Annotated in this window: 218 protein-coding genes, 1 tRNA gene and 1 pseudogene (1 of these 220 cut by a window edge); 104 read left to right on the top strand and 116 right to left on the bottom strand. The window is 53.6% G+C overall.

Annotated elements, in window-relative coordinates:
* From B5F54_RS05620 to B5F54_RS05570, 11 genes are all read right to left on the bottom strand, one after another.
* Positions 1–1400: hypothetical protein (locus tag B5F54_RS05620; protein WP_140400333.1), on the bottom strand; the 1400-nt coding region annotated here is incomplete at its 3' end.
* Between the two features lie 1131 nt (positions 1401–2531).
* Positions 2532–3140 (bottom strand): recombinase family protein, encoded by a 609-nt coding sequence (locus tag B5F54_RS05615; protein ID WP_087231674.1) that lies wholly within the window; start codon positions 3138–3140, stop codon positions 2532–2534.
* Positions 3141–3582: 442 nt separating this feature from the next.
* Positions 3583–4491 carry an ornithine carbamoyltransferase gene (gene argF / locus B5F54_RS05610; RefSeq protein WP_087231671.1) on the bottom strand — a complete coding sequence of 303 codons (909 nt, stop codon included), beginning with the start codon at positions 4489–4491 and terminating at the stop codon, positions 3583–3585.
* 42 nt (positions 4492–4533) lie between these two features.
* Positions 4534–5712, bottom strand: a complete 1179-nt coding sequence (locus B5F54_RS05605; protein ID WP_087231668.1) for an aspartate aminotransferase family protein — start codon at positions 5710–5712, stop codon at positions 4534–4536.
* Between the two features lie 38 nt (positions 5713–5750).
* Positions 5751–6074 carry an MGMT family protein gene (locus B5F54_RS05600; RefSeq protein ID WP_087231665.1) on the bottom strand — a complete coding sequence of 108 codons (324 nt, stop codon included), beginning with the start codon at positions 6072–6074 and terminating at the stop codon, positions 5751–5753.
* Between the two features lie 17 nt (positions 6075–6091).
* A complete protein-coding gene (gene argB / locus B5F54_RS05595; protein WP_087231662.1) occupies positions 6092–6952 on the bottom strand; it encodes an acetylglutamate kinase in 861 nt (286 codons plus the stop codon).
* A gap of 91 nt (positions 6953–7043) precedes the next feature.
* Entirely contained in the window at positions 7044–8264 is a 1221-nt protein-coding gene (argJ, locus tag B5F54_RS05590; RefSeq protein WP_087231659.1) for a bifunctional glutamate N-acetyltransferase/amino-acid acetyltransferase ArgJ, read from the bottom strand.
* Positions 8265–8300: 36 nt separating this feature from the next.
* Positions 8301–9341, bottom strand: coding sequence for an N-acetyl-gamma-glutamyl-phosphate reductase (gene argC, locus B5F54_RS05585; RefSeq protein ID WP_087231656.1), 1041 nt, complete (start codon positions 9339–9341; stop codon positions 8301–8303).
* Between the two features lie 37 nt (positions 9342–9378).
* Entirely contained in the window at positions 9379–9675 is a 297-nt protein-coding gene (locus B5F54_RS05580) for a hypothetical protein (RefSeq protein WP_087231653.1), read from the bottom strand.
* Positions 9672–11081, bottom strand: coding sequence for an argininosuccinate lyase (gene argH / locus B5F54_RS05575; protein ID WP_087231650.1), 1410 nt, complete (start codon positions 11079–11081; stop codon positions 9672–9674). Before argH ends, B5F54_RS05580 begins: the two co-directional genes overlap by 4 nt.
* 248 nt (positions 11082–11329) lie before the next feature.
* The gene (locus tag B5F54_RS05570) at positions 11330–12580 is read right to left on the bottom strand and encodes an argininosuccinate synthase (protein ID WP_087231643.1); all 1251 of its coding nucleotides are present in this window, start codon (positions 12578–12580) and stop codon (positions 11330–11332) included.
* A 364-nt stretch (positions 12581–12944) separates the two neighbouring features.
* On the opposite strand from B5F54_RS05570, the gene B5F54_RS05565 reads away from it, so the two are divergent.
* A complete protein-coding gene (locus tag B5F54_RS05565; protein WP_087231641.1) occupies positions 12945–13454 on the top strand; it encodes a flavin reductase family protein in 510 nt (169 codons plus the stop codon).
* A 134-nt stretch (positions 13455–13588) separates the two neighbouring features.
* Here the strand turns inward: B5F54_RS05565 and hflX are convergent, their stop codons facing one another.
* From hflX to B5F54_RS05485, 16 genes are all read right to left on the bottom strand, one after another.
* The gene (gene hflX, locus B5F54_RS05560) at positions 13589–14848 is read right to left on the bottom strand and encodes a GTPase HflX (RefSeq protein WP_087231638.1); all 1260 of its coding nucleotides are present in this window, start codon (positions 14846–14848) and stop codon (positions 13589–13591) included.
* 66 nt (positions 14849–14914) lie between these two features.
* Positions 14915–15379 (bottom strand): hypothetical protein, encoded by a 465-nt coding sequence (locus B5F54_RS05555; RefSeq protein WP_087231635.1) that lies wholly within the window; start codon positions 15377–15379, stop codon positions 14915–14917.
* A 9-nt stretch (positions 15380–15388) separates the two neighbouring features.
* Positions 15389–15967: a DUF2313 domain-containing protein gene (locus B5F54_RS05550; protein WP_087231632.1), complete on the bottom strand. Its 579-nt coding sequence runs from the start codon at positions 15965–15967 to the stop codon at positions 15389–15391.
* On the bottom strand, positions 15964–17031 hold the full coding sequence (locus B5F54_RS05545; RefSeq protein ID WP_087231629.1) for a baseplate J/gp47 family protein: 1068 nt from the start codon (positions 17029–17031) through the stop codon (positions 15964–15966). Before B5F54_RS05545 ends, B5F54_RS05550 begins: the two co-directional genes overlap by 4 nt.
* The gene (locus tag B5F54_RS05540) at positions 17018–17368 is read right to left on the bottom strand and encodes a hypothetical protein (RefSeq protein ID WP_087231627.1); all 351 of its coding nucleotides are present in this window, start codon (positions 17366–17368) and stop codon (positions 17018–17020) included. Before B5F54_RS05540 ends, B5F54_RS05545 begins: the two co-directional genes overlap by 14 nt.
* A complete protein-coding gene (locus B5F54_RS05535) occupies positions 17368–17706 on the bottom strand; it encodes a hypothetical protein (protein ID WP_087231624.1) in 339 nt (112 codons plus the stop codon). Before B5F54_RS05535 ends, B5F54_RS05540 begins: the two co-directional genes overlap by 1 nt.
* Positions 17706–18611: a hypothetical protein gene (locus B5F54_RS05530; protein WP_087231621.1), complete on the bottom strand. Its 906-nt coding sequence runs from the start codon at positions 18609–18611 to the stop codon at positions 17706–17708. The genes B5F54_RS05535 and B5F54_RS05530 overlap by 1 nt, the downstream gene beginning before the upstream one ends.
* Positions 18608–19138, bottom strand: a complete 531-nt coding sequence (locus B5F54_RS05525) for a LysM peptidoglycan-binding domain-containing protein (protein WP_140400332.1) — start codon at positions 19136–19138, stop codon at positions 18608–18610. Before B5F54_RS05525 ends, B5F54_RS05530 begins: the two co-directional genes overlap by 4 nt.
* A 94-nt stretch (positions 19139–19232) precedes the next feature.
* Positions 19233–19538: a hypothetical protein gene (locus B5F54_RS05520; RefSeq protein WP_087231615.1), complete on the bottom strand. Its 306-nt coding sequence runs from the start codon at positions 19536–19538 to the stop codon at positions 19233–19235.
* Positions 19539–19549: 11 nt separating this feature from the next.
* Positions 19550–19909 carry a hypothetical protein gene (locus B5F54_RS05515; RefSeq protein WP_140400331.1) on the bottom strand — a complete coding sequence of 120 codons (360 nt, stop codon included), beginning with the start codon at positions 19907–19909 and terminating at the stop codon, positions 19550–19552.
* A complete protein-coding gene (locus B5F54_RS05510) occupies positions 19906–20925 on the bottom strand; it encodes a phage major capsid protein (RefSeq protein WP_087231608.1) in 1020 nt (339 codons plus the stop codon). Before B5F54_RS05510 ends, B5F54_RS05515 begins: the two co-directional genes overlap by 4 nt.
* A 24-nt stretch (positions 20926–20949) precedes the next feature.
* Entirely contained in the window at positions 20950–21294 is a 345-nt protein-coding gene (locus tag B5F54_RS05505; protein ID WP_087231605.1) for a hypothetical protein, read from the bottom strand.
* Positions 21295–21306: 12 nt separating this feature from the next.
* Positions 21307–22275, bottom strand: a complete 969-nt coding sequence (locus B5F54_RS05500; protein ID WP_087231602.1) for a hypothetical protein — start codon at positions 22273–22275, stop codon at positions 21307–21309.
* A complete protein-coding gene (locus B5F54_RS05495; protein ID WP_087231600.1) occupies positions 22272–23423 on the bottom strand; it encodes a phage portal protein in 1152 nt (383 codons plus the stop codon). Before B5F54_RS05495 ends, B5F54_RS05500 begins: the two co-directional genes overlap by 4 nt.
* Positions 23424–23428: 5 nt before the next feature.
* A complete protein-coding gene (locus B5F54_RS05490; protein ID WP_087231598.1) occupies positions 23429–24679 on the bottom strand; it encodes a PBSX family phage terminase large subunit in 1251 nt (416 codons plus the stop codon).
* On the bottom strand, positions 24669–24995 hold the full coding sequence (locus B5F54_RS05485) for a hypothetical protein (protein WP_140400330.1): 327 nt from the start codon (positions 24993–24995) through the stop codon (positions 24669–24671). The genes B5F54_RS05490 and B5F54_RS05485 overlap by 11 nt, the downstream gene beginning before the upstream one ends.
* A gap of 300 nt (positions 24996–25295) precedes the next feature.
* On the opposite strand from B5F54_RS05485, the gene B5F54_RS05480 reads away from it, so the two are divergent.
* From B5F54_RS05480 to B5F54_RS17560, 3 genes are all read left to right on the top strand, one after another.
* Positions 25296–26171, top strand: a complete 876-nt coding sequence (locus tag B5F54_RS05480; protein WP_087231592.1) for a DegV family protein — start codon at positions 25296–25298, stop codon at positions 26169–26171.
* Positions 26172–26298: 127 nt separating this feature from the next.
* Positions 26299–27144, top strand: a complete 846-nt coding sequence (locus B5F54_RS05475; RefSeq protein WP_087231590.1) for a dCTP deaminase — start codon at positions 26299–26301, stop codon at positions 27142–27144.
* Between the two features lie 374 nt (positions 27145–27518).
* Positions 27519–27683, top strand: coding sequence for a hypothetical protein (locus B5F54_RS17560; protein WP_172749585.1), 165 nt, complete (start codon positions 27519–27521; stop codon positions 27681–27683).
* A gap of 70 nt (positions 27684–27753) precedes the next feature.
* On the opposite strand, the gene B5F54_RS05470 is transcribed toward B5F54_RS17560, so the two are convergent.
* A complete protein-coding gene (locus B5F54_RS05470) occupies positions 27754–29094 on the bottom strand; it encodes an MATE family efflux transporter (protein WP_087231587.1) in 1341 nt (446 codons plus the stop codon).
* Positions 29095–29249: 155 nt separating this feature from the next.
* On the opposite strand from B5F54_RS05470, the gene B5F54_RS05465 reads away from it, so the two are divergent.
* A complete protein-coding gene (locus tag B5F54_RS05465) occupies positions 29250–29708 on the top strand; it encodes an Lrp/AsnC family transcriptional regulator (RefSeq protein ID WP_087231584.1) in 459 nt (152 codons plus the stop codon).
* Between the two features lie 246 nt (positions 29709–29954).
* Here the strand turns inward: B5F54_RS05465 and B5F54_RS05460 are convergent, their stop codons facing one another.
* The 7 genes from B5F54_RS05460 to ilvD form a co-directional block, all read right to left on the bottom strand.
* Positions 29955–32030 carry a trypsin-like peptidase domain-containing protein gene (locus B5F54_RS05460; protein WP_087231580.1) on the bottom strand — a complete coding sequence of 692 codons (2076 nt, stop codon included), beginning with the start codon at positions 32028–32030 and terminating at the stop codon, positions 29955–29957.
* On the bottom strand, positions 32027–33538 hold the full coding sequence (locus B5F54_RS05455; RefSeq protein ID WP_087231576.1) for a HAMP domain-containing sensor histidine kinase: 1512 nt from the start codon (positions 33536–33538) through the stop codon (positions 32027–32029). The genes B5F54_RS05460 and B5F54_RS05455 overlap by 4 nt, the downstream gene beginning before the upstream one ends.
* Positions 33539–33574: 36 nt before the next feature.
* Complete coding sequence (locus B5F54_RS05450) at positions 33575–34270, bottom strand: response regulator transcription factor (RefSeq protein ID WP_087231573.1); 696 nt, start codon at positions 34268–34270, stop codon at positions 33575–33577.
* A 321-nt stretch (positions 34271–34591) separates the two neighbouring features.
* A complete protein-coding gene (locus B5F54_RS05445; protein ID WP_087231570.1) occupies positions 34592–35977 on the bottom strand; it encodes a condensation domain-containing protein in 1386 nt (461 codons plus the stop codon).
* 464 nt (positions 35978–36441) lie between these two features.
* Positions 36442–36927, bottom strand: coding sequence for a 3-isopropylmalate dehydratase small subunit (leuD, locus tag B5F54_RS05440; protein ID WP_087231567.1), 486 nt, complete (start codon positions 36925–36927; stop codon positions 36442–36444).
* Between the two features lie 13 nt (positions 36928–36940).
* Positions 36941–38209: a 3-isopropylmalate dehydratase large subunit gene (gene leuC, locus B5F54_RS05435; RefSeq protein WP_087231564.1), complete on the bottom strand. Its 1269-nt coding sequence runs from the start codon at positions 38207–38209 to the stop codon at positions 36941–36943.
* A 280-nt stretch (positions 38210–38489) separates the two neighbouring features.
* Positions 38490–40145 carry a dihydroxy-acid dehydratase gene (gene ilvD / locus B5F54_RS05430; RefSeq protein WP_087231561.1) on the bottom strand — a complete coding sequence of 552 codons (1656 nt, stop codon included), beginning with the start codon at positions 40143–40145 and terminating at the stop codon, positions 38490–38492.
* A gap of 506 nt (positions 40146–40651) precedes the next feature.
* On the opposite strand from ilvD, the gene B5F54_RS05425 reads away from it, so the two are divergent.
* From B5F54_RS05425 to B5F54_RS05370, 12 genes are all read left to right on the top strand, one after another.
* The gene (locus B5F54_RS05425; protein WP_087231558.1) at positions 40652–41788 is read left to right on the top strand and encodes a MarR family transcriptional regulator; all 1137 of its coding nucleotides are present in this window, start codon (positions 40652–40654) and stop codon (positions 41786–41788) included.
* A 15-nt stretch (positions 41789–41803) separates the two neighbouring features.
* Positions 41804–42355 carry a hypothetical protein gene (locus B5F54_RS05420; RefSeq protein ID WP_058963687.1) on the top strand — a complete coding sequence of 184 codons (552 nt, stop codon included), beginning with the start codon at positions 41804–41806 and terminating at the stop codon, positions 42353–42355.
* Between the two features lie 249 nt (positions 42356–42604).
* Positions 42605–43003 carry a fimbrial protein gene (locus tag B5F54_RS05415; RefSeq protein WP_204217826.1) on the top strand — a complete coding sequence of 133 codons (399 nt, stop codon included), beginning with the start codon at positions 42605–42607 and terminating at the stop codon, positions 43001–43003.
* A 39-nt stretch (positions 43004–43042) separates the two neighbouring features.
* Positions 43043–43753, top strand: coding sequence for a hypothetical protein (locus B5F54_RS05410; protein WP_006573828.1), 711 nt, complete (start codon positions 43043–43045; stop codon positions 43751–43753).
* 11 nt (positions 43754–43764) lie between these two features.
* Complete coding sequence (locus B5F54_RS05405; protein ID WP_087231552.1) at positions 43765–44763, top strand: hypothetical protein; 999 nt, start codon at positions 43765–43767, stop codon at positions 44761–44763.
* Complete coding sequence (locus tag B5F54_RS05400) at positions 44763–46139, top strand: C39 family peptidase (protein WP_087231549.1); 1377 nt, start codon at positions 44763–44765, stop codon at positions 46137–46139. Before B5F54_RS05405 ends, B5F54_RS05400 begins: the two co-directional genes overlap by 1 nt.
* 32 nt (positions 46140–46171) lie before the next feature.
* Positions 46172–49234, top strand: coding sequence for a PrgI family protein (locus B5F54_RS05395; protein WP_087231546.1), 3063 nt, complete (start codon positions 46172–46174; stop codon positions 49232–49234).
* Between the two features lie 189 nt (positions 49235–49423).
* Positions 49424–49951: a DUF5697 family protein gene (locus B5F54_RS05390; protein ID WP_058963692.1), complete on the top strand. Its 528-nt coding sequence runs from the start codon at positions 49424–49426 to the stop codon at positions 49949–49951.
* Positions 49952–50614, top strand: a complete 663-nt coding sequence (locus tag B5F54_RS05385; RefSeq protein ID WP_006573834.1) for a DUF6100 family protein — start codon at positions 49952–49954, stop codon at positions 50612–50614.
* Positions 50615–50899: 285 nt separating this feature from the next.
* Entirely contained in the window at positions 50900–51886 is a 987-nt protein-coding gene (locus B5F54_RS05380) for a hypothetical protein (protein WP_442856106.1), read from the top strand.
* A gap of 14 nt (positions 51887–51900) precedes the next feature.
* On the top strand, positions 51901–53832 hold the full coding sequence (locus tag B5F54_RS05375; RefSeq protein WP_442856107.1) for a VirD4-like conjugal transfer protein, CD1115 family: 1932 nt from the start codon (positions 51901–51903) through the stop codon (positions 53830–53832).
* Positions 53833–53858: 26 nt separating this feature from the next.
* Positions 53859–55418, top strand: coding sequence for a S1 RNA-binding domain-containing protein (locus B5F54_RS05370; protein WP_087231537.1), 1560 nt, complete (start codon positions 53859–53861; stop codon positions 55416–55418).
* A gap of 79 nt (positions 55419–55497) precedes the next feature.
* Here the strand turns inward: B5F54_RS05370 and B5F54_RS05365 are convergent, their stop codons facing one another.
* The gene (locus B5F54_RS05365; RefSeq protein ID WP_087231533.1) at positions 55498–57030 is read right to left on the bottom strand and encodes an ABC-F family ATP-binding cassette domain-containing protein; all 1533 of its coding nucleotides are present in this window, start codon (positions 57028–57030) and stop codon (positions 55498–55500) included.
* 521 nt (positions 57031–57551) lie between these two features.
* Between B5F54_RS05365 and B5F54_RS05360 the strand changes: the two genes are divergently transcribed.
* A complete protein-coding gene (locus B5F54_RS05360; RefSeq protein WP_087231530.1) occupies positions 57552–58736 on the top strand; it encodes an AAA family ATPase in 1185 nt (394 codons plus the stop codon).
* Entirely contained in the window at positions 58733–59461 is a 729-nt protein-coding gene (locus tag B5F54_RS05355) for a hypothetical protein (RefSeq protein ID WP_087231527.1), read from the top strand. The genes B5F54_RS05360 and B5F54_RS05355 overlap by 4 nt, the downstream gene beginning before the upstream one ends.
* 328 nt (positions 59462–59789) lie before the next feature.
* On the opposite strand, the gene B5F54_RS05350 is transcribed toward B5F54_RS05355, so the two are convergent.
* The 8 genes from B5F54_RS05350 to B5F54_RS05310 form a co-directional block, all read right to left on the bottom strand.
* Positions 59790–60068 (bottom strand): DUF4368 domain-containing protein, encoded by a 279-nt coding sequence (locus B5F54_RS05350; protein WP_242969641.1) that lies wholly within the window; start codon positions 60066–60068, stop codon positions 59790–59792.
* A 54-nt stretch (positions 60069–60122) separates the two neighbouring features.
* Entirely contained in the window at positions 60123–60557 is a 435-nt protein-coding gene (locus B5F54_RS05340; RefSeq protein WP_087231524.1) for an RNA polymerase sigma factor, read from the bottom strand.
* 486 nt (positions 60558–61043) lie between these two features.
* Entirely contained in the window at positions 61044–61754 is a 711-nt protein-coding gene (locus tag B5F54_RS05335; protein WP_087231521.1) for a transglycosylase domain-containing protein, read from the bottom strand.
* Positions 61755–61804: 50 nt separating this feature from the next.
* A complete protein-coding gene (locus tag B5F54_RS05330; RefSeq protein WP_087231518.1) occupies positions 61805–62158 on the bottom strand; it encodes a YxeA family protein in 354 nt (117 codons plus the stop codon).
* Between the two features lie 12 nt (positions 62159–62170).
* On the bottom strand, positions 62171–62788 hold the full coding sequence (locus B5F54_RS05325) for a hypothetical protein (RefSeq protein ID WP_087252957.1): 618 nt from the start codon (positions 62786–62788) through the stop codon (positions 62171–62173).
* 16 nt (positions 62789–62804) lie between these two features.
* Positions 62805–63608, bottom strand: a complete 804-nt coding sequence (locus tag B5F54_RS05320; protein WP_087231513.1) for an ABC transporter permease — start codon at positions 63606–63608, stop codon at positions 62805–62807.
* 14 nt (positions 63609–63622) lie between these two features.
* On the bottom strand, positions 63623–64435 hold the full coding sequence (locus B5F54_RS05315) for an ABC transporter permease (protein ID WP_242962729.1): 813 nt from the start codon (positions 64433–64435) through the stop codon (positions 63623–63625).
* Entirely contained in the window at positions 64419–65342 is a 924-nt protein-coding gene (locus B5F54_RS05310) for an ABC transporter ATP-binding protein (RefSeq protein WP_087231504.1), read from the bottom strand. The genes B5F54_RS05315 and B5F54_RS05310 overlap by 17 nt, the downstream gene beginning before the upstream one ends.
* A gap of 159 nt (positions 65343–65501) precedes the next feature.
* On the opposite strand from B5F54_RS05310, the gene B5F54_RS05305 reads away from it, so the two are divergent.
* The 3 genes from B5F54_RS05305 to B5F54_RS05295 are packed head-to-tail and all read left to right on the top strand — an operon-like array spanning position 65502 to position 68731.
* Positions 65502–66197 carry a response regulator transcription factor gene (locus B5F54_RS05305; RefSeq protein WP_087231501.1) on the top strand — a complete coding sequence of 232 codons (696 nt, stop codon included), beginning with the start codon at positions 65502–65504 and terminating at the stop codon, positions 66195–66197.
* Complete coding sequence (locus tag B5F54_RS05300; RefSeq protein ID WP_087231498.1) at positions 66194–67570, top strand: sensor histidine kinase; 1377 nt, start codon at positions 66194–66196, stop codon at positions 67568–67570. Before B5F54_RS05305 ends, B5F54_RS05300 begins: the two co-directional genes overlap by 4 nt.
* A gap of 30 nt (positions 67571–67600) precedes the next feature.
* Positions 67601–68731: a VanZ family protein gene (locus tag B5F54_RS05295; RefSeq protein WP_087231496.1), complete on the top strand. Its 1131-nt coding sequence runs from the start codon at positions 67601–67603 to the stop codon at positions 68729–68731.
* Positions 68732–69137: 406 nt separating this feature from the next.
* On the opposite strand, the gene istB is transcribed toward B5F54_RS05295, so the two are convergent.
* The 7 genes and pseudogenes from istB to B5F54_RS05265 all read right to left on the bottom strand — a co-directional run bounded on the left by istB (position 69138) and on the right by B5F54_RS05265 (position 73513).
* Positions 69138–69872, bottom strand: a complete 735-nt coding sequence (gene istB, locus B5F54_RS05290; protein WP_087231493.1) for an IS21-like element helper ATPase IstB — start codon at positions 69870–69872, stop codon at positions 69138–69140.
* Positions 69865–70404 (bottom strand): Mu transposase domain-containing protein, encoded by a 540-nt coding sequence (locus B5F54_RS05285; RefSeq protein ID WP_140400329.1) that lies wholly within the window; start codon positions 70402–70404, stop codon positions 69865–69867. The genes istB and B5F54_RS05285 overlap by 8 nt, the downstream gene beginning before the upstream one ends.
* On the bottom strand, positions 70397–70612 hold the full coding sequence (locus B5F54_RS05280; protein ID WP_172749583.1) for a hypothetical protein: 216 nt from the start codon (positions 70610–70612) through the stop codon (positions 70397–70399). Before B5F54_RS05280 ends, B5F54_RS05285 begins: the two co-directional genes overlap by 8 nt.
* Before the next feature lie 166 nt (positions 70613–70778).
* The gene (locus B5F54_RS05275; RefSeq protein ID WP_087231490.1) at positions 70779–71273 is read right to left on the bottom strand and encodes a GNAT family N-acetyltransferase; all 495 of its coding nucleotides are present in this window, start codon (positions 71271–71273) and stop codon (positions 70779–70781) included.
* Between the two features lie 211 nt (positions 71274–71484).
* Positions 71485–72225, bottom strand: a pseudogene (locus B5F54_RS05270) (DNA topoisomerase); the annotation flags it as partial.
* Positions 72206–72355, bottom strand: coding sequence for a hypothetical protein (locus B5F54_RS17275; protein WP_442856105.1), 150 nt, complete (start codon positions 72353–72355; stop codon positions 72206–72208). The pseudogene B5F54_RS05270 and the gene B5F54_RS17275, both read right to left, overlap by 20 nt.
* 363 nt (positions 72356–72718) lie before the next feature.
* Entirely contained in the window at positions 72719–73513 is a 795-nt protein-coding gene (locus B5F54_RS05265; RefSeq protein ID WP_087231487.1) for a helix-turn-helix domain-containing protein, read from the bottom strand.
* A 606-nt stretch (positions 73514–74119) separates the two neighbouring features.
* On the opposite strand from B5F54_RS05265, the gene B5F54_RS05260 reads away from it, so the two are divergent.
* The 17 genes from B5F54_RS05260 to B5F54_RS05185 all read left to right on the top strand — a co-directional run bounded on the left by B5F54_RS05260 (position 74120) and on the right by B5F54_RS05185 (position 86254).
* A complete protein-coding gene (locus B5F54_RS05260) occupies positions 74120–74542 on the top strand; it encodes a DUF4320 family protein (protein ID WP_227603392.1) in 423 nt (140 codons plus the stop codon).
* An 8-nt stretch (positions 74543–74550) separates the two neighbouring features.
* Positions 74551–75051 (top strand): hypothetical protein, encoded by a 501-nt coding sequence (locus B5F54_RS05255; RefSeq protein ID WP_087231484.1) that lies wholly within the window; start codon positions 74551–74553, stop codon positions 75049–75051.
* Between the two features lie 72 nt (positions 75052–75123).
* Positions 75124–75699, top strand: coding sequence for a DUF6550 family protein (locus tag B5F54_RS05250; protein WP_087231481.1), 576 nt, complete (start codon positions 75124–75126; stop codon positions 75697–75699).
* Positions 75700–75779: 80 nt separating this feature from the next.
* On the top strand, positions 75780–77480 hold the full coding sequence (locus B5F54_RS05245; RefSeq protein ID WP_087231479.1) for a hypothetical protein: 1701 nt from the start codon (positions 75780–75782) through the stop codon (positions 77478–77480).
* Entirely contained in the window at positions 77455–77961 is a 507-nt protein-coding gene (locus tag B5F54_RS05240; protein ID WP_242969640.1) for a prepilin peptidase, read from the top strand. The genes B5F54_RS05245 and B5F54_RS05240 overlap by 26 nt, the downstream gene beginning before the upstream one ends.
* 14 nt (positions 77962–77975) lie before the next feature.
* Positions 77976–78845 (top strand): Flp pilus assembly protein CpaB, encoded by an 870-nt coding sequence (gene cpaB, locus B5F54_RS05235; protein WP_242969639.1) that lies wholly within the window; start codon positions 77976–77978, stop codon positions 78843–78845.
* A gap of 20 nt (positions 78846–78865) precedes the next feature.
* Positions 78866–79669 (top strand): hypothetical protein, encoded by an 804-nt coding sequence (locus tag B5F54_RS05230; RefSeq protein ID WP_087231470.1) that lies wholly within the window; start codon positions 78866–78868, stop codon positions 79667–79669.
* Positions 79662–81038: a CpaF/VirB11 family protein gene (locus B5F54_RS05225; RefSeq protein ID WP_087231467.1), complete on the top strand. Its 1377-nt coding sequence runs from the start codon at positions 79662–79664 to the stop codon at positions 81036–81038. Before B5F54_RS05230 ends, B5F54_RS05225 begins: the two co-directional genes overlap by 8 nt.
* 3 nt (positions 81039–81041) lie before the next feature.
* The gene (locus B5F54_RS05220) at positions 81042–81974 is read left to right on the top strand and encodes a type II secretion system F family protein (protein ID WP_087231464.1); all 933 of its coding nucleotides are present in this window, start codon (positions 81042–81044) and stop codon (positions 81972–81974) included.
* A complete protein-coding gene (locus tag B5F54_RS05215) occupies positions 81971–82849 on the top strand; it encodes a hypothetical protein (RefSeq protein ID WP_087231461.1) in 879 nt (292 codons plus the stop codon). The genes B5F54_RS05220 and B5F54_RS05215 overlap by 4 nt, the downstream gene beginning before the upstream one ends.
* Positions 82850–83046: 197 nt before the next feature.
* Positions 83047–83193 carry a hypothetical protein gene (locus tag B5F54_RS17555; protein ID WP_172749581.1) on the top strand — a complete coding sequence of 49 codons (147 nt, stop codon included), beginning with the start codon at positions 83047–83049 and terminating at the stop codon, positions 83191–83193.
* Between the two features lie 51 nt (positions 83194–83244).
* Entirely contained in the window at positions 83245–83475 is a 231-nt protein-coding gene (locus tag B5F54_RS05210; RefSeq protein ID WP_058963714.1) for a DUF6133 family protein, read from the top strand.
* A gap of 103 nt (positions 83476–83578) precedes the next feature.
* Entirely contained in the window at positions 83579–83926 is a 348-nt protein-coding gene (locus B5F54_RS05205) for a hypothetical protein (protein WP_242969638.1), read from the top strand.
* A 60-nt stretch (positions 83927–83986) separates the two neighbouring features.
* The gene (locus tag B5F54_RS05200; RefSeq protein ID WP_087231458.1) at positions 83987–84403 is read left to right on the top strand and encodes a zinc-finger-containing protein; all 417 of its coding nucleotides are present in this window, start codon (positions 83987–83989) and stop codon (positions 84401–84403) included.
* 14 nt (positions 84404–84417) lie between these two features.
* Positions 84418–84993: a sigma-70 family RNA polymerase sigma factor gene (locus tag B5F54_RS05195; protein ID WP_087231454.1), complete on the top strand. Its 576-nt coding sequence runs from the start codon at positions 84418–84420 to the stop codon at positions 84991–84993.
* Positions 84994–85052: 59 nt separating this feature from the next.
* Positions 85053–85754 (top strand): hypothetical protein, encoded by a 702-nt coding sequence (locus tag B5F54_RS05190; RefSeq protein WP_087231451.1) that lies wholly within the window; start codon positions 85053–85055, stop codon positions 85752–85754.
* Entirely contained in the window at positions 85751–86254 is a 504-nt protein-coding gene (locus B5F54_RS05185) for a hypothetical protein (RefSeq protein WP_087231448.1), read from the top strand. The genes B5F54_RS05190 and B5F54_RS05185 overlap by 4 nt, the downstream gene beginning before the upstream one ends.
* Before the next feature lie 131 nt (positions 86255–86385).
* Here B5F54_RS05185 and B5F54_RS05180 read toward each other — a convergent pair whose 3' ends face one another.
* The 3 genes from B5F54_RS05180 to B5F54_RS05170 form a co-directional block, all read right to left on the bottom strand.
* The gene (locus tag B5F54_RS05180; protein WP_087231445.1) at positions 86386–87036 is read right to left on the bottom strand and encodes an ABC transporter ATP-binding protein; all 651 of its coding nucleotides are present in this window, start codon (positions 87034–87036) and stop codon (positions 86386–86388) included.
* Positions 87037–87038: 2 nt separating this feature from the next.
* Positions 87039–89003 carry a hypothetical protein gene (locus B5F54_RS05175; protein ID WP_087231442.1) on the bottom strand — a complete coding sequence of 655 codons (1965 nt, stop codon included), beginning with the start codon at positions 89001–89003 and terminating at the stop codon, positions 87039–87041.
* A 645-nt stretch (positions 89004–89648) separates the two neighbouring features.
* Positions 89649–90275 carry a CPBP family intramembrane glutamic endopeptidase gene (locus tag B5F54_RS05170; protein WP_087231439.1) on the bottom strand — a complete coding sequence of 209 codons (627 nt, stop codon included), beginning with the start codon at positions 90273–90275 and terminating at the stop codon, positions 89649–89651.
* A 227-nt stretch (positions 90276–90502) separates the two neighbouring features.
* On the opposite strand from B5F54_RS05170, the gene B5F54_RS05165 reads away from it, so the two are divergent.
* The 41 genes from B5F54_RS05165 (at position 90503) to B5F54_RS04975 (ending at position 120763) form a co-directional block, all read left to right on the top strand.
* Positions 90503–91108 carry a hypothetical protein gene (locus tag B5F54_RS05165; RefSeq protein ID WP_087231436.1) on the top strand — a complete coding sequence of 202 codons (606 nt, stop codon included), beginning with the start codon at positions 90503–90505 and terminating at the stop codon, positions 91106–91108.
* A gap of 274 nt (positions 91109–91382) precedes the next feature.
* Positions 91383–91790: a single-stranded DNA-binding protein gene (locus B5F54_RS05160; RefSeq protein ID WP_058963720.1), complete on the top strand. Its 408-nt coding sequence runs from the start codon at positions 91383–91385 to the stop codon at positions 91788–91790.
* 109 nt (positions 91791–91899) lie between these two features.
* Positions 91900–92715, top strand: coding sequence for a hypothetical protein (locus tag B5F54_RS05155; protein WP_087231433.1), 816 nt, complete (start codon positions 91900–91902; stop codon positions 92713–92715).
* A 33-nt stretch (positions 92716–92748) separates the two neighbouring features.
* The gene (locus B5F54_RS05150) at positions 92749–93822 is read left to right on the top strand and encodes a DUF932 domain-containing protein (RefSeq protein ID WP_087231430.1); all 1074 of its coding nucleotides are present in this window, start codon (positions 92749–92751) and stop codon (positions 93820–93822) included.
* A 38-nt stretch (positions 93823–93860) separates the two neighbouring features.
* A complete protein-coding gene (locus B5F54_RS05145; RefSeq protein WP_087231427.1) occupies positions 93861–94706 on the top strand; it encodes a hypothetical protein in 846 nt (281 codons plus the stop codon).
* A gap of 101 nt (positions 94707–94807) precedes the next feature.
* Entirely contained in the window at positions 94808–95347 is a 540-nt protein-coding gene (locus tag B5F54_RS05140) for an RNA polymerase subunit sigma-70 (protein ID WP_087231424.1), read from the top strand.
* A gap of 53 nt (positions 95348–95400) precedes the next feature.
* Entirely contained in the window at positions 95401–95646 is a 246-nt protein-coding gene (locus tag B5F54_RS05135; protein ID WP_087231421.1) for a hypothetical protein, read from the top strand.
* An 89-nt stretch (positions 95647–95735) separates the two neighbouring features.
* Positions 95736–96419: a YkgJ family cysteine cluster protein gene (locus B5F54_RS05130; protein WP_087231418.1), complete on the top strand. Its 684-nt coding sequence runs from the start codon at positions 95736–95738 to the stop codon at positions 96417–96419.
* Between the two features lie 195 nt (positions 96420–96614).
* Positions 96615–97058, top strand: a complete 444-nt coding sequence (locus B5F54_RS05125; protein WP_087231415.1) for a DUF7659 family protein — start codon at positions 96615–96617, stop codon at positions 97056–97058.
* 96 nt (positions 97059–97154) lie between these two features.
* Positions 97155–97760 (top strand): DUF6809 family protein, encoded by a 606-nt coding sequence (locus B5F54_RS05120; protein WP_087231412.1) that lies wholly within the window; start codon positions 97155–97157, stop codon positions 97758–97760.
* 22 nt (positions 97761–97782) lie between these two features.
* Positions 97783–98088 (top strand): hypothetical protein, encoded by a 306-nt coding sequence (locus B5F54_RS05115; RefSeq protein ID WP_087231409.1) that lies wholly within the window; start codon positions 97783–97785, stop codon positions 98086–98088.
* Positions 98085–98753: a hypothetical protein gene (locus B5F54_RS05110; protein ID WP_087231406.1), complete on the top strand. Its 669-nt coding sequence runs from the start codon at positions 98085–98087 to the stop codon at positions 98751–98753. The genes B5F54_RS05115 and B5F54_RS05110 overlap by 4 nt, the downstream gene beginning before the upstream one ends.
* A complete protein-coding gene (locus B5F54_RS17550; RefSeq protein WP_172749579.1) occupies positions 98746–98892 on the top strand; it encodes a hypothetical protein in 147 nt (48 codons plus the stop codon). The genes B5F54_RS05110 and B5F54_RS17550 overlap by 8 nt, the downstream gene beginning before the upstream one ends.
* Before the next feature lie 62 nt (positions 98893–98954).
* Complete coding sequence (locus B5F54_RS05105; protein ID WP_087231403.1) at positions 98955–99833, top strand: hypothetical protein; 879 nt, start codon at positions 98955–98957, stop codon at positions 99831–99833.
* A 42-nt stretch (positions 99834–99875) separates the two neighbouring features.
* Positions 99876–100433 carry a decarboxylase gene (locus tag B5F54_RS05100; protein ID WP_087231400.1) on the top strand — a complete coding sequence of 186 codons (558 nt, stop codon included), beginning with the start codon at positions 99876–99878 and terminating at the stop codon, positions 100431–100433.
* Complete coding sequence (locus tag B5F54_RS05095) at positions 100430–100939, top strand: adenylosuccinate lyase (RefSeq protein ID WP_087231398.1); 510 nt, start codon at positions 100430–100432, stop codon at positions 100937–100939. Before B5F54_RS05100 ends, B5F54_RS05095 begins: the two co-directional genes overlap by 4 nt.
* A gap of 114 nt (positions 100940–101053) precedes the next feature.
* Positions 101054–101284, top strand: a complete 231-nt coding sequence (locus B5F54_RS05090; RefSeq protein ID WP_087231395.1) for a hypothetical protein — start codon at positions 101054–101056, stop codon at positions 101282–101284.
* A gap of 25 nt (positions 101285–101309) precedes the next feature.
* Positions 101310–102059, top strand: coding sequence for a hypothetical protein (locus tag B5F54_RS05085; protein ID WP_087231392.1), 750 nt, complete (start codon positions 101310–101312; stop codon positions 102057–102059).
* A complete protein-coding gene (locus B5F54_RS05080) occupies positions 102056–102373 on the top strand; it encodes a hypothetical protein (protein ID WP_087231389.1) in 318 nt (105 codons plus the stop codon). Before B5F54_RS05085 ends, B5F54_RS05080 begins: the two co-directional genes overlap by 4 nt.
* Before the next feature lie 161 nt (positions 102374–102534).
* On the top strand, positions 102535–103341 hold the full coding sequence (locus B5F54_RS05075) for a DUF4313 domain-containing protein (protein ID WP_087231384.1): 807 nt from the start codon (positions 102535–102537) through the stop codon (positions 103339–103341).
* Positions 103338–104033 (top strand): hypothetical protein, encoded by a 696-nt coding sequence (locus tag B5F54_RS05070; RefSeq protein WP_207651955.1) that lies wholly within the window; start codon positions 103338–103340, stop codon positions 104031–104033. The genes B5F54_RS05075 and B5F54_RS05070 overlap by 4 nt, the downstream gene beginning before the upstream one ends.
* Positions 104033–104233, top strand: coding sequence for a hypothetical protein (locus B5F54_RS05065; RefSeq protein ID WP_242969637.1), 201 nt, complete (start codon positions 104033–104035; stop codon positions 104231–104233). Before B5F54_RS05070 ends, B5F54_RS05065 begins: the two co-directional genes overlap by 1 nt.
* A gap of 267 nt (positions 104234–104500) precedes the next feature.
* The gene (locus tag B5F54_RS05060) at positions 104501–104884 is read left to right on the top strand and encodes a GntR family transcriptional regulator (protein ID WP_044940691.1); all 384 of its coding nucleotides are present in this window, start codon (positions 104501–104503) and stop codon (positions 104882–104884) included.
* Positions 104877–105737: an ABC transporter ATP-binding protein gene (locus B5F54_RS05055; protein ID WP_087231381.1), complete on the top strand. Its 861-nt coding sequence runs from the start codon at positions 104877–104879 to the stop codon at positions 105735–105737. Before B5F54_RS05060 ends, B5F54_RS05055 begins: the two co-directional genes overlap by 8 nt.
* Positions 105730–106377, top strand: coding sequence for an ABC-2 transporter permease (locus B5F54_RS05050; protein ID WP_087231378.1), 648 nt, complete (start codon positions 105730–105732; stop codon positions 106375–106377). Before B5F54_RS05055 ends, B5F54_RS05050 begins: the two co-directional genes overlap by 8 nt.
* A gap of 10 nt (positions 106378–106387) precedes the next feature.
* The gene (locus B5F54_RS18245; RefSeq protein WP_257367235.1) at positions 106388–106510 is read left to right on the top strand and encodes a hypothetical protein; all 123 of its coding nucleotides are present in this window, start codon (positions 106388–106390) and stop codon (positions 106508–106510) included.
* On the top strand, positions 106507–106704 hold the full coding sequence (locus B5F54_RS05045) for a cysteine-rich KTR domain-containing protein (RefSeq protein WP_087231375.1): 198 nt from the start codon (positions 106507–106509) through the stop codon (positions 106702–106704). Before B5F54_RS18245 ends, B5F54_RS05045 begins: the two co-directional genes overlap by 4 nt.
* Before the next feature lie 91 nt (positions 106705–106795).
* Positions 106796–107563, top strand: a complete 768-nt coding sequence (locus tag B5F54_RS05040; protein WP_087231372.1) for an ABC transporter ATP-binding protein — start codon at positions 106796–106798, stop codon at positions 107561–107563.
* Entirely contained in the window at positions 107553–109511 is a 1959-nt protein-coding gene (locus B5F54_RS05035) for an ABC transporter permease (protein WP_207651954.1), read from the top strand. Before B5F54_RS05040 ends, B5F54_RS05035 begins: the two co-directional genes overlap by 11 nt.
* Positions 109512–109658: 147 nt before the next feature.
* Entirely contained in the window at positions 109659–110078 is a 420-nt protein-coding gene (locus tag B5F54_RS05030; protein WP_087231366.1) for a winged helix-turn-helix domain-containing protein, read from the top strand.
* 111 nt (positions 110079–110189) lie between these two features.
* Complete coding sequence (locus B5F54_RS05025) at positions 110190–110858, top strand: response regulator transcription factor (protein WP_087231363.1); 669 nt, start codon at positions 110190–110192, stop codon at positions 110856–110858.
* A complete protein-coding gene (locus B5F54_RS05020; RefSeq protein WP_087231358.1) occupies positions 110836–112338 on the top strand; it encodes a sensor histidine kinase in 1503 nt (500 codons plus the stop codon). Before B5F54_RS05025 ends, B5F54_RS05020 begins: the two co-directional genes overlap by 23 nt.
* Positions 112339–112535: 197 nt before the next feature.
* Positions 112536–113396: an ATP-binding cassette domain-containing protein gene (locus B5F54_RS05015; protein WP_087231355.1), complete on the top strand. Its 861-nt coding sequence runs from the start codon at positions 112536–112538 to the stop codon at positions 113394–113396.
* Positions 113393–115576 (top strand): hypothetical protein, encoded by a 2184-nt coding sequence (locus B5F54_RS05010; RefSeq protein WP_087231352.1) that lies wholly within the window; start codon positions 113393–113395, stop codon positions 115574–115576. The genes B5F54_RS05015 and B5F54_RS05010 overlap by 4 nt, the downstream gene beginning before the upstream one ends.
* Positions 115569–116279, top strand: a complete 711-nt coding sequence (locus B5F54_RS05005; RefSeq protein WP_087231349.1) for a hypothetical protein — start codon at positions 115569–115571, stop codon at positions 116277–116279. The genes B5F54_RS05010 and B5F54_RS05005 overlap by 8 nt, the downstream gene beginning before the upstream one ends.
* Before the next feature lie 18 nt (positions 116280–116297).
* A complete protein-coding gene (locus B5F54_RS05000) occupies positions 116298–116732 on the top strand; it encodes a winged helix-turn-helix domain-containing protein (protein ID WP_087231346.1) in 435 nt (144 codons plus the stop codon).
* Between the two features lie 236 nt (positions 116733–116968).
* The gene (locus tag B5F54_RS04995) at positions 116969–117577 is read left to right on the top strand and encodes a class I SAM-dependent methyltransferase (protein WP_087231343.1); all 609 of its coding nucleotides are present in this window, start codon (positions 116969–116971) and stop codon (positions 117575–117577) included.
* A gap of 65 nt (positions 117578–117642) precedes the next feature.
* Positions 117643–118203 (top strand): TetR/AcrR family transcriptional regulator, encoded by a 561-nt coding sequence (locus B5F54_RS04990; protein WP_087231340.1) that lies wholly within the window; start codon positions 117643–117645, stop codon positions 118201–118203.
* A gap of 79 nt (positions 118204–118282) precedes the next feature.
* Positions 118283–118897 carry a methyltransferase family protein gene (locus B5F54_RS04985; RefSeq protein WP_087231338.1) on the top strand — a complete coding sequence of 205 codons (615 nt, stop codon included), beginning with the start codon at positions 118283–118285 and terminating at the stop codon, positions 118895–118897.
* An 80-nt stretch (positions 118898–118977) separates the two neighbouring features.
* Positions 118978–120303 (top strand): MATE family efflux transporter, encoded by a 1326-nt coding sequence (locus B5F54_RS04980; RefSeq protein WP_087231335.1) that lies wholly within the window; start codon positions 118978–118980, stop codon positions 120301–120303.
* A gap of 43 nt (positions 120304–120346) precedes the next feature.
* A complete protein-coding gene (locus tag B5F54_RS04975; protein WP_087231332.1) occupies positions 120347–120763 on the top strand; it encodes a winged helix-turn-helix domain-containing protein in 417 nt (138 codons plus the stop codon).
* 123 nt (positions 120764–120886) lie between these two features.
* Here the strand turns inward: B5F54_RS04975 and B5F54_RS04970 are convergent, their stop codons facing one another.
* From B5F54_RS04970 to B5F54_RS04900, 15 genes are all read right to left on the bottom strand, one after another.
* A complete protein-coding gene (locus tag B5F54_RS04970; protein WP_087231329.1) occupies positions 120887–121069 on the bottom strand; it encodes a helix-turn-helix domain-containing protein in 183 nt (60 codons plus the stop codon).
* Positions 121066–121473, bottom strand: coding sequence for a sigma-70 family RNA polymerase sigma factor (locus tag B5F54_RS04965; RefSeq protein WP_101693807.1), 408 nt, complete (start codon positions 121471–121473; stop codon positions 121066–121068). The genes B5F54_RS04970 and B5F54_RS04965 overlap by 4 nt, the downstream gene beginning before the upstream one ends.
* 752 nt (positions 121474–122225) lie before the next feature.
* On the bottom strand, positions 122226–122588 hold the full coding sequence (locus B5F54_RS04960; protein WP_006573906.1) for a metal-dependent transcriptional regulator: 363 nt from the start codon (positions 122586–122588) through the stop codon (positions 122226–122228).
* Positions 122589–122600: 12 nt separating this feature from the next.
* On the bottom strand, positions 122601–123188 hold the full coding sequence (locus B5F54_RS04955; protein ID WP_006573907.1) for an MptD family putative ECF transporter S component: 588 nt from the start codon (positions 123186–123188) through the stop codon (positions 122601–122603).
* Positions 123189–123200: 12 nt separating this feature from the next.
* Positions 123201–124739: an ATP-binding cassette domain-containing protein gene (locus B5F54_RS04950; RefSeq protein WP_207651953.1), complete on the bottom strand. Its 1539-nt coding sequence runs from the start codon at positions 124737–124739 to the stop codon at positions 123201–123203.
* Positions 124736–124978 (bottom strand): helix-turn-helix domain-containing protein, encoded by a 243-nt coding sequence (locus B5F54_RS04945; protein WP_087231326.1) that lies wholly within the window; start codon positions 124976–124978, stop codon positions 124736–124738. Before B5F54_RS04945 ends, B5F54_RS04950 begins: the two co-directional genes overlap by 4 nt.
* The gene (locus tag B5F54_RS04940) at positions 124953–125378 is read right to left on the bottom strand and encodes an RNA polymerase sigma factor (RefSeq protein ID WP_087231324.1); all 426 of its coding nucleotides are present in this window, start codon (positions 125376–125378) and stop codon (positions 124953–124955) included. Before B5F54_RS04940 ends, B5F54_RS04945 begins: the two co-directional genes overlap by 26 nt.
* Positions 125379–125633: 255 nt before the next feature.
* On the bottom strand, positions 125634–126281 hold the full coding sequence (locus B5F54_RS04935) for an ATP-binding cassette domain-containing protein (protein ID WP_016215691.1): 648 nt from the start codon (positions 126279–126281) through the stop codon (positions 125634–125636).
* A gap of 11 nt (positions 126282–126292) precedes the next feature.
* On the bottom strand, positions 126293–126481 hold the full coding sequence (locus B5F54_RS04930; protein WP_016215690.1) for a hypothetical protein: 189 nt from the start codon (positions 126479–126481) through the stop codon (positions 126293–126295).
* Between the two features lie 16 nt (positions 126482–126497).
* Positions 126498–127862: an ABC transporter permease gene (locus B5F54_RS04925; protein WP_087231321.1), complete on the bottom strand. Its 1365-nt coding sequence runs from the start codon at positions 127860–127862 to the stop codon at positions 126498–126500.
* Positions 127863–127959: 97 nt separating this feature from the next.
* Positions 127960–129075 (bottom strand): sensor histidine kinase, encoded by a 1116-nt coding sequence (locus tag B5F54_RS04920; RefSeq protein WP_087231318.1) that lies wholly within the window; start codon positions 129073–129075, stop codon positions 127960–127962.
* A complete protein-coding gene (locus tag B5F54_RS04915; RefSeq protein WP_087231315.1) occupies positions 129072–129737 on the bottom strand; it encodes a response regulator transcription factor in 666 nt (221 codons plus the stop codon). The genes B5F54_RS04920 and B5F54_RS04915 overlap by 4 nt, the downstream gene beginning before the upstream one ends.
* A gap of 286 nt (positions 129738–130023) precedes the next feature.
* Entirely contained in the window at positions 130024–131709 is a 1686-nt protein-coding gene (locus B5F54_RS04910; protein WP_087231312.1) for an ABC transporter ATP-binding protein, read from the bottom strand.
* Between the two features lie 14 nt (positions 131710–131723).
* The gene (locus tag B5F54_RS04905; protein ID WP_087231309.1) at positions 131724–131963 is read right to left on the bottom strand and encodes a hypothetical protein; all 240 of its coding nucleotides are present in this window, start codon (positions 131961–131963) and stop codon (positions 131724–131726) included.
* A 109-nt stretch (positions 131964–132072) separates the two neighbouring features.
* Positions 132073–132720, bottom strand: coding sequence for a TetR/AcrR family transcriptional regulator (locus tag B5F54_RS04900; protein ID WP_087231306.1), 648 nt, complete (start codon positions 132718–132720; stop codon positions 132073–132075).
* A gap of 237 nt (positions 132721–132957) precedes the next feature.
* Between B5F54_RS04900 and B5F54_RS04895 the strand changes: the two genes are divergently transcribed.
* Positions 132958–133578 carry a hypothetical protein gene (locus B5F54_RS04895; protein WP_087231304.1) on the top strand — a complete coding sequence of 207 codons (621 nt, stop codon included), beginning with the start codon at positions 132958–132960 and terminating at the stop codon, positions 133576–133578.
* Between the two features lie 145 nt (positions 133579–133723).
* Positions 133724–134335, top strand: a complete 612-nt coding sequence (locus B5F54_RS04890) for a SprT-like domain-containing protein (RefSeq protein WP_087231301.1) — start codon at positions 133724–133726, stop codon at positions 134333–134335.
* 294 nt (positions 134336–134629) lie between these two features.
* On the opposite strand, the gene B5F54_RS04885 is transcribed toward B5F54_RS04890, so the two are convergent.
* Both B5F54_RS04885 and B5F54_RS04880 read right to left on the bottom strand, forming a co-directional pair.
* The gene (locus B5F54_RS04885; RefSeq protein WP_242969636.1) at positions 134630–135085 is read right to left on the bottom strand and encodes a hypothetical protein; all 456 of its coding nucleotides are present in this window, start codon (positions 135083–135085) and stop codon (positions 134630–134632) included.
* Between the two features lie 90 nt (positions 135086–135175).
* Positions 135176–135715 (bottom strand): SLOG family protein, encoded by a 540-nt coding sequence (locus B5F54_RS04880; protein ID WP_242969635.1) that lies wholly within the window; start codon positions 135713–135715, stop codon positions 135176–135178.
* Positions 135716–135846: 131 nt separating this feature from the next.
* Here B5F54_RS04880 and B5F54_RS04875 point away from each other — a divergent pair, with 131 nt between their 5' ends.
* Positions 135847–136182: a helix-turn-helix domain-containing protein gene (locus tag B5F54_RS04875; RefSeq protein ID WP_087231295.1), complete on the top strand. Its 336-nt coding sequence runs from the start codon at positions 135847–135849 to the stop codon at positions 136180–136182.
* Positions 136183–136221: 39 nt separating this feature from the next.
* Here B5F54_RS04875 and B5F54_RS04870 read toward each other — a convergent pair whose 3' ends face one another.
* Entirely contained in the window at positions 136222–136656 is a 435-nt protein-coding gene (locus tag B5F54_RS04870) for a hypothetical protein (RefSeq protein ID WP_087231292.1), read from the bottom strand.
* Positions 136657–136661: 5 nt separating this feature from the next.
* The gene (locus B5F54_RS04865; protein ID WP_087231289.1) at positions 136662–137573 is read right to left on the bottom strand and encodes a ParM/StbA family protein; all 912 of its coding nucleotides are present in this window, start codon (positions 137571–137573) and stop codon (positions 136662–136664) included.
* A 679-nt stretch (positions 137574–138252) separates the two neighbouring features.
* Between B5F54_RS04865 and B5F54_RS04860 the strand changes: the two genes are divergently transcribed.
* The 5 genes from B5F54_RS04860 to B5F54_RS04840 all read left to right on the top strand — a co-directional run bounded on the left by B5F54_RS04860 (position 138253) and on the right by B5F54_RS04840 (position 141310).
* Positions 138253–138987 carry a MerR family transcriptional regulator gene (locus B5F54_RS04860; protein ID WP_087231287.1) on the top strand — a complete coding sequence of 245 codons (735 nt, stop codon included), beginning with the start codon at positions 138253–138255 and terminating at the stop codon, positions 138985–138987.
* A complete protein-coding gene (locus B5F54_RS04855) occupies positions 138980–139180 on the top strand; it encodes a PLDc N-terminal domain-containing protein (protein WP_087231284.1) in 201 nt (66 codons plus the stop codon). Before B5F54_RS04860 ends, B5F54_RS04855 begins: the two co-directional genes overlap by 8 nt.
* Before the next feature lies 1 nt (position 139181).
* Entirely contained in the window at positions 139182–140078 is an 897-nt protein-coding gene (locus tag B5F54_RS04850; protein ID WP_087231280.1) for an ABC transporter ATP-binding protein, read from the top strand.
* Positions 140075–140845 carry an ABC transporter permease gene (locus B5F54_RS04845; RefSeq protein ID WP_087231277.1) on the top strand — a complete coding sequence of 257 codons (771 nt, stop codon included), beginning with the start codon at positions 140075–140077 and terminating at the stop codon, positions 140843–140845. Before B5F54_RS04850 ends, B5F54_RS04845 begins: the two co-directional genes overlap by 4 nt.
* Before the next feature lie 123 nt (positions 140846–140968).
* On the top strand, positions 140969–141310 hold the full coding sequence (locus tag B5F54_RS04840) for a winged helix-turn-helix domain-containing protein (RefSeq protein ID WP_242969634.1): 342 nt from the start codon (positions 140969–140971) through the stop codon (positions 141308–141310).
* A 58-nt stretch (positions 141311–141368) separates the two neighbouring features.
* Here B5F54_RS04840 and B5F54_RS04835 read toward each other — a convergent pair whose 3' ends face one another.
* On the bottom strand, positions 141369–141701 hold the full coding sequence (locus tag B5F54_RS04835; RefSeq protein ID WP_087231271.1) for a hypothetical protein: 333 nt from the start codon (positions 141699–141701) through the stop codon (positions 141369–141371).
* 324 nt (positions 141702–142025) lie between these two features.
* Between B5F54_RS04835 and B5F54_RS04830 the strand changes: the two genes are divergently transcribed.
* Entirely contained in the window at positions 142026–142397 is a 372-nt protein-coding gene (locus B5F54_RS04830) for a DUF3796 domain-containing protein (protein ID WP_087231268.1), read from the top strand.
* Complete coding sequence (locus B5F54_RS04825) at positions 142384–142581, top strand: helix-turn-helix transcriptional regulator (protein WP_087231265.1); 198 nt, start codon at positions 142384–142386, stop codon at positions 142579–142581. Before B5F54_RS04830 ends, B5F54_RS04825 begins: the two co-directional genes overlap by 14 nt.
* Positions 142582–142806: 225 nt before the next feature.
* Here the strand turns inward: B5F54_RS04825 and B5F54_RS04820 are convergent, their stop codons facing one another.
* The 17 genes from B5F54_RS04820 to B5F54_RS17545 form a co-directional block, all read right to left on the bottom strand.
* The gene (locus tag B5F54_RS04820; protein WP_087231263.1) at positions 142807–143439 is read right to left on the bottom strand and encodes a hypothetical protein; all 633 of its coding nucleotides are present in this window, start codon (positions 143437–143439) and stop codon (positions 142807–142809) included.
* Complete coding sequence (locus B5F54_RS04815) at positions 143432–145906, bottom strand: hypothetical protein (RefSeq protein ID WP_087231260.1); 2475 nt, start codon at positions 145904–145906, stop codon at positions 143432–143434. Before B5F54_RS04815 ends, B5F54_RS04820 begins: the two co-directional genes overlap by 8 nt.
* The gene (locus tag B5F54_RS04810) at positions 145903–148020 is read right to left on the bottom strand and encodes a hypothetical protein (protein WP_087231257.1); all 2118 of its coding nucleotides are present in this window, start codon (positions 148018–148020) and stop codon (positions 145903–145905) included. The genes B5F54_RS04815 and B5F54_RS04810 overlap by 4 nt, the downstream gene beginning before the upstream one ends.
* 16 nt (positions 148021–148036) lie before the next feature.
* A complete protein-coding gene (locus tag B5F54_RS04805) occupies positions 148037–148261 on the bottom strand; it encodes a hypothetical protein (RefSeq protein WP_040647389.1) in 225 nt (74 codons plus the stop codon).
* A 79-nt stretch (positions 148262–148340) separates the two neighbouring features.
* Positions 148341–150362 (bottom strand): NAD-dependent DNA ligase LigA, encoded by a 2022-nt coding sequence (gene ligA, locus B5F54_RS04800; RefSeq protein WP_058963797.1) that lies wholly within the window; start codon positions 150360–150362, stop codon positions 148341–148343.
* Positions 150362–150682: a hypothetical protein gene (locus tag B5F54_RS04795; RefSeq protein WP_087231254.1), complete on the bottom strand. Its 321-nt coding sequence runs from the start codon at positions 150680–150682 to the stop codon at positions 150362–150364. The genes ligA and B5F54_RS04795 overlap by 1 nt, the downstream gene beginning before the upstream one ends.
* Positions 150675–150893, bottom strand: a complete 219-nt coding sequence (locus B5F54_RS04790; protein WP_006573947.1) for a hypothetical protein — start codon at positions 150891–150893, stop codon at positions 150675–150677. The genes B5F54_RS04795 and B5F54_RS04790 overlap by 8 nt, the downstream gene beginning before the upstream one ends.
* A 12-nt stretch (positions 150894–150905) precedes the next feature.
* Positions 150906–151388 (bottom strand): hypothetical protein, encoded by a 483-nt coding sequence (locus B5F54_RS04785; RefSeq protein WP_087231251.1) that lies wholly within the window; start codon positions 151386–151388, stop codon positions 150906–150908.
* 65 nt (positions 151389–151453) lie between these two features.
* Positions 151454–153646 carry a PcfJ domain-containing protein gene (locus B5F54_RS04780; RefSeq protein WP_087231248.1) on the bottom strand — a complete coding sequence of 731 codons (2193 nt, stop codon included), beginning with the start codon at positions 153644–153646 and terminating at the stop codon, positions 151454–151456.
* A gap of 1 nt (position 153647) precedes the next feature.
* Positions 153648–154193, bottom strand: coding sequence for a DUF7666 domain-containing protein (locus B5F54_RS04775; protein ID WP_087231245.1), 546 nt, complete (start codon positions 154191–154193; stop codon positions 153648–153650).
* An 11-nt stretch (positions 154194–154204) separates the two neighbouring features.
* Positions 154205–155179: a Cas9 inhibitor AcrIIA9 family protein gene (locus B5F54_RS04770; RefSeq protein WP_242969633.1), complete on the bottom strand. Its 975-nt coding sequence runs from the start codon at positions 155177–155179 to the stop codon at positions 154205–154207.
* Positions 155180–155252: 73 nt separating this feature from the next.
* Entirely contained in the window at positions 155253–155504 is a 252-nt protein-coding gene (locus B5F54_RS04765; protein WP_058963802.1) for a hypothetical protein, read from the bottom strand.
* 10 nt (positions 155505–155514) lie between these two features.
* Positions 155515–157293 carry a YodL domain-containing protein gene (locus B5F54_RS04760; RefSeq protein ID WP_087231238.1) on the bottom strand — a complete coding sequence of 593 codons (1779 nt, stop codon included), beginning with the start codon at positions 157291–157293 and terminating at the stop codon, positions 155515–155517.
* 38 nt (positions 157294–157331) lie between these two features.
* Positions 157332–158417 (bottom strand): hypothetical protein, encoded by a 1086-nt coding sequence (locus B5F54_RS04755; RefSeq protein ID WP_087231235.1) that lies wholly within the window; start codon positions 158415–158417, stop codon positions 157332–157334.
* 68 nt (positions 158418–158485) lie between these two features.
* A complete protein-coding gene (gene recD2, locus B5F54_RS04750; RefSeq protein WP_087231232.1) occupies positions 158486–160756 on the bottom strand; it encodes an SF1B family DNA helicase RecD2 in 2271 nt (756 codons plus the stop codon).
* Positions 160757–160773: 17 nt separating this feature from the next.
* Positions 160774–161838: a YqaJ viral recombinase family nuclease gene (locus B5F54_RS04745; RefSeq protein ID WP_071430849.1), complete on the bottom strand. Its 1065-nt coding sequence runs from the start codon at positions 161836–161838 to the stop codon at positions 160774–160776.
* 2 nt (positions 161839–161840) lie between these two features.
* Positions 161841–162002: a hypothetical protein gene (locus B5F54_RS17545; RefSeq protein ID WP_172749578.1), complete on the bottom strand. Its 162-nt coding sequence runs from the start codon at positions 162000–162002 to the stop codon at positions 161841–161843.
* A 767-nt stretch (positions 162003–162769) separates the two neighbouring features.
* Between B5F54_RS17545 and B5F54_RS04740 the strand changes: the two genes are divergently transcribed.
* Positions 162770–162970 carry a hypothetical protein gene (locus tag B5F54_RS04740; RefSeq protein ID WP_006573960.1) on the top strand — a complete coding sequence of 67 codons (201 nt, stop codon included), beginning with the start codon at positions 162770–162772 and terminating at the stop codon, positions 162968–162970.
* A gap of 57 nt (positions 162971–163027) precedes the next feature.
* The gene (locus B5F54_RS04735; protein WP_087221583.1) at positions 163028–164257 is read left to right on the top strand and encodes a site-specific integrase; all 1230 of its coding nucleotides are present in this window, start codon (positions 163028–163030) and stop codon (positions 164255–164257) included.
* Between the two features lie 170 nt (positions 164258–164427).
* On the opposite strand, the gene lysS is transcribed toward B5F54_RS04735, so the two are convergent.
* From lysS to B5F54_RS04670, 12 genes are all read right to left on the bottom strand, one after another.
* Positions 164428–165936 (bottom strand): lysine--tRNA ligase, encoded by a 1509-nt coding sequence (gene lysS, locus B5F54_RS04730; RefSeq protein WP_087231229.1) that lies wholly within the window; start codon positions 165934–165936, stop codon positions 164428–164430.
* 115 nt (positions 165937–166051) lie between these two features.
* A complete protein-coding gene (greA, locus tag B5F54_RS04725; RefSeq protein ID WP_087231226.1) occupies positions 166052–166540 on the bottom strand; it encodes a transcription elongation factor GreA in 489 nt (162 codons plus the stop codon).
* A gap of 245 nt (positions 166541–166785) precedes the next feature.
* The gene (locus B5F54_RS04720; RefSeq protein WP_087231223.1) at positions 166786–167664 is read right to left on the bottom strand and encodes an LD-carboxypeptidase; all 879 of its coding nucleotides are present in this window, start codon (positions 167662–167664) and stop codon (positions 166786–166788) included.
* 268 nt (positions 167665–167932) lie between these two features.
* Positions 167933–168010, bottom strand: a tRNA-Pro gene (locus B5F54_RS04715).
* A gap of 213 nt (positions 168011–168223) precedes the next feature.
* Entirely contained in the window at positions 168224–168658 is a 435-nt protein-coding gene (locus B5F54_RS17915; protein WP_087231218.1) for a TM2 domain-containing protein, read from the bottom strand.
* Between the two features lie 236 nt (positions 168659–168894).
* Positions 168895–170661: a phosphoenolpyruvate carboxykinase (GTP) gene (locus B5F54_RS04700; RefSeq protein WP_087231215.1), complete on the bottom strand. Its 1767-nt coding sequence runs from the start codon at positions 170659–170661 to the stop codon at positions 168895–168897.
* Positions 170662–170799: 138 nt separating this feature from the next.
* Positions 170800–171816 carry a tRNA (adenosine(37)-N6)-threonylcarbamoyltransferase complex transferase subunit TsaD gene (gene tsaD / locus B5F54_RS04695; RefSeq protein ID WP_087231212.1) on the bottom strand — a complete coding sequence of 339 codons (1017 nt, stop codon included), beginning with the start codon at positions 171814–171816 and terminating at the stop codon, positions 170800–170802.
* 12 nt (positions 171817–171828) lie between these two features.
* A complete protein-coding gene (gene rimI / locus B5F54_RS04690) occupies positions 171829–172281 on the bottom strand; it encodes a ribosomal protein S18-alanine N-acetyltransferase (protein WP_087231209.1) in 453 nt (150 codons plus the stop codon).
* The gene (locus B5F54_RS04685) at positions 172278–173450 is read right to left on the bottom strand and encodes a glycosyltransferase 87 family protein (protein WP_087231206.1); all 1173 of its coding nucleotides are present in this window, start codon (positions 173448–173450) and stop codon (positions 172278–172280) included. The genes rimI and B5F54_RS04685 overlap by 4 nt, the downstream gene beginning before the upstream one ends.
* Positions 173451–173473: 23 nt before the next feature.
* Positions 173474–174292, bottom strand: a complete 819-nt coding sequence (locus tag B5F54_RS04680) for a putative RNA methyltransferase (protein WP_087231203.1) — start codon at positions 174290–174292, stop codon at positions 173474–173476.
* Positions 174293–175365: 1073 nt separating this feature from the next.
* Entirely contained in the window at positions 175366–177978 is a 2613-nt protein-coding gene (gene polA, locus B5F54_RS04675) for a DNA polymerase I (protein ID WP_172749576.1), read from the bottom strand.
* Positions 177979–178150: 172 nt separating this feature from the next.
* A complete protein-coding gene (locus B5F54_RS04670) occupies positions 178151–178567 on the bottom strand; it encodes a MarR family winged helix-turn-helix transcriptional regulator (protein WP_172749574.1) in 417 nt (138 codons plus the stop codon).
* A 275-nt stretch (positions 178568–178842) separates the two neighbouring features.
* Here B5F54_RS04670 and dusB point away from each other — a divergent pair, with 275 nt between their 5' ends.
* From dusB to B5F54_RS04655, 3 genes are read left to right on the top strand one after another with little or no spacing between them, the layout of a single operon-like run.
* Positions 178843–179835, top strand: coding sequence for a tRNA dihydrouridine synthase DusB (gene dusB, locus B5F54_RS04665; protein ID WP_087231194.1), 993 nt, complete (start codon positions 178843–178845; stop codon positions 179833–179835).
* Positions 179832–180767 carry a ComEC/Rec2 family competence protein gene (locus tag B5F54_RS04660; protein WP_207651952.1) on the top strand — a complete coding sequence of 312 codons (936 nt, stop codon included), beginning with the start codon at positions 179832–179834 and terminating at the stop codon, positions 180765–180767. The genes dusB and B5F54_RS04660 overlap by 4 nt, the downstream gene beginning before the upstream one ends.
* 12 nt (positions 180768–180779) lie before the next feature.
* A complete protein-coding gene (locus B5F54_RS04655; RefSeq protein ID WP_087231189.1) occupies positions 180780–181670 on the top strand; it encodes a hypothetical protein in 891 nt (296 codons plus the stop codon).
* 216 nt (positions 181671–181886) lie between these two features.
* On the opposite strand, the gene B5F54_RS04650 is transcribed toward B5F54_RS04655, so the two are convergent.
* Together B5F54_RS04650 and B5F54_RS04645 are read right to left on the bottom strand one after the other, a co-directional pair.
* The gene (locus tag B5F54_RS04650; protein WP_207651951.1) at positions 181887–183233 is read right to left on the bottom strand and encodes an MATE family efflux transporter; all 1347 of its coding nucleotides are present in this window, start codon (positions 183231–183233) and stop codon (positions 181887–181889) included.
* Positions 183234–183558: 325 nt separating this feature from the next.
* Positions 183559–184827 carry a hypothetical protein gene (locus tag B5F54_RS04645; RefSeq protein WP_087231186.1) on the bottom strand — a complete coding sequence of 423 codons (1269 nt, stop codon included), beginning with the start codon at positions 184825–184827 and terminating at the stop codon, positions 183559–183561.
* Positions 184828–185325: 498 nt separating this feature from the next.
* Here B5F54_RS04645 and B5F54_RS17265 point away from each other — a divergent pair, with 498 nt between their 5' ends.
* Positions 185326–186027, top strand: a complete 702-nt coding sequence (locus tag B5F54_RS17265) for a GNAT family N-acetyltransferase (protein ID WP_140400328.1) — start codon at positions 185326–185328, stop codon at positions 186025–186027.
* Here B5F54_RS17265 and B5F54_RS04635 read toward each other — a convergent pair.
* On the bottom strand, positions 185930–186625 hold the full coding sequence (locus B5F54_RS04635) for an ABC transporter ATP-binding protein (RefSeq protein ID WP_087231694.1): 696 nt from the start codon (positions 186623–186625) through the stop codon (positions 185930–185932). The two genes, B5F54_RS17265 and B5F54_RS04635, sit on opposite strands and share 98 nt — an antisense overlap.
* A 355-nt stretch (positions 186626–186980) precedes the next feature.
* Between B5F54_RS04635 and B5F54_RS04630 the strand changes: the two genes are divergently transcribed.
* A complete protein-coding gene (locus B5F54_RS04630; RefSeq protein ID WP_087231181.1) occupies positions 186981–188504 on the top strand; it encodes a phosphomannomutase/phosphoglucomutase in 1524 nt (507 codons plus the stop codon).
* A gap of 165 nt (positions 188505–188669) precedes the next feature.
* On the opposite strand, the gene B5F54_RS04625 is transcribed toward B5F54_RS04630, so the two are convergent.
* Entirely contained in the window at positions 188670–188963 is a 294-nt protein-coding gene (locus B5F54_RS04625; RefSeq protein ID WP_087231178.1) for a helix-turn-helix domain-containing protein, read from the bottom strand.
* A 52-nt stretch (positions 188964–189015) separates the two neighbouring features.
* Positions 189016–189573 (bottom strand): hypothetical protein, encoded by a 558-nt coding sequence (locus B5F54_RS17260; protein ID WP_207651950.1) that lies wholly within the window; start codon positions 189571–189573, stop codon positions 189016–189018.
* Between the two features lie 28 nt (positions 189574–189601).
* Between B5F54_RS17260 and spoVAC the strand changes: the two genes are divergently transcribed.
* From spoVAC to B5F54_RS04605, 3 genes are all read left to right on the top strand, one after another.
* Complete coding sequence (spoVAC, locus tag B5F54_RS04615; protein ID WP_087231689.1) at positions 189602–190015, top strand: stage V sporulation protein AC; 414 nt, start codon at positions 189602–189604, stop codon at positions 190013–190015.
* 13 nt (positions 190016–190028) lie between these two features.
* On the top strand, positions 190029–191048 hold the full coding sequence (spoVAD, locus tag B5F54_RS04610) for a stage V sporulation protein AD (RefSeq protein ID WP_087231171.1): 1020 nt from the start codon (positions 190029–190031) through the stop codon (positions 191046–191048).
* A 280-nt stretch (positions 191049–191328) separates the two neighbouring features.
* Positions 191329–191832: a hypothetical protein gene (locus tag B5F54_RS04605; protein WP_140400326.1), complete on the top strand. Its 504-nt coding sequence runs from the start codon at positions 191329–191331 to the stop codon at positions 191830–191832.
* Between the two features lie 406 nt (positions 191833–192238).
* On the opposite strand, the gene B5F54_RS04600 is transcribed toward B5F54_RS04605, so the two are convergent.
* The 5 genes from B5F54_RS04600 to B5F54_RS04580 form a co-directional block, all read right to left on the bottom strand.
* Positions 192239–194056, bottom strand: coding sequence for a serine hydrolase domain-containing protein (locus B5F54_RS04600; RefSeq protein WP_087231165.1), 1818 nt, complete (start codon positions 194054–194056; stop codon positions 192239–192241).
* Positions 194057–194062: 6 nt separating this feature from the next.
* Positions 194063–194542, bottom strand: coding sequence for a hypothetical protein (locus tag B5F54_RS04595; protein ID WP_087231162.1), 480 nt, complete (start codon positions 194540–194542; stop codon positions 194063–194065).
* 41 nt (positions 194543–194583) lie between these two features.
* Positions 194584–195843, bottom strand: coding sequence for a competence/damage-inducible protein A (locus tag B5F54_RS04590; protein WP_087231159.1), 1260 nt, complete (start codon positions 195841–195843; stop codon positions 194584–194586).
* A 117-nt stretch (positions 195844–195960) separates the two neighbouring features.
* Positions 195961–197139, bottom strand: coding sequence for a tRNA uracil 4-sulfurtransferase ThiI (thiI, locus tag B5F54_RS04585; RefSeq protein WP_087231156.1), 1179 nt, complete (start codon positions 197137–197139; stop codon positions 195961–195963).
* Positions 197140–197156: 17 nt separating this feature from the next.
* On the bottom strand, positions 197157–198284 hold the full coding sequence (locus B5F54_RS04580; protein ID WP_242969642.1) for a cysteine desulfurase family protein: 1128 nt from the start codon (positions 198282–198284) through the stop codon (positions 197157–197159).
* Between the two features lie 254 nt (positions 198285–198538).
* Between B5F54_RS04580 and B5F54_RS04575 the strand changes: the two genes are divergently transcribed.
* Together B5F54_RS04575 and B5F54_RS04570 are read left to right on the top strand one after the other, a co-directional pair.
* Positions 198539–198949 (top strand): Fur family transcriptional regulator, encoded by a 411-nt coding sequence (locus tag B5F54_RS04575; protein ID WP_087231152.1) that lies wholly within the window; start codon positions 198539–198541, stop codon positions 198947–198949.
* Positions 198939–199508 (top strand): GNAT family N-acetyltransferase, encoded by a 570-nt coding sequence (locus B5F54_RS04570; RefSeq protein ID WP_087231149.1) that lies wholly within the window; start codon positions 198939–198941, stop codon positions 199506–199508. The genes B5F54_RS04575 and B5F54_RS04570 overlap by 11 nt, the downstream gene beginning before the upstream one ends.
* Before the next feature lie 599 nt (positions 199509–200107).
* Here the strand turns inward: B5F54_RS04570 and B5F54_RS04565 are convergent.
* Genes B5F54_RS04565 through B5F54_RS04555 form a run of 3 tightly spaced genes read right to left on the bottom strand, consistent with a single transcriptional unit; the run spans position 200108 to position 202553 of the window.
* Positions 200108–200302 (bottom strand): hypothetical protein, encoded by a 195-nt coding sequence (locus tag B5F54_RS04565; protein ID WP_087231147.1) that lies wholly within the window; start codon positions 200300–200302, stop codon positions 200108–200110.
* Positions 200299–201429 carry an MGDG synthase family glycosyltransferase gene (locus tag B5F54_RS04560; RefSeq protein ID WP_087231144.1) on the bottom strand — a complete coding sequence of 377 codons (1131 nt, stop codon included), beginning with the start codon at positions 201427–201429 and terminating at the stop codon, positions 200299–200301. Before B5F54_RS04560 ends, B5F54_RS04565 begins: the two co-directional genes overlap by 4 nt.
* Positions 201426–202553 carry an MGDG synthase family glycosyltransferase gene (locus B5F54_RS04555; protein ID WP_087231141.1) on the bottom strand — a complete coding sequence of 376 codons (1128 nt, stop codon included), beginning with the start codon at positions 202551–202553 and terminating at the stop codon, positions 201426–201428. The genes B5F54_RS04560 and B5F54_RS04555 overlap by 4 nt, the downstream gene beginning before the upstream one ends.
* Positions 202554–202961: 408 nt before the next feature.
* Between B5F54_RS04555 and B5F54_RS04550 the strand changes: the two genes are divergently transcribed.
* Positions 202962–204734 (top strand): VanW family protein, encoded by a 1773-nt coding sequence (locus B5F54_RS04550; RefSeq protein WP_087231138.1) that lies wholly within the window; start codon positions 202962–202964, stop codon positions 204732–204734.
* A 48-nt stretch (positions 204735–204782) separates the two neighbouring features.
* Positions 204783–204864: the beginning of a glycosyltransferase gene (locus tag B5F54_RS04545; RefSeq protein WP_087231135.1), read on the top strand. The gene runs 899 nt beyond the window's last position; 82 of the gene's 981 nt are visible here — the first part of the coding sequence; the start codon lies at positions 204783–204785; the stop codon falls past the right edge of the window.

Genomic DNA, 204864 nt, shown 5'->3' with positions numbered 1-204864 from the left:
AGGTAATTGAGCAGATCCTGCGGCACATTGGATTCGAGCTTGAAGTCCACTTCGTCGCCCGCTGCGGCGGTATCGGCTTCCACTTCCGTACCGTTCTCCAAGACGATCCACTTCTCCAAGCCAGGATAGCTGGTCTTGTCGCCGCTCACCCAATAAACAGCGTCCTTAAACCATGTGAAGGTCAGCAGGAAATCGTCCGGGTTGTCCACGCCAAACGTCAACGTTTTCGAACCTTCCGCATTTGCCTTGTCAATGGCCTCCTGAACGCGCTCTGCGGCATCCGAGGGATTTCCGCCTCCCTCAAGGTTTTCTTTGCCGGTCCATTTCCAATAGCCATTGCTGTCTTCCGGCGCAACGTAATTGGCGTGCATCTCAATCTGTCCCGAAACTTTGTTGCCGGAGACAACAAACGTATTATCGCCGAAGGTGTTGTTTGCGCCGTCTTCATAAACATCTTCATAACTTCCGTTGTTGTCTTCCAGGTTTACCAGGCCAACAATCGCATTGGTAAAGGTGTTGTTTTCGATAACGATGGTGTAGCCGTTACACTCCACACGGTTTGCGTCCTGATAAAGGTCTTCAAAATACGCCTTGTTATAAAGCTCCGGCGTACCTGTAACCGTATTGTTTGTGAAGCTGTATGTACCCTGCGACGAAGCGTCCGATTCGCCTGCGTATTCATGAACGGCAAAATTGCAATTGATGAACTGGTTTCCATCGATTACAGCATTGCTCACATTTGCGTTATCGGACTGTCCGCGGATAGCCTCTTCAAACCCTTCAAAAGTACAGTTTGTAATCGTAAAGGATTCAAAACTGCCGATGGAAATTGCAACATTTCCATTTCCCTGTCCGCTCATATCGTTTGTGCCCGTGAAGTGGCAATCTTCAATCGTAAAGTTGTCTGCAAACTCGATCATCTGGCTGTGATTACTAATCCCCGCCGACATATGGCTCGTTTTGTTCGCTGCATTGTCAACTACAACAATGTTCAAGCCTCTCAATGTGACGTCGTTCGCATGCAATAGCTGAATACCACCCATGTCCGGCGCACCGCCGCCAAAAGTAAAACCCTCTAATGCTTCACCATTTAATGTCTCAACGGTAACATCGGCGTCTTCCGCTGCTTGAATCGTCAGGCCATCTAGCTCATTCACAACCACAAAGCGGTTATATGTACCCGATTCTATATTGATGGTCCAACCGGTTTTATCTTCTTGTTCATTAATATAATTGATAGCTTCCTGAATTTCGTTTACAGTATCCGCTTCGTCTGTCACGGTGATGGTTTTTGCAGCGTTGTCTGCCTCAAATGCAAACACACTCGTAGGTAACAGGGATAACACCATGATCAGCGCCACAAATCCGCTGAGAAAGCGCTTTGACAACTTGATTTTCATTTATAGCACCTCTTTCCTCAAAATTACACGGCAAAACATGTACTCTATTCTCAAATAGTCCCTCTTGTTCGAACAGCGCCCAACGCCCAACCGCTGACAGGCCAAAAACTCTCTGTTCCCCTCTTATTGGCTTCTGGCAGCGCAATGCCGGAAGGCTGGCCGCTCTCCCCAGAAAGTCTGCCCCCTTTCGATTGATAAAATAAAAGTACCAACAGGATTCTTCGAATGGATTCTCAGACTTGTCCCTCGTAGCAAATTCACAACCGTACAGGCCCGGAAACTTCTTCCTGCCCAGGCCCGGTTGTCAAACCCATTTTCTGTTTCCCGTGGTATTCTGCGAATGTGTGTAGCTCTCCCTCAACAAACGGTTGAGGCCTTAAAAATAGCTGGCCACGTTTTTAAAAAGCACAGCTGTGTGTACGGGGAGCGAACGGCTCCCAACGGATGGCAATGGTGGACCGGGATGCCGTAATCTTCTGAGAGGCTTTCCCTCTTGCCAGCCTCCTTGGCCCTGTCTTCCTAAGCCCATGATTTAACGGAACGCCGTATTGCATACGGCAGCACGGAGAGGCCGACGAAGAAGTTCGGGATAATATCTCCACAGGCCCCCTTCATCAGCCTCCCCCTACTGCCGCTCAACGGGAACATGTGCCCCCGTGCGCGGTAGCAGGATTGCAGAGTCAATATATTGAGGATGTACTTGTAATCGATTTTTGACCCATACGCCTTTGCAGTCGGCCAGTATGGTATCGCACATGTGAAAAAGCCGTTAACCATCTCAGAGACGTTTCTGTTTTTAAAAATCTTCCCAGTTTTCCTCTATAGTTCATGTCTTAATAGACAATTCCGCCTATATTTTTTCTATATTTATATATTTTAAATATTTATTGATTTTGTAATTTTTATCTTCTATTTCTTCTTAAATACTCACTAAATGGTGTCGAAATCAGACTTTTAAAACCAAAAATGCTATAATAAACAAAAATTCTGTAATGTAATGTAAATTAGTCTCATTCGTACTGCAAAATAGTTAAATTACACAATAATCGAGGAGATTTTTATATCAAATTTCCATTGGCAATATGTAGAAAATTTGGATTCAAAAGTCTACCATCAAAACCAACATATATTTCATAAATTTTTCATAATAGATTGGTTCCATTTCAAAAAAGTGCTGTGCGCAACGCCAAGTTCTCTGGCGGCAGCGCGGGCGGTGATGCTGCCTTCCCGATATCGGGTTCGAAGCGCATAGAACTCCTCTGGGATCGGCATTTTTTCTCTGCCAAACCGCACCCCCTTCGCTTTGGCTGCTGCAATTCCTTCCGCCTGCCGTTGTTTGATGTTTTCGCGCTCAACCTGGGCAACATAACTTAATATTTGAAGGACCAGGTCTGCGATAAAGGTTCCTGTTAAATCCCTCCCTTTTTGGCGTGTATCCAGCAACGGCATGTCCAATACAACAATATTGGCCTTCTTTTCCTTGGTGATAATCCTCCATTGGTTTTGTATCTCGCTGTAATCCCTGCCTAAACGATCGATGGATTTGACGACCAGTGTATCCCCTCCTTTTAACCGGCGCAAAAGCCGTTTATATTGTGGACGGTCAAAATCCTTCCCGCTGAGCTTGTCCATATAGATATGCTTTTCCGATACCCCAAACTCCTGCATCGCAATCATTTGACGGTCCTCATGTTGATCCTTCGTCGATACCCGGATGTAACCATACATCATTTCTTGCATGTTTTATCCACTCCTATCATTGAAAATCGGGATACAATCATTGTATATGATGGACATTTTTCGGTTCTTCTATCAGCAAAAATACATGAAATACGTTTAATATATGCTTAGTAAAATTTACATCATCCCAATTACTACATTTTTCCTATGTAATAATTCGAAATAAGTGCAATTTAATCACAAATTCCCCTTTGCTAAATTTTCTATAATGAATATTTTTCATATATACTACGCTTCAAAGCATCTTAAAACGATCTTCCCCCTTTCTCCCCATTGCCGTATGTTCATATAAAAAAACCGCCCTCAAAAACTTGAGAGCGGGGGAAGAACGGAAAAGGAAATAATGTATCTTTATTTTTCTGAAACGGGAAAGTTTTGCTTCATACAAAAAGACGGCTCCGGGTATCCTTTTCGAGAAAACCCTTCGCCGTCCTGAAATATTTTATTTTCTGCCCAAGAGCTTGACCAAAACCGCCTTCTGCGCATGCAGGCGGTTTTCCGCCTCGTCGAAGATCTCTGTGGAGTGCTTCTCCAAGATCTCCGCTGTGATCTCCTCGCCGCGGTGCGCCGGCAGGCAATGCTGGACCATCGCGTCCGGCTTTGCCACGGACATGATCTCGTCGTTGACCTGGAAGCCCTGGAACGCTTCACGGCGCTTCTGCGCCTCCTCTTCCTGGCCCATGGAAGCCCAAACGTCTGTGATCACCACGTCGGCGCCGCGTGCGGCTTCCTTCGGGTCGTTTGTGATGCTGAACGCCGGATGCTGTACGGCGAAGTCGAGCACCATCGCGTTTGGCTTATAGTCGTTCGGGCAGGCGACCGCCACTTCCATCTTCATCTTCAAGCAGCCGACGATCAGGGAATTCATCATATTGTTGCCGTCGCCGATGAAGCACATTTTCAGGCCGTCCAAGCTGCCCTTGTGCTCCCGGATAGTCATCAAGTCCGCCAACACCTGGCAGGGATGGGCAAAATCCGTCAGGCCGTTGATGATCGGGATGGTGCCGTTCTGGGCCAGCGCATCCACCTCGGACTGCTTGTATGTGCGGATCATGATGCCGTCCAGGTAGCGGGACAGCACGCGCGCAGTATCCTCCACCGGTTCGCCGCGACCGATCTGCAAATCGCTGGCCGAGAGAAAGATCGGCAGGCCGCCGAGCTGGTACATGCCGACTTCAAAGGACACGCGCGTCCTTGTGGAAGCCTTCTCAAAGATCATGCCGAGCGTCTTGCCCGCCAAGTGGCGGTGCTCGATGCCGTGCTTCTGCTCATATTTGAGCTGGTCCGCGAGGTTGAGGATCTCGGTAATGTCCTCGGTCGAAAGGTCGAGCATTTTTAACAGGTGTTTCATCGGTCAATCCCTCCGTATACGCCCTTGGGCGGTTTTTCTATATTATTGTAAGTTTGAAATGGTTTCTTGCAAAATGGCGAGGCCCTTGTCGAGCTCCTCCTGGGTGATGGTGAGCGGCGGCAGGAACCGCAGCATATTTTTCGCCGTGAGCACCAGGAGCCCGTTCTCCACGCAAGCCGTTGCCACTGCTTTGGCATTGTCCGCCTTGAGCCTGGCCCCCAGCATCATGCCGATGCCGCGCACCTCTTCGATTCCATCCATGGCCGCCAGCTTTTCCCGCAGGTAATCGCCCTTTTGCGCAACCTGCTCCAAAAAGCCCGGCTTTGTGATCTTTTTCAGGACTGCCAGCGCGCCCGCGCAGGCAACCGGGTTCCCGCCAAAGGTGGAACCGTGCATGCCCGCGCCCATCACAGCGCCCAGGCGCTCCGTGCAGAGGCAGGCCCCAATGGGCAGTCCGCCGCCCAGCCCCTTCGCGCTGGTGATCACATCCGGCTGGACGCCGTAGTGCTCATAGCAATACAGCTTGCCCGTGCGCCCCACGCCGGTCTGCACCTCGTCCACCACGAGCAGGATATCGCGCTCCTTGCAGAACGCCGCCAGCGCCTGGACAAATCCCTTGTCCAGCGGGCAGACGCCGCCTTCGCCCTGGATCAGCTCGATCATCACCGCGCAGGTGTTTTGGTCAACCTGTGCCTGGACGCTCTCCAGGTTGGGATCGGCGTAGGCAAAGCCCTCGGTAAAGGGGGTGAAGTACTGATGGAACCCCGCCTGCCCGGTGGCGGACAGTGTCGTCACCGTGCGGCCATGGAACGAATTGTTCAGGGTGACGATCCGGTTGCAGCTCTCCCCATGCGCCTGGACGCCGTACTTGCGCGCCAGCTTGATCGCGCACTCGTTGGCCTCCGCGCCGGAGTTTGCAAAGAAGACCTTGGAGAAGCCCGTCTGTTTGCAGAGGGTTTCCGCCAACTGGGTCATCACGGGATTGTAATAGAGGTTGGAAATATGTTGGAGCGCCGCCGCCTGGCCGCACACCGCTTCGACCCAGTCCGGGTCGCAGTAGCCCAACGCATTCACACCGATTCCCGCGCCAAAGTCAATATATGGCTTTCCTTCCGTATCCACAGCCGTGGCCCCTTTGCCGCTCACCAGCGCGACCTGGAACCGCCCATAGGTGGGCATCAGATACGACTGTTCCTGTTGCTTGACTTCCTCAAAAAGCATAACGATCCCTTCTATCTGCGGGCTGCAAACGCCGCCCCTTAAAATTCGACGCAATAGGTTTTCATATCCACATATCCGTCTTCGCTGACCACCACGCCCTCGCCCTCCAGCAGCCTGCGCTGCTCTTCCGGGCCGCCAAACGCAAACTCTGGCGCAAGCCGCCCTTCGCGGTTGACCACGCGGTGGCAGGGGACGGGGTTCTCCCCGCCCATGACCCACGGATAGGGATTGCGGTGCAGCGCCCAACCGACCGCCCTGGCGCCTCTGGGGCTTCCGGCCAAAAACGCCACCTGCCCGTAGGAGATGACCTTTCCCTTTGGGACGCGCCGCACAATTTCATATACACGTTCGTTAAAATTCATCGCCGTTACATTCTAAATCAATACAGCATGGTCCCGATGCCTTCGTCGGAAAACAGCTCGATCAAGATGGAGTGCGGGATGCGGCCATCCAGGATATGCGCGCGGTTTACGCCGCGCCGGACCGCCTCCACGCAGCAGTCGATCTTCGGGATCATGCCGCCGCTGATGATACCCTGGTTCTTGAGGCTGGGCACCTCGCTCACATTGACCACGGGGATCAGGGTGTTCTCGTCGTCCTTGTCGCGCAGCAGGCCGCGGATATCCGTCATCAGGATGAGCTTGATCGCGTCCAGTTTTGCCGCAATGCGCGCCGCCGCGACGTCGGCGTTGATGTTGAACACCTCGCCGTTCTCCCCGCCGGCCACTGTGGAGATGATTGGCACATAGCCGTTGCGGGTTGCGTCGATGATGATGTCCGTGTTGACGTCCACAATCCGCCCCACGTAACCGAGGTCCCCCTCATTGGAGCGGAGCTTTTCCGCCGTCAGCATGCCGCCGTCCAGCCCGCACAGGCCGACCGCCCGGCCGCCGTGGTGCTCCAAGAGCTGCACGAGGTCTTTATTGACCTTGCCCGCAAGGACCATCTGCACAATATCGATGGTCTCCTCGTCCGTCACGCGCATCCCACCGACAAATTGGCTCTCCTTGCCGATCTTTTTCAGCATGGCGCTGATCTCCGGCCCGCCGCCATGCACCAGCACCACATTGATGCCCACGAGCTGCATCAGGACAATATCGCTCATCACGGCGTCCTTCAGATCGTTGTTAATCATGGCGTTGCCGCCGTATTTGACCACTACGGTCTTTCCCGCATATTTCTGGATGTATGGCAGCGCCTGTACAAGCACCTTGGCCCGCTCGGCGGTGGATATTTTCATACTCGTCGTCCCCTTCAAATTGGAAATAGTAGCCGCTTCCGGCGCGGCGCGCAGATGCTTCCCATCCGCACGCGGCCGCCCTGCCGGAACATCAGGTGCGGTAATCCCCGTTGATCTTCACATAATCATAGGTCAGGTCGCAGCCAAAGGCCGAAGCGCTTGCATTGCCGTCGTGCAGTGTCACCAGGATGTCGATCTCGTCCTCGCTCAGGACCTTCTTGGCAACCTCCTCGTCGAAGGGGATGCCCGCACCGTTGACGCACACCTCGATGCTGCCCGCCCGCGATGCGAAGCCCACATCAACCCGGTGGATGTCCACCGGCGCACCGGAATACCCGATGGCGCACAGCACGCGGCCCCAGTTGGCGTCCGCGCCAAACATGGCCGCTTTCAATAGGCTGGAACAGATCACGCTCTTGGCCACGGTGCGCGCGTCCGCGTCGCTGGCCGCGCCGGTCACCTTGCAGACCAAAAGCTTTGTCGCGCCTTCGCCGTCCTTTGCCACCATACGCGCCAGGCGGATGGCAATCGCACGCAGCGTCTCCGTGAAGAGATCGAACGCCTCCGTCCCCTCTTCAATCGGGTCGTTTTCGGCCAAGCCATTTGCCAGGATGGCGGTCATATCGTTCGTCGATGTGTCCCCGTCGATGCTGACCATGTTGAAGCTGTCCTTCACTGCGATGCGCAGGGCGCTGTCCAGCACCGCTGGGGCGATGTTCGCGTCCGTTGTCAAAAAGCACAGCATGGTCGCCATATTGGGGTGGATCATGCCGGACCCCTTGGCGATGCCGCCCATGCGGACCGTCTTCCCGTTGATGGTGACTTCGGCCGCCGCCTCTTTGACCACCGTGTCCGTGGTCATGATCGCCTTGGCCGCATCTGCGGAACCGTCCTCTGTGAGGGACTCCGCCAGCTTCGGCGTGGCCTCCAGGATCGGCTCAATCGGCAGCACCTGGCCGATCACGCCTGTGGACGCTACGACCACGTCTTCGGGTTCCAAATGCAGCGCCTTGGCAGCCGCTTCACACATCATCTGCGCCTTCTGTTCGCCGTCCGCGTTGCAGGTGTTGGCGTTTCCGGAATTGCAGATGACCGCCTGTGCAATGCCGTCCGCAAGATTGCGGCGCGTGACCTGAATCGGCGCGCCCTTGACCAGGTTTTGCGTGTACACCGCGGCCGCGGCGCACGGGACCTTGGAATAGATCAGCGCCAAGTCGGGCTTGCTTTTGTTCTTGCGGATCCCGCAATACATGCCGGACGCCAGGAACCCCTGTGCGGCAGTCACGCCGCCTTCTATCGAAATCGCTTGCATGATTCATTCGCTCCTAAAAATGGATTGCCGCCCTTTTTAGAATGCCGGCGGCGTCAGCATCAGGCCGCAGGTCTCGTCCAGGCCGAATGCGAGGTTCATGTTCTGGATGGCCTGCCCCGCAGCGCCCTTGACCATGTTGTCAATGGCGGAAATGGCGATGAAAGTGTTGGTGCGCGGGTCCATGTGCAGGGAAATATCGCAGTAATTGGAGTAGCGCACATTCTTAATATCCGCCACACGGCCCTCCGGCAGCAACCGGATGAAGGGTTCGTCCCCATACTGCTCCTCGTACGCCTGCCGGATCTCCTGCAAGGAGGCCTCTTTTTGCAGCTTCGCGTAGCAGGTGGCCAAGATCCCCCGGTTGACCGGGAGCAGGTGCGGCACAAACGTCAACTTGACCGGCGTCCCGCCCGCCACATGGGACAGGCTCTGCTCCATCTCCGGCGTATGCCGGTGCGCCGCCACTTTGTAGGCGGAGAAGCCTTCGTTGAGCTCCGGATAGTGGGTGTTCTGGGTCAGCTTGCGGCCCGCGCCCGTGACGCCGGACTTGCAATCCGCAATGATCCCCTCTGCGGCGATATACCCCTTGCGCAGCGCCGGCGCCAACGCCAGCGGCACAGCCGTGGTATAGCAGCCGGGGTTTGCGATGATCTTCTTCCCGCGAATCTGCTCGCGGAACAGCTCCGGCAATGCATAGACCGCCTGCTCGTGCAGCTCTTTATAGAGGTAGGTCCCGCCGTACCATTCCTTATAATCGTCCTCGTTTTCGAGGCGGAAATCCGCCCCCAGGTCGATAAAGACCTTTCCCGCGTCGTAACACGTCTTTGCGAGCTCCTGCGAAAGCCCGTGCGGAAGCGCAGCAAAGACCACGTCGCTCTTCTCCACCACTTCCTCCTGCGTACCGCACACCAAATCGCAGATGTGGTAGTACGCCGGATAGATGTCGCTGAGCGCCTGCCCGGTAAAGCTGACCGAGCTGATGGCCGCCAGCTCCGCCTGCGGATGCCCGGTGAGAAGCCGGACCAGCTCCGCGCCGGCGTAACCGGTCGCGCCCACGACGCCTGCCTTGATATTCATTCTCGTCACCTTCTATATCCTTGTCCAAAACGGACTCTTACATCTTTTCTTTTTTCTCTTTTGCATCGTCTTCTGCTGTTTCGGCCGGTTTCTCCTCCGGCTTTTCCGGTTTTGTGGGGATGCCGCCCTTGCTGATAAACCGCTTCATGCGGATCTTGTAGACCGCCTCATCCACGATCACGCCGACGCAAAGGCCGCCGACCGGCCCCATCACATACTGCTGGATGTATGCGCCCACGACAAAGCCCAGGATGATGCAGACCACCATCCAGAAGTATCCCTTTTTCGGCTCCACCGGCCGCAAGCGCTTTGCCGCTTTTTCCAACTTGTTCACGGCGTCTCGCCCCCTTCATCGTACGGCCATACGGCGTCCTGCATGAGCGCCAACACCCGCTGCGCCTCTTTTTCCACGTTCTCCGGCGCCGGGCCGCCCGGCACTTTCCGGCCGTTCACACAGGTGTCCAGGGAGATTGCCTGGTAAACGTCTTCCGCAAACAGGGCGTGGAACTTCTGGTATTCCTCCAAGGGCAGGGTCTCCAAAGTCAAATCGTGGTCGATGCAATAGGCCACGAGCGCGCCCGTCACTTTATACGCATCGCGGAACGGCAGGCCCTTGCCCACCAGGTAGTCCGCGCAATCGGTTGCGTTGATAAAGCCCTTTGCCGCCGCCTTGCGCATATTTTCAGGCAGCACCTTCATGGTATCCACCATCGGAACAAACGCGGTCAGGCACATGTGCAGGGTATCCACCGCGTCGAACACGGCCTCTTTGTCCTCCTGCATGTCCTTGTTGTACGCCAGCGGCAGGCCCTTCATCATGCTCAGGAGCGTGGTGAGGTCCCCGATGGCGCGCCCCGCCTTGCCGCGGACCAGCTCGGCGATATCCGGGTTCTTTTTCTGCGGCATGATGCTGGACCCGGTGGAGAACGCATCGTCCAGCTCGATAAATTTGAACTCCCAGGAGCACCACAGGATGATCTCCTCCGAGAAGCGGGAGAGATGCACCATCGCAATGGCCACCGCCGCGGCGGTCTCCATGCAGAAGTCGCGGTCGGAGACCCCGTCGAGGCTGTTGTGGGTGTAGTCGTCAAAGCCGAGCAGCCGCGCGCTCATGGCCCGGTCGAGCGGATAGGTTGTCCCGGCCAATGCGCCGGAACCCAGCGGGCAGACATTCATGCGCTGCGCCGCATCCTTGAGCCGCGCCAAATCGCGCTGGAACATCTCCGCATAGGCCATCAGATGGTGGCCAAAGGTGATGGGCTGCGCGCGCTGCAAATGGGTATAACCCGGCATCACCGCGCCCTTATAGTCCAAAGCTTTCTTGCAGAGCACCTCGATCAATTCCTTGATCTGCCCATAGAGCATGCCGCACTGCTTGCGCAGGTACAGGCGGTCGTCCAACGCCACCTGGTCGTTCCGGCTGCGGGCTGTGTGCAGGCGCTTTCCGGCGTCCCCCAGGCGGGCCGTGAGCTCCGCTTCCACAAAGGTGTGGATGTCCTCGGCCTCCGGGTCGATCTCCAGCGCGCCGGATTCCAGATCCGCCAGGATGCCTTCTAACCCCGCGCAGATGCGCTCGGCCTCCTTTTGGTCGATCACCCCGCACGCCCCCAGCATGGTTGCATGGGCGATGCTCCCTTCAATATCCTCCTTCGCCATACGGCTGTCAAACCGGATGGAGGAATTAAAGTCGTTTGTCTTTTTATCGAGCTCCTTGTGGAACCGTCCTGTCCAAAGTTTCATATGATGCACTCCCCAATAATTGATGGGCGCGTCGCGCCGCGTTCCCTTCTATGATTGCACGCCCGGCCCCCGACAGGGCTCTTTCCCCGCCAAAATCCGCCGTGCTGCCGAACCGTTCCCCTGCATCCGGGCGGGGAACTCGGAATCGTATAATGTATGAGGCCAGAATTTCTGGCATCCCTGCGGGGCAGAAACTCCGGCCTCTCTTTTCTGAATCTCGCGCGGTTATTGCTGTTAAACTTCGTCGCTTATTTCTCCACAGGCCAGTTCTTCTTTGCCATGGCGCGCACTTTGATCGGCAGCCCAAACAAATTGATGAACCCTGCGGAATCCGCCTGGTCGTAAACCTCGTCCTCGTCAAAGGTCGCCATGTCCGAATTGTACAGGCTGTACGGGGAGGTCACGCCAGCGTCGATGATATTGCCCTTATAGAGCTTGAGCTTCACTTCACCGGTGACGGTCTGCTGGGTGCTGTCCACAAAGGCGGAGAGCGCCTCGCGCAGCGGGGTGAACCATTCGCCGTCGTAAACCAGCTCGGCAAACTTGTTGGCGACGTTCTGCTTATAGTGGTAGGTCGCCTTATCCAGGCAGATCTCTTCCAGCTTGTTGTGGGCGTGATACAGGATCGTGCCGCCGGGGGTCTCATACACACCGCGGGACTTCATGCCCACAAGACGGTTTTCTACAATATCCGCAATGCCGATGCCATTCGCGCCGCCCACCTCGTTGAGCTTGGCAACGAGATCGACCGCACAGAGCTTCTGGCCGTCCAACGCGACCGGGATGCCCTTTTCAAAGGTCAGGGTGATGTAGGTCGGCTTGTCGGGCGCCTGCTCCGGGGAAACGCCCAGCTCCAGGAAGCCCTCTTTATTGTACTGCGGCTCGTTCGCCGGGTCCTCCAGATCGAGGCCCTCGTGGGAAAGGTGCCACAGGTTCTTATCCTTGGAATAGTTGGTCTCGCGGGTGATCTTCAGCGGGATGTTGTGCGCCTCCGCATATTCGATCTCGTCCTCGCGGGACTTCAAATCCCAAATTCTCCACGGCGCGATGATCTTCATGTCCGGCGCAAATGCCTTGATCGCCAGCTCAAAACGCACCTGGTCATTGCCTTTGCCGGTGCAGCCGTGGCAGATGGCGTCCGCGCCCTCGGCCAGCGCAATCTCCACCAGGCGCTTTGCGATGATCGGGCGCGCAAAGGACGTGCCCAGCAGGTATTTATTTTCATACACCGCACCCGCCTTGACGGTCGGGAAGATGTAGTCTTCGACGAACTGTTTCTTCAGGTCTGCAATATACAATTTGGAAGCGCCGGTCTTTTTGGCCTTTTCCTCCAGGCCCTCCAGTTCGCTTCCCTGGCCAACGTCGGCGGAAACGGCGATAACCTCGCAGTTGTTGTAGTTTTCCTTCAGCCACGGAATAATGATCGAAGTATCCAGGCCGCCGGAATACGCCAGAACGACCTTCTTAATATTGGTATTATCAATCGCTTGCTTTGCCATTTTGATAGCCCCCATTTCTTCGTTGTGTTTTATTATACACTGTTTATGCAAAAAATCAAGCATTTTATGTATAAATATTCACGTTGTCCGTATTCCATAAATTCCACTTACCAAGTTCCCATTCTCTTGTGAAAGTGCACAGTCTCGGATTTGGCCTTTGCAAGGCCCCCGCCGTTGAACGTTCTCCCCTTTCCAAATGCTTTCTTTCCGATTTATTATAACACTATCCCATGGAAAAGCAATGGTACAATCTGTGCGTTTTGTCCTTCACCAATGGGATTTTTCTCTCCACAATTCGCCGGCCTACCTCTTGCCTTCTATGGTATAATAAGGATATTCTAAACACGATACGGAGGCGTTTTTTATGAACGGTTTTAAAACGGTAGAAATCAAAGACCTGCAATTCAATCCCTTTACGCTGATCGACAAAGAATGGATGCTGATTACCGCAGGCAATGAGCAGAAATGCAACACCATGACCGCCAGCTGGGGAGGCTTAGGGGAACTCTGGAAGCACTATGTGTCCTTTATCTTTGTCCGCCCGCAGCGCTACACACTGGAATTCATTGAGAAAGAAGACTATTACTCTCTTTGTTTCTTTGATGAATCCTATCGTAAAGCGCTGTCCTTCTGTGGGAGCCATTCCGGACGCGACTATGACAAATGCAAGGAGACCGGCCTGACCCCGGTGTTCGACGAAGCCGCGCCCTATTTCGCAGAGGCCAAGATGGTCCTGATCTGCCGCAAGCTGCATAAGCAGCCGATCGACCCGGCCGGATTGATCGACCCGTCCATCGACGCAACCTGCTATCCGGAAAAGGACTACCACGAAATGTTTGTGGGCAGCATCGAAAAGGTCCTTGTCAAAGAATAATCCTCTAAAAATGCCGCGAAACGGGAAGCCCGAAAAGCTTTCCCGTTTTTTGCTTGGCAATCGCCACACAAAAATCCCCTTTGCCGTCCAATCTTCGGACCGCAAAGGGGATTTTTTCTATCGTATTCTGAGAGCTATTCGTGCGGAAAGATCACGTAGTCCTGCACCAAATGGAGTAAAACCGGATCTACTTGCGCGGTCAATTTTAAACCGTCCGCGGTATATTCCTCCTGCAAGATGGTTCCATCCTTCCGCAGCTTTGCCGCCAAACCGCCCTGTGCAAAGGGAAGCAGCAGCTCCACCCGCGTTGTCTTGACCGGAAGGTTTTCCTCAATGGACTCCAACAGGGCGTCCAAGCCGCGCCCCGTCTTGGCGCTGATGCGTACCGCATTGCCGATCATCGGCAGATCGTGCAGCGATGGGACCAAATCGCACTTATTCAGCACCGGGATAATGGGCCGCCCGCCGCAGCCCAATTCAGCCAACAGCGTGCGGGTGACGTCCAAGTGCACCTGCGCTTCGCTGCTGGACGCGTCGCACACATTCAAGATGATGTCCGCCGTCGCCGCCTGTTCCAGTGTGGAGTGAAACGCCTCCACCAAATGGTGGGGCAACCGCCGCACCAGCCCGACCGTGTCGATGAGCATGACGGTCTTTCCGCAGGGCAGCTTTAAGGCGCGGGCCGTCGGGTCGAGCGTGGCGAACAGCATGTCCTTTGCCAGCACGCCCGCCTGCGTCAGGGCGTTCATCAGGGTGCTTTTCCCCGCATTCGTATATCCCACAAGCGCCACCGTAATCACGCCGTTCTTTTGTCGGCGGCGCTGGATCTGGCCGCGGCGCTTCTCCACCTCTTCCAGTTGCTCCTTGAGCTTGGAAATGCGGCGGCGGATATGGCGGCGGTCGGTCTCCAGCTTTGTCTCACCGGGCCCGCGCGTGCCGATCCCACCGCCCAGACGGGAGAGCGACGTGCCCTTTCCACCAAGGCGCGGCAGCATATATTTCAGCTGCGCGAGCTCGACCTGCAACTTGCCCTCGCTGCTTCTTGCCCGCGATGCAAAAATATCGAGAATCAGCATCGTGCGGTCAATCGTCCGCACATCGCTGATGGATTCAATATTGCGGATCTGTGTGGGAGAGAGTTCGCAGTCAAACACCAGCAAATCGATGTCGTAGTTTTTACAGTACGACGCGATCTCTTCCATCATTCCGGAACCCACACAGGTAGCCGTGTCAGGGGAGGGCCTTTTTTGGGTCATCGCGCCGCAGGGTTCCGCACCCGCGCTGCGCACCAATTCATACAACTCCGCCAGGGACGCCTCCGCGTCGTATTCCCCCGTGTCCACCGCTGCCAACAGCGCGCGTTCCGGCCTCTTTTCCTTCTCGGTATTTTCCAAAGGCGCCTCCCCCTTTCTCTGTTGTCTTATTTTACAATATCTGGCAAAAGCTTGTCAAATCGGCGGCTAACGGAACAGCAGATATCCGTATCCGCCGCCCGCCTGGTTCAGGCTGTTCGCCATGCTGTCCGCAGCGGGTGTTCCCTGCGCCTGCTGCACCGTAAGCGTAGTGCCGGACAAAGAAGCCCCCTGTGTGCCGCCCTCTTCCGTCACAATGGCGAAGTTCACCCGATAGTACCCCGTATGGGATTCGATTGGCGGCGCGTCCATCTGGAAAACCAGCACAGCCGTTGGCGCAAACGGGAGGGTGATCGACCGGCTCTCGGCCCCGTTTCCATTGTAGGTTCCCACCGTCGCCGCATTCCCCAGCAGCAGGCGGTCTTCGGCGGACAGATGCGCCTGCGTGTCTCCAAAATGCTCGGCCAGCAGGGAATCCAGCGTTTCATTGTCCGCCACAAAATCGGCGCGCGCCGGTTTGTCCGTCCCCTGCCACCGGTTTAGCCCCAAGCTTGTCTTTTGTTCTGTCGGCATAAGTCCTCCTTATCGTTCAAACAGCTCATCCTCCGCCAGATCGAGCTGATCCCAAGTGCGGTTCCCGGCGTCCCATTCGTCAAAGGTCTTTTCCGCATGGTCAATAGTATTCCAGGAAAGGTCCCGGAAATCCAGTATGACGTTCAAATGCGCGGGCAAAAAGCGCTCCAGGTAGGCGACCGCATTTGCGCGCGCTTCTGTGCTCTCCAAGCCGGTGCAGTTGAAGCACAGCCGCTGCCCCGCCGGGTCCTCCAAAATCGCGGCTTCGATTCCAACCGATTGCAACAATTTTAAAAAATCGCCGCAGGTATTCGAATTGTTATGGACAGCGCCGCACTGCAACAGCGCCTTTCGCCGTTCTTCCAGGGAACCCTGTATCTGCAAGCCGAAGAGCGCCTCCCAGCGGGAAATCCCCTCCTCCCCCGCTGTACAGAGGAAGCTGTCCTTTTGCAAGGCCTCCAACCGCTCACACAGGACATCCAACGCCGCAGCATAGGCGGCCAATTCCGCATCCACCAAGGTCTCCCCCGACAGGGCGTACAACCCCGTTTCGCGGAGGGCGGAAGCCATCGTATCGTAAGACGTCATGCGCTCGCCTCCTGTACCGTCACATCCTGCAAGACCGCAAGCTGATTTGCTTTGACTACCCGGTCGGCCGCAGCGCTTCCCACCAGGGTGCAATTCTCCACAACGCCGGTGGCAAAAACCTTTGCGGTCAAGGCGGCCGCCCGGACGGGCTCGCCCACGCCCAGGCCGGCAAAATATGCCTGTACCGCCTCTTCCACGCCATCGGAGGCCGCTTCAAACGACATCCCCGCGCAGGGTACGATCTGCACCGTGACCGGGCAGGAGACCGTTTGCGCCGCCGCGACCGTCACCAGGACGTTGATCTCGCGCAGCTCGTCAAACATCGCCTGCACACGCTGGACCGTTTCACTGTCCGCCGCAGCGCCGCTCGCCCCCAGGTAAACGCCAACCGTTCCCAGCCCCTGTTCCTTTGGAACCACATTTGCGGAAAAGACACCCTCGTCCTTGAGGGCCTGATTCCGATAGAAAGCCGCGTTTGTTCCATTCGAAAGGGCTGCATAGCTTTGCGTCAAGCGGGCGCGAAGGGACTCGTCCCCTTCCGCATCAGCGCCGCCTGTAAAGGGTTTCTGGTTCGTCACCTGTTCGATGCCTGGCGGGACGGTGATCAGCGTTGTGACCGTCCCGGCCGCCGCATTCCCATCCCGTCCCGGCTGTTCCGCCTCCGCGGGCACCGTCACCGACGTGCTCCCCACGGCCAGGACAGCTTCCTCCGTCGTGACATAGCGCGCGCCATCCTCACCCGGCAGAGCGCACACGGTCCCTTTGTCGATCACCGCGCGGTACCAAAGCGGCTTGGCGCGGGAAAAGGTGAGTTCTCCCGCAGCTGCCTGCGCTGGCCGCCGCTGAATCCCGTGCTCCTGTGCGCGCAGATCCAGCTGTTCGCCCTGCGCGGTCTGCGCAAAGAACTGCTGTTCCAGCCAGTCCATCGCCGCCGTCAGGGAATAGACCTCCCCGGCCAGCACCCGCAGGCGGATGCCGATGTCGGACGCATCGTCCGCTGGATATCCAGCGAGCTCTTCAAAGGTCCCCTGCATGCGACCCAAAATTTCTTCATATGTCTCCATCACATGTCACCTCGATCTCTGCCCCGCCGCCTTCCCAGGCGATCTGTATCCGCGCGATGAGCGGTTCCGCAGCGCTGCAAACAGCACTCTCCACCCACACCTGCGGCAATTCCCGCAGCGCTTCCTGCGCCATGGCCAGGGCGTTTGCGTCCTTGTCCTCCGTTTCGGGCCGCAGGGTATACAGGCGGCTTCCTAATGTAGGCTGAAAGGCAAACCGTCCCAAAGGTACGCGCAGGCGGATCGCCGCGCGCTGCAAAAGCTCCTCTTCGCCGGAAATTCCACGCGGCAGCCCGTTGGCTCCCAGGGAAAAATCGCCGCCGGCAAGCGCTGTATCCATTATTCTCCCTCCTCCGCGGCAAAGACCTGTCCATTGATGACCACCTCGCCGCTGTTTTTCAAATAGATTCGCGCGCCCCCCTGGGAGAACAACAGCAGTTCCCCCGGCTCCAACGCCGTTTCCTCCACTACAGCCCCTGCGCAGACCATCCCCTCCGTACTGTTGACCAGCACGGCCCGCGCCGCATCCGGGGGCATATAGGCGATTCCCCAGGGGGCGGCGAGGGCAACATCCCTGTACTCCCCGCTCCCCTGCGCGGTCGAACTTCCCGTCATCCGGGCCACTTCCGCGGTTGGTTCCCGGCGGAGATTCCCCGCCATCTTTTTCGAAAGCCACATCAGCCTTCCTCCTTTCTGCGCAGTGTCACGCGGCTGATCTCCCCACGGCTGTCCAACTGATACTCCCATGCCGAAACATAGAGATTTTCCCCATAGTCCGCCTTCGCCGGGCTTCCCAGCGGTGGGCACAGCATTCCTGGGCTGCACACCTGCACGGCGAACGCCTTCTGGCGGGCCTTTCGCAACACATCCTTTGCCCGCTCCACGTCGGAACCGCTCAAATAGCGCCTGCGCACAACCCCGCGGGCCACAGCCTCCTCATCTTGCAAAATGGCGTCGTAATCCGCTGCATCCCCGGTGCGCATGCGTAATTCCGAAATGCGGGCGGCGTCCTTCCAAACAATTTTGCATGTGGAGAGGGGCCAATGCGAGCGGGAAACATCCACCGGCTCCGGCTGCATCAAGCCGGATGCATCCAGCACATCCCCCCGCGCTATAAGCCGCACCCCCAGATACGTTTTGCAAAAGGCCTCCAGCGCCTGCCACTCGCTCATTCCCTTTTCCACCGTGAATGCCCCGCCAAACACCTCGTCCCGCCCAAGGTAGCCGGTAAAGCCATACGGGGCGGCGTGCCGTTCAAACAGCAGTTTTAGCGACGGCATGTAATAGATCTGCGGCTGCGCTTCATTGTCCAGCAACAGGGCGGCGCGGCTTCGCGCGGAGAGTTCCACCGTGATCCCGTCCCCGCTTTCCGAAAGTACCTGTTCGTCCACAATTCCCGCAAAGAGCACCCGTCCTACCCGGTCCATCAATTGAATCCAGCAGAGGTTCCCCACAGCGTCCCATGCGGGGAAGCGTGCCTCCAAGCTGTCCGCGGGCGCATCCTCGTCGCTGCGCAGCCGCAGACGCACCGGCGCTGGCAGCTGAATCCGCTCCCCCTTGGCGGTCCATCCCACACACCTCATGGCAGCTTCACCTTCGTTCCCTCCGCCAACCGGTTGGGCCATTGAATCTGCGGGTTACACTGCCGCAGCACATCGACCGTCGTGGCATACCGGTTTGCCACATGCCACAGCGTATCCCCTTTTCCACAGACGGCATATTCATCGCGGAGGATTCCGTCGTCCTCCGCCGGTTCTTCGTCCTCCAAAAACAGGAAGCTATAGCGCACCGCGTTGGGCCGCGCCTCCCCCAGCATTTGGAGGGAGGCAAAAACGGCCCGGAACGGCGCTGCGCCGGGGATGCACAAGATCTGGCTTTTGCCCTCCCGAAAAACCGCCGCCAGCCGCTCAAAGTCCGCGGCGGCGTCTTTCCCCAGGAAGCTCCCATTGCCGGTCACGGCGCGCCTCTGGCAACCCAGGTCCTGCAGGGCTTCCCCCACCTGCGGGAGCGTCAGCCGTTTGACATTTCGCTGGTACTCCACCTGCAAGGTCTCCGGATTCCGTCTCCAGACAAATTTGCCAAACCGCATGGTGCGCGCTTCCAAGCTCATGGCTCTTCCTCCTTTAGCTCCTGCGGATAGCGCCGCACATCGCGCTCCAATTCCTCCGAGAGCCGGTCCGCCCAATCCAAATAATCGTCCTGGTTCATGCTTCCTCCTCTGTGCAGAAGGCCGTCTCCTCTTCCCTGCGCAGGACGGCCCATACATACAGGCTTTCGCCTTCCAACCACTCCACATCCGCGCGGGTCACGCGATACCATTCCGTCCCCACCTGTACAAGGTCGCCGGTCAAAAGCTTCTGATCGGGCGTCCCGGTATAGAGGTAACACTGCGGCGCTTCATCGCTTTGTTTGCGCAGGGGGCGGATCACGGCCCAAGCCTCTTTCCCGTTTGCCGTGGCCTTCTGCCCGTAGGTCTTCAGGATATGGCGGACCAATTCTTTTCTTGTCACAATCCCGCCCCCTATATCCGTTCAAATACAAACTGGGTGTCGTTGAGATAGGGCGCGGCGGCGGCCTCGGACTCCCGCCACAGCGTCCGGGCCGTGTCCACATCCGCCGCATGTTTGGTCACCCGCACGTCTCCGACTGCAAACCCATTCTCCGCGCCCGCCGCCGCGCGGAGCAGCGCCCAACGGTAAAAGGCCAGTGCAGCCGCCGCGCTGCACAGCACCAGTTCGCCCGCTGTCCCGATGTCCGGCTTTGCGATCCCCATCACCTGCGCCCGCGCATTCTCGCACAGGGGCCGGTATTTCCCGGCCTCCTGTTCCCCGAGACCCGTCAGTAGGGCAAACTGCTCGAAAACCGCTTGTGTCTCCATCATTCCTGTTCCTGGTAGCAGAGGGTTTTAACCGCCCCGTCAAAAATTCTGGAAAAGCCCGCAATCACGCTGATGGAGGCGCGTTCCAGCTGGCGGTCGATCAGCTTATCATAGTCGGTCGTCACCCCGCCCGCCTGCACCATTTCCAATGCGCAGGTCTTGTCCAGGCCGATGACGCCCTTCGCGGTCAGAGAGGGCGCATGCAGCAGGGTTGCGCCCAAGGGCGTAATCATCTTGCCGGTTCCCTGGAAATTCAGCCCCGCCTGTGCGTCGCACATCTGGCTGAGCGCCAAAATCTGCTGCATGGTCGTGGTCGAGGCCAGCATGGTGTTGAGCTGATACGGCGCAAGGCCCGCCCACAGGGATACCAGCCCGGCATAGTCCACTGCACCCCCGGCGGTTCCGATGTTCGTCGCCGTGCTGTCGCCATCATCGCCGTTCACCAGCACGTTCATCGCATCCTGGAGCTGTGCGCGCGCGATGTAAGCGCCGATCTGGCGGAGCGTAACCGTAAACAGATCCAGCTTCTGGAAGCGAAGCGCTTCGTAGGAGGCCACCAGCATCCTTCCGCGCTTATACAGGTGGATCAAATGGTCCTTTGTGGTCACGGTGGTCTGGGGAAGCACCGCGCCTTCGGCCACCGGCTTCAGGGATTTGTCGTCGTCCGACGGTTCCGAGGAAAGGGTCCGGTAGTCCATGCCGGCGATGTTGGTCACGGTCGCCACCAAATTCGGCAGCAAGTCCGCCTGCTCCATCCCCTGGCGCACAGCGCGCGATACATATTCCGGGAACAGGGCCGTGGAGTCGCTCGTCTGGAAAAATTTCTCCACCAGGTCAGAGCCCGGCCCGCTCACGCGGATGTCAAAGCGTTTGAGCTGGCGCTGGTATGCGTCCAGACCTTCCAGCGGCGTCCCGCGGTAGTTTTCCGAGGGGTCCAATTCCTCCAACGCCTGGGTAAAACTTTTTCCCGGCGCGCTGTACATTCCCTTTTCGAGCTTGAGCGTTTCATAAAAAGCCATTCTTCATTCCTCCCTTTTTCCGGCTTACGCCAATACCAGGCCGCAGGTGCCGGACGGTTCATCCACATCCGTAATCAACAGCAACCGTCCGGTGGCCTCTACCTGTACCTTGCCGGTTCCATCCGCGTTGACCGTCTGGTATCCCACCGTCGGCTTTGTGCCGGTATAGGGGAGCTTTGCATAGCCCGCCATCTGTACGGCCGCATACCCGCCGCGCAGGGAAAGTACAACGCCGCAAAATTTATCCTTTGCCACACACGGTGCAACGGTGCCGTTCGCGCTGATCTTCACCGGCATCCCCACCTTGACCTCTCCGGAAACGGCGAATGTCGCCACCTGTTCCCCATATCCGTTCAAAGAAATCTCCATAATCCTTCCTCCTTAAATCTGAAATTCTCGGTTTTCCGTGGAAGCGCGCTGTTCCGCTGGGGCCAACTGTGGCGTCAGCGGAAGCGCCTGCTCCGCACGCTTGCGGAACGCCTTCTCAAAGGCCTGCAGATCGTCCAACTGCATCGCCTGCGCCGCACGCTCCATGGCCTCGTGGGGCACCTCCGGCGACACAATCCCACAAAGCCGCACCACGCTCTTCTCAAGCGCTTCCCGGTACTGCCTGCCGCACGCTGCCTGCTCGCGCAAAATGGCAACTTCTTTGGCGAGCTGCTGCCGCTCCTCCGCATGCAGTACCAGATCCCCCTCTCCCGAGAGGCTTTTCCAAACTTCCTCCATGGTCCGTTCCCCCTTTTCTGTAAAGCTCTTGATGACGCCCGCCTCCCGCTGTGCCGGGATCGCAACAAACGACCACTCGTATGCATCCGTCGGATGATCCAGGATCGTGCAGCATAAAATGCCGTCGTAGCAGCGCCCCTTCACATGGCCGCATTCCCCCTTCCGGCGGTCGGCCCCGCAGATGGAGCACGTCGCCTCAGCCACCGAACAGCCGACGCTGACCTCCTTTTTGATCCCGCTCTCCAGCTCCAAAATGAATTCTTCATTTTTGGGGCAGCGCGGCAGATATGCACGCGCCACCAGGCGGTGATACGCCTCCCCTGCGCGGGTCACGCGCTCCGGAAGGCACTCCACCCGGCAGTCGTAGATGCGCGCCGCCTGGTTCTGCGCCTGTGGAGCATGGTCGAAAATCCCGGTCTTGCCCAAAAAGAGCTCCCCCAGCCGCTCCAGCGCGGGGATAGTAAACCGCTCCATATCCCGGTCGACCTCGTTGTCGCAGAGCACAACGGAAAACGTGTACAGCTCCTCCTCCTGGAAGGCACGCCGTGTGTAGCGGTTGATTTTCTCCAAGTCCTCCGCCGTCAGCGCGCCGCTTTTCAAAAGCACACAACCGGTTTCCTTCAAATGGCCACCTCCTTTTCTTTCAAACCCTCCTCAATTTGCGCCGCCTGCGCATTCATCAGGCGCGCGTTTGCAAGATCCACCGCATCCTGGAGCGTGATGGTATCCCACTCGATGGTGAACTTCGGCTCCATCCCGTGCAGCTGCATCCACAGCTTGCAGATTTTCTCAATCACCGGGTTTAGCAGCCGCCGGTATGCCTCCAATTCGCTGGTCAGGATGTCCGCCTGCTGGCTGGACATCCGTTCCGTGGAGGACCACGACAGCCCCAGCAGGAACGGCGGGATGCCCATCTTTGCCACGATTTCCTCCAGCATCTGCCGCACCGGGACATTGCTGTCCAAAATTTGATTGTCGGCGCCGATGGCCTTGATGCTCACGTCCCCCACCGCAATAAAATCGCTGACGCAGTCCTTGCGCATGGCGCGGCTCCACTCCTGGGCGATCTGCTTGGCCCGGTCCTTTGCAAACGCGCGGTCGGACGCATCGTTCGAGGGCTTGTAGGTCACGGCAAAGCGCACATCCCCCAGCCGTTCCCAATTGGTGCCGATGGTCCGGTAGATCTGCATCAGGATGCCGCTGACAAACGGAAGCCCGTGCAGCAGCGAAACCCCTTTTGCGCTGCCGGGCGGCGGGTTCAGCGCCGAGGCGGCCACCAGTTCCGGATAGCGCACCGGCACGCTCTGGCCGGCCTCCCGCCGGAAGACGGTGAGGCAAAGGGGCGCGCACTCGCACAGTTCCACATCGTCGAGCGACGCATTGTAGAGCGCGCCGATCTCACCCGAAGCGGCCAGCACAATCTCCCCCACGGCATTTCCATAGGTCAACAGCTGGGAAAGGTAGGCATTCAAAAAGCTTTGGACGCCACATTCCAACGCATTGACTTTTACGTTTTGTAGAAATTGATTAATTTGATACGATTTGTTTTCATCCGCGCACACAATCACAAAGCTTCCCACCAAACGGAGGATCTTGTCGATGGCCGCATCGATGATCGGGATATTCTCCCGCAGGGCGGTGTACAGCCTCCGCTCCCCGATACCGGCTGGGGCGCAGCTGGTAAAGCGCGCAAAGGGATCTTCCCACGCCGTCTGCACCGCCAGGACCTCCGGTTTTTCCGTCTTCCGGCCGCCCTTTTTTCTCCAATTCATGCTTTTCACTCCTCCCGGCGCGCCACACTGACCGCGCAGAAATCATCCGTCTCCCTCTGCAAGGACGCTACAAAATACCGGATGTCGTCCATCGCATGGTCGTTTTCCTTGAGCGGCGCGTCCTTTCCCGCCACATCCGCCCAGCGATAGAGCCCAAACTCCCGGACGGCGTCCGCGCAGTTCGCACAGATTTTGATCTCGCCCTGCTTGAGCGCCACGCTCACGCGCCGGATGCCGTCCAATACGTCGTTTTCCGCCGGCAGAACCCGGTAGGCCCCATGCCGCCGGATCGTCTCCATAAAGCTTGCCGCAGAGGGGTCGACCACCACGCACTCGATCCGGCGGCCGCCGCAGAGTTCCACCAGCCCCGCATAGTGTTCTTCGTCCGTCCTCTGTGCTCCCTCCCTGCGGGAATCATAGTAATACTCGTCGATCCGGTACCACACGCCATTGCGTTTTCCCCATAAGCCGAAGGAAGCGGGATTGACGGTCCCATAATCGCAGGACACCCGGAATTCCTCCAGATTTGCCGGTGCCTCGCAAAGCATGGCCCGCGTCAGGAATGGATAGACCAACCCCTGCGCTGCCACCCAACGGCCCCGGATAAAGCGCTCGTAAAATGCGCCGGAATAGAGCTGCTCATACCGCGCAATCACTTCCGGGCTGAGCGCGGGATTGTCCTGCATGGTAAAGTGCAGGTAGAGGGCGTTTTTCTGTTGGGACTGTAGAATCCACTCCTGGTAAAACCAGTGCTGCGGATGTTCCGGATTACAATTAAACCAAAATTTCGATCCATCCACCGAACAGCGTGCGAGCGCCTGCTCCACAAACGAGCGCGGCATCAACGCCACTTCGTCCAGCAAGACCCCTGCCAGGGTCATCCCCTGGATCAGCGCTGCGGAGCCTTCGTCCTTCCCGCCAAAGAAATAGAACCGGTTTTTGCGTCCGGCATAGGACAGCTCCATCCAGTTTTCGCTCTGATACACCGCACAGCCGAACCCCGCCTGACGCAAGGCGGGCAGCAGGGTGTTCAGCAAATTGCGCTTGAGGGAGCGGATGGTGCGGCCGCAAAAGGCGAACGCCTGCCCGTGAAAGGAACGGCTTGCCCAGGCCGCGAAGCCGATTCCTAAGCAGAGGGTCTTTCCGCTTCGCACAGCGCCGTCGCAGATCACCGCGTCCCGCCCCGCATCCGGGCTGCCAGGGCACCACCAGCACATCGCCCGCAACTGTTTTGGGGAAAATGGTTCAAGTTTCATCCGGTTCCCCCTTGTTCAGCGCCCGTGCGCCCGCTTCCAAAGCTTCGAACAGGCTGGGTTGCCCTGCCTCCGTCTCCATGCGTTCCAGGCATTGAAGCGCCTTGATGCGGTCGAAAAATTTGATTTCCATGCCGCCGCCTCTCGGCCTCCGGATCTCCGCCACGTTGTATAAGTCCAGCCCTTCCAAATCCTCCGGCTTGAGGTCTTCACAAAAGAGCAAGCGCACGGCATCCTCAATCCCACCGAACGCCAACGTCTCATAGCCTTTTTTCACCCGGCGCGCACGGGTTTTCCGGGTTTTTGTCTTTCGTTCCAAGGCAAACCTCCTTTCACCTACCGCGGAAAAAACCTGGAGAATTTGCCTGATGAAGCAAATTTTTTGAAAAAAACCGGAAAAAATTTGAAAAGGGCGGACGGCACAAACCATCCACCCTGTCTTTCTCACGATATACAACCACCCGAACATACCCTTTTAAAATCACATATTATTTTCAAAACTATTTCATATAATTTTTAAGATAAAATCACTTTTTATTTCTAAGGAACATTTCTGTGCTGCAATTTCTGTGGTAAACTAATCACAACGATGATCCAATCCAGGAAAGGAGGCTTCCCAATGAACACATTTTCCATTGTCACAGACTCTTCCTGCGACCTTCCCGCACCGATGGCGCAGGAAATGGACCTGACCGTTCTTCCGCTCGCCTTTGTGATGCAGGGGAAGGAGTATTATAATTATCTGGATGAGCGGGAAATCCCCCTGCACACCTTTTATGAGGCGCTTCGCGCGGGGCAGCCCTGCACCACCTCCGCGGTCAACGTCGAGGCGTTTACCTCCGCGATGGAACCCCTTTTGGCAGCGGGCAAAGACGTCCTGTGCATCGCCTTTTCCTCCGGACTCAGCAACACGTACAATGCCGCTGCGGTCGCCGTTCAAGAGCTGTCGCAAAAATATCCGGAGCGGAAAATCTACGCGGTCGATTCCCTCTGCGCCTCTCTGGGCCAGGGCCTGCTGGTCTATCTTGCCGCACAGGAGCGCGCCAAAGGAAAGGGCATTGAAGAGGTGCGCGATTGGTTGGAAACCGAAAAATTTCACCTCTGCCATTGGTTCACTGTGGAAGACCTGCAATTTCTCAAGCGCGGTGGGCGCGTTTCGGCCGCAACCGCCCTGGTCGGTACGATGCTGAGCATCAAGCCGGTCATGCATATGGATAACGCGGGCCATCTGATCAATGTCAGCAAAGCGCGTGGCCGCCGCCCCTCTCTAACCGCCCTGGTGGACCGCATGGAGCAGCTTGCAATCGCCCCGGAAGAGCAGACGGTTTTCATCAGCCACGGCGATTCTCTGGAGGATGCCCAATTTGTAGCTGGGGAGGTCCAGCGGCGCCTCGGCGTCCGGAAACCGGTGGTCATCAACTACGTCGGCCCGGTCATCGGCGCCCACTCCGGCCCCGGCACAATCGCCTTGTTTTTCCTCGGCAGGGAGCGATAATTCGAATAATTGAAAGAAATCCTGCATTTCTTAGATATATCTCCCATTAAAATCTCTTGCAATTTATAGATAGATGTAGTAATTTAATAGAGTATCCTACACATCATATAGGAGGAGATGTCTTTTTGTGTTCCTAACAGATCGTCAAATAGACAATTTAATAACGACACATCCAAATGCACTTCAACCATACGATCGAAGCAAACTTGGCGCAATTTCATATGATCTACAGATTGAATGTATTAATATTTGTGATGACTCTAATGAGCGTGGTAAACGTGTCGAAAACCATATATTAAAGCCTGGTGAAACAGTATTTATATCTTGTACTGAAAACATCTGGCTTCCCAATGATTATATGGGAATCATTGTTCAACGTAATTCTCGTATCCGTAGGGGATTGTATGTTGATTCACCTGTTTATCATCCCGGACATCATACAAAAATTTTTTTAAGGGTGGCAAATGTTTCAAAGGATCATATTCGTTTAAAAAAGGGAGATTCGATCGCCTCCATTATGTTCAATAAACTAGACGAAGAAGTAGAACATCCTTATGAAGGAGTATTTAGCGACGAATTTGATTTTAGCGGTATTGCAAAGTATCCTTCTTCAGAGCTACCAGATGTGATCGAATTACAGGAGAAGGTTGAATCTGTCGAGGAAGTCGAAAAGCGCATATACAATAACGTAGTCATCGTTATGACTATTTTTATTGGAATATTTAGCCTAATTAATTTGAACGTTGGCTTCTTCTGCAACTTAACCCTGAAAGATATGCTTACCTTTAATTTAATTTTTCTAGGTGGTATCGGCGTATTAGTTAGTTTTGTCGGACTAATTACTGGAAAATTGATTCCTAGAAAATCTGGTGAAACAAATCAATTTAAGTGGTTATTAAAAGAGCCATTATTTTGGATATTTGCTATTTCTATCTTGTTATTAATTGGCTCTGTTCTATTGGTTATTTTTTGATACATAAAAAAGATCCTGCATTTTAATAAACTACACCCCATTTGATAGATGGTACTGTATGCTATCTAATCAAATGGGGCTTTTTCATCTCTCCTCAAATTCCATGCGCATCCATTTTTTGATGCTTTCCTTTTCGCTCTCCGGCAAATCTAACAGGATACACTCCCGGCACAGTCCCATCTCATCAAGCGAAATCTTTTTTAAAATGCATCTACCCTTTTCTTGGTAAATACAAAAGGAATGGTCGCAAAAGCGTATTCCATCACCTCCCCCATCATTTTATAAAATATCATAGAAAAATGTAATAGAAATTTCTCATATATTTTATCATATGTATTTATCATACAATAGAACCATAGAAAGGGGGAGAGTCCATGCCGTTTGTTCCAAAGAAAACGAAACAAAAAGTAAAAGCCGGGTATAAGTCTCTCTATCTTTCTGTCGAGTTGATTGAGAAAGTGGAACAGATTGCGAAAGAGAACCACACCAGCTTCAACAATGTCGTTGTCAGCATGATTGAGCATTGTCTGGAAGAATGACGCAAAAGGAAAAAAGGGCTGTTGCACGGCTTTTCGCTTGTGCAACAGCCCTTTTTTCTTTTATAAAACCCTACCCTTTTCCAAACATGGAATTCCTCATCTTTTTATAAACGAAAACCCCCACCAAATCGGCCAACAGCCATCCGATGGGCACAGAGACCCAAATGCCCGTCACGCCAATCCATGGAACCGCAGATAAGAGGTACGCCAGCGCCACCCGCGTCCCCAGGGAAATGACCGTCAGCACCACGGACATCCCCGGCCGGTTCATCGCGCGGTAGAACCCATACAGCAGGAACAGCAGGCCAATCCCGATATAGAACGACGCCTCGATCCGCAGGTATTCCACCCCCACGCGGATAATCTCCGTTTCTGTGGGGTGGATAAAGAGCTCCATGAGCGGTCGGGCAAACACGCACACAAGCGTGCTCACAATGACGCAGAACACAAACGCGGAGAGGACTGCGCTCTTCACGCCTTTCTGAATCCGCTCCGGCTTCTCTGCGCCGTAGTTCTGGGCCACAAAGGTGGAAAATGCATTTCCAAAATCCTGCACCGGCATGTAGGCGAAGGAATCAATCTTCACCGCAGCCGCAAACGCCGCCATGACAACGGTCCCAAAGCTGTTAATCAATCCCTGGACCATCAGAATGCCGAAATTCATAATGGATTGCTGTACGCAGGTCAGGAGGGAGAGATTGGTAATCTGCTTTAAAATCCCTCTGTCCCAGCACATGTGGCGTTTCTCCGGCCGCAGCTCCGGGAAACGCACCCATGTATAAATCCAAATGCCAATCCCGGAAACATACTGGGAAAAGACGGTGGCAATCGCAGCGCCCGCCACGCCCCAATGGAAAACCAGCACACAGACCAGATCCAGGACCACATTCAGCACGGCGGAGGTCCCTAAAAACACCAGCGGCACCACGGAGTTTCCAACCGCCCGCAGAAGATTGGCAAAATAGTTATAGAGGAATATGGCCACAAGCCCCCAGAAAATCACCCACAGGTATTCCTTCATCAGACCGACAATCTCCGCCGGGGTCTGTAACAGCCAGACGATCCCGTCCAAGCCGAGAAACACCACCAAATTCACAAACAATGTAATCCCGGCAATCAGGACAAAGGACTCAAACATACAGCACTTTAAACGCTCGTAATCTTTTTTCCCATACTGCATGGAAAAAGCCGCGCCGCTCCCCATGCAGAGCCCGAGCAAGATCGAGGTTAAAAAGGTCATCAGCGTATAGGAAGAACCCACGGCGGCCAGTGCGTCCGAGCCAAGGAACTGCCCCACGACCCACGTATCCGCCACATTGTAACATTGCTGCAAAAGATTCCCGATCATCAACGGGAATGCAAATTTCAGCAAATTCCCTGTGATCTTTCCGCTTGTCAGGTCTCTTTGCATATTTCCATCCCTCTTATTTCGTTATGTAAGTTTAAATTAACTTTTCGTAAGCTATATTAGCAAAATAAAAACGTTATGTCAATTCTATATTCCTATTTGTTTTGTTAAGAAAGTATGCTATAATCGTTTTATCATGTGATGGAGGGATGAACCGCATGTTTCTGGATGGACTTGACGCATTGGACCAAAAGATTTTGTCTCTGCTGATTGAAAACGCACGCTATTCCTACTCAGAGATCGGGGAAAAGGTGGGGCTTTCCAGGGTAGCGGTCAAATCGCGCATCGACGCCCTGGAAAGAAGCGGCATCATTGAGGAATACACGACGATTATCAACCCGCAAAAGATCAGTGGGGCTATCTCCTGCTATTTTGAAATTGAGGCGGAACCCGCCTCGTTGGAAGAAATCATCGGCCGGCTTTCCGCCAACGACACCGTGACCCAAATTTACCGCATGACCGGCAGCAGCAGCCTGCATGTCCATGCTGTCGCCTCCTCGCAGGAAGCACTGGAGACCTTCATCCGGACAGAGCTCGACCGTCTGCCCGGCGTTATCCGCTTAAACAGCCACGTCATTCTCTCCCGCATTAAAGATGTGAAGGGCCTACGCCTGTAAGCCTCTAATCCCCGTGCATCGGCCCGGCTTCTCCCTGGTTCTTGAATCGGCCCCCCAAGAAAGCCGTTATACCAGCCTTTCCAACCACCGGGCCTGAAAGGCAATCCCTTTCAAAAAGAATGGCGGAGCAGCTCCCGAAAAAACAAGTAAAAAGGACGCTTCCCAACGGCAGACAAAGCCGTTGAAAAGCGTCCTTTATTATTCTCTATGTTGGCAATCCACGCCGGGCCTATGGCTTTCGCCTCATTACGGCGTTGCTGGTTGGCTGACCGTCTGCTGGGTTTCCCCGCGGTCCTCCAAAAGTGTAATCTGTACTTCGCGGCTCTGCCCATTGCCCCCGTTTTGAGACGGCTGATACAGGGTAACCGCAATCACATCCCCAGGCTTATGGCGTCCCAGCACCGTATAGAGGTCGTCCATGCTTTCAATAGTGTCGCCATCCGCTTGGGTGATGATGTCGCCCACCACAGCGCCGGCCTGCGCGAAGCTGCTTTCCGGATCAATGCTGATGATCCGCACGCCGTTGGGCAGCCCTGCCAGCTGTGCCTGCATCCCGGCCACATTGCTGGCCGTAATCCCCAAGCGGGCGCGCCCGCTGACATATCCCCGTGCGATCAAGTCGTCGATGATGGATTTTGCATGGCTGACCGGGATGGCAAATCCCATCCCCTCGTAGCCGGTGGAGATGATTTTGTTAGAGTTGATGCCGATCACCTGGCCGTACATGTTGACCAGCGGCCCGCCGGAATTGCCGGGATTGATCGCCGCATCCGTCTGGATGTAGGTCATCCCGTTGTCGCTGTTGGATTTCAGCGTACGGTTCAATGCGGAAATATAGCCGCCCGTCAGGGTGCTGGCGAAATCCAGGCCGCCCGGATTGCCGATCGCCAGCACTTCGTCGCCGATCTCCATCTGGTCCACATCGCCAAACACAGCGGGCTTTAGATTATCCGCTTCGATTTTTAAAATCGCGAGGTCGGAGGTCTTGTCGTACCCCACGACCACTGCATCATACGCGGTCTCATCTTCGTGCAGGGTCACCGTTACATTGTAATCCTTGGAGTACTCCACCACGTGCGCATTGGTGATGATATACCCGCTCTTCGTCGCAACAATTCCAGAACCCTGGCTCAGCAGGCCGGTCCCATCGTCCGCGGACGTCTCCACGCCGACCACGCTCTCGACAACCTGGCGGTAGACCTCCTTGGCGCTCATCCCGTCCCCTTCCGGCCGGGGTTCGATCACCATCCCGGCGTTGTCCGGGTCGGTCGCATCATTTTGCGGCGGGGTGCTCTGCCCCTCTTCCGGGGACGTCCCGCCATCGGGCGCAGGTTCGCTGGCCGAGGGGTTCTGGCCCTCCGTGGTATTGCCGCCCTGTTCCATCTGCAACACCGCGGTGTTGATGCTCACAACACAGAACGCCACCAGGAACAGGCCCGCCAAAATGCCGAGGATCCACAGGAACGCTTTCAATCCGCCGCTCATCTTGCGGCGCGGCTCCTGCGGGTCCTGCCCCGGCTGCCCCCCCTGGGGAGGCTGCGGAGGCATCGCACCGCCCATCGGCGGCTGGCCCGGCTGCTGCTGGTAGTTCCAGTATACTTGCTGCTGCGGATACGGCGGTGCATACGGCGCCTGCGGATTTTGATACGGCCCACCTTGCGGCGGCTGGCCGTAGGACGAACCCATGTAAGGATTCTGATACTGTCCATAGTGCTGATAGGGGTTCGCATACGGGGGCGCGCCATATTCCTGCTGGGGAGCGCTTTCCCGCCCAACCGGCATTGTGTCCGGGATGGGCGCCCCACTGGAGATATCCCGGTCCTTTTCCAGGTGGATAGTCCCGGGTTGCCCCTGCCCATCCTGGGGGCTTGGCTGTGCGCCTGCCTCCGCCGGCGTTCCGGGGGCCGCCTCCGGTACCGCTCCATTTGGCGCTTCCGATGTTGCCCCTTCTGCAAATGCATCTTGCGGTATGGGTTCTTCCATCTGTTCTCCAACCGGCGCATCTGCAACCGGCTCCTCATATACTTGCTCCCCGGATTCTCCAGGTTGCGATGGGGCACTGGCCGGCCCGTTTGTCTCCCCAGCCGGTTCCGCCGCACCAACTGGCGCGCCACTGTCCGGCAGCAGATCGGAAGAAGCCTCTTCCGGCCCGTCCAGCTGGCCCGCAGGGGATTCCTGAACCGGTTCTGCCGGCACTCCCTGCTGTGGCAGTTCCCCGGCCCCCGGCTCTGTTCCCTCGGCAACCGGCGGTATCACAGGGGATTCCGGCACAGGCGGCTCCGCGCCCATCCCGGCCTCCTCTTTCCAATCGGTATCCGTCATCGTTTTTCCTCCTTTTTGTCCTTTGCCGGGTCCTTTTCCTTCTTTCCGGCCTTCAGCTTGGGCTCTTCGTGCTTGGGAAGCCAAAACTCAAACTGGCAATATTCGTTCTCCACACTCTGCACGGTGATCTCTCCGCCGTGCAGCTTGATGATCGTCCGTACAATATAGAGTCCCAATCCCATGCCGTTTTTATCCTGGCTGCGGGACTTATCCGTCTTGTAGAAACGGTCAAAAATCAATGCGATCTCATCCGCCGCAATCCCCGCGCCGCTGTTTTTGATCGCGACGGAAGTCCTGTCCGGCAGATCCCGGATGGCCAACTGGATATAGCCGCCCTCATTGGTAAACTTTACGGCGTTTTCAATCAAATTATACACGACCTGATGGATCATATCCGGGTCGCCATCCACATAGAGGCTTTCCGTATCCTCCAGGCCGAGCACCTGGATCTTCTTTTGCTCGATGCTCTTTTCAAAGGAAAGCAGCGCCACAAAAATGGTATTGGTCAGGTCAAAGCGCGCCATGTGCAGCCGCAGCTCGCCGCTGTCGATGCGCGAAAGATCCAACATCGTGCGCACCAAACGCGACAAACGCTTAACCTCCTGGGAAACGATCTGCAAGTAATGCGACTGCTTTTCCGCCGGGATAGTCCCATCCAAAATGCCGTCGATAAATCCGGCGATCGTTGTCATCGGCGTTTTCAATTCGTGGGAAACATTGGCAATGAAATTCCGGCGCACGCTCTCGCTGCTGGCCAGGGAAGAGGCCATATTGTTAAACGCGAGCGCGAGCTGCCCCACCTCGTCGTTGCTGGTGACCGGGACCCGTATGCTGAAATTCCCCTCGCCAAAGCTCCGGGCCGCCAACGCCATGTCGCGCAGGGGGCGCACAAGCTTATAGGAAAACATCCAGCTGATGCAAAAGGCCACCAAAAACGCCGCGACCGCTGCTAGCGCAAACATTTTCATCAGCTCGTTGCGGTATTCGTTGAACGAGCGGGCGCTGCACGCGGTAAACACCGCCCCGATGGTCGAGCGTGTCCCATCCAAATTCGAGATGCGGATCGGGACGCCCACCACATAGTATGGCGAGTCATAGATGCCATCGACGGTTCCCTGCCCGCTGTATGTGCCCAACAGGGCCTTGTCCATCGTCCTGCGGGTAAAGGGCGCCGGGTTGACCGTTCCGCCGCTGCCGAAGGCGCTCAGGACCCATTCCCCTGCGCGGTTTGTCACATAGATATCTGCGTCCATATTTTCGGAGAACGCATTCATGAAGGACTGCATGCGTTCCGTATCCAGCAGGATATAATTGTCCCCCTGCACAGGCGTTGCACTTGCAGCGGCAATCCCTGCGATGCTCTCTGCATTTCGTCTGAGCAGGTCCTGCTTTTCATCCTGCCAGTAGGATTTGATAAACACCAGCATCACCAGCCCCAGCAGGAAAAAGCTGATGAGGATAATCGCTGCTGTAACCCGCAGATATTTTTTAAACAGCGTTTTCTGCATGTCTTATCGCTCCAAGTCTTTCCAGGGCATCCACCCTTAATTCTTGTCCTTTACTTCAAATTTGTAACCAACGCCCCAGACAGTTTTCAACGCCCACTGGTCGGAGACGCCCTCCAGCTTTTCGCGCAGGCGCTTGACATGGACGTCCACCGTACGGCTGTCGCCGTAATAGTCGAACCCCCACACCTCGTCCAACAGCTGGTCGCGCGTAAAGACGCGGTTGGGATTGCTCGCCAAATGGTAAATCAGCTCCATCTCCTTCGGCGGCGTGTCCACCACCTTGCCGTTGACCTTCAACTCATAGTTGGTCAAATTGATGCTGAGCTTATCATATTTAACTTCTTTCACCTGGTTCTCATCGTTCTTCCCAAAGCGGCGCAGCACCGCTTTGATGCGCGCGATCACTTCTTTTGCCTCAAACGGCTTGACCACATAGTCGTCCGCGCCGAGCTCCAAGCCCAGGACCTTATCAAAGACCTCGCCCTTTGCCGTCAGCATGATGATCGGGCATTGCGATTTTTTCCGGATCTCACGGCACACCTGCCAGCCGTCCAGTTCCGGCAGCATGATGTCCAGCATAATCAGGTCTGGGTTTTCCTGCTCGAACATTTCCAGGGCCTTCCGCCCGTCGTTTGCAATGACTACTTCGAACCCCTCTTTTTCAATATAGAGGCGCAACAATTCACAGATATTTTGATCGTCGTCCACCACCAGGATTTTTCCCGATGCCATAAGTAACACCCTCCTTCAATCACAGCCATCCGCGGTTTGCCCACTTCCTTGCGTTCCCATTCCAAGCCGGTCAAAGGGCCAAATATTTCCGGCGAACATTCTTGCGGATTTATAGTATATTATAGGATACTCCCCCGCAAAAGTCATGAATATTTTATAAATTCCCCGCAGGCTGAACGCCTCACCGGAACCCCAGCCCCCGGAACATAGGGGAGGGCTTGCAAGCCTATTCACACGTATCCCGGGCGCGGCCTCCAAGAATCCCTTAAAGCACCTTGGCCGCGCACCAAAGGATGCGCGGCCAAACGTCAACCTGTTCCATTATACCGTCCGCAGGATCTCCCCTACGGTCATGTCCGGGTTTTCTACACCCATAAACAGGATCTTCATGAGATAATAATACATCAACTCCATATCGTGCGGGGAAAGCTCCGCCAGCTGGTACTTGAAGTAAAACTGCAAGCCCAGGTCGGTGGCACTGTGCATCACGGTCAGATACACCTTTTGAATTGCCGTCCCGTTCGTCAGCCAATCCGACTTAAACGGGATGCCGTGCAGCTGCTCGTTCTGCAAGCGCATCGGGAGCGGCTGATACGTCAACGCTACGGAGTCATACGTGGTATTCTTGGGCGGATGGTACCGCTCCTGGAACATCCGCGTGACCTCCAGCGGGTCAAAATCGACATGCCGGTAAATGGTGTTCTGCAAATCCTGAATCATGCGCACGCCGTCTAGGAATTCGGTCTCCGGCTCCAGGATGGTCCGGCACGGGAAGCAGTGGGTGCGCGTGCCGCCGGAGGTCTTGTTCAGCAGCGTGGACCTTCTGGACACATAATTCCGGACCGTGACGTCCTTTTCCCCGTCGTTCATCTTGGAAAGGTAGGTCCGCAGGCCCATCAGCAGCAGGTTTGTCATGGAGACTTCGTTCTCCATGCAATAGTCCATCAGGCGCTTAGTTGGCTCCGGCTCCAAATGATAAATCGCGCGCCCTACGCGCAGGTCGTTCATCTCCCGGTCCGCCGCGCGCAGGTTCGGGTTGTTGTACTTTTTCCGGCACGCATCCAGCTTCCAGCAGCCGGTCACATCCGTATAGACCGGCTCGCCGACCGCCACCTGTTCCTCCCAGAACGCGCGGTCTTTGGCAGTCCGGGATGCGTTCTCCTCCTTTGCGAGGTCCTTTTCCAAAGCCAGGTGGTATGGCGGCGGGTCCTCCGGCATGGGCGCGCCGTAGGCAAAGTGGCAGTAAAGCCCCATAATGTCGTTAATCATCAAGATCATGCCGGTGGAGTCGGTCAGCCTGTGATCGATGCGCAGATAGATGCCGTTGTACCCGTCGGGCATGGCCACCATGATAAACTCGTTCATCGGCGAATCCACCTGCTCAAAGGGCTGGCTGGACCATTCCTCCAGGGTCGTGTTGATCTCCTCCTGTGATTTTCCCCGGAAGTCCACCAAACGGATGTCGCGCGGGTCATAAGAAGCGAAGTACTGAAAAACTTTTCCGTTTTCGTCCCGTTTTGTGAAGCGGATGCGCAGGGATTCCTGCCGCGCATACTCCAACTGGATGCAGTGCTTCAGCAGGCCGAAATCCACCCCAGCCCGGATCGTCATGCACACGCAGATGTTCACTTCCTGCGGGCGGTTGTACTCCAGGATTTTGTGATCCTGCAACCTTTCGGCCGCGCACAGCGGATAGAAATGTTTCATATCGATCCCTCTTTCTTTGCCTTTCAAAAGTCTTCCCCAATTTTGCACAACGAGGCTTCCCCATGTGGAAGCATGTTTTTTCTATTTTACCACATGCGCATTAAAAATCCAATGCGGATCTTTTTGTAGAAAAATGGTGCATCTTGAAAGAAATGATTCTTAAAACCAAACGCAGGGCTTTTATCTGCGCGGGGAATTTTTTGACCCGGACGCCGCTCCCCAGCGCACCGTTCAGAAAAAACATCATCGCTGGCTTCCGCAAGCTTTTATAATCATATATTACTATAAAATTCTATTTAAATCTATAATTTTATGTATTTTTTATAAAATATTTGTTGTTATGGAACCTCTTCCGCGCCATCCGCGCAAAAGAAAACCATCCCAAAGATTCCCAACAGGCCGCCTTCTCATAAAAAGGCGAGGGTCCCAACTCCGCCGGAACCCTCGCCTTTGATTTCCAATCTTTATTTTTCCGTGATGCTCTTGAGCAGCCCGCCCTTTTGGATGATGTTCTGGATAAACGGCGGGAACGGCTGCGCCTTATAGGTCTTCCCCGTGGTCACATCCGTGATCACGCCCGTATCGAAGTCCACCTCGACCTCGTCCCCTGCCTGGATCTCCTGCGCGGCAGCGTCGCACTCCAGGATCGGCAGGCCGATGTTGATCGCATTGCGGTAAAAAATGCGGGCGAACGTGGATGCGATCACGCAGGAAACGCCGCTGGCCTTGATCGCAATCGGCGCATGCTCTCTGGAAGAGCCGCAGCCGAAGTTTTTATTCGCCACGATGATGTCGCCGGGCTTCACGTTCTTGACAAAGTCCTTGTCGATGTCCTCCATGCAGTGGGAGGCCAGCTCCGCGTGGGAAGCCGTATTCAAATAGCGCGCAGGGATGATCACGTCCGTATCGACGTTATCCCCATATTTATGTACGATTCCATGTGCATTCATGTTGCCTACCTCCTCAAATCTTGTCCGGGTCCGCGATATAGCCTGCTACTGCGCTGGCCGCCGCAACCGCGGGGCTCGCCAGGTAGACTTCAGACTCCACATGTCCCATACGGCCTACAAAGTTGCGGTTCGTGGTGGAAATGGCGCGTTCCCCCTTGGCCAAAACGCCCATATGTCCGCCCAGGCACGGGCCGCATGTCGGCGTGCTGAAAACAGCGCCCGCCTTGATGAAGACCTCCGCGATGCCCTCCTTGATCGCCTGCAAATAGATGTCCTGCGTCCCCGGGATCACGATGCAGCGCACGCCCTTCGCCACCTTGCGGCCCGCGAGGATCTTTGCAGCGGCGCGCAGGTCTTCGATGCGCCCATTCGTGCAGGAACCGATCACGCTCTGCTGGATCGCGATGGGCTCCATTCGGGCGACCTCGTCGATCGTCTTGGTATTCTCCGGCAGATGCGGGAACGCAACCGTGGGGCGCAGCGTGGAGAGGTCGATGGTGACCGTCGAATCGTACTCCGCGTCGGCGTCCGCACTGAAGATGACCGGCTGCCTCTGGAAGCGGCCCTCGCAGTATTCCAACGTCACGCCGTCCACCGGGAAAATACCGTTCTTCGCGCCGGCCTCAATCGCCATGTTTGCAATGCACAGGCGGTCGTCCATGCTCAGGTATTCCACACCCTTGCCTGTAAACTCCAGGGATTTATACAGCGCGCCGTCCACGCCGATCTCGCCGATCAGATGCAGGATGACATCCTTGCCGCTCACCCAGCGGCCGGGCTTGCCCTCCAGCACCACCTTGATCGCGGAAGGCACCTTGAACCAAGCCTTGCCGGTGATCATACCGGCAGCCATGTCCGTGGAACCCACGCCGGTGGAGAACGCGCCCAGCGCGCCATAGGTGCAGGTGTGGGAGTCCGCGCCGATCACGCAGTCGCCGGGGCCGACAATGCCCTTTTCCGGCAAGAGTGCATGTTCAATGCCCATCTGCCCCACATCAAAGAAATTCTTAATGTCGTATTTATTCGCAAAATTCCGCGTCTGCAAGCACTGTTCCGCCGCCTTGATGTCCTTGTTCGGCGTGAAGTGGTCCAGCACCAGCGCAATGCGCGTGTTGTCGAACACCGCGTCCGCACCGCACTTTTCAAATTCGTTGATTGCCACCGGCGCTGTGATATCGTTGGCCAGCACCACGTCCAGATTTGCTTCAATCAGCTGTCCTGCCACCACGTGGTCCAAACCCGCGTGTGCCGCCAGGATCTTCTGTGTCATGGTCATTCCCATCGGATATTCCTCCTTAATCGTTTTTGTCGGTATCTGTATTGTAGCACAACATCCCCCACACGAATGTAAACCGTACTACAATTAGAATGATTCTCTTCTTTTTCCGGAAACGCCTCCCGCTGCCGCCCCGGGGATTTCATTTCTCTCCCGGCAGCAACGCTATGGGGCAAAAAAGGGCCCTTCCACCGCTTCCCGTGGAAAGGCCCTGCCGTCAATCCGAAATAAAAAACAATGCCTCTTTCAGAAAACAGCTCCGGCAAACCCGCAAAAGCCGATGCCTTTAGTCTACAAACACCGCGCCCTTGGAGCCGGACGTCACGAGGCTCGCATAGCGCTTGATGTAGCCGGTCAGATGCTGCTCGGGCGCCTTCCACGCTTCGCGGCGCTTGGCGAGCTCTTCGTCGCTCACGCGGACATTGAGCTGGCGGCCCGTGATGTCCACATCGATGATGTCGCCGTCCTGAATCAAGGCGATGTTGCCGCCCGCAGCCGCCTCCGGCGATACATGGCCGATGGCCGCGCCGCGCGTCGCACCGGAGAAGCGTCCGTCCGTGATGAGCGCCACGCTCGAACCCAGGCCCATGCCGGTCAGCGCCGAGGTCGGGGTCAGCATTTCGCGCATGCCCGGGCCGCCCTTCGGCCCCTCATAGCGGATAACCACCACGTCGCCCTCTTTGATCTTGCCGCCCAGGATGGCTTCGGAGGCGTCCTCCTCGCAGTCGAAGCAGCGGGCCGGGCCCACATGCTGCATCATTTCGGGCGCAACCGCGCCCTGCTTGACCACAGCGCCCTCCGGGCAGATGTTGCCCTTGAGCACCGCGATGCCCCCGTCCGGGCGGAACGGGTTCTCGATCTTGCGGATGATCTCGCCGTCCGCATCCGGCGCCGCCTCCACACGGTCGCGCACCGTGCCGCAGACGGTCTGCGCATCCAGATGGATCAGGCCCTTGCGGGAGAGCTCCTTCATCACCGCCGGGATGCCGCCCACCTGGTTCAGATCCGTGATAAATACCTGGCTGGCAGGGTTGAGTTTGCAGATCTGCGGGGTTGTACGGCCCAGCTCGTCGATCTTGTCGATGTCCAGCGGCACGCCCGCCTCATGTGCAATGGCCGTCAGATGCAGCACCGAGTTGGTGGAGCAGCCCAGCGCCATCTCCCCGCGCAGGGCATTTTCAAACGCCTCCGGGGTCAGGATGTCGCGCGGACGCAGGTCCTGTTCCAACAGCTTCATCACCTGCATACCGGCCCGCTTTGCCAGCGCGATGCGCGCGGAATAGACCGCCGGGATGCTGCCGTTGCCGGGCAGCGCCATGCCGATGGCCTCGGTCAGGCAGTTCATGGAATTGGCCGTATACATGCCGGAGCAGGAGCCGCAGGTCGGGCACGCGGATTTTTCCAATGCCAAAAGCTCGTCCGCGTCGATCTTCCCGGAGGCATAGCTGCCCACCGCCTCAAACATTTCCGAGAGGCCAAACTTCGTCCCGTTGTGCTCGCCGGGGAGCATCGGGCCGCCGCTGACAAAGATGCTCGGCAAATTCATGCGGCAGGCCGCCAGCATCATGCCGGGCACGATCTTATCGCAGTTCGGGATAAAGACCGCCGCATCCAGCGGGTGCGCGGTCAGCATCACTTCGATGGAATCCGCAATCAGCTCGCGGGAGCAAAGGGAGTATTTCATGCCCTTGTGGTTCATGGAGAGGCCGTCGCACACACCGATGGTCTCAAACTCAAACGGGACGCCGCCCGCGTTGCGGATGCCCGCCTTCACAGCCTCCGAAATATCCTTTAGATGCCTGTGGCCCGGAATGTAATCGCTCGCAGCACTGACAACCGCCACAAAGGGCCGCTTCATTTCATCATCGGTCAAACCCAGCGCACGCAAAAGGGAACGGTGCGGCGCGCGGGTGGAACCTTCTTTCATCAGATCGCTTCTCATGGATGTCCTCTCCTTTATCATAAAATTACGCGCGGATCGCCTGGAAAGGCAAATCCGCGCTGTAGAAACTCCTAAATTTTCGTCTTAGTCGCGCGGCTTCATCGTCGGAAACACCCCGCCGGTCTCTTCATCCGGTTTCGTCACGGCCTGACGTGTTGAAAAAGCGCCATTTTTACGAGGTTTTTCTAACTTTTTGGATTCCATAGGATGTCCTCCTGCTCCGTCTGATTCGGGGCAAAAGTTGTAGAAAAGTTGTAGAAAGTTGTATTGGCACGAAATCGGCTCAATGACGACTTAAAATTGGCACAACGAATGGCTACATTGTTTTCAAAGGGAACATTTTGAAAACCGCCCCACTTACAGTAAAAACTGCACGAACTTTGTATAGGATTGCCAAGCAAATCCATACATAAACAAGTATAGCATAAGTCTCAAAGATATTCAAGTCAACGGTTTTTTCGTTGGCGAACTCAATTTCATACCTTATATATAAAAAGGAGAAAGCTATGCCAACCTATCAATTACAAATTAAACAGGTGGTGGACTACCCACGCTGCCGGATCTACCGGCAGTTCGTCCGCTTTCTGATGGAGGACCGGAGCATTCGCGTAAGCGGAGGCTCCGGCCTTTTTTATTTTACGGTACTTTGCAGTTACGCAAACTTCCGCACCTCATACCGCCGCATCGACGGCATCAGCTATACCGTCTACCCCGGCGAATGGGTCTGCACCCTCAAAGAACTGTCCCAATGGTTCCGCACCCGGTTCCAGTGCCAGGCGCTGGCCGAGCTGGAACGGCTACAGAAGCAGCACCTCATTTCTTTCCAGGCCCTGGGCCGCGGAAATGTAGTCCGCTATAAGATCTGCGACTGGGCGCGGCATAACACGGTCCTGGAATACAATGCCCCCTGCCAGAAGGACACCGGCTTTTTCTTCCTGCCGGTTTCTGTTGCTACCGATCTTATCAGTTCAGACCGCTGCTCCGAGATGGACATTGTGCTGGACCTGTGGATCTCCGCCATCTACAACGACAATCAGGTGCAGGGATCAGACCTGGGGCCAGTGGTCTATTTCCGCAACGGCACCGGCAATCCCCTTGTTACCTACACGGAGCTGGCTGCCCGCTGGGGGCTGTCCCGGGCGACAGTCGGCCGTGTCCTGAAAAAGCTGGCCGCGCTGGACTATCTCTCCCTCATGTCCTTCCCGGGCCGGCATGGCAGCGTGATTTATCTGCAAAAATATCTGTCCACCATGTTTGAGATCTCGGATGTGATGGTAGATAAAGAGGAGGTCGCTATGACGCTTAACATACGCCTGGAACTCCCGAAGGAGGACAGCGCAGGCCACGACGCTCCTGCCTTGGAGCATGAGGTCATCGTTTCAGATGAACTCGCCAGCGTTTCAAAATCGCACATTGAAATTATCCTTCAGAAAATGGCGCAAATCCTGATGGCACAAGGGATTTCGTGCTTTGGCTGCCCGCTCTCTCGCTACAAGTTATATCCCTTATCGGGCGACTGCCGGGAAGATTTACTTCCCCGCGCGCGAGAGCAATCCCTGCTGCGTTTCGGCCTTGCTGTTCTGTGCGGGAACAAGCAGGTCACCACTTTTGAACTTACACTCTCTCCCTCGGTGGAGAATTGAACAGGAGGTCTTACCATGAAGAAATTTGTTGAAAAAGATGTCGCAGAGAACCCTCTGTACCATGATACCTGGAAACTGCTGAAAAAATATCGCGACGTGGTTTGGAGCTTGGAGATTTCCGTCCAGCATGTGCGGGCCAAGTTCGAGATCGAATACGGCACTTCCATCGAGGAATTTCTGGATTCCGTCTACCTGGCCGGCGCAGACCTGAACGGGAGTGACATTGAGCACCATGCCAAGTGCATTGAGCGCAGCCACAAGATGCTGAAACTCCTGGATTCGGCAGTCGAATTGCTCCGCACCCGCCATAAGAACGGCGAGGCGTATTACTGGCTGCTGTACTACTCCTTCCTCTCTCCCCAGCAGCTGAAGAATGTGGAGGAAATCATCGAGAACCTGCGCCCGCACATCCGGGACATCTCCTTCCGCACCTACTACCGCAAGCGGCGGGAGGCCATTGACGCCCTCAGCTCGGTGCTGTGGGGCTACACCTCCAAGGACAGTCTGGATGTGCTGGAGCAGTTTTTCCCGGAGCCAAAAGCCACCGAAAAAAAGGCGGGCAAATAATTGGCACACTTCGGGATTGAAATTGGCGCGTTCCTGCCCTTGAGCCGTAAATCCCTATGTGTTAGACTGAATATGCTCAAACTTGTATCCAAAACTGAACGGGCGGCGAACAGCACCTTTTCCAAGGTGCTTTTTTGCTGCCTAAATGGTCTTTGGCCGGAGAAGGAGTCCACATCTGCACGACGGATGCGGGCTCATTCTTTGCTTCTTTGAGCGACGAACATCACATTTGGATTGGAGGTCCGCAAATTGAAAAAACTGAAAATTCTTCAACAGCAGCGGCGGGAAGACGATAGCAGCCCGCCTCGTCGAGTTTCCATCGGCCGGATCGCCTATACGGCGTTCCTCTGTGTGACGATGGCAATGATGTTCTGCCAGCCGGCCTTTGCCGCAACCGATGTTTGGACGAAGGCCAAGGAGATCATGCAGGATGTCTACACGCAGATCCTCGCCATCTCCACCATTGCGGCCATCGTGACCGCCTCGGTGGCGCTTCTGCTCATGAACTTTTCCCGCTCCGGCCGGACAGTCGATGAGAGCCGGGCATGGCTGAAGCGTATCTGCATCACTTGGGCCGTCCTCAATGGTCTTGGATTCATCATGGCTTATGTGACGCCTCTGTTCTCTGGTGGTCAGTGGACAGGCTGATTGCCGCCGCAATATACCCACTGGAAGGAGGCGTAAGCTATGGGTATCCTGGATGGCATCGTTGAATGGATCGCGGAGCAGGTAATGGCCGGCCTTGACCTTGTGACCACTTCGGTTTTGGGCGCTCTGGGCTGTGACATGGCTGTGTTTCTGCGGTACTTTCCCGCTGCCGAAACGATGTATAGCGTCTTTGTGGCGCTGGCTGTCGGCATTATCCTGCTGAATTGGGTCTGGCAGCTGTTCAAAAACTTCGGTCTGGGCGCAGGGATTGAGGCGGAAGATCCGGTCAAATTGAGCATCCGGTCGGTCATTTTCATCCTGCTGGCGCTCTTTTCCGATGAAATCGTCAACATTGTCCTGACCATCGGCGGCACACCGTACCGCTGGATCATGGATTCGGAGCTTCCGCCCCTCAGCTTTGCCGATTTTAACTCGGTCATGCTGGTGATCATCGGTGTCTGCGCCAATGGCGCTGTGGCGTTGATCACCCTGATCCTCGTCATCATCCTGGCCTGGAACTACCTGAAATTGCTGCTGGAGGCGGCGGAACGGTATGTTCTGCTGGGCGTGCTGGTCTATACGGCGCCGGTCGCTTTTTCAATGGGCGCAAGCCAGACCACATCGAACATTTGGAAATCCTGGTGCCGGATGCTGGGCGGGCAGATTTTTCTGCTGATTATGAATGCCTGGTGCCTGCGCCTGTTCACGAGCATGGTTGGCTCTTTTATTGCCAATCCGCTCTCTTTGTAAGGAGGGGCGCTTTGAAAAAATTTAAGAAAATTTTGTTCCTCGCGCTGATGATTGCGACTCTCTCCTGCCTGTTCTGCCAGCCGGCTTTTGCCATTTCCGAGGAAGAGGTGCAGGCCCAGGTAGACGCTGTGGGCAAGGAGACGGTTTCCGGCAATGTCCTGATCTGGTTCATGTGCGCGATAGGCTTTCTGAAAGTCTCGCAAAAGATTGACTCATTCATGGCAAGCCTGGGCGTCAATGTGGGCCACACCGGCGGCAGTATGCTGGCTGAGGCCATGATTGCGGCCAAGGGCATCGGCGGCTTTAAGAACTTCTCCAGTCACCATTTTGGCGGCGGACGCAGCAGCAGCTCCACCCATGTCAATGCCAATGGCGGTGGTGGTAAAGGCGGCGCCGCCGGATTTGGCGCAGGCTTTGCCAGCGGCGGTCTGGCCGGTGTGATCAAGCGGAATGTCACGAACAATGCCGTCAAAACGGCCACAACGCCCTCGGACGCCAAGCCTTCCGGCCTGGGCGGTCTTGTGGGCGGCGCTGCAGGCGGCGTCGGCGGCCACATTTATTCTTCCTCGGTGAGCAAGGGCGGTGATTTCGCCAATCATGCCGTCGGCTCTGTGGCAACCGGGAACATCACCCAAATGGGCACGATCACCGGCGAAAAGGCTGTTGAAGCCCTGCACTCCTATATGGGCCACACGGCACTTGGGCCTGGGGCAGAGAATATCCCCACCTACCAGAATGTCGAGATCGGCGGCGGCCGTATCACCGGCACGGAGGTCACGCCGGAACACCCGGAGGGCATTGCCTTCGGTATGTACCATGCGGACCAGTATGTTGCGCCGGAGGGCCAGTACACGACAGTTCACGCCGCAGACGGCACCGCCTGGTATAAGCAGTATGCGGTGGACGCAGTGGATAAGACGCCCTACATGGCCCCGGACGGCTCGATTGCCTACAACGAGTCCATTGTAAAGAAGCTGCCGCCCACCCCAAAACGAAAGGATAAGATCTGATGGCTGAAGAACGCAAGGACAGCTTTGCTGAAACGGTAGACACTGCGGCCTCCGCAGCGCATACGGTCAAGAGCGCCATCAAGGCCGGCAAGGCGATTTCCGGCGCGGCCAAGGGCGCTGCCGCCGGCGGTCCCTATGGGGCTGTGGCCGGGGCGGTTTGGGCCGGGCGCAAGCATATCGGCAAGATCATCGCCGTCATCATTACTCTGCTTTTGCTGCCGGTCCTGTTTGTTTTGATGCTGCCCGGGCTGATTTTCGGCGGTTTGATCAACGCTTTTTCACCGGCGGATACAGAACAGCCTATCTTAAACAGCGAAACTGCTATCGTGGAGAGCGCCAACGACATCACTTTTACCATCAACTCTATCTTGGGCGAGGCGCTGGACGATGTGATGACCCGCATTGAAGCAGACTTTGCTTCTTCCGGCGCTGACCAGATGGAGGTCAAAAATCCCTATTCGGCCGGCCCCGTCTATAACGCCAATCTCATCGTCTCGCAGTATTGCGCTGCCCGGGATGAGGATTTTGAGAGCATTTCGCTGGATGATCTGGCCGCTGTCCTGCGGGAGAACAAAGAGCATCTCTACTCTTATACCAGCGTGCGGGAGAGCCGTGAGGTCACATCGGAAGACCCGGAGACCGGGGAGGAAACCACAACCACCGAGATCTGGATGGTCTACACCATCCGCTACAACGGCGAGTCTTATCTTGCTGACCATATTTTTGCGCTTACGGACGAGCAGAAAGAGCTTGCCTCCGATTATGCCTCAAACCTGAGCATGTTCCTGGGGGACGGCCTGCTGCAGAACCTGACGGAATGGACTGGAAACAGCATCCCCTCTCTGGGCGATGTTACCTTTACAGACGGCGTGACGCCGGTAGTCTATTTCAACCAGCTGGACGAGCGTTATGCCAGCCAGCCCTACGGCACCGACAATATCGGCGGCTACGGGTGCGGGCCTACCGCTATGTCCATTGTGGTATCCTCCCTCACGGATGAAACTGTGGACCCGGTGGCGATGGCTCAGTGGTCTTACGAAAACGGCTACTGGTGCAAGAGCAGCGGCTCTTATCACGCTTTGATACCCGCCGCCGCTGAGGCATGGGGCCTGCCGGTATCCGGCTGCACGACTTCCGAGCCCCAGCGGATACTGGACGCCCTGGCTGAAGGAAAGCTGGTGGTGGCGATTATGGCAGAGGGCCATTTTACTTCATCCGGGCATTTTATCGTTCTCCGTGGCGTGAAAGACGGTCAGATTATGGTGGCGGACCCGGCCAGCTACAAGCGCAGCGAACAGCTCTGGGATCTATCCATCATCCTAAACGAAGCAAGCCGCCGTGCTGGAGCAGGCGGTCCTTTCTGGATCATAGGCTGACCTGCCCCTCGGCTGCGGAAACGAGGTAATACATGAGCAACAAAAACGACCATGATACTTATATCATACCGCCGAATTTTATAGAAACAGGCACTTTTTTCGGCGGTATGTTCCGTGCGCGGAATGTAATCGAGGCCGGCATCCTGGTGTTTGCCATCGGGGCGCCGGTTTTTCTGTTCCTTCCGTTTGGGCTGACCACCCGCATCATCATTTTGTGCCTGACTGCTCTTCCGGTGGGGCTGGTCGCTTTGATCGGCATATCCGGGGAGAGCCTTTCGCAATTCCTGGTCATTTTTTTGAAATACCTGCGGAACCGCCGCGTTGTCGGCGGTGATGGTGCGCAGCCGGAGGAAAAAGCGGCGCCCTCCAAATCGGCAGGCAAGCATCTCAAACAGCGGCCTCCCAAGGAGAAAAAGCCCAAGGCCCCGAAGCGCCGGCGGTCTGGCGAGGCAGATTTCCCGGCTGAGTTTGATGAAGTGCGCGGCTATGAGATCCGTGAAAAGCTGCGGCCCAAGAAAAATTCCAAAAAGGAGCGTCCTGCCAAGGCCAATAAGGCGAAAAAGAAAGCAAAGGAGCGCCCTGAAAAGGAGCGCCTGCCTAAACGCCCTGCCCATGTCAAGGAGCAGAAGCCCGCCTGTCTCAATCCGGTGGCGGATTATCTGCCCATCGAGAAGGTAGAGAACGGCATTATCTACACCAAGGACCATCGGTTTGTCAAGGTGGTCGAGGTGGTCCCTATCAACTTTATGCTGCGGAGCGCCCGGGAGCAGAGGAATATCATCTACTCCTTCGTTTCGTACTTGAAAATCTCGCCCGTCAAGCTTCAAATCAAGGTCCTGACCCGCCGCGCGGACATCAACCGCCACCTGGACACGGTGCGCCGGGAGATGGCCCATGAGGAAAACGAGCAGTGCCGCTTGATGCAGGAGGATTACCTGAACTTTGTGCAGCAGGTCGGCTCCCGTGAGGCTGTTACACGGCGGTTCTTCCTGATTTTCGAGTATGAGCCCTGGGCCAATACCCGGCGGTCGGAGCAGGAAGATGAAGCAATCCAGTCCCTCCAGAGCGCCGTCCATACGGCCTCCAATTATCTGCGCCAGTGTGGAAACGAGGTCATCGCCCCTGAAAACGAGGATGAATTTACCGTTGATGTCCTCTACAACCTGCTGTGCCGGAACGAGAGCGCCGTCAAGCCGCTGTCGGTACGGGCGCAGGAGGTGGTGGCGCAGTATATGGAGCACGGGCGGGAGAATGAAATAGACCATATCCCGGCAGCGGAGTTTGCCGCCCCCCGAAGCATTGATTTTTCCCACGGGCGCTATATCTGCATGGATGGATTGTACTATGCCTATCTGCTGATCCCCTCGGACGGGTATAAAACGCAGGTGCCCGCGGGCTGGCTGAGCCTGATCGTCAATGCCGGTGACGGTATCGACATGGATATGTTCCTTGCCCGCCAGCCCAAAGAGCGCATCATCCAGCGGGTGGGCCAGCAGCTCCGTATCAACCGCTCCAAAATCAAAGACGTCAGCGACACGAACACCGATTTTGACGACATCGACGGCGCCATCCGGAGCGGATATTTCTTAAAAGAGGGCCTTGCCAACAACGAAGATTTTTATTACCTGAACCTGCTGATTACTGTGACGGCACCCTCTGTGGAAGACCTGGAATGGAAAGTCAGCGAGATGAAAAAGCTCCTGCTTTCGCAGGATATGAATGTCAGCGCCTGCCACTTCCGTGAAGAGCAGGCGTTTCTTTCTGCCCTCCCGCTGGTCTCTATGGAGAAAGGGCTTTATGAGCGCGGCAAGCGCAACCTGCTGACGGGCGGCGCGGCCAGCTGCTATCCCTTTACCAGCTTTGAGATGTGCGATGACAACGGCATTTTGCTGGGAGTCAATAAATATAACAGCTCCCTGATTATCGTGGATATTTTCAATTCCTCGATCTATAAGAACGCCAATATGGCGATCCTGGGCACCAGCGGCGCCGGTAAGACCTTTACTCTTCAACTGATGGGGCTCAGGATGAGGCGCAAGAACATCCCCGTTTTTATCATTGCGCCGCTAAAAGGGCATGAGTTCCACCGGGCCTGTGCCAATGTGGGCGGAGAATTTATCCAGATTTCTCCAGCAAGCCCGCACTGTATCAATGTCATGGAGATCCGCAAAGTGGATCGGTCGGTCAATGAAATGCTGGACGGCCCCGGTATCCAGCTCTCGGAACTGGCGGCGAAGATCCAGCAGCTGCACATTTTCTTCAGCTTACTCATTCCCGATATGACCCATGAGGAACGCCAGCTGCTGGATGAGGCGCTGATCCGTACCTACAACGCCAAAGGCATTACCCATGACAACGCCTCTCTGGAAGACCCGGCCAATCCGGGCCACTACCGGGAGATGCCGGTGCTGGGCGACCTGTATGAGATTTTGAAGGCCGCCCCGGAAACCACCCGCATGGCCCATATCCTCAACCGTCTGGTGAACGGTTCCGCCAGCACCTTTAACAAGCAGACCAATGTGCGGTTGGATAACAAATACACCGTACTGGACATTTCCTCCCTCACCGGCGACTTGCTGACTGTGGGGATGTTTGTCGTGCTCGACTTCGTGTGGGACCGCGCCAAAGCCGACCGCACCGAGGAAAAAGCCATTTTTATCGACGAGTGCTGGCAGCTTCTTTCCGGCGCCGGCGCCACGGGCACCCGGCTGGCTGGTGATTTCGTGTTGGAAATTTTCAAGACCATCCGCGGCTATGGCGGTTCAGCGGTCTGCGCCAGCCAGGACCTGAACGACTTTTTCAGTCTGGACGAAGGCCGTTTTGGGAAAGGCATTATCAACAACAGCAAGACCAAGATCATCCTCAATCTGGAGGATGACGAGGCGGAACGGGTCCAGGAGACCCTGCACCTGTCCGACGCGGAAACGATGGAGGTCACCCACTTTGAACGCGGCAACGGCTTGATTTCCACCAATAACAATAACATCATGGTGGAATTTAAGGCCAGCCCGCTGGAAAAGGATTTGATCACCACCGACCGCCGCGAATTGCGTGAAATTTTGGAGCGCAAACGCCGCGAGCAGGAATCTGCATAGGTTCAAATGATATATGCGAGGTGAATCCCATGTTTTGATGTGCTGCGCTGGGTGTGCGTCTATATGACGCCTTCCATGAAGAAAAGCGCCGGAAAGGCGCCCGGATGGCGTCTTTCCGGCGTTCCAATATTCGATAAGGCGTTCCGATGACGCCTTGATGACGCCATTTGATAAAGGAGGTGAGCCCCCATGAAGACCAGGGCTGAAATCTATGGAAATGAGGCTGCGGACTTGCTGCGGACGGTCACAATGTACCCTGGCCTCAGTGAACAGCAGCTTCTTTGTTTTCACCCTGGCAAAGAAGATACGGCAAAGGCCCTGCTCTCCCACCTGGAGAGGCAGGGCCGCATTTTTCAAACAGAGAGCGGCGGCTATTTCCCGGCCGGCCAGTCAGCTAAAATTGACCGGGCGCTTGTCCGGGCAGTATGGGTCCTGCTGGACTTCATTCAGCGGGCCGATTACCATGCTCCCGCTGATTTTCCTGTCAAGCTCGTTTTCTTTGCCGATGGCGAACTCTACGAGGTGGCCTGCGTTGAGGACGGGCAGGAGGCGCTTGTCTGCCATGCCCTGCGGGGCAATAAGGGCGGCAGCCGCCGCATTATTCTGGTCGATACACCGGCGCAGATCGCCAAAATCGACTGTCCCGGCATTTCCGGGTTCTGCACCGTAGAGGAAAACGGCCAGACACACTATTTCAAGAAAGCAGGAGGCACATGATTGGACCGAAAACTTATATCCCGCCGGATCGGGAGTATTCTTGATGATATATCCCGGCTGAGCAACGCGCTGTATGCGATGGACACCACCGACATCCAGCGTTACCCCGATAACTATGAGACTCTTTCCACCGATGCCGCGCTGCGGGCAGAGCGTATTGCCTGCCGGCTGCGGCATCTGATTTATTCCAGCACGACAATCCGCAAGGGCGATTACCTTAAATCCGCCAGTGTGATGCACGGTATCACCATCACCTATGAAAACGAGGTGCTTGCGGTGACGCTGCCCAGCCTTCTGCCAAAGCGCAGGCAGCGGCAGAGCGCCGAGTTTCTGCTGGACCCCCTCTATTTCGCCCTGGAGCAGTACGCCAAAGAGAACACTTTGCCCCACTACCGGGAATGTGTTGTCTGCTTCGCCCAGGTGTATGACCAGGCGCTCCCCACCAGGCGGGTGCGCGACTATGACAACTTGGAGGAAAAGCAGATTTTAGATCTGCTGTCCTCTTTTGTAATGGCTGATGATACCGGCCTGCTGTGTGATGCCTATAACACCGCCGAGCTGGGCGAGCAGGACTGCACGATGATTTTCGTCATGGAGAAGCACCGCTTTCCCGGTTGGCTTGCAGAGCATAAATCAAGCCTGAAATCCATCTCGGATTTTTGAGCATTTTGGGCCCCTTGCGGCCCGACATCCCGCGAAGCCGCCGAAAGCCCCGGATTTTCGGGCTTGCGGCCACTTGGGAGAAGCTTTATTTTACCGAAGTTCTCAGTCATTACGGTAAAAATCCAGCACCGACAAAGGAGGTGATCCCTTGGGAAAAGCAGCCGCACTTTTCCACAGCCGGATACGCTCCCGTTCCGGCTTTTATCGCTGACCGCCATCTCTGGAGAGTTCCCAACCAGCCAGCTGAACCGTCTCCCGGCCAGCCTCTACTATTTGGAGGCGGTCGTGACCTCGCTCAAAAAGAGCGGGCTGCTACGGACCTACTACCGTGACAGGCTCCGTGGCTATCGGCTGGGGGCAAAAGCCAAGGCCGCCCTGCTGGACGGCTGGCCGGAGCGTTTCTCTTCCTACCTGACCGGCGACACCGACACCAACCGCCTCAAGAGCGAGGTGAACCGGCGGCTCCGGCTCCACCGCCTCGCGGAAACCTATGTCACGATGGACAATGCGGGGATTGGGCTTTTTCAGGATGAAAAGCCGAAGGTCTTTTCGCCGCAGGGCTATTGTGGCGAAGCCATCGAGTATCCCGCCTTTTACAGTTCCCGTGAAGTCAAGGAAATGGGGATCGACACCACGCAGGTGCGAAGCTCCCGGTTCGCAGGGGTGCTTCTGGCGCCCACCGGCATTTTTGTCACCTACAACAGCAGCGCAGCCCTGATGAAATGGCGCTGCAAGTCTGAGATGCGGGTAAAGGCGCTGATGTGGAGTGTCCTGTGCCAGCAGCGTCTGGCCGGGCAGTACCGCGCCGAAGATGTGCATGGGCTGGTGCTGGGCGACAGCATGGAACTGGCCTACCAGATGCTCACCAGTACCGGCGGGGCCAAGCACGACTATTTCATGCTGGACGGCAGCTACGACCATTTTTATTTTCTCACAAATAACCACCAGGGGGAGGTGATCCTTGCTTTACTGTGTGACCCCTTGAAAACCGCAGAGCTTAACCGCATTCTGTCCCAGGGCTTGATTACCGGAAATGCCGGAAGGGCCATAGAGCAGGATGCTGCGGAGCGGGACGGCACGCCGGTGCTGTTCGGCTACTTCTGCGATTTGCCCCGGATCACACGCTTTAACACCTCTCTCGACCTGATGGAGCGTCCCGGCACGCTGATCTGCTTTGACTTCCAGGCAGATGTGCTGCGCCGCTACTGCGGCGGCCGGGTTCGCTTTCAAACCATTGATTTCACAAAATTCGAGGGGAGGTTGTTCCCATAGATAAGAAGAAACTCATTGCAGGCCTGATCGCTGCGCCGTTCGCCATCCTTGCGATTCTCTATGCAGGCGGCTTTCTGGGGCAGATATTGGGCAACTACGCGGCATGGAAACATGGCGGCGGCATCCCCGGAGACGGCACATCTCCGGCGGCAGCGTCGCCCGATTTTTTTACCTGCCTGACCTCTGTTCTCCATCCGCCCTATGGGGTGTACGGGGTGCTGATCTGCATTGGCCTGCTGGCGATCCTGCTGCTCATGGTCATGCGGATGGGCTACAGTGATACCGGCGAGTATGACACGGACCGGAACTTTGTCTATTCGGCCAAGGGCACCTACGGCACCTCCGGCTGGATGGGCCGCAAGGAAATGAAGGGTGTACTGGATCTGGTGCCGGACCTGCGCAAGCACAAAGGTATTGTACTGGGGATGCTGGACGGGAAAGCCGTCTGTATTCCCGAGAATCCCCGTATCAACGGCAACCTGGCCGTGTACGGCTCCAGCGGAAGCATGAAGACCCGGTCGTTCTGTATGAACCGCATCCTTCAGGCGGTAATCCGTGGGGAATCGCTGATCATTTCAGATCCGAAAAGCGAACTCTATGAAAAATCCAGCGAATACCTGCGGGATCAGGGCTATTGCGTCAAGGTTTTCAACTTGGTGCTGCCGGAAAACTCAGACAGCTGGAACTGCCTTTCCGAAGTGGAAGGGCAGGAACTGATGGCGCAGCTTTTTGTGGATGTCATTATCAAGAACACCAACAGCACCGGCAAGGGCGACCACTTCTGGGACTCCTGTGAGATGAACCTGCTGAAAGCCCTCGTCCTCTATGTGGACCAGAGCTATGCCAAAGAAAACAGGAATATCGGCGAGGTGTACCGGCTGCTGACGCTGAACGGGGAATCCGACTTGGATAGCCTGTTTGATGTTCTGCCGCCCACCCATCCGGCCAAAGCGCCCTACAGCCTGTTCAAGCAGGCCAGCGACACGGTGCGCAGCGGCGTCATCATCGGCCTTGGCTCCCGGCTGCAGGTGTTCCAGTCGGAGCTCATCAAGAAGATCACCACCCGGGATGAGATCGACCTGGAACTGCCCGGCCAGGAGCGGTGCGCCTACTTCCTCGTTACCAGCGACCAGGACAGCACCTTTGATTTTCTGGCAAGCCTGTTCCTGTCCTTCTGCTTTATCAAGTTGGTGCGATATGCAGACAAGAACTGTGAGGGCGGCAAACTGCCGGTTCCCGTCCATATCTTGGGGGAAGAGCTCACTGCCTGCGGGACCATTCCGGACCTCTCCCGCCGTCTCAGTGTGATTCGATCCAGAAACATATCCATGAGCTGTGTCTTCCAGAACCTTGCGGGTCTCCAAAACAGATACCCGCTCAATCTCTGGCAGGAAATACTTGGAAATTGCGACGCGCAGCTGTTTTTGGGCTGCACAGACAGCCTGACGGCGGAATTCATCTCCGAGCGCACTGGTCTGGCCTCTGTGTCAGTGTCCAGTAAATCCAAGCAGCTGGGTACCTGGCGCATCTCCAATTATACGCCGGAATACCGGGAGACCTCCGGCGTCGGCAAACGACCCGTCCTCACCCCGGATGAAGTGCTTCGTCTGCCGATTACGCAGGCGCTGGTCATTATCCGCGGCCAAAAAGCCCTGAAGGTAGAGAAGATGGACTACTCCAAGCACCCGGAATCCTCCAAGCTCCGCGACTGCAAAGCCTCGGCGCACATTCCTGAATGGCGAAAATTGGAGGAACAGGCGCAGCCGAAGCCTGCCGCCGCACCGTCCCCGCCCCCCAAGCCGCAGGGGACCGCCCCCAAAAAGCCGGTAAAGAGAAAGCCCAAGGCAGCCGGCACACCCGCCGGCGCCAAGCAGGCAGCTCCGGCCCCTTCCGCTGAGGCCCCGGACGGGATCATCACCACAGATAAGGACTCGATCCTTTCTTAAATTCACATCATAGGAGGTTTTTACTTATGGCAACCAAGAAAAAGGAATTGCTGGAGCAGGAAAATTCCGCTCCTGAGACCACGGTTCCCGTGGAGAACACTCCGCCCCCTGATGAAGCGCAGGCTGATATGGCGGCGCCTTCTGATGGCGGCGATTTGAATGAGCTGCTGGCCTCTATGGACCAGACTGATGAAGATGCTGCCCCCATGGCGGATGGCGGTACCCTCCCGGAACTTACCGAAAGCGAGGTGTTTAGTACGGCAGCTGCCGATACTGCGGCGGCAGACGCCCTCCCCGGCGAGGACGACACCGCTGTTCTGGCAGAGGGCCCTGACAGTGATGATGGCGAAGATACCTCTGCTGTTCCCGCTGATGATAGTGCGGCCGATGTCCCCGGTGAGCCTGTTTCTGAAGCGGCTGAGGAACCGGAACCGCCCAAGCCCAAGCGGGCCACCCGCAGGAAAAAGACCGCGCCGGCCGAAAGTATGGAGCCGGCGGAAGGAGTTCCCGCAGAAGCAGAGCCTCCTGAGCCGATGGCTCCCGTTGAGGAAGATGCGCCGTCTGATGATAGCGAAGCGGCTGCGGCAGAAACTCCTGCCGCTCTGGCCGAACCGCCGGCAGAGGCAGCCCCTACTCCCGCTTCTACTCCCAGGCGCACCGCCGCTCCCCGCCGCAGAGAGCCTTCGATCCTTACCATCCGCAGCCGGGAAGATGTGGAGACACAGGAAGACCGTGAGGACATCATCTGGCATGAGATCCACAACGCCTACCGCACCCGCCGCATCCTCACCGGCAAGCTGGGCGGCATTGAGCAGCTGGACAACCGCAAAACGGTGGCTGTGGTGGACTACAAGGGATTCAGAATCATCATCCCCCTGAAGGAAATGATGATCAACCTGGGCCGCAGCCCCTCCGGCCAGGAATACACTGACCTGATGCTGCGCCAGAACAAGATCCTGGGGAATATGCTGGGCGCCGACATTGACTTTGTGGTGCGGGGCATTGACTCCAAGACCCGCAGCGTGGTAGCCAGCCGCCGGGAGGCCATGATGCGCAAGCGCCAGACCTTCTATTTCGATTTGGACCCGGATGGGATGTACCGCGTCTACGAGGGCCGCATTGTCCAGGCCAGGGTCATCGCTGTGGCGGAAAAGGTCGTCCGTGTGGAGGTGTTCGGCGTGGAATGCTCCATTCTGGCCCGCGACCTTGCCTGGGACTGGATCGGCGACGCCCATGAGCGGTTTGCTGTGGGCGATGAAGTGCTGATCCGTATCCTCAGTGTACGGCGCAACAGCCTGGAGGACCTGGGCATCCGGGCCGACATCAAGAGCACTTCGGAAAACACTGACCGGGACAACCTGCAGAAGTGCCGCATCCAGGGCAAATACGCCGGAAAGGTCACCGATGTTCATAAAGGTGTGGTCTATGTCCGGCTCGCCAATGGCGTCAATGCGGTAGCCCACTCCTGCTATGACTACAGGATGCCCGGCAAGAAGGATGATGTGTCCTTTGCCGTCACCCGCCTGGATATGGAGCGGGGCGTGGCCGTGGGCATCATCACGCGGATCATCCGGCAGAATTTGTAATGCACAAAAGCCGCTTGGGAAGTGCCGAATGCGCACTTTCCAAGTGGCTATTTTTATTACTATGCACTGTTACAAAACTCTATTTTTTCTCAATGTTAATAACTCGTTGTGTCCAATTTCGGTAAAAGGCTTCTTCATGCGATACGAGCAGTACCGTTCCCTCAAAAGTTGAAAGGGCTGTTTTCAAAGCCTCTTTTGCCTGTACATCTAAATGGTTTGTAGGTTCATCCATAATTAAGAAATTGCAGGGAGTCAGAGTAAGCAGACACATTTTTACCTTTGCCTGCTCTCCACCGCTTAATGTTCCTATGGCCTGCATAGCGTGTTTACTGGAAATCCCACATCGCGCCAAATGTTTGCGGACATCTTTTGTCACCATATTGGGATAAGCATTGGCAACAATTTGAATGGGCGTCAATTCAGGTTCTTGCCACTCTAAATCCTGTTCAAAATATCCGATAGTAACCTGATCGGAAAATTTGAAATGGCCCTGCATAGATGGAATTTCCCCAATCAGGGTTTTTAACAGTGTCGATTTTCCAATCCCATTAAATCCAGTAATAACAACTTTTTGTCCTCCCTTAATGCTAAATTCAACGTTTGATAAAACGGGGTAATGGTAGCCAACTGCCAGATGTTTCACCAACAAGTGTTCTGTATTGGTTAATGGAAGTACGGGAAAATGGAAGTACGGAATAATTTCCTTTTGGTCTAAGGCCTCCATCTTTTCCATCCGGTCAAGCTGCTTTTGTCGTCCTCTCGCCATCTTTGCTTTTCTTCCCGCTATGTTCTTCCGTATAAATTCCTCCGTCTTTTTAATTTCCTTTTGCTGGGCCGCATATTGTCTTACATAATCTTCCCGCAGCAAAGTTTTCTTTCGCAAAAATTCGGAATATGTGCCATAGTATTTCGTGATAGTATCGTTATCAATATCACAAATGCGGTTCGCTATCTTGTCCAGAAAGCCATAATCATGGGAAACTACTAAAAAAGCATTTTCCAAAGCAGATAAATATTCTGCCAGCCATGTCACATGGTCTTTATCAAGGAAATTGGTCGGCTCATCCAGCAACAAAACATCCGGTTTTTCCAGCAGCAACTTCGCTAAAATTACTTTGGCTCGTTGTCCGCCACTCATTTCTGCAATCGAACGGTCAAGGCCAATAGCCAGAAGTCCTAACCCATTGGCGACACGCTCAATGGCTGTATCTATCGAGTAAAAATCGTGGGCTTCAAGCTGCTCCTGATAATGGGCGGCCAGTTCAAGGCTTTTCATATCGCCGTCAGCAGCTTTTTCATAGAGCTCCATTGCCTGTGCTTCCATATCAAATAGCTTTGAGAAAGCAGATTTAAGGAATTCCTTCATCGTTAGGGAATGGTCAATTTCCGCATATTGGTCTAAATAACCAACCGTAGTATTTGGTTGCCAGACGATACGCCCGCTGTCTGGAATGATCTGCTCCGTACAGATTTTGATTAAAGTGCTTTTGCCGGTTCCGTTCTGTCCGACAATACCAATATGTTCCCCCTTGTTGAGTGTAAAGCCTGCATTTTTGTATAGCACATTCTCTCCAAAAGAGTGTGTCAGTCCGTCAATTTCTAATAAGCTCATGTTTATCAATCCTTTCCTGTATATTCTGGACAAAAGAAAACGGCAGAAAGCAAAGATACATAAGTGTATCTGCCTTCTGCCTCTGGCATAGTAGCTCAAAAACAAAAGGCTATGGACAAAACATTGTCCATAGCCTCATACACATTATAACTGCATGGGAAGCCACTTTCTAAAAATGGGTATAAAATCCCCTTTGATGGCTTCCCGATGAAATCTAAATGCGTCGTTTATACGCTATACTCTGCACAATGTTTCATCGGTATGGATTGTACAGAGTCGATTCTCTTTTTACGCTGATCGGTTAAATGAAAATTCATATTCATGGCTCTATCTCCTTTTGAGAGGTATAACCCCTATTTTTAATAATACTATGGAAAACATGGTTTGTCAATCATGATACGCCGTTATTGCCCTGCTCCTAATAACAACGCATTTTACAAATTAGATATTGCCTTTTTTTAAAATATGCTGTATTTAATTTTGAAAATGTGCTATACTGATATTTAGAAAGGGGCGATCACATGAATCTGAAGAAAATAAGTTTTGGAAACTTCAAATGTCTTTATAAGGCATCTTTTGAGCCGGGAAAGGTCAATGTATTTATCGGAGCCAACGGCTCTGGTAAATCCACCATTCTGGAAGGAATCGGTTTGTTAAGCGCGGCCATGACTGATCGGGTTGATGCTGCCAGTCTCCAGCGCAAGGGAGTTCGTCTCAGTGTTCCTGCCCTCTATAAGTCAAATTTCAAGAGCATCAACCGGCTAAAGTCTACCGTTGATCTTTCTTTGGAATGGGATGATGGTAGCAGCTCGGATGTGTACCAGTATGATGTTCACTTAACTACCCCTACGGATACAGAGTACTGGAAATATCATTCTGAAGCATTTTTCCAGAATGGCGAAAGGTTATGGGGACGCAGCAACGCCTCTTCCCAGCAGAGTAACAATTATATTGGTTTCTTTCTCATTGATGATGCGATCAACTTGAATGCCAGCCGAAAAATTGCAGAGGATTTTTCGGCATATGGTATTTTTCAGCCTAACACAATTACATTGCGCGGTACTGCACCTGACACGACCCAAACGACCCCGATTGGGTTGAACGGCGGCCGCCTCGCAGAAGCTATTAAGGCATTGATCCACTCCGAGGATGATGAAGTGTTTTTCGGAAATCTCTATATGGACGACATTCTCGATATGATTGACTGGGCCGCTGACATTACAGTGGCTGCCCCGAAGAAAAGCAATATCAACGCCAATGTTCCAACTACTCGTGATATTATCGAGTTCACAGACCGCTACATGAAAGACACCGCTCAGTTTACCGGCTACGATGCAAGCGAAGGCGCTCTTTATGTACTATTCATGCTTGCACTGGCAATGCACCCGCAAGGTCCATCCATTTTTGCAGTAGACAGCTTTGATCACGCATTAAATCCGCGCCTGGCAAAAAAAATGATGGAGGTCTTCTGCAATCAAATTTTGCAACAGGGCAAGCATGTTTTTCTGACTACCCATAATCCGCTTGTCTTGGATGGATTGGATTTGAACAATGACAATATTCGCTTGTTTGCAGTGGATCGTGATTCCAACGGCTACGCCCAGATCCAGCGTATCAAAGTTTCTCAGGAACTGATCAATGAAGGCCAGCCGCTGTCCCGGCTTTGGATCAATGGCCGGTTGGGAGGTGTGCCTACTCTGATATGAAACACATAGGAATTGTTTGCGAAGGTCCCACCGATTATATTATTTTGAAAGGTGTTATTGACCAGATCACTGGGGCAAAAAACACATATGTCATGCTCCAGCCAGAAAATGACCTGACCGGAAAATACGGGAACGGATGGAAAGGCGTCTGGAAATGGTGTTATGACAATGCATCTATCCGTAAGGAATTGATGAAGGGCATCCAGCCGGCTCTGGATTTTTTAGTTATCCAAATGGATGGTGATGTATCACGGAAAGAAAAATCTTCTCATTGCTGGTGCGAGACGACACAATGTGTTCATAAGGGAGAATGGAATCCTTTAGAGTGCGATATTACCCCCGAAGGGCGAGCTGTCTGTCCCATCGTTCTCCCGTGCCCGGGGCATACTGCTTCTGTAGCAGGATATGTGTCCCACCTCAAAGGCCTCCTTACCACATGGCTCAAAGAAACAGATGATACCTGTATTGTTATCCCATGTGACAGTACTGAGGCCTGGATTGTTGCAGCATATGATCAAACCGATGGAATTGAGACGATTGAAGAGCCGTGGGAACATATCATTGCACACGGGAAATATTATCACAACATTCGGATTCCAGGCCAGAAAAAGCGCACCCGCATATTTGAGCAGTTTGTACCTACTGTCTGTGAGAACTGGTCCAAAGTAACCGAACTTTGCCAGAGCGCACATGATTTCGAGGAATCTCTTTTGGCACTTGTATAAATTCTTCAGCCGCATAAAGGCCGCATGGGATGCAAAACCCCATGCGGCCTTTATGTTTTGCCCTTGAAATCAAATTTCTATGAGCCTGATCTCTCGCCCCTGAACATGGGCATCGCGCAGCGTGAACAGCGTCCCCCCTTTGTCCCGTCCATCATACACCGCAATCACACGTTGCGACTGGGCAACCATATAGCGATTGCGGTTCATGTAGCACGAAGGAACATAGTGGTCGGAGATCACTTTCACGCCATCGCAGGCATGGCGAGTGTTCTTATAGCATTTGAAAAGCTGTAAGAACACTCGTCTTTTTTTGTTGCTTTTGTTGCTTTCATCCGGCGATAGTGGATGGGGCGTAGTTGACGACTACGCCCTTTCTTGTGTTTACGGACACCTCCGGCGCGGGTAGCGGGATCAGCTCCGGGATCTCAACGACCCCTACGCAGTTATAGTGAATACGGAGCCGCTGTTCCCACACACCGTCTATCTTCTCGGCGTTGAACACTTCGATCTTCTCGATGAGCTCGTTCAGCATCCGGGGAGTCAGCTTGCGGGCGCGGGTGTATTTGCGGACCAGGGAGATGAACATAGTGAGCGACCACGGCGGCAAGGGCGTTCTCGTCGCCGCTTACGGCTGCCAGGATCACCGGCACCGGAATCGACTTCACTTGTCCGGCCATTCAAATCCCTCCTTCATCAGGTACTCGCGCAATTCTTTCAGCGTAACGAGCCGCCGCTTGGATACGGTCTGATGGACGATGTTCAGCTTCTCGCTGATTTCACGGTCCGTCATTTCCAGGAAGTAGGCAAGCAGGATGACATCTCGCTTGCCCTCCGGCAGCTGCGCCAAGGCGTCAGCCAGAAGATCGCCGGTCACGACTACCGGGAGTCCCAGCACTTCAAAGACATGCTCGCTCATAAAGTGCTTGTCCCACACGGCGGTCTGCTCCAGTTCAGAAGCTGTCAGCTCGCCCAGGGATTTCTCCTGGGATTGGAGACTGGCAAGTTCGCGCTGGATGTACCGGGCCTCATTCTTCAAAACCTTGACGCAGAAAGCGCCAAACTGATTTTGAATACGCTGCTCATAGGAGTCTTTCATTTTCTCACCTCCCTTCGCGCCGCACGGGTGCGGGGTGGTGATCTCCTCCCTTTCGCCTCAGTAATGCAAGGCTTGCGATTTTGGCAACCGCGAGCGGGAAGAAATTTTTATGAAAGGCTCCGCTGTATAGCGAAGGCCCGCATAAACAGCAAAAAGCGCCTGTCTGCAAAACGCAGACAGGCGCAAATGAACTATTAAACGCTTTTATGTAATCATACAGTTCATACTCATAAGCAGAATGTGCCCCGGTGGTGACCGGGCTTTTTTTGATGGTGCGGGTATTGTCTTATTTTGTCGAAATTCTCCTTGCCTCACGGCGGCTCCCTCCTAAAGCCGCCATAATCTTTAGCGTGTGGTCGTCGTTCCTTTTGGGGGACAAAAAGCGGCGGCCTTGATATTCAAAGCCGCCGCGATAAAAGGGCATGGATAGTGTCTGCTGAACGACGGCTTTTTTTCTTTTGCCGTCGCCCGGCAGATAGATTTCAGCTATGACTGTTCTTGTAAGATAGTTTGTGCCTCACTCTCGCTTATGTAGCCATATTGGATCATTTTCTGGACAACATACTCTTGACGTTGCTCTGCCAGTTCCGGGTTTGCGGTCAATGAATAAATCGAGGGCGCATTGGGAATACCTGCCAAAAGTGTACATTCATAATCCGTCATATCTATGGGGGCTTTCCCAAAATATCCTTGACTTGCATCGTAAATACAGTAGTAGCCGTCTCCGAAATAGATGGAATTGACATACAACTCTAAAATCTCGTCTTTCGTATAGGCGTTTTCCAGTCGGAAGGCCATAAACATCTCAGCAATCTTACGGATAAAACTTTTTTCCTGCGTGAAATACAGGTTTTTGGCAAGCTGCTGTGTTATGGTGCTGCCACCCTCACGCAGACTCCAAGAGGTCAGATTATTCCAAGCGGCTCGGCCTATGGCAATCAGGTCGATCCCAAAATGCTGTTCAAAACGGTGATCTTCTACCGCCACAACGGCGTCCAAATAAATCTCCGGGATTTCAGCAAGGGTAGTATAATTGGGATCGGCTTGAATCTCTGCGACTTTCTGATCAAGAGGTTGCTCGGCAAGTGCATCACGGTACATTTTATAACCAAATCCGCCCAAAACACTGCCAGCAACGAGCATGGCCAGCATCGCTAGAGCGAAGAAGCGAAATAGGAACTTTCTTATTCTTTTCATACTGCACCTGCCTTTCCGTTTGAAATAGCGTCTATGTCATAGGCTCCGGCTTACGAATTGCCACCGTATTGTTCCTGCACGGCGGCAGGCATTTCATCAAATTGCACTTCCGCCCAGGTGACAACGCCTCGGAATGGAGCCACCTTCAGACATAGATATGCATCGTCAGTGAGAATTCGGCTCGTTTCAAAGCTCAGTTCTCTTTCTGCCCCGGTCTCGTCGTAGGTACTTAATGTGTAGCGATAATTCATCGCTCCATGCGGTGCAATCTCGGTTACACAGTCATTATCAATTTGCGTGTAGTAGTCCGAGCTTCTCTGTGTAGCCAGAAAAGCAACGATGATAAACGCTACCAACAAAATAGCTATGGAAGCAATGATGATTGTTTTTTTCTTTGCGTTCATAATGAGTACTCCTTATTCAATCTCAATGGATACGGTTCCGTCCGCCTGGTCGCCCCACACTCCGATATAAGTGCTTGTGCCATCCACTTCAACTGTGCCATCGTACTCACCGCTCTCCGAGAGAAGAATGGTCGGATCATCTGCACCTGAGCGAAGAAAAACCGCTGCCTTGCCACTTTCGAGAGAAAGAGAACAGGTGATGTGGAGTGTACTTCCCGCTTCGCGCTCCAGGGTAGTACCACCAAACAAAATCTCTGTACCTGCAAAATCGGAATACGTTGCTTCATAGGACCCCGTGTAATCATCTGCACCGTTCTTTTTGTGGCCTTGCAGTTTACTTTGGGGCGTCAGCGCAGCAGTCCCCGCATCATCAACAAATTTGCCAAAGGCTTCCAAGATGCTGTTTTTTGCCTGACCGTCATCAGCTTCGGATAAAGCATCAAGGGCCTGATTAGTGCCATCCGCCAATCCGTTCAGTACAATATCCGTGCCATCCGTCAATCCACTTAACACAGCATCCGTACCGTCTGCCAACGACTGCATGACCGTTGAGCATCCAGACAGGCTGACGACACAAAGAAGCGCACAAAGAAAAACGCAGATTTTACCTTTATAGTTTGATTTTCGCATGAACTCTCTCCTTTCGTTAGGCGCGACGCCTGCCGCGACCTTTTTTGGCTTTTTTCTTTTTCGTATTGCTCGCCTTTTTGCTGGGGCGGGAAAGCAGCAATATTGCCATCGTCAAAACCAACACTGCCGCTATGCCTGCCAGCGCCAGCAAAGTGCTTGGGGCCTGTGTAGCGCCGTTATACGCCTGCATATCAAAACCGGCGAGAATCAGCGCCGCCGAAAACGGGTAGGCAGAGAGCAGGAAGCCGCTCTTGAAGAACAAAATGCAATACCCCAGGAAGAACGTCAGAAGCGACCCGCCCAGGTAGGCCCCACGCATCTGGCCGAAAATCAGGATCATCGGCATACAGACCAGGCTGGTATTGAAAGCGGCTGCGACTAACTGCACGCCCTGCCGCAGCAGAACAGCGGCAGAAAGCCCATCCAAACCGGCGAGCGTGCCGGTCAGAACCGTTACGGCTACACTATAAATCCCAAACAGGATTGACAGGAAAATCGTGACGATCAGTTTCCCGCCCAGCAGCTTTGGGTATGATACCGGCACCGTCAATAGATTCTTCATGGTGTCATTTGTATTCTCACGGTCGATCAGCCAGCCGCCGATCATGACAAGCGAGATTGGCAGAAAAATCTGCGTGTTTCCCCAAATCACATTGGCAAACAGTTTGACAAAATCAAAGTTCTGATCCCGCATCTCCGGGTTGATAATCAGCTGGGTGCCATACTGCACGACAGGGCAGAGCGCCAGAGCCACAATACCAACCAGCAGGATCTGGCAGCGCCGCAGCTTGCGCCATTCTCCTTTTAGAATACTCCACATGACTTTACACCTCCTTAACAGCTCTGACGCTTATAGACCAGCGCGATCAATGTCAGGAACACCGCCGACTCCAGGATAACGACCAGGAACGCCTGAGGCGTTGTCACAAAGTAAGGACTGATCCGTTCCATCAATTCCGTCATCTGTGCGCTGGAGCTGGATGTGTCCAGATACTGAAAGAACCAGCGGAAGGTCAGCGGTCCAGGTAACAGCGTACCCGCATTGAACCCAAAGGGCTGCATGATGAAATAGTCGTTGGTGCCAAAAATATAGTTGACCGCCGTATAGAAGAACGTGATGATTACGGAGATAATGTAACTACGGTTCAAAAGCACCACCAGGAGGACGCAGGGCAACGCCCCGGCCCACATCATAATTCCCTGTCCGATGCCTACAAAAAACAGCTTCCAAAAGCCGACCGGCTCCAGCCCGGATGCCAGCACGATAGCCAAATTGACCAGGCCGCCGACAGCCATAAACGCGACGGAAAACAGAAACAGCAACGTCATCTTCGCCAAGGCCAGCGCAGGTTTGCTCACGGGAACAGTCATCAGGTTCTTTAGGGTATCGTTGTCCTGTTCTTCAAAGAGCAGATTCGATGCCAAAACCACCACAGCGGGCATCAGAAGCAGATAGGCGCTCAACTGGAACAGAGTGGACATCAGGCGATCCACCGCTTCCGCGCCACTTGAAAACTCCTGCATCTCCGGCAGAAACAGCGCACATCCCAAGGGGATCAAAGCCGAAATGGCCGCAGCCGCAAAGAACAGGGGCTTTCGTTTTAGCTTGGCAAACTCACAGCGCAAAAGTTTAAGCAATGCCCTCACCCCCTGTAACCTGTTTGAAGTAATCTTCCAGAGTGTCCTCATAGAGATGGGCATCGGACACAGACAGTCCTGCGTCCACAAACAGCCGGACTGCCGCGCCGGTGTCCAACTGAAGGTCGCGGACCGTCAGCTCATTGGCACTGTCCACTTCGATATTCTGAATGCCAAGTTTGCTCTGAAGCAGGTTAGCAGCCAGTGCAGCATTGGACACCGTAAAACGGAGATACTTCCCGTTCTTTGCTTCCAGCTCCTCCAGGCTTTCTTCCTCCAGCAATACGCCGTGGTCAATGATTCCGATGTCATCGGCCAGCAGGGAAATCTCCGACAGGATATGACTGGAGATCAAAATGGTTTTCCCTGTGGCATCGCACAGTTCCCGAATGAAATCACGTACTTCTGCGATGCCGATAGGGTCGAGGCCGTTGATCGGCTCGTCCAAAATCAGCAATTCAGGGTTGTGCATGACAGCCAGTGCGATGGCAAGACGCTGCTTCATGCCCAGCGAATACTGGGAAAACAGCTTTTTGTCCCGGTATGGCAGGTTGACGACTTCCAGAGCGCTCTTGATATATTTGGGACTTTTGAGACCTCGCAGATCGGCAAAGATCTGAAGGTTTTCTGTCCCTGTCAGGTTCGGGTAAAATCCCGGTGCTTCAATCAAGGAGCCGATACGGGGCAGGATGTTCTTTTCGTTGCCGCGAAGCGGTTTGCCGAAAATCTTCACATCGCCGGAGGATGGAGCAGTAAGGCCCAGCAACATCCGCATGGTGGTGGTTTTCCCGGCTCCGTTGCGGCCCAGCAGGCCGTAGATACGCCCTTTCCTCACATGGATGGACAGATTGGACACACTGTGCTGCTCTCCGTATGTTTTGGTAAGGCCACGGGTTTCGATAACATAATCGCTCATGTGCGAATACCTCCTTTTCGTGATGGTCTAAGCATACCATCTCAACCTTGAGATAACGCTGAGCCAACCTTGAATTATCTCTGAGATTTTAGACACAGAATAGGCATCCGGCATCCTTTGCGGTATAATGAAAATAAAGATAGGTGGTGAAATTTGCTTATGACAAATCACAAAATACTGCTGGTCGATGATGACCGCGATGTATTGGAAATGCTGCTCTCCATTTTCCAGCGGGCAGGGTATACAAATCTACGAACTGCCGCATCGGGCGCTGAGGCACTGCGGATATGGCAGGAAGAACAGCCAAGTCTGATTGTGCTGGATGTGATGATGCCGGATATGGACGGCTTTTCGGTTTTGAAAAAGATACGCCGGACAAGCCGGGTCCCTGTTCTGATGCTTACCGCCCGTGGTGAAGCAGAGGATCGCATTGAAGGGTTAGAAATTGGTGCAGATGACTATCTCGCCAAGCCGTTTTTGCCCAAAGAATTGCTGCTCAGAGTCGGCGCGATCCTCAGCCGCGCTTACCCAAGGCAAAATGAAATGGTGGAACTCGCTGGAGCCACCGTGGATATGGACAATGCAGAAGTTTGGAAAAACGGTGAAAAACAGGCATTGACCGCCAAAGAGATGCAGCTTTTTGAAAAGCTGTATCAAAACGCAGGGCGGATCGTGACCACGGGTATCCTGTGCGAGACAATATGTGGAGAGTTTTGGCAAGGGTATGAAAGCACCCTTTCTACCCATATCCGGCACCTGCGGGAAAAGATTGAAGAGAACCCATCAAAGCCGGTTTCCCTTGTCACTGTCAAGGGCCTTGGTTATCGCCTCAATCTCAAGGAGGTGTCACCATGAGCGCGGTGCAGCGTTTTTTCCGGCGGTATATCGTTTCCACGGTCGGAATCGTAATTTTATTTTTGGCCGTTAACCTCGCCTTGTTCGTTGCAATCATCCTTACAGGCAGTATGAGCGGGGCGGATACCTCTTTTTCCGTCCGCGACTTCTCGGACCACGTTGTGATGCAGGATGAAAAATGGGTTGCAGATGATGCCGCCCTCTCCATGCTGCAAGAACAATCTGCCTGGGCGATGTTGCTGGACGAAGATGGCGATGTCGTCTGGCAGCAAGACTTGCCGGAGAACCTGCCGCGTTCCTACACGAGTACGGAAGTGGCCTCGTTCAGCCGCTGGTATTTGGAGGACTATCCGGTAAAAATATGGACGCGTGCGGACGGCAACCTTATGGTTGTCGGCTATCAACCTGGAACGCTGGTAAAGTATTATTTTTCTCTGGAGTGGCCCTATATGGGGGTTATGCTCGGTGGAATCGCAGCGGTTTTTATTATCAATCTGCTGCTCATTATTTTCCTGATTCTTCGGAACACACGCAAAGTAGAAAGAGCTATGACGCCCATTCTGCAAGGTATTCAAAATTTAAGTCACGGAAAAGCGTCACATCTGGAGGAACAAGGGGAACTGGCCGAAATCAACGCCGGACTGAACCGGGCCGCAGACTATATGAAGAAAAAGGACAACACCAGAGCGGAGTGGATTCGCGGAGTATCCCACGACATTCGCACACCGCTTTCGATGGTCCTGGGGTATGCCAGCGAGCTGGAAGATGACCGCAACCTTCCGCCGAACGCAAGAAAACAGGCAGGGATTATTCGCCGGGAAAGCGAAAAGATGAAACGGCTGATTGACGATTTGAACCTGACTACCAAGCTGGAATATGCGCTTCAACCCGTTCATTTCAAAGATGTGGATTGGGTTGAGACCAGCCGCCAAGCTGTCAGTGAAGTGCTGAACAGCGGCCTGGACAGCCGGTATGAGATCGTATTTGCCGAGATGCAGCCAGGGCGCACAATCCACCTTTTGGGGGACGAGGGCCTGCTGCGGCGTATGCTGGATAATCTGCTCCGTAACAGTATCACCCACAATCCACAAGGATGCAGGATTGCCGTTTCTGTCGGAGAAGAAAATGGGCGCTGCATTTGCACGGTTTCAGATGACGGAATGGGAATCACACCGGAACGTCTGAAGGCATTAAATCGCGGGGATGACATTGCCAGCACCCAGGGCAGCGATGAAAAGGCCGAGCATGGTCTGGGCTTAAAGCTGGTGGCGCAGATCGTAAAAGCTCATCGCGGAATCGTCTCCTTTTCCGCTAACGCCCCGCATGGGTTAGAAGTTAGGATTTCGTTGCCGACCCAGCCGCTTATTTCATAAGCATAGAACAAAACCCGGAAAGGAAAACAGATGAGCCAATACCTTGAAGCACTGCGGCAGGCGATGGTCATTTACCCGATGATTGTTGTCCTGTTCACAGTGCCGTACATCGCATGGAGTTATCACAAATATGGATCAGTCCTCAGTTTACGGGTGCTGATCGTGTACAGCTTTATTTTGTACCTTCTCTGCGTCTACTGCCTTGTCATTCTACCGCTGCCTACGCCGGAGAAAGCGGCTACGCTGCATGGGCATAAAGCTCAACTCATCCCATTTTCTTTCATCGCCGATATAGCCAAACAAGCGCAGATCCAGCCTGGACAGCCTGCAAGTTGGCTTAGCATTTTCACCGGCAGTGCCTTCTGGACCACCGTGTTCAATCTGTTTATGACAATGCCTTTCGGTGTCTATCTGCGTTACTACTTCTGCTATAATTGGCGCAAAACTTTGAGACTATCTTTTTTGCTCTCTCTGTTTTTCGAGCTGACCCAACTCAGCGGCCTGTATTTTGTCTATCCAGGCAGCTACCGCCTGTTTGACGTAGACGACCTGATCGTCAACACTGCGGGCAGCATGATTGGATTTGCCTTGGCCGGGCCAGTGAGCCATCTGCTGCCTACCCGACAAGAATTGGATACCGTTAGTTTCCGGCGGGGTGCGTCCATCTCCTTTACGCGGCGTGTTTTCTCATTTCTGGCCGATATGGCTTGCCTGACCTTTGCATCAGGTATTCTGGCCGTAGTTGTGGTCTCGTTTGGAATCACTCTCTCCATTCAATGGATGCCAGTTCTATTTATTGCCTACTTTGGGCTGCTGCCCATTTTGCTCCACGGTCAGACGCCCGGCAAACGGCTGACCCGCATGAAAATCATGCAAAGGAATGGCGATGCGGCACATTGGTATCAATATTTTCTGCGCTATGGCCTGCTGATTGCAGGTCTGGTCGGAGCACCATATTACTTGAACCGGCTACTATTTATTCTGATGGACGTATTGCATCTGGACAGTTTAGCATCACTCGTACTGCATGGGTTACTGATCGGTGGGTATTTGTTCTGGCTATTCTTTGCCGGGATTCGTATGGCCCTGCACAAGCCCTTGTTCTATGAGCGATGGTCACGGACAAAATTGGTAAGCACGGTGAAACACACATCGAATTGAGCATTGGCTTGATATTCATACTTTTTTGCGTCTAACAAAACTTCAAAAAGCATTTATAATGCCAAAAATCAGGGATAGGGCGAATGGCTAAAAACCATTCGCCCTATCCTTACTTTTGCGCTGTATTTTTTGCCCGTTATCTGCAATATGAATTATATTGGTGTGTTTGTCAAACGAAAATGTGAGCAAAAGGGCCCCAAAAAAGTGAGCACCTTCAGCACCAGATTTCATGTCGTGAGCAATGCTTTTCCCAAGTACCAAATGCTCACCTTTTGAGTACCCGGAAAGATGAGGGCCTTTTGCAAGAGTGGGTACCCTGGGGGGCCTAATGCTCACATCAGTCCCCTGGGGGGGGCCAAACGCTCACATCGGTGTCCAAAGCCCTTTTGCACTAATTTTGAGTACCCTAAGTGTATGCTCTCTGGCGGTTTAGGGACTGGGTAAGCCGGTAGCTCTCCCCAGAGAAAATCACAATATGGCTGTGGTGAATAAGCCGGTCAACAAGTGCCGCAGTCAGGCGGTTGTCGCCAAAGACGGTGTTCCACTGAGAGAACTCCAGGTTTGAGGTAATAATCAGGCTCTTGCGCTCGTAGCAATCGGAAATCACTTGGAACAGCAGTTCAGCGGCATCCTTGTGCAGAGGGACGAAACCAATCTCGTCAATCACAACAAGCTCTACCTTTTTCAGCGTATCCAGGTAGTTGTTCAAGGTCCCCTTGGTGTTCTTCTCCAGCAGGATGTTTGCCAACTCCGCCGCAGTAAAGAAGCGGACACGCCGCCCCTCCTGGCAGGCTTTCAAAGCAATAGCCGTAGCCAGATGGGTCTTTCCCGTCCCAACGCTCCCCATAAAAATCAGGTTTTCTTTTGGGGCAAGGAAATGGAGGTCGGTCATGTATTCCTGTGTCAAGCCGCCAGGAAGTTCAATGGCGGAGTTCCACACAAAATCATCCAGTGTCTTCATCACCCGGAAACCAGCCGTCTTTACCATGCGGTTAATCCGGTTGGCCTCTCGTTCCTGTAATTCCAGCGTCAAGAGGTCGGTCACATATTGCTCGGTATTTTCGTAGGGGACGCTCCGCCAGCCTTTCGCCATGCCGCCCAGCTTCACTTGCCGCATGAGCTGTTCAATCTGTTCAGCCATGAGCCTCACCTCCCATCAGGCCATCATAGGCTGAGAGGTTTGGATTGTAGTTCAGCAATGGGGCTCCGGAGAGTTTAAGCGGATCTGGGCGGTACTCCTTCTTGGCAATCATGTAATAACACTGCCGCAGGCTGTCCACATCGGCCCGGCCATTGGCGGCTGCCATTTCCAGAGCATCATCACAGAACTCAGAGTTTCCGTCAGCAACGATTTCGCTGAGAAGTTGCAGGGCGCTCTTCCGCTCTTTTCCCTTGGTGGAAGCAAGATAATCCTGCCACCGTTGCGGCATTTGGTGGAAGAAACGGGTATGCTCAATCGCTCCTGGCTTTTTGCAGAGGGTGGACACATACTGCGTCCAGTCGTAGACCTCATCATTGGTTTTGTAGCTTCTGGGAAAGCGTCCAACCGGTCTGTGGTCGTGGTAAAACGCTACATGGTCATAGAAGATTTTGGCCTGTACTTTTTCGCCGGCCAGCATGGGAGATAGCCCGTATTTATTCGTCTCAATCGTTGCAAAGCCTGTTTTACTCACGGTAAGCGTCGTTTACCACAACGGCCCGTGGGTCGGCGGCCTGTATCTCTGCAAGCCGCGCTCTGTCCTCTGGATAAAGGGTGTCGTCCAGATCAAGGTGAAACGCCTCCGCCTGCCAGCTCCGGCCCTCACGCCAGAACGCCAGCCATGCAATGCCGTTCCGCAGGTCGTCTTGATACTCTGATACCATGTCCCTAAGACTTGCCATCGGCAGCCCTCCTTTCTGAAAAATGGCATAAGAAAAGCAGGAAACCATCTCTGATTTCCTGCGGGAAGTGTTGCTGTTTGTGTGGCAGCTATTAAGTTAAACGGATTTTGGCGTACTGGGATTTGTTGATTTTTTCTGTTGCGCCCATTTCTTAATGATGTAAAAGTTATACCAGGTTTTTTGTTAAACGTGTTCCAATGGTTAAATACGGCTCACCCAAATATTCGCTTTTTTCAACTACATAACCGTTCTTTTGATAAAACGATATGGCGGCCGTATTTTCCTGAAATGCCCATATAACGATTTCTTGATAACCTCGCTTTTTAGCTTCTTGTTCAGAAAAAGAAATACACTGGCTGCCGATATTATGTCCTTGTGCTTCCGGCCTTACATAAATACGCCAAATCTCAAAAGCTCCCTTTTTATCCATATCTGCTGTATCACCTATTGATAATAGCGCTAATATCTGGCCTTGTTCTTCCCAAACATATTCTAACAGCCGTCTTGATTGAAAGTCATGCTTTAATTCCTCTGCGCGTTTTTTACAACCATCTTCATTTAGCAAAAGTGGATTTACATAATCTGAATATGTCTTTTTCCAATTTGTATTCACTATATCAATCGCTATATTATAATCTTTCTCTGCTAAAGGGCGTATCATAAATTTGTTCCTCCAACTTGACTTCCAATTTGTCGCTGGACTGATTATACCTCATTTAACAAGATAAGCATAGCGGAATTTTGTAAACACTTGATGAATGGTAACAGGGGTTTGGGGATATGCCCCAACAAGCAAAATCCCCGGCCCGGCAGGGGTGGCCGGGTCAGAGATTTGCCGGAAGTGTGGCTACACTTCCTATGCTTGCTGTTTTTTAGTTTTTGTCCCTCCGTTCAATACGATAGTTGACGTATTTCCCGCCGGTATCAGCCAGAAGCACCGTCCCGTCGTAGGTTTTCCCGGTTTTCATGGAACGCAGGCCCTTTACCTTTGCCTTTCCGTCTTTGAGAAGCGCAGCGGCGATTTTCGGCGTGAACGCCTTGCCCCGTTCCTCAAAAAATCGGTCATTCTTCCACATGACAAACTGGCAGGCCCGGTTTCCGCAGTAGTAGTTTTTCTTGCCCTCGTAGACGGCTTCGCCGCAGCGGGGACACTTGCCGATAGACACGCGCTCTTTCTGAAACAATTTCTGCGCGTCCTCGCTGATCTGCGAATAGCCGGAAATCAGGCCCCGCGTCATTTCCTCAATGCCAGCCATGAAGCCGTCCGGGTCAGCCTCACCCTTGGCAATGGCCGTCAGTTTGGTTTCCCATTCCGCGGTGAGCTGGGGAGAGGTCAGCACATCCGGCAGGACGCAGGCAAGGTTGTGGCCGTCCTTGGTGGGAAGAAGCTGCTTGCCTTTCCGCTCCACAAAGCCCATCTGTACCAGCTTTTCTAAGATGGAAGCGCGGGTGGCCGGGGTTCCCAAACCTTGGCGCTCGGCGTCCTCCGGCATATCCTCGGCCCCGGCCCGTTCCATAGCCGACAGAAGCGTATCTTCGGTGTAGGGCTTCGGGGGTGTGGTGAAACGCTCGGTAACGGAAGCCTCCACCTTGTCAAAACTGGTACTTCCAGTCGGGACGGTAGAAACGGCAGTCGCCGCAATCCTCCGGCGCTCCGGCGTCGCCGCTGTCGTAGTGGTCGAAGCCGGGCTTGCCTTGCATGAGGCTTTCAAAGGCGCGGTCGCTGCCGGAAGTGAAATACATGGCGTCGCCTCCTTTCTGAATTTGGGCGCAAAAAAAGCGGCGTCCTTTTCTCCCACAGGGGGATCAGAGAACGCCGCTTCTGCGGTGTCGTATTCAATTTTAGTCTGATGTGCCGTCTGGGACGGGGCATTTCACGGGAAGTAGTAAGCGTGTCGAGGCTCATCCCAAAAGTAGTAATTTGGTAGTAAATTCGGTGTCCCTATCCCGTGATTTGCCCGTATTTACAGGCTTTTTCGAGATAATCAGAGTTGTTGAAAATAATTGTGAATGCAAATACGGCTTTGTGATCCTATACGCAACAAATATCATCAGTACTCCAATATTTATTGCACATCATTCAAAGTAGAATATTTTGATATAGAATTAGCCAAAGCTCGTAGGCATACTCATTCTAATAATTATCAGAATAGATAAAATACCAATAGCGAAAACTGCTGACCAAACCCATAACTTTTTGGATTTCCAGTCAATCGTGCTTTTGGTGATTTTTTCAAAGATAATACCCATTACAATGGAGAATGTAAAGATACCGCCCCAAATAGCCCAACCGTAATGACCGTAACCGTATGCTGCTCCTGCGGGGTTTTGGCCCCCTAATTCACCAATAAGTAGTCCAAGCGCAAATCCTGCCAGTGTTGTAAATGAAAAATACTTTTTCCCAAACAATGCAGGGATTACGGATACCGCCATAGCAATCCAAAATATATTTTGATGTAGCAGCCAACCATATAAATAGCTTAACTGTGCTGGATCATCTCCAAATAGCCACCCTATTACACTTGTTTGCTGCCCAGTTGTACCGAAAATGCGTCCAACAAGATAGACAATGACATACCCAACGGCAACAACCAGTGTAAAAAATATATTCTTTTTTATTTTTTTACGGCGTTCTTCACGTTTCTTTTCTTGCTCCATTTTGTAAAGATAGTAAATCTGTTCCGCCGGTGTGTCCTTTTCTTCTTCATCGGAAGCTAACAGTATATCTACTGTCGTGCCGAATATCTCTGCCAGCTTGAAAAGATTCTCTGTGCTTGGGGCGGATTGACCTGTTTCCCACTTTGTTACTGCTTGTCGGCTTACACCGACAAACTCAGCCACTTTTTCTTGTGATAATCCAGAGCTTTTTCGTTGCTCCTTAATCCTTTCGCCTAATGACATATTCTTCACCTCCACCTATATTGTAGCGAAAGCGGCACTCTCATTCTACCAACTATTTAGCAACTATCGGTTGCATTCCAAAATTCGCATCAATTTATCACTTTAACCCTCTGACGGATATGTTTTTGAGCATTTTAGGATTAAGTTTATTATACCAAAGGGCTCATGAACAAATCTACATCATTTCAGCCTGTCAGCGGCATTGTTATCTCTGGCACACTGCCGCGCTGCTTCCCGCCGTTCCTCACTGTATGGGGCAGTTAGGCGGAAAGAGAAGCGGCCTTTCTCAATGCCGAACTCCTTTCTGTTCTCCTATTACTCAATAGTGGCATTTTCGAGTGGTTTCGGCCCTTGACTATCAGACTTCGATTACACAAATCTAGAATTTCATTTTGGATTTGTATAATCGCCATCGCTAAAAAGAATTGGCACAGGATTGCCCATACATTGGCGCAGTCCTGCCCTTTCGCCGTAAATCCAAATCTGCTATACTTGGTACAGTCAAAACTTTGTAATGCAGCCGTTCCGGTCGGGACGGCTGTTTTTCATTTGTAAGTAAAGGTGGTGGTTCACATTCATACTTTCCTGCAAAAAGTCCGCAGGACATTGAAGAGCGAACGGGGCGAGGCCAACTATTTCTCCACGGTGGTGTTCATCTTCATCGCCGTCATCCTGCTGGCCTTTATCATTGACCTGTTCGGCATCATCTCCACAAAACAGGAGTTAGACCATGCGGCAGATCAGATGGTCAAACAGATCCAGCTGTCCGGCGGCATCAACAGCGAGACCGACTCGCTCTTTGACTTTCTGTGCTCGGAGATCGAGGGGGCGGAGAATATCACATACTCCATCGATGCCACATACAAGACGCCTACGCCGTCCGGGATGTCCCGGGCCATCCAGCTTGGGACGCCCTTCTATATCACCATTGAGGGCGAGGCCAAACTGGGCGGCTTCTGGAACCTGGATCTGGTCAACATCACGGTGGTGGCCCGCGGCTCCGGCGTCAGCGAGCACTATTGGAAGTGAGGTGGCCTATGAAGCGTTTTCTTTCATGGCTGCGCCGGCCGCTTCGCAACGAGCGGGGCGAGATTACTTTCTTTGCCTGCTTCTTTGTAGTCGGGGTCGTCATGCTCATCTCTTTCCTGCTTCTGTACGCCTCGGTGCGGATCACCTGCATCAACATCCGCAACGGCGCCAAAATGGAGCTGAACAACCTGAGCGCCACCATCTATGCGGACACCTACCGCTCCCAGCGGGAGACCAACTTCGAGGAGTACCTGCGCACCCTCTATTCCAGCAATGACTATACGGAAATGCTGGAGGCCACTGTCGCCGGCGGCCTGGCAGAAAAGATCCCGCTTTCCACAGAGGACTATGAGGTATCCGACATCAGCCTGGAGTTCAATGTGGTGGGCGACCGGGTGGAGTATATCTTCTATTGTGATGTGGAGTTCTATGTGCGCATGTTCGGGCACAGTTACCCCACCATCACCCAGCGGGTGGAGCTGACCGGCTACCACAACACCAAATTTTAGCGGCGCTGTTGAAATTCCAGTCAGCTCCGCAGTATAGGCTTTATATAACAGCAAAAAGGAGTGTGGACACACATGAAGAAGTTTTTCCAATCCAAAGGCTTTATTGTTTCAATCCTGGCCGTCCTCTGCGTTGCCATTCTGGGCGTCTGCTGGTTTGTGAGCCGGGACCGCACGGAAGAATTCCAGCCGGATGAATCTCCTCCCAGCAGCACCAGCAGCGACTGGTCGGATGGCGGCGCACAGTCTGGCGACGGGAGCGGGGGCGCAGACGCCTATGCACCCGGCCAGTCTTCCAACGCCGAAGAGGAATATCCCAAGGTGACCTCAGAATCTGAGGGCGAGGTTGAAATCGACTTTACCGATACGGAGAAGCCGGATGAAACACCGCCCCCTGTGCCGGAAGGCAAGACGGAGATCGAAGATCCCGGCGAAGAGCATGAGGTCAATCCCGACCCGGCAGTACCGGAAGTCACTGCCCCTCCTGAAGAGGAATCCACTTCCAGCAATGAGCCGGCCCCCGGCTCCAGCAATGGCAGCGGCGCTGTTTATGATCCGGTGTTTGGCTGGGTAGTCCCCGGCGATGTGCAGCAGTCTACCGGCGACAGCGACGGTGATCTGAATAAGCAGGTCGGCAACATGGGCGGCTGACCACCTACAACTGAATATGGACTTGAAAGGCCGTCACAGGATTGTGGCGGCCTTCTTATTTTCAAAAAGAACGGAGCGTGATGTATTTGAAACGACTTCTCGCCCTCTTATGCAGCCTCGCCCTGGTGTTCTGCCTCGTTCCCTCCACGGCATTTGCATCGGGAGGCAACGGGAACATTGACGGTGGCGGCGGCGGGATGGGGCAAGGCACATCCTCAAACTTCTGGAATCCCGGCAACGATGGCGTGCGCATCACGGTTGTGGATGCGGAAAGCGGCGCTGCCGTGTCCTCACCGCTGGACTTTTCCAACCGGACACAGAAAAGCAGTATCCTCCATTTCGGCAAGGTCAACAAGCTGCAGTACCTGAGCGGCTCCGGCCTCTCCCTCCAGTCCGGGGTGGCCTATTCCTGCATCAAGCCCGCGCAGTCAATGCCCACCATCGTCAGCAGCAAAGGCCAGAGCAACATTGACGCCATCAAGCGGTACTTCTGCTCGGAGTACGCCTGCATGATGGTTGCCCAGGCTGCGGGCGTGGACTACGAGCGGATGATCGCCGGCGAATATAAGCTGCTGATCGAGCCCATCGCCTACTTTACCCACAACGGCCAGTATTACTGCATGACAGCCACTGAGGCTGGCCTTTACGATCAGATGTCCGGCGGCAACCTGCGCCGAACCATGACCTCGCTGACCCATAAGAACCTGCCGCTGTCCATGTTTCTGGAGTTCAGCGATCTTGGCATTTCCGCCTGGACCGGCAACACCACCGGGACGCAAAACAATTCCGACATCATCAATACACTTGGCGTCGGCATCGTCTGGTTTGATGAAGCCCCGCCCGAGGGTGAGATCGAGGCCCCTGATGTGGAGTACCGGGTGGATACCGATGTCATCACCTCTGTCACCCTGCGGACGGATACCGACCTGACGCCGGATAATCCCGCTTCGGTGACCTTCCATATCCTCGGCACCACCTATCGCGTCAACGATATCGTAATCCCCGCTGGCGATAGCCAGGTAGTCTGGGTCAAGTGGCATACCCCCACTACACCGCAGACAGTCACCATCACGGTATCCGTCAGCGGCGCCTATACTGCCCAGGATACCTTTGTGGCAAAGATCGTGGACCTGAACGAACATATCCCGCCCGACCCGGTAGCCACAGACACCAATCCCTCCTATACTGTGCCGTCCCTGCCCAATGAAACGCAGAAACTCACGGCCAACTGGGGCGTCTGGAGCTGCTACTGGGTGCCGGTATGGGTGTGGTGCGATCACGGCGAAGACGGCGGGCATTGGGTGGATGAAGGCTATTGGGAATATGAGTACACCGGCTATTCCGCCTCCATCAGCGGCGTCATGTCCCTGATGCCGGACGATATTGTGCCGACGGCCTCCGGAAAGTCCATGAAGAGCGGGTACGGCGTCAAGCAGGATGTGACCGCCACGCTCTCCACCGACGCGCCCACCAGCCACATCACCCATCCGCAGACGGCCTTTTCGGTGTTCCCGGAGTTCCAGTATGAAACCTATCTCCGCCTGCTGCAGCGAGTGTCCTGCGGCCGGAGCGCCAAATTCACTTTCCAGCCCAATGAGTTCTCTACTTACAGCCGGGAAGTGCACTTTACCCCCATCTGGTTCCCGGATGCGACGAACTACACCGTCTTCACCCAGGTCTGGGATACCTGGACGCCGGACGGGATGCTGAGTATCAACCTGAATGACTATGTTTCCATTGACGGGAGCCTCTATGATGACTGGTACACCAATCGAGAGTAATGTGTGGATGGCCTACCTGCTCACTGTTTTTCTGGTGGTGACGGGCTTTGCCGTCTATGACATCCTATACAGGCGGGTGCCCGACCGGGCGCTCGTCTTTTTTATCCCCCTGGCCGCACTGGCCCCGCTGATCCAGGTCTACTTCACTCTGGAGTATGGCCGGACGCCCATTTTTATCTGGCCCGTTGTGGCTGAGGCGCTGGTAGGTGCGCTGCTGGGCTTCTGCATCCCGCTGGCCGCTGCTATGGCGACCGGCGGCAGCGGTATGGGCGGCGGGGACATCAAATTCTGCGGGGTGCTGGGCCTGGTCTATGGTCCCTCCGGCATGGCGCTGGTATTCCTGGTGGCCGCCGGCTTTGCCATGCCGGTGGTGCTGCTGTTCCGGCGGCTCTTCCGGGACAAACAGCCCATTGCGATCCCGTTTTTACCTTTTCTGGCCTGCGGCTGCTCTGTGGCGACGCTGGCTGAACTATTTTTATGACAGGAGAGATGCTTATGAAACTCAATAACCGATTCATCTTCGGCATTCTGTCCCTGGTTCTGGCGGCGGTCATCGCATTTGTGGCACTGCCCACCATTGCCCGGCAGACCAACGGCAAGACGGAGATCGTCCGCATCACCCAGCCGGTGCTGAAAGGCGAAAAGATCACCAGCGACAATGCCGAAGTCGTAGAAGTGGGCGGATACAACCTCCCGTCCAATGTGGCCCACAGCATGGAGGATGTGGAGGGCCTGTATGTAACGGCCGACCTGGCCGCAGGCGACTACATCCTCACCAGCAAGGTCAGCACCGTCCCTGTTTCCTCGGATGTGGCGCTCAACGATATCCCCTCCGGCAAGGTCGCCATCTCGCTGACTGTAAAAACGCTGGCCTCCGGCCTGTCGGATAAGCTGCAGCCCAACGACATCATCCGCATCTATCACTTCCTGGAGACTGCGGAAGAGGTGCCGGAGCTGCGCTTTGTCAAGGTGCTGTCGGTCACCGACTCTGACGGTATCAATGTGGACAACACCAAGGAGCCCACCGAGGACGAAGAGCCGCAGCAGTCTGCCACCATCACTGTGCTGGCAAGCCCGGAGCAGGCCCGTATCATTACCGAGATGGAAAATGACGGTGTGGCCCATGTGGCGCTGATCTCCCGCAACAACGACCAGCTGGCCGAGGAACTGCTGGCCGAGCAGGACAAGACGCTTCAGGAGATCTACTTCCCCGAAACACTGGTTGAGGAAAATACAGAAGGCCAGGATGGCGGAGAAGCTGCTGAAGGCACCACAGATGGCGGGTCCACAGGCGAAGCGGGCACCGAAAATACGGAAGGCGGCGCCGAGACGGCCCCTGCGGATGACGGGCAGGATGCCGCGTAACAGAAAGGAGGCCTGAACCTATGGGAAAAGTCATTACCGTCTGGGGCAGCCCGGGGAGCGGGAAAAGTATGTTTTCCTGCATCCTGGCAAAAGCCCTGACCCGCGACAAGCGGAAAGCCATCATCATCAACGCGGAGATCAGCGTCCCCATGCTCCCGGTCTGGCTGCCGGAGCAGATCATCCAGACCAACGCCTCGGTGGGGCAGGTCCTGAGCAGCGTGGAAATCGACACTACACTGGTGGCAAGCCATGTCACTGTGCTCAAAAGCTATCCTTTCATCGGCCTGATGGGCTATTCCGCCGGTGAGAATCCGCTGAGCTATCCGGAAGTCAAATATGCTATGGTACTCCAGCTGGTCAACGCTGCCGCCAAGCTGGTGGATTTCGTCATCCTGGACTGCAGTTCCAGTATGACCAATGTGTTCACCCCGGCGGCGATTGAGTCCGGCGATCTTGTCATCCGCCTGCTCACCCCCGACCTGAAGGGCGTCAACTACCTGAAAGCCCACCAGCCCCTGCTGGTGGATGGCCGTTTCCATTATGACCGGCACATGACCTTCGCCGGCATGGCCCGTCCCTTCCACGCTCTGGATGAAATGGGCTATATCATCGGCGGCTTTGACGGCCTTCTGCCCTATGGCAAGGAGATCGACCGCTGCGCCACTGAGGGCGGGATGTTCCAGGCCATCAAATACTGCAATCCCAAGTACACCGCCTCACTTAACAAGGTGCTGGACGCTTTGGAGCAGATGGAACTGGCCGAGCAGGCGGCAGAGGATGCGGACGACGAGGACGAGTTCGAGGAGGATGACGCCGATGAATAATCTCAACGACATATTCTTCGCGCCGGCGGCCAACCAGGACCTGACCTATGACCAGGTGCTGGAGGATGTGCAGCGGTATTTTGCTGAAAATCACGCCTCCACCATTGCCGAAGCCGGCGAGGGCAACGCCGAGCGGGCCACCACACTGCTCAAAGAGCTGATGGTGCAGTACATCGTCAAGCGGAAATACGCCATTGAGGGGCTGACCACCGAGGAACTGTGTGAAAAGCTCTATGAGGATATGGCCGGTTACTCCTTCCTCAAAAAATGGATCTACAAGCCCGGCATTGAGGAAGTCAACATCAACGCCTACAACGACATCGAAGTGATCGAGGCCGGCGGGCGCAGTATCAAGATCCCGGACAAGTTTTCCTCCCCGCAGCACGCCATTGATGTGGTGCGCCGTATGCTCAACGCCTGCGGCATGGTCATTGACGACACCATGCCCAGTGTGGTGGGCTTTCTGGACAAAAACATCCGTATCTCTGTGGACAAGACGCCCATTGTGGACCCGGATGTGGGCATCAATGCCTCCATTCGTATCGTCAACCAGCAGACAGTCTCCGAGCAGAAGCTGCTGGATTCCGGCAGCGCCACCGCAGAGATGCTTCACTTCCTGATGGCCTGCATCCGGTATGGCGTCAGCGTGTGCATCGCGGGCTCCACCGGCTCCGGCAAGACCACCATCATGGCCTGGCTGCTCTCCAATGTACCCAACAACCAGCGCCTTATCACCATTGAAGAAGGCAGCCGTGAGTTTGATTTGGTCAAGCGGGATGAAAACGGGAATATCTTAAACTCCGTCATCCACCTGCTGACCCGGCCCAGCGAAAATCCGGCGCTGAACATCAATCAGGACTTTCTTTTGGAGCGGGTGCTGCGCAAGCACCCCAATGTTATCGGCGTCGGCGAGATGCGGTCCGCAGCGGAAAGCCTGTCGGCCGCCGAGAGCTCCCGCACCGGCCATACCGTCTGCACCACCATCCACTCCAACTCCTGCAACAGCACTTACCGCAGGATGATGACCCTCGCCAAGCGCAAATACAGCATGGACGACGCCGTGCTTATGGAGATCATGGTGGAGGCCTATCCCATCGTGGTGTTTACCAAGCAGCTGGAAGACCGTTCCCGTAAGATCATGGAGATTCTGGAGGGCGAGGACTACCGGGACGGACAGCTCATTTCCCACACGCTCTACAAGTTTGAGGTAGAGGACAATGTGACCGATGAAAAAGGAGAGATCCATGTGGTGGGCCATCACCGGAAGGTGGGCCTGATCTCGGATACTTTGAAAAAACGGCTCCTTGACAACGGCATCTCCAATAACGAGCTGGCGGAGTTCATGGACGCCCCGAAGGAGGTGGATTAAAGGTTGCAGTGGATCTACATCATTTGCTTTGCGCTGATCAGCGCGGGCCTCCTGGCCCTGTTCGGTGTGCGGCCGGGGGATTTCATCGACGCCCTGTTCCGCTCCCAGCGCAAGGCAGCCACCCTGTCTGACGAACTCAATGTCCTGATGGGTACGCCCGCCAAGGGCTTCTTCAACCAGGACTATGAGCTGAAACAGATTTTGAAAGGCACCGGCCGCTCCGACCGCTATGAGGCGGTCAAGCGGCTGTCGCTGATCCTGTTTGCGGTGGGCGCTGTGCTGGCGCTGCTCATCAACAATGTGTATATGGTGCCGATCCTGGGCATTGGCTTTTCGCTGGCACCCATCTGGTATCTGCGCAGCACAGCCGCCAGCTACAAGAAGCATCTGAACGAGGAGCTGGAGACCGCTATCTCCATCATCACCACCTCATATCTCCGCACGGAGGACCTGATCCGGGCGGTCAAGGAAAACCTGCCCTACATCAATGAGCCGGTGAAGGCCAACTTCGAGGCATTTGTGTACGAGGCGGAACTGATCAACGCCAACCTGGCCAGCGCCATCAACTCGCTGAAGATGAAAGTCCCCAACCGGGTATTTCATGAGTGGTGCAACATCCTCATTCAGTGCCAGTCTGACCGCTCCATGAAAAACACGCTGCCCACCATCGCCCAGAAGTTCAGCGATGTGCGAGTGGTGCAGTCTGAACTGGAGGCCATGATGCAGGGCCCGCGCCGTGAGGCCATCACGATGATGTTCCTGGTGGTCGCCAATGTGCCGCTGCTTTACTTCCTCAATGAAGACTGGTTCCATACGCTCATCTTCACCACACCCGGCAAAATTGCCCTGGCGATCTGCGCAGCCATCATTCTCTTTGCCCTGACGCAGATCATGAAGCTGAGCAAGCCCATTGAATACGGAGGTGACGGCGCATGACCCTTTTAGCACTTGTGGCGATCATCTTCTTTGGTTTTGCCACCTACAATCTGACCTGCGCCTTTGTGGATATTCCCACAAAGAAGACCTCCCGCATGATGATGCTGGCCCGCAAGCAGCAGGGCGTAAAGGCCGAGAAACTGCTGGATGTCTACATCACCAAAATCGCCGGGTTGATCGCTCCGTACCTGAAGCTGGATAAGCTCAAGCGGAACAAGCTGCAGCGGGCGCTGGATATTGCCGGCCTGGAACTGACGCCGGAGATCTATACGGCCCGGGCCTGGGTCACGGCGGGCGCCGTCGGCCTCTGCTCTATCCTGATGGTGTTTCTGGTGCCGCTGATGGTTCCCGTGCTGATCGGGCTTGCGGTGGCACTGTGGTTCTCGACCTATTACAGCGTCTTCGATTTTGTCAAGAAGCGCCGCAAGCTCATTGAAAGCGAAATCCCCCGGTTTGCCCTGACCATTGGGCAGAACCTGGAGAACGACCGGGATGTGTTGAAAATCCTGACCTCTTACCGCCGGGTAGCAGGCAAGGACTTCGGCGCGGAGCTGGACCAGACCATTGCCGACATGAAAACCGGCAACTATGAAAACGCCCTGATCCATTTTGAGACCCGCATTGGCAGCCCTATGCTGTCCGATGTGATCCGCGGCCTGATTGGCGTACTTCGCGGCGACGACCAGCGGATGTATTTCAAGATGATCTGCTTTGACATGAGGCAGATCGAGCAGAACAATTTGAAAAAAGAAGCAGCCAAGCGCCCCAAGAAGATCCAGCGTTACTCCATGATGATGCTCATTTGCATTATGATCATCTATCTGGTGGTCCTCTGCACCGAGGTCATGAGTTCCCTGGGCGCTTTCTTCGGCTGACAGGTATCCGCCCACGCCTCTGGTGTGGGCTTTCCATATACCCGCTCCTACCCGGGGCGAATCTACGATGGAGGTGATGTTTTGTACCGCAGTGGGTTCCCATAGCAGCCGTTATACTGGCTGCCTTCCATCCATTTCCCCAGGGCCGGCCTGTTCCCAGGCCGGTCCTGAACCTACCGTCTGAACAGGAGAAATCCATGTCGAAGAAAAAATATATTCCGCCTGACGGCGAAGATGGGCGGAGGCGCCGGTTCCGGTGGCTTTTGCGCCAGAAGCCGAAAGCGTATCCGGACAGGCCCCACTCCAACAAAAACAGCCTGCTCAAGCCTATCCGCCGGTCCTGACCGGCCACAACCACACCCAAATTCAATATCACATTTACAGGAGGTATTTCCATGAAGAAGTTTACCAGCTGCATCCGCAGCAAAGCGAACGGCCTCGCGCTTCGGGCCCGTATGGCGCTCTCCAACCAGCGCGGCGATTTCTACATCTCTGATGCAGTCAAAATCATCATCGCCGTTGTGCTGGGCGCCCTGCTGCTGGCGGCCCTGACCCTCATCTTCAATGATACGGTCATCCCCCGGATCACGCAGGAGATCGAGGGCCTGTTCGGCGCAGCCAACTAAGGGCTTGTTCGCTTAAATGCCGTCAGCGGGGATCAGCCTGTGGATATTCACAGCTGGTCCCCGCTTTTTTATTTTCTCAAAAAACGACTATTGGAGGTAGAGGATGAAAACATCCTGCAAATTTTATTCCTTTCTGCGGGCCGTCCGTGGGAACTGGCGCAATGCCATCTTTGTCAGCTGTGGCTGCGATGCCTGTATGTATGGCCGGGAGAAGCCCTGTTCCGGATTCCTGCTGACAGTGGATGAGTGCGGGCAGGTCATGCTCCTGCCTGCGGAAACCATCCATGAACTGACTGGTGAGGAAGTAGAGCCCGCCGAGTGCAGTGCCGTCCTGTCGCACCGCTCTTTTGACGCCGCTTTTTCCAAGTACATCGAATGGCATACGCCGGACCCTTCCGCATGTACGCTCAGGCAGCTTTGTCTGGACCTCAGCTGCAGCCAGAACAGCTGATTTTTACACAGAAAGACGCCATCGCGCCGCCTTTGGCGCGTCTTTGGAGGTGATGATTTTATGATGAAGCAAAAACCGATCAAATGTCCTTATTGCCATGCCAATGCCTCGCTCCGTCCGGCCAGTGTGGTTTATGGCTTGAACCGCCGCTCCCAGGGAAAATTTCTCTACCTCTGCGACCGCTGGCCCGCCTGCGATGCCTATGTGAGCGCCCATGACAGGACGCACCGACCTATGGGAACTTTGGCAAATGGAGATCTCCGGCACAAGCGCATTTTGGCGCACCGGGCATTGGAGCAGTTGCAGCAGAGCAGGCACATGGAAAAATGGGAGGTCTACATCTGGCTCCAGGCGAAGCTGGGGCTGGATGAACGGCAGACCCATATCGGCCAGTTTTCCGAATGGATGTGCGATGAGGTCGTCCGCCTCTGCAGGCAGGCCTCAGCTCCTCCCGCCGCCGGACAGGCGGCAGCCTGACGGGAGGTGAGCAAATGACCAGCCTGACGAAACAGCAGCAGGAACTCGTTGCTCAAAACCTGCCGGTGGTGCATTGGGTGATCTGCGATTATATCCATGTGAATCCGACTATCTGCGGCCTGGAGTACAGCGATCTGTTCCAGGAGGGGTGCGTCTGGCTCTGCAAAGCTGCGGCCACCTATAAGGACGATGGGCGGGCGCAGTTTACTACTTACGCCAAAACAGTCGTAAAAAACGGGCTTCTGTCCTATTGCCGGACGATCTGCAACAGGGGCAAGATGTTCAGCCGGCTCATTATTGGAGAGCATGGGGAACTGGCCGCTGACGGCGAAGCCCTGAAGCCGCAGTCCGACGTATTTGACACCCAAGTGTCCCTGATGGAAACGCTGTCGCTTCTGGAAGCCAGCAAACAGGACTATGACGGTGTGGCCCGGCTTGGGATCGAAGCCCTGGCGCTCAAGCTCCAGGGGATGCGGGTCACGGATATTGCGGAACTCTACCAGGTTCCGCCCTCCCATGTGGGTGCATGGATCTCGCGCTCAGTCGCCAAGTTGCGCAGTGACCCCCGCTTTCTGGCAAGCCTGCTTTGATTTTGTTGAAAACCACGGCCTTCCCGCAGTAAAGGATATATAAAAGGAGGCATTGATCGATGGAACAGAAAACTTTATATACTGCAATCGGCCGTCTGGAGCGGGAAACAAATGGCTGCGGCCGGTCCTGCCCAGTCATCCGCCTTGGCGGTCAGCCCTACATGGTGGATATGCAGGAGCTGGTCGTTTGGACTGCCCTGAATTGGCGGATCTCCAAGTGGGAGGATATTTCTTTTCAGTGCGATAAGCTGGCTTCATCTATGGGCGGTGCTGTCAGCCGGCCCTGGGACGACTGCGTGAACCGCCTGCTTACCCGCGGCCTGCTGGTTTCCGGCTGCGGGGAGACCGAATACGATGCGCTGTATGATCTATTGGGTTCCCTGGGCATCATCCCCACCAGCGGCTCTGCCCTGGTGCGCGGCGTATCGTTTATGAAGCTGGTATTCAGCCGTCGCGTTTCAGTCGGGCAGGCGCTAAAGCTGTTTCGTAAAGACCGCCGAACCAACTATGAATCCCGCGTCATGCGGCTTTCCCGGCAGGCCCTGCTTTCCACTGCGGAGATCATCAAATGTGTGGAGCAGGATATCTTCTCCCTCCCCAGCGAGCGGGTCCTGATGGAGAAGGTGTACGGCGACAGCGAAACCACCTGCCAAAATATCGCCAGCCTAATGAAGAACAGCCGGAGCAGCCAGGCGGTAACGCTGGCCGTTGCCAACCTGTATCTGCGCCAGCAAATCATTTTTGAAAGGATCAGCACATGAAAAACCAATGGAGCCAATTTCCCTTTGTCCTGCGGCGCAAAATCCTGCTGACATTCCTGGCCGGGATCGCCAGCATAGCAGTCAGCCTTGTGATCTTCACTGTCACCGCAGACCGCATCCTTCTGGTGCTGGGTGGACTTATTTTTGCCGCTTCTCTGGTGCTGGGCAGCAGCCTATGGCGCACCGCCGCCCGGGGCCAGTACGAAGTGGTGGAAGGGATCTGCGCCGGCGTCAGCTCCCCTATGCTGCGTCGTTACCGCAAGATCCAGCTGATTGATGAACAGGGGGCGGAGCGCACTTTGCTGTTGAGCAAAACCGCCAAGTTCCAGATCGGCGCCCGCTACCGCTTTTATTTTCAAAAAGGGAGCCGGCCTGCCGTCGGAAACGACTATCTGGACGCTGCCCTCTCCACCAATAGTTTCCTTGGATATGAGGTGCTGGAGGATACAATTTCCCTTGATGGAGAGATAGCAAGCAGTGAGCAATCACACCATGAGTAAGAAATAGGGATACGGCACCAAAGCCATAGCTTCAGTGCCGTATCCCTCTATTTTTCTATTCTCATCCAGCGAATAGTTTCGATTTTGCTTGGCATGGTTTGCCCAATAACAATTTTGACTTGATTTCAACTTTACCTATATTTTTCTACATCTATTACTCTGGAAAAATAGTCGCATAAGTTCATGTTGTGAGTCACCATGATTATAGTGACCCCCCTTTCATTTAATTTTTGTAACAGCGACATAACTATTGCTTCATTATTCTTATCAAGGCCCGATGTAGGTTCATCCGCTAATATAATTTTGCTTCCTTGTAAAATCAATTTGATAATGGCAATCCTCTGTTGCTCTCCTCCACTCAACTGATATATTTTTTTGTTCAGCATATCATCCAAACCAAACTTCTTTAAATACTTGTTGATCTTTCTTAATTTCTCCCCTTTGCCTATTTTTTTATATTCAAGGGCCAGCTTTAAATTCCATAATACGCTTTCATCTTCTACCAGCCCATAATTTTGAAAAAGATAACCTATTGTATGCCGTCTAAGGAGCATAGCATTTTTGCTTTTCATGGACAAATTTTTGTAATTACCAATCGTTATCGTTCCCGCCGATATATCGGTAATCAGTCCGATTATATTTAGAAGTGTTGTTTTTCCTGCGCCGCTTTTTCCAATGAGGCCAACAAATTCTCCTTGATCTATCTCTAAAGACAAATCATTAAATAAAACTTGATTTTTTCCATATTCCTTTTTAATATTTTTCAATACGATCAATGACATATTTATGCCCCCTTTTCGATTTCATATAAAGCCTTTTTGATATAAGTCCGGTATAACAATTCACAAAACAGGTAGTCCAGTAGCATGATTGCAAAAAAGCAAGCAAAATAATAATTGATAGCAGTCAAGATTACTGATGCGATTATTTCCATTGCCCAAACAATATAACGGCTCTTTAGTATTTTAAAATGAGAAAAGCCCATAATCTCTTTTAAAGCGTATCGTTTCCGGTTAACAAAAACATCTACATAGTTTGAGATGTATAGAATAAACACCAGTGAAACCACAAATACGATAGCGAACATCGTAAGGGTTTTAAGAACAAACGTCACGCTTTCTAATTGTGTTAAGTAAGGAGTCAGCAATGTTCCTGCCACGACTAACTGTGCCAGATCATATTTCGTTAACAGGGCAGAAAATTCTTCTCTTGACTCTACTGAAAAGAACAAACTTCTATTATTTAAAGCATCTAAATAATAAAGCCCTCCAAAATCTCCTGTATCAACAATGATAATACCACCAGTTATATCCGAAAATCCTTTCTCTGTATTAACCTTTATAGTGGAACTATCATCAATATAAACAATATTAAATTCATTTGCGCGTGTTTCTTCTTGTATCCCGTAATTTTGGTTATAGTTCAGTAGAAGATCATATTCTCCTGCAATGTGTTCTTTTATAAGGCTTTCATCATTTTTATACATATCAGGAATTAAGACCGTTGGTGTACTAAATACACTTTCATCCAAAGGAGTTCCGTTTACTTGAATATTGGAAAATTCCTTTATATAATTTTCATTTGCAATAATAGTTTGTTGGACATAATATGGGCGCGAAGCTCCCATTGGGCCTTGAGCTTCATCACTACCTGTATAATCGCATAACAATGAATGATGGTTCCTATATAGCTCTAAAATTGAGTTTGAATAACGCTCCGATACATCCGGGTTTGATATGGCATAATTATATTCTGCTGAATTAAAGCCATTAGATGTATAATAGCCATCAAGGTATTTATAGTCTAAAACCGCCTGTTGACTTTTCATATAATCTCCACTTTGCTGAAGTAAAGAAATAATGGTAATAGCAATTACAACGGAAAACGCAACTTTTATAAATTGTACAATCACATTTGTGCTTTTGTTTAATGTTTTATTTTTTATCATTGCTTCCAAACGAACAAATTTTATTAAAACGCTTGTTAGAAGCATACAAAGCACATTTACAACTAAGACAATTCCGAAGAAGAATATGCTCATAATCAAATAGGAAAAATCAAAGCGGTTTGTAAATGCGTAATACAGGTTCAGTAAAGCCAACAGAGCTAAGCATACAATAGAGTAGTATTTTACTATACTGAGGATTTGTTCTTTCAATATGCGCAAAGTGGAGAAACCCATACTCTTTTTTATACCTATCTTTTTCAGGCTATAAGAAGTATAGATGCCGTATATTATTAGAATGACAATGAACAGGATAATAAAATTAAAAAGGTTCAACTCTAATATCATGCTATACGGAATAGACGTATCTTCATATTCAATTATTTGTGTAGATAGCTGTGTTGCGAGTTGATCTATTTCCTCAACAGATAGATCCGTATAGAATATGCCTACGCTGTCTAAAAAATCTTCTATTGTTAATTCGTAATATTCAAATTCGATTGTACTGGACACAGGTTGTTTTTGTGAAAATTCATCCAGGGGATAGCAATATAAATCATAAGTAGATTTATCCGTCGTAGTTAGTGTGTTGTTGATGATTTCTAACTTATTGTTCGGATAATCCTCAATGAATGCAGTATAAAATTGATTGAGGATCTCCGGCGATGTTTCTTCAATCATATAACCACTTAAATTGTCAGCGGCAATATTATTTTTCTCGTATATATTGTAAATTGAGCTATTGAAAATATATGCGAATAACAATATCTCAAGGAAAACGAAAATCTTCAAAAAGTTTTTCATACACTATATCCCCCTCGAAAAATGATATCTTTTTTATATTATAGCAGTACATCTTAAATTTCTACTATCATAAATCTTATATTTTTTTCTATGGTATAGTTTTTACCCGGACTTTATTACATTTGAACCACTATCAGATTGATTTTGTAGAACCATTTTTTACCACCATTTCAAAGTTTCTTAATATGCCAAACTCAGAGCCCTGTAAAAATCACACATTGTTCAGATACTGCTTTTGCGCACAGATTTACCGTAGCAAATCGGTTGAATTTATTCAGCTATAGCATTTATTATATAACACATGGGGAACAGCCGTCAACGAATAACCCAGACATTCAAGGCATCATTTAAAAGTAAAAATTCTTGATACATTGCAAGATTTTCGTTGTTTTCTCATATTTAGTGAGCATCGCTATCCGAGGTTGGTACGAAGTGGTAGAAGGCCTCTGTGCCGGCGTCAGCACCCCTGATGGAAAGATAGCAAGCAGTCCATGAGTAAAGAAAAGGGATACGGCACCAAAGCCATAGCTTCAGTGCCGTATCCCTCTATTGGGAAAGTTTTTCGGCATAGCGGCGGGTGGTGCCGTATTCGCTGCCGTAAATGATAATTCTTTGCATGGTGGACCTCCGTTGTAGTTGTCTGTATCAGAATGCTACCAACATAGTGGAAATGAAATTTCCGGCTCCGTGGAGCAGGATGCTGGGGAAAATAGAGCCGTTGTAGAGCTTTTCATTGAGCCAGCCCAGCAGTAAGGCTCCCGCCCCGGTAAAGCAGAACATCAGGCAGTGGAACCACAGGCTCACTTCCATACCGGCAACAAGATAGAGCAGATTATGCATCAGCGCAAAAAGCGCCGCCTGCAGGATAATGCCGGGTACAGTTCCCAACTTGGCACATAGCCGTTTGCACAAAAATCCCCGAAACAGGATCTCTTCAGCCACGCCATTGGCGATAAAATTTTCAATCAGTGCCGGGAGGATCGCCGCCGCTCCCAGCCCGGCAAAAGCATTGGCAGACACAGACCCGTTGCTCTCCAGATAGTCCAAGGTGGCCTGATCTACAAGCTGCATGAAATCAAAGCTGTAGAAGAAGTAGTAAATCAGGGCAAATAGAAGAAGCACATACCACCTACTCTGGAATTTGGGGGGATAAAACCCCAGCCATGTAAAAAAATGTGTCTTTTTGCGATAGCGAATCAGCCACCACAGAAAGGGGATCGCAGAAAACACGATAAGATTGACAAGAGCGGTAGACACACTGGATAAAATCATCTTAACAAAACCTCCGTTTCTAATTTAGCTCAGCAGATACACCGAGTCGGTTGATCTTTTTCAGCCATAGCATTGACTATTATACAATACAGCGTGAACAAGCGCAACGAATAACCCAAACTGCCTCTTGTTTATTAACGAAAAAGAAAAAATTCTTGATGTGCTGCAGAATCTGCGCTGTTTTCTCCTATTTAATAGGCGGAATACTTAAAAGGAGGTTCACCCCAATGTATAAGCCCCACACCATTGAGCAATACAAGATCCAACGTTTTCTGGACGAAACCTTTGCGATGGAGCATTTCCTGGTCTCGCCGCTGTCCCGCACCTCGCTCTTGCTGGAGGATGAAACCGGCGAGCAGCTTGCTTTCGGCTTTTTGGATGACGAAGTGCGTGAGATCCCGCTCCCGCCGCCGGCCGCCCCGGAAGAAATCAAAGATTTCATCCGGCGCTTCCGGTCCCTCAATCCCAAACCGCGTCTGCGTACCTTTGAAGATATTACCCGCTGGTGGCTGGACCACCCCAATCCTCTGACCTACCAGCAGGCCCTTGGGCTGTCGGACGAGCTCTACCACCATTTTCTTTCCCGCCCCATGATCGACGAGGATGACGCTTATCGTCTGGCTTCTTCCGGGCTTGTCAGTGAAGATGATTACCGGGATATTCAGCTCTGGTATCTCAACAGCAACGCCGCTGCCCGCTGGCTCGGTCCACTCGGCGTAGATGGGACAGGCAATCTCTATGGCCTGACATTCGGCTACGGGACGCCGGCAGCCCGTACACTCAGATTCTATCTGCTGGATGATTACTACCGCGACATGAACCATATATTGTGATTCGCCTCGCTTAAATATCTATATATAGTATAATACCGCTTGACAAACACAAGATATAGTATTACACTTATCTTGTAATTGATTTTTGTGCGTTTCCCCTTGTGGGATACAGACTTAGCTTCTGTACCGCAGATTAAAAATCTGCATTGCACACGCAGTCAAGGTTGTATGCTGTATCAAGTGTCAGTGGTATTGCCGCGCCCTTTCGGGGCTGGTATCTGCTGGCACTTTTTATATATAGATATTAACGCCAGAGGCGAAGAAAGGAAGTGTTATGGCACAAATCGTTGTATTTGGCCGAGTCATGCACGAGCTTGTCCCGAAAGAGGGCCAGTCAAAACAGCAATATGTCTGTTTCGACCTGATGGAGCGTTCCGGCAACACCCCGCCGGACTACTACCAGGTATGGGCCCGCGGTGACGATGTTACCCGGCTCATGCGGCTCAAGGTCAAAAAGGGAAGCATGATCTGGCTCACTGGATCGCAAAAACTGGTGGATGTTCGCCAAAAGGACGGAACCACAGTCAAGAAGCTGAAAATATGGCTGACGGACTTTGGATTTCTCCCCGGGCAGTCCTCCAAAGCAAAATCCGAAAGTGAACAGCATGACCCTGACGAAGCGGCGCCTGTTCCGTCACCTCCCGAGGTGATGAATGGCGACCGCGAACCCCTGCCGGAATAAAAGCCGGCGCAGTAGAGGGACCGTATCAAGTTTTCAGAATAATCTGAAGCTTGGTGCGGTCCCTCTTTTTTTGTTTTCAGGCAAAATCTAAAGGAAGGACGGTAAGAAAATGAGTAATGACAAGGGACTTTTGAGCGGCAGCATCACCATCTTGATCGGTGCTGTCATCGCCATCATGGCTCTGGTGCGCGGGCCGTGGCAGGCGTGGCTGCTGATTGGGGTATTCACCCTTTGGGGGCTTTGGGTCGTTCTGATCCTCCTGCTCCCGTATATGCAGCAAGCCAAACGCCGCCGGCAGCGCCAACAGAGAGAACGTCGGCTACACGCTGAAGGCATTGCCCAGAGCACATTCCAGGTCCCGGAACTGGAGGAACCTGTTTCAGACGACCTGCTGCTCCGCTATGCCAACCACCGGATTCTGGCCTATCTGCGCTCGTCGTATTCTGAGGCCTGCTTTGAGTGGTGTGAGAAACGGCCGGCAGAGCTGATCCGCACCAATGGCACTGGGCGCATCCGGCTTCACAATGTAGATGGATTCGACCATGCAGACATCACATTCGGCCAGGACGCGACGATCCAGTGTGACCTGCTCAAAATCGTGCCTCTGTCCAAGGCTGGCACAGAACAGGGCGATGAAGCCAATATCCCGCCCAACAAGCAGCCCATTGATCCGCGCATCTGGTATGAAAACTGCGGGCGCGAAGTCATGGAAACGCTGATCGCCGACCTGAATTCCCGTGGACACAGCAAGCTCACACTGCGCGAAAACGGCGACATCTGCATCCAGCAGGACGATGAACTGGTGCCGCAGGAACATCTTGCGAACTTTCCCGCGAGGGTCTACTGGCCCCGCTTGGTGGAAGTGTTTGAAAGCAAGGGCCTGTCGGCTGAAACCACGGCGCAGGGCATCCAGGTCTCCTGGTGACCGCCATCACCCAGAGAGGGGAGTGAAATCACAATGAAATCAGGGATCAGTCTTGTAGACATGGCAAAGGAGATCCAGCGCCAGGCTGATTTGAAAGCCGACTATATGCTGGACACCCGCAGCCTTCGTCTGGAGCCTTTTGACTCGAAGCTGTACCTCAACGCCTATGACCAGTCCGGTGTCCCGGCGCTTGAACCGCTGGAGGTCAATTCCATTGCCCACCGGCAGATCGGCACACACCTGAAAATCCCGGCTGCCTACTATGACAAGATGCTGGAGGAATATCCCCAACTGCTGGCGCAGAATGTGAACGCCTGGTTCCAGCGGGAGCCCTCTGTCCGTATGATCCGCACCATTGAGGGTACGGCACGGGCATTTTTAAGCAACCGCTACCGGCGCATTGACAACCTTGATATTGCGAGCATCGTCCTTCCTGTCCTTCAGGATATGGAGGGAATGCACTTTGAGAGCTGCCAGCTCACGGAAAGCCGTATGTATATCAAGGTAGTCAACACCCGCCTGGAGGCCGAGGTCGTGCCGGGCGACATCGTTCAGTCCGGCATCATCATCAGCAACAGCGAGGTGGGACTCGGATCGGTGAACATCCAGCCGCTGGTCTACCGGCTGGTATGCAGTAACGGTATGGTCGTAAACGATGCCCAGACGCGCCGCACTCATGTGGGCCGCGTCAATGAGGCTTCGGAGAACTATCAGCTGTATTCGGAGAAGACGCTGGAGGCCGACGACAAAGCCTTTGCCATGAAGATCCAGGACACGGTGCGGGCCGTGGTAGACGAGGTGCGCTTTACCCGTGTAGTCAACATGATGCGGGAGGCCAAGGAGGCCCGCATAAATACCACCGATGTCCCCGGTATTGTCAAGCTGGTCAGCAAGGACTTCCACATCACCGATGAGGAAAGCTCCGGTGTGCTGCAGCGGCTGATCGAGGGCAACGACCTGACGCTCTATGGTTTATCCAATGCGGTGACCCGCCACAGCCAGGATGTTCAGGACTATGACCGGGCGACTGCACTGGAGGGCATCGGTTACAACATTCTCTCCATGCCGGCAAGGCAGTGGAGCCGTATCAACCAGCTGGCCGCCTGAGTGGCTGCCAACCATCCAATTTTAAGGAGGAACGAACTATGTACGAACAGAACACTTCTATGATGAACACTCCTGAGCGGAACACTTTCCTGCTCCCTGCGATGGTGGAGGGTGATTTCAGCAGCGATGAGATCGCGGAGGATGCGGACGGCCTGCAGATGATGAGTTTCCAGCGGGTGAAAATTCCCGCCGGCGGCGCCCTGCAGTTCGAGATCCCCACGGAAGACCCCGACAATCCGGATTATGCCCGGACCCTGGAAGGAGTCATTCTCTACAATCATTCTGCCTATACCCTGTGGCCGGAAGGCAGCGAGTATGACGAGGACACCAAGCCTCTCTGCTCTTCTGTGGACGGCAAGACGGGCATTGGGGAACCGGGCGGCGCCTGCGCCACCTGCCCGATGAACGCATACGGTTCGGCCAGAGACGGCGGCCGCGGCAAGGCCTGCAAGAATATGCGGGACATCTACCTGCTGCGCAGCGGCGAGTACATGCCTCTGCTGATTTCTCTGCCGCCTACCAGCATCAAGCCGTTCAAGGAGTTCCTGAACCGGGCCTTTGTCTACCGCCGGCGCGCCACCTATGGCAGCCTGATCCAGATCGGGCTCAAGAAGGAGAACAATGGCAGCAACGACTACAGCGTTGCCACCTTCCGCCTTGTGCGCGACTTCCAGGGCGAGGAACTGGCGCAGATCCGCGCCTATGCTAATGGCTTTAAGGAGCAGATCAAGGCCATCAACATCCAGCGGGCCCTGATCAACGAGGAGCAGCGTACCAACGACTGCGACTATGTGATCCCGGAGTCCGCTACGGCGCCCGGCAGCCCCGATGGGAGCTATGTGGTCGGTGAGATCAACGGCAACTACGAGAAGCTGCCTGCGTAATGAGTTTTGTTGCGGCCTCAGCCGCATGACATGTCATCAAGGGATACCTTCGGCTCACGCCGGGGGTATCCCTTTTTTGCTTTAGACTGGAGGAAATATATATGTTATGTGAAGTACCGTTAACAAAGGAGCAACAGGAGTTTGCCGCTGAACATCACGGCTTGGTCTACAAATTTTTGAACGACAACCATCTGCCGGACGATGAGTTTTATGATGTCGTCATTTTCCCTTACCTGAAGGCCGTGCAGGATTATTTTTCAGATGAATCGGCCCAACGCTATTCATTCGCAGCGATTGTCCGGCACAGAATGCGTCTGTGTGTCTATGATTACTTTCGTTCGCAAGCTCGCCGCAAGCGCAACGCTGAAATCCTCAGCATTCACATCGGCCTGTACCCGGACGGCGTGCCCCTGGAGGAACTGCTGCCGGCGCAGGATGATCTGATGCAGGAATTTGAAATGAAGCAGCTGCTCCATGACCTGGCTGGCCGCGTTTCCAGGCAGCAAATGAACATCGTCCGCATGAAGGGCTGCGGCTACGGCATCCGTGAGATCGCCAGCCGTGAAAAACTCCCCATGAAACGCATCAAGGAGCTTCTGGAAGAGGTCCGCACAGTGTTTCTGGAGTTGTGCTATGAGTAAATGCCTGCCGTCCCTGGCAGGTCAATATTAAAACTGAATGGAGGCTGAATATTATGACGAAATCGAAAAAATCCATTGTAATGCACGGAACGCTTCTGGCTCCGCTGGTTCCCGGCCACTGTGCCTACCTGCGTGCCAACGGCTCGGACTACCGGACCTCGCCCGTTGTGGCGATCCACGAGCAGTCCGGGGATCTGGTGCATTTTGAAACGCTCAACTCCAACCACTTCCTTTCGATGGACCCTTTCCCGCTGGCGGCCGCCAGCCCGCTCCCGACGGTTCTGGCCGCGTGCGCATAGAGAAGTCAAAACAATAAGGGGGAATGCCCCATAGGTCCCGGCCGTGGCAGGCGTACTTGTCTGCCGCGGCCTTTTTTATGGAGGAATGTATGGAACAATCCAAAAACCTTGCTGTTTCCGTAAGCGCCAAGGAGTTTGTCACATACCAGTGCAGCCAATGCGGCCATTGCTGCCGCCGCATCGAGGGCTGTGTCATGGTGGAAAGCCTGGACGCCTACCGGATGGCAAAACACCTTCGAGAGCAGCATTGCGGTGTCAGCAGTACGGATGATGTGCTTCTCCAATACTGCGAGCCCACACCGCTCACCGATGAAGGGTATCCCATTTACACACTCAAAACAGTTGGAGCAGAAGCAGCCTGTGTTTTTCTGCAGGGCAACCATTGCAGCATCTATGCCGCCCGTCCTAGAACCTGCCGCCTTTATCCATTTTCGGCGGGGCCCGGTGAGCGCGGCCGGGATTTTGAATACTGCCTCTGTTTTGATGATAACCAGCAGTATCACTTCAACGGCGGGAAGGTGCTTGTCAAAGACTGGCTGTACCGCAACTTCCCACGGGAAGATAAGGAATTCTTGAAGCAGCAGTACCGGGCCATCCCGGAAATCGGCAAGCTGATGCGCCGCATACCAGAGGAACTACGCCGGGCATCTGTGTTCAAGATCCTGTTCTATCACTATTACAACTTCGACCTGGATCAGCCGTTCCTGCCCCAGTATGAACAGAACAACCGCAGCCTGCTTCATGAACTTCGTCAGCTGGCGCTTCTGGGCTGAGGCGGCGCCTATGATGTACGCACTGGAACACTTTTCAGCCCAGGGAACCGGCGGCCGTCTATGTCGATGTTGGGTACAGTACGCTATCTGTGGAAAATATGAAATTTTAGAAAAGGTCTGCCAAAACCAGCGCCGGCCGGAGGAATGGCGGGTAATTCCTCTGGCAGCAGGTGTACCGGAAGAAAGGAGTGCCGCATGAGTACCAATCAATACCAGGAGATGCGCAACCGCCAGCAGGCGGAAGTAAACGCATTTCCCATGTTCTTCGCTTTTAATAAACAGCAGTTTGCTGAAGGGATGCGCAAGCTGGGCCTGTCCCCCTCGGACACCCGCCAGGTGTGCAGCATTTTTGGAGGCGGCTACTGCCGTAAAAGCGATGTCGCAAAACTGAATGAAATGTTCACCCGACACCGAAAAGAGCTGGAAGATGCCATTGCCGGCGACAAAACCGGGCAAGGTTTTATCTGTGATATGTTCCTCCAGGAGTTGGAGAACCATGAGTACAGTTATACCGGCGATGTGCAGGAAACGCTTGATGCTTTGGGCATTACGGCCCAGTATATGGAGGCGGTTCCGCAGCTGCTGGATGGTCTGGCTCTGGCCTGTGAAAAGGCTATGCAGGACGATTGTTTCGACTGATCCAGAAAGAAACCATGCCCCATCGGGGCCTGAATCAACAGCCGCCGCAGCTCTCATGCCGCCGGCGGGCTTTTCATTGACAGGAGGTGCCAATCTTTGAATTTCCATGAAACGACATACGGCCGCCGCTTTTTTGACGCTCAGCTGCCCCATCTCATCAAGGCTCTGGAACGCATTGCCGATGGCCTTGCCCACACGGAAACGGCCCCACCGCAGGGTATCGCCCCTGATCCCAATTTTCTGCATGATCTCTACTACGGCGACTATGAGCCGAGTGTGTTCAAGAAGCAGAGCAGCAGACAGAAGGAACTGAATCAGGCGGTTTCCGCAGCCGAAGCGGCCCTGCGGGATGTCCTGCAGCAGTCTCCGGCGGCTGTAAAAGCGTTTGAGGCATATCAGCTCGCTGTTGGGGAGCAACACGGCGCCGTTACCGAGCAGGCATTTGAATCCGGTTACCGGACTGCGATGCAGATGCTGATGGCCGGACTCGCGTGGCCTGAAGGCAATAATGCTGCTGAACTTCCTCTTACAACGCAGGAACTCAGAAAAATGAATGGAGAATGGGTGTTTTGCCTTGAAATGAACGAGGAAGTCAAAGTGGTGGCCTATAAAAAGGGATTCATCCGGGTCACCAATGACAAAGAGAGCCACCACATCAATGGCCTGACCTTATACCGGCGCCGGCCGAACTGGTGTGAATAGGGCAGTCAAAGGAGGATGCAGCATGAACATTTCCGAAGATGAAATCAAAAAATTCCTTGAGCGCCTTTTACCGCTTCAGGAATCGGAGCAGCAGACCCTCTGCCCAAGGTGCGGCCTTCATGAGCTCTATACCGGCGGGTACTTTTTCTTAAACTCATTGAGCCGATATGCTCATGTATATATCTGCGAAAAGTGCTGGATGGACGAAGCGTTGCGGGAAATAGACCACCAGCCGATTCCGCTGAGGCTATGGAGCGCAGTATTCCCCTCGGTTTTAAGCGGAGAATTGCCGTCACCTGTGGCGCCGGCTGAGGACCCGCGGATATGAAGCATGGGGACTATAAACTGCCCGGCGGCAGAGATCTCTCTACCATTACATTTGAGGACATCCGCTGGCAATATGGGGTGTTCCATTGCAACAGCACCGGCGCCGGCCGGGATAAAAAGTATTTTCCGTGGCGCGGCGCAAAAACAAAACTGGGAGAGATCGAAGAGCATGACTGGTGCCAGTTGGCAGAGGCCGTCATTGAGCAAGCCGGGGAAACAGATCTGCTGAAACAACTGATTCAGTGGTGTACGGAACACAATTTCACCGGAGACTCCGCTGCTGAAATACGCAAAGAAGCCCTGCAGCTCCATACGAGCCGGATCTTTGATAATCCCCAGTGGGTCGGATACTTGCCCTTCAACAAAAGATACCGGCCAGAGGTTTGGGACGCGGCAAACATTGTCTTTGTGCGCATGGAATGCTGCCCTGAACCTGGAACTGTTACCCAGGAGCAGATTGACCGTAGTTATATGGGCCAGATTGCCTGCCCCCATTGTGGGCGCTGGAACACATTCACCATTTTAGGAAACCGTTCAGGCCCCGCCCCGATAAGCGGCCCCATTCCCCGCAGCGATTGTGAACGGGACGCCAAACACTTGATTTCAGGAAAGGACGCTGATGCAGATGACGCAGACTCCCCTTGGGAAGAAGACGACGATGATTAAGAAAGTGCCCAAAGGCGGCACTTCCAGCCGATCCCGCTGGTGGCCTGACCCTCAAACCGGCAGGCTGCAGGCATACCGCACCTTTGCTGCCATGCACCGCTATGTGCATGAGCGGTGCCGCCACTTCCGGCGCGGGTGACAACAATCTATAGGCGGGTTCAGGCTGCTGCTCTGGACCCGCACATCAAAGGAGAGAATGAGATGATTTACAAGAAGCCTGGAGAAGAATTCTGGCATGAGGGCGTCTGCTACAAAGTAGGCGGGCGCATCGTCGCCAATGAAGCAAGCGATTATGCAGGGCTTTTCGGAAATATCCTTGAAATTCGCACCGAGGATGACCGGGAGACGGACAACGACACGCCGGACATCTACTGCGCATTTGAAGCGCCGGTGCTCTCTGCGGACCGTCTTGCGCTGGAGCAGACCTTTTCACAGCTTTACCGTGAGCAGAAACACATCGAGGATCTGGGCCTGGATATGGTCATTATGGGGCCTGAAATGATTGTTCCCCTTGAGCATCCGGCCCAGGTATATCCCGCAGGGACGCTCTATGTAGTCGTCGTCCACTGGGCTACCGATGGGGAGTATGGTTCCTATGAAGCGATCTTCACGGAGCGCACCAATGCCCTACATCAATTTCACAATGACCTTCGAGAAGAATTTCTGGTTGGAAGCATTCCACGCTGGAAAGAAAGCAGCCAATTCGTCGAAGAAGAGTCTGACAACAGCTATGAGTGCTATCTGGACGGCGAATACTGTGAGAACCATTTTTCGATTGCGCTGGAACAGCGGGCGCTGCCGCTTTCCCCTGCATTTTGCCGCAGCACGGCAGAATTGTACCGCGCAGAATGCCTGCGGGATGATTTCAGGGAGCATATTGAGAACCGTGACGATTTTCAAGAGCTCTCTGACACACAGAAAGAAGCACTACTGCGTTCTCCCGATTTGCCGCAGCGGATCACCAACCAGCTGGAACACAGCTGCGCCTACGGTGAGGCTTACTGGCAGGCGGTGTCCGATGTGGCACACACTCTGCTGAAAGAGATTCGCCAGCAATCCGCAGAACATAGCTCCTGCTGACGCTGTGACACATAAACCATAATAGAATGGAGGTTTGACTACATGGACGAAAAAGAAAAGAAATTGCGTGAAGACCTGGAATTCCATCTGGATACGCTCCGGCGCAACCTGGAGGTCGTTTCGATGGAAGATCTGAAAACGAAATACGCAAATCCATTCAAAGAACTGAAAGATAACATCTGTAAAACCGCCACCGCATACACCCAGTACATTTCCCTCGGTGGTATCCGCGTCAAGAGCCGCTACGGCGACGAGGCCGTGAAATACATAAACGAGGCAATCAAAGATACTCCGTACCTGAAAAAGATCTCCGAGGCCGCCTTTGAGCGACAGGACATGGAGGAGATCGCGGCACTGGCAAGGCAGCTCCGTGAAGTAGTTTTGCAGAGCCTGCATATATTCAGCCTGCCGCTTTTCTGCCTGTATGTTCCTACGGAGTGTATGAATGACTACCATACTCCCCCAGAGATCTATAATGATGTCACTTCACAGGTCTTGCGAAACGGGGAATGGCAGCTTGCGGAGAATATCCGCCCCGGCGAACTGATCCCTGTGCAGTTCATTTTCGAGGTATCTGCGCCATCTGAGGAAGCAGCATGAAACGGACACAAAAATACTTGAGCAGCGAGGCTCACGGTTATTTGCGGGAGGCGGAGGCCTGTTCCCTGGTTCTCAAAGAGCTGGAACGCATATCCGCCAAACTGCAGCGGCGAATCGATAAAGAGGCCGCCGCAAGGCAAGCTGACTTTGAAGCCGCCATGCAGTACCACAGCGAGGCGGAAATCCAGGATGCCTACGGCTGGGAGTTCATCACTGAGGCGCAGTATCATGCCTATTTAGATTTGTTCCGCCGTGGCAGAGAAGCGATAGAGGACCACCCTCCCACCATCTCTGAAATGGCGCTCTCCATTGTGCGGAAGGTCATCCGTGATTTAAAGGCGGACAAACGGGAATGTGAGTTTTCCGCTCTCACACCGGAGCAGCAGGTCGTGGAGCTGCAGCGTGCAGAACAGGCCCGGAAAGAATGGAAGGCACATATTGCCCAGCTGCGGGAGAAACAGGGCCGTGTACTCAAATCCGAGGATTTGGAGGCTTCACCGTCTTAGTTTTCCTACGCCAGCCAAATGCTCTGCCAAATGGGCAGAGGCCATCATTACAAAGGGATCGGCAAACCGTACCGCTATGGTCTGCCGGTCCCTTTCTTTATAAAGGAGTAGAATATGAAGAAAAAACCATCTCACCCAATGCTGAGGAAATACACCGTAACGATTGAAGAACAGGTCGTTCAGGAGTTTCCCGTGGAGGCTTATGACCTTTCCCATGCGCTGGAAACAGCCGAAGCTGCCTACAAGCAAGGGGAATTGGTGGTACAGCCCTCAGCACCTACTACCCGCCTGATCATGGCGCGACACAATAAGACCGGGAAAACGACCGGGTGGAGAGAATTTTAGCCATTACCACAAGGGAGAGATAAACATGAACTTATGGCATGACAAGTCCTATATTGCGCCTTCAGGCCCGGAATGGGTCGAACGGGGCTACGCTATGTACGATGTTCATTCCGTGCGCATTCAGTTCGTCTATACGGAAGAACAGAAGGAAGCCAACCGCCGTGCGCATACAGTGGCTGATGAGGGCCAAGCCCTGGTCATGGCCGCTGAAGCACGAAATTCTGTCATGAATCCCCTCATGGACGCCATCGCCCAAAATTTCGTCTGTTATCAGTATGAGGATACCGAGCCGGCGCCTTTCCGGAGCTGTCAGTGGGATCTTTTCTTCTGGTGCAATGATTTCAGCAATACGCTTCACGGCTATGGCCTGTCCGGGCGGGATTACTCCTACTTTACATTGAGCTTCAACGAAAACCAGACCGTGGAAAAGCGTGCCGAGGTCTGCTGGCGGCTGCTGCAGTTTCTGGAACACCGCTGCCGGAAAAACCGCAATCTGGATGTTGCCGTCCAGCACAGCATCTGGTACGACTATGAGAAGATTGAAAAAGATGCTGACCGGATGAAATGTCTGCTGGCGGGCCGCAGCTGCACCTACGGCAGTAAGGATGGGAAATTCCTGTTTGATAATGGCATCTTCTGCTTCCGTCCCAAGTACGCCAAGCGGCAGCTCTATCGTGTTTCTGATTCCGAGGTTCTTGCCCTGTGCTGGAAACTCGGCCTGACAGACGATGCTTCTGACGGCGGCCCTCTCGCAGCGGGGAGATGCAGTGCATGAAGTACAGAGAAATCTATGCCGCATTGGCAAAGCGACGGATGGATGTTCCGGGATTCCGCTTTTCTGATTACAGCGGATGGCGGTCTCCCACGCAGTCCTACATGACACGCCAGCGGCCGCTGTGGATCGTGGCGGAAGATCCCTCGTTGAGCCGCCGCCTGTGGATCACACAGGAAGGCAGAGATTTGAGCATCACTGTCGGCAAAATGGACCAGAACGGCGGCAACTGCGGCACGGTGAATCACATATCGTGCCGGAACCGCACGGAGCTGGCCGCCGAACTGCGCCGTCTGTTTGACAGCGATGCGGCCTAATTGCATCAAGGGGCCGGTAAGCAACGCCCAAAATCAGTTTAGAATTCAAAGAAACGGGGGCGTTTTGAACGCCTCCTCCACCCTGCCCTCGGCGGCAGGCTTATCACGAGGACCGGCAGGCTGCTCTTTGCGGCCTGCTGGTCCTTGTTCCGGGGGAAATCATGAAACCAATACCATTTAACATGAAAGGAACGGAATATGCCCTGACCATCAAGATTGCCACCTATCCGGAGGGCAATCTCGCCATCAAACTCTATCAGGAAAGCTTCGGCCAGCTGGTCTTCTGGGACAGCCTCACGGTCAATCTGGGCGGCCTGTGTCCCAAGGATTGTGGATTTATCAATACCAAGTCCACCGGCAAACGATTTTATGCCTGGATCAAGCGAAATGGACTGGGGGAACGCACCGGCCAGGTCCGGCTGGAAGACGGCGTGGAATATGTGGAATACCTCTTCAACGCCAAAAAGCTGAAAAAGCTGGACCCAGACGGCTACACCTACTATACACGGCGCTTAAAGGGAGAACTCGGCCGGCGATATGAGCGGCTCTATCAGGCACTTCAGCGGCTGGCAAACCACATTCCGGATTTCTGCTATACAGATTACAGCGGGTGGCGCAGGCTGCAAAATTCCAATGACACGCCCCCGCTGCGGATCGAGGCCGAAGATCCGGCACATCACCGGCGCTTTACCTTTGAGCAGCGCGGGATCATGCTGCGAACCACCATCACAGACTGTGACACCAATATTGCGCGGAGCAGTCTGTATCGCCGCCGGGAAGATATGGCGTCTGACCTGCTGGCTCTGTATCAAAACGAATTACCTGTTTATATGCCCTGGTCTGAAGAACGCCGCAGGAAAAGTGACGCAAGGCATGACCCGTCCCTTGCTCAGACATTCAAAGAAACAACCGAAGTCCGCCAAAAGGCAACAAAAAAGAAATCCAGAAAAAGGAGCACAAAATCATGAAGATCAAATTATATCCCAAGGACTTGTTAGAAGCGGCCTGGCGTAAGGACAAAAAGTTGTACGCGGACGGCGACGCCGCAGAGCCGCCCCAATGCCTGCGGTGCGGCGCCCCTCTGGCAGCCCACCTGATGGTCAATGCCCTCAGCCGCTATGCGGATGTGCAGATCTGTGAAGCCTGTGGCATGGATGAGGCCCTTCGTGATGCCGCCCATGCCCCCTTGCCCCTCACAGAATGGGATGCAGTGAAGCGCGGCAGACTCCCGGCACCCGCAAAAGGGCGTGTCTGCTATCTGAAGACCTCCTGCACCTTTGAGGAAGTATTTCAGCACACCGATACGCCGCCCATGCAGCTCACTGGCCGGCCTGTCAGCGAGGTCGTTTACTCCCGCTCGGATTATGACGGCTATCGGTGGTGGACAACCTGGCACAATGTGCCTGGGAAAAAGCCGGCGCCGGAGCTGGTGAAGGAGATCGACGAGTTCCAGAACGCCCTGTTCAAGCTGCCGGCTTTCAAGACGCTGGACACCATGCGGCGGTTCTGCAGGTACGCGCAGGCCACCAGCGAGGCAACGGAGTTCAACCTCTATTCCGAAACCGACCACCTATATATCTGGATTCGGATGATCACCCGATCCCGGGATTACAATGTCTATGTTCACTATTACGATAAGGCGGCTGTTGGAGGTAAGTAATGCGGCTGAGATACTACGACAAGCATGGTACAGAAATTCAAGCCGGAATGCTGCTGCGCCATGATGACGGCGCTATCGAACGCGTTCTGGAGGGCATCAACAGCAGCGGAGATATTACGCTTGGCTTCGAGGCATCTGCCTCGGAAATTTATCCGCTGAGTGAGTTCAATTTGAGAGAATGGGAAATTGCGGCAGAGTGATTTTGCCGCAGCGAGGCCGCAGGTTGGGGATTTCCCAGCCTGCGGCTGCTATTATAGACATACTTACTTTTTAGGCGTTATTGCCGACCAAAAATGCAGAAAAATTGCAAATATCACTGGTGAAATTTGGCGCAGGACTATGCTGCGTTCAAAAATTCCGTTGCTCTTAATTGTGAACTTTTTAATATATATTGCCTTCTTCTGTTTTGTGTGTTATACTGTTATACATAAAAGCATAACAGTTGAAACAGGAGGGGTGAGGATGGATTGAAGCTAATTATTTCAAATGTATCAGGTGTACCCATTTACGAGCAAATTAAACAGCAGGTCAAAGCCGCTATCCTGTCGGGAGAACTAAAAGAGGAAGAAGCCTTGCCTTCTCTCCGCACTCTGGCAAAGGACTTAAAGATCAGTGTTTTGACAGTTACAAGGGCCTATACAGAACTGGAACAGGAAGGGTTTGTCAAGAATGTTCAGGGCCGCGGTTGTTTTGTACTTGGCAGCGGTTCCGAACTTATGAAGGAGCAACTAATTTGCAAAGTGGAAAATAGCTTAACAGAAGCTATAAAAGCAGCAAAAATTGCTAACCTATCTAATGAGGAACTACATCATCTTTTAGATATTTTATTGGAGGCGAATACAGATGACTAATTACTTGGAAGTAAAAAATCTGTCAAAATCTTTCGACAGTTTTCAGCTTCATAACATTACTTTTACGCTCCCCAAAGGCTATATCATGGGGCTGATCGGGCCGAACGGTTCCGGCAAAACAACTACAATTAAGCTCATTCTGAATATGCTCAAACGCAACGGCGGAGAAATCAAAATCATGGGCTTGGACAATATCGCTGACGAACAGAAGGCAAAAGCCGAGCTGGGCGTTGTGTTTGATACCAACTATTTCAGTGATGATTGGAAAGTTTCTGAGGTAGAAAAATCCATCTCTGTTTTCTATCCCAACTGGAACTCGGAGCGTTTTAGTGAAATGCTACGGAAATTTCATATCGCTCCGACCAAAAAGGTCAAAGAACTGTCAAAGGGGATGCAGATGAAGTTGATGCTGGCTTGTGCGTTCTCCTATGACGCAAAGCTGCTGATTTTGGATGAACCTACCAGCGGCCTTGACCCAGTTTCCAGAGATGAATTGCTTCAGATCCTCTCGGAATACATTGAGGACGGAGAACACAGCGTTTTATTTTCCACCCATATTACTGGCGATTTGGAACGAGCTGCTGATTATATCACATACATCAGCTATGGGGAACTTTTTTTCACCGGCAGCAAGGATGAATTTGTTGATATGTTCCGCATCGTTAAGGGTGGTATAGATGAACTTTCCGCTGATCTACAAGCGAAGGCGGTTGGCGTTCGTACTTTCCCGACTGGTTTTGAAGCTCTGGTAAAAACCGAGGATATTGGCTCATTTACTGCATTGGACATTGAACCGGCTACCATTGACGAAATCGTTGTGTTTACAAGCAAGAAAGGTGAGGATTATGAGTAATATATTGAAAGCTACAAGACTGGATTTTTCCCTTGTAAAACCGTATGTCAAAGTGATTGGGTTTACTATGCTTCTCCCCATCGCTTTTGCAGCAATCAACCGCTCTATATTGACAGGAGTTTCTTTCGCCATGTGCTTTATCGCCATGACAACCGGCTATACTTTCTCCGTCACAGAAAAAAATAGCATGGAACGCCTATATGGTATTTTGCCTGTAAAGAAAAGTGAAATGGTGATGGGACGGTATCTTTTTGTTGTTGTGCTTGGAGTTATCGCTTTGGTGGTGTCCCTTATCACACAGCCGATTGTATTACGGGCATTGGGAGAAACCGTTGAACCGTTTGATATTATCAGTGCGGCCATTGGCGGCCTGTTCTTGTTTGCACTTTACACGGTATTTCAAATTCCCGGATATTACAAATTTGGCTCTATCAAAGGCCGGGTGTTTATGTATATTCCGGTTGCGGGATTTTTAGTGACTTTGTTTCTTCTTCCTAAACTGCCTGCTGATAACCCCATTATCAACGCGATTGCCAGTTCACCTGTGCTGCTTCTCACTCTTGCGATTGCGCTGGTGATTGTTATGTATGCTGTGTCGATCTGGTTCTCTGTTCAGATTATGAAAAATAAAGAAATGTGAGGTGGATAGTATGGATTTCACGATTTTAGCAGTAGTGCTTCTGATTGGTGTTGGTATTCCTGTTCGGAATAAACTTATCCGTAAATATCGGGAGGAAAAAAAGAAACAGGATAAAAACCGGGATGAAAAATGATGGATATGGAAAAAACAGAGTTTATACGCTGCCCGATCTGTGGAAATAAAACGCGCGACAAAGTTAGAGAAGATACTATTCTGAAAAATTTTCCTCTCTTTTGTCCAAAATGTAAAAGCGAATGTCTAATTGATGTTGAACAATTCAATATATCCGTTATCAAAGCGCCAGACGCACAGCCGCAGAGCCGATAACACACAAGGTCTAATTTCTTGTGGTTATCGGCTCTTTTGAATGGGGGTGCCGCTATCAAGCTATTAAAAACGATGAAGGAGGTCTGCCTATATGAATGAAGTTTTGAAACTGGAACATATCCAAAAATATTACGGCAGCAAAGGTAATGTCACAAAAGCAATTCAGGATATTAGCTTTTCTGTTCAGGAAGGGGAATTTGTGGGGATTATGGGGGCATCCGGTTCCGGCAAGACCACTCTGCTCAACTGCATTTCCACCATTGATACGGTCAGCGCAGGGCATATCTATCTGAATGGAACCGATGTGACGGAAATCAATGAAAAGCAGATTGCCCGGTTTCGCCGGGAGAACCTTGGATTTGTGTTTCAGGACTTTAACCTGCTGGACACTCTGACCATTAGCGAGAATATTGCTTTGGCATTGACAATCAATAGAGTTCCCGCAGGTGAGATTGATGGTAGGGTACGAGAAATAGCCGGAAAGCTGAACATCACGGATATTCTTGACAAATATCCCTATCAGGTGTCTGGCGGTCAGAAGCAACGATGTGCTTGCGCCAGGGCAATCATCAATCAACCCAAACTGATTTTGGCAGATGAACCTACGGGCGCTCTGGACAGCCATTCATCCCAAATGCTACTTTCCGCTATCCAGAGTATCAATGAAACGCTTGGAGCGACAATTTTAATGGTAACACACGATGCTTTTTCCGCAAGTTACGCAAACCGTATTCTTTTTTTGCGTGACGGTACTATTTTTACGGAGATTTTCAAAGGCAGCAATTCCCGCAGGACTTTCTTTGAAAAAATTCTGGATGTCCTCACCATGACGGGAGGGGGCGTGAGTGATGTATGCTAAACTTGCATTTCGGAATATTCGCAGGAGCCTTCGGGATTATATCATCTACTTTGTGACGCTTACGCTGACTGCGGCATTGATGTATTCTTTCTTGGCACTGGGACTTTCCCCGGACATTCTTGCCATGACAGAAAATATGTCAATGCTTACCACTGGCATTTTGATACTGTCGGCACTAATTGCCTTTATGTCCTCGTTTGTCATTGGATATGCTGTTCGCTTCATGTTGGGCCAACGCAAAAAGGAATTTGCTGCCTATGAGCTGATGGGCATGGAAGTGAAAACCGTCCGCAATCTATTTTTGGTGGAAAATGGCATAATTGGCGGGGTAGCTTTTTTGCTGGGAGCTTTGATCGGAACCGGCTTATCCGGATTGCTAAATCAGGTTATCCAGAATATTTTCGAGGTTCCGCACACTTATCGGGTTTTGTTTTCTTTCCGCGCATGGGGAATGACACTTTTCTTCTTCATTCTGATGTATGGATTTGGAATGTTTCGCGCAGCAAAGGTTATCCGGCGGCAAAAAGTGATTGATCTGCTTTACGATAACCAAAAAAACGAGGAAATCGGTTTTCATTCTTTGCTTCGGAGTGTTCTAACTGGCTTACTCTCGATTGCTGTTATGGTTGCAGGTGTAATTCTGCTGGAAAAAGGACTTCACATCCAGACTAATGAAGCATTGTTGTATTGTGGCGGAGCCTGTCTGCTAATTCTTGTGGCTGTTTATGAGCTACACCGAAAGATCCCGGTTTTGCTGTACCTGCTTGCCAAACGAAACCCCCAGCGAAAATATCGAGAGGAAAATCTGTTTTTCTTGGGGCAGATTGGCAGGCGTATTCAATCTTCCGGGCGTACAATGGCTGTTGTGGCAATCTTGTTGACGATTTCTCTTACAACGATGTTTATAGGACTGACAATGGGCGCAGGCTATAAGGCCAATATGGAGGCGTATTATCCCTATGACGCCGGTGTAGCCATTGACGCACCCTTGACCAAGGATAGCATGAATTCTGTCCTCTCCTTTGTGGAGGAACGCTGCAAGGTGGAGGACAGTGCAACCTATTACTTATATACAGTTCCCGGTAAATCCATTGAAGCCTTGTCTTTGTCTGACTATAATCGCCTGCGAGAGATTTTAGGGCTTTCGTCTGTTTCCATAAGTAATAACGAATTTTTAGTTCACTGTGATACATGGAATTATGTGGATGACATCCAGCAGAGATTGGAACAGCAGTCTGAAATTACATTGAATGGTCAGACCTTGACCGCAGCGGAAACGCCGATCCTGACTGAGCCAATGGAGCAGTATCAAATGGCAGGAACAAATGGATATGTGCTTGTCCTGCCGGATAAAGTGGCTTCACAGCTATCCGGGGAGAAAATTCGCCTTGTGATGAAACTGGCGGATGGTGGATACCCGGAGCTTAGAAGCGAACTAAGACAGTTTTTGAACAGTGGAGAATGGTTGCCAGACATCCAACCCGGACAGGAACTACCGGAGAAAATGACAATGGGGATAACAGTAAAAGCGTGGGGTGTTGCCAATTCACTGACCGGATTTACAACTCTCTCCTTCTGCGGGCTGTATTTGAGTATTATTTTTATCATTCTTTCCTGCTCGGTTCTGGCTTTTGAACAGCTTTCTTCTATAGACAGAAACCGGAAAAATTATGCGGTGATTGATTGGCTGGGCGTATCAAGTCAGAAACAGGTTGCCTTGATACGCAAGGAACTTTCCACTGTGTTTTTTATCCCCTTGCTATTCCCCATCATACTTACCGTTTTCCTGATTGCAGGAACACAGCTCCTTTTCGGGAAATCGTTTTTGCAGGAAGGACTTGTGTTGTTCTATGGCATGGTGACAATTCTGCTATTCTGTGCTATTTACCTGACCTATTTTGGAGCAACAATGTTCCTGTTCAAAAAGGTAATTCTTCGGCCCGAATAAGATAGAGATTGTTGAAAGGAACGGTATTATATGATCTGGGATATTGATGTTAGCGAAAAATTGTATTTTGCTTGTCAATAAAGGATTAGCAAATTAGGGTTTAGCGTGACAAAGGCGATTTCAGGAATTTAAGTATTTGGAGGTGAGTTGCTTGGGAAGTTTATAATTCTATCGTTTAGGGACGATGAAAAAGCCCTTTTTAGCAAAGCAATATCGGCCCTTGCTTCAGTCGCAGACTTGTCCACGGTGGCCGCCTCCGCAGACGCGCCGCTGCTCTTTGGCTCTCTGCAAATCGACCCTCAGCGCAGGCTGGTGTGGCAGTCCGGCCAGGCGGTGGACCTTACGCCGATGGAGTTTGATATTCTGCTCCTGCTGGCCCGCCGGCCAGGGCAGGTGTTCACCGCCCGCCAGATCTATGAAGCTATTGCGGCGGACTCCTTTGATGCCAGCTGGACAGGGATCTCCAGCATGGTCTACAAGCTCCGGCGCAAACTGGGCGCCAGTATCATCGAAACCGTCCGGGGTCATGGGTACAAATTCGTTGCCCTAAGCATTTCATCTAAATAGAGTAAGCGCACAACGGATCTGCTTCCGCTGTGCGCTTCTTTTTGATGGTTACTTTCTTTTCTCCATGATAAATTCACAATCCCATGATATACTTCGATTGGGTGATTACTAATGAAACGCATTCTAATTGTTGAAGACGAGCCGGACATCCAGGAGTTGCTACGCGCCTACCTGGAAGATGCCGGTTATCAGACCGCCGTGGCCGGGGATGGCGTGGCAGCTCTGGCCCTGTTTGGGGGACAGCCTTTCGACCTGGTTTTGTTGGACCTTATGCTCCCGAAGATCGACGGCTTTGGGGTCTGCGAGCTGATTCGCCAGCAGTCACAGATCCCCATTTTGATGCTCACCGCCCTGGACGGGGAAGAATCGCAGCTCCGGGGCTTCGGCATGGACATCGACGACTATGTGACCAAGCCCTTCTCTATGCCGGTGCTGCTGGAAAAGATCCGGGTCATCCTTCGCCGCCGTGGAAACACTGGGGAGGATAGCCGCCTGCGCTACCGGGATTTGACTTTGGACCTGGATACCCGGGAGGCCCTGCTGGATGGCCGGCTCTTGGATCTGACCGCCCGGGAGTTTGAACTGCTCCACACCTTTTTGGCTGCGCCGGGCCGGGTGTTCACCCGGGAGATGCTGCTTGCGAAACTGTGGGGCTATGACTTCTATGGAGATGAACGGGTGGTGGACAGCCACATCAAAAACCTCCGCCACAAGCTGGGGCGGAACTACATTGATACTGTAAGGGGGGTGGGCTACCGTGCTGCGAAAGAGGATCGCTGAAAGCCTGACAGCCCGAATCTTTCTCATTACCGCCGGCGTCCTGCTCGCGGCCGGGGCGATCACCTTCAGCTTTATCGCCTGGGCCTCCCCCAGCACCTATACCGCCGTAGTAAATGATGACCTTACCGCTCAGGTGGATACCCTGGTGGGGAAACTGGCAGAGACGACTCCTGCGGACTGTGGCGAGCTGCTGGATGACTTTGTACTTACCTCCGGGGCCAACGCCATGCTGGTGGGACCGGACGGGCGCCTGGTGGACACAGGGGCCAAGCTGACGGTTCAGGCTGTGTATGAAGATGATACTATGATTGTCACCACCTCAGAGCAGGAAAGCGCCGTCAGTTATCACAGCCAGGACATTCGGGAAGGCGATACGGTAGCGGTCACCATGTCGGAGCAGGCTACCATTACCGCCGAGGTAGTGTTTGCCGGCCAGAACGAGAGCTATACCCTCTATGTCACCCCACGGATTGAAGTGGAAAACCTGGCGGTGCGGGCGCTGATTCAGATAGCCCCTTGGCTTTTGGTGGTGTTATTGGTGTTTTCTCTGCTGTGCGCATTTATTTACTCCCGATATATCACTCGGCCTATCGTGCGCATGAGCGGCATCGCCGGGAAAATGGCAGAGCTGGACTTCCACTGGGAATGTGGAGAAAAGCGCAGGGACGAGATCGGTAAGCTGGGCCGCAGCCTGGATCAGCTGGCCCGCCGGTTGGATACTGCTCTTACCGACCTGGAGAGCGCCAACCAGGCCCTCCGGGGAGAGGTGGAACGGGAACGAGAGCTGGACCGCCAGCGGATGGCCTTCTTCAACGCCGCCTCTCACGAATTGAAAACTCCAGTGACCATCCTGAAAGGACAGCTCTCAGGTATGCTGGAGGTTGTGGGCATCTACCAGGATCGGGACAAGTACCTGCTTCGCTCTCTTCAGGTAACAGGACGGATGGAAAATCTGGTGCAGGAGATGCTGGCTATCTCCCGTATGGAGAGTGGATCTGTGGCTGTAAAACGGGAGCCGGTGGATCTGTCCGCCCTCATGGAGCGCCAGTTGGCCCTGGATATGCCTCTTTTGGAACAAAGAGGTCAGCGTCTGGTAAAAGGCCTGACACCGGGAACCGTTGTCACTGGGGACGCCTCGTTGCTGGGGCGGACGGCAGGCAATCTGCTTTCCAATGCATCCCTCTACTCCCCGGATGGAGCGGAGGTACGAGTTTGGTGCGGCCTTCTGGATGGCCGACCGACCCTGACGGTGGAGAACACCGGGGTTCAGATCAGTGAGGAGGCCCTGCCCCATCTGTTTGAAGCCTTCTACCGGGCGGAAGGTTCCCGGAACCGCGCTACTGGCGGCAGTGGGCTGGGACTGTATCTGGTGAAAATGATCCTGGACCGTCACGGGGCAACATATACCATTGAGAATACAGCAGATGGAGTGCGGGCTCAAATAATCTTTCCCGTCGATGAGCCGGCCCTGCGTGATTGACGGTATATACTAAGTGAATATGTGTGAAAGAATGGGGACAGGAGCTTTTCACTCCTGTCCCCATTCTTGTGCAGGTCAGATAAGGCCATAAGCTGAATCATATAGCAATCTCCATACAAATCACAAATTTCCTCCATCTTCACTCCATATTGCTCTGGTATTCTTTCCTCATCCCAAGCAGAAAGGAATCCGACAATATGGAAATCAAGATTCAAAATGTCAGTATGACCTACCCCAGCGGGAAGCAGGCCTTAAAGGGGCTGAACCTGGAGTTAAAATCCCCCAGCCTCATCGGCCTGCTGGGCCCCAACGGGGCTGGCAAATCCACCCTGATGAAGCTGTTGGTGGCGGCCTTGCAGCCCACCGAGGGGAATATCCTAGTGGACAGGATGCCGTTAAGCAAGGCCGAGAGTCATCTGAAGGCCAGCCTTGGCTATCTTCCCCAGGACTTCGGCTTGTTTGACGAGCTGACTGTCACCCAATTTTTAGACTACATGGCTGCCCTCAAGGGGATTGCGAACCCCAAAACTGCAATCCAGAAAACCATCCAGGCGGTCAATTTGGAAGAAAAGGCAAAATCCAAAATCCGCACCCTCTCCGGCGGCCAACGCCAGCGGGTAGGCATTGCGCAAGCTCTGCTGGGGAATCCCCCCTTCCTGATTTTTGACGAGCCTACGGTGGGACTGGACCCGGAGGAGCGCATCCACTTTCGCAATCTGTTCTCCCGTACAGCGGAGGAGCATCTGTTACTGCTCTCCACTCACATCATTGAGGATGTACAGTCTGTATGCGACCAGATCGTCGTCATCCATCATGGAACCATCCTGTTCACCGGCACGCCGGAGCAGTTGATCCAGTCGGCTACCGGCCATGTGGGCGTCTTTTGGGAGAAGGATGAGACGCTGGAGCAGGGGCTGCACATCACCGCCCGGGTAAACACCAGCCAGGGCATCCGCTGCCGTGCGGTGGCAGACAAGCTGCCGTCCTATGCCCAGGCGGAGGAGCCCTCTTTGGAGGACGCTTACCTCTATCTGATCTCCAGGGAGGCGGCACAATGAAGACAATGCGGCTCTTTCCCCTGGAACTAAAGCGGCTACTGCAAAGCCGCCTGACCTGGCTGACGATGGCTTTGACGGTTCTCTCCCCGGTGTTGGGGCTGGTGCTCTACAAGCCCGCCACATCTACCACCATGCTCTCCATGTATCTAGCAAACCCCGCGATTGCCGGCGGTGTGGCCGGCGCCATCCTCTTCGGCCTGCTGACCATCTTTGAGCTGGACAGGGCCTGCCGCAGCCGGGTGGACATTCTCACCGACGCGGTGGTGTCCCCTCTGACCACCGCCCTGACCCGCCTGTTGGCCCTGTTGACCGCGGCGGTGCTGACGGTGGGCCTCACGATGCTGGTTTGGCTGCCCATCAGTGCGGGGCTGATCGGCTCTGTGTTCACCGGTGCGAACTATGTGCTGGCCTATTTGCTGCTCATGGGGCTGGCGCTGCCCCTGGGCGTCCTGGCGGCGGCCGCAGCCTACCAGTTCACCCGCCGGGCGGATCTGTCCATCGTCCTGTTTATCGCCTTCTGCGCCTTGAGCCTGACGGTGTGGGCGTCGGACTGGCAGTTATGCTGGCTCAATCCCTGCGTGTGGGCTTTGTCCGATGACTTCTCCAACTTCCGTGTGTTTCGGTCGGTAGCCTGGATGCGCTTCACCTGGCTCCTTACACTGGCTGGAGTTTGGACAGTCTCCTATCTCTGCATCCGGCAATATGGGAAGGGCGTGTTTGGCTCCCTTGCACGGAGTACCCGGCGGCTCTACCGCCCGGTGATCGCCCTGGCACTGCTGGCCTGTTCCGGCACCGCCTATGCCGCCCAGCCCTTTATCGACCGCAGCAACCCGGATTTAACGGTGATGTCCTTCTATGAGATCCCCTATGCCGAGGGCGTCACTTTTGTCCGCCGCACCGCTCAGGTGTTTCCGGACACCGATGCCGGCACCGTAACGGGCCGGGCCTCCTACCAGTTCCAGAACACTTCCGGCCAGGAGCAGAGCGTCTCCTTCGGCATCAACCCGGGGTACACGATCTCCAATGTGAAAGCCAATGGCGCCGATGTTCCCTTCACGGTGAGCGACTACCAGGAGTACAACGAGGCCCGGCTGGAAGTCACCATTCCCGCCGAGGAGGAGGTGGAGCTGACCATGGAGTACAGCGGATTCCCCCAGGAGAGCCTGCCCACCATGCAGGGCGGCAAGGAGCTGAGCCGGGAATACCTCTGCCTGGAGAACTCGGCCCTCTCGCCCCGGGTGATGAATGTTATGCCCGGAGAGGCGGGCTATCCCACGACGATTGAGATCACCCTGCCCGCCTCTATGATTGCCATTCCCTTCAGTTCCAGCGAGGCGGAGGTCATATCAGAGAATGAGGACGGCACCAGGACCTGGCGCTATGAGGCCAACAGCGCCGGCGGCATTCTGTATGCCGGTGACTATATTTGTGAGCAGATCGAGGCCGGGGGCATGACCATCGAATTCTACTACGGCCGCAAGCATCAGGCCGTCATGGAGGCTGCCAAAGCCGTGGACGCGGTGAAGGAAGTGGTGGACTACTGCACCGAGCATTATGGCTCACTCTCCTTCGGCGCCGGCGAAACCCTGAAGCTCATCCAGAGCCGGGTGGCCGGCGGCGGCTACGCCGTGGGCGGGGCCAGCCTGCTGGACGAGGCGGACTTCACCATCGCCAACCTGGGGAACGCCGAAAAAGGCGGCGGCGCCGGTGAGGTCATGATCCACGAGCTGGTCCATCAGTGGTGGGGCCTGGGAAACATGTTTGATACCTCCGATTCCACCAGCCCCTGGTCTGCCGAGGGCCTGACCGTCTACACCACCTACCGCATCGTCAAGGAACTGTACGGCGAGGACTACGCCCGGGAGCATTATATAGATCAGTGGCAACAGACGGTGGACGACTACTACCTGAACTTCTATGTGCGCAATCCTAAGTATCTGGAGATGCTGCCGGAGCAGGTGCAGCTTGCCATCTCCAACAGTCTGTCTCAGGTTCGGCAGTACAATGAGATGCCCCTGAAAATTTGGAAAGCGGAGCAGCTGGTGGGTGGCGAGGAAGCTATGGATCAGATTCTCCATGACCTGTTCAACCGGGAACTGGACCCCATGTATCCCTATCTGACCTACCAAGAATTTTTAGATGCCTGCGGGCTGACGGAGGAGGATTTGAACCTTGAGTAAGATTTTTCGATATGAATGCCGCAGGCTGCTGTGGAACAAGTTTTTTATCGGGCTGGCGGTTGTGCTGCTTCTCTACGGGGCGCTGGTACTCCATGCCGTAACCATCCTGGGGGTATCCCACACCGCCCCCTTCTCCCCCTGGAGCTTTGGAGATTATCTTTCCCGAATGCTGCCCTTGCTGTGGATCGGAATGCTGTTCTTTCTGACCTTCTATACCTCGCCCAAAGCCCGGCGGGCGGCAGTTCTCATGGATGCTACACCGATGCCGCCCAAGCAGTATGCTTTGGTCCGGTGCGCCGCAGCCCTGACGGGCGGTGTGCTGCTGAGTCTGCTGTGCATGGGAGAGGCGGCAGTGTTCTACGGCCGCATGTTTGGCTGGTACGGCTGGGGCAGTCTCCTGCTCCCGGCCCTGGCGACCCTTCTGCCCGCCCTTGTGTTCGCACTGGGGAGCGGCTGGCTGTTGGGGCAGATCCGGCCCTGGCTGGTGTATGTGTGGATGGCGGTACCCTTCCTGTGTATGGCCTTGCCGCTGCCCGACGCCCTGGGAATCTGGAACGGACATTTTTTCAGCAAGTACCCTCTAGCACTTGGTACCTTAGACCCCGCCTTCTCTATGCCGGCCGCAGTTCTGATCGTTCAGTGCATACTGTTGGCCACGGGCATCGTCCTGTTGATGGTTCGCCCCGCACGATCCAAACGATAAGAAACGGGGAGAAATTGAATGATTGGAGGTGAGCTGCATGGGAAGTTTATAATTCTATCCTTTAGGGACGATGAAGAAGCCCTTTATAACAAAGTAATATCGGCCATTTACGCCATTTCAAACTTCCCCATAATGGCCGCCTCCGCAGACGCACCGCTGCTCTTTGGCTCGTTGCAAATCGACCCGCAGCGCAGGCTGGTGTGGCAGTCCGGCCAGGCGGTGGACCTTACGCCGATGGAGTTTGATATTCTGCTCCTGCTGGCCCGCCGGCCAGGGCAGGTGTTCACCGCCCGCCAGATCTACGAGGCCGTCGCTGCGGACTCCTACGATGCCAGCTGGACAGGGATTTCCAGCATGGTCTACAAGCTCCGCCGCAAGCTGGGCGCCGGTATCATCGAAACGGTGAGGGGCCACGGCTACAAATTCGTTGTCCCAGGCACCTCACTAAAATAAAGCAAGCGCACAACGGATCTTCTTCCGCTGTGCGCTTCTTTTATTTCTCCGCCGGTAATGCGGCCCCGGCACACAGGGCTCCTTCTGGTGTTTGTGAATTCGATTGGGAAGATGGGGAATTGCGGTGAAGCAGTTTTTTCTTCTTGCAAAATTCGTATTCTTAATTTATGAATGAAAATTATTCATTGACATTTCCCCAAATGGTGCTATACTTATTGATAGAAGGAGGTTGAGCCATGAATACCATAAAAGAAAACTCAAAAGCAGCGTTTAACCAACAGGCCGCCACCTACGATAAAGATATTAAGGGCCAGCACGCCCGCTCCCTTTATCCCGTTCTGCTGGAAAAGCTGTCACACATTCCTTTCCACTCCGCTCTGGATTTAGGATGCGGGACTGGTGAAATGCTGAAACTCATTATTCAGAAGGATGCCCATAAAGAATTGTGCGGCATCGACTTGTCGGAGGAAATGCTTGCTGTTGCTAAGTCAAAACTTCCGGAACAAGTCAAGCTGTTACTGGGAGATAGTGAGTCACTCCCTTTCCCGGATAACACTTTTGATGTTGTGTACTGCAATGACTCTTTTCATCATTACCCAGCTCCGCAGAATGTATTAAAGGAAGTGCATCGTGTATTGAAGCCGGGAGGAACCTTTCTGATGGGGGATTGCTGGCAACCCTTTGTAGGGCGCGTGATAATGAATTTCTATATGCGTCATAGCAAAGAAGGCGATGTGAAGATTTACTCTGAAGCAGAAATCGTTTCGATGCTTTCAGAATATTTTCATAATGTGTCATGGGAGCAGATTAGAAATACGGCCTGTATTGCTATGGCTCAAAAATGAGTGATATTCAATCATTGATTCTTTAGCGTGGGCGTGCTATTATAAAAAGAAAGGAGGCTCGGACTATGCGGATTACAAAAGAACCAGAAGTACGCAAGCAAGAGATCTTGGATACTGCCCTCAAATTGTTCGGGGAAAATGGATATGAAAAAACCTCGATTACAGATATAGCAAAAGCAATCGGCGTTGCTCAAGGTCTATGCTACCGATACTTTCCGTCCAAAGAGGCGCTATTTGACAGCGCGATTGAACAGTATGCAGATGTTCTGGTGGAACAGCTTGTTGGCTTTGAAAAGGACGATCACAAGTCCCTGCGGCAGATCATCGAAGATATGCCTGCCACGATGGAAGATCGGGACACAAAGTACTATTCAGTTTTTCACCAGGCCGAAAATAAGAAATTCCACGATCAGCTTTCTCTAAAAGTATGTGAGAAGTTGGTTCCGCCTGTGGAAAAGCTGCTGCAGCGGGCCCAGCAAAACGGTGAGATCCAGATTGATGATTTGCAGGCTGCTGCGATGTTTTGTGTATATGGACAGCTTGGCATCCTGTTGGCGGACGAACTGACACAAGAAGATAAAGCAAAGCGGATTCGAGAATTTCTCATATATGCGCTTCGCCTTTGAAAATATCCCCTGCTATCGGGCGGGGGATATTCAAAGGTCAATAACTGAATAGTTTTCATTCACATACGGAGGAGCTATAATGAATGACCCTTCATGCTTTACAAACTTACATGAATATTACACTTTCATTTATGCCATAAGCTACATGATGTTAGTAGAAGTTGGAATCTGGATCTACAATTTTAGGGGATGGTTGAGAAGGCCGGATAAGAAGAATAGTGATTATGGAACGCTTCTGATTGTTATGTTGGGGTGTTGGGGAAGTTTTTATTTCAGCACTTATTTCAGGAGCCAACAATTTACGCAAATCGCTGGAGAAATACTTCTCCCTCATATTTTTTACTATGTGGGTGTGGCTTTAATTCTAATAGGCACGACATTGCGTGCTTTTGCGGTCTGGAGCCTGCGGCATTCCTTTACGCTCGCTGTCAAAACAGGCAGCAACCAGCAGTTGGTTACAACCGGCGTTTACCGATATATCAGGAATCCCGCTTATGCCGGAACAATGTTGAGTATGCTTGGAAATGCTTTTTGTTTCCGTTCTGCTTTTTCGCCCTTCATTGTGTTACTAATTTTGGCAGTCTGCTATGGAATTCGGATTAAGGTAGAGGAAAAAGCATTATATGAGTGCTTCGGAGAAGATTTCAAAAATTATTGTTTCCGTTCATGGAGACTGATACCTCTTATTTGGTAACTGGCTACTGTTTTAGTAGCCATAAAATATCATTCAAATATGAATGTTCTTCATTCAATTATAGAAAGGAAGTTTTTATCATGCCAACAAAAATTGATTTTATAGGTGGGAATACAAAGCGTTGCCTTATGGCGATGGCGCTCCCGATGATTGCCGCCATGTTCCTCAATATGATGTATAACCTGGTGGACAGCCTGTGGATCGGGAACTTGCTGGGAGAAACAGCCTATGCCGCATTGACAAACTCCACCCCCATCATTCTGATCTTGACTTCCGTTGCGATGGGCGCAACTAACGGTGTATCAATTCTGATCTCCCAGGCGATTGGCGCGAAGGACAAGAAAAAGACAGAGAGTTTGATTGCCACATCCTTCTGCGTTGCGGTAGCTTTCTCCCTCCTTGTGACGATTCTGCTTGAGGCGTCTCTTCCTGCAATTTTGAAGGCGCTGAATACTCCGGCCGAAACTTATGATATGGCATACAGCTATTTGGCCATCTATGTACTTGGGTATCTTGCAGTTTACCTTTACCTTTACTTCACCGCTGTTTTGCGGAGCTTTGGCAATTCTATGTTTCAAGCCGTAGCCATGCTGGTATCAACAATTTTGAACGCGATCCTCGATCCTATTTTTATCCACTTCATTGGATTTCACGGTGCTGCGATTGCTACACTTCTTTCTCAGGTCATCTGCCTGCTGTTTATGCTGATCTATCTGAAAAAGAAAAAGCTGTTTGCATTCAAAATTTCTGCATTTGACAAAAATGCTGTATTGCCCCTGATTCAGAAAGCAATCCCCTCTGTCATCCAGCAAAGTATCCCTGCAATCAGCACGACTTTCCTCACGGCGCTTGTCAGCACCTATAGCGTCACCGCAATAGCAGCTTATGGAGTAACGGGAAAACTGGAAACCATTCTTTTCTACCCGGCAATGGCACTGAACATGGTTTTGACCACTATTATTGGACAGTGCGTTGGTGCAAACCGTTATGATCGGGCCAAGGACTATCTAAAGTGCGCTTTGGGATATGGCTGCGGCCTGCTCGTAATTCTTTCCGTTGTGGTGGTCGGTTTTTCGAGACAGCTTTCCGGCCTATTTGTCCGCAGTGAGGATGTGGCCGCTATTGTTGGAACATATTTTTTAATCGTCAGCATTGGGTATATTCTTAACACCGTCACAAATTGCTATTTAGGTTCCCTTAACGGTATGGGAAAGCCGTCAAAGAGTATGTTTCTGATGATTTTCTATTACATTGTAGTCCGGATGCCTTTGGCGTACTTACTTTCCTATCTGGGGTTCGGCCTAAATGGAATTTGGGTTGCGGTATTGATCAGTCATGTGGTAGCCAGTGCCGCCGCAAGCATTTCTGGAACTATCTCTTTCAAGAAAAGGCCGACTGCAGAATAGGAAAATAATTATATCACGGTTCTAAATATAGGGAGGTGATTCGTTGGGGAAGTTTGTAATCCTGTCTTTTGATGATAACGATGATGCTGTCTTTAATAAAGCAATCGCCGCTCTTTCTTCTATTGCAGATTTTTCCACGGTGGCCGCCTCCGCAGACGCACCGCTGCTCTTTGGCTCCCTGCAAATCGACCCGCAGCGCAGGCTGGTGTGGCATGCCGGGCAAGCAGTGGACCTGACGCCGATGGAGTTTGACATTCTTCTCCTGCTGGCCTACCGGCCAGGGCAGGTGTTCACCGCCCGTCAGATCTATGAGGCCGTCGCCGTGGATTCCTTTGATGCCAGCTGGACAGGGATCTCCAGCATGGTCTATAAGCTCCGGCGCAAGCTGGGCGCTGGTATCATCGAAACGGTGCGGGGCCACGGCTACAAATTTGTTGTCCCAGGCACCTCACTAAAATAAAGCAAGCGCACAACGGATCTTCTTCCGCTGTGCGCTTCTTTTATTCTTTGCACCGTAATTCTACTTTATTTAAGCCCACGGGAAAGACCCTGAGACGGTGATCTCAGGGCCTTTCTCATAGACTTAAATCCGGAACAGGTCAATCGCCCGCATCAGCGTGATGCACAGCTCCTGGTACAGATCCTCGTCCAGTCTGCCGTTGATCACGGCGTACTTGAGCAGCAAAGGCCGGTACATGAGCAAAATGCTTGTGATAGCCTCACGGTCACCGTCCTTGGCTCGCCGCAGCATCTGTTCAAATGTCATATCCGTTCACCCCCCTCGATGCTCTTCTTCAACTTCCGAATGGCCCGGTAATACACCGCGGCCGCACCCTTATACGACAATCCCAGCTGCACACCGATCACATCGAATGGGCGCTTGTCCAGCACACGGGCAAGGAACACATACCGTTCCCGCTCGTCCAGCTGTTTCAAGGCATACAGGAGCGCGCTGCTCTCGATTTTCTCCCAGAGGGGCAGCCGCTCCATCACTTCCTGCTCCAGCGTTTGGCTCACGGCAAAGATCGTATCCGTCAAGGTCTCCTGATTGCTGTACGCATAAAGGGCCTTCAGATAATCCCTCTGGGTGCGCCTGACCGCCTGGATTAAGTAACCTGTAAACTTGATTTGCAGTTCTTCCTCTGCTCGTCCATTATTTCGTTGCCACATGGCCTTATCCTCCAAATAGTTCAAGAATTTTTATGGGATTCTTGAACCTCTGGAGGAGACCGGCACCGAGCTAACGGGCGTCTTTGCCTGCCATATAAAGAAACGCGGCCGGCTGCACACCGCAAAGGTGGGCTGCCGGCCATGTGATACACATAAAGAAGTCCGTCATGACTTCCGGCGCCCGCAGGAGGAGGCTTATCGCTCGATTTGCGATGTTCCCGCCTGCTCCCGTGAAAAGGGCGGCGGAAGAACCGTATTGTAAAGTAAGCTGTGTGTCGAAATGTAAGCAGATGGACGAACCTCTTTATGTGCATGATCCATCTTTCCATCATGCACTTCTGGCTCCCTGCCATCTGAACCACACTTTGCACACGAACCCGCCGCTGTTATGAACAGGCGGCGGGCCTGCCAATTATCTTAGGTGCAGTGTTGTTCCGAAAACTTTGTTGATTTTTGTCGGATTATAAAAGAAAAGGCAGCCTCATTCTCTTTGGAATAAGACCGCCTGTTGTAACTTGAAATTACCTCTGCTGTTTTGAATTTTCCGTCTCATAGACATCCCTCCCGTTCTTTCTATCTATTTATGGTTTCAAAACGCCATATTAAGTGTAAATGTCAAAGATCGCTGGATTTTGACTGAACGACAATTTTTCCCATCAGGCGGTTATTTTCATCAAAATCTTGCAGCTTCAACACAGAGAAAAAGGGCGGGCAAAGATCTGTTTTCTCTGCCCGCTCCTTCTAAACAAGATTTATCCCTGATGTTTGACCTTCAGGTGCTGAAAACTGTCCTCACTGATAGCGTGCTCCATCCGGCAGGCGTCGGCCTCTGCTGTCTCCTGATCTACGCCGGCTTCTATGAGCATTTCCGTAAAAAAGCAGTGTTTCTCATAGGTTCGCTCCGCCACTTCCCGGCCCACATCGGTCAGGTGCAGGAAATAGTCGCTGTCCATCGTCAGGAAGCCCCCGTCCCGCAGGGTCGCCACCGCATGGCACACGCTTGGCTTGGACACTTCCAGGCGCCGGGCGACATCCACGGAGCGCACCATGCCTTTTTCTTTTTGCAGCATCAGCACAGCCTCTAAATAGTCCTCGCCCGACGCATGAATCTTCATTCTATCACCCACTCACATAATCCCAGCATTTGCAAACTGCTTGTTGTAAACCTTTTTTGCAATAACTCCGACAATTATTGAGATAACTACGGTTGCGGCAATAGCAAGAACCATAAACCACGGAGAAGTCAAGGTTGATAATATCTCAGCATAATTTGCAGACATTTCTTCGGATGCCTCTGAAATGGCATAGTCAGAGAATACCCATACATACAACGGAGAACCGATATTGCTTAACGAAAGCAGGATATAACTCATCATGATACCTTTGTAATTCTTATATCCGGCCCATTTCCGAATGATTTCCGCTAAAATAGAACAAGCAATCAAGCTCCCAAGCAATAGATTCGCAAGCTCCCCAAAAGCCACGAAAGCGATTGCTACAAATAGGTTCATAATGAGAACCACGCCTGCTTTCGGCACTTTTGCCATAACATACATATATGGAAGCCATGCCACGAGAGCAATTAAAGCTGTTACAAACAGATAGAGCAATGGGTGTATGCCGCCCATAATCGTAGCTGCCAAAACCACAGCAAAGTAAATAACGGAAAATACGATTGTCAGACCTAAATCTTTTAACTTCCAGTGTTGTTCCATAAGATTTCCTTTCTATTTTCCTTGCTGTAATTCAACAAGGTGTGCATATAGACCGCCCTTTTTCATCAGCTCAGCGGGTGTACCCATCTCACTGACCTTGCCATCATCCAGAACAACGATCTTATCAGCATTTGCCACTGTCCTCATGCGATGGGCAATCACCATGACCGTCTTATCCTTCAGCAGCACCGACAAGGCATCCTGCACCAGCGTTTCACTCTCGGCGTCCATAGAGGCAGTTGCTTCATCAAGCAGGACAATGCGAGCATTTTTCAGCAAAGCGCGGGCAATCGAAATGCGCTGACGCTCGCCACCAGACAGGGCGCTGCCGTTTTCCCCGATGTTCGTCTGATACCCTTGGGGCAGGCGCTGGATAAATTCCTCGCATTGGGCGGCTCTGGCCGCAGCCATCACTTCCTCATCGGTGGCGTCGCCCCGGCCCAGCCGGATATTCTCCATGACCGTCTCATCAAAGAGCATGACATCCTGGAACACAATGGCATAGTTCTTGAACAGCGTTTCCGGTTCGACCGTTTTGACATCCACACCGCCCAAGGTAATGGTTCCGGAGTCCGCATCCCAAAAGCGGGCCGCCAGTTTGGAGGCGGTGGACTTGCCGCTGCCAGACGGGCCTACCAGCGCCGTGACCTCGCCCTGCTTTGCCACAAAAGACACGCCCTTCAAAACCGGCTCCTCATTGTAAGAGAACACCACATTCTTAAACTCAATATCGTAGCCCTTGTTATTGCAGACATTGGTTCCGGTCTGCTCCGGGGTCGCGTCAATCTGTTTCATTCGCTTGACGCTGACAAGGGAGGAAAATACTTCCGCCATCAGCATGAAGCAACTGGTGAAGGGGTCATAAATGCGGCCGGCAAACAGCAGGAACAGGATGAACATGGGGATGGACAACGAACCGGCTGTCACCAGAATGCCTCCCACCAGCATAACCGCCACAAGGCCAAACCGAAGGATGAATTGAGCCGTAGTTGTAGCGGCACCGGGAGCGATCTCGTTGCGGAAGGAACACTTCACCACATAATCCAGCTTCTTTTCCAGCCCTTCCAGGTATTCTTTTTCACGGGAGCAGGACTTCAGCTCCTGGATGGTGTCGAGATATTCCTGTACACCGTCATAGCTGGGCTTCTTTGGCAGCGGGGAGATATGCCGGAGCATCGGCGACAACTCGTCCGCAAAGCCCCTGAAATACCATTCCAGCAGGGAATCCTTTTTCTTGTTCCGGTCAAAATAAGCGTAAATCGCTTTATATCTCCGGGTATAAAGGCCCGTATGAAAACAGGCGGCTTCATTTTCAATGTGAAAATATTCCGCTGCTTTACTGGCGGTTCGTTCTTCCTTATAGTCAATGATCTGTTTCTTAAAGATTGCGTGGATATATCTTTCTAAAATCGGGGTGTCTGGATTTTTTGTTAAGTATATCGGATTTTTGAATCGCCACGGTTCCGGCAGGGCCACCTCCGCCAGCATATCAAGCTGGGAATACCAGTTCGGGACGTAGGCGAAGGAAAACAGGTCTGTATTGAGCATCATATCAATTTCCTCCATTTATTCTGCAATGCGTCCACGAGCTTCATCTGCACTTGTATCTTTTTGTCCTCGTCGATATGCCGATATACCCGGCCATCCAAACCAATGGTTTCATATTCCACCAGAGAATTGATATAAGCGTCATAGTGCAGGAGATATTCCTCTATTGCTGCTGGCTCGCCGTGAACCGCTCGCTTGATTAGGTCATAGGTTAATTCATGGCTCTGAGCTTCCTTGCTCATAAAATGTTCTGATCGCCTGAAATGCGCGCCGCCTCAGATTGTAGACGGTGCGGGTCGTCACCTCCATCCTTTTTGCAATTTCCACATCCGTGAAAGCATACCAGAAGTCAAAAAGTAAGACGTTCCGTTGCTTCTCTGGAAGGGAGCAGAGTGCTTTATATAAAGCTTCGCTATGAACCACGCAGGATAGCTCGTCCGCATAAAGCACAAAATAATCGGATGGATACCTGTCTTCGTGGCTTAAATTTTCAAGAAAATAGTCTACTGGCTCGTCGGAGTAATGCTTCTCCGCGTTGGCCTTTGCCCGTTTGAGATTTCTGCTGAAATTCCGGGCCACTGTCTTGGTGAAGGAATCCACCATGGCAACGATCCGTTTTTCATCGTCAGAGGGAGACTTCATGCCGCATCCCTCCTTTTTTGCAGATTTGAGCTGGTTAGCCTGTTTCGCCTCCTCACATAACCAGAACACATCTCAAAGGTGCAAACCGGAAAGTTTTTGAAAAATATTTTGAGAAAATTTTTTGAATGTATAAATCTATCTAAAAACTGGTTAAGAGCCGCACATACAATTTTCCTCCTTCGACAAAAATAGGCCAATCCGCACAAGGCAGACTGGCCCATTTTGGCAAGTGCTTGTCTTGCCCTGAAAAATAAATTATGAAGATTTCTCGCTTTGCTCTATCTGTAATTCACCCTTTTTCAGCCGGAACACCACATCCGCCTGTTTTGCCAGCTCACCTGAGTGGGTAACAACTATCACGCATTTCTTCATCTGATGGGCGCTTTCTTTCAGGATTTCCGTAATATCCCCAGCCGTATCCTCGTCCAGATTGCCGGTAGGCTCGTCCGCCAGAATCACCGGAGCTTCGCTTGCGAGCGCCCTTGCAATGGCTACCCGCTGCTGCTGGCCGCCGGAGAGTTTCAGCACGTTCCGTTTGGATTCCTCCCTCGTCAGCCCCAGCCGTTCCAGAAACGGGAGTGCCGGTTTCTTTGAAGTCAGCCGGACATTCTCCTGCGGGGTCATATAGTCAATCAGGTTGTAGCTCTGAAAGATAAAAGAAACATTCTTTTTCCGATGGCCTGCCAATCCGGCCTGTGCAATGTCTTTCCCTTCAAACAGGATATTCCCGCTTGTGGGGCTGTCCAGACCGCCCAGCAGGGATAGAAGGGTTGTCTTGCCGCACCCGGACGGGCCGAGAATGGCATACATTTTTCCCGCCTCCATCTGCGCATTGATCCCTCTCAGCACCTTCCTCTTTTTGTCATAAGAGTACGTTAGGTTTTGCAGTTCCAAAATTCCCATAGAGGCACCTCCTATTCACCTTCGGGCACAAATTCATAGTCAAAATCATAGTCCTTTACTTTATCCGGCACCTCGTAATCTATGATGGGCGAGCCGGATTGCTCCTGCGTTTCGTCTGATTTATTCTCCTTGGGGGTACATCCTGTGAACAGCAATCCCACAAAAAGGAGGACAGAAAACATTTTCCATACTTTTTTCATATCGTTACCGCCTTTCTCAACTCATTTTCGATAGAATTTCCCGCGGTTTCAGCCGCATGACGGAAATCGAGGATATTCCGGCGGATACCGTTACAATCCCGATCCCCAGCAGGAATAGGAGGCCCATTTCCTCAAGCTGTACACGAACCTGTAATTCCGGGGTTTCGATTTCCGGCTCACCGGTATCTGTTCCGGCCTCCCCACGGGTTCCGGCAGATAAGCCGTCTTCCTGCTGCGCCTCCGTTACCGCCTGCCCGGACTGCAATACGTTTCCCATCTGGCCCGCAATGGCGCTGGCGGAGAAATAAGAGAGGGAAAATGCTAATATCGCAATCAGCAAAACCTCGGCAATATACTGCCCTAAGATGGACAGCTTGCTGATCCCAACCGAGAGCAGGACACCGGTTTCATGGATGCGGGTTCTGGCCCACATGGTTAGAATGAGCGAGAGGATGGCGATGCTTACAATCAGCGCGATCATCAAAATGGTGGATACCAGCTCCGATAACTGTTCCAAAGAGGACGCGGCGTTTTCATAGTCCTCGTTGTCAACCAGAAAAGAAAAGCCTTTCCAGTCCACGCCGCTGATTTCCTTTACTTTAGAAATGATTTCCTCCATGTTCTGCGGGTCGTCCACCGATACGGTCAGCTCGTTAAAGCCCTGTATTGCGGGGCCGTTTTCATAAGCCACCAAAGTGGCAAGGTCGGTGATGATAAGGTTTTGTATTTTATCGTAGGTTGTCACCTGATCGTTGATGCCTTCGATTTCTTTTGGAGAGAACAGGCCCACAATCTCAATCTCCACGCCTTTGCCCGTTTGGATTTTGTCACCAATTTTCAGGCCGTTTTTCTCAGCCAAATCCTTGCTGATTAGCCCCTTGTTTTTGTCGTCCGGCAGGATATGCCGCCCCTGCGTCAGCGTAAGCTGCCCGGAAGTAAACCGGGTAAGCTCCTCGCTTTTCCATGTGCTTAAAATCTTTGAGGATGCGCGAAATTCTTCCTCAATGGGGATATTGCCGGTAAATAGTTCCAGAGAGGGGAACGCCGCCAGACTCTCCACGGTGGCGCTACACTCCTTGATCCCCTCAATTTCCCGGATTTGCTCTACCAGCTCCGGGCTGATCTGCTGGGTGGAATATATCAGGGTTCCGCCCTCCACGCTTTCCACCTTCAAATAGGGATTGTTTTCCGTGTAGTCAAAGCCAATGAGAAAACTCCCGCCAAGGCTTTGCCGCAGCTCCTGCTGGGCGGCTTTCGAAGCGTTCCCCAGCGCCAGAGCGGTCAGTACAAAGGTTGCCATCACCAGCAAGATGACAAAAAGAAGGATACTCTTGCCCCTCTTGCGGACGATGTACAGCCACGCTCGATTCATAAAGTTCATAGAATGACCTCCGTTTCATATAGGATAAGTGTTGCAACGCTGACAGCATAGCACCCCAATATGGAACCAGTATGAAACGGATAAAAAAGCAATCGCTTTATGGGAGATAAAGGATAAAGCACATTCCCGGTGGGTTTTTAGTTGCCTCAAATTGATAGGGCAGCCCAAGGGCCTTTGAAAGCGTATCTACAATATATAATCCCAGCCCATTCCCGCCATCTTTACGGTCACGGGCAAAGTCCGGACGGTAGAACGGCTCAAATACATGTGCCAGCTTATCCGGCGGGATGGGCGTACACTCGTTTTCTATTTTTATCTGCCGGGCGGTCAATAGAACGGTGATCTTGCATCCCGGCTTTGTGTAGGAAACCGCGTTGGAGAGCAGATTGGACAGGATTTTTTCAAGGCCTTTCTTTGACGTGTGGACAGGGCACTTTCCCTGTATGCTGAAAGAAAAGTCGAGTCCCTTTGCCTTCGCAATCAACTGATAAGGCTCGCAGATCGCCGGAAGACACTCCGACAGGTCAAAGGTTTCCGCGTCTTGTTTCTCCTGTGTAAAATCCAGCCGGGAGGTATCCAAAATTTCTTTAATCATAGAGGAGAGCTGTCCGGTAATCTCCTTACATTCCAACAGACAGCGATCCCGGTCTTTGTATTTTCCAATGCCTAAGATCATGTTTTCCAAAATCGCGTTAAGAGCAGTCACCGGTGTTTTCAGTTCATGGGAGGCGGCCCGCAGGAAATCAATTTTTGACCGTTCCGCCTCACGGACGTTTTGCTTTTCTTCTTCCAGCTTTTCAATGGTGGAAAGCAGGCTGGCATACAGCTTATTTACGCGGGCGGCCAATTCGCCAATCTCGTCCTTCGTATGCACCACGCAGGTTGCAGCCTTATCCAGTTTTTCCATCTTTTCCGTTGTTTCCGCAATCTGCTTGATTGGCCTCGTCATGGCTCTGGAAAACAACAGGGAACACCCGGCGGAAATGATGGCGCAGCAAAGCAGGGATACCGGCAGTGCTTTTCCGATAGCGGATTTTATCAAAATACCAGTATTCACATCACTCTCAATAATGGCCCCTTCCACAAAACGGTTGGTGCTTACGGTCATTTGCGGCGCAAGCACGTAGAGAAAGACATGGGCCATCACAGTGACAAATAGCATCACCCCAAAGGTGTATAAGAAGATTTTAGTAAAGAGCTTTAAGTTTCTCATGGGTGTTCCTCATACTTGTAGCCAACGCCTTTTACCGTTACAATCCGGTCAAGACTCAGCTTTTTCCGTAAATTTTTGATGTAGGTATCAATAGTTCGGTCGATGATGGGGTAATCATATCCCCACAACTCGTCCAAGATCTGCGACCGTGTAAGAACTAGACCTTTATGCTCTATCAGCAATTTCAGCAGGTCGATCTCCTTTGGTGTCAGGTCAATAGGGCCGCCCGGCCCGGAAGCGGTGTAGCCGCCAAAATCCACCGTAATATCGCCTATCTGGATTTGGCTCAGTTCCGGGCTTTTCCCACACCGCCGCAGCAGAGCCGTCACCCGTTTCCCCAGCAAAAGCATGGAAAAGGGTTTTGTGATATAGTCGTCCGCCTGTTCATCAAAGCTGGCCGCCTGAGTAGGCTCATCGTCAAGGGCGGTAAGCATTAAGACGGGGATGCCGCTCGTTTGACGCAGTTCTTTTAATACCTCCAAACCGGTTCGTTTCGGGAGCATAATGTCCAGAACCACTAAATCAATGGATTTTTCCCTTGCGATCTGCAAGCCCTGCTCTCCATCGAAGGCAGACAAGGTGGTATGTCCTGCGGAGCTCATGTATTCGCAGATTGCCTCGTTGGTGGCGGTATCGTCTTCCACAATCAATAAAACAGCCATTTTTACACCTCCTCGCTCCATCATACCAAAGCAATATGGAAAGAGTATGAAATGCTTTGTGTCAGATTGACAGTGTACTGGACTTTTATGAAAAAGCAAGCCTTTCATAATGAGGCCAATCCGCACAAGGCAGACTGGCCCATGTTGACAGGGCACTGGCCTGCCTTGCTTTTCCACCCGTGGTGTGTAGGCTGTCACTCACAAGACACAAGCCGGACAGCGAAGGCCGCGGGCAAAGCCGCCATAGGGTAACACTGGTAGTGGCTTCCTTCCCTTATAAAAATTCCTATTTTTTCAGTTGGTAAAAATCATAAAACGCAGCGTGTTTCGCAATCAGTGTTTCAAATGTGCCATGCTCAATGATTTTTCCGTCTGCCATAAAGATAATCTCATCATACAGTTCAAGAATATCTTTACTCATATTGTGCGTAATAGTAAGTAAGGTTAAATCGGATATTTCCAACAACCTACTTTCAATGTCATACGCAGTCTGCATATCAATAGCAGATGTACCCTCGTCTAAAATTAACAGCGGCTTTTTACGAATTAAAGCTCTTGCTACCGCAATTCGTTGTTTTTGCCCGCCGGAAAGGTTATTACCGTTTTCCCCAACATGATATTCAAGTCCGTTTGGTACTTGCTCAATAAAATGCAATAAGCCACTATCAGACAGTGCAGATTGTAATTCTTCTTTGCTGTAATCTTCGTGTAGGCAAATATTGTCTAAAATGCTTTCGTCAAACATATAGACGTTCTGATGAATGACAGACGACAAGGCGGTTATTTTATCAATATCCACAATGGAAAGATTATCTTCATCATACAGAACATTACCTTTGAAATCAGAATAATATCCGGCAATCAGTTTGATAAGCGTAGATTTTCCGCAACCACTTTTACCAACAAAGGCATATTTTTTCCCTTTTTTAATGGATAATGAAATACCGTTTATGACTTCATTTTCTTTATCATAGGAAAAATGCAAATCCTCTACACAAATCATCTCATTGAAAGTAGGGGGTTTTTTTGTATCCGTGTCTTGCTTCCGGTAATCTGAAAATTCATTTAACTTCTGTGCAATCGGCTTTATACTCTTGATTTTAGGAATATTACTAAAAATGATTAAAAGCGGATTTGCAAGATTACTGCTAACCTGTACCATGCCTAATAAAGCTCCTGCGCTGATACGTCCGATAATAATGAAATATGCTGAAAGAAAAACAACAACAACTTGAACAAGAAGCGCAAGAACCATAGAAACCGCTTCATTTGCAGCAATCGCTTTGTCAACTGAATATTTTGCTTTTATCGTGTCCTCATTACTTGTTTCAAATCGTGAAAGGACATATTTTTTCATTCGGTACGACTTGATAATTTCAAAGCCGGATAACAGATCTTTTACATGATTTGTAAAAGAGGATAGCATATCAGAATATTTGTCTTGCCGTTTAGAGAGCAGTCCTCCGAACAGACTGGGGACGATAAGCATAATGGCGATTGCAATAATTACGCATACCGTAACGATAATGTCGAAGTAAATCATTACAGCAAGGGACGCTATGAAAATAATCGTGTATTGAATGACTTGCAAGAGAGGAAGTAAAAAATTGTCCTCAATCATTTTTACATCATTCGTAATTGCAGATAAGTAATCTGCGGTATTGTTTTTGGAGTAATCCTCAATCGTGTGTTTCTCAATTCCCATAAAGGTTTTAGAACGAACAGCTTTCATAATCTTGCAGACAAATATTTTGCTGAACAAAGATTGTAGGTACATAAATACTCCCATAAGCGCAAAGTAGGCTAAAGAAAAGAGTAGTATTCTGATGAAGCCGTCCATATCGCCCATATCTACAATGTCCATAACCTGTTGCAACAAAATAGCGATAAACACATAGGAGAGGGAACTGATTGCAGTAAATAATACGGTAAGGAAAAGCAGAAATTTGTATTGTTTTAAGTATCGCATCATATAGCGGTGTCCTCCTATTTTCTGTTAAAAAGCAAATCGCAGATAAATCCTACTGCCCCTAAACCAAATAGACAGGTAGCGGCTGTTTTATAGCCTTTTTCGGATAAATGTACAGCTCCTATCATCAATCCGATTTCTGCCGCAGCAGATACCGATTTAGATGCAATGCGGAATGAACGCCTTTTCCATGCCTTATTTGCGGCAACTTCAATCTTGTTTGCAGCGTTTTCAATTTTTTGGTCTATGTTAGACATAATAATCTCCTTTCATACATCAAGGCGGTATGTATAAGTTCAAAATAATACCTTGTGAACGAATGTATCGGATTGAAAATAAAATTGCCTCGAAAAAGGCAGTTTTATTTTATTTGCCTACGTTTAGATGTTCAAGGTAGTTTTGCACTATACCCAAAATTTCATCATCAATAATTGGAAGTTTCATACTATCCAACAGGTATTTGATAAATGCAAACTTTGAAATTAGTTCTTCCGGTGTAGCGGGATAGACAGAGGGTATTAACCAAAAGTTTGTAAGTAAGGGCAAAAGTTCGGATAGTTCTTTTGCATACTCGGTCTGGATAGAACCGTCCTCTATCCCCTCTTGAATGAGCTGTAACCAAAGAGGGGCAATCAATTTTCTATTTGTGTCAGCCAGTTCTGCTAACAAACGGGGGTTTTTCAAAAGGGGAATACTTTGCTTGCCAAGCTCTGTCCTATCAATATCGACATGGTTTAGCTTAATAACTTCTCGCATTTTCTGTAAACCATTCAAGCTCTTCTGCTTTTGTACGGTAACAAACGGATTGTTGTCAAAAAAGAGTTTATCCCCTAATGCTTCAATAATTTCCTCTTTTGACTTGAAGTGATGATAAATAGCACCTTTAGTCAATCCACCGAGTCCATCTACAATATCTTGAATAGTTGTATTGTCATATCCTTTTTCCAGAAAGAGCCGTTGAGCCACATCTAATATTTTTTCAACGGTTACTTCTGGATATTTATTTCTGGCCATTGGCTAAACACCTCCAAATTCTCATTCGTTCGTTTGGTATGTTTTATTATAGCAGTCCTACCCAAACTTGTCAAGATACATTCGTCTGGTATTTATGCGTTTTTTACTCTTCATGAAGGCTTGCTCAAAAAATTTCTTGAAAATCAATCGAAAAAGCCTTGCTTTTTCACCCGTGGTGTGTAAGCTGTGACTCACACAAGGCACAAGCCCAAGCAAAAAAGAAAGGTGGAAATTACAATGAAAACAGGAAAAATCACAGCGAAACTGAGGGATGCGGTTCCGGTTTGCCTTATGGTAAACGGTGAGGAAGTAAAACGATACAAGAATATTGAGCTGCCGGATATGCTCAAAGAGGTGGAAATGACCGACTTCCATTTCAACGTACACATGGACGGGAAGATCACCTTTGAAATCCACTATGAGGAAGGCGTACTGCCGGAGGTATTCCCGGAGGCCCGCACCAGAGTAAGCCGGGCGGCGAAGGCCGCCGCCAAAGCCGCCGCACAGGAAATCACAGAGGTTATGGCCGTGGAGGCTACCGAGCCAGAAACAGAGGCTGCGCCGGAGGGCAGCCCGCAGAATGGTGAATTTCCAGCGGAAGATCCCGGTGAACCTACCGCAGAAGAAAGCAGTCCGGGAGGCATTGAGGCCGCCTACAATGTGACAGGTGTACGGCGCAAGGAGCTGGTGGCAGCAGTAGGCGACTTCATTGGAGCAAAGCCGGAATATCTGAGAGCGCCGACATACGCTTTCGCAGTAGGAAGCTACAATATCGACAGAGAAGGAACATTGACTGGCCCGGAAAATCCGGCGCTGATCGAAAGCCTGAAAGAACAAGGCTTCATTGCCGCAGAGTAAAACGAGAAGGCCCCGCTTCGGCGGGGCTTTTCCTGTCCTCAGTGAAAAAAGATATGTTTTAAGACCTTTAGAGCTTGCTTTTTGACCGGTAGTGTGTAAGCTGTCACTCACAGAAATAAAACATATCTTTGAGGAGGACGCAACCATGCTACAAATATCTGAAATCGTAAGAAAAACCGAGGAAATGTTTGACCTGTTCAATAAGCATTTTTACGAAGGCGAGCTGAGCCGCCCGGCCATCACTGTATCGCCGGACGGAGGGCGCGGGGCGTATGGCTGGTGCAGTATCAACGAGATATGGAACGCCAGTGGCGAGAAGTACCGGGAAATCAATCTCTGCGCCGAATACCTCGACCGGCCTATTTTCGAGCTGGCGGCCACGCTTCTGCATGAGATGGCGCATCTCTACAATCTGGTTCATGGTATCCAAGACGTAAGCAACAACGGATACTACCACAACCAGAAATTTAAGGCCACCGCTGAGACCCACGGCCTGCATATCGAGAAGCACGCCAAGTATGGCTGGACAGTAACAACGCTGGCCCCGGAGGCGGAGGCATGGATCAGAGAAACCTTGGGTGAGGACAAGATCAACGCCAGCCGCTTGCCGGTGGAAGGCACCACTAAGGGCGGAAGTAAGAAATCCATTAACCGCAGCATTAAATATGTTTGTCCCTGCTGTGGCACCATCATCCGGGCAACGCGGGAAGTCAATGTAATCTGCGGGGATTGCGGTGAGCCATTCGAGCGGGAATAAGACAAAAGCGGGAGCCGCAAGGTTCCCGCTAAATTGTTCGCTTTGAAAGAGGTGGCGCTGTCCGGGAGCGGATACTTTTTAGCGTTTCCTCGTTTCTGGTACAAGAGAGCCAGACAAGGGGGTGCAAAAATGAGCCGTTATGGGCCTATGTGATGGCCGCAATAGGAAGCGGGCTGATGGCGGCTTGTTCCACCGAGTCCCCGGAAAACAGAAAAAGCCCGGAAAGCCCATAATATCAGGCTTTCCGGGCTTAGATACAAAAGCAGCCCTCCGATTTGGAAGGCTGCTTTTGTATTAAAGATTGTTCCTTAATATGATGTGAGCTTGTTGAAAGCCATGATCTAAAGTTTGCTGCGCAGTTTCCATTTCCAGCAATACGGTGATGCCTCGATATTTCTTCAGAGGAATCCGGGAACCGAAAAACACCTGTTTATCTTTGGAGAGGTAATTCACGCAAAGGTCACCTTCCCCCAGAAAACTGACTGCGCCTCCATCTAATTCGCACTCATAGCAACCTTCCAGGCAGTGATTGATCTGCAGGAAATCTTTTTCAAATCGGATGGGACGGAAACAAGAGTCCATTTTCAAATCGTTATAGGTAATTTGAATGCCTGGTGCGACTTCAAAACGCTGCATAAAGCCTTCTCCTGATTCGCCCCCTTCATGCAGCATTGATTTTGTTGTGTCTGGTTCAAGCGTAGTTTCGTAAATGTTATGAAAGGCTCCTGTGTTTTGGGGCATATCGGACATTTTCATCCCCCTCCTGCTTATATATATTCCATGAGTTTGCTATAACTAATTATATCTCTGGTTACTTAAATATGCAATTTCAATATTTGCTTATGGCTTTATTTTGATTTTCCCCGTATCTGGATTGATCAACACCACCGGCAGTTTCCTCACCTCTGCCATCCGCAGCGCCGCCTCCACGCCGCTCGGGCCAGCAGGCTCATCATCACACACAGCCACCAGGCAATCAGCGTGTTCTACCATGTAGGCAGTGCGCTCCCGATACCCCTGGGCGCCCACGATCTTGCTGCCCATTACAAACTGGTCGCAGTTTTCCTTCAGATGACGCAGCCGCTCCCGGCTCTTTGGGTCCCATCGCTCATCATGGCCCGGGAACGGGTAGACCAGCACGATTTCCAGTCCCTGGTACTCTTCCTGCCGGCCCATTTCCAGCAGGATTTCGCCGGCCCATAGATCGACGCCAAGGGCCCCACCAACATAGAACCGGCGCACACCGCGCCGGTACAGTTCCGCAAAAACATCGTGCAGCCGCTTCTTCAGGCGCTTGCACGAAGTCATATATTCCTGGTACTTAAACTTGAACCGCGTAGGCCGTTGACTGGTAATCGCGCACGAGTAAAGCTTGGACATCTCATCTCCTCCAGAAACTTTTTTCTCAATATAGCCCATTATACTTGCTATGGCTGAGTAAGTTCAACTATGGCCGCTTAATTTTTTATGTTATAGCGGATAAAATATAGCTATAGCATGGAGGGTTGCGAATGGGCGAACTTTTGAAAGAAATGGGCCAGCGGATACTGGACCGGCGCAAACAACTAAAATTGACACAAGAGGCTCTGGCCAAGATGGCACATGTCACGCCACAGACCGTTTCGACTGCGGAGCTTGGCACAAAAGCCATGCGGCCTGAAACGATGTTAAAGATCTGCGATGCGCTTGACATCAGCACAGACTATCTGCTGCGCGGTCAGGTCATGGAAGGCGACACACGCGTGCTCAATCAAAAGGTCTCGTCATTGACCCCCTGCCAATACCGGCATTTAGAAAATATTATCGACAACTTTATCGCGGCTATACAGGAAGAAAAAGAGGTATGAGCGCCAGCGGCAACGCAGCCCTCATACCTCTTTTTTATATCATCTCCCCTGGCGAAAAGCCTCCATTGTGCTGGAGATCAGGCCGAGGATGGCAGCATCCGCCTCCGATGCCTCTCCCAGCTCTGGCGCATATTCCGGCTCCGGCGTCCGCTCCTGCGGCGCCGGGGCCGTTGTTATTTTCACATCCGAGCAGGCGACGGGGGCGCCGGCAGGCTTTTCAGAGTCCCTTTGCTCCTGGCGCAAGATCTCCCGCACAATGGCTTCAATGGCGGCCCGGTCTATGGGCGGAGCTGCCGCCCTTACCGGCTGGGGATCATCTGCAAAGTGAGTATTGTAGAAAACGACTGCATTGGCGATATACTGTGCTTTCCCGTGGTCAGGCTGCTTTTCCAGCAGTTCGACAGTTGCCAGATGGATCGGGTCACTGATATTGAACCGCAGGGAAAACCGCCCTCGTTCTTTCTTAACAGCCATAGCCGTCACCTGCCCACAGCCTCAAGGCGGTACAGATACTCATAGCCGGCTGCATTGGCATTGATATTCGAGACGAACAACGGCTTTCCCACTTTTCCGGATGCCTCAATCTGCCGACGCAGCAGGATGGCGCCGCCGCCCACAAAGACCACCGTGCAGTAGCGCAAGTCCAGCATCCGCTCCCGCAAGGTGCTGAACAGGTCGTTGACGAACTCCTGTGCCAGCTGCTCCACCAGCCGGACCACCGACGGCGGGTACTGCGTCTGCTTGCCGGTGAGAATGGCGTCCACATCCCCCTCATCCAGCAGCAGATCCAATTCCGCATTGCCCCTGGACCTGATCTTATTGTAAAGCAGGATTACGCCGTTTTCCAGCGAATCACAGGAGCTGAGGTCGGCTTTTCCATTTTTCATCAGCAGGTAGTCTGCCGTGAAGCCGCCAATGTCCACCACTACCGCCTTGGCCTCATTCATCAGCGTATGGAGCATGGTGGCCGCCGCCGCGTATGCCTGGGGATAGCAGGCCACATCATCAATGCTGATGGCATAGTGCTTGTCCCGGTACTGGAATTCTACGATCCCTTTCTTCTGGAAATAGGCAGTGAACTTTTCTGCCTGGGCGCCGAAGTGGGCCGGCGGCAGCCCCACCGGCAGCTGGATGTGGTACAGTTCTTTCTCGTCAACGCCGCGGGCCGTCAATTCCTCCGCAATCGCAATCAGGGTGAGGATAAAGAAGCGGTCATCCCCAGTCTTGTCCTTGCGGTAGGGAATGCGCTCGTTGGAGAGCGTATAGTAGTTGCCGCCGTATTGCAGGCTCGGCCCGAACGGCCGGGTCATGCTCTGCTGCAGGCCGGAAACGAACGGGACGCAGTGAACCGTCTTGATTTGTTTATTACCATGATCGACACCAATTAACATAGGTGAATGCCTCCTTTTTTTGCTTTATACATATCCTTTACGCCTGGATGACGCCTTTCTCAACAGGCGAAAGCATATTTTTTTGAAGCCTATGTTTGCCGTGTTGCATGGCTACTGGATAAGAATAAAAATTAAGGGATACGGCACCGAAGTTATGACTTTGGCGCCGTATCCCTATCTGCTTACCCATGAGGTGTGTTTGCTCACTGCTTTCCATTTTCATCGAAGAAATCAGGATTAGCCAGCGTAGTATCTTTTAATCAACTCACAATGCTTGTTTCGACTTCAGATATGAAGTACAATGCTTTTGTAAATTTATTTCTTTGTGAGGTTTCTGTGACATTTGGTTGATAATTTATAAGGAAAAAGGATGTGAGTGAATGAGAATTTTAATGGTTGAGGATAACCGTCTTTTGAATAATACCCTTTGCTATAACCTGTCCGCTGTAGACCATGAAGTGGATTCTGCGCTAACGCTACTTCTGACGAACTTCTTGACTTGCTCAAAACAAAGCAAATGATGTGAAAAAGATTATAGGATGGTCGAAACCAAATAAAAAACGGAATGGAGCAGATGAAATTGATCAACTTTTCAAATTTTCAAAAAATCACCCTGCGTAATGTATTGCTTGTGACGCTGCGTAATGAAGTAAAATAAGGGCGAAAGGAGGTGAAGGCTATGTCAAAATACACGACTGGAGAAATTGCAAAGCTCTGCGGCGTATCCGTTAGGACAGTGCAGTATTATGATACCCGTGGTATTCTTACCCCCAGTGAACTCACAGAGGGCGGCAGACGGCTTTATTCAGAGGATGACTTGAAGCGGATGAAGATTATCTGCTTCCTTCGTGACGCTGGTATTTCAATCAACAACATCGGAGAATTGTTGTCCGAGGATGATCCCAGCAGTGTTATTTCTGTTTTGCTTGAACAACAGGAGCAGCTTCTTCGTGAGGAAGTATGCGAACGGCAAGCAAAACTTGATATGCTCGATGGCATTAAGCGAGAGCTGAAGGGCGTAGAAAATTTCTCCATCGAATCTATTGGTGATATAGCTTATGTGATGGAAAACAAAAAGAGGATGAGACAGCTACACGCGATCCTACTGATTACAGCGATTCCTATTGGCATAATTCAGTGGACATCTATCATTTTCTGGATTGTTGCAGGAATATGGTGGCCTTTTGCTCTCTGTGTTCTGGTAGCCGTTTTATATGCAATTTGGGTTACAAAATTTTATTTCAAAAGAGTTGCGTATATCTGTCCACAGTGCCATGAAGTATTTAACCCTAATTTCAAAGAAGCACTCTTGGCAAGGCATACCCCGACACTTAGAAAACTGACTTGTCCCTGTTGTGGGCATAAAGGTTTTTGTGTAGAAACTTACAGAAAGAAGGAAAATGAGAATGGATAAGATTATGGAATTTCTGCCGTTTTTGATCCCACTGGCAATCGTTCAGTTTATTCTATTGGGTTACACCCTTTATCACATTCTGACCCATAAAAATTATAAAAGAGGCAATCGTACTTTGTGGCTTGTTATTGCAATTATCGGCATGGAGTTTATCGGCCCGATCTTGTACTTCCTGCTTGGCAAGGAGGATTAACATGGATGTACTGGCGATACAAAACCTAAAAAAGCATTTTGGCAGCAAAGAAGTGCTTTGTGGAATTGATTTATCTGTGCCTGAACACAGCATTTTCGGTTTTATTGGTAAAAACGGCGCTGGAAAAACAACAACGATGAAAGCAATCCTTGGGCTTCTTAAAGCGGACAGCGGCGAAATCTATGTCATGGGTGAAAAGGTGCATTTTGGACAAACCAACACCAATAGGCACATCGGCTATCTGCCCGATGTGCCAGAATTTTATTCCTACATGACACCGATGGAATATTTATCGCTTTGCGGAGAAGTCTGCGGGATGGACAAAACTGACATTGTAACGAGAAGCAAAGAACTCTTGGAGCTGGTTGGTCTTGGGAAAGAGTATCACCGCATCAAAGGATTCTCACGGGGAATGAAGCAACGTTTAGGAATTGCACAAGCACTTCTAAACCGCCCCAAACTTCTGATCTGTGACGAGCCAACATCAGCACTTGACCCCGCAGGACGCAAGGAGATTTTGGATATACTTCTTGCGGCAAAGGAACAAACCACAGTGCTTTTTTCTACCCACATCCTTTCGGATGTGGAGCGTATCTGTACCGAAGTTGCCTTTTTGCACGATGGTAAAATTGCTATGCAAGGAACTATTGCAGAACTGCGAAACAAGAGGGTATCTGACGGATTTATCATTGAAATAGAACAAAAGGAAGTTGCTGATGTGCTTATCAATGTATTTGGTGATTTCCAATACACAGAGAAAAACTCTCTTGTTTTTCATGGCAGTGAGGATCGTTTCTTTGATATTATGAAGTATATCGCCGAAAACAGAATACCCATACAGAGAATTGAACGAATAGAGCCAACGCTTGAATCTCTGTTTTTGGAGGTGACAAAATGAAACCACTCCTTGCTTTTATAAAAAAAGAGTATCTTGAAGCTGCACGAACAGGTAAAATCACGATCCTCGCACTATTGTTTGCGCTGTTCGGAATTTTGAACCCTGCGATTGCGAAGATGACGCCGTGGATAATGGAAATGCTGTCCGATACATTGGCCGAGGACGGCTTGATTTTCACAGATATTCAAGTGGACGCACTGACCTCATGGACACAGTTTTTCAAAAACCTTCCTGTGGCACTTATCGCCTTTGTACTGATTTTCAGTGATATATTTACCAAAGAATACAAATCAGGGACATTGCTGCTTGTACTGACAAAAGGTTTGTCAAGATATAAAGTTGTGCTTGCAAAGACTGCGCTGCTGTTGTCGCTTTGGACAGTTGGCTATGGAATTTACTTTGCCATTACCTATGGATATAATGCTTATTTTTGGGATAATGGTATTGCGAATAACCTATTTTTCTCAGTAGCTATATGGTGGCTGTTTGGTGCATGGGTTATATGCCTTATTGTACTTTTTTCATCGCTGTTACAAAATAACACAGGTGTTGCCCTGTGTATTGGAGGGACAGTGCTGTTGGCATATTTATTGAGTGTCATACCGAAAGTAAAGGCATATTCTCCCATTGCCTTAATGAATACCAACTCGCTTTTGATGGGGGAGGCGGAAATAGACGCTTATATAAAAGCTATTGTTATTGCTGCTTCCTTGTGTATAGTATGCGTTGCTGTAAGTATTCCGATTATAAACAAGAGACAGCTTTGAGATGAAAATTGAAGATGTATTTGACTTCACTGATAGAATTCGGAAGTAATTGGAGGTGATCCACATGGGAAGTTTATAATTCTATCCTTCAGCGACGGCGAGGACGCCATCTTTGCGAATACTGTGACGGCCCTTGCTTCTGTCGCAGACTTCTCCACGGTGGCCGCCACCGCAGATGCACCACTGCTCTTTGGCTCCCTGCAAATTGACCCGCAGCGCAGGCTTGTGTGGCAGTCCGGCCAGATGGTGGCCCTGACGCCGATGGAGTTTGAAATTCTGCTCCTGCTGGCCCGTTGGCCAGGGCAGGTGTTCTCTGCCCGACAGATCTACGAGGCTGTCGCAGCGGACTCCTATGATGCCAGTTGGACAGGGATCTCCAGCATGGTCTATAAGCTCCGCCGCAAGCTGGGGGTTCACATCATCGAAACCGTTCGGGGCCACGGCTACCGCTTCACACCAAAATAACAGAACAGCGCCGTCCCGGCTCTACCGTGGGCGGCGCTGCTGTTATTTTGCAAAGGATTTAGTCCTCAACTTCTACATGGAGCTGACCAGCAATTTCTTCTACCGACATTCCATTTTTCATTGCCAGCTTAACGATCTCTTGGATCTTCTGCTTTTTCGTCTTACGAGGCTTGCGGGGCGGCTTGGGGGCCAGGATCTCCTGCTTCTTGGCCTCCAGAGATTTTATGCGTTCTCTGGCTGCGGTGATCTTCGCATCATACTCTGCCACAACAGACTCTTTTTTTGATTCCAGCTCTTTGATGGACTGATCTATCTTTGCGATTTTTTCGTCCATCTCAGCCGCTCTCTCCTGCGGGGTACGGCGCGTGCGTTTATTCTCGGACTCTGCCATTTTAAGATCACCTTTCCTTTGTGTATAAACTGGGTTGGCTTATGATGAAAGAGTACCATATAGAATGTCAAAACGCAAGAGCAGGAAGTCGAAACAGGCAGAGCTTGGCAACAGCTTTATCTTCTCGCCATCGGGAAGTCTTCTGACATTTCTCCCACAAATGCTCATGTGCCATAAAGTAACACAAGAATTTGATAGACAGCAGTCTGCTATTCCGTAAAAATAATTTATGCGCTGGTATGAAGTGACTTGACTATCATCAATGTTTGTGGTATATTTATATCATAAAGAGCGAAATATACCACATAATAGGAGGATAGGTTTATGAAATCAAAACGCTATTTATATGGGCTTATGGGCTTGCTCTCTCTATTAGGGTTTATTGGTATTTTCACAGAAGCGAAGTCTTTTCTTGCCTTCTTTGCCTTTGCAGTTGATTTTGAATATTTCTTCATCAAATCGGATGAAATGTTGGAGGAATACATGAATAAGTCAGCTTCACGCGCATTTTACTGCGGAATGATTTCCGTGGCACTCGTTTCTTTTGTTTGTTTCTTTGCTGGGCTAAAGGAAGAAAAAGAAGCACTGATAACAGGTCTTGCTTCTGGTTGGGCGGTATCCGTCGCAATCTATGCTTTATCTACTGCTTACTACGGCTTCAAAGAAAAATGGGGGCTGGAGAATGATAAAGAATAGAATTAAGGAGTATCGAGCCAAGTATGATATGAAACAGGAAGATTTGGCAAAGTTAGTGGGCGTTCGCAGAGAAACCATAGGGAATTTAGAAAAAGGCAGATATAATCCATCACTGGTATTAGCGTGGAACATAGCAAAAGTATTCAATGTTTCAATCGAGGATATTTTTAACGTTGAGGATTAAGTCATAAGTTGAAATAGCAAAGCCAGTCGAGCCAGTCAACGGTCAAGATGAACGGTGAACTGCCGTTGATAGTCCCGCTCGCCTTTGCTGGTAGGCAATCCAGGGGTGACAGCAAGAAATGCTGCCGCCCCGTACTATACTAAATAAAGTAAAAATACCGCCGGGCAGAAGGAAAATCCCTCTGTCCGGCGGCGTTGCGTTTGTTACACGAAGTCAGCGCGTAATTTAGGTATTAACGCTGTACTTGGCCTTTGCCAAATTCTCGGCGCCATCCAGGATGATGCCGCCGCAGATCCCTCTGCCGTAAGGCGTGTATTCTTCAAAAAAGAAGCTGTAAGGCTGGCTGTCATCATAAATGACAATCTTTTCTGTGCCACGCCACTGGAAATGTTGCTCCAGGACCCTTCCCAGCTTGCGTCGCAGAACGGGCCGCCGGGCAACCTCATGGAGATTTTTCCGGCTGTGGAACTCATAACGGGGCGTGGCCATCTCCGGGACGGAGAGGTGGCGCCATTCTGCGCCATCCATATCCTCTCCATTTTCCACGAAGACATGGAGCGGCTCATAGGGCAGCCGAATACTCTTCTGCCAGCCGTGTACTTTGCCGGCACCGATCTCCTGGAGCCAGGTGAACCGGATCTCCAGCATCTTCACGCCATCCGGTCCTTGCGTCAGCTGCAGGACGGCAAAGGAACCGCAGTCACTGGAAATCAGCCGGTTTTTGGGCCGCTGCTCCAACTGCTGGAGTTCGCTGCGCAGAATGGAAAAGCTGCGGGGAGATTTTCGGGTCCAGGATACGGTCCGAATATCCAAAATTTCCTTATTGCATTGTAATTTTACCAGTGTACGGTCATTCATAAGATTTATCCTCCTTTTGCGGCGCTGCCGTGCGCATCGCCGCCTGTTCTACGAGGAAAACAGTCCCCGTATATTGCTCTTTATGGGAAGTCACTGCGGCGCCTCCCATAGAATCCAGATACTGCTGTCCATTCTTGGACTTGGAGATATACACATAGAACTGGCTGCCGATATACTGATCGCGGTCATAGCAATCCTGATAACGCCTCGCCAGCACGGCGACGGCGCCGATGGCCGCCGCTTTCTGCGTCACCAGGGAAACGGCCATCTTCATTGCGGTTTCCGCTTCTTCATCGTTTAAGCCGGAAGTGTAGATGCGCTCCAAAAACAGGATCAACATTTCATCGCTGGCTCCCATTTTGCCCGCCGGCTGCTCCTGTGCCAGATCGGCAAAGGAAAAATCAAAGTCCGCGGGCCTTTGGAACGCCCCTTTCGTCAGCCGGATGCAGGCGCGGGCCACAATGTCTTCGCCTTTCCGAATCAAAATCATCTTCTTGTTGGAGTCGAAGGCTGCCAGCAGGCAGTCCCTCTGGCTCCCGGTCCAGCAGGAAAGGCAGGTGCTGTGGGGCAGTTCGCCCAGCCGCATCGTAAAGTAGAAATCGTCCGCTTCTTCCGCAGAGAACGGCCCCCGCTCCAGCGTGAGATTGCGTTTCCATGCGGCCTCCTGTACTTCGCTGATGGGATAGCGGATCTCCCGCTGCAGGTCGTCGGCAAAATATTTCAACGCATAGAATTGGCCCATCAGTTCGGCCTGTACGATCCTTCTCAGGGCCTCGATAGCCTTGTCGTTGCCTTGCAGGTAGCCGTACAGAGAGCGCACCATCGCACTGCCGCCGCGCAGCAGGAAATTGGTGACCGACTCCCTGTGCTGCTCCACAAATTCATCTGTAAAGGAAAATCTCTGTTTCAGATCGAGCCAGTCCTGGTCCATCGCCAAAACAGCGGCACGAACCTGCGTCCAGTTTTTCTGTCCGGCAATCACCGCCCCGTTGTTGAGCGCAAAGATCGCGTCCGCCTCGGACTGCATCTCCGGGATAAATACCCGCAGCTGCTCATATTTCCGCAGCAGCCACATGGCCGTCCTCCGGGTCAGGCCGCGGATGTGTCCAAAAGCGCCTCGATACCACTCACTGAACGGCTTTTCCAGCAGACACCGGGCAAGCTGTTCCAGTTCCTGGTCTTCCATGTGGTGGCTGACCAGCCCATGCTTCAATAGCTGGCGCAAAGTGAGCAGCCGTCTGTCCACGGAAAGGGGCGTCAGCATGGCATAGAGCCGGACATAGATTTCATCCTGCTGCCACAGCAGCCACATCTCTTCAAAGGTGTACTGCCTGCCGTCTTCCAGCAGGTCAAAATGGCTGCAGCCGCGTTCTACTGTATCGCACGCCTGCAGGTTCCTGGCTGTGAGGCTGTTGAGGTTGCAGTGTTCACAGAACTTATCCTCAAACAGCAGCGCATACCGTCCCAGCGAAAGGAACAGCTCGCTGTGCTCGCTCACCAAATCCAGAAAATGCTTCTTCCCATGCCGCACTGCATAAGTGAGGATAGGGAATTGATGGCGCCGGATAGAGCTGAAATCCAGATGGAGCCTCCCGGAGTACAGGGCATTGAGATAGCTCAGGTCATTTCGCAGGATCTCCTGCCGCTGTCCTTTGTCCAGCGGCGCTGTGTGCGAGATAAACCAGTTAAGGTCATATTGCCCCGCGTGATTTTCCAGCCACCGCTCAAAAAAGGCATCGAGGTCTTCGGTATCATATTCAAAGGCGGCCAGCAGGCGGCGGAATTTCATCACATCGGCCGTCTCTACCCTGCAAAGGTCTTTGAGCCGTGCCGCGTTCAGATCAAGCGCCACCCCCTGCCGGTAGAGCAGTGTCAGGACCCGCTGAAGGGGCTGGTTCTGTTCCAGCAGCTCCAGCGCCTCGCGCGCATTGTTGTTCCAGTTGAACAGGTACGGGCCGAGAAACGGCTGCCGCATCATGTTCTTCTGTGCGTCCGTCAATGCGGATAATTCCTCCCGTTCTGTGGCCGGGAAGGCATTGATGTTGTCAATGATGGCCTCTCCTTCTTCCTCATACTTGATAAACGGCAGGTAGAATTTCATGTAATAAAATCGCAGGGACAAAGGGATATCCGTTCCCGCTGCCGCCAGCACCTGTTCTTTGGGATACTGCGTCAACTGCTCATCGCAGGCTACAGCCGACTGGAGCATACTTGTGATCGACCGGTCATCCACCCCATCATTGCACAGCGCATGGTAGAGCGCCGCAAATTCCGGCGTCCGTACAAGTTCCTTTTGAATTTGCGTATTGTCATTTCCGGTGCGGAGCCTGTTCTGTAATTGAAAAGTTTCCACCCGCTCGCAGGTCTGGTCCAGGGCATCCTCCGGGAATTTTCCCGTCAATCCCAGTTTCAGGCCGCTGCTCTCCATGCGGGCGAGCAGGGCTAAATGCTTCAATGTGTTTGTCATGCTGCTTCACCTCCTACGATGGTTTGCACCATTGTCAATATCTCTCTGCGCGGCCGAGGCTCATACATCACAAGACTCCCGCACAGCTCAAAAAATTTCCACATTTCCGCCGCCTCAAGGGTCTGAGCGCAGCCTGCCGGCCATTCCAGCAATTTTTCATAGACCATACCCAGCGCAGCTTTCCTGATCTCACCAAAATGATATCCGTGCATGAACTGGATCAGGGATTCCGCGCTGCCATTATAGCAACTTGCCAGTTTCTCCTGACATTTCATGACCTGCTGCTGCCACTGGCGTTCCTTTTCCTGTTCTTCCTGTTCAGCGGTGGCTTTTCGGTCGGCCTCCATTTCTTCCTTGGAATAGAACCGCTCCTTTAACTGATTTACTTCGTAGCCACTGCAGGCATCGTGTGTCAGAAGCTGCCGCAGCACAGACGCCAGCAGCGGTTTGTCATAGATGCGCTGGATCACCGGGGCCTTCAGGGCACAGAGGACAAACGATTCATAGTATTCCGGCTCTGTCTGAAAGAGCGAGGCATCGATCCAGTCATAAAGCTGGCGGTGCTGCTCCGCTGTCAGGAACGGCCGGACCATAGAGAACGATTGGACTTTTTTGTTATAATAGCTTTCCTTCTTGACAAACTTCTGGTGGAAATAAAAGTTATCTCCGAAAATTTCCTGTAGCTGGGAGAAGGTGTACTGGCTGAACAGCTTTTGCGCGAACCGAAAGCACCGCCAGCTGGAGATTTTCAGCGCATATTCCTCTAAAAGCTCCAGAGGATGGGCACGAGCCCCGTCCCCCTTGTGCTGCTCAAAAAACTGCCACAAATTGATCTCCTTTCGCTCCACCAGCAAAACAAAGCTGCGAAGCGTAAGCCAATGGCGCTTGTTAAAATACTCAATATACTCCACACCAGTCAGGGCCTGATACCGCGTAAGCCAGCGCCGCAGCGGGATCGCCGCACGGGAACGGAGCATCTGCATGGTAAACAGTTCCGCATATTCCTCATTACTCAGCTCGTTTGCCAGAATGTCGTATCGCGGGTCGAATACATCGAAGCGATAAGGGAACTGTCTTTTAATTGTTTGATTCATCCAGAGGATAGTCTGGGGGGCTGTGGGTGCAAGCCCCGTCTGGATGGCTGCCCAGAGATCCTGATATCCCTCGTACCTGACCTCAAATTTCTTGTAAACCTGGAACAGCCAGCTGATGTACGCATAGATCTCTTCCGGCTGTCCATCCGGGCCGTTCAGCAGCATTCGGACGCAGGCCACCGCGATCTTTTCCGCCACAATGCCTTTGGATGAGAGCCGGTCCGGTATCCGGTCGGCCCACACCGCCAGGGAATTTGCCATTGTAATCTCTTCCATGCTGTACCCGGCAGTATGCAAAACCGAAAATTCCCGGCTGTCCGGCTTCATGTTCATGTAGGGCAGCTTCATCAGCGTCCGCAATACCAGATCGTTTTTTCCCCGATAGCATTTTGCCTCTTCAGCGTAGAAACGAATGAACCATTCCAGCACGCCAAAATCCCGTGCCATAGAAATCGTCCTTTCTGGTCCAAACAGCCGCGTCAGCTGCGGCCGCATGGCCTGATAGCCGGTCTCCGGATCATCAAACAGGGAGAGCACAAACAGAGCCTCCTCCGTCCTGGCGTATTCCCTGGAGGCCAGTTCATCCAGCCGCGTGCGGCGCCGGAGAGCGTCGGTTTCCAGCAGATAGAGCGCGCCTTGCAGGTAAACATCCGTCCCGGCGGTCCTGCGAAGTTTTTGAATAAAATCGTTCCGCTGATTGCCCACAAACATCGTGTCGGCCTGGCATCGGCGGGTGTAGCCCAGGGCCAGCGCAAGCGCGCGAAGAATGCGCATATCCGCGCCCAGCTTTTCCTCGAACCGCTCCAATACTTCACCGGGATAACGCAGGCTGTAGGTTTCAAAATAGCCGGAAACATTCTGATCTTCCTGCCAGATTTGTCTCGCTTCCAGCTGACGGTAAAGGATTCTCGCCTCACCGTCCTGGGCTGTCTGTACAACCAATTCAGCAAAGGCGTGATACAGCGTAAGATCTATGTCCTTCTGGAAGGTGCTGTATGCAGGTATAATTTCTTGGGTCACAATATTTCCCTCCTTTTCACTGCGGCCAATGCCCGCCGGTAGAATAGTTCCATTCAATCGTCCCATCTTCGTAGATTTGCGGTCCGTGCGCAGTCAGGCTCCAGCCGTCGGACAGCCTTGTGAAATAGGCTACCGTTTCCCACGGGCAGCTGCCCTCCACAAAGCCGGTACAGCGGTACTGTTTATTATTGCGGTTGGTATAAACGCGATTGACAACAGGGATGAAATACTTTCTTTCCATATGGTGTTCCTCCATAAAAATATAGGGAGAGGGCGCAGACCGCCCTCTCCCCATTGTCAAACTCTGATGAACCGACTGGTTAAGCCACACCGGCCATGCGGAAAAATTCCTCCGGCGTCAGCACCGGGATATCCAGTTCCCGCGCCTTGGACAGCTTGCTGCCGGCTTTCTCGCCGCAGACCAGATAATCGGTCTTGCGGGTCACCGAACTGCCGGCCACTGCCCCCAATGAGGCGATCAGGCTGTTCATCTCGTCGCGGGTGTAAGGCTCGACCTTTCCCGTGACCACAATGGTCTTTCCGGAAAAAGAATTGTCCCTGTTGATGGTCTGGTTGTCGGCCTCCACCGGTTTCTGAATGTTCATCATCATCTGCAATTCCTCCCAAATACAGAAATTTTCTTCCTTGTTAAACCATTCTTGAATGTTGTTGTGCAGCGTCTCTCCAAAGTCCGGGAGCTGTCGGAAGTCATAGCCCCCATAGACGGCATCCCGGAATTCGTCCAGACTGCCGTGAAATTCCCGGCAAAGGACCTTGCTGGCGGTATTGCCGACCATCGGGATGTCCATGGCGATAACATACCGCTCGAATGTCGTGCTGCGGCTCTGCTGGATGGCGTCCCAAAGACGCTGCCAGGACTTTTCACCGAAACCGTCCATCCGGATGATCTCATTCCTATGTTGATCCAGGCGGTAAATGTCCAGATAGCTGTGTATCCAGCCGCGGCCAATCAGCTTTTCCAGCGTTCCTTCCGACAGTCCCTCAATGTTCATGGCCTTTTTGCTCACAAAATGGACGAACTGTTTAAGGCGCCGGGTCTCGCAGGCGGCGTTGTCGCAGAACAGGGTCTTGATGACCCGTTCCTCGCCGTTTTCACCGCGGCCACTGGTTTCGTGGATTCTGGTCGGCTCTCCGCAGCAGGGGCACTGGTGCGGGATCACGGCATCCATAGAAAAATTGCCCCGGTCCAGGTTTTCCTCCACATGGGGAATGATCATGTTTCGCTTGCTCACCAGGATACGGCAGCCCGGCGCCAATTCCAGATCCTCAATGAAGGACAGGTTGTGCAGGCTGGCTCTGGACACTTCGCATCCGTCGATCTCCACCGGCTCAAAAATGGCAACCGGGGCAATCTCGCCGGTGCGGCCGGGCGTCCATTCAATCGTCTGGAGCTTTGTCTGGAACAAATCATCCTCAAATTTGAAGGCAAGGCCGTCCTTGTAGTGATGGCCCGTGCGCCCGCAGCTTTTGGACAGCGCGATGTCGTTGTAAGTAATAACGATACCGTCAATGGGAATATCAGCGTCCGCCGCATACTCCTTGAGCTGACGGATACCGTCCTCGGTTTCCTTCTGCGTCAAAGGGCGCTTGGTGACCATGTACTTGCAGGGCAGAAAGCCCAGCGGCCGCAGCGCCTTGAGGCGCTCCGACTTGCGAGGCAATTCCTCCATGCCCTCCAGCACATTGAACGGCATGAACATCAGTCGCCGTCCCAGGCAGGTCCCGGCGTCAAACAGGCGCACTGAGCCGGCCGCCAGATTGCGGCCGTTCTTGTAAGGTTTCCCATCGCTGTCCACCAGAGTGGTCTTCAGCTGTTCAAAATCGCTGGGGCGGATGAACGCCTCGCCGGTGACCACCAGGCGGTCTTCATATTGGATATTCTCGGGGATGCCGCCAATAGCGCGGGTGTTGTGGGTCACGATTTCGCCCACATCACCGTCGCCCCGGGTAGCTGCCTCCACCAATTTGCCCCCTTCATAGGTCAGTTTGATGGTAAGGCCGTCCAACTTGAGCATGAACATCACCTGATGCTCTCCCATAAAGCGGCACAAATCCTCCGCATTCTTCACTTTTTCCAGAGACAGCAGCGGAATCGAGTGATTTGTTTTTTCCAGTTTGCTGACCGCCGGGTATCCTACGGTATTGGTGGGCGAATTTGACATCTGGACGCCCGTTGCACTTTCCAGGTCCTGCAGTTCCTCAAACAATCGGTCATAGACCGCATCGCTGACGCTTGGGCTGTTGAGATTGTAATACTCATTCCGGTAGCGGTTGAGCCGGTCGTTCAGCTCCCGCTGCTTCATCAACAAATTCTGGTCCATCAGACCGCCTCCTTTTCTAAAACACGGAACGCCATAATCAGCGTCTCCGCCGTATGTTCGCTACGGGTGTACGACTTACACACCCCATCTTCAAATTCCCAGGTGCGCGCGGTTCCCCACCAGAGGATGGCGCCGCGCCCCTCGTTTGCCGCATTGAGCTTCGGATCGGGCGGATTGAGCGTTTTGGTATAAAAGCCCTGGGTATTGACCCAAGTGACCTCCCGCAGCTGCCCAATGCACCCCGGCCGGCAGTGGCCGATAACTTCCAGACGCATACCAGGCCGAAGAGCGCGTTTGAGCTGGTTCAGGTTTTTAATCATGCCGCACCATCCTTTCCCTGTCCGGGGCATACCGGCCAAAATTCAATTCCCGGATGATGCTCTGGATCGTCTCATCATCATCCCATTTTGCAGTGAGGACGGCCCGTTCCGGCCCCTCTCCTGTGTGTACGCTTACCTCGCTGCCATAAATCTGCATCAGCACATCGGGGCGCTGGGCGCAGACCACGGCCAGATTTCCAAGCTGTTTCATGGAGTTCTCCTTTCATGCCGTATAACGCCAGACCACTACCGGCCGGCTCAAATCGGCAGTCTCATAATTCTTTCGCACTTTGACGGGGCGGTAATTCCCATCCAGTTCGCATTCCACACTCTGTTCAATACAGCCTCCGTGCTGGGCCAAACATTCCCGGAACGCACGCAGGGTATCCAGACGCACCGCCAGCGGGTCGCTTTCCCTGCATCGCAGCTCCGCACAGTACACATATCTGTGTGGATTTCCCTTGATCAGAAAGCCATAGGTCATATACAGACGGCACTTGCGTTCCCGCTCCCGTTCGATATGTTTTACATAAGCTACACCAGCCTTACCGCCTTGGGTCATACAGAGATAGCCCATTTTCCGGCGCTGTTCACCTGACAGTGGGATCTGCTCCATTTTCTGTCCCGGCAGCCCTTTAAAAGCACGGAAACTCTCAGGCGCATATCTGTAACCGCGTATCTCATACTCAAATCCTTTTTTCCCCATCAGGGACCTCCATTCTATAAAAGTGGGCCGGACGCCCCGAAAGACGCCCGCCCGTTGAACCTGTCTCACGCGGCAGCAGGGAGTGCCTGCGGCTGCATGACTTCCGTATTTTCCATCAAATCGGCCAGCAGCACCTCTGCCAGCAGACGGCCGGCAAGATGCCCGGTGTGAATGATCACACGGTCTTTCTGCATCTGGATGAATTCCTCCTTCCGCAGCTCACGGCTCCGCTCAGCCAGCTTCAGGTCGCTACCGGTAAGACGGGCCGCTATGACCTTCTGCCATTTGAGCAGAAATTCCGTCGCCTGTTCGATGTCCTCATGTTGGCGGTCAAACAGGGTGCGCTTCTGACGCACTGTTCCATCCGGTTCAATCTCCAGAGTGTAGTAGGGATCGTTAGGTTCATCCGTCCGGCGCAGGAACAGAATGAAGCTCTCCCGGCGTTCTATACGGTCATAGTACCGTTCACCGGCGCCATCATTGCCGACACAGTGATGAAGCATCCGCCCCTCTTTGATGATCTCGAAGATGTTTTGGGGCGCGATCACCGTGTATTCTTCATCGGTGTAGGCATATTTGTTCTGCAGCTCCATGCAGATAGCATCGACATGGGGATATTTCGCCGCCATTTTCTCTGCCTGTTCCTCCAGACTCCCAGCTTCACCCTGGAGAACCAGCTCATCGTGCCGCTGACGCAGTTTGTGCACGCGGTAGACGATCTCATCACTGGTGTCATAGTGCAGCCGTTCTGCCATAGCCAGATAGTCCTGCCAGGTGGTCAGCGCCTGCCGGCAGCTGCCATCAAAATACTGTTTTTGCCGCTGCAAATAATTTTTGATTTGGACTAGGCTCATGCGGTCTGCAATAAACAGCAGATCTTTTGCGCTGATCCGTTCCTTTTGGAACCAATGCAGCATTTCATCGGGTATGCGCTGGCCTGTCTTTTTTTCAAGCTGCAGCCAGGCCAAGGTCTCTGTGTCTCCGTCCAACTGGCGCAGGCGGCGGAATTTTGAGGCATCCAGACCCAGAGCGCGGATCAATCCCGGCTCACTGGGACACAACACCAGTTTCCGCACGCTGTCGCAGTTATTGAAACACTCTTTTGTCAGCCGCTGCAGTCCAGCCTTCCAGATCTGCTCCATTTGGGGAAGCCGTTTCCAAACCGCCAGATATTTTTCGGGGTCGGTGATCGGATGACTTCGTATCCACTCGGCCAAGCCGGTTTGGCGAAGTTCTTTTTTCTCCAGGCTGGGCAATGTCTTTCCATATACCCGGCCGGATTGATCACCGTAATAAGCGTAATAGCAGGGACTTCCCGCGATCCACCGTGTTTCCCGCTGGCAGTACATTCCCCAGTAATAGGAACGAACCTCGCCGCTGTGGTCATAAATCGAACGCCGGAACTCATGCCAATAAGGCTCGCTGTGTGGCAGCCTGTCCTTTCGGTAGGTCCTGTTCGCCCAGAATTCCCGGATAACAAAACCATCCCTGCACCGCTGGATCAGATAGGCATAATACTTATCTGTTTGGAAATAGCCTGCGCGTCCCAATGCCTTGAACACCACAGGATGCCGGCAGCGGGTACAGCGTCCCTCTTTGTTGTGGTAGGGGTGCCCGGAAATGGGCACCTCCTTCCCGCAGAAGGTGCAGTAACCGGTTTTGGCTCCGCCGCGTTTGTAGTGGTAAAAGATAAAGTTTTCGCGCACGGCCACCTTGTCGGCCCAGTGCGCCCAATCCTTGGGCAGCTCCGGCACCTGGGCAAGATCCTGGTCCCACGGGTCGGTAATCCGTTTTTGGCGCCGCTCCAGCTGCTCATCCCGCACATTCCGTTGAAAATCGAGAATGCCGAGGGCGCCACCGCGCTCGCCGGAAAAATAGTCTTGAACCAGGGCCGCATCTTCCTCGCTGACCCAACAGGTAGCGTAGTAGTTCCTGCCATGCCATTCCAAACGGTCTAATTTGGCGTCCCGCCATTTTTTCTCCAAGTGATCGTAGGTCAGAAACTGGCGGTTTTCCTTGTCGAGAAACACCTCATAGACAGGGTTGTTTCCATCCAGCCGCAGATGATCCGGCAGGAAAAAAGCGGCTTTCAGAATGCCATCCTGCACCAGACAATTCATATATGCGAAATAGGTGCGGGTAGTATAGGTATGGCCGTAATAAGTCGTCTCCTTTTTGGGCTCGTCCGCCATCGCTGCTTGTTTCATCTCCGGCGATGCCGTCAGCATCGGCATCGCCAGAAGCATGGATTTCTTCAAATTAACTCACCGTCCTTTTCTCAAGATTCGCTCCATACCAGACATCCGGCAGGAGCGTCTTTCCATCAATGGTAGCCACCACGATCTGCTGGATGCTGCCGGTGGCCGGGTCCTCCTTGGCAAAGGCCAATACATCACCCTTCCGGCAGCCCTTGGCTATGGGGTCGGCGCCGCGGACGACCGCATAGCCACCCCGCGCTTCAGCCCTGTCCTTCCGAACATGCTTGTTCCACTTCCGCTTGGGGTGGTCTGCCATAAAGGCGAGGCCGTGGAGAAACAGTTCTTCTTTCGTCAGCCGCTTGAGGACCGTCAGTTCGGTGCAGGAGATCTTGGAATCCACCTCGTCCTCGTCGATGTCCCCGCCGGCGTTGACGATGTAATATTCCGAATGGTCTACATCGCCGTAATAGCTCAGGCAGTCTAACGGGTCCTCCGCACAATGGAATCCATTTTGGCGGCAGTTGGCCTTTTCCGTTACATTGAGGCCCATCTGAAACTGATAGTCAATGCAGATCATGCCGGGCCGAAAACCTTTATACGCAATCATACGCTGCCTCCTCAGCCGGCCTTTGCCATGCCAAAATCCATCAGGGACATCTGGCCGTCAGCAGCAGGCTTCTTTTCCGGCGCCGGCTTGGGCTCAGGCTTTTTCTTCTCGGCAGGCTTTTTCTCGGCTTTCTTTTTCTTGGAGGATTTCACGGAAGACTTGCCATAGTAGGGGCGGGGGACAAACTTTTCTTCCTGCTCCTGGTCCTCTTTGGCGTCCGGATCGCGGAAATAGTCCTCCGACCACTGATAGCACAGGTCATCCGGAATATCGCAGCCATACCCCTGGCTGCCCTGGCCCGGCTGGATGCCGTTTGCTTTCAATTCGTCCTGGATGTACTCCCATGCCTTGCGGCTGATGTACTGGAAGCAGTGAACCATCGTTTTCTTCGGGTGCATGGTGAGGCGGGCAAAGGCCGGATCTTCCAGGCACTTGGTCTGGATATACTCTGACACGCACTCCTTCATATTGCGCCGGGTCAGCTTTTCCACATCGCCGCTGACCCGCTGCATGGAAGCAGCCACCACCTCATCGTCGCTCATGGCGGCCAAGCGGTCCATCTGCTCCTGCAGGGCCTTCTTCTTTTCCGCCTGTTTCGCCTCCCACTCAGCCTTCCGTTTGGCTTCGGCGGCCTCATGCTCGGCACGTCGCTGTTCCTCGTCAGCGTCCGCATTGGAGGCATCGGCCTTGGCAGGCTCCGCCTGACCCTCATCGGCATTGTCCTCCTCATCGGTTTTTTCTGCGGGAGACTCAGCCTCGTCAGGCTGTTCCAGCTCTTCCGGGGCCTCATCCAAATCTCCGTCGTCCTCAAAAGCAGGCTGCGGCGCCGGCTCTGCGGCAGGCGGTACGGGCTGACGGTCAGCCGGCGGCACCGGCAGCTCGTCAAAGTTCTCCCTGTCCTCAAAAGCGCACTCGCGGGTGAGCGAGGCGGCAGACGGTTTGCGGCCTTCCTGCATATCCAGCGACATTTCCGAAAAATATCCCATAATAAACTCCTTTCCGTTGACAAAAATGGCATGGATCAGGATAAAACCTGTTCCATGCCATCGTTTACCTGTGTCACAGCACATAGAGTAGTGTGCTGAAGCTGTCGAAACAGTAACATATCACATTGGGATACTGCTCCGACCACTTTTTGATCCTGTCCTGCACCTCCTGGGCTTTCCGCTGGGCCGGGCCATTCCACGGCGGCGGGACCGTCACCGTAAAATATCCCTTATCCGTGCGGGGCCGCACATCAGCGTTCAGATGGGCGCATTGCTCCAGAAGCGCCAGAAGTTGCCCTCTCTTCGTCTCATTTACAACAACCATTGAAGCCTCTTTATGTCCCTTCTTTGATGTCCTTTTTGGCAAGCATGGGGGAAAACTTGACCTGCGGAAATTCATGCTCCCCATTGACATAGTAGTAGATCCTTCGTGGAGAATGGTCCAGTTCTACCACATCAGAGAGCGCCATTGGCCGCCCGTGGCAGCCCTCCGGCAGTTCCTCCCGGCAGTCAGCAAACAGGCGCTTCAAAATCTCTGCGTCGCTCTGTTCCACCGGGCAGTAGACTTCGCCAGACCCGGCCATGCGGTACATGGCGGCGGGCGGCTGTTCATAGCCGGCCTTTTGCAGCGCCGCAAGTTCCTTGAAAGCAAATGGGATCGCTTTTTGCTCGTCCAGTTCCAACTGATAGAGCACAAATCTCTGTTTCCGCCGCTGGGGTTCCAGCAGGGTGCCGAGGGCATCCCTGCCTTGCCGCAGGAAAGTTTCATGTTCCTCTCTGGTCAAACCAAGATACTCCGTCAGGCAGGTTTTGTTTTCAGCCAAGTGCTGCCATAGTTCGATGCAGTCCTCAATATGCGCCAGTTCACACAAACCGCGGAGGTACTGCGCCTTAAAACTAAGTCTATCGATCTCCTTTCTCCGTTGATTTTCCCGGCGAAGTGCCAGCTGCCAATCGTCAAATCCCTTATAGTTGGGATTCCAGGTCAGCCTCCGGCAGTTCATGCCATACTTCCGGGCCGTCAGATAAATTTTCGACGCCCCGGCCATCGTCATTTGATTGTTGTACTTGTCCATATCGTGGGCTTCAATGATTTCCTCCGTGCCGTTCTGCGCCAAAAGGGCAAACAACGGGTCCAGCGGGCTGGTGTTGTTGGCCCCGGCAATCGCGGCAAAGGTGCGCCCGGTCAGACAATGGGAAATATCTGCTTTCAGCAGCCCCTCGATCACATAGACCACCCGGGCGGATGGGTCACCGATCAGATGTACCGGGCTGCCGGAGCCTGTCCCGTCTGTCTTTGAGGAAGAGGAAAACCAGATGTACTTGGCCCCCGGTTTCTCCGGCGGGTCATCCTTGTGTTTCAGCGGTACATCCAGCATGATCTGAAATCCCTGAAGCCGGCCGTCAAAGCCTATGGCGGGAATCAGGATGCCGGAGGTCTTCTTATAAAATGCCATTGTCCAATGGCCGCTGTCGTCCCGGTAAAATCCGGGTACGCCCTGTACCCTGCATCCCTGTTTGATCAGCCGATCCGTGATAGAGCGGCATAAGAAGGGCGGCGGGGTACTCTTAAAGCCCAGCGACTCGATTTGTTCATCAGACAGCCCGCGCTTTGGTGAGCGCAGATGTTCCCGATGTGCCGGCCGCAGCGTAAGCTGGGCCAGAAGCAGGGATAGTGTCTGATGGATCTCGGCCGGGCTGGCTTTATCCGACTGCGGCACAATCTTTCGCTCGGAAGAAGAATGACCTGCAGCGGCCGCCCGGGCCCCCGAAGATGGGGACCCGGTGCTGGCCGGCTGCGGTTGAGCTTCATTCCCGGAGCGTGCGTGTTCCTCATGGGTATTGTCACACAGAGCTTCTGCAATCTCCCAATAAGCGTCAGAGGTTGTTGTGTGATTGAGTTTTGCATACAGCGCCAGCATTCCGCCATGTTCGTCGCAGTGATTGCACCGCCAGACATTTTTGACGAAATTGACATTCATCCGCCCGCGGCGGTCACCGCAGAACGGGCAGTCCACATAGACGCTGTTTGCCTGCTGGCGCCTGACCCGCAGGTGCAGCAGTTCCACAACTTCCATGATACCGAAGGGAAATTCATCCGGGTACGAGCCCATCTGTCATTCCTCCCTTCATGCCCTCGCCGGGGGCCATATCAGCCGGCCTTTTGAAGCGAATTCAAAACCAGCTGGGCGGCAGCGCGGACCATGTTGTTTTTGCTTTTGCCTGGGATCAAGTAATACCGCAGATTGACCGGGCGCTTCTCAGCCACCTGAGCAATCGTCATGCCCCGGCAGATGCCATCATCTACAACAACCTGCTGGGCCTGCTCCAGTGTCATGACCTTCAGGATATCCTCCACAGGCGTATCCTGTGTGTAAGAGGGAGCCTCTGCTACGGTATCCGCCGCGGCAGTGCCATCTTCGGTCTGCACCGGCTCGGCGGCAGGTTCAGGCTTCTCCATGTGCTGAACTGGCAGCTCCGTCACATTGCCGTGGACAGGCAATTCATCCGCCTGTTCATCCTCCGCCGCCGGCTGTTCCGCTTTTGGCGAAACCTCAACCGGAAGCCTATCAAATTTTTTCTCGGGCTCCACCGGCAGGTGCTGCTCCACCGTTTCCGAAACAGCGTTTTCCTCCGGCGGGGCAGTTGTCACGGTTGCCGTTCTTGCGGCCTCAAACGCCCCTTGCGGCGCTTCAATCGGTCTGGCAGGGGATTTCCCCTCGGCAGGCGTATCGCCCTTCTGAGGGGCGCTGTGGGGCTCCTGCTGGGGCGCCGCACACACTACCGTACTGGCGGGCGGTTCTACAGCCCTTTTTACGGGTGCTTCGCTCCTCTTTTCCATCGGACCGGCCTGGGCGTCGGCGCTTATCAGCTGGATGCCAAAACCGGCGTCCGTAAGGGCCTGACTCAGCGCCTCATTCTGGGCGGCTTTTACGAAATCGCGGCTGTCCTGAGTAGTCTGCTGGGCCGTGCTCATACTGAACGGCTCCGCGTCACTGCGGTCCAGAAACACCTTGGCCTCAAAAATTGCCATTTGCTCTGTGATCCGCAGCGCCGTCAGACGCATACGGCCATTGGGATGGGCCATGCGGAACCAGAGTTTCTGATAAGGCAGATCCAGCTTCAAGGTGTCTTTGGTGCGGCGGAGGAACTTGAGCGGGTCAAAGCCCGGCACCTTGTTCAGTTCAGCGGCCGCAGGCACAGTTTCGTACATCGTTTTCGCATTGTTTTCGTTCATGTTATATACTCCTTCCTGTGTAATAAATAGGAGACGCCGGGCAATTTTCTGCACCTTGCGCCTCTTTTTTAACCAGCATATTTCAATTCTTCCGGAGCTGCCGGGACCGTGATTCCGGCCCGTTTGGCATAGGCCTTATAGTACATGCCGATGCGCGCACCCAGAAGCGTATTCCGCTTGACGATTTCATTCCGATGGATCGCCATAAACAGCACCTGCTTTTGGCCGATCAGTACCACACGCTTTTTCGCACGGGTGATGCCGGTATAGAGCAGGTTGCGGTAGAGCATGACGGTGTGCGCTTTCAAAAGCGGCATGATGACCGTTTCATACTCAGAGCCCATTGCCTTGTGGATGGTGGTGGCGTAGGCAAGGTCCAGATTGACCATATCCTCTACGCTGTATTCCAGTTCTCGGCCCACACCAAAATCAAGGCCGACACGCTTGCCGTTTTCATCGTCTTTGATATAGCGGATAAATCCCAGGTCGCCGTTGGACACCTTGGCGGTGTTTTTGGTCTGCATGATCCGGTCGTTTACCCGGAACACTTTGACGCCGATTTTGATTTCTTCCTCGGCAGAGCGGAACGGGTTGACCACCTCGCGGATGGCCTCGTTGAGTTGTTCCGCCGATGCGGCGCCTTCCGAACGGAAGGGGGACAAAATCTGCACCCGGTCAATGCCGCTTTCCGCGATTTCCCGGCAGTAACGGGCGATGATCCGCTCCGCGGCCTCTGCCTGGTTATCGCTTGCCATAAATACAAAGTCCGGCCCAAAATATAGCTTGGTGTTGCCCTCGTTGATGAATTTGGCGTTATAAGCGATCAGGCTGTCCTTGGACTGGCGGAAGATCTGGTCCAGCACTGTGACGGGAATCAGGCCGCAGTCGATCAGTTCGCGGAACACAGTCCCGGCGCCCACACTGGGGAGCTGGTCGGGGTCGCCCACAAGAACGACACGGGCCCCATCCTTGATGCGGGAAAAAAATTTGTCTGCCAGCCACATATCCACCATAGAAAACTCGTCCACGATGATCAGGTCCGCCGACAACGGCTCCTGCTGTCTGCTGCGGTTGGCGTCATCTTCTTCACTGCCAAGGCCCAGGCCGCTGTGGAGCGTCCGCGCCTTGTCAAAGCCAGTGCTTTCCGCCATGCGACGGCTGGCACGGCCGGTCGGCGCCATCAGAACGATTTCGCCTTTCGGATGCAGGCGGCGGTAGACTTCCAAAATGGTCTTGAGCACCGTTGTCTTGCCGGTGCCGGGAGAACCTGTGATAATGGACAGGCTGTGGCGGTAAGCCGCGTAGACCGCTGCCTCCTGTTTGGGAGACAGCACAAGCCCCATTTCACGCTTGACCTGCTCCAGCGCCTGCTCAATGCGCTCCGGCGCAGACGGCTCTATCAGCCGCATGGCAATACGCCGGGCCGTTTCATCTTCCTGTGCGAATGTGCGGGGCAGGTAGATGTTATCTTTGACGGATACCACCTCGCCATGAAGAATCATGTCCTGAAGCACATCCGCGACCTCCTGTTCATGAAGCCGGAGAGACGGGACGGGGATCTTTGCGTTGAGAAGCCGAAGAGCCTCCTTCCGCAAAGTTTCACCAGGCAGGAACAAATGTCCTTTGCCGCCCTTGCTGTCCTCCAGCGCCCAGAACAGTGCGCCCTTGACCCGCATGGGGTCATGCAGGTCGCCGCCGTTTTTCTGAACGATGGCATCTACCCGGAGAAATCCAAAACCGGATACCTGGCACAACTCAAAGGGACTCTTTTTCAAAATATCCACACTGGCGGGCCCAAAGTGCTGGTAAATCTTTAGGGCCGTTTTCGGCGTGATCTTGAATGGGGAGAGCAGCGTCATCAGGTCTTGGAGCATCCGGCTCTCCGCATACGAGGTTTTGATGTCCTCCAGCTTGCTTTCCGTAATGCCCTTGACCTCCAGCAGCCGCTCGGGGTGATTTTGCAGAATATCCAGCGTTTCCACGCCAAACCGGGAAACGATCTGCGCGGCAGTTGCCGGCCCGATGCCTTTGATGAGGCCGGAGGCCAGATAGCCCTCCACACCGTCCCTGGTCTTGGGAACGATCTCACGCCACTGTTCCACCTGAAGCTGCACACCATATTTGCCCTTTGTCCATTCGCCGTCCAGTTCCAGCTCTACCGCGTCCGTGCGGGGCAGTTCATAGCCCGTCGCAACAAAGCGGATCAGGTGGTCCTTGTACCGGCGGGTGGAACGAGCCTCCTGGGGCACCTCCTTATCAGCGGTTTTTACGCTGATGATGCAGAACCTGTTTACGGGGTTGTGGTAGATCGTCCCGTCATAAGTTCCTCTATGGATCACTTCTTTTTTCCCTCCTTTTATGCCGCCTCGCCGTCACACTTGACTACGAACCGGCGTGACACTGAGACAGTCACATATTGTTCGTAAATGTCCGGGTGGTCCAGCTTCAACCGTTTCAGATTATCCTTGTCGATACCAGGGGTTCGTATCGGATTGTAAGTGACGGTATAGTTCACCCCATCCTGCTGGCAAATGGCTTTGCAGCTTTTCCCCATTTTGGCAATGATGGCAGCCTTCAGTCGCTTCATATCTTCCTCGATTTCCTTTTTGCCGGCTTCTGCGCCTTTTTTCTGCTCCTGAAGCTGGAGAAAACGCATCAGCTTGGCCGTCAGAGATAAATCGAGTGACACAGCGGGGGCCTCCTTGTCAGCGGGGCCAGTGTACCGGCGCACGCTCTCGATCACGAGGTCTCCATCTTCGGTGTAAGGCGGCGGCGTTCTGGTAAGCACATGATTTTCCCAGAAATTCTGCTCCAGGAAAATCATCTCATCCTCATAGGCCAGATCCCTCTGCATATCACGGATAATACTTTCCTGCTCGTTGTTGCCATACAGGCAGCAGAAGAAACAGCGGTCCACATCCATGACGGCCATGTAATGCCGCCCCTGGGACTCATAGTAGGCCGGAATGGTTTCCTCACCATCCAGCCACCAGTTATCTTTGGCGTTGTAGTTTGTGGTCTTGATCTCCAGAATAGCGGTGGTGCCGTCCGGCAGTTCTACAAAGTAGTCCACATCCGCCAGCATCCAGGGATACTTCGGGTGCTGGAACATCTTTTTGATCTGATAGACCTTGTAGCCGGTCCGGTGCTGGAAGATCTTCGCCACCAGCGGTTCCAACAGGTGTCCCATCTCCAGGGCCACCCAGTTGTCCTCATGGTCCTCGACCACGGCAATGTTCAGCTTGTCATAAAACAGATCCCGGGCCGTCCGCCACGGTGAAATGCCCAGCAGAGCTGCAACATCGCTGCCTCCAATACCTTTCCGGCGGTAGGCAAGCCATTCTTCTTCGGACAAGCCTGCCGTATCCACCAGCACCATGGGCTGATGCCGCTCTTTGACAGCCACACTGCCTGCCGGCATACTCAACACCCCCTCCGCGTCCTGCGGGGAATGACGGGCGCCCGAATCACCGGGCAATGCTTCTGTGCGGACTGGTTCAGTTTCTGATACTGCCGCCAGCTCTCCATCGGTTTCCTCTTACTCGTCAGAGACTCCTGACTTCGCTTTTTTACATTCATGTTCATACCTGCCTTCTGTAATTTTGATATATCCTCAAAGCCGTTTCCGGCATTTGGGCAGAAAAAAAGCGAGGGTGACAAAGGCCGTAACGCCTGATGTCCATAGCTGCCTATGAACCAAAGTCATCCTCGCTGATGGGAACAAAAGTCCCGGAAAAATAAAAAAGCCAGTAATATACTGGCCCAGAGGGGCGCAGTAATACTACTGGCACAAGTACAATCTTGACTGCGTGTGCAATGCAGATTTTTCAATCCGCGGTACAGAAACTAAGTCTGTATCCCACAAGGGGAGCGCACAAAAATCAATTACAGAAACAGTGTAGCACAACATCTTGCGTTAGTCAAGATATATAGTCTATATATAGTATATTTCTGTTACTGAAAATGGCAATATGCAAATAAATTTATCTAAAGGCACAGGATTTGCAGAAATTTGGCCGCCATCTCCTATATATAGGGCGTACAGACATGGCATGGGATTCCATAGTCAGTCTGCACGCTCTTTTTGTACCTTGACAAGCCCCATAACCTTTTCCATTGGAGTTATACAGGGATCGCGGACAGTGTGCGATGACCACATGGAGCCCGCCCACGATTGAAATACCGCACAGCGGGCCCTGGCAATACGCGGCGGAAAGCCCCGGCGCAGGAAATGGCCTTTGGAAGAGACCCTACACTTCCCGATGAATTTGAATGACTTCATTGTTTTTGTTGAAAACCTTCTTCTACAAACAGTAAAGGATATATGTAATTGCAAATAAAGGAGGGCAATTATGGAAAAAAGAAAACCCAATGACCTTTCACCGGATCAGTGCTTGGCGGTCGATACGGAATCGCTTTGCAAACTGCTCGACTGCGGGCGGCACACGGCCGTCCAGATCGGCGACCTGGCCCACGCCCGCATTACCATGAATTCTCGTGTCCTTTGGAGCGTTCAGCGCGTGAAGGAATATTTGTACGAGATCTCATGCTAACAGAACCTTGCCCATTCCGGGCACAGCAACACACAAAACATCGGGAGGTATCAGCCTATGCCAAAAGTTAGAAAAGACAACAAAGGCCGCAACCTGCGGCCAGGAGAAACACAACGCTCAGACGGCAGCTATATGTTTGTCTATAAGCTGGGTAAGAAGAAAAAGTACATTTATGATTTTGACCTTGCCAGCCTGCGGGCCAAAGAAAAAGTGCTCAACCGTGACAGCGAAGACGGTATTCGCACCCAGGAGGCTATGAAAATCACCCTAAATGATATGTTCAAAGTCCTCATGGATACGAAGATCCAGTTAAAGGCTTCTACACGGGCGAATTACGAATATCTTTGGAGCAACTATGTGAAGGATGAGCCGTTTGCCAACATTCCCCTGCCCAACATCCGAAAGAGCGACATCCTGACATTTTACACGAAGCTTTTGAAAAAAGGCTTTGCGGTCAATTCCTTGGAAAGCATCAATAACCTGATTCACCCCACGCTTGAATTGGCGGTCGATGATGACTACATCCGAAAAAATCCAAGCAAAGGCGTCTACCGCTCTCTCAAAACAGAGGGAGCCGGGGCGCCCCCGAAGAAAAGAATCGCGCTGACCATGACACAGCAGAAGAACTTCCTTCGGTTCATTTCCAAGTCACCGATGTATAGCCACTGGCTGCCTGTCATGGTCGTACTGCTCGGTACGGGAATGCGTGTTGCGGAATGTACCGGCTTAACTAAAAATGATGTGGACCTGGAGAACAACACCATCTCTGTCAATCACAACTTGATCTATCGCGTGATTGATGGGAAAGCAGGTTTTCATATCACCACCCCTAAAACAGCCAGCGGCACCCGCACCATCCCTATCCTGTATCCGCAGGTTGCTGAACAGCTCCGCACATTGATTGAAGTCATGGACACCCTCTATCCGGAAGACCTTGTGATGAATGGGTATCACGGTTTCCTTTTTAGGAATCGGGAAGGTTATTTTCTCAGTGCCCACAATATCAATCGGGCCATCCAGCGTATCTCCATCGCCTACAACGCCGAAGAAATGGATCAGGCTGAACTGGAAGATCGTGAGCCGGAACTGCTGCCGCATTTTAGCGTACATAACATGAGACACACATTCTGCACGCGGCTCTGTGAAAGCACCAACGACATCAAGTTTATCCAGCAAGTGATGGGCCACGCTGATTTTTCCACAACTATGGATATTTACACGCATATTACGCAAGAAAACATGAGGGAAAAAGCAGAGGCAATCAAGGGTAATTTGGTGCTAATGTGAAAATTGCAAAAAAGGGCAAATCCGCATAAAAAACACGGATTTGCCCTTCATTTTGGCCCGTCTGATGCCGTCTGATTTCAAGCAAAAGTTGTAGAAAAGTTGTAGTTGTAAGCCCTATTTACTACATCTTGTGCCGTCATGTTTCGTCAGACACTATATATTGTGGAATTTTAGTCCAATGGCTTCATCGTCGGAAACAGCAGGACGTCGCGGATGGATGCCGCATTGGTCAGCAGCATCACAAGACGGTCCACGCCGATGCCCAGCCCGCCCGTGGGCGGCATACCGTATTCCAGCGCGGTCAGGAAATCCTCATCCACATCGCATGCTTCCTCGTCGCCCGCCGCCTTGAGCGCCGCCTGCGCCTCGAAGCGCTGGCGCTGGTCGATCGGGTCGTTCAGCTCGGAGAATGCATTCGCATGCTCGCGCCCAACAATGAAGAGCTCGAACCGCTCGGTGTATGCCGGATTCCCCGGCATCTTCTTCGCCAGCGGGGAAATCTCCACCGGATGGTTCATCAGGAAGGTGGGCTGGATGAGCTTTTCCTCACAATATTCGTCGAAGAACAGGTTCAGGATGTCGCCCTTCTTGTGGCGCTCCTCATACTGGATATGATGCTCCTTGGCCACAGCCTTCGCCTCTTCGTCGGTCGCAATCGCATCAAAGTCCACGCCCGCATACTTCTTGACCGCATCCACCATGGAAATGCGCTCAAACGGCTTGCCCAAGTCGATCTCCACATCGCCGTAGGTGATCACCGTCGTGCCCAGCACCCTCTGCGCCACGGTGCGGATGAGCTCCTCAGTGATGTCCATCATGCCGTTGTAATCGGTGTACGCCTGGTACAGCTCCAGCATGGTGAATTCCGGGTTGTGGCGGGTGTCCATTCCCTCGTTGCGGAAGCAGCGGCCCAATTCATAGACCTTATCGAATCCGCCGACAATCAGCCGCTTGAGGTAAAGCTCCAGCGCAATGCGCAGGTACATATCCATGTCCAGGGTATTGTGGTGCGTGATAAACGGCCTTGCCGAAGCGCCGCCCGCGATGGTGTGCAGCACAGGGGTCTCGACCTCCAAGAAGCCCTTTTCATTGAGGAAATTGCGGATCTCCGTCACAATCTGGGAACGGCGCACAAACGTATCCTTGACCTCCGGATTGACGATCAAGTCCACATAGCGCTGGCGGTACCGCAGGTCGGTATCCTTCAGGCCGTGGAATTTCTCCGGCAGCGGCAGCAAGGACTTGCTGAGCAGCTTGATCTCCTTCGCATGGACCGAGATCTCGCCCCGTCTCGTCTTAAAGACAAAGCCGCTGACGCTGATGATGTCGCCCAAATCCCAGCAGGCCTTCATTTCCTTATAGGTCTCTTCCCCGACCTCGTCGATCTTGACATAGACCTGCATCCGGCCCGTCTTGTCGTGGATGTCCAGGAAGCTGGCCTTGCCCATATCGCGCCAGCTCATAACGCGGCCCGCAATGCAGACGTCCTGGTTTTCCAGCGTCTCAAACTGGTCGCGGATCTCCTGGGCATAGTGATCCCGCGGGCAGGTTGTAATCGCAAACGGGTCTTTCCCCGCCTCTTGGAGCTTTGCCAGCTTATCCCGGCGGATCTGGAGGAGTTCGTTCAATTCCTGTTCGGTCTGCACAGCCTGCGGCTGCTCGTTCTTATTTTCGCTCATGTTCAGCTCTCCCTATCTTTTGCCGGCGCTCGGGGCGCAGGCTTCCTTGTTTCCCTTAGAAAAAGAAAAAGCGGCCGGGACGCGCTTCGCCGCCATCCACACGCCGCCTTGTTTCTTATTTGGAGATGGCGAGCACCTCGTACTCCATCATCCCTGCCGGAACCTCCACTTCGATCTTGTCGCCGATGCCGTGGCCCAACAGGGCCTTGCCCACGGCGGACTCATCGGAGATATTGCCGGAAAGCGGGTCCGCTTCGTTGGAACCGACAATTTTATAATTGTAAACGTCCGTCTTGCCCGTGCGCGGATTGTTGACGCGCACTTCGACCTTGGAACCAATGTGAATATTCTCGTTGCTGAGTTCGCTCTCGTCAATGACCTTCACATTTTTGAGTGTAACTTCAATGTCCGCAATGCGCGCTTCCATGATGGCCTGTTCGTTCTTTGCCTCGTCGTATTCGCTGTTCTCGGACAGGTCGCCGAAGGACAGGGCCACTTTAATTTTTTCTGCAATTTCTTTTCGTTTGACACTTTTGAGCTCTTCCAGCTCCTGCTCCAGCTTTTCCAGGCCCTCCTGGGTCAAGATCACCTGTTTTCCTGCCATATACTCTTACCACCTTTTATGATCGCCCCGCCCGCGGCGCGGCGTTTTGAAAAATGCGTACATTTCTTTTTATTATAATGATGCCGCCGCCCCGTGTCAACACTTGCCGGGCCGCTGGGGAAAAATCCCTTTGTACAAAAGCCCTGCCAAAGAGGGAATCTTCCTAACATAGATTTCCCAACAGGAAAGCCGGCAACCTGCCAAGGACTTCCGGCCGCAGACCGCCATGCCAAGCTGCGGGTTCTTCATTCCATAGGCTTCGTTTTGTAAAGATCGTAATGCGTCCCGATGATGAAACATCTCGATTGGCTGCCATGCCCGATTTGCTGCGTCTTGGCAATCGGGAGCGCCGGGTCGCCGACGGCCGCCTGAACCAACTTGGTGAGGTCCGACGGGCTTTCTTTCTCTTCGAATTTCGTAAACGTCCCCAAAAGCAGCCCGGAGATTTTTTGAAAAGCTCCCATCTGCTTCAGCTGATTCAAATAGGTAATCAGCTCCGGCTTGCCACCTCCAAGGCTTTCCAGGAACAGAATCTTATCCGAAAAATCCGGCATATAGGGCGTGCCCGCAAGCTTCAGAAAACAGCGGGTATTTCCGCCGATCACCACGCCCTCCATATGCTCGCCCTGGACGAAATCCCAGTCCACCCGGTAAAGGGCGTCCTTGCCCTCCAGCAAAGACTGCTGAAAAAGCAGCTCCTGCTGCCCGCCATGCTCCCAGGTGAGGGTTTTGACCTGGAACAAATAGGAAGTGTTCCCCGTCATGGTGTAGATGGCATTGATGATTGTTGACAAATCGCTGTACCCCCAAAAAGGCTTTTGACTGCCTTTTATAAGCGGATAATCCAAGAGGGGCAATAGCTCATTCGCCAGGTTGCCGCCCGAAATGTCAAAGATGGCTTTGATGGAAGGGTCTGCATAAAACCGCATCAGTGCGTCCGCGCGCAGCCCAGCTTCTATCAAGTGCGTGCCGCTGGGCTCAAAAATGTGGTCACTGAACACCGGAACCAGCCCCAGCCGTGTCAATATACGGGACAATTCCCGTATGCGTCCCTCTTCCTGGCGCGGCAATGCATCCGAACATGCCACAATCCCAACTTGATCGCCTGGATACAACCGAAACATTCTTTTTCCTCCATTCCGCTGCAAGCATTTTATTCGCGCTATTACCATACACCCTTTGGGGGCACCGATCAACCCTTTCACCACAATTCCATGCACAACAGACCGGTTTGGATATAAAAATGAGGACAATCGTCCGATGGATTGTCCCCACGTATGCATTTATGAACATTTACTGTAAAAATAGCAACCTAGATCCCCGCCCCAAACGCGAGCGATCCATAAAAAGAAAAAGCCGAACCTGGAACGCGACTTGCGTCCAGGCTCAGCCTGGTCCGAGTGACAGGAGTTGAACCTGCGGCCTCTTGAACCCCATTCAAGCGCGCTACCAAAACTGCGCTACACCCGGATTTTTAGAACGCTATTTATGATAGCATAGATTCCCAAAAAAATCAAGAGCGAACTTACATCCCCGGCCGTTTTTCGAGTTTTTCTTGCCGCAAAATATACGACGGATGTATTTCGAAGTCCCACGCCCTCTGAAGAAAAAACAGGGAAGGCCCCTCCATTTACAATGAAAAGGCCTCTCCCCATCTGAACGTTTCTCCATATTTCGAAATTCCTATCGCTTCAAAGGCGCGCCCGCAGAATCCGTGAAACTCCCGCAGGCGATTAGAATCACGTCCACCAGCCAGCCGATGCCAAAGACGCCGCCGGTCAACAGGTAGATCACACCCGTGCCGATCTTGCCTACATAAAAGCGGTGGACGCCCAACCCGCCCAAAAAAATGCACAGAAGCAGCGCGACCCATCTGCTCGATGCGGAAACAACCTCCATATAAGGCGGATAGTTCGGCGGGGCATAATACGTCGGGGGCGGCGGGTTCCACTGCCCTTCCCGGTACGTATAGGGAGGCGGCGCCGCGTGCTGCTGGCCAGCCTCGGGGCCTTCCGGGCCCGCTTGCCCCTGCGGAGCAGCGGCCTCCAACGGGGTGCCGCATTGCTTGCAGTAATGGGCGTCATATGGATTGTCAAATCCACACCTTGTACATTTCATATTCAAAACTCCTATTCCCAAGATGCTCAATCAATGCCCTCATCATACCACGGGAAGAAAAGCCATGTCAACGGAACCGACCCGGCAACTGTTTCCAATTTTCAGGGCATCGTTCCATCCCCTTCGCCAACCGCCGCCGTTCCCCTCCGGAAACATCCCACCGGGCAGGCCGGTTCCAAACAAAAAGAGCGTTCCGGTCTCCCGGAACGCTCCCAAACCCCTGCGGGTCAATTTCCTTATTTTGCGAGGTTCGCCTTGAGGGTATTCAGCTGATCGCGGAGCTCCTGCGGCAGCTTGTCGCCAAACTTCTTGTAGAACTCCTCGATGCCCTCGGCTTCCTTGGTCCACTGGTCCTTGTCGACCGCCAGGATGCTCTTCAACGTATCGACGCTGAAGTCCAGGCCTTCCAGGTTGATGTCCTCCGCATACGGTACATAGCCGATTGCGGTCTCCTGGGCATCCACCTTTCCTTCGCAACGGTTGATGATCCATTCGAGGACGCGGAGGTTGTCGCCGAAGCCCGGCCAAATGAAGTTGCCCTCGTCGTCCAGACGGAACCAGTTGACGTTGAAGATCTTCGGAGCCTTGTCGCCCAGCTTCTCGCCCATCTCGATCCAATGCTTGAAGTAGTCGCCCATATGATAACCGCAGAACGGCAGCATTGCCATCGGGTCGCGGCGCACTACGCCGACCGCACCGGTCGCAGCAGCGGTGGTCTCGGAAGCCATGATGGAGCCAACGAACACGCCGTTGTTCCAATCGCGGGACTGATACACCAGCGGGGTGGTCTGTGCACGGCGGCCGCCGAACACGATTGCAGAGATCGGCACGCCAGCGCCGTTCTCAAACTCGGAGCTGATGCACGGGCAGTTCTTTGCAGGCGCCGTGAAGCGGCTGTTCGGATGCGCGCCCTTCTCAGTGGAGGTCTTGCCGTTCCACGGCTCGCCCTTCCAGTTTTCCGCATGCTCCGGCGGATTCTTATCGAGGCCTTCCCACCACACGGTGTTGTCGTCGAGGTTATGCACAACGTTGGTGAAGATCGTGCCTTTGCCAGTGGTGTGCAGTGCATTCGGGTTGGACTTTTCGTTCGTGCCCGGTGCTACGCCGAAGAAGCCGTTCTCCGGGTTGATCGCCCACAGGCGGCCGTCCGGACCAATGCGCATCCAAGCGATGTCGTCGCCGACGGTCCAAACCTTGTAGCCCTTCGCTCTGTAGCCCTCCGGCGGGATCAGCATGGCCAGGTTGGTCTTGCCGCACGCGGACGGGAATGCAGCGGTGATATATTTCACTTCGCCCTTCGGGTTCTCGAGGCCGAGGATCAGCATATGCTCTGCCATCCAGCCTTCGGTCTTGCCCTGGTAGGAAGCGATGCGCAGTGCAAAGCACTTCTTACCCAGCAGCACGTTCCCGCCGTAACCGGAGTTCACGGAGATGATGGTGTTGTCCTCCGGGAAGTGGCAGATATAGCGCTTCTCTTCATCGATGTTGCACTTGCAGTGCAGGCCGCGCACCCAGTCGTTGCTGTCGCCGAGAACGTCCCAAACCTTCTCGCCTACGCGGGTCATGATGCTCATGTTCATGACAACGTAGATGGAGTCGGTCAGCTCCACGCCGATCTTCGCAAACGGGGAACCGATCGGGCCCATGGAATACGGGATGACATACATCGTGCGGCCCTTATAGCTATCCTTCGCAATATCGAACAGCATCTTATACGCTGCCTGCGGCTCCATCCAGTTGTTGGTGGGGCCTGCATCCTCTTCCTTGCGGGAGCAAATGTAGGTTCTGCCCTCCACGCGAGCCACGTCGTTGACCGCCGTGCGGTGCAGGTAGCAGCCCGGGAGCTTCTCCTCGTTCAACTTAATCATTTCGCCCGTGGAGCAAGCCTCTGCGCGCAGCTGGTTGAGCTGTTCCTCAGAGCCGTCAATCCACATCACATTGTCCGGATTGACAAGCTTTTTCATGTTTTCAATCCAATTCAAAACGGATTCATTTTTTGTCATAAGTGTTCTCCTTCCGGCCCAATGGCCAAATTCACATTACTGGTTTAAGTATAGTACATTGTCGCAAAAATAGCAATTAAAAATTTGTGAATACCTAGCCTATTTTCCAAATTCGTGCAGGTTTTTGGAACCTCTCTTTCATCCCTGTGGGCCCTGTATGGGCATTTCCGCGCAGGCGTTTAAGTCCAGCCCCGCGGTATTCCCCGCCAAGAATTCGTAATATCCCTGCGCGCCCACCATCGCCGCATTGTCGCCGCAGAGGTTTAACGCCGGCATATACAGCTTCCATCCGTGCTTTCTGCACTCTTCGTCCAGACGGCGCCGCAGCAGGGAATTTGCCGATACGCCGCCCGCAATCACAAGCTTCTTGCTTCCAGACGCTTCCGCCGCTTTTACAAAATTCTGCACCAGGCAGTCCACCACCGCTTTGCGGAAGGAAGCGGCCAGATCCGGGACCGGCAGCTCCTCGCCCTTCTGTTTGGCGTTGTGGATCAGGTTGATCACCGCCGTCTTCAAGCCGGAAAAGCTGAAATCGTAGGGCGCGCCGTCCACCTTGGGATGGGGCAGGCGGAACGCCATCGGGTCCCCGTTCTCTGCAACCCGGTCCATCTCCACGCCGCCCGGATACGGCATCCCCATGGCGCGCGCCGCCTTGTCAAAGGCTTCGCCCGCCGCGTCGTCCCTTGTGCAGCCGATCACACGGAGGTCCGTATACCCGTTGACCTCCACAATGTGCGTATGGCCTCCGGACACCACCAGGCACAAAAAGGGCGGCTCCAGTTCCGGCGCGGTGATATAGTTTGCCGCGATATGGGAGCGCAGATGATGGACGGGGATCAGCGGCTTTTTCGCGGAGAGCGACAACCCCTTTGCAAAATTGACCCCCACCAACAGCGCCCCGATTAGACCGGGGGCGTATGTCACGGCGATGGCATCGATTTCGTCGAGCGTCACACCAGCGTCGTCCAGGGCCTTCTGCGTAACCGGGACAATGGCCTCCGAATGCCTACGCGAGGCGATCTCCGGCACCACGCCCCCGTACAATTTATGTTCCTCCACCTGCGACGCAATGACGGACGAACGGACCAGCCGCCCATCCTCCACAACCGCCGCAGCGGTCTCGTCGCAGGAACTCTCCAATGCCAATATCTTCATAAGCTTCCCCCTTTATTGAATCCCCTTTGCGGGCCGGGTCAGGAGCAAGGCATCCTCGTGGTTGTCCTCATAAAACCCCTTGCGCACGCCGGCCTGCTCAAAGCCCAGCTTTTCATACAGGGCAATCGCGGGCGCATTCGACACCCGCACCTCCAGGGTGATGAATTCCCCGTGCTGTTCCTCCATCCATGCGATCATCTGCCGGACCAGCTGTTCGCCAATCCCCCGGCGGCGTTCCGCCGGATGCACGGCGACCAGGTCCACATAGCACTCCCCGCACACCGCGTGCATCCCGGCAAACCCAAGGCAGCGGCCCGCCTCTTCCGCCACCCAAAAATGGGCCGTATCGCTGGAGAGCTCCGCCGCCAGCCCGTCCCGGCTCCACGGCATGGAAAAGCACAACCGGCTGATCTCCGCCAGTTCGTCCAGATGCCGCCCCTCCATGGGAACGATCGCAAGGCTCATACCGCCGCCTCCACGCGCCGCTGGATGGGGTTCTGCGAAAGCAGCTCCCACAGATGCTTCATCAGCAATACCAGGTTGATCAGGATTGCAACGGCCAAAAGCTGCTGCGGGTAATATACCAGCCCAAACAGATAATTCGCGGTCGCACAGGCGGACGAAACGCACATAATCACCGCCGCATAGAGCTTTTTCGGGAAATAGAACGCGAACACCACGCTGACGATGTCCGCCAAGAAATAGTACCGTTCATGCATGTGCGGCAGGATAAACGGCATTAAGATGGCAAACAGCAGCCCGATGGTCACCAGAATGTCCGGCGTGATGGTGTATTCCTTCCGGTACAGCGCATAGAGCAGCATCAGCACCGCGCCGCCCGCGAAGATGACGCCCGCATCCCCCAACGGTTCGGAGGCGACATTCCCGAGAAACGCATACAAATTCGGGATGGACATGCAAAGGCTCGTGTAGAGCTTTGACTGCGAGACATACACGGTGAGCAGGTCCCATAGGCTCCTGCCCATGATTGCAGCTGGTATAATCGATAGAATATATACTGCTGGGATTAGCACCAAACTGCGCAATTTGATCTTCCGCTTCAAAACCAACAAAAGCAAAAACGGCGCAAAGAAAATCGCCTGCAATTTCAAGACAAACGCAATGGAAAACGCCAGCACCGCCCGGTTGGGGCGGTTGACCAACAGATAATACAGGCATGCGAGCAACGCCGCAGTATACATCGCGTCGCACTGTGCCCATGCCGCGGAATTCAACACCACCGAGGGCAAAAAGAGCACCACCGCATAGGCCATAAAGCCCTGGGGCCTTCCGGGATACCGCAGGCTAACCGCCCGCATCACATAATAGGCCAATACAAAATCCGCCGTACAGGAGACCAATTTGATCAAATACAAATCGTTGAACGGCAGATAGGTCAGCAACGCTAAAATATAAAAGTACGGCGGCATATAATCGCCGATGTTCATCCCGATGGCCGCCAGCCCGCCGTTCTCCTTCAAGGTCGCAAACCAGTTCTGTAAGAATTGTTGATAGTCGTTCGACTCAATCGGAAATAAGTAAAACCGCGTCAGCAGCGCGGCGCCGGAAATCAAAAGGAGAAACAGCATGTCCTCCCATCGGACTTCCTCACGCGCGCGTTTTGTCGTTTCCAAGCGTGCCCGCCCCTTTCGGAAATTTATGTAAGATTTCTTTGGTAGACCAGAAAATGAAATTCAATATGTGTCTCCAACCGCTGCGTTTGGCGCAGGTTTTCCCCGCCCTCAACGCCGGTTTTCCAATAATATGGGGTCATTGCAAACAAATTGAGCATGGTCTGCGGATCGGTGATCGTGATTTCCCTTGCAACCGCAGTGCGCTGCAAAAAGGTGAATCCAGGATACTCCGTCTCCTTATAGGGGTTCTCATACGGATGTTCATACAAAATCTCTTTCAATCCATAGAGATGCCTTTCCCCCGGCACCGCCAAAATCAAGTGGCCGCCCGGTTTGACCACGCGCGCCAGCTCTTCGGGGACAATCGGCGCGAAGACGTTCACCACCAGGTCGGCCGCAGCATCCGCAAAAGGGATCCCGAAGCTGCTTCCCACCGCAAACGCGATCTCCCGGTACCGCTTTGCCGCAGCGCGCACCGCGCATTTGGATATATCAAACCCAAACACCCGCGCCCGTTCCCCGAGCGCCAGCGCCAACCGGCCGGTGTAATAGCCTTCTCCGCATCCTGCGTCCAGCACAACTGGCGACCTGTTTTCCCCAAGATACTCCAGCGCCAGCCGGTTCAGCTCATCGCTAAAGGGCTGATATAGGCCCGTCTCCAGGAACGCACGCCGTGCGGCCACCATCTGTTTGTTGTCGCCGGGGTCCTTTGAATGCTTTTTATTGGGCGGAAGGAGATAAACGTATCCCTCCTTCGCCAAATCGTAGTTGTGCCCCTTCGGACACGTATAGGCTTTTTCCTCTTTCTGCAACAGATTTCCGCAGACAGGGCAGATAAACACGTTTCCCCCTCCCTTCTTTTCATTATCATTTGCTCTTCGGGAGCTTGTCCTTTCTGTCCGGCGTCACTTCGCTTGCTCCCCGCAGAGAGCCCCGCGCCGGCCGTGCATTCAGGCTCAGCCTGACGGGAGCTTGTCCTTTCTGTCCGGCGTCACTTCGCTTGCTCCCCGCAGAAAGCCCCGCGCCGGCCGTGCGTGCAGGCTCAGCCTGACGGGAGCTTGTCCTTTCTGTCCGGCGTACACTTCGCTTGCTCTCCGCAGAGAGCCCCGCGCCGGCCGTGCGTGCAGGCTCAGCCTGACGGGAGCTTGTCCTTTCTGTCCGGCGTCACTTCGCTTGCTCTCCGCAGAGAGCCCCGCGCCGGCCGTGCGTGCAGGCTCAGCCTGACGGGAGCTTCCCCTTTCTGTCCGGCGTACACTTCGCTTGCTCCCCGCAGAAAGCCCCGCGCCGGCTGTGCGTGCAGGCTCAGCCTGACGGGAGCTTATCCTTTCTGTCCGGCGTACACTTCGCTTGCTCTTCGCAGAGAGCCCTGCGCCGGCCGTGCGTGCAGGCTCAGCCTGACGGGAGCTTCCCCTTTCTGTCCGGCGTCACTTCGCTTGCTCTTCGCAGAGAGCCCTGCGCCGGCTGTGCATTCAGGCTCAGCCTGACGGGAGCTTCCCCTTTCTGTCCGGCGTACACTTCGCTTGCTCTCCGCAGAAAGCCCTGCGCCGGCCGTGCGTGCAGGCTCAGCCTGGCGGAAGCTTCCCCTTTCTGTCCGGCGTCACTTCGCTTGCTCTTCGCAGAAAGCCCTGCGCCGGCCGTGCGTGCAGGCTCAGCCTGACGGGAGCTTGTCCTTTCTGTCCGGCGTCACTTCGCTTGCTCCCCGCAGAGAGCTCCGCGCCGGCCGTGCGTGCAGGCTCAGCCTGACGGGAGCTTGTCCTTTCTGTCCGGCGTCACTTCGCTTGCTCTTCGCAGAAAGCCCTGCGCCGGCCGTGCGTGCAGGCTCAGCCTGACGGGAGCTTGTCCTTTCTGTCCGGCGTCACTTCGCTTGCTCTTCGCAGAAAGCCCTGCGCCGGCCGTGCGTGCAGGCTCAGCCTGCTCAGCCTGCTTTGGCGTCGAACCAGGATTTGCCGATCCCGGCGTCAGCGATCAGCGGAACGGATAGCTGCGCCGCGCTGCGCATCTCCTCGGTCAGGACGGCGGCGGCCTTCTCCGCCTCGTCCTCGGGCGCTTCTACAATCAGCTCGTCGTGTACCTGCAAGATCAGCCGGGACTTCATGCCTTCTTTGCGAAGCCGGTCCTCCACGCGGATCATCGCGATCTTGATGATATCCGCAGCCGTGCCCTGGATGGGCATGTTCCGCGCCACACGCTCCCCGAATGCGCGCATGTTGAAATTGGAGGACGCCAGTTCCGGCAGGTAGCGCCTGCGCCCAAACATGGTCTCTACATACCCCTGCTCCTTGGCCTGCTCCACCACTCGCTTCATATAATCGTCCACGCCGCTGTAATGCGCCAGATAATCGTGGATATATTGCTCCGCCTCCTTGCGGGTAACGCCGATGTTCTTCGCCAGGGAGAACGCGCCGATGCCGTACACAATGCCAAAATTGACCGCCTTGGCCCGGCTGCGCATCATCGGGGTGACCATCTGCTCCGGCATGTGGAACACCTGTGCGGCTGTGATCCTGTGGATGTCGTCGTCGTGCAAAAAGGCATCGATCATATTCTGGTCGTTCGCCACATGCGCCAACACGCGCAGCTCAATCTGGGAATAGTCCGCATCCACCAGCACACATCCCTCTTTTGCCACAAAGAAGCGGCGCATCTCGCGTCCCAGATCCGTGCGCACCGGGATATTCTGCAAATTGGGCTCCGTGGAGCTGATGCGCCCTGTGCGCGTCTCGGTCTGGTTGAAATTGGAATGAATCCGCCCGTCCGCGGCGATCACCTTGGTCAGGCCGTCGCAGTAGGTCGATTTCAGTTTCGTCAAGCTGCGGTAATTCAAAATCATTTCGACCGCTGGATGCTCATAGCGCAGGTTTTCCAAAATCTCCGCCTTGGTGGAATAGCCCGTCTTAGTCTTTTTTCCATGCGGCAATCCGAGCTTCTCAAAGAGGGCGTCGCCGAGCTGCCGCGGGCTGTTGATGTTGAACTCATAGCCCACGGACTGGTAAATCTCCCCCTGAATGCGGTCGATCTCCGCCTGGAGCATCTCGCCGTACTGCGCAATGCCCTTGGCGTCCACCAAAAAGCCGATCGCCTCCATATGTGCCAGTACGCGCGCCAGCGGCAATTCAATCGTTTCCAAAAGCTCCGTCTGGTTGTTCCGGGCGATCTGTTCCGCCAGCTTGTCCACCAGCGCGGGGAAAACCGCCGCCTGCGCGCGGAACAGCGCCTCCGTCTGCCGCCGTTTCCCCTCCACATCGCCGCGCTTGAGCGCCTCCTGCTCCGGCAGCTCCAACGGGAGGTTGTATTCCTGCGCCAACCGCGTCACATCGTAGGACGACGCGGACGGGTTCAGCAGGTAGGCTGCCAACATGGTGTCAAACGCCCCGCCCGGGATTTCTTCGCCGCCGAGCGCCGCATACAGCGGCTTGACGTCGTGGGTGTTGATGCGGATCTCGCTGCACGCACACAGCTTGCGCAGGAAATCCATCCCTTCCAACTCATATACACGGGCCTCCCGGCCGATGTATACGCGATACACCTGGCCATCCTCATACCAGACCAGGCAATCCGCGCGCCCTGCTGCGCGAAGCTGGTCAAACAGCGTGTCCGGCGCACCCTGCACCACCTCATGGGCGGGTTCCTGGACATTCGTTTCCGGCGCCGCGGTGGGGACGTTCAGCCCCAATTTTTCGATTAGGGAGAACATCTCCAGCTTGACGAGCAGGCGCGCCGCACCCTCCCGGTCGCCTTCGGTGGGGATATAGTCGGCCAACTCCGTGTCGACCGGCGCATCCCGCCGGATGGTGCCCAGGTAGCGGCTCAGGTAAGCGCTGTCCTTGTCGCGGATCAGCTTCTGGCGCATCCCCTCTTTGATGTCCAGCGTATCGATATTTGAATAAATATGATCGAGGTCATGGTATTTCTGGATCAGCTCGCCCGCCCCCTTAGGGCCGATGCCCGCCACGCCGGGGATGTTGTCCGAGCTGTCGCCCTGGATGGCCTTGATATCGATCAACTGCGGCGGCGTAACGCCGTAGTCTTCCAAAATTTTCGCCTCATCGTAAAAGGTCACCTGCGGCTGTCCCATTTTGGTGGCCGCCAGGCGCACCGTCACTTGCGCATTGACAAGCTGGAGACTGTCGCGGTCCCCGGTGGCAATCACACAGGTGTCCCCGGTCTCCGTACATTTCGCGGCCAACGTCCCAAGGATGTCGTCCGCCTCAAAGCCCTCGCATTCCACCAGGCGGTAGCCCAGCAGCCGCAATAGCTCTTTGAGGTTCGGCAGCTGTTGCGCCAGCTCCTCCGGCATCCCCTTGCGCTGCGCCTTATAACCTGCATACTCTTTATGCCGGAACGTCGGGGCGCGCATGTCGAAGGCAATCGCCACCGCATCCGGCTCCGTCTCATGCTTCAGCTTTTCCAGCATGGTCATAAAGCCGTAAATGCCGTTTGTATACAGCCCCTCCTTGGTGCTCAGCAGGCGGATGCCATAAAAGGCGCGGTTCAGGATGCTGTTTCCGTCCAAAACAAGCAGTTTCATGATGTCTCTCCCGTCTTATCAGTCAATTGTTTTATTATATCACTTTCCGAAGGGAATTTTAAGTGCTATAATAGCATCTATCCTTTATTATTTCCGCCTGCTGGGGCAACCACACCGCAAAAGGGAGAAACCGGCGGCCGTGGGGCCCGCCCTCTTTGGTTTTCCGAACGCCTTAAAGCTGTGTGTTCTCCACCATTTTTTCCAGCAGGACGCCCAGCTCCTCCTTTTCCTCCGGCGTCAATCCTGCGGTCAGCCGTTCCATACACTGGTCCCCCTGTCCGACCAACATGGGGTAGACCTCCTGGGCCTTTTCCGTTGGGAACAGGTTAAACGCCCGCTTGTCCTTGGGATTCTGCTCCCTGGTGATATATCCGGCTGCAATCAGCTTTGCAATGGCTTTTGCCACGACGCTTTTTTCGTGGGAAAGCCGTTTCACAAGCTCGGTCTGGGAAATGCCGCTATTTTTGCAGGTCTCAATGATAATGGTAACCTGCGAGGAGGAAAGACCCAGTGGCGCAGCGTGTTCGCTTCGCCAGGCGTTGATTTTGCGGTAAATCATCAACAAGGCGGCAATATTTCGATCTGGCAATCGCATGTCCTTCACCTTTTTTCGTTTGTTGTGTTTCGATTATAGCGAAAAATCGTGGCAAAAGCAACTATCTATTGACAAGCCAACGTTTTGGAATATAATAAAAAGTGTCATTTGCCACTATCTTTCAGAGAATCCCTCTGACTTCTTATATTCCGCGTTTGCAATGGGTATTTGCGAAAAGAACAGGCAGCCGGTTTTTCGCCCGATACGGGCGGGGAACCCTCCCCGGGAACCGGCTTTCCAACAATATTAAAGAAATACGGAGTATTCGAATGGTAAAGATTGGGAATTTGGAATTGGAAGGGCGCGCCGTGCTGGCCCCCATGGCCGGCGTCACCGACCGTGCCTTCCGCGAGCTCTGCACACGCTTTGGCGCGTCCTATGTGGTAAGCGAAATGGTCAGCTCCAAGGGCCTGCAATACAACGACAAAAACACCGGCCGCCTCATGGAGCTGGGCGGCGCGGAGCGGCCCGCGGGCATTCAGCTCTTTGGCGACGAACCCGCGGTCCTGGCGTTGGCTGCAAAAAAGGCCATGGCGTACCATCCGGACGTGATCGACATCAACATGGGATGCCCGGTGCCAAAGGTCGCCGGGAACGGTTCCGGCAGCGCGCTGATGAAAAACCCGCCCCTGTGCGGGGAGATCGTCGCAGCGGTCAAACGGGCGGTCCCCGTGCCCGTCACGGTGAAAATCCGCAAGGGCTGGGACCGCAACTCGGTCAATGCCGTGGAGGTCGCAAAAATCTGCGAGGAAGCGGGCGCGGACGCCATCGCGGTCCATGGGCGCACGCGCGACCAGATGTATGAACCCTCCGCCGACTGGGACATCATCCGGCAGGTCAAAGAAGCTGTGAAAGTCCCGGTCATGGGCAACGGCGACGTGACCAGCGCGCAGGACGCCGCAAAGCTCTTGCAGCAGACCGGCTGCGACCTGGTGATGGTGGGCCGCGGGGCGCTGGGGAACCCTTGGATCTTCCAGCAGATCAACGCATATCTGACGGACTCCTGCTGCATCATCCCTGGGCCGGGCCTTTTTGAGCGCCTGACGGTGATGGTGAAGCACATCGAGCAGATGTGCCAATATAAGGGCGAGGCGCACGCCATGCGCGAGGCCCGCAAGCACGTCGGCTGGTATCTCAAGGGCATGCGCGGCGCGGCGGAATTCCGCCGGCGCGCGGGCACCTTGGCGACCCGCGAAGACCTGAAAGAGCTGGTCAAATGCGTTTTAGAAGCCAATCTAAATCATGGGGAGGGATCTGTATGAGTAAACGGCCAAGCCGCACGGTACGCCGTGTTTCATCCTGGCTGGTGGTAGCAGCCATCTTAATCATTGCATCGGTCAGCGGCATCCGCCTGCATTGGAACGATATCCTGTCCAACGCAACAGACGCCGCGGTCATCCCGGAAGGCTCCACCTCGGTCTATTTTATCGACGTCGGGCAGGGGGATTGCGAACTGATCCGCACGCCGGACGGGCAGAACATCCTGATCGACGCGGGGACAAACGCAACGGGAGACAAGTTGGTCCAATACCTGGAACAGCTCGGTGTGGAGCAGATCGACACCCTGATCGCCACGCACCCGCACGAGGACCACATCGGCGGGATGGATGAGGTGGTCAACGCATTTCCCATTGGCGACGTCTACCTGCCAAAGGTGGCGGACAGCCAAACGCCCACCACGCGCACCTACGAGCGCCTTTTGGAAGCGATCGCGGACAAAGGCCTTTCGATCACACCCGGCCGCGGCGGGATGACCATCCTGGACGACGATGGCATCAAATTGGAATTTCTCGCCCCGAACGCCGACTCCTATGCGGACCTAAACAGCTATTCCATTGTAGCAAAGCTCACCTGTGGGCAGAAGAGCTTCTTGTTCACCGGCGACGCGGAGGCGGACAGCGAGGAGGAAATGCTCCACGCAGGCTACGACCTGCGCAGCGACGTCCTGAAATGCGGCCACCACGGGAGTTCCACCTCCACCAGCGCGGCGTTCTTGCAGGCCGTCCAGCCCACATACGCGGTGATCTCCTGCGGGGTGGACAACGACTACGGCCATCCGCACCGTGAAACGCTGGATAAACTCAACGACGCTGGCGTCCAAATTTACCGCACCGACGAACAGGACACCATCCTGGCTGTGTGCGACGGGACGGACGTCACCTTCCAGACCGGCCTCGGATCTCTTGTCAAGTAAAGGAGCACAGCCATGTTTCTGAAAAATTTTAAAATCGACACCTCGCGTGCGCGGGAATTTTGGCCGCGCCACGTCAACACGTTGGAGGAACTCCCCGCGCCGTACCGCCCGCATGTGGCGGAGTGGATGGAGCAGGGGATGCCCATCTCGCAGGTCATTTTTGTCCGGCAGACCAACCACTGGGTCACGGAAAAGCCGGAGTATGTGCTCGCCTGGATGGGGCGCCGCCTCCTCTATATTCAAAAGCAGCCCCTGGGCGGCGTGGCCCCCACGGTGATCGAGGCCGATACCATTTTCTATGCCCTATATTCCCATCGCCTTCTGGACAACCGCATGACGATCGGTTATTCGGCAAGCAACGAGCCGCAAACCATCATGCTGCACTTCAACGCGGCCACGGAAGAACTCTTCTACCCGGTATTCGAGCTTCTTCTGCGGAACCCCTTTACACAGCCGAGCGAAGCGCGCAGCAAAAACCAAGCGGATACCATCGTTTCCCTCCAGGAAAAGACCTTCAAGATGTGCAGCTATCTGGATTTCGTTTACCGCTTTGACGATACCATCCTGGCGTATTACTGGGATAAAAACATCACGCCGGAGCAGCAGAAGCGCAACGCAAAGAGCCTGAAGCGCATAGAGGATACGGAATATCTCGCTGCGCTCATGGGCCGGGGCCTCGCTTTGGAGAAGATCGCAGAAAACGCCATCGACGTCGCCTATCTCTTCCGCAGCGCCGTCGGGGAGGCGTCCGTGGTATCCTCTGCGCAAGGCGAGCTCTCCCTCTGTTTCCCGTGCGTCTCTGGGGAATCCTTCTTTGTCCCGGTCAAGCCGGAAAACCGCCCCGAGGCGGAGGCGTTCGCACAAAAGTTCAACAAGAATGTGAGCATTTCGCTCGCCAAATAAATCTCTCCGCCCGTGGGCAGCCCGCCTGCAAAGGATTCTTCCGCAGATGCGCCACAGGCATATCCCTGCAAAAAACGCATGACAGAACAAATTCTGTCATGCGTTTTTTGGTTTCGTTTCAAATATCGCTATCCGGGAATTCCCAAAACGACGAAGTAGTTTCCATCTGCCAGCCGTGCCCCTTCCTCTGGCTTTCCCTTGCCGCCTGCGAATCCGTTAGGCATTGGAGGCCGACGGGCGCGCTTGGGCCCGCTTCCAGAGCATACGGGCAACATACAACAACAGCAGAATCCCCCACGAAAACGCCTCCGCATAGGCGATGATGCTGTTTCCAAAAACGCTTGCAAAGGCATACGATGCGATAATCCGGCACGCCAACGATACGATTCCTGCGACACTGGAATAGACCACGTCGCCGATCCCCTCCAGATACCCGCGCGTCGCGGTCGCGAGGCCATAGACCACATAGAAACTAGCCAATCGCTGGAAGAAACCGCGCCCGATTTCCACCGCTTCTGGCCCGGCGCCGAACAACGCGATCAGCGGGCCTCCAACGGGGACAACCAGCACCGTCATCAACACCGACACAACGGCCATCAGCACCGTACCGACCATATAAATCTTCCGGGTTTTCTTTTCTTCCCCCGCGCCGTAGCTCTGGGCGACAATCGTGGAGATCCCGGAACCCAAATTGATAATGGGAAGCAGTGCGATCGAATCGATCCGGTATGCCGTTGTGATCGCCGCCACTGTTTGCGTTCCAAAGCCATTCATAAAGTTTTGCAGCAGCAGGCTTCCAAAAGCACTGACGCTGGACTGGATCATCGGCGGAATGCCAAAGCGCAGCCCACCGGCCAGGGTCTGCCGGTCCACAATCCCACGCCGCAGGCGGAACCGCAGCACGGGATACTTTTTGACGGCGTAAAGGATGATGAACACCGTCATGGCCGCCTGGGAAACAACCGTTGCAATGGCAGCCCCCGACACGCCCCAATGCAGAACGGCGACAAAATAGAGATCTAAAATTACATTCACAACGGAGGAAATCAGAACTGCCAGAAAGGGGGCGCGGCTGTCCCCCATTCCACGGAGCGCAGCGGAATAGACATTGTAAACCGCCAAAAAGGGAATGCCCAGAAAAATGATCCGCAAATACGCTTCCGCCAGCAGCACCGTATCCGGCGTGGTATGGAGAAGGTGCAAAATCGGGGAAGTCAACCAAATCCCCATCGCGGCGAGGATCGCAAAAAACACGCCAAGCGTCACGGAAAATGTTGACAGCACTTGGGGCACGGAATCCGTACGGCCCCCTCCGAATCTTTGCCCGACCAAGATCGAAAGCCCCAGGGTAAACCCGGTGATCGCCATAAGATAAAAGTTGATAACGGTGGTGGTCGCCCCGACCGCCGCCAACGCCCGCTCGCCCTCCACATTTCCCACGATGAAGGCGTCTGCCCAGTTATAGAGCTGCTGCAAGATCCCGCTCAAAATGAGCGGCAAGCTGAACGTAATCAATCCATATGCGATGCTTTTAAATCCGCTTGGCCCTTTTGATTCAACCACCGGCCATCCCCTCCTAAAGATCCCATTCTCCGAATCCCGGAACCCTGCAAAATGGAATCATCCCTGTCATAAATCCCCCAGCTCTGTTGGGGTGAGTAGCCGCCTCCAAAAGAAAAACCGTATCCAAGTTTCGCCTTGAATACGGCAGATGCTTACCCGAACGGCTTGATTCTGGAAACCATTATAACAAATAGGCGGGAAACACGCAAGGGAAGCGTCCGGCGCTGGTTTTTCCTGCAAGGGGGGCGGGCCCTTCCCAGATGGGCAACTGCGGGAAAAAGCCACAAAAGGCCGTGGGCATTGTTGCAGCCCACGGCCTTCCGGTTTATTTGTCGTTTGGCCCGTTGTCAAAGAAAGCGTCCCAATCAAAGTTCCCGTTTTCGTCCTTTTGATCCTTCATGATCTCGACTTTAAATCCATAAGGATTGGCCGCCGCATCCTTGGATTCCTCACGCGGCATCTCCCCCGGCTTTGCATCCGGAATAAACCGCACTTCCGGCTCGGCAATCTCAACATTCTTTTGTATGGGCGCCTCTTCTGTCAGCGCACCCACCGGGGGCGCTCCCTCTTCCGTAACCGCTTCGTCCTGCGGCTCTTCCGTGGGGATCTGCTCCTCTTCCTCGGGTTCCGCCAGGTCTTCCGGCTCCGATTCCCCTCCAAACAGATAGTCCTCGCGCTGCTGGACGCCGCTGCTGTCGGAGCTGATGTCCGTAAATTCCTGGATTTCCCCCGTATCATCAAAGGCCGCGCGTCTCCGCGGCGCAAAGAACTGGGCGTATACAAAGAACGCGATGCCGCCTAAACCAAGCACAATCAAGAGGATTCCCACCGGTAAAATCCAGGAGAACGATCCTTGGCTTGTATTCGAGCCGCTCTGGTTTTCCTGCTGCTGGATGTTCTCAAAGGGCTTTGCATCGGGCGACTGGCTGACCTCCCCGCTTGTGAGCAGCTCGCTCCAATCCTGGGAGGAAAGCAGATCCGGGTCATCCGTCGCTTCGGCTGCACGGGAAGCGTTCTCGTTGATCTCATCGTTGTCCGTGTCAACGATGACCGACGGTCTCTGGCTGACCGGCGGTTGATAGGGCTCTTCCTCCACGGGTTCCTCTTCCACAGGCTCCGATGCCTCCGTATCGGAGGATTCTGTTCCTTCCGGCAGGCTCTCCGTCCCATCAGACGGGGTCGTCCCATCGGGATTTACCGGCGCGTTCGGGTCTGTGGGAGGCTCCGTCGTTGGCGGTGTCTCCACTCCCGGCGAAGTGACAGGCGCATTGGGATCAAACGGCGGGGAAATCCCCGGGTCCGTCGGGGTCGTTGGGTTGTTTGGGTCCACAGGCGTCTCTGCATTGGGATCGGTGCCAGACGGGACCGTTGGATCGGCCGGCGTATTGGGGTCCGTGTTTGGAATAATGGGGTTGACCGTTGAATCCCCTGGCACACCCGGGTCCGCCGTAGACTCTACCGGCGTCGTTGGGTCTGGGACCGGCGTGATCTCCGTTGCGGATGCCGATGCAGCAAATGTAGAGGCTGCAAAGACAAGAACGGTAAATAGGAGGGCTGCCCGGTGCAGCAATCTATTGCATTTCGATCGTTTCATATTGATTAATTCGCTCTCCTGTCTAAAATCAGGCGTACGAACCCCAAAAGGAAATCGCCGCATTTTCCTTACCATCATATCACAAACGGACCTAAAAATACAACTGGTAAATCGACGGCCCGTGAGAAAAGAATCCCGCCGGGGCGGCGGGCAAACTGGTTGTGCCCAAGCCGTGTCCCGATTCATACAATAATTATGTAAAACGGTATATGCCGACAAGGGGCCAACGCCCACGCCAGGTACACTATTTGTATAATTTATTTAAAAAATACAAATTGTATATCCAAAGGCGCTGTTCTTTTATGAGGGTGCTTTTTCCAGAAAAAGATTCCTAAAAATCCGCATGGAAATGCTTGCGGATGCCAGGGGAACGCGCTATAATGTAGGCGCGCAAACATACCTCCTCGGGAGGGCAGTGCAGATTGGCGTCTGCTCTTTGTTGCGCAGGCTCCCGGAGCGAACTCCGGGCAAAATTTTTGAGATGGGAGAATTTGAATCATGCGTACATTAGAGCCGGCCAGTATTACACTCGGCACGGTGGATGATCTTCCGCAAATCTATGCGGATATGGAGAAGCAGTTCCCACCCGACGAAATGTACAAGTATAAGAACCTCTTGCATCTTTTGCACGGGGACAAATACAAAATCTTATTGTACAAGCGGAATTCCGATGGAGAGCTGCTCGGCTATGCATTGGTTTATACCGTAGAAAATTGCAACATCCTTTGGCTGGACTACATCGCCATTTTAAAGGAGCATCAAACCCATGGCTACGGCGCCCAGCTGTTCAACGCTCTGTGGCACAAATATTGCGGGCCGTACGACGGCATTTTGTTCTCTCTGGAGCACATCAGCAAGAACAACCCCAGCTTGGCAAAACGCCAAGAGCTCCGCATTCAGTTCTATGAAAAAGTAGGGGCCTACCGGCTGCATGCCGATTTCCAACTCCCATGCGAAAACGGCGCGCTTCCCATGTATCTATATTTCAAGCCTCGCCGTGGATTGTGCGCCATCAGCCGCACCGTGCAGCTTCAGGCGATCCGCCAAATTTATGAATACTGTTTTTACCATTTTGCACACAACAAAGAGCTGCTCGCCCATTTCAAACCAACAATCTTGGACGAACGGCTTCTTCCAACACGCCGTCCCGTATTGCAACACGCCGCTGCGCCCGTTGTGCAATCCGTTCGTCGTGCGTAATTAAGAGGACCGTCCGGCCCTCTTCATGCAATCCATGTAAGATATCCATGACCGCCGCGCCTGATTTCGTATCGAGGTTGCCGGTGGGTTCGTCCGCCAAAATGATGGGTGGCCTTGCCGCAATCGCGCGCGCAATGGCCACCCTTTGTTGTTGCCCGCCGCTCATTTGGCTGGGCCGGTGGCGCATCCGTTCTTTCAATCCAACCCGGAACAAGGCGTCTTCAGCCAAAGCGTGCCGTTCCTCCCGCGGGATTCCCCGGTAGGAAAGCGGCAATTCCACATTTTCCAGAGCGGTCAACCCCGGCACCAAATTGAACCCCTGAAAAATGAACCCAATTTCCCGGTTCCGGATGCTGGAGAGCTGGTCTTCGGAAAGCGCGCCGACATTTTCCCCGTCAAGGATGTATTCCCCGGAGGTTGGCGTATCCAAACAGCCCAACACATTCATCAGCGTGGACTTTCCGGAGCCCGACCGCCCTACAATGGCGACAAACTCCCCCTTGTCCACCGTGAGGGAAACGCCATCCAATGCGCGGACCTCATTTTCCCCTTGATGATAGATTTTATAAAGATTGCGTACGATCATAATTGGTTCCATCTTTTCACCCCGCAATATCATACCCAGCAATATTGCAAAGATACTGGCAGCAAAAGCTTTTACAAATGTGCCAGAATCCGGTATAATAAAGATAAGAAGGGTGTTTTTCCTTTCAGGCGAATCAGTGCGATTGAAAGACATGGGGGAATTGGCCCTACTTGGGTTTTATACTCTATAGGATGGAGTGGTCCCGCCTTGGATCGATCGTGAGGGGATAAAATCCATGGCATACGAATAGATGGCAATACGTTCAATAGAGGCAAACCGCAATAGGATTCCACAATCTCTGCTTTTACGAAATCTCACGAAAGTTTAATAAGCCAAGGATTTTTAATAAATTAAAGGAGAACGAACAATGCTGAATACCTATTGGAAACAATTTAAGAGTGGCACGGATATCCGCGGAGTGGCCAGCGAGGGGGTTGCGGGACAGGAGGTCAACTTGACCGACGAAGCCATTGAAAAAATGGCGGCGGGATTTGTCTTGTGGTTGTCCCAAGCGGTTGAAAAAGAACCGTCCGCTCTGACCATCGCTGTTGGGCACGATTCCCGCATTTCTGCGCAGCGCATCCAGGATGCCGTCACGCGCGTCCTGGTGGGAGCGGGCGTGCGGGTGCTGGACTGCGGCCTGGCTTCCACTCCTTCCATGTTCATGACAACCATCGACCTGGCGTGCGACGGTTCGGTTCAGATCACCGCAAGCCACCATCCGTTCAACCGCAACGGCTTGAAATTCTTCACCAAAAACGGCGGTTTGGACGGCCCGGACATCGAGCAGATCCTTCTGTTTGCGCAGGAGGGCCAGACGCCGCCCGCAGGCGAGGGCCATGTGGAGGCGGTCAACTACATGGCGGACTACGCCAAGCGTCTGCGCGAGATGATCCAGAAGGGCGTCAATGCGGCGGACTATGAACATCCGCTCAAGGGCTTCCATATTGTGGTGGACGCCGGCAACGGCGCAGGCGGGTTCTACGCGAGCGATGTGCTGGCGCCGCTGGGCGCGGACGTCACAGGAAGCCAATTCTTGGAGCCCGACGGCATGTTCCCGAACCATATCCCCAACCCGGAGAACGAAGAGGCGATGCAGTCCATCTGCAAAGCGGTCTTGGATGCAAAGGCGGACATGGGCGTGATCTTCGACACCGACGTGGACCGCGGCGGTGCGGTGGACGCGCGCGGCGAAGAGATCAACCGCAACCGCCTGGTAGCGATTGCATCCGCGATTGCGTTGGAGGGCAATCCCGGCGGCACGATCGTGACCGACTCCATCACGTCCAGCGGCCTAAAGGAATACATCGAAGGGACTTTGGGCGGCGTCCACCATCGCTTTAAGCGTGGCTACAAAAACGTCATCAACGAGGCGCTGCGTCTGAATCAGGAGGGCGTCAACTGCCCGTTGGCGATTGAAACGTCCGGCCATGCGGCCATGCGGGAAAATTACTTCCTGGACGACGGCGCCTATTTGGTGACAAAAATCATCATCCAGATGGCGCGCCTGCGCGCAGAGGGCAAGACCCTGGACTCGATGTTGGAATCGCTCAAAGAGCCGGTGGAGACGGCAGAACTGCGGTTCCCGATTCTCAAAGAGGATTTCCGTTCCTATGGGGAGTCCGTGATTGCCGGTGTGAGCGCCTATGCAAAGACGCATGCCTGGAATGTTGCGCCGGATAACCGCGAAGGCATCCGCGTTTCGTTTGGCAAGGACAAAGGGGACGGCTGGTTCCTGCTGCGGTTGAGCGTACACGATCCGATCATGCCGCTGAATATCGAGAGCGACACCGTTGGCGGCACGAAGCTGATTGCCGAGCAGCTCAACGATTTCCTGATGGAGTGCCAGTGGCTGGGCCACGAGGTAATGGATAATTTCTTGGCCCAATAACGGCCGGTTGTTTGATTGCGAAATAGACGATAAGCCAGCTCACGGGAGTGCAAAATGCTCCGATGGGCTGGCTTTTTTCTTTTGACAAAGGTTTTTAGCAAGCATGTTAAAACAAAAAACGCCTGCTGCATACATGGCAACAGGCGGTCGCATTCCCATTGAAGATTATCTTTCCCGGAACGAATCCAGCAACTCCCGAATCAACCGGGCTTGTTTGGGAGTAAACCCATCCAAATACAACATCGGTCGGTTATCCACACCCAAAAGGTAATCGGTGGAAACATTATATAAGCGTGCAAGGTCGATCAGTGTCTCAAGGGAGGGAGTCTTTGTATTATTCTCATAACCACTAACGGTTGAAACTCCTAATTTCAACCGCTCGGCAACTTGTTTTTGTGTCATTCGTTTTGTTTGGCGCAATTCTTTCAACCGCAGCCCAAAATCATAAAACTCTCCCATATACATCACCCAAATTAACTGTATAGGATTTTTATACCCTTAAAGGAGATTTTTATGCTTGATATTTTACTTTTAGTGTTGTATTATGGATATAACAGCTAAAAGGGGATGGTTTGGATGATTCGATGCGACAAACAAGGAATCCATGACCTTTATCTGCAAATGGCGCGGCTGGACCGCTACGTCGCCCGCCAGCCATCCTATATTGATTCTTTCCATGCCCTGCATGTTTGGCGGGAGCTGGGGCATGTACAAAAGGAGGCCCTTCGCCTGCGGATTTCCCTTTTAGAAGATGAACACGTTGATTATTTGTGCGGGGATGGGAAAGACCATTCATACCTATAATCAAGACAGCTGCTAAATCCTGCTGCAAATAGATCAAACTATAGACGCGCCTCTTCCGGTGAAAAGCCGAAAGAGGCGCATGTTTATTTATATGCAAAATAAAAGCAACAGGATCGTTCAAACAACTTTCGCTCCCGCCGCCGAACCAGCGCATCCCTTTCGGTCCATGAAAACCCACGCCCACAGGGAATGCGGTATAAAACCGCGCCAAAAGGCCAAAATAGGAGGTAAATAGAACAAAAAGGATGTGAGCGGATTTGGACATCAAAGTCACCAGAACCGAATACCAGCAAATGGCCGAAACTGTTTCGCCGAAGTCAAAGGTACTGCGCAATTGCGTGATGGCCTTTCTGGTCGGCGGGGCGATCTGTGCCCTGGGGCAGGCGCTTACCACGCTGTTTTTGTCGTTTGATCTGCCGGAAAAGACAGCCAAGGCGTTTGTCTCCATCTCCCTGATCGCCTTGAGCGCCATTATGACCGGCCTAAAAGTCTACGACAAGATTGCAAAGCACGCCGGCGCGGGCACGCTGGTGCCGATCACCGGCTTTGCGAATTCGATTGTCTCCCCTGCGATGGAGTTCAAAAGCGAAGGCTATATCATGGGCATCGGCGCAAAGATGTTTTCCATCGCCGGGCCGGTGCTGGTCTACGGCACATGCGCCTCCATCATCTATGGGCTGATCCTTTTCCTCTTTAAGATGTACTGAAAGGGGTGCTTCCATGCCGACCAGAATCGGAAAATACACGCTGCAATTGGACAAAGCCCCCGGCATTTTGGGATTCGCCTCTGTTGCGGGCAAGAAGGAGAAGGAGGGGCCGCTGGGCGCCTTCTTTGATGTAAGTCACACCGACAACACCCTGGGGGACGTGAGCTGGGAAAAAGCGGAAAGCCAGCTGCAAACCGAAGCGGTGCAGACAGCGCTCAAAAAGGCCGCGCTGGAGGGCAAAGACGTGGATTACATCCTCGCAGGCGACCTGCTAAACCAGTGCATTTCCTCGACCTTCGGCCTGCGCAGCCTGGGAATTCCCTTTCTTGGCCAATATGGGGCCTGCTCCACAATGGCCCAAACCTTGGGCCTGGCGTCCCTGTTTGTGGAAACCGGGATCGCGCGGCGGGCCGTAGCCGTGACCTCCTCGCATTTCTGCTCCGCAGAGCGGCAGTTCCGTTTCCCGCTGGAATACGGCGGGCAGCGCACCCCGACCGCCCAGTGGACCGCGACCGCGGCCGGTTCTGTCGTCGTCGGGGCGCACGGGCGCGGGGAGGTGAAAATCAACGCCGTAACCTTTGGGCGCATCGCAGACCTTGGCATCAAGGACGCCAACAACATGGGCGCAGCGATGGCCCCCGCCGCCGCGCAGACACTGCACGACTATTTGACCGACACCGGCGCCTCCCCCTCGGACTACGACCTGATCCTCACCGGCGACCTCGGCGCGGTCGGCTGCGAGCTGATGGACGAGATTCTGGAAAAGGACGGCATCGACATCCGGGAAATTCACAACGATTGCGGCCTGATGATCTACGAACGCCAGGCGCAGGACGTCCACGCCGGCGGTTCCGGCTGCGGGTGCTCCGCCGCGGTGCTGTGCTCGATCATCCTGCGGCAGCTTTCCTCCGGGGAGCTCAAAAAGGTGCTCTTCATCGGCACCGGCGCATTGATGTCCACCACATCCTCGCAGCAGGGCGAGAGCATCCCCGGCATCGCGCACTTGGTGTTCCTCGAGTCCCAGGCAAAATAGCCATCCCTTTGAAAAAAGCGTCCTCACGGGTGGGAACTATTCCCTACCTGTGGGGACGCTTTCGCGTTGAAAGATTGACAAAACCGTTGTGTTTCGCTAAAATTATCTTATGAGAAAAAAGATTGTATGGATTGCGATCGGCTTATTCAGTTTTTTGGTGTCCTTCCTCACGATGTTCTGGCTAACGGCGCACAATGAACTCCCTCTGGCGCGTTCCTCGCCGCAAATACGCGCGGTCCCTCTCCGGACCTCCGTTGTTCTCCCAGAACATCAAAGTGAAATGGCGTTTTTATCGGAAAAGGAGGCGTTCCAAACATACCATACCCCGGCCTTTCAGGGGACGATCCGCGCGATTCGTGATATTGCCATTCATTTTGGGGAACACACCAACTACTATGCCATTGCAAAAATCCATGTGGACAAGGTCTATCGGGGAGACCTCGACGCCGGGGAAACGGTGACGGTTTTGCTCCCCCGGCCGATCTATCTGCATACATGGGTCGAAGGGACCGAAATCGTCTCTGCCATGCGGGCGGGTATGCGCGGCTATTTCATCCCTGTCCGGCAGTACAAAGCGGACGATACATATACCAAAAACGGCCTGACGTTGTATTATTCGGACCTGGCCAACTACAGCCTTGGCGGGGGCAACTATGGCGTTTTCCTCGAGACGGACGACGGCCTTCTCTTTAATCGCGAAACGTACGCCACCCTGAGCCCCAACTGTACCTTTGAACAGGCGGAGGCTTATCTCACCGCGCGGTTAAAACCATTTTCCGAATAAGCTCTGGCGTGATGCATCGAGCGGTTTTTCTTCTGTCATGCGACGTATTGCGTCCAGGCTTTGGTTTTTCGCAAAAAGCAGACTCTTTCAACGCATTTTTCCCATTCCCGATCTTTGGGCCACGCCATGCGAACGAAGCCGCGGCCGCTGTAAATAGCAGCTGGAAAAAATCTATATATAAAGAATAAAGAAAAAGACGGCGTCCATGGGATTTCTTCCCGCTTGGATGCCGTTGTCTTTTCTTTTTAGGGGCTGCCCGTGTCATTCGCCGCATTGCTTCCGTTTGGCAAACGCGCCCCTCTTTGCATGCTCTGCTGTTCCCGCCCGCCGGGCGCGCACTGTGGCGCGCTCCTGCCGGAGATCCTCTCCGGCAAAAACGCATTCCATGCGTTTGGCGGGCGGCCGCTCACGGCCTCACCCGCGTGGCCTTCACCCGTGGGCGCGAAACCTGCGCGACGCGTTCGTCCAAGCGCTGTTGTCCCACAGTATCCATAAAGAGTTTATTCAGGCTGTTCTGGTTCTCCCTGCCGCCCACCAGGGAAAAGAGCACCTCAAGCGAAGCTTCCACACTCGGCAGCTCGTCAAAGCGGATCAGCATCCGCTCCGGGCTGTACAGGATGAATTTCATAATCCGGACGCTCGGGGTCTCTGTGAAACAGATAAAGACCTTCAACACCGGGCGATCGTCCTCGTCCGTCGTCAGGCGCGCCGTGCTGCCGACCGCATAGATCTCGCCGTTCAGGGTCACGCAGCCCTTGCGCGGGGTCCCGTCCATCCCCGCCACAATGAGGTTGGTCTCCGCGCCATCCTCCACGATCAGCCGGCATTCGCCGGGGGAAAATTCCATGCTGATTTTGGAAATGTTGGCGCCGAAATTGTTGGTGGTCCCCTGCAAGATCAAGGGCATCAGGGCGGCGGAGCTGCTTTCCAACTGATATTGACGGCCGTTGAGCTTGCGCAGCTCCGGCGGGACCGTCGGCACGATCTGCTTCTCCGGGAACACACGCCGCCACACACGGGCCCAAGTGGAAAGGCGCTTTGGCTTTGGGGCGGTTTCCCGGATGGCATAGAGGTTCCCCAGGGCATTGCGCAGCGAACGCAGGGCACAGATGTCGTTTGGCAGCGGATCGTCCGAGAGCCCCTTTGCCGCATCGCCAAAGTATTTCTCCACGATCAGGCAGGTCTCGTCCGCAAAGAGGCTTGGGCTGCCCCCCGTCATCGCAATGACCATATCACGCTCCGGCAGGACGACCACATATTGCCCCAACATGCCGTTGAACTGATAGGCGCCCTTGGCCCCAAAGCTCCAAATCTGGTAGCCGTATCCCTTGGAGTAGTCGCCCTCGCGGGTGGGCGTGTCCATTTTGGTGGATTCGATCACCCAGCCCTCCGGCAAAAGCTGCTTTTCTTCGCCGTCCACCATCCACCGGCCGCGCTGCAAATAAAATTGCCCCAGCTTGGCCATGTCCACGGTGCGCAGCCAGAGCCCCCAGCCGCCTTTTTCAATCCCCATGGGGCACACGTCCCAACTCACATTGTGAATCCCCAAGGGGTCAAACAGGCGCGGCGTCAGGTATTCCACCAGGCCCATCCCCGTTTTCTTGCAGAGGATGGCGCTGAGCAAATACGTATTTAAGCTGTTGTAACTGAATTCCGTCCCCGGCTCAAACGAGCAATCCGACTGCAAAATGGCGCGGACCCAATCCTTCTCCACCACGGAATGGATCTCGTTGAATTTTAAGCCGGAGGTCATATTGAGCAGATGGCGCACCGTGATGTTGTTGATGCGCGGGCTGCGGAACAGCACATTTTTATCCGGGAAATATCCGGCCGCTTTGTCGTCGAGGGTGAGCAGCCCTTCCTGGACGGCAAACCCTACCGCCATGCTCACCACGCTCTTGGAGAGCGAGAACATCATATGCGGATAGCTGCCGGAATACGGCTTCCAGCTCCCCTCCGCGACGATCTTCCCATGGCGGAGCACCATCGCGCTGTGCACATGGATGGATGGGCAGGCATCCAGCTCTTCAAAAAAGTGCTGGAGATGGGCGCTTGGTATGCCCTCGTGTTCCGGGATGGAACGCATCAGGCCGCCCGAATCGGCGTTGGGGATATTTTTGTGCTTCTGCGGCACAAACGGATACGGGTTGATGTGCTGCAAGTCGCCGCGGAACAGCTTTAGCAACAGGTCTACGACCTTCATCTGGGAACGCAAATCCATCATAGGACATCACCTCGTAAAGAAGGGCTCGATCAACGCCTCGTAGTCGACCTCCTTCGGGGGAGGGACCGGCGTCAGGCCAAATTTTTCCACCAGACGCCGCTGGGTGCCGGGCAGTTGAATCCGCAGCTCTTCCGGCAGGTCCGGCAAAAGGACAATCGTCTGCGTCTGGCTCTCCAGCAGATAGCCGCAGGCGTCGAAACCCGTCAGGCGGCGCACATGTTTGGGTTCGCCCTGTTCGTCCAGCGGCACATGCAGCGCCTGGAACACGGTGTCCGCGCAGAGCAGCCGCCCGCCTTCCACCGCGCTCACCAGATAAATCAAGGGGTACTTTTTCAGGAAAGAGGCCAATGCGCGGCACAAGCCCTCCCTGCGTGCGCTCGCATTGACGCCCTGCAGGGCAACCCGCAGGTTTGCCGCCGCTTTGCGCACCTCCTGCTCACACAGGGATGTCCGGCGCGCCTGAAAAAACAGCAGTCCAGCATCCATCGTTTTTCCCTCCGTTTCTTTGAAGTAAATCGGGACGCGGCTTACACCGCGTGTCCTTCCACCGGCAGCCCCGCCAGGTACCGCCGCACCATATCGAGCGCATAGTGCGCCGCGCGGTCGCGCACCCACGTGCGGTTCTTGACGCGGCCCGGCGGGTCCATCCGCCGCACCCAGGTGTGCGTCCCATCGCTCAATGCCATATAGACCAGGCCGACCGGCTTTTCCGGTGTACCGCCGCCGGGCCCGGCGAGGCCCGTAATCCCAAGCCCCAAGCTGGCCCCGGCTTTTTTCCGCACGCCTTCGGCCATGGCGCGCGCCACCGGCTCGCTCACCGCGCCATACGCGGGGAACAGCTCCTCCGGCACGCCCAGCAACATGCTCTTGACGTCGTTGGAATAGGTCACCGCGCCCATCTCAAACACCTCGGATGCGCCTGGCACGTCCGTCAGGCGCTTGGCGACCAGGCCGCCGGTGCAGGATTCGGCAGTGGCCAAGTGCAGCCCCTTTTCTTGCAGGCCATGCACCACCACTTCCTCCAGGCTCTCCACGTCCACGCCGTAAACGAATTCGCCTAGGCGCACACAGACCTCCCGCACCACCGGTTCGCATAGAGCGGCGGCCTCCTGCTCTGTCGCGGCCTTGGCCGTTATGCGGACAAACATCTCGTTCTCTTTGGCATACGTCGCCGCGGTCGGGTTGGCCCCTTCGGTCAGATCGCGGATCTTTTCCTCTGCCGCGCCCTCCCCGATGCCAAACACGCGCACCATCCGGGAGACGATGACCGCCTGTTCCCGCTGCGCCAGATACGGCACCGCATAGCGCTTGAGCATCAGCTCCATCTCGGACGGCGGGCCGGGCAGCATGATGACCACCTTGCCCGTGTCCGTCTCCAAGCCGCAGCCCGGCGCCGTGCCCGCATCGTTCGGGAAGACCGTGCACCCCTTGGGCAGCATGGCCTGTTTGTATTGGTTTTCCCCGCAGTAGCGCCCTTTAAAATAGGTCTCGATGCGCTGGCGGCTCTCCTCATGCAAAACGAGCTCCACGCCCGCCGCCTCCGCGATGGTCTCCTTGGTCAGGTCGTCCCCCGTGGGGCCAAGCCCGCCGGTGGTGATCACGACGTCGCTGCGCGAGAGCGCTTCGCGCAATGCGGCGCGCAGGCGCTCTGCGTTGTCGCCCACCGTGCAGGAAAAGAGCAGGTCGATCCCCAGCGCGGAAAGCTCGCGTGCAATGATGGTGGTGTCCGTATTGACCGTATGGCCCAAAAGCAATTCGGTGCCCACAGAGATAATTTCCGCATTCATTCCGATGTAACCTCCTCGCGGTAACGCTTCACAATTTCCAAATGTGTATGCAAAATTCCAGATATCTTTTCCGGCTCATCCGCAGGCAAGGTGCGCCGCGGCAGCCCCTCGATTTTCTCAACGATACGCCGTAATCTTCCGGAAGGTCGTGCGGTTCACGCAGTCCTCCAAAAGCGCTTCGCTGTCCAATGCGGATTCCGCCTCCAAGAGCTTTTCCATCTCCGGGCGGGTGCGCGGATGCTTCGGCGTAAAGACCGTGCAGCAATCCTCATATGGCTGGATGGAGAGGTCGTATGTGTCGATTTTGCGCGCCATTGCGACGATTTCGCTCTTGTCCGTGCCGATCAGCGGGCGGAACACCGGCATCATCGCGGCCGCGTCCGTGCAGACGATCGCCTGCAGCGTCTGGCTGGCCACCTGCCCCAGGCTCTCGCCGGTAATCAGCGCGGAACAGCCCTCCTTGCGCGCAATGCGTTCCGCCGCGCGCATCATAAAGCGCCGCATAATCAAGGTGAAGTACTCCTCGGGGCATTTGTCCCGGATCTCCTCCTGAATCCTCGTAAACGGCACCGTAAACATAAACATCCGGCCCGCATATTCGCTGACCTTTTGCAGCAGGTCGACCACCTTCTGCTCCGCGCGCTCACTGGTGTAGGGCGGGCTGGCGAAGTGGACAGCCGTCAATTCCAGGCCGCGCCGGGCCATCTGCCAGGCAGCCACAGGGCTGTCGATGCCGCCGCTGATGAGGATCGCCGCCTTGCCGCCCGTCCCCACCGGGATGCCGCCCGCGCCGGGCAGCGCCTTCCCATGGATATACGCGCCGAAGTCGCGGACCTCCACCCGCACCTCCAGGTCGGGGTTGTGCACGTCGACGTGCAGGTTGGGGAACTGCTGCAACAGGTATTCGCCCACCGCCGCGGAGATCTCGGGCGATTTCAGCGGGAAATGTTTATCGGAGCGTTTGCTCTCCACTTTAAAGCTGGAGATGGTGCTCAACTGGTCGCGCAGGTAGTCCGCCGCGGTCTTCAGGATGCTGTCCATGTTCTTCTCCGCCATGCACGCGCGGGAGAACGCGATCACGCCGAACACCTTCCCCACGCGCTCCGCCGCAGCTTCCAAGTCGATGCCATCCTCCAGGGGCTCCACATAGATGGTGGACTGCGCCTCGCGGATATCAAATTTCCCCAACGGTTCCAAACGCCGGCGCAGGTTACGGATCAGGGCGAACTCAAAGCTCTGGCGGTTCAGCCCCTTTAATACAATTTCACCCAATTTGATCAAAATAATCTCTTTCATCTTACAAATCCTTACTTTTATTTTTTGACAGCCAAACTGGCCATGCCCTCGCGCACCCCTTCGATGAGGGCGTCCACGTCTTCCAGCGTATTAAACCGGGAAAAGCTGACCCGCAGGGCCGATTGAATCCGCTCTTTGGGCAGCTGCATGGCCTCCAACACCGGGCTCTGCTTCCCCTTGGAGCAGGCGGACCCGGACGACACGTAGACGCCCCGCGCCGCCAGGAAATGGAGCATGGTCTCCGCGCGGACCGCGCCCGCGCTGAAATTGACGATATAGGGCAGCGCGTCCTCCGGCGAATTGAGCGCCACGCCGGGCAGCGCGCGCAATTTTTCCCGGCAGGCCGCGGCAAGCTCCTGCGCGTGCTTCAAGCTCTCGCCCACCGCCGGGAGCGCCTCCACCGCCGCGCCAAAACCGCCGATGGCGGGCAGCGCCTCCGTGCCGGGCCGTATCCCGCGCTCCTGCCCGCCCCCAAAGGAGTGTGGCTGAATCCGGATGCCCTTGCGCACATACAACGCGCCCACGCCCTTGGGCCCGTGGATCTTGTGCGCGCTGATGCTCATCAGGTCGATCTTTTTCCGCTCCGGTTTGGTATCGAGCTTGCCAAACGCCTGCACCGCATCCACATGGAGCAGGGCCGGCGCTTTCTTCAGCGCGATGGCGCGCGCCGCCGCCTCAATGGGCAGGATGGTCCCCACCTCATTGTTGACCGCCATCATGCTGACCAGCGTGGTGTCGGGCCGGACCGCCTCCAGGACAGCCTCCGGCGCGATATGGCCCTCCCGGTCGGGCTGGAGCCAAGTGACCTCCCAGCCCTCCTTTTCCAGCTGGCGCACGGCGTTCGCCACGGACGGGTGCTCGATCTGCGTGGTGACGATATGCATCCCCATGCGCTTCCGGGCATATGCGGCGCCAAAAATGGCCAGGTTGTTGCTCTCCGTCCCGCCGGAGGTAAAGAACACCTCTTCCTCCTTCGCGCCCAGCGCCGCAGCCACGCTCCGGCGCGCCTGGGTCAACGCTTGTTCCGCGCGAAAGCCCAACGCGTGCAGGGAGGAAGGGTTTCCGTAATTTTCCGTCATCAGCTCCATCACCTTGGCGGCCGCCGTCTCGCATACGCGGGTGGTGGAGGAATTGTCGAGATACACTTCGTTCAAGGGGCAGGACCTCCGATATGTCTATTCATAAGTCCCTATTATACACCATCCCGGCAGTCTGGGCAACGCGCGCCATTGCAATTTTGGATTTTCTGTTTATAATAAGAAGCAGCGAATCCGGGACAAGCGGGGACGCCCCCCGGCCTTTTGCCGGGGGTTCCGGCGCACGCCGAAACGCTGGCGCGGCAACGCGCCAGCTGCGTCCCCGCCCTCCCGTTCCATCCAATCTTGAAAGGAGCGCCGCTATGAAAAACACCAAACAGCGCGAAGCCATGCTGTGCGTCCTGCGCCAGAGCACCGACCCGCTGAGTGCGGAAGACATCTTTGCACAGATGAAGGCGGCGTTCCCATCCCTGGCGCTGTCCACCATCTACCGCAACCTGGAGCGCTTCGCCGCGGACGCGCTGGTCGAACGCAGCGACTTTGGCGACGGTGTGGTGCGGTATTCGCTGGCGCGGGAGCAGCACGGCCATTACCTGGTCTGTACTGGGTGCCATGCCAAAATCAAGCTCTGCGACTGCCCGCTCTCCGGCATGGAGCGGACCATCGCGGAGGAGACCGGCTTCACTGTGGAAAGCCACACATTGACGATCTATGGCAAATGCCCGAAATGCGCCAAAAAGCCGGAGACAGGAGGGACGTCCCATGGAATTTGAACTGCGCCCCTGGCGGATGGAGGACGCCGAAACGATCGCCCGCTACGCCAACAACCCCAAAGTCGCCGCCAACCTGCGCGACGCCTTCCCCCACCCCTATACCCAGCGGGATGCGGCGGCGTTTATCCAAAGCTGCCTGGACGCGGACCCCGCCCGGTGCTGCTTCCGCGCGATCGCGGTGAATGGGGAGACGGTTGGCAGCATCAGCCTTTCCATCGGAGAGGATATTTCCTCTAAATCGGCGGAGCTCGGCTACTGGCTGGCGGAGCCGTACTGGGGGCAGGGGATTATGCCGGAGGCAGTCCGGCAGATCTGCGGCTTTGCCTTCCAAACCTATGGCCTTGCGCGCATCTTCGCCGTGCCGTTCGCCTATAACCTCGCCTCCCGCCGCGTCTTGGAAAAGGCAGGATTCCAACAGGAAGGTCTTATGCGGAACAGCGTCTACAAGCGCGGCATGCTCTACGATTCCTATTTATATGCGCGGACGAGCCAAGACGGACCCGCGCATGATCCAGACCGGACCGACCGGGAAGAGCATGCTTCCGGCAGGCTGAAATGAGGTCAGCCTGCTCACAGGTTTTGTAATATTTTTAAGGCAGAGCGGCAAATCGGATTTTTATGATGGCGGGGAGAAAACATCGTATGGTCGATTTTATGATTGATTTTATCGCAGAGTTTATAGCGAGTCTGATCGAATGGCTGGCAACGCCTTGGGTGGATAAGATGAATAAAAAATGGAAACGCAGAAAAAAATAGGTGGATTTCCATGACCAAGCGTACACCGTGAAAATCCATCACGACGCGGAAGGGAGGCCGAAGCATATTCGCCTTCCCTTTTTCTATGCGCATAGGCAGAAAGGCGCGGCTTTCCAGGGCCAAGGGAGAAAGCCTGTGAGAAATTGACTTTGCGATAAAGATGGAGCGCCGTTTGACCGCACCAAATAAATCCATCTATACTTGGGTATGGATTTTAGTCCCCAGGAACACAAACTGGAATGAAGAAAAAATCAAACGGCTGCTGTCCGGAGGATTCCCCCAAAACAGCAGCCGTTGCTTTCTGTTGCGTTATGAACGTCCCTACAATGCCGTGCCAGACGCCGCTGGCAAGAGGTACGCCCGAGCGGGCAAGCCACGCCGGATGGCGTTCCAACCCGTTCCCTATCGTTTTGTGGATGTATCGTTCCCTGTAGCGCGGACGCTTTTATAGATCATGTAGGCAATAAAGGCCAGCAATACCGCGTCCAGGCCGATCATCGGGCCATTCCCGTCCATGATCTCAAACACCATCAGCACCAGGACGGCGATCCCTAAGATGCAGTAGCCCAACAGGCCGATTCGAAATTTTGGTTTCAAGTTGACTCCCTCTTCCCATTCGTTAATTCCTGTAGCAAAGACAGGATGTTTTGACAGCAATCCGATTTATCGAACGCTTTGCACGCGGCGCGCATATCCGCCAAGCGGCGCGGGTCCTGCAAGAGGGACCGCACCATAAACGCACAGCTCGCCCCGCTCTTGAGGCGGACGCCCATCCCGTGCGCCTGCAAAAACTGGGCGTTGTCCTCCTCCTGGCCCGGGATCGCGTCGAAGACGGCCATCGGCAGCCCGCTGGCCAGCGCCTCCGAGACGGTCAGCCCGCCGGGCTTGGTGATGAGCAGGTCGGATGCGTGCATATACTTCTGTACTTCGGTGGTAAACTCGACCAGGTGGGTCGGCTTGGAGCTGTTTGGCAGCTCCTTTTGGAACGCCTTGTAAAGCGTTTTATTCTTTCCGGTGATGACGATCACCTGGAACGCCGTGCCCAGCGTCGAAATGTCGCGGTACACGCGGAGGATGTTTTTCACGCCGAAGCTGCCCGCCATAATCAAAACCGTGGGCAGCTCGGGGGATAGGTTCATCCCGCGCAGCAGCGAAGCGCGGTCCTCCTCCTGGTAAAACGCCTCGAAGATTGGAATGCCAAAGGTATGGATTTTTTCCTTGGGCGCGCCCATCCGGACAAATGCATCCCGGAGCCCGTCCTCCGCCACCACATAGGCGTCCACCTCCGGCGCCAGCCACGCCATATGCGGGCCGTAATCCGTCACCACGTTCACCAGCGGGGCGCTGACCAGCCCCTTCTCTTTCAGGCGCGAGACCATCTGCCCGGCAAAATGGTATGTATCCAGGATGACGTCGGGCCGGAACTCCTCGATCAAGGGCAGGAGCTTCCGGGCGAGCATCCCGTTTACCCGCGGCAGCAGGGCGGCGAATTTGGTGTCGCGGTTGGTGCTGCGGTACAGCGTTCCAAAAATCTGCGGGGCATGCTTGGCGGAAAACTTATATCCGTCGCAGCAAAGCGCGTTCACCGCGCGCCCCACATGCCGGAGCGCGTCCTCCACGCGCACCTCTGCGCCCGGCAGGTGCTCGCGGAAATAGGCCTCCATCGCCTGCGCCGCGCGCTTATGGCCACCGCCCGCCGAGGCGTATAGCAACAAGATTCTCATAGCGCTTTCTCCTTTCCTGTGAGCGAGCGGATGAGCCAGAGGATGTTTTCCCCCGATTTGGATTTGTCAAAGCGCTCGCACGAAGAACGCATGTCCTCCAACCGGCGGTTGTCCGCCAAAACAATGCGGATGGTCTTGCCGCAGCTCTCCCCAGCCCGGATGCGCACCGCCATATTGTGGGAGAGCAGGAACTGTGCGTTGTCCTCCTCCTGCCCCGGGATCGCGTCGAACACCGCCAGGGGGATGTCGCACGCCAGCGCCTCGGAAACCGTCAACCCGCCGGGTTTTGTCACCAGCAGGTCCGCGGCGTGCATGTATTTTTCCACCTCATCCGTGAAATAGATCAGCTTCGTCCGGCGCTTGCTCTTGGCCAGCTCCACGGCAAACGCCTCATAGAGCTTTTGATTTTTGCCCGTGATCACAATGATCTGAAACACAATGTCCTGCGCCGCGATCTCCCGGTAAATATCCATAATACCCGACACCCCAAAGCTGCCCGCCATGAATAAGATGGTGGGCACGCCCGGTTCCAGCCCCATCTCCTGGAGCAGCGCGGCCTTGTTTTCCTTGCTGAAAAACACATTGTCCACCGGGATGCCGAACGGGTAGATGATGTCCCGTGGGGCGCCCATCTCCACCATCTCGGGGAGCATGTCCTCATTGCTCACCACATAGGCGTCCACCCGCGGCGCAATCCAGGCGCGGTGCGGGCCGTAGTCCGTCATCAGGCAGATCAGCGGCGCCTGCACCAGCCCCTTTTCCTTTAAATGGGAGATCATCTCCGTGGCAAAGGGGTGGGTGGATAGGATCAGATCCGGCTCCTGTTCCCGAAGCATGGGCAGCAGGCGCAGGCCGAGAAGCCCGCTGAAGTGCGTCATCAGCGTGTTGAGCACGCTTTCTTCGTTTGTTGCGCGGTATAGTTGTCCAAAGACCTTTGGCGTTTTGGTCGCCAGGAAGCGGTAACCGTCGCAGCACGTTTTATCCAACAGGGACCCCACACACTTGAGCGCATCCACCACCTCGACGCGCCAGGACGGTTCATACTCCCGCAGGCATGTCTGTACCGCCCGGGCGGCGCGCAGATGCCCCCCTCCCGTTGCGGCAGATAGAATCAATACCTTCACAAAGACCCTCCTTTGGCATTGGAAAAATCCTTTTTCCGCAAATTTATCCTGCCTTGGACGATTTCGACAACTCTTTTGATTTCATTATTATATCATATATTCAGGGCGATTCAACACGAACCACGAAATCTTCTCCATCCGCTACAAAAGGAGGCATCCTTGGAAAGGGCCGCTTGCAAAAATATCCCGATATCTCTGCGCTACCCCTTAAAAAACAACGATTATGCCCGTAAAAAGGCAAATGGCAAGTAAACCGCCAGGAATTGGCGTGATTAATGATAAAGCTGTAACTTTACTTTTATTCAAAAAAGTTATATCATACTATTAAATCCGCAGGATTGAGTGGCGGCGTATGCAAAAAATAGCGGCGGCCCGCAAGGGCCTGTGATAGAGATAGGGAGGCACCAAATGAGCGGCAAAAGATATTACAGACAGCAAGACAGCGGACGCGATATCTATTCTGGTGCGTCCAAGACAAACCATAAACGGCTATGGATCATCGGGGGCTGTGTTCTGGCAGCCGTCGTGGTGGTCTGTGCAGTCGGCGCCGGCATCAAAATGCTCGGTGACCCACAGGTTTCCTCCGAGGAACCGGGCGTGGAACAAACGGCGGAGCGCACCACTTTCCCGAAAGGGATTGTGGTCGAGGGGATTGACCTCGAGGGCATGACCCTGGAGGAGGCCACCGCTGCGGTCAAGGCCGTGGAACCGTCCTTGAGCACCTGCAACATCACCCTCACCTCCGGCGATAAGAGCTGGACATTGACCAACTCCAATTTTACCTACACATACAATACGGATGAGGTGCTGCAAGAGGCCTTCGAATACGGCAAACAGGCCGACGAAGATCTTCTCTCCTCATTGGAGACGCAGCCCAAAACATATGAGATCACCGCAACGCCCGACACCACCAACCTCAAGGAAACCTTGACCACGCTCACCCAGGAGGTCAACCAGGCGGCAAAGGACGCCACCGTTAAATCGTTCGACGCTGCGAGCGAAACCTTTACGTTTGAAGAGGGGCAGAACGGCGTAACGGTCAATATCGACGAACTTACCCAGCAGGTCGAAGCCCTGCTACAGGAAGGCGGGACCGGCACGGTCGAAGTGCCTGTCACCGAAACAGCATACCAGGTGTCCACAGCAGACCTCAAAGCCAATATGAAAAAGCTGGGTACCTACAGCACCGTGTCCACCAACACCAGCAACGGGAACACCAACATGCGGCTCGCGTTGGAAGCGGTCAACGGCACCTGCATCCCGGCGGGCGGCACCTTTGACTACTGGCAGGTGGTCGGGAATACGACCCCTGAAAAGGGATATAAGCAGGCGAACGCCATCATCAACGGCAAGTTTGTCCCGTCCTATGGCGGCGGCGTCTGCCAGACGAGCACCACCATCTATGGCGCCGCGCTGCGGTCCGCCATGGAGATCGTGCAGCGGTCCTCCCACTCGATCAAGGCGACGTATTGCCCCATTGGGCAGGATGCGGCGGTCAGCTATCCAGATTTAAACTTCTCGTTTAAAAACCCCACAAATTACCCTGTGTATATTTCCGCGGGCATGAGCGGAAAAACATTGACTGTCACCATGTATGGGTATCAATCTCCGGACTATGATACCATTGAGATTACCTCCCAGTTGACGGAAACCATCCAGCCCGATTCCACGCCAAAGTACACTGTGGACAATTCCATGGCAAAAGGGACGATGCACTACGACGCCGCGCCGCGGGAAGGATACCGCGCCAGCGCACAGCGCATTTATTACAAAAACGGCCAGGTGGTAAAGACCGAAAAACTTCCGAATTCGTATTACCGCCCTGCGCCGGCCTATTATTCCATCGGGCCGGACACCGACCCGGCAACGGCCGTCCTGGTGGATTATACCGGCAAGCCGGTCAACGGCACGGCTTCCAGCAATGAGACGTCGTCTTCGTCGACGCCGGAAACCACCACGCCGCCCGCTTCCTCCACGCCGGAGACCACCACACCGCCTGCGACCAACAGCGAACCGGAAACCACTACGCCGCCCACAACGGAGCAGCCGGCAGATTCCTCTTCGGAACAGCCGCCCGCCACAACGGATGGGACGGTGGTCCCCACCGTGCCGGACAGCGGCGCCGAAACCTCGGCCGATGTGCAGCCGGACCCGGAAGCGCCCATCACACCCGTCGGCTAATCCCGTACGGGGTAACCTGAAATCAAAGAAAGGAGGCCTGTCTGAAAGATGGAAGCAAAAGCGCCCACGGTCAGCATCATCATCCCTGTTTATAACGTGGAGAAATTTTTGCGCAAATGCCTTACCAGCC

Origin of the sequence: Anaeromassilibacillus sp. An250 (assembly GCF_002159845.1) — a bacterium.
Classification (GTDB): Bacteria; Bacillota; Clostridia; order Oscillospirales; family Acutalibacteraceae; genus Anaeromassilibacillus; species Anaeromassilibacillus stercoravium.
Note: the sequence above shows the minus strand (reverse complement) of the source record. Positions and strands in the feature narration are given on the sequence as shown.

Bases quoted from the DNA above. Each gene is read 5' to 3' on its own strand.
- B5F54_RS05615 (WP_087231674.1), bottom strand. From the start codon at position 3,140: ATGCAAGAAATGATGTATGGTTACATCCGGGTATCGACGAAGGATCAA.
- argF (WP_087231671.1), bottom strand. From the start codon at position 4,491: ATGAAACACCTGTTAAAAATGCTCGACCTTTCGACCGAGGACATTACC.
- B5F54_RS05605 (WP_087231668.1), bottom strand. From the start codon at position 5,712: ATGCTTTTTGAGGAAGTCAAGCAACAGGAACAGTCGTATCTGATGCCC.
- B5F54_RS05600 (WP_087231665.1), bottom strand. From the start codon at position 6,074: ATGAATTTTAACGAACGTGTATATGAAATTGTGCGGCGCGTCCCAAAG.
- argB (WP_087231662.1), bottom strand. From the start codon at position 6,952: ATGAAAATATCCACCGCCGAGCGGGCCAAGGTGCTTGTACAGGCGCTG.
- argJ (WP_087231659.1), bottom strand. From the start codon at position 8,264: ATGCAAGCGATTTCGATAGAAGGCGGCGTGACTGCCGCACAGGGGTTC.
- argC (WP_087231656.1), bottom strand. From the start codon at position 9,341: ATGAATATCAAGGCAGGCGTCGTGGGCGCGACCGGTTACGCCGGCGCG.
- argH (WP_087231650.1), bottom strand. From the start codon at position 11,081: ATGAAACTTTGGACAGGACGGTTCCACAAGGAGCTCGATAAAAAGACA.
- B5F54_RS05570 (WP_087231643.1), bottom strand. From the start codon at position 12,580: ATGGCAAAGCAAGCGATTGATAATACCAATATTAAGAAGGTCGTTCTG.
- B5F54_RS05565 (WP_087231641.1), top strand. From the start codon at position 12,945: ATGAACGGTTTTAAAACGGTAGAAATCAAAGACCTGCAATTCAATCCC.
- B5F54_RS05555 (WP_087231635.1), bottom strand. From the start codon at position 15,379: ATGCCGACAGAACAAAAGACAAGCTTGGGGCTAAACCGGTGGCAGGGG.
- B5F54_RS05550 (WP_087231632.1), bottom strand. From the start codon at position 15,967: ATGACGTCTTACGATACGATGGCTTCCGCCCTCCGCGAAACGGGGTTG.
- B5F54_RS05545 (WP_087231629.1), bottom strand. From the start codon at position 17,031: ATGGAGACATATGAAGAAATTTTGGGTCGCATGCAGGGGACCTTTGAA.
- B5F54_RS05540 (WP_087231627.1), bottom strand. From the start codon at position 17,368: ATGGATACAGCGCTTGCCGGCGGCGATTTTTCCCTGGGAGCCAACGGG.
- B5F54_RS05535 (WP_087231624.1), bottom strand. From the start codon at position 17,706: ATGTGGCTTTCGAAAAAGATGGCGGGGAATCTCCGCCGGGAACCAACC.
- B5F54_RS05530 (WP_087231621.1), bottom strand. From the start codon at position 18,611: ATGAGGTGTGTGGGATGGACCGCCAAGGGGGAGCGGATTCAGCTGCCA.
- B5F54_RS05525 (WP_140400332.1), bottom strand. From the start codon at position 19,138: ATGAGCTTGGAAGCGCGCACCATGCGGTTTGGCAAATTTGTCTGGAGA.
- B5F54_RS05515 (WP_140400331.1), bottom strand. From the start codon at position 19,909: ATGATGGAGACACAAGCGGTTTTCGAGCAGTTTGCCCTACTGACGGGT.
- B5F54_RS05510 (WP_087231608.1), bottom strand. From the start codon at position 20,925: ATGGCTTTTTATGAAACGCTCAAGCTCGAAAAGGGAATGTACAGCGCG.
- B5F54_RS05505 (WP_087231605.1), bottom strand. From the start codon at position 21,294: ATGGAGATTTCTTTGAACGGATATGGGGAACAGGTGGCGACATTCGCC.
- B5F54_RS05495 (WP_087231600.1), bottom strand. From the start codon at position 23,423: ATGAATTGGAGAAAAAAGGGCGGCCGGAAGACGGAAAAACCGGAGGTC.
- B5F54_RS05490 (WP_087231598.1), bottom strand. From the start codon at position 24,679: ATGAAACTTGAACCATTTTCCCCAAAACAGTTGCGGGCGATGTGCTGG.
- B5F54_RS05480 (WP_087231592.1), top strand. From the start codon at position 25,296: ATGAACACATTTTCCATTGTCACAGACTCTTCCTGCGACCTTCCCGCA.
- B5F54_RS17560 (WP_172749585.1), top strand. From the start codon at position 27,519: ATGCCGTTTGTTCCAAAGAAAACGAAACAAAAAGTAAAAGCCGGGTAT.
- B5F54_RS05470 (WP_087231587.1), bottom strand. From the start codon at position 29,094: ATGCAAAGAGACCTGACAAGCGGAAAGATCACAGGGAATTTGCTGAAA.
- B5F54_RS05465 (WP_087231584.1), top strand. From the start codon at position 29,250: ATGTTTCTGGATGGACTTGACGCATTGGACCAAAAGATTTTGTCTCTG.
- B5F54_RS05460 (WP_087231580.1), bottom strand. From the start codon at position 32,030: ATGACGGATACCGATTGGAAAGAGGAGGCCGGGATGGGCGCGGAGCCG.
- B5F54_RS05455 (WP_087231576.1), bottom strand. From the start codon at position 33,538: ATGCAGAAAACGCTGTTTAAAAAATATCTGCGGGTTACAGCAGCGATT.
- B5F54_RS05450 (WP_087231573.1), bottom strand. From the start codon at position 34,270: ATGGCATCGGGAAAAATCCTGGTGGTGGACGACGATCAAAATATCTGT.
- B5F54_RS05445 (WP_087231570.1), bottom strand. From the start codon at position 35,977: ATGAAACATTTCTATCCGCTGTGCGCGGCCGAAAGGTTGCAGGATCAC.
- leuD (WP_087231567.1), bottom strand. From the start codon at position 36,927: ATGAATGCACATGGAATCGTACATAAATATGGGGATAACGTCGATACG.
- leuC (WP_087231564.1), bottom strand. From the start codon at position 38,209: ATGGGAATGACCATGACACAGAAGATCCTGGCGGCACACGCGGGTTTG.
- ilvD (WP_087231561.1), bottom strand. From the start codon at position 40,145: ATGAGAAGCGATCTGATGAAAGAAGGTTCCACCCGCGCGCCGCACCGT.
- B5F54_RS05425 (WP_087231558.1), top strand. From the start codon at position 40,652: ATGCCAACCTATCAATTACAAATTAAACAGGTGGTGGACTACCCACGC.
- B5F54_RS05420 (WP_058963687.1), top strand. From the start codon at position 41,804: ATGAAGAAATTTGTTGAAAAAGATGTCGCAGAGAACCCTCTGTACCAT.
- B5F54_RS05410 (WP_006573828.1), top strand. From the start codon at position 43,043: ATGGGTATCCTGGATGGCATCGTTGAATGGATCGCGGAGCAGGTAATG.
- B5F54_RS05400 (WP_087231549.1), top strand. From the start codon at position 44,763: ATGGCTGAAGAACGCAAGGACAGCTTTGCTGAAACGGTAGACACTGCG.
- B5F54_RS05395 (WP_087231546.1), top strand. From the start codon at position 46,172: ATGAGCAACAAAAACGACCATGATACTTATATCATACCGCCGAATTTT.
- B5F54_RS05390 (WP_058963692.1), top strand. From the start codon at position 49,424: ATGAAGACCAGGGCTGAAATCTATGGAAATGAGGCTGCGGACTTGCTG.
- B5F54_RS05370 (WP_087231537.1), top strand. From the start codon at position 53,859: ATGGCAACCAAGAAAAAGGAATTGCTGGAGCAGGAAAATTCCGCTCCT.
- B5F54_RS05365 (WP_087231533.1), bottom strand. From the start codon at position 57,030: ATGAGCTTATTAGAAATTGACGGACTGACACACTCTTTTGGAGAGAAT.
- B5F54_RS05360 (WP_087231530.1), top strand. From the start codon at position 57,552: ATGAATCTGAAGAAAATAAGTTTTGGAAACTTCAAATGTCTTTATAAG.
- B5F54_RS05355 (WP_087231527.1), top strand. From the start codon at position 58,733: ATGAAACACATAGGAATTGTTTGCGAAGGTCCCACCGATTATATTATT.
- B5F54_RS05340 (WP_087231524.1), bottom strand. From the start codon at position 60,557: ATGAAAGACTCCTATGAGCAGCGTATTCAAAATCAGTTTGGCGCTTTC.
- B5F54_RS05335 (WP_087231521.1), bottom strand. From the start codon at position 61,754: ATGAAAAGAATAAGAAAGTTCCTATTTCGCTTCTTCGCTCTAGCGATG.
- B5F54_RS05330 (WP_087231518.1), bottom strand. From the start codon at position 62,158: ATGAACGCAAAGAAAAAAACAATCATCATTGCTTCCATAGCTATTTTG.
- B5F54_RS05325 (WP_087252957.1), bottom strand. From the start codon at position 62,788: ATGCGAAAATCAAACTATAAAGGTAAAATCTGCGTTTTTCTTTGTGCG.
- B5F54_RS05320 (WP_087231513.1), bottom strand. From the start codon at position 63,608: ATGTGGAGTATTCTAAAAGGAGAATGGCGCAAGCTGCGGCGCTGCCAG.
- B5F54_RS05310 (WP_087231504.1), bottom strand. From the start codon at position 65,342: ATGAGCGATTATGTTATCGAAACCCGTGGCCTTACCAAAACATACGGA.
- B5F54_RS05305 (WP_087231501.1), top strand. From the start codon at position 65,502: ATGACAAATCACAAAATACTGCTGGTCGATGATGACCGCGATGTATTG.
- B5F54_RS05300 (WP_087231498.1), top strand. From the start codon at position 66,194: ATGAGCGCGGTGCAGCGTTTTTTCCGGCGGTATATCGTTTCCACGGTC.
- B5F54_RS05295 (WP_087231496.1), top strand. From the start codon at position 67,601: ATGAGCCAATACCTTGAAGCACTGCGGCAGGCGATGGTCATTTACCCG.
- istB (WP_087231493.1), bottom strand. From the start codon at position 69,872: ATGGCTGAACAGATTGAACAGCTCATGCGGCAAGTGAAGCTGGGCGGC.
- B5F54_RS05280 (WP_172749583.1), bottom strand. From the start codon at position 70,612: ATGGCAAGTCTTAGGGACATGGTATCAGAGTATCAAGACGACCTGCGG.
- B5F54_RS05275 (WP_087231490.1), bottom strand. From the start codon at position 71,273: ATGATACGCCCTTTAGCAGAGAAAGATTATAATATAGCGATTGATATA.
- B5F54_RS17275 (WP_442856105.1), bottom strand. From the start codon at position 72,355: ATGTATTTCACTTCCGGCAGCGACCGCGCCTTTGAAAGCCTCATGCAA.
- B5F54_RS05265 (WP_087231487.1), bottom strand. From the start codon at position 73,513: ATGTCATTAGGCGAAAGGATTAAGGAGCAACGAAAAAGCTCTGGATTA.
- B5F54_RS05255 (WP_087231484.1), top strand. From the start codon at position 74,551: ATGAAGCGTTTTCTTTCATGGCTGCGCCGGCCGCTTCGCAACGAGCGG.
- B5F54_RS05250 (WP_087231481.1), top strand. From the start codon at position 75,124: ATGAAGAAGTTTTTCCAATCCAAAGGCTTTATTGTTTCAATCCTGGCC.
- B5F54_RS05245 (WP_087231479.1), top strand. From the start codon at position 75,780: ATGTATTTGAAACGACTTCTCGCCCTCTTATGCAGCCTCGCCCTGGTG.
- B5F54_RS05240 (WP_242969640.1), top strand. From the start codon at position 77,455: ATGACTGGTACACCAATCGAGAGTAATGTGTGGATGGCCTACCTGCTC.
- cpaB (WP_242969639.1), top strand. From the start codon at position 77,976: ATGAAACTCAATAACCGATTCATCTTCGGCATTCTGTCCCTGGTTCTG.
- B5F54_RS05230 (WP_087231470.1), top strand. From the start codon at position 78,866: ATGGGAAAAGTCATTACCGTCTGGGGCAGCCCGGGGAGCGGGAAAAGT.
- B5F54_RS05225 (WP_087231467.1), top strand. From the start codon at position 79,662: ATGAATAATCTCAACGACATATTCTTCGCGCCGGCGGCCAACCAGGAC.
- B5F54_RS05215 (WP_087231461.1), top strand. From the start codon at position 81,971: ATGACCCTTTTAGCACTTGTGGCGATCATCTTCTTTGGTTTTGCCACC.
- B5F54_RS17555 (WP_172749581.1), top strand. From the start codon at position 83,047: ATGTCGAAGAAAAAATATATTCCGCCTGACGGCGAAGATGGGCGGAGG.
- B5F54_RS05210 (WP_058963714.1), top strand. From the start codon at position 83,245: ATGAAGAAGTTTACCAGCTGCATCCGCAGCAAAGCGAACGGCCTCGCG.
- B5F54_RS05205 (WP_242969638.1), top strand. From the start codon at position 83,579: ATGAAAACATCCTGCAAATTTTATTCCTTTCTGCGGGCCGTCCGTGGG.
- B5F54_RS05200 (WP_087231458.1), top strand. From the start codon at position 83,987: ATGATGAAGCAAAAACCGATCAAATGTCCTTATTGCCATGCCAATGCC.
- B5F54_RS05195 (WP_087231454.1), top strand. From the start codon at position 84,418: ATGACCAGCCTGACGAAACAGCAGCAGGAACTCGTTGCTCAAAACCTG.
- B5F54_RS05190 (WP_087231451.1), top strand. From the start codon at position 85,053: ATGGAACAGAAAACTTTATATACTGCAATCGGCCGTCTGGAGCGGGAA.
- B5F54_RS05185 (WP_087231448.1), top strand. From the start codon at position 85,751: ATGAAAAACCAATGGAGCCAATTTCCCTTTGTCCTGCGGCGCAAAATC.
- B5F54_RS05180 (WP_087231445.1), bottom strand. From the start codon at position 87,036: ATGTCATTGATCGTATTGAAAAATATTAAAAAGGAATATGGAAAAAAT.
- B5F54_RS05175 (WP_087231442.1), bottom strand. From the start codon at position 89,003: ATGAAAAACTTTTTGAAGATTTTCGTTTTCCTTGAGATATTGTTATTC.
- B5F54_RS05170 (WP_087231439.1), bottom strand. From the start codon at position 90,275: ATGATTTTATCCAGTGTGTCTACCGCTCTTGTCAATCTTATCGTGTTT.
- B5F54_RS05165 (WP_087231436.1), top strand. From the start codon at position 90,503: ATGTATAAGCCCCACACCATTGAGCAATACAAGATCCAACGTTTTCTG.
- B5F54_RS05160 (WP_058963720.1), top strand. From the start codon at position 91,383: ATGGCACAAATCGTTGTATTTGGCCGAGTCATGCACGAGCTTGTCCCG.
- B5F54_RS05155 (WP_087231433.1), top strand. From the start codon at position 91,900: ATGAGTAATGACAAGGGACTTTTGAGCGGCAGCATCACCATCTTGATC.
- B5F54_RS05150 (WP_087231430.1), top strand. From the start codon at position 92,749: ATGAAATCAGGGATCAGTCTTGTAGACATGGCAAAGGAGATCCAGCGC.
- B5F54_RS05145 (WP_087231427.1), top strand. From the start codon at position 93,861: ATGTACGAACAGAACACTTCTATGATGAACACTCCTGAGCGGAACACT.
- B5F54_RS05140 (WP_087231424.1), top strand. From the start codon at position 94,808: ATGTTATGTGAAGTACCGTTAACAAAGGAGCAACAGGAGTTTGCCGCT.
- B5F54_RS05135 (WP_087231421.1), top strand. From the start codon at position 95,401: ATGACGAAATCGAAAAAATCCATTGTAATGCACGGAACGCTTCTGGCT.
- B5F54_RS05130 (WP_087231418.1), top strand. From the start codon at position 95,736: ATGGAACAATCCAAAAACCTTGCTGTTTCCGTAAGCGCCAAGGAGTTT.
- B5F54_RS05125 (WP_087231415.1), top strand. From the start codon at position 96,615: ATGAGTACCAATCAATACCAGGAGATGCGCAACCGCCAGCAGGCGGAA.
- B5F54_RS05115 (WP_087231409.1), top strand. From the start codon at position 97,783: ATGAACATTTCCGAAGATGAAATCAAAAAATTCCTTGAGCGCCTTTTA.
- B5F54_RS05110 (WP_087231406.1), top strand. From the start codon at position 98,085: ATGAAGCATGGGGACTATAAACTGCCCGGCGGCAGAGATCTCTCTACC.
- B5F54_RS17550 (WP_172749579.1), top strand. From the start codon at position 98,746: ATGATTAAGAAAGTGCCCAAAGGCGGCACTTCCAGCCGATCCCGCTGG.
- B5F54_RS05105 (WP_087231403.1), top strand. From the start codon at position 98,955: ATGATTTACAAGAAGCCTGGAGAAGAATTCTGGCATGAGGGCGTCTGC.
- B5F54_RS05100 (WP_087231400.1), top strand. From the start codon at position 99,876: ATGGACGAAAAAGAAAAGAAATTGCGTGAAGACCTGGAATTCCATCTG.
- B5F54_RS05095 (WP_087231398.1), top strand. From the start codon at position 100,430: ATGAAACGGACACAAAAATACTTGAGCAGCGAGGCTCACGGTTATTTG.
- B5F54_RS05090 (WP_087231395.1), top strand. From the start codon at position 101,054: ATGAAGAAAAAACCATCTCACCCAATGCTGAGGAAATACACCGTAACG.
- B5F54_RS05085 (WP_087231392.1), top strand. From the start codon at position 101,310: ATGAACTTATGGCATGACAAGTCCTATATTGCGCCTTCAGGCCCGGAA.
- B5F54_RS05080 (WP_087231389.1), top strand. From the start codon at position 102,056: ATGAAGTACAGAGAAATCTATGCCGCATTGGCAAAGCGACGGATGGAT.
- B5F54_RS05075 (WP_087231384.1), top strand. From the start codon at position 102,535: ATGAAACCAATACCATTTAACATGAAAGGAACGGAATATGCCCTGACC.
- B5F54_RS05070 (WP_207651955.1), top strand. From the start codon at position 103,338: ATGAAGATCAAATTATATCCCAAGGACTTGTTAGAAGCGGCCTGGCGT.
- B5F54_RS05065 (WP_242969637.1), top strand. From the start codon at position 104,033: ATGCGGCTGAGATACTACGACAAGCATGGTACAGAAATTCAAGCCGGA.
- B5F54_RS05055 (WP_087231381.1), top strand. From the start codon at position 104,877: ATGACTAATTACTTGGAAGTAAAAAATCTGTCAAAATCTTTCGACAGT.
- B5F54_RS05050 (WP_087231378.1), top strand. From the start codon at position 105,730: ATGAGTAATATATTGAAAGCTACAAGACTGGATTTTTCCCTTGTAAAA.
- B5F54_RS18245 (WP_257367235.1), top strand. From the start codon at position 106,388: ATGGATTTCACGATTTTAGCAGTAGTGCTTCTGATTGGTGTTGGTATT.
- B5F54_RS05045 (WP_087231375.1), top strand. From the start codon at position 106,507: ATGATGGATATGGAAAAAACAGAGTTTATACGCTGCCCGATCTGTGGA.
- B5F54_RS05040 (WP_087231372.1), top strand. From the start codon at position 106,796: ATGAATGAAGTTTTGAAACTGGAACATATCCAAAAATATTACGGCAGC.
- B5F54_RS05035 (WP_207651954.1), top strand. From the start codon at position 107,553: ATGTATGCTAAACTTGCATTTCGGAATATTCGCAGGAGCCTTCGGGAT.
- B5F54_RS05025 (WP_087231363.1), top strand. From the start codon at position 110,190: ATGAAACGCATTCTAATTGTTGAAGACGAGCCGGACATCCAGGAGTTG.
- B5F54_RS05015 (WP_087231355.1), top strand. From the start codon at position 112,536: ATGGAAATCAAGATTCAAAATGTCAGTATGACCTACCCCAGCGGGAAG.
- B5F54_RS05010 (WP_087231352.1), top strand. From the start codon at position 113,393: ATGAAGACAATGCGGCTCTTTCCCCTGGAACTAAAGCGGCTACTGCAA.
- B5F54_RS05000 (WP_087231346.1), top strand. From the start codon at position 116,298: ATGATTGGAGGTGAGCTGCATGGGAAGTTTATAATTCTATCCTTTAGG.
- B5F54_RS04995 (WP_087231343.1), top strand. From the start codon at position 116,969: ATGAATACCATAAAAGAAAACTCAAAAGCAGCGTTTAACCAACAGGCC.
- B5F54_RS04990 (WP_087231340.1), top strand. From the start codon at position 117,643: ATGCGGATTACAAAAGAACCAGAAGTACGCAAGCAAGAGATCTTGGAT.
- B5F54_RS04985 (WP_087231338.1), top strand. From the start codon at position 118,283: ATGAATGACCCTTCATGCTTTACAAACTTACATGAATATTACACTTTC.
- B5F54_RS04980 (WP_087231335.1), top strand. From the start codon at position 118,978: ATGCCAACAAAAATTGATTTTATAGGTGGGAATACAAAGCGTTGCCTT.
- B5F54_RS04970 (WP_087231329.1), bottom strand. From the start codon at position 121,069: ATGACATTTGAACAGATGCTGCGGCGAGCCAAGGACGGTGACCGTGAG.
- B5F54_RS04965 (WP_101693807.1), bottom strand. From the start codon at position 121,473: ATGTGGCAACGAAATAATGGACGAGCAGAGGAAGAACTGCAAATCAAG.
- B5F54_RS04960 (WP_006573906.1), bottom strand. From the start codon at position 122,588: ATGAAGATTCATGCGTCGGGCGAGGACTATTTAGAGGCTGTGCTGATG.
- B5F54_RS04955 (WP_006573907.1), bottom strand. From the start codon at position 123,188: ATGGAACAACACTGGAAGTTAAAAGATTTAGGTCTGACAATCGTATTT.
- B5F54_RS04950 (WP_207651953.1), bottom strand. From the start codon at position 124,739: ATGATGCTCAATACAGACCTGTTTTCCTTCGCCTACGTCCCGAACTGG.
- B5F54_RS04945 (WP_087231326.1), bottom strand. From the start codon at position 124,978: ATGAGCAAGGAAGCTCAGAGCCATGAATTAACCTATGACCTAATCAAG.
- B5F54_RS04940 (WP_087231324.1), bottom strand. From the start codon at position 125,378: ATGAAGTCTCCCTCTGACGATGAAAAACGGATCGTTGCCATGGTGGAT.
- B5F54_RS04935 (WP_016215691.1), bottom strand. From the start codon at position 126,281: ATGGGAATTTTGGAACTGCAAAACCTAACGTACTCTTATGACAAAAAG.
- B5F54_RS04930 (WP_016215690.1), bottom strand. From the start codon at position 126,481: ATGAAAAAAGTATGGAAAATGTTTTCTGTCCTCCTTTTTGTGGGATTG.
- B5F54_RS04925 (WP_087231321.1), bottom strand. From the start codon at position 127,862: ATGAACTTTATGAATCGAGCGTGGCTGTACATCGTCCGCAAGAGGGGC.
- B5F54_RS04920 (WP_087231318.1), bottom strand. From the start codon at position 129,075: ATGAGAAACTTAAAGCTCTTTACTAAAATCTTCTTATACACCTTTGGG.
- B5F54_RS04915 (WP_087231315.1), bottom strand. From the start codon at position 129,737: ATGGCTGTTTTATTGATTGTGGAAGACGATACCGCCACCAACGAGGCA.
- B5F54_RS04910 (WP_087231312.1), bottom strand. From the start codon at position 131,709: ATGATGCGATACTTAAAACAATACAAATTTCTGCTTTTCCTTACCGTA.
- B5F54_RS04905 (WP_087231309.1), bottom strand. From the start codon at position 131,963: ATGTCTAACATAGACCAAAAAATTGAAAACGCTGCAAACAAGATTGAA.
- B5F54_RS04900 (WP_087231306.1), bottom strand. From the start codon at position 132,720: ATGGCCAGAAATAAATATCCAGAAGTAACCGTTGAAAAAATATTAGAT.
- B5F54_RS04895 (WP_087231304.1), top strand. From the start codon at position 132,958: ATGAAAACAGGAAAAATCACAGCGAAACTGAGGGATGCGGTTCCGGTT.
- B5F54_RS04890 (WP_087231301.1), top strand. From the start codon at position 133,724: ATGCTACAAATATCTGAAATCGTAAGAAAAACCGAGGAAATGTTTGAC.
- B5F54_RS04885 (WP_242969636.1), bottom strand. From the start codon at position 135,085: ATGTCCGATATGCCCCAAAACACAGGAGCCTTTCATAACATTTACGAA.
- B5F54_RS04880 (WP_242969635.1), bottom strand. From the start codon at position 135,715: ATGTCCAAGCTTTACTCGTGCGCGATTACCAGTCAACGGCCTACGCGG.
- B5F54_RS04875 (WP_087231295.1), top strand. From the start codon at position 135,847: ATGGGCGAACTTTTGAAAGAAATGGGCCAGCGGATACTGGACCGGCGC.
- B5F54_RS04870 (WP_087231292.1), bottom strand. From the start codon at position 136,656: ATGGCTGTTAAGAAAGAACGAGGGCGGTTTTCCCTGCGGTTCAATATC.
- B5F54_RS04865 (WP_087231289.1), bottom strand. From the start codon at position 137,573: ATGTTAATTGGTGTCGATCATGGTAATAAACAAATCAAGACGGTTCAC.
- B5F54_RS04860 (WP_087231287.1), top strand. From the start codon at position 138,253: ATGTCAAAATACACGACTGGAGAAATTGCAAAGCTCTGCGGCGTATCC.
- B5F54_RS04855 (WP_087231284.1), top strand. From the start codon at position 138,980: ATGGATAAGATTATGGAATTTCTGCCGTTTTTGATCCCACTGGCAATC.
- B5F54_RS04850 (WP_087231280.1), top strand. From the start codon at position 139,182: ATGGATGTACTGGCGATACAAAACCTAAAAAAGCATTTTGGCAGCAAA.
- B5F54_RS04845 (WP_087231277.1), top strand. From the start codon at position 140,075: ATGAAACCACTCCTTGCTTTTATAAAAAAAGAGTATCTTGAAGCTGCA.
- B5F54_RS04835 (WP_087231271.1), bottom strand. From the start codon at position 141,701: ATGGCAGAGTCCGAGAATAAACGCACGCGCCGTACCCCGCAGGAGAGA.
- B5F54_RS04830 (WP_087231268.1), top strand. From the start codon at position 142,026: ATGAAATCAAAACGCTATTTATATGGGCTTATGGGCTTGCTCTCTCTA.
- B5F54_RS04825 (WP_087231265.1), top strand. From the start codon at position 142,384: ATGATAAAGAATAGAATTAAGGAGTATCGAGCCAAGTATGATATGAAA.
- B5F54_RS04820 (WP_087231263.1), bottom strand. From the start codon at position 143,439: ATGAATGACCGTACACTGGTAAAATTACAATGCAATAAGGAAATTTTG.
- B5F54_RS04815 (WP_087231260.1), bottom strand. From the start codon at position 145,906: ATGACAAACACATTGAAGCATTTAGCCCTGCTCGCCCGCATGGAGAGC.
- B5F54_RS04805 (WP_040647389.1), bottom strand. From the start codon at position 148,261: ATGGAAAGAAAGTATTTCATCCCTGTTGTCAATCGCGTTTATACCAAC.
- ligA (WP_058963797.1), bottom strand. From the start codon at position 150,362: ATGGACCAGAATTTGTTGATGAAGCAGCGGGAGCTGAACGACCGGCTC.
- B5F54_RS04795 (WP_087231254.1), bottom strand. From the start codon at position 150,682: ATGATTAAAAACCTGAACCAGCTCAAACGCGCTCTTCGGCCTGGTATG.
- B5F54_RS04790 (WP_006573947.1), bottom strand. From the start codon at position 150,893: ATGAAACAGCTTGGAAATCTGGCCGTGGTCTGCGCCCAGCGCCCCGAT.
- B5F54_RS04785 (WP_087231251.1), bottom strand. From the start codon at position 151,388: ATGGGGAAAAAAGGATTTGAGTATGAGATACGCGGTTACAGATATGCG.
- B5F54_RS04775 (WP_087231245.1), bottom strand. From the start codon at position 154,193: ATGATTGCGTATAAAGGTTTTCGGCCCGGCATGATCTGCATTGACTAT.
- B5F54_RS04770 (WP_242969633.1), bottom strand. From the start codon at position 155,179: ATGGGATATTTTTCGGAAATGTCGCTGGATATGCAGGAAGGCCGCAAA.
- B5F54_RS04765 (WP_058963802.1), bottom strand. From the start codon at position 155,504: ATGGTTGTTGTAAATGAGACGAAGAGAGGGCAACTTCTGGCGCTTCTG.
- B5F54_RS04760 (WP_087231238.1), bottom strand. From the start codon at position 157,293: ATGGGCTCGTACCCGGATGAATTTCCCTTCGGTATCATGGAAGTTGTG.
- B5F54_RS04755 (WP_087231235.1), bottom strand. From the start codon at position 158,417: ATGAACGAAAACAATGCGAAAACGATGTACGAAACTGTGCCTGCGGCC.
- B5F54_RS04745 (WP_071430849.1), bottom strand. From the start codon at position 161,838: ATGCCGGCAGGCAGTGTGGCTGTCAAAGAGCGGCATCAGCCCATGGTG.
- B5F54_RS17545 (WP_172749578.1), bottom strand. From the start codon at position 162,002: ATGAACATGAATGTAAAAAAGCGAAGTCAGGAGTCTCTGACGAGTAAG.
- B5F54_RS04740 (WP_006573960.1), top strand. From the start codon at position 162,770: ATGGAAAAAAGAAAACCCAATGACCTTTCACCGGATCAGTGCTTGGCG.
- B5F54_RS04735 (WP_087221583.1), top strand. From the start codon at position 163,028: ATGCCAAAAGTTAGAAAAGACAACAAAGGCCGCAACCTGCGGCCAGGA.
- lysS (WP_087231229.1), bottom strand. From the start codon at position 165,936: ATGAGCGAAAATAAGAACGAGCAGCCGCAGGCTGTGCAGACCGAACAG.
- greA (WP_087231226.1), bottom strand. From the start codon at position 166,540: ATGGCAGGAAAACAGGTGATCTTGACCCAGGAGGGCCTGGAAAAGCTG.
- B5F54_RS04720 (WP_087231223.1), bottom strand. From the start codon at position 167,664: ATGTTTCGGTTGTATCCAGGCGATCAAGTTGGGATTGTGGCATGTTCG.
- B5F54_RS17915 (WP_087231218.1), bottom strand. From the start codon at position 168,658: ATGAAATGTACAAGGTGTGGATTTGACAATCCATATGACGCCCATTAC.
- B5F54_RS04700 (WP_087231215.1), bottom strand. From the start codon at position 170,661: ATGACAAAAAATGAATCCGTTTTGAATTGGATTGAAAACATGAAAAAG.
- tsaD (WP_087231212.1), bottom strand. From the start codon at position 171,816: ATGAAGATATTGGCATTGGAGAGTTCCTGCGACGAGACCGCTGCGGCG.
- rimI (WP_087231209.1), bottom strand. From the start codon at position 172,281: ATGAGCCTTGCGATCGTTCCCATGGAGGGGCGGCATCTGGACGAACTG.
- polA (WP_172749576.1), bottom strand. From the start codon at position 177,978: ATGAAACTGCTTGTTTTGGACGGAAACAGCATCCTGAACCGCGCCTTT.
- dusB (WP_087231194.1), top strand. From the start codon at position 178,843: ATGGTAAAGATTGGGAATTTGGAATTGGAAGGGCGCGCCGTGCTGGCC.
- B5F54_RS04660 (WP_207651952.1), top strand. From the start codon at position 179,832: ATGAGTAAACGGCCAAGCCGCACGGTACGCCGTGTTTCATCCTGGCTG.
- B5F54_RS04655 (WP_087231189.1), top strand. From the start codon at position 180,780: ATGTTTCTGAAAAATTTTAAAATCGACACCTCGCGTGCGCGGGAATTT.
- B5F54_RS04645 (WP_087231186.1), bottom strand. From the start codon at position 184,827: ATGAAACGATCGAAATGCAATAGATTGCTGCACCGGGCAGCCCTCCTA.
- B5F54_RS17265 (WP_140400328.1), top strand. From the start codon at position 185,326: ATGCGTACATTAGAGCCGGCCAGTATTACACTCGGCACGGTGGATGAT.
- B5F54_RS04635 (WP_087231694.1), bottom strand. From the start codon at position 186,625: ATGGAACCAATTATGATCGTACGCAATCTTTATAAAATCTATCATCAA.
- B5F54_RS04630 (WP_087231181.1), top strand. From the start codon at position 186,981: ATGCTGAATACCTATTGGAAACAATTTAAGAGTGGCACGGATATCCGC.
- B5F54_RS04625 (WP_087231178.1), bottom strand. From the start codon at position 188,963: ATGGGAGAGTTTTATGATTTTGGGCTGCGGTTGAAAGAATTGCGCCAA.
- B5F54_RS17260 (WP_207651950.1), bottom strand. From the start codon at position 189,573: ATGTCCAAATCCGCTCACATCCTTTTTGTTCTATTTACCTCCTATTTT.
- spoVAC (WP_087231689.1), top strand. From the start codon at position 189,602: ATGGCCGAAACTGTTTCGCCGAAGTCAAAGGTACTGCGCAATTGCGTG.
- spoVAD (WP_087231171.1), top strand. From the start codon at position 190,029: ATGCCGACCAGAATCGGAAAATACACGCTGCAATTGGACAAAGCCCCC.
- B5F54_RS04605 (WP_140400326.1), top strand. From the start codon at position 191,329: ATGGCGTTTTTATCGGAAAAGGAGGCGTTCCAAACATACCATACCCCG.
- B5F54_RS04600 (WP_087231165.1), bottom strand. From the start codon at position 194,056: ATGATGGATTTGCGTTCCCAGATGAAGGTCGTAGACCTGTTGCTAAAG.
- B5F54_RS04595 (WP_087231162.1), bottom strand. From the start codon at position 194,542: ATGGATGCTGGACTGCTGTTTTTTCAGGCGCGCCGGACATCCCTGTGT.
- B5F54_RS04590 (WP_087231159.1), bottom strand. From the start codon at position 195,843: ATGAATGCGGAAATTATCTCTGTGGGCACCGAATTGCTTTTGGGCCAT.
- thiI (WP_087231156.1), bottom strand. From the start codon at position 197,139: ATGAAAGAGATTATTTTGATCAAATTGGGTGAAATTGTATTAAAGGGG.
- B5F54_RS04575 (WP_087231152.1), top strand. From the start codon at position 198,539: ATGAAAAACACCAAACAGCGCGAAGCCATGCTGTGCGTCCTGCGCCAG.
- B5F54_RS04570 (WP_087231149.1), top strand. From the start codon at position 198,939: ATGGAATTTGAACTGCGCCCCTGGCGGATGGAGGACGCCGAAACGATC.
- B5F54_RS04560 (WP_087231144.1), bottom strand. From the start codon at position 201,429: ATGAGAATCTTGTTGCTATACGCCTCGGCGGGCGGTGGCCATAAGCGC.
- B5F54_RS04550 (WP_087231138.1), top strand. From the start codon at position 202,962: ATGAGCGGCAAAAGATATTACAGACAGCAAGACAGCGGACGCGATATC.